This is a genomic window from Streptomyces sp. NPDC048659, from assembly GCF_040650575.1.
GTDB lineage: Bacteria > Actinomycetota > Actinomycetes > Streptomycetales > Streptomycetaceae > Streptomyces.
Genome location: NZ_JBEZHM010000004.1, coordinates 56,152 through 255,690, shown reverse-complemented (window position 1 = coordinate 255,690; position 199,539 = coordinate 56,152). Strand labels below are relative to the sequence as shown.

Below are 199,539 nucleotides of genomic sequence, written 5' to 3'. Positions count from 1 at the left end.
CACGGGCAGCCGCCTGTTCGACGAGCACGGCCGCCCCTTCCTCGACTTCTGGCGCCGCCACGTCCGGACACCCCTGCCCCCGCTCCGGCCCCCTCGCGTCCGTCGCCGTCCTGAGCTTGGCGGGTCCTGAGGCAGACTGGGCGCATGGCCATCCACGAGAACCTCCTGGGGGGACCGGCCCCCACCCATCTGCCCGACGACCCGGAGCCGCGCGAGCTGCTCGCGGGCGGGACCGCGCCGGCCGACGTCGCCGCGAAGTACCCGACCTCCTCGCTCGCCTGGGCCCAGCTCGCCGACGACGCCTACGAGCGGGGCAGCGTCGTCGAGTCGTACGCCTACGCCCGTACCGGCTACCACCGCGGCCTCGACGCGCTGCGCCGCAACGGCTGGAAGGGCCACGGCCCGGTGCCGTGGGAGCACGAGCCGAACCGCGGCTTCCTGCGCGCCCTGCACGCCCTGGCCCGCGCGGCCGGCGACATCGGCGAGAAGGACGAGTACGAGCGCTGCAGCACCTTCCTGCGGGACTCTTCGGAGACCGCCGCGGACACCCTGGGCTGACGTTTCGGGGGAGGGAGGGGGAGGGTTCGTTTCGGACAGACTCCTTGAGTTGTTCGAGGGTGTTCGGCTTGGTCGGTACGATCCTGCGGACCGTTGTCCCAGCGGCCGGAGCTCCTCCCCCTCCCATCCGGCCCTTGTCCGGGAGAAGGCCGTCTTGGGTAGGCGTGGTGCTCGGAAGCGGCGGGGTTGGTTCGTCTGCTGCCTCGTGTGTGTGCTGGGTGCGGGGGGCTTCTTCTTATTCACCTGGGGTGGGATACCTCGGGGGGGAGTGGGCCGCGGGTCGCCGTTTCCACGGCGCCCTTGCCTCGGATCACCTCCGGCGGGCCCGTCGAGCCCGCTCCCGCGCCGTCCCGTGCCGGGGTGCCCCGGGGCGGGGACGGGGTCTTCAACACCGCCAGGGCCGTCGGGCCCGTCGTGGGCCGGGGCGGGGAGCTGCGGCGTTTCCGGGTGCAGGTCGAGGACGGGATCGAGTTGGTGGCGGGTGACGTCGCCCTGGAGATCCAGGGGATCCTGGCGCATCCGCGGTCCTGGGGCGCGCACGGGCGGGGGCGGTTCCAGCTCGTGGCGGACGAGGCGGACTTCGTCATCCGGATCGCCACGCCCGACACCGCCGACCGGCTCTGCCGGGAGAGCGGCTTCGACACCCACGGCGAGCTGAACTGCGAGACCGCCGAGGGCGTGGTCGTCAATCTGCGGCGGTGGACGCTGGGCTCCCCGACCTTCGCGGGGACGCCCCGCGCGTACCGGCATCTGATCATCAACCACGAGATCGGGCACGAGATCGGCATCCGCCGCCATCTGGGCTGCCCGGGTCCGGGCAGGCTCGCGCCCGTGATGATGCAGCAGATCAAGGGGCTGGGCGGATGCCGGTCGAATGCGTTTCCGTATGACGAAGAGGGGATCTACATCGCCGGGCCCGCCGTGTCATGATGCGCTTGGGAGGTCGTGCGACGGAGCACGCCTTCCGAGGGGACCGGGGCTCCCGTGCCGCAAGACGGCACGGTAGGAGCGGACCGCTACCCGGTAGCACGTACCGAGGAGACAGCGATGTCGGCCTTTCCCCCCGATGCCTCCGGAGCCGGTTCGGTCAGCGATGACCCGAATCTCGACTTCGCGGGCACCACGCCGTACGAGGACTACGTCCAGGCGGACGTACTGACCCATTTGCAGCACCTGCGCTCCGACGACCCCGGCGAGATGGTCTTCCTGGTCACCACCCAGGTCATGGAGCTGTGGTTCACCGTGATCGTCCACGAGTGGGAGACCGCCGCCCGCGCGCTGCGCGAGGACGACCTGGGCGTCGCCCGGGACGCGCTCAAGCGGTCCGTGCGCGAGCTTGAGGCGCTCAACGCCTCCTGGCGCCCGCTCGCCCAGCTCACCCCCGCCCAGTTCAACTCCTACCGCGGCGCCCTCGGCGAGGGCTCCGGGTTCCAGTCGGCGATGTACCGGCGCATGGAGTTCCTGCTCGGCGAGAAGTCGGCGTCCATGCTGGTGCCGCACCGGGGCGCGCCCCGCGTCCACGCCGAGCTGGAGAAGGCGCTCCACGAGCCCAGCCTCTACGACGAGACGCTGCGGCTGCTCGCCCGGCGCGGGCTGGCGGTGCCCGAGGAGGTCCTCGGGCGGGATCTGGCGCTGCGCTACGAGCCGCATCCCGAGGTCGAGCGGGTCTGGGCGGGCGTTTACGCCGATGCCGACCAGAACGCCGAACTCGTGCGGCTCGGCGAGGCGTTGAGCGATGTCGGCGAGCTCGTGTGGCGCTGGCGCAACGATCACCTGGTCGCCACCCGGCGGGCCATGGGGTCCAAGACCGGCACCGGCGGGTCGGCCGGGGTGGCCTGGCTGGAGAAGCGGGCCCAGAAGAACGTCTTCCCCGAGCTGTGGACGGCGCGCAGCCATGTCTGAGCACCTCGCGGCGCGGGCCGCCGAACTGGACGCCGGCGACGGACTCGCCGCGCACCGGAAGAAGTTCGTCCTCGACTCCGGGGTCTACCTCGACGGCAACTCGCTCGGCGCGCTCCCCGCGCACGTGCCGGCGCGGATGGCCGAGGTCGTCGCCCGCGAGTGGGGCGAGCTGCGCATCCGCTCCTGGGACGAGTCCGGCTGGTGGACCGCGCCCGAGCGGGTCGGCGACCGGATCGCGCCCCTCGTCGGCGCCGCCCCCGGGCGGATCGTGGTCGGCGACTCGACCAGCGTCAACGTGTTCAAGGCCGTGGTCGCGGCGGCGCGCCTCGCGGGGGAGGGGCGGGACGAGATCCTCGTCGACGCCACCACCTTTCCCACGGACGGGTACATCGCCGCCTCCGCCGCCCGGATGACCGGGCACCGGGTGGTGCCGTGCGCGCCCGGTGAGCTGGCGGACGCGGCGGGGGAGCGGACCGCGCTCGCCCTCGTCAACCACGTCGACTACCGCAGCGGGCGGCTCCAGGACCTGCCCGGGATCACCGCCGCGCTCCACGCGGCGGGCGCGCTGGCCGTGTGGGACCTGTGCCACAGCGCGGGCGCGCTGCCCGTCGGGCTCGACGCGCACGGGGTGGACCTGGCCGTCGGCTGCACCTACAAGTACCTGAACGGCGGGCCCGGTTCGCCCGCGTTCCTGTACGTGGCCGAGCGCCACCAGGCCGCCTTCGACTCGCCGCTGCCGGGCTGGAACTCGCACGCCGACCCGTTCGGGATGACCCCCGGCTACGAGGCCGCCGACGGCGCGGTCCGGGGCCGGGTCGGCACCCCCGACATCCTGTCCACGCTCGCCCTGGAGTCGGCGCTCGACGTCTGGGACGGGGTGCGGATCGAGGACGTGCGGGCCAAGTCGCTGGCGCTGACGGACTTCTTCCTGGAGTGCGTGCGGGCCTACGCCCCCGCGGGCCGGGTCGAGCCGTTGACGCCGGAGGCGCACGCGGAGCGGGGCAGCCAGGTCGCGCTGCGCTGTGCCGAGGCGCCCGAGGTCATGGCGGAGCTGATCCGGCGCGGAGTGGTCGGCGATCTGCGCCGTCCGGACATCCTCCGCTTCGGTTTCACCCCGCTGTACGTCTCTTTCGCGGACGCGGAGCGGGCGGCGCGGGTGCTCGGGGACGTGCTGGCCGGATAGGTCCGATGATCGCCTGATCGGCGGGTGCCGGACTCCTGGTACGGTCCCCGCAGGTCAGGCCAATTCGGCCGCGTATCCGAGAGGTTGGAAGCATCATGCCGGACCCCGCCGCGCGCGACGCCGCCGAAGAGGCTTCGGCCCTCTCGCACCCGGCCGTCGTCCCGGACGCCACGGCCGCGTACGGGGCCCATCCCGACCAGGTCGTCGACTTCTACGCCCCGCGCGACGGCGGCCGGAGCGCGCCGCTGGTGGTCGCCCTGCACGGCGGCGCCTGGCGGGCCCCGTACGACCGGGGGCACCTGACCCCGTTCGTGGACTTCCTGGCCCGGCGCGGTTTCGCCGTGGCGAACGTCGAGTACCGGCGCGGCGGCGGGATCCCCCGGCAGGGCGGTACGGGGCCGGTGGCCGGGCGCTGGCCGGAGACCTTCGACGACGTGGCCGCCGCGCTCGACGCCGTACCGGACCTGGCGGCCGCGGCGCTGCCCTCTGCGGACCCGCGCCGGATCGTGCTGACCGGGCACTCGGCCGGCGGGCACCTCGCGCTCTGGGCGGCGGCCCGGCATGTGCTGCCGGCCGGCTCGCCCTGGCGGCTGCCCGCGCCGCCGGCGCTGCGCGGGGTCGTGGCGCTCGCGCCGATCGCGCACTTCGCGCGGGCGGTGGAGCTCGACGTGTGCGGCGGGGCCGTCACCGAACTGCTGGGCGGGGCGGGGGAGTCGGCGGGCCGGTTCGTCTTCGCCGATCCCGCCGCGCTGCTGCCCACCGGGATCGCCACCACCGTCGTCCAGGGCCGTGAGGACACCGTCGTCCCGGCCGCCGTCGCCGAGTCCTACGTCGAGGCGGCGGCCAAGGCGGGCGAGACGGTCGGCTTCACGCTGCTGGAGGACGCCGGGCACTTCCCGCTGATCGACCCGGCCGCGGACGCCTGCGCGGTGGTCGCGGAGGAGATCGCCCAGCTCGCCTGGTAGCCCGCGCGGGGCCGCGTAGTCCTTGAGGCGGACCCCCCGGGATCCGTATCCAGCCGGACGACCGGCGGCGCGGCCCGCCCGTACGGTGGTCGGGTGACTTCGACGACCAGGACCCCCGAAACCGGCGGCAGCCCCGAGCTCCGCATGACGAAGAAGGCGCTCGGCGGGCTGCGGGCGGACCTTCTCGACGACGCCAACGCGTACCGCCCGCTGGCCCGCATGAACACGGACCGCGGCCCGGTCCGTTTCCTCCCGGAGGGGATACGGATCCATCTGGGACTGCTGCCGCACGCCCTGGTCGTGGCGCTGGCCGTGATCGTGTTCGGCATCGGCTACGTGGCCGGCGGAGGCGGCTACGGGCTGCGCGGGATGCTCTTCTCCGGTCTTCCCGCCGCGACGGTGCTGCTGACCCTCGTGCGCCCGGTGTTCGCCTTCTGGGTGTCGTTGGCCTCGACCCCGTTCCTCGCGTACGCGGGGTTCTCCGGAATGTGGCCCTGGGAGCCGAACTCCCTCGCCGGCCACCTCGTGGTCCTCACCGTCGTGGCCATGCGCACCCGTCCCCGTACGGCCGCCGGGATGTGGCTGATCACCGCCGGGTACGCCTTCTTCGCCACCTTCCTCTTCGGCCTCGGGCGCACCAACGACGCCCCCCAGCTGCTGTTCTTCTCCGCGCTCGTGCTGCTGGCCGTCAGCCTCCGGCAGGTCCGCCGGGAGGCCGCCGAGGAGGTCACCGCCCAGCAGTCGGTGACGGCGGTCGAGCGGTCCAGGCGCACCCTGCTCGAAGAGCGCACCACCATCGCCCGTGAGCTGCACGACGTCGTCGCCCACCACATGTCGGTGGTCGCGATCCAGGCCGAGGCCGCCCCGTACCGGGTGGAGAACCCGCCGCCGGAGCTGGAGAAGGCGTTCGCGACGATCCGCGAGAACGCGGTGGCGGCCCTGACCGAGCTGCGCCGGGTCCTCGGGGTCGTGCGCGCCGAGGACTACGAGGCGCCCGACGCCCCGCAGCCGACCCTCGCGGACCTCGACGGCCTGGTCGGCAACGTCCGCGAGGCCGGGCTCGACGTGACGCTGACGGTCGTCGGCGCGGTGCGCGAGCTGCCGCAGGGCGTCGAGCTCTCGGCGTACCGGATCGCGCAGGAGGCCCTGTCGAACGTGCTGCGGCACGCCCCCGGCGCCGCCGCCAAGGTCGAGGTGAGCCACGTGCTCGGCGGGATCGGGCTGCGGATCGCGAACGGCCCGGCGCGCGGGCTCGTGAAGCCGTCGCCGGGCGCGGGCCACGGCATCACCGGGATGCGGGAGCGGGTCGCCATGCTGAACGGCGAGATGACGGCCGAGCCGACCGACGAGGGAGGATATGCCGTGACCGCGTACATCCCCGTGCCCCGTGAGGAGGCCGCCGAATGACCATCCGCGTGCTGATCGTCGACGATCAGATCATGGTCCGCGAGGGCTTCTCGGTGCTGCTGGGCGCCATGCCGGACATCGAGGTGGTCGGCGAGGCCGTCAACGGGCGCGAGGCCGTCGCCCAGGTGGCCGCGCTCCGCCCCGACGTGGTCCTGATGGACATCCGGATGCCGGAGCTGAACGGCATCGACGCCACCCGCGAGATCGTGGCCGCCGACGCCGACGCGAAGGTGCTGGTGCTGACCACCTTCGACCTCGACGAGTACGTGTACCAGGCGCTGCGCGCCGGGGCCTCGGGCTTCCTGCTGAAGGACGCCTCGGCCCGGCAGCTCGCGGACGGGGTCCGGGTGGTCGCGGCGGGCGAGGCGCTGCTCGCGCCGACCGTCACCCGGCGCCTGATCACCGAGTTCGCCCGCTCGGCGGTCTCCCCCCGGCCGCCCGCGATGGCGCAGATCGGGGAGCTGACCGAGCGCGAGACGGAGGTCCTGGTGCTGATCGCGCAGGGCCTGTCGAACGTGGAGATCGCCGACCACCTGGTGGTGGCCGAGTCCACGATCAAGACGCACGTCAGCCGGATCCTGGTGAAGCTGGGCCTGCGGGACCGGACGCAGGCGGCGGTCTTCGCGTACGAGGCGCGGCTGGTCCAGGTCGGTGGCTGAGGCCGTACGGGGGGCCCGGGGGCCGCGGGGCCGGTAGCGTCCGGTCATGGACGCTGCCTTCGATCCCTGGTCCCCGGAGTTCGTCGCCGACCCCTACCCCGCGTACGAGCGGCTGCGGGCCGCCGGGCGGGCCCACTGGTTCGCGCCGAGCCGCCAGTGGCTGGTGCCGCACCACGCGGACGTGTCGGCGCTGCTGCGCGACCGCCGCCTCGGGCGGACGTACACCCACCGCTTCGGCCACGAGGAGTTCGGGCGGGAGGCGCCGGACGCGGCCCACGAGCCCTTCCACACGCTCAACGACCACGGGCTGCTGGACCTGGAGGGCGCCGACCACGCCCGGATCCGGCGGCTGGTCTCGCAGGCGTTCACACCCCGGACCGTGGAGCGGCTGGCGCCGACGGTGCGGCGGCTGGCCGCCGAGCTGGTGGCCGGCCTGGTCGCGGACGGCGGCGGGGACCTCCAGGCGCGGGTCGCGGAGCCGCTGCCGGTGGCGGTGATCGCCGAGATGCTGGGGGTGCCGGACGACGAGGAGGAGCGGGGGCGGCTGCGGCCCTGGTCCGCGGACATCTGCGGGATGTACGAGCTGAACCCCTCGGCGGAGACGGCCCGCCGTGCGGTGCGCGCCTCGATCGAGTTCTCCGACTATCTGCGGGAGCTGATCGCCCGGCGGCGCAAGGAGCCGGGCGACGACCTGGTCTCGGCGCTGATCGGGGTGGCCGGGCTGACCGAGCAGGAGATGATCTCCACCTGCGTGCTGCTCCTGAACGCGGGCCACGAGGCCACCGTGAACACCACGGTCAACGGCTGCCGGACGCTGCTGGAGCACGGGCGGTGGAGCGGGCTCGCGGGGGACGTGGGGGCGGCTGGGGCCGACGGGGCGGCCGGGGCCGGTGGGGCCGCAGGGGGCGCCGGGGGCGCTTCCGGGAAGTTGTCCACAGCTGTGGAAGAACTGCTGCGCTACGACACGCCGCTCCAGATGTTCGAGCGCTGGGTGCTCGACGACATCGAGCTCGGCGGCCTGGTCATCCCGCGCGGCTCGGAGGTCGCGCTGCTCTTCGGCTCGGCCAACCGGGACCCGGCCCGCTTCGGCCCCACCGCCGACCGGCTCGACCTGGCCCGCGCGGACAACCCGCACGTGACCTTCGGCGCGGGCATCCACTACTGCCTGGGCGCCCCGCTGGCCCGCCTGGAGCTGACCGCCGTCTTCGGCGAGCTGCTGCGCCGGGCGCCGGGGCTGCGGCTGGCGGCGGAGCCGGTGCGCAAGCCGGGGTACGTGATCCGGGGCTTCGAGGGGCTGATGGTCGAGGTCTGAGGGGGCGGGGGGCCGGGGCCGCTCAGGCCGCCGGGAGGCCCAGGGCGCGGGCCAGCTCGCGCAGGTCGTCGCGGTAGAGCCGGGCCGTGTCGCGGGCCCTCGGGCCGAGGACGCCGGCCACCTCCAGCGCGACCAGCCCGTGCAGCCGGGCCCACACCCGCAGGGTGACGGCGAGGGCGGCGGGCGGCAGCTCCGGGTGGGCCGCGCGGGCGACGGGGACGAAGGCGGGGTCGAAGTCCTCCCACGCGTACTCCTCGGTGCCCCGCGCCGCCCCGGCGCCCGGCCACGCCTCGGCGACCAGGCCGAGCAGCCCGAGGCAGAGCCGGTGCTCGGCCTCGGCGGCGGCCCGGGAGGACGGGGACGCCGGGTGCCCGGTGAGCGCCTCGCCGTACAGCAGCCGGAACTCGTGCGGGTGGGCGAGGGCCCACTCCCGGTAGGCGAGCCCGTGGGCGATCAGCCGGCCCGCCGGGTCCTGGGCGCCCGCGCCGGAACGGGCCCGCTCCAGGGCGTCGGCCAGGCCCGCGTACGCGTCGGCCGCGAGCGCGGCGAGCAGCTCGTCACGGGTGTCGTAGTACGTGTACAGCGAGGCGGGTGTCATGCCCATCTCACGTGCCACGGCACGCAGTGACAGGCTCGCCGCGCCGCCCTCGGCGAGCGAGCGGGAGGCGATGGCCTTGATCTCGTCGAGGGTCGAGGCGCGCAGGCGCGCGCGGCGGGTCTGCTGCGGGGGTGCGTCCATGCGCCCGAGGATACACCCGATCGGAAACTGAACAGTGTTTGCTTTTTCGAACGGTGTTCGTTTACGTTGGCGGAGCACCCCCCCCCGAAAGGAAAAAGAGTTCCGTGGACATCCGTGGTTACGAGACCGGACCGATCACCGCCGAGGCCGCCTTCACCTCCGACTTCGAGATCCCCGGCGACCTGCCGGTGCAGAAGCTCGTGAACATGCTGGAGATCGAGCGCCGCAGCATGGACATCCGGTCCGGGATGCGGCACAAGTACACGCCGCTGCGCTACGACGCCGTGACGGGCGAGCCGCAGATCGGCGGCCGCTACCTCTTCGACACCTGGGACGACGTCCTCGACTACGACCGCTTCACCAGCGAGGAGCTGGAGTTCGAGGAGGGCGTGAAGTTCTGGGACCGCCCCTTCTTCCTGGATGTGGACCGGCACATCTGGCGCGTCACCGGCGCCCACGACTTCACCCCGCTGGCCACCACCCACCACGTCAACCGCTTCGAGCGCTGGACGTACCCGGGCGACGCCGCCGAGGTCGCGGCCCTGCTGGAGCGGGCCTGGCCCGCGCTGCGCGACGCCGCCGAGGCGTCCGGCGCGGCGAGCGTCTGGCTGATGCACCAGCCCGAGGAGAAGCAGATCGCCGTGCTGACCGTCGCCGCGCGGGTCGAGGCGCCGACCGCCGAGGAGTCGGCGAACCGCTCGCTCGCGGCCCTGGCCGGCATGGCCTCGCCGGGCCGGCTGCTGCCCGAGGAGATCGGCGCGACCCAGGTCTTCGACCGGACCAGCCTGATCCTGGCCATGTGGCTGCCGGAGTCCCGCCTGCTCGGCGGCGCCCCGTCGCACTACCCGGCGGCTCCGGTCCACCCGCTGCCCACCGTGGCCCCGCAGGCCCCGGCGAGCGCCTGAGCGGCCGCGCGAGCGGTACGCGCGAGAGCGCCGGGCACCGCAGTGGCCCCGGCCCCGTGACGACGGGACCGGGGCCACTGGCGTACGCGGGCGGGTACGGGCGCGGGCTCAGCCCGCCAGGTCCCGGCGGCGCAGCCCCGCGAGCCCGGCGGCCGTCAGGGCCGCCGCCAGCGCGGTGAGCAGCAGCAGCGGGGCCCAGGTCAGCGCCTGGCCGGGCAGCTTCGGCAGGTGGGCGAAGGGGGAGAGGTCCAGGACCGCCCGGGGCAGGTTCAGCGCCGGGCCGATCCAGCCGAGCGCCAGGCACAGCCCCGTCACGCCCCAGGCGGCCGAGGCGGCCCTCGGGGCGGCGCCCCAGAGCAGCACGGCGAGCCCGGCCAGCGTCCACACGGCGGGGAGCTGGGCGAGCGAGGCGCCCACGACCCGGCCCGGCTCGTGCCCGTAGGACAGCGCCAGGCCCGCCCCGCTGAGCAGCAGGATCAGCACCGGCCCGGCGAAGGCAACGGCCAGGTGCCCGGCCGCCCAGCGCGGCCGTCCGACCGGGGCGGCGAGCAGCGGTTCGGCGCGCCCCGAGGTCTCCTCGCCGTGCGCCCGCAGCACCGCGCCGACCGCGAACAGCGCGGCGACCATCCCGAACAGCCCGGTCATGGTGGCCAGGAACGCGTCCGTGAGGGCGGTCTGCCCGCCCATCCGCTCGAAGATCTCCCGGGCCCGCTCGTTGTCGCCGACGAGCTCGGCCGCGCCCTCGACCAGGCCGCCGAAGACCAGCCCGCCGAGCAGGAAGCCGAGCGACCAGCCGAGCAGGGTGCCCCGCTGGAGCCGCCAGGCGAGCGCGCCCGCCGTCCCGAGCCGCCCGGCGGCGGGGCCGGGGCGGCCCGGCAGCAGGCCCGCGCCGAGGTCGCGGCGGGTGTGCAGGGCGTACGCGGCGAGGAGCAGCGCGCCGGTGGCGGCGGCGGGCAGCGCCAGCACCCACCAGCGGTCGCCCGCGAAGGCGCGGACCTGCTCGGCCCAGCCGACGGGGGAGAGCCAGGTGAGGGCGGAGCCGCCGTCGGGGCTGCCCGCGTCGCCCGCCGCGCGCAGCGCGAAGGCGAGGCCGAGGAGGCCGCCGGTGAGGCCCTTGGCGAGCCGGGCGCTCTCGGTGAGCTGGGCGACGACGGCGGCGAGGGCCGCGAAGACCAGGCCGGTCGCGCCGATCGCGAGGCCGAGCGCGAGCGCCCCGGCGGCGCCCTGGGCGGCGAGCCCGGCGGTGACGAGGAGGGCGACGGCCGTGTTCGCGGCGAGGGCGGTGAGCAGCGCGGCGGCGAGCGGGGCGCGGCGGCCGACGGCGGCGGCCGACAGCAGTTCCTGGCGGCCGGTCTCCTCCTCCTCGCGGGTGTGGCGGACGACGGTGAGGAGGCTCATGACGGCGGCGAGGACGGCGGCGAAGGTGCCGAACCGCCAGGCGACGAGCCCGCCGAGCGAGTCGTCGAAGACGGGCCCGTACAGGGCGCGCAGCGAGCCGTTGGCGGTCATGGAGGCGGCGAGCTCGGCGCGCTGGGCGGGGGTGCCGTAGAGCCCTCCGAGGGAGCCGGGGCCGCCGGCGACGAGGCCGCCGGTGACCAGGATCCACAGCGGCAGGGTCAGCCGGTCGCGGCGCAGGGCGAGCCGGGTGAGGGCGAGGGTGCCGGTCATGACCCGGCCCCGGTCGCCGGGTCGGGGGCGTCGGCGGCGTCCGCCGCGTCGGCTCCGTCGGTGTAGTGGCGGAGGAAGAGCTCCTCCAGGGTCGGCGGGGTGCTGGTGAGGCTGCGGACGCCGGTGGCGGTCAGGGCGCGCAGGACGGCGTCGAGCTTGTCGGTGTCCACCTGGAGCCGGACCCGCGTGCCGCGCACCTCCGGGTCGTGGACGCCGGGCAGGGCGGTGAGGCCGTCGGGCGGTGCGGCGGCGAGTTCGGCGACGAGGCTGGTGCGGGTGAGGTGGCGGAGCCCGGCGAGGGTGCCGGTCTCGACGGTGCGGCCCGCGCGGACGATGCTGACCCGGTCGCAGAGGGTCTCGACCTCGCTGAGGATGTGGCTGGAGAGCAGCACGGTGGCGCCGCGCTCGCGGGCCTCGCCGACGCACTCCTGGAAGACCTCCTCCATCAGCGGGTCGAGGCCGCTGGTGGGCTCGTCGAGGAGGAAGAGCTCGGCGTCGGAGGCGAAGGCGGCGACCAGGGCGACCTTCTGCCGGTTGCCCTTGGAGTAGCTGCGGCCCTTCTTGGTGGGGTCGAGCTCGAAGCGTTCGACGAGCCGGGCGCGGCGGGCCGGGTCGACGCCGCCGCGCAGCCGCCCGAAGAGGTCGATGACCTCGCCGCCGGAGAGGTTGCGCCAGAGGGTGACGTCGCCGGGGACGTAGGCGGTCCTGCGGTGCAGGTCGACGGCGTCGGCCCAGGGGTCGCCGCCGAGCAGCCGGACGGTCCCGGAGTCGGCGCGGAGCAGGCCGAGCAGGATGCGGAGGGTGGTGGACTTCCCGGAGCCGTTGGGCCCGAGGAAGCCGTGCACCTCGCCGGGCTCGACGTCGAGGTCGAGGCCGTCCAGCGCGTGGGTGCGGCCGAACGCCTTGTGGAGCCCGGCCACCGTGATTGCCTTCGTCATGCTTCTGAACCTACGCGCGTTTCACAAATTTGTGAAGTTAAGGAAACGTAGAAAGTGGATGCGATAGTGGAGGGCATGACGACGACCAACGAAGAGGCGGTCTCCCGCTTCGTCGAACGCTTCGCCGCCGAACTCACCGAGGCGGGGATGCAGCGCATGGCCGCCCGCGTCTTCGCGGCGCTGCTGGCCTCCGAGACGGCCTCGATGACCTCGGCCGAGCTCGCCGAGCAGCTGCGGATCAGCCCGGCCGCCGTCTCCGGCGCGGTCCGCTACCTCACCCAGGTCGGCATGGTCAGCCGCGAGCGCGACCCCGGCACCCGCCGCGAGCGCTACGTCCTGCACAACGAGCTCTGGTACGAGACCTTCACCCGCCGCGACCAGGTCCTGACCCGCTGGGAGAAGGTCCTCAGGGACGGCGCCGCGACCCTCGGCCCGGACACGGCGGCGGGGGCCCGGACGGCGGAGACGGCGGAGTTCTTCGAGTTCCTTCAGAGGGAGATGCTCGGCCTGCTGGACCGCTGGCGGGACCACAAGCGGGCCGAGGGCGCCGCGTCCGCTCAGGGCTGAGCGGGCGCCCCCGGGGCGGACTCGGCTCCCGGCCCGGCCTCCGGGGCGGACTCGGCTCCCGGCCCGGCCTCCGGGGCGGACCCGGCTCCCGGCCCGGCCTCCGGGGCGGACCCGGCTCCCGGCCCGGAGGCCGGCACCGGCTCCAGCAGCCCCGCCAGGTGGCCCAGCAGCTCGGCGCCGTCCGCCGTGCCCGCCTCCAGGTACGGCCCGGCGGGCCACAGCGGCCGGTCCCCGAGCCACGGCACCACCACCGGGTCCCGCTCGTCCTCGCCGTCCCGGTCCAGCCAGCCGCGCAGCTCCGCCGTCCCGGTCGGCGGCACCGGCCGCTGGTCCGGCAGCAGCGGCAGCACCGCCTCCGGCCGGTCCTCCGGCCCGCCGTGCGCGGGGAAGAGCACCAGGAAGACGTCGTTCCCGACCGGCGCGGGCACCAGCGCGTACCGCCGCTCGACCGGTACGGGCGCGAGCGCGGCCCGGACCAGCACCCGGACCACCGGCAGCCCCCGGTGCCACACCTGGAACGCCTGCCACAGGGTGAAGGCCGCGGCGGCCGTCATCATCAGCACGACGTGAGTCGGCGGGCCCCCGGGCGACTCCGGGTCGGGCCAGAGCAGATCCATCGCCGCCAGCCCGCCGAACACCGCGACACCGGACAGGCCGAAGCCGACCCCGTGCAGCCCCGCCACGCTCCGCAGCGAGCGCAGCCGCCACCACGGGGCCGTGCGAGGGTCCGCCTCGGGGCCGCGCGGGCGCTTGCGGGCAGGCGGGGCGGCGCCCCAGGACACGGCGTGCGCGGCGAAGCGCTCGTACGAGGGGAGCCCGGCCCCCCGGGCGACGGCGGGGGCGCCGGGGGCGGGCCGCGCCTCCTGCGGCGGGGCCGGCAGCGGCAGCGCCGTCAGGCCCACCTCGTCGGCGCGGTCCAGCAGCCGCTGCCGCGCGGCCATGCCCCACACCGGCTTGGCCCGGAACAGCGGCAGGCCGCCGGGCGCCGCGAGCACCCCGCCCGTGCGCGGGTCGCCGCACCACCACAGCACGCCCGACGGGGCCGGCCGCACCTCCTCCCAGCGCGCGCGGCTCGCGACCACCCGCAGCGGCAGCACGCCCCCGTCGGCGGTCGCCAGGACGACGGCCTCGCCGCTCCAGGAGCGCACCACGGCGGTCGCGGGGTGGGCCGTCCAGGGCCCGGCGGCCAGGATCCGGCGGAAGCGGCGCGCGAGCGGCAGCCGGACGAGGCCGAAGACGACGGCCAGCATCCCGAACAGCCCCGCGTATCCGGCCAGGTCCTGCGCCCACGGCGGGTCCTCCGGCAGCACGCCGAAGCCGACGGCGGCCAGGACCACGACGCCGAGGCCGCCGAGCGCCAGCCGGACGCCGCCGCGCCGGTACAGCCGCAGCTCCTCCGCCGTCTCCGGCAGATCCAGCGCGCACACCGTGCTCACGGTGCTCACGGTGCTCACCGCGTTTCCCCCAGGCCCCCCGGCCACATCCACCACCCCTGTCCCTGCCGACGCCTACGTCGATGCGTACGCCTACGCCTACGCGTACGCAGGGACAGTAACCGCAGGGCGCGAAGGCCGGCGGAAGGGGATCCCGGGACCTGGCCCGGTCCCGGGGCCGGTCAGCCGTCCCTCGGCAGCGTCAGCGCCCAGGCCCCCGCCCGTACCCGCCACTCCCGCCGCCGCACCGGGCCCGACACCGTGGCGTCCGCGCGGTAGCGGAAGTCCGGGCCCGTGACCGTCAGGGTCTGCGCGGTGGCGTGCAGCGGAGGGGCGGCGGCCGGGGCCAGGGTCAGCGCCGCCGCGCCGCCCAGGGCGCGCACGGTCAGGCCCGTCAGCGGGGTGTCCACGTCGCTGAGCAGCACCCCGTCCGCCTCCACCCGCAGCCGGTGGGAGCGGTCCGGGAGCGGCGCGGGCGCGGGCCGGACCAGGGTGCGGACCAGCGAGCGGCAGGTGTCCCAGACGGTCGGCGGGGCGGCGGCGAGCAGCCGGGCGGCCGGCACCTCCAGGCGGTGCAGCACCACCCCGCCGCTGTCGTCGACGAGCAGGTCCAGGCGGCGCGCCACGCCGTCGAGGACCGCCCGCGCGGCGCCCACCGGGCCCGGCGGCACGCCGAGCGCGCGGGCGGTCTGGATCCGGTCCGGGGCGCCGACCGGGACCAGGGCGAGGGGCGGCCCGGCGGGGTCGCCGTCCCGCTCCAGCAGGGTCACCGCGCGGAGCAGCGCACGGTCGTCGCCGAGGACGACGGGGCGCCGGGAACCGCGTCTGGCCAGCATCCGGGCGAACTCCTCGGGACCGTCCGGCAGGCAGATCTTCGCTTCCGCGCCGGCGGACAGCACATCCTTCGCGATCCGCACGGACTCGCCGTCCAATCGGCGGGCGACCGGGTCGATGATGACCAGCAGCTGGTCGTGATCCGACACCTCGGTCCTTCCTCGGGTAGCATCTTTGTGCAAGAGCCCCTTGCGCTATTGCGCCAGGGGCTTCGTCTATTCCGGGGCACACCGGTGAGGCGGCGTACGCCCCCTGACCTTGGACATGCCCCACCCGGAAGGGGTGTACGCCTGTGCCCGCACTTGTGCTGCTCGGTGCTCAGTGGGGTGACGAGGGCAAGGGAAAGGCCACCGACCTCCTCGGTGGATCCGTTGACTATGTGGTGCGCTACCAGGGCGGCAACAACGCCGGCCACACGGTCGTCGTAGGCGACCAGAAGTACGCGCTGCATCTTCTCCCTTCCGGAATCCTCTCCCCGGGGTGCACCCCGGTGATCGGAAACGGTGTCGTCGTCGACCCGGCGGTCCTGCTCTCCGAGCTGAGCGGGCTGAACGAGCGCGGCGTGGACACGTCGAAGCTCCTGATCAGCGGCAACGCGCACCTGATCACCCCGTACAACGTCACGCTCGACAAGGTGACGGAACGGTTCCTCGGCAAGCGGAAGATCGGCACCACCGGCCGCGGCATCGGCCCGACCTACGCCGACAAGATCAACCGCGTCGGCATCCGGGTCCAGGACCTGTACGACGAGTCGATCCTCACCCAGAAGGTCGAGGCGGCGCTGGAGGGCAAGAACCAGCTCCTCGCCAAGCTGTACAACCGCCGCGCGATCGACTCCGCCCAGATCGTGGAGGAGATGCTCCAGTACGCGGAGCAGATCAAGCCGTTCGTCGCGGACACCACGCTGATCCTGAACAACGCGCTCGACCAGGACAAGGTCGTGCTGTTCGAGGGCGGCCAGGGCACCCTGCTCGACGTCGACCACGGCACGTACCCCTTCGTCACCTCCTCGAACCCGACCGCCGGCGGTGCCTGCACGGGTGCGGGTGTGGGCCCGACGAAGATCAGCCGGGTCATCGGCATCCTCAAGGCGTACACGACCCGTGTCGGCGCCGGCCCGTTCCCGACCGAGCTCTTCGACGAGGACGGCGCCGCGCTGCGCCGGATCGGCGGCGAGCGCGGTGTGACCACCGGCCGTGACCGCCGCTGCGGCTGGTTCGACGCGGTCATCGCCCGCTACGCGACCCGCGTGAACGGCCTGACCGACTTCTTCCTCACCAAGCTCGACGTGCTCACCGGCTGGGAGCAGATCCCGGTCTGCGTCGCGTACGAGATCGACGGCAAGCGCGTCGAGGAGCTGCCCTACTCGCAGACCGACTTCCACCACGCGAAGCCGATCTACGAGATGCTGCCGGGCTGGTCCGAGGACATCACCAAGGCCAAGACCTTCGCCGACCTGCCGAAGAACGCGCAGGCGTACGTGAAGGCGCTGGAGGAGATGTCGGGCGCCCCGATCTCCGCGATCGGCGTCGGCCCCGGCCGCACCGAGACGATCGAGATCAACTCGTTCCTCTAGGCACCGCCCGCCACGGAAGGGCCCGCACCCCGGATCGGAAGACCGGGGGCGGGCCCTTCCGCGTGCCGGGGACGGCGACGACAGGCCCTAGCCCCGTACGTACTCCCCGGGCTCCCCGTCCGCCGACATCCCGTACATCAGCAGCCGCTCCTTGCCCTGGTGGCGGACGATCCGCAGGTTGGTGGAGACGTCCTCGACGCAGTCCGGGTCCCAGGTGTCCGGGTCGCGGGTCTGCGGGCCGAGCACGAGGAGCCGGCCGGCGGCGCCGACGACGGCGGTCGCCGCGCAGTCGACGTCCTCGGAGGTGACGTTTCCCTGGTCGTCGGTGCGCGGATACGACTGCTCCAGCCGCACCAGCGCGGCGCCGACCGGGCCCTGGGTGACCGTGAGCCGGTTGATCCAGCGGTCCGCGCCGCCCGGCGGGGGCCCGGCGAGCGGGACCTGGTTCCAGGTGCCGAGCAGGGCCGCCGGGACGATCGAGCCGCCGGTCCTGGCCCGCTGGAAGGTGCTCCTGGCGACGCCCGAGCCCCACTCGACGACGTCGTTGGCGCGCAGCCGCAGGGTCTGGCGGGCGGCCGGGGTGCAGCGCCGTTCGGGCACGCTCGCGGTGATCTCGGCCTCGCCGAGGACGAGCTCGGTGTCGTTCGCGGACAGCAGCACGGCCCGCCCGATGCAGAGCCGCTCCCCGGTGACATGGGTGTAGACGGCGCTGCGGCTGCCCGCCGCGCCCTGCGCGATCTCGATCCGGCTGACCTCGTACGGGGCCTCCGCCGAGCCCCGCAGCACGCCCTCCCAGGCGCCGAGGAAAGCGGCGGGCACGATCCCGGCGGGCCGCGCGGCCGACGCGCCGCCGGCGGCCCGCCCCTCGCCGGTGCCGCCCGACCGCTCCTGCGGCCACGCGACGTACGCGAGGACGGCGGCGCCCGCGACGGCGAGGGCGGTGAGGGCGGCGGTGAGCCCGCGCCGGCGGCGGCGCGGGGCGACGGTGTCGGAGACGGAGACGGAGACGGAGGGGCCCGGGGCCGGGGCCGGAGTCGGGGCCGTCGTGACGTGCCCCGCGGCACCCTCCCTCTCCGTATCCGGCCCCGTCTCGGGCTCCGTCTCCGCCTCCAGCAGCCGGGCCGCCTGCCGTCCGAGGGAGGCCAGCAGGTCGGCGGGCAGCCACGGCTCGGTGACCGGGAGGGTCTCGACGAGCTCGGTGGCGGTGGGCCGCCCGGCCGGGTCCTTGGTGAGGCAGGCGCGGATCAGCCCGGTCAGCTCCGGCGCCAGGCCCGTCAGGTCGGGCTCGTCGTGGGCGATCCGGAACATGGTGGCGTGCACCCCGCTGTCGGCGCCGCCGAACGGGGTGCGCCCGGTCGCCGCGTACGCGAGGACGGCGCCGAGGCAGAACACGTCGGACGCGGGGGTCAGCCTCTCGCCGCGCACCTGCTCCGGCGACATGAAGCCGGGCGAGCCGACGACCGCGCCGGTGCTGGTGAGCCCGCCGTCGGTGACGGTGTCGACGGCGCGCGCGATGCCGAAGTCGATGATCTTCGGGCCGTCGACGGTCAGCAGCACGTTCGAGGGCTTCAGGTCCCGGTGGACGAGCCCCGCCGCGTGCACGTGGACGAGGGCGCGGGCCAGCCCGGAGGCGAGGGTGCGGACGCTGTCGGTGGGCAGCGGCCCGTACGCGTCGCCGACGACGGTCCGCAGCGAGGGCCCCGGCACGTACCCGACGGCCACCCAGGGCGGTTCGGCGGCGGTGTCCGCGCCGAGGACGGGCGCGGTGCCGGTGCCGCCGACCCGCTCCAGGGCGGCGACCTCGCGGGCGAAGCGGCGCCGGAACTCGTCCTGGGCGGCCAGCTCCGCGTGCACGACCTTCACGGCCACCATGCGCCCGCCGGCCGAGCGGGCCAGGAACACCCGGCCCATGCCGCCCACGCCGAGCCGGCCGATCAGCCGGAACGGCCCTACCGCGACCGGGTCTTCCGCGTTCAAGGGATCCACGCGGAAGAGGATGCCAGACACCCGCGCGGAGGCGGGGGTTCAGCCCTCGCCGCAGATCCGCAGCCCCTTCGGGGTGGCGCAGGGCAGGTGCCCGTGGGTGCTGATGACGGCCTGCCCGCCGCCGCTGCCGAGGAAGGCGAGGAAGCCGGCGGTCAGCGAGTCGGCCGGCGGCACGCCCCAGGTGTAGGCGTACTCGATCTCCCGGTACGGGTAGGGGGAGGTGCCGATCTCGTCCACGTTCGGGTGCCGCCCGTCGATGCCGACGCGGTGCAGGCCCTTCAGCCCGCTGCCGGAGCGCAGTTCGGTGTAGCCGATGGCGCCGGGCAGGGCGGCGACGGTGCCGAGGACCTGGTCGGTGCTGTCGAGCTCGCAGCGCACCACCCGGGCCTCGGGATCGTCCTTGTGGACGCAGTCGCGGGAGGAGTTGGCGGGCTCGTTGCGGCCGAGGACGCGCCGCTGGAAGACCTCGCGGGTCCCGGAGTTGGCGTCCCGGCTGACCAGCAGGACGGGCAGGTCGGGGCCGCCGAGCCGGCTCCAGTCGACGACGTCGCCCCGGTAGATCCGGCGTACGTCGTCCAGGGACAGGTCCGTCAGCGGCACCTTGTCGTTGACGACGAGGCCGAAGAGGGAGACGGCGACCATGGTCTCGCGCAGCTGCGGGTAGCCGTCGGGCTTGCGTCCGTCGGAGAGGGCGATCAGCGCGGGCGCGCTCTTGGGGCTCCGCGCGCCCCGCTCGGCGAGCTCGCGGATCCCGGCGGTGGAGCCGTGCGTGTCGACGAGGACGGTGGCGCCGTCGCAGTCCTCCTCGTAGCGGCGGGCCAGGTCGCGCAGGACGGGCGCGAAGGCGGTGGAGCCGGTGACGGTGAGGGTGCCGCGGGCGCAGCCCATGGGCGGCGGGGCGTCGTCGCGGACCACGATGATCGTGGCGAGGACGACGACGCAGACGGTGAGGACGACGGTGACGGCGCGGGCGGCGCGGCCGAGGACGGGCGGGGTGTCGTCGAGGGTGGTGCTGTGGTTGGTGTGGAGGTCGCCGTCGCGGATGCCGCCGGAGACGGTGACGGGGGTGCCGACGGGGCCGCCGGTGAGCAGGGCGAGCAGTTTGAAGTACTGGCCCCGGTTGAGCGGCACCTTGGGGAGCCGGACCTGGCTGCCGCCGTGGGCGAGGGCGGCGGCGGTGAAGGGCGCGCCGGTGACGGCGACGGCCCGGACCTGGCGGGGGCCGAATTCGACGGTCAGGCCGTGGTCGTCCAGCTGGTAGTCCTCGCGGCCGATGGAGACGGCGCCGTCGTTCTCGACGCGCAGCAGGACGAGAGTGGCGTCGGCCATGTCGGGCTGCCCGTGGAAGAGCCCGGCGTCCGGGTTGTCGCGCTCGCCGACGGGGGTGTCCAGCTGCACGCGGTAGCCGATCCGCTTGCGGCGCGGCACCCGGCGCTCGATGACGAGGACGCCGAAGGTCACCACGACGCCGAGCAGCGCGGTGACGACGGCGATGACGTTCTCGGGGCTGACCCAGTCCACGGCGGCCACGGTACGGACGTACGTGCGAGCGGGTGGCCGACCTCGTCCGCCCGCCACCCGGCGTTCGCGCTTCCGCAACCGGGGCCGCCGTCCGCCGGGTCCCGCCGTCCGTCCGGGCCCACCCCTGTTGCCGGGGGTGCCGGGCGTGGGTGTAATGGCCACGAGGGGGCTGCCGCAGGAGGAGAACCGCATGCGTGTCGTCGAAGTGACCGCTTACGGCGGACCCGAGGTCCTCAGCATGGCCCGCCGCCCGGAACCCGAGGCCGGGGAGGTGCCGGGGAAGGTGCGGGTCCGGCTGAAGGCGGCCGGTGTGACCATGGCGGACCTGAGGATCAGGAAGGGCCTGTACGCCGACGCGATCGGCGCCCTGCGCCCCCCGTTCGTCCTCGGCACGGACTTCGCGGGCCGCCTCCTCGACCCGGCGGGCGAGCTGCCGGCCGGCACCCGGGTGGCGGGCTTCGTCCCGTGGTTCGCGGAGCTGACGGGCGAGGGCACGTACGCGGAGGTCATCCGGGTGGACCCGGAATGGCTGGCGCCGGTCCCGGCGGACGTGGACTTCACGGCCGCGGCCTCGGTGCCGCTGGGCGCGGTCACCGCCCGCCAGGGCCTGGAGAAGCTGGACCTCCCGCCGGGCGCCACGCTCCTGGTGACGGGCGCCAGCGGCGTCGTGGGCCGCTTCGCCGTCCAGTTGGCGGCGGCGGCCGGGCTGCGGGTGGTGGGCGTGTCGTACGAGGGCGACGAGAACGAGCTGAAGGTCCTCGGCGCCGAACACGTCGTCCCGCGCGGGGAGCCGGCGAAGGTCCTCGCGGACGTCCTGGCGCACGTCCCGGACGGCTTCGACGGGGTCTTCGACGGCGCCCTGCTCGGTACGCCGGTGCTGGCGGCCCTGAAGGACGGCGGCACCTTCGCCGCCCTGGCCCCCGACCGCACCCCGACGGCCGAGCGCCGCATCGAGGTCCACACGGTCGTCGGCCGCCCCGACGCGGCGGCCCTGGCCGGGCTCCTGGAGCAGGTGGCGGCCCGCGAGCTGATCACCCGGGTGGCGGACGTGATGCCCCTGGAGGAGGCCGCGGAGGCCCACAAGCGCGCGGAGTCGGGGCACCGGCCGGGCCGGATCGTCCTGATGATCTGAACGTCCGGCCCGCCGGGCCGCGGGCGGGGCCTACTCGGCGTAGAACCCCTGCACGTCGGCGATGAGGTCCGCCGTGCCGCCGTGGTTGTAGAACGTCACCTTGCCGTCCTTGACGGGGACGACGACCAGGTTGGAGACGGTCGCCCCGGCGGGGACGTTCAGGTTCGACGCGGCGGTGCGGGTGGTGCCGTACGGGTAGGCCGTGACGTACGTGGCCGAGGTGGTGTTGGTGGCGGTCACGTTGAGGACCACCGCCGTCGCCTCCGCCGGGACGTTCGCCGTGCCGCCCACCGTCAGGGTGACCGTCCCGGCCGGGCCGACCTTCGCCTTGGCGACGCCGGTGCCGTCACGGGTGTCCATGACGCGCCGTGAGTTCAGCGAGGAGTAGAGCGAGCCCACCCGGTCGCCGGTGTAGTAGCCGGCCACGTCCGCGATCAGGTCGACGGAGCCCGCGTGGTTGTAGAGGTCCACGCCGCCGTCCTTGACGGGCACGACGACCAGGTTCGAACGGGTCTCGCCCTCGCCGGGGTTGAGGTGCGATCCGACGACCGCCGAGCCCTTGGGGAGGACGGCGACGAAGGTGCCGGCGGTGACGTTGGTCGCCGTGACGTTGAGGACGACGGCCGTCACGGCGGGGTCGGCCAGCTCGGTGCCCTGGAAGGAGAGCCGGGCCCGCGAGCCGCCCGCGACCTTCGCCTTGGGCGCGCCGAGCCCGCTGCGGGTGTCGAGCGCCCGCCACGGGGTCATCGGGCGGTAGAGGGAGTCGTCGTCGCCCGCGCCGTTCACCCCGGCGAGGTCCGCGATCAGGTCCACGGTGCCCGCGTGGTTGTAGAAGGTCACCTTGCCGTCGTCGACGGGGACGACGACCAGGTTGGACACGGTCTGCCCGGCGGCCACGTTGAGGTGCGAGGCGGCGGGCCGTCCGTAGGCCCCGGCGTACGCGGTGACGTACGTGCCCGCGGTCGGGTTGGTCGCCGTGACGTGCAGGGCCACCGAGGTGGTGGTCTGCCAGTCGACGCCCGGCACCTCGGAGAGGTCCAGGACGGCCGAGCCCTTGGCGCCGATCTTGCCCTTGGCGACCCCGGTGCCGTCGCGGGTGTCGAGCACCCGCCGCGGCGGCAGGCTGGTGAAGCTGGAGTGCGCCGGGGACGCGCCGCCGCGCAGCACGACCTCGCCGCTCAGCGTCGTCGGGGCGCCTGCGGGGCCGTCGGGGCGGGCCGTCAGCGTCCAGGTGTACCGGCCGTTGCCCATGAGCGTCCCGGACGCGTCCTTGCCGTTCCACGTCGGCCGCAGCGTCCGCCCGTCGGTGCCCGAGGCGAGTTCGGTGACCTTGCCGGTGGTGTGGTGGCGGGCCGTCAGGGTCCAGTCGCCGAAGGGGCGGGAGGGCACGACGGTGGTGAGGAGCACCGGCTCCTCCCGCGGTCCGGCCTCGACGAGGGCGTTCGGAGTGTCCTCGCGGGAGAGCAGCGTCAGCGGCTGGCGCGCGACGCCGCTCGGCACCACGTGCACCCGCCCCTCCGCGTCGGCGTACGCGAGGTCGCCGCCCCACTTGTCGACGGTCCAGGTGATCCGCCGCTGCGCGCGCCCGCTGTCGGGCAGGTCGCCGACGACGCGGGAGGCCGCGGTGGCCTCGGCGCCGGTCAGGACCAGCTTCCCGGCGGCCTTGTCGTGGGTGACGACGTAGCCGTCGCCGAGCAGCGCCTCGCCGGACGGCACGGTCCTGCCGGTCTTGTCCGTACGGTCGTAGACCCCGGCGGGGCCGTTCGCGCCGCAGGACCAGTAGAGCCAGCGGCCGACGGCCTGGAGCTCCTCGGGCACGCAGGGCGCGCCGGTGTTGAGCGCCTCGACGGCCTTGCCGGTCTTCAGGTCCTTCGCGCCGACGGCGCCCTTCTCGGCGCCCGCGCTCCACAGCCAGGAGCCCCAGAGGGCGGCGGCGACGGGGGCGCGCTGCTCCAGGACCTCGGTCTTCTCGGGGTCGGACGTCATCCGCACCACGCGCTGGGTGGTGCCCCGGCCCGTGGTGACGTCCATGACCAGGTAGGAGCCGCTGAGGTCGCGGACGCGGGCCGTGCCGCTCGGGTAGGTGAAGTTGAGGATGCCCTGCTCCCAGCCCTGGACGCTGATGTAGCCGTCGCTGCCGGTGACATGGCTCAGGAAGCCGCCGTTGCCCGCGGCCCAGAGCTCCTCGCAGGCGGTGTCCCCGGCAGGGCAGGGCTCCACCCGGAGGCTCCTGGGGTCGCGCTTCCCGTAGCCGGGCTCGCCGGTCGTGGTCAGCCCGCGCCGCCAGGCGCGCGCCTCGTTCGACGTGGCGTCGCTGCGGTCGAGGACGGTCAGCTGGCCGTGGTCGAGCGCGAGGCTCTCGACCGGGACGGGGGTGCCGGGCAGCCTCTTCACGACCGAGACCGCGGGCTTGCCGTCGGCGCCCTGGGTGATGCGGCGGACCGCCCAGTCGTCGTTGCCGGGCCCGGTCACCACGACGGCGCTGTCGGTGCCCTGGCCGACGCCGAGGTTCTCGCCCTGGGTCAGCTCAACGGGTGCGCCGCCCCGGACGGGTACGGCCCTGATGCTGTTGTACGCGGTGGTCACGAGCCAGTCGCCGACGAGGGCGGCGGGCTGGTCGTACACGCTGAACGGCACCTCGGTCAGCGGTGCCCCGAGGTCGGCGCGGGATCCGACGAGGACCTTGGGGTCGGTGTAGTCGCCGTAGAACGCGACGTACTTCCCGGACATCATGGTGTACGCGAAGCGGGCCGGGACGGACGGGAAGCGGCCCTCGACGGCGCCCGTTGCGGCGTCGACCAGGGTGTACGTCCTGCTCCCGTTCAGCTCGGGTCCCCGGAGCAGGATCGACGTGGTGTCGCCCGCGACCGCGGGGCCGTACTCGGTGCCCGCCGGCTCCTCCACCGGGTGCGCCACGGTGGTGCCGTCGGCCCCGGCGGAGAAGATGGTGGTGCGGCCCGTGGCGTCGTCGGCGACCGCCCGCGGCCCGTAGACGTCGGCCTCCTTGAGCCCGGCGGGCAGGCGCAGGGTCTGCACCCGGCCGTCGGGGTACCGCAGGTCGACCCGGTCCGCCGACACGTAGGCGAGGGCGTCGGTGCCGGTGCCGCGCCCCGGGCGGGTCTCGGCGCCGATGCCGGGGATATCGGAGGTCAGGCCGTCGTCGAAGCGGGTCCAGACCGGATCGGGGCGCCCGTCCAGCTCCAGGAAGACGCCCTCGGAGCCGACGCTGTCCGCGTCCCCCGCTTCCCCCTGCTGCGCCTTGTAGACCGCGTCGAACCGGGGGGTTGTCTTGACCGCCGCCGGGACGACCAGCTCCCCGGGCACTCCCGGGGTGTCCGCTGACGCCGATGAGGCCAGCGGTATCAGGCCACCTGCGGCGACCGTGAGTCCGAGCGCGGCGAGAGAGGCCCTCCGCGCGAGGGTATGACGAACCACCTGGTGTTCTCCCCGTGTTCCCCTGTGGCGGTCCGGACGGAATCCGGTCCGCTCTGTGACAGCTGTGACAGCTGCGGCCTGTGGTGCCCCTGTGGCATTCCTGTGCCCCCCGGCGCAGGCCGAAAAGGAGCGTAACAGCGGAACTCCCGGCACCGTTTCGAGTTTTCGGTTTGGTCTAGACCTTGACGGGTCCAGACCAATCACGCTTCGCTGGGCCTTCCCCCACCGGAAGGAAGAGCGCGTGTTGCGACGTCTTCTCACCGTTCTCGCCGCGATCTGTACGGTCGTCGGCCTCGCCGTACTCCTCCCCGCCACCTCCGCCGCCGCGGCCCCCGCCTGCGCCGCGGCCTGGAGCTCCGGCGCGGTCTACACCGGCGGCCAGACCGCCTCGTACAACGGCCACAACTGGCAGGCCAAATGGTGGACCCAGAACGAGACCCCCGGCACCACCGGTCAGTGGGGCGTCTGGGCCGACCAGGGCGTCTGCGGTGACGGCGGCGGCAACCCGGACCCGTCCGGATTCGTCGTCTCCGAGGCCCAGTTCAACCAGATGTTCCCGAACCGGAACCCCTTCTACACGTACGCCGGACTCGTCGACGCCCTCAAGTCGTACCCGGCCTTCGCCACCACCGGCGGCGACACCGTGAAGAAGCAGGAGGCCGCGGCCTTCCTCGCCAACGTCAGCCACGAGACCGGCGGCCTCTACTACATCGTCGAGCAGAACACCGCCAACTACCCCCACTACTGCGACGCGACCCAGTCCTACGGCTGCCCCGCCGGCCAGGCCGCCTACTACGGCCGCGGCCCGATCCAGCTCTCCTGGAACTTCAACTACAAGGCGGCCGGTGACGCCCTCGGCATCGACCTGCTGAACAACCCCTGGCGCGTCGAGCGCGAGCCGGCCATCGCCATGGCCACCGGCCTCTGGTACTGGAACACCCAGAAGGGCCCCGGCACCATGACCGCCCACAACGCGATGGTCAACGGCGCGGGCTTCGGCCAGACGATCTGGGCGATCAACGGCGCCCTGGAGTGCAACGGCGGCAACCCCGCCCAGGTGCAGAGCCGGGTCACCAAGTACCAGCAGTTCACCCAGATCCTGGGCGTCCCCGCCGGGTCGAACCTGTCCTGCTGAGCGGCGGCCCGGTCGGCGGGGTGAGCTGACAGCCGCCGGGAGGGCCGTCCGGGACACGTCCCGGACGGCCCTCCCGTACGTTCCGCGCTCGCTCGCCCCGACCCGTCACCATGTCCCTGTGAACGCTTCAGACAGTGAGCGGAACGCCGGCCCGTGCGATTGGCTGCCGCTTTCCGGGTTCCAGCTCCGCAAGGCCGGGGTGCGGTTCGACGCCGTGCGCGTCGACGGCGACGAGGGCCGGCTGCTCGCCGACTGGATGGAATCCCTCACCGGGGGCGACCCGGGGCCCGTCGTGGCCGAGGCGAACGGGCGGCGCGGGGTGTACTTCCTGGTGCCGCCGGGCTCGACCGCGCGCCGCTCGTGGCCGCGCGGGGTGACCCGGCTCAACGCGGGCCCGGCCCATGTGAGTTATGTGCCGGTCCCGGCGCTGACGGGGAAGACGTGGCCGCTCTCGTGGCGGTGCCCGCCGACGGAGCCGGGGCGGCTGGTGCACCCGTTACTCCTGCGCAGCACGGTGACGGAGCTGTTCGCGGATCCGTACGCGGATCCGTACGCGGATCTGTATGCGGACCCGTACGCGGGGCGCTAGCTCCCGCTAATTCCCGGCACCGGCGGCGCCGGTCCGATTATCGTGCGCGCGTGACCGACTGGAACAGCGTCGTGGACGCCGATTACGCCGTGCCCGCCCACCGTGACCTGCGCGGACTCGTGGGAGAGCTGTCCCGCGCGCTCGCCGACCGGGACCCGGAGGTCCGGGACGGCGCCCCGTACGCGGTGCTCCACACCTGGCTGGAGCGCGGGGTGATCGACGGGGAGCTGCGGCAGGAGCTCGGCGACGCGATGGCGGCGCGGTTCGGGGACCCGGAGGTCCAGGCGCGGACGTTCGCGCCGCTGGTCCTCGACATGGTCGTGGGCGCCGGGGGCTTCGACCCCGCGTGGGTGGACGCCTTCGAGCGGTGGTACGCGGCGGAGGACGATCTGCGCGGGCACGACCCTGAGTTGGGCTGGCTGCACGCGGTGGCGCACGGGGCCGACCTGCTGGACCGGCTCGGGCGGCACGCGGACGTGGACCCGGTGCGGATGCTGGAGCTGGCCGCCGCGCGGCTGACGGCGCCGACCGGGCACGTGCTGGACCAGCTGGAGGACGACCGGCTCGCGCGGGCGGTGGCCCGGGTGCTCACCCGGGGCGACCTGGGCAAGCAGGGCTCGGTGGAGTGGCTGGACGCGGTCGAGGCGGAGTTCGGGGCGGACCGGCTGGTCACGCCGGTGCCGGCCGCGTTCTCCAACTGCCTGCGGACGCTGCGGCTGCTGTACGTGCTCGCGGACCGGGGCGTGCGCGCGCCGGGCGCCCCGGCGGCGGCCGATCCGGAGCCGCTGCGCCACGCCGGGGCGGTGAAGGCCCGCCTCGGCGAGGTCCTGGACCGGATGGCCCCGCGCTGACCGGTGAGTCGACGGCTCAGGAATAGGGAGCGGCGCTCTCCACCGCCTCCATCGCCCCGATCAGCCGCTCCAGCACCCGTACCGTCTCGTCGAACGCCTCCTGGCCGCCCAGCTCCCGCGCGAGCAGGGCGGCCAGTTCGGCGTGGGCGGGGTCGATGCGGCGGACGGCGGCGCGGCCCGCCTCGGTGGGCGCGAGGAGCTTGGCGCGGCGGTGCGCCGGGTTCGGCGCGTAGGCGGCCAGGCCCTCCTTGACCAGGAGGTCCGCGATCCGCTGGACGCTCTGCCGGGTGATGCCCATGGCGCGGGCGATCCCGGAGACGGGCAGCGGCTCGGGCAGCACCGCGCCGAGGACCTGCCACCAGGCGGCGGTGAGGCCGGCCGGTTCGGCGAGCCGCTCCGAGACGGCGAGGAACTGCCCGTTGAGCCGGAAGACGCCGAGGGCGGTACGGGAGAGGGCGTCCTGCTGGCGGCGGCTCACCCGTTCAGCTCCGCGAAGGCGGCCGGGTCCGAGTCGTGGAACAGCCGGAACCAGGCGTCCCGTTTCCCCTCGTAGGCGCCGAGCCGGGCGAAGATCTCGCGGGCGAAGGCGACCGGCTCGGTGGGCCCGGCGGTGATGACGTCGCCGCCGGTGACGGCGTCCGCCTCCACGTACCGCTCGGCGCCCGCGTAGCCGGTGGCGGCCAGGTAGAAGGACGCGGCGCTGGTGTGCGGGCGGTCGTCGAGCAGGCACGCACGGGCGAGTCCGGCGGTGGCGCCGCAGATCGCGGCGACCGGCACCCCCGCGTCGAGGAAGGCGGCGGCCTTGGCGGTGAAGGGGGCGAGCTCGTCGCCCTCGTCGTACTTCTCGGCGCCCGGGAGGATCAGCAGCGCGCTGTCGGCGGGGTCGAGCGCGTCGAGGGAGAGGTCGGGGAGGATCCGGATCCCGGCGATCGTGGTGACCGGCTTGTCGGCGGCGGCGCCGACCGTGCGGACGGTGTATCCGGCGCGGGCCAGCCACGCGGTCGCGTGGCCGGTCTCCCAGTCGGCGAGGGTGTCGTAGACGGCGAGGTGGACGGTCTTCGGGAACTCGGGGCTGTTCGTCATCGCATCCATGACAGAAGACTGTCATGATGACAGCTTGCTGTCAATGAAGGCCCTGCGCGGGCCCCCGTCCGGCACACTGTCTCGTCCGTCCCGGTCTCGGTGGACAAGATGGCCATGGCCCGCCCCACCTGCGGTTCCTTACCCTCGACCCATGACCCCTCATGTCGAGCCCGACCCCCAGGCCGGTGCGGCCGTCAAGGCCGCCGACCGCGCGCACGTGTTCCACTCCTGGTCCGCCCAGGGCCTGATCGACCCGCTCGCCGTCGCCGGCGCCGAGGGTTCGTACTTCTGGGACTACGAAGGAAACCGCTACCTCGACTTCACCAGCGGTCTCGTCTACACCAACGTCGGCTACCAGCACCCGAAGGTCGTCGCGGCGATCCAGGAGCAGGCCGGCAAGCTGGCGACCTTCGCGCCCGCCTTCGCCGTGGAGCCCCGCTCCGAGGCCGCTCGCCTGATCGCCGAGCGCACCCCGGGCGACCTCGACAAGATCTTCTTCACCAACGGCGGCGCCGAGGCCGTCGAGAACGCCGTCCGCATGGCCCGTCTGCACACGGGCCGGACCAAGCTGCTCTCGGCCTACCGCTCGTACCACGGCGGCACCCACACCGCGATCAACCTGACCGGCGACCCGCGCCGCTGGCCCTCCGACTCGGCCTCCGCCGGCGTGAAGCACTTCTGGGCGCCGTTCCTCTACCGCTCGCCGTTCTACTCGACGGACGAGGCCGAGGAGTGCGCCCGCGCCCTCCGGCACCTCGAGGAGACCATCGCGTTCGAGGGCCCGCAGACCGTCGCCGCGATCATCCTGGAGTCCGTGCCCGGCACCGCCGGCATCATGACCCCGCCGCCCGGCTACCTGGCCGGCGTCCGCGAGATCTGCGACAAGTACGGCATCGTCTTCATCCTCGACGAGGTCATGTCCGGCTTCGGCCGCACCGGCAAGTGGTTCGCCGCCGAGCACTTCGACGTCGTGCCCGACCTGCTGACCTTCGCCAAGGGCGTGAACTCCGGCTACGTCCCGCTCGGCGGCGTCGCCATCAGCGCGAAGATCGCCGCGACCTTCGACCAGCGTCCCTACCCGGGCGGCCTGACCTACTCCGGCCACCCGCTGGCCTGCGCCGCCGCCGTGGCGACGATCCAGGTCATGGAGGAGGAGAAGGTCGTCGAGCACGCCGCCCACATCGGCGAGAACGTGCTCGGCCCCGGCCTGCGCGAGCTCGCCGAGCGCCACCCGTCCGTCGGCGACGTGCGCGGCCTCGGCGTCTTCTGGGCGCTGGAGCTGGTCAAGAACCGCGAGACCCGCGAGCCGCTGGTCCCGTACAACGCCTCCGGCGCGGACGCCGCCCCCATGGCGGCCTTCGCCGCCGAGGCGAAGAAGAACGGCCTGTGGCCCTTCGTCAACATGAACCGCACCCACGCGGTCCCCGCCTGCAACGTCTCCGAGGCGGAGGCCAAGGAGGGCCTGGCGGCCCTGGACGCGGCCCTGACCGTGGCGGACCGCTACACCGTGTGACGGAGGCGGCCCCCTCCGTGCCCTGGACTAGGGTGTCCGGGAGCCGGACGGAGGGGGCCGACCACCATGCCCGCGAGCGGAGCTGTCACCCGCAACACCCTGCGGCAGCAGATCGCGGACGCGCTGCGTGACGAAGTCCTCGCGGGGCGTCTCGCGCCCGGTGAGGAATTCACCGTCAAGCAGATCGCCGAGCAGTACGGGGTGTCCGCGACCCCCGTCCGCGAAGCCCTCGTGGACCTCTGCGCCCAGGGCCTGCTCGACTCCGACCAGCACCGCGGCTTCCGCGTGCACCGCTTCTCGGTCGCCGACTACCGGGGCATGGTCGAGGCCCGGATGCTCGTCGTCGACGGCATCTTCCGCCGCGCCGCCCCCCGCACCCCGCCCGTCGAACCCGACCTCTCCTACGGCGTCACCCTGGTCTCCATACGGCGCCGGGGCGAGGCCGCCGCCCGCGCGGCGCGCGCCGGCGAGCTGGAGGTCCTCATCGGCTACGACATCCGCTACTGGCGCGAGCTGGGGCGGCTGGTCTCGGCCAACGACCACATCGCCGACTTCCTGCACCGGCTGCGCGTCCAGGCATGGGTCTTCGCCGTGCCCCACCTGCGCGCCGACGCCGAGTACACCCGCCGGCTGTGGAGCGGGCACGTCGAACTCGTCGACGCCGTCACCCGCGGCGACGCGGACACCGCCGTCACCGTCGTACGGGACCACAACGCGCGCGCCCTGGAGTGGGCGCGGCGACTGGAGCGCTTGGAGCGGCCGGAGGGGCCGGAGGGGGCCGCGCGCCGGGAGCGGCGCCCCCGCTGAGCCGCACGGGCCGGATCCGGCCGGATCCGGCCGGATCCGGTCATCCGCCGGGCCCGCGGCCGGTTGGGGCGGCCCCCGCGGGGGCAGTTCCCCGGCGGGGTGTGCGGCGCGCGGGGGCCCGACTACCCTGGCCGTCCCTGCACACCGCCCGTGCCGACCCCGCGAACTGACGGAGAGCGAGCCTCCCTTGGCCTGTGACCTGTGGCTGGTCCCCCTCGTCGACGTGCTGTGCCACAGCGCCGACAACCCCTTCGCCGAAGAGATCGCCGCCTACGACCACGCCCTCACCACGGCCGGCCTGCCGACCGTGCCCGTCTACGCCTACATGCCGGGGCTCTCCGGCGACGTCGCCCCGGTCGCGGGCTTCGACTACGAGGCCCTGCACTTCCTGCGCCGCGCCTACCTGCTCCAGATGTGCGGGCTGCCGGTCGAGCCGGTCGGCGAGCTCGGCGGCGACTACGAGCAGCTCCTGGAGATGTTCGAGGCCACCGCGCAGCAGTCCCACCTGGTCTGGCACTACGACCACGCGGGCGCCTACGTGCCCGTCGACTTCCCCGTGCCCCTCTCCAACGACGAGCTCCTGGAGGGCGGCGGCCCGCTGGGCTCCTCGCACGGCCTGCTGCGCGAGCTCCAGTTCGTCGCGCCCGCCATCGGCATCGACCCGGCCAACCCGCCGGCCGCGCCCGCGCCCCCGGAGCGGCCCACGGCCCTGGAGGAACCCGCCGCCCCCGTCCCGTACCAGGACGACAGCCCCTTCGCCCGCGAGCGGCACGTCTGGCTCGGCCTCCACGCGGCGGCGACCCGCAGCCTCGCCCAGGGCTCGATGATCATCCTGAGCTGAGGCGGCGGGGCCGCCGGGGGCTCGGCGCGGCTCCGGCCTCAGTGCGGCTACGGCCGCAGTGGCGGCTGCGGTCCCGGCGCGGCTCCGGTCTCAGCGCGGCTCCGGCGGGCGCTGCCGGGGCATGTTCGGCCGGGTGCCCGGCGGGAGCGGGAAGCGGCCCGAGGGGTGCCCGCTCTCGGGGCGGGCCGCCGGGGTGCCGACGGCCTGGAGCGCCAGCGGCGCCGGGCCCGAGCGGAATTCGAGCATCCAGTCCGCCGTCTCCGCCCGGACCAGCTCCGTCACGTCCTCCGAGAAGCGGCGCAGCACGCCCAGACAGCGCTCGGCGGCCTCGCTGGCCGTGCCCTCGGTGGGGCCGAGGACCTCGCGCACGCTCTCCGAGGCCCAGTCGAACTGGAGCGCCTGGAGCCGCCGGTGCACGGCCTGCGCGGTGGCCACGTCCCGCATCCACCCCGAGGTCAGCCCGAAGTACCGGTCGCAGGCCAGGCAGGCGGCGCCGAGCAGGAGCGACAGATAGCCCCAGCCGGCCGCGCCCCGGGCCACGCCGGTCAGGTCGAGCAGCGGCAGGGCGGCCCCGGCGATCACCCCGAGGGCGGTGCCGAGCCGCAGCGCGCGGGCGCAGCGGCGCTTCCAGACCCGGTCGGAGTGGTACCACTCGGCGGTGCGCAGGGCGTTCGTCTCGACCCAGCGGTAGAGCTCGTCGAGGCGCTCGGCGGGCTCGCCCCAGTCGCCGAGGGGGAAGGGCGACCCGGTCAGGTCGCGATCGGGCGCCGGACCGCCGGTTCCGTCCGGCCCGCCGGTCCCGCCCGGGCCTTCGGGATTCCCCGGCTGCGGCTGCATGTCCGGCTGCTGGCTCACCGGGGGACTCCTCTGTTCAGCTCGGGGCTCGTGACCTTCTGTGACGTGCGGTGCACGTGGTGCCTGCCCTTCCTACCGCCGAATGGTGGGGGGCGGGCCCCGAATCCCGGGATTTCCGCCCGCAAGAGGGTCTTGATCAGGTAGAGGAGCCGCCGGTTTCTCACTCGAAAGTGTTGTGTCGGCACCCCGCTCGGCGACCACGTAGGCTCGTTTCACCAAGTCCCTGAACCTGAGGAGTGACCGTGATCCCCGGTGGTGGCCAGCCCAACATGCAGCAGCTCCTCCAGCAGGCGCAGAAGATGCAGCAGGACCTCGCCCGCGCCCAGGAGGAGCTGGCGGCGACCGAGGTGGACGGGCAGGCGGGCGGCGGCCTGGTCAAGGCCACCGTGACCGGCTCCGGTGAGCTGCGCGGCCTGGTCATCGACCCGAAGGCGGTCGACCCGGAGGACACCGAGACGCTGGCCGACCTGATCGTGGCCGCCGTGCAGGCCGCCAACGACAACGCGCAGCAGCTCCAGCAGTCCAGGCTCGGCCCGCTGGCGCAGGGTCTCGGCGGCGGGATGCCGGGCCTCTTCTGACCCCGGTTTCCCTCTTCTGGCACCGGTTTCCAGCCACTACCGTAAGAATCAAGCACTTCCGAGAAGGGCGTTCCGTTGTACGAAGGCGTGGTTCAGGACCTCATCGACGAGCTGGGCAGGCTGCCCGGCGTCGGTCCCAAGAGCGCGCAGCGGATCGCCTTCCACATCCTCCAGGCCGAGCCGACCGACGTGCGGCGGCTCGCGCGGGCCCTCCTGGAGGTCAAGGAGAAGGTCCGGTTCTGCGCGGTCTGCGGGAACGTGGCGCAGCAGGAGCAGTGCAACATCTGCCGCGACCCGCGCCGCGACCTCACGGTCATCTGCGTGGTCGAGGAGCCGAAGGACGTCGTGGCGATCGAGCGGACCCGCGAGTTCCGCGGCCGCTACCACGTGCTCGGCGGCGCGATCAGCCCGATCGAGGGCGTCGGCCCGGACGACCTGCGGATCCGCGAGCTGCTGGCGCGGCTGGCGGACGGCGCGGTCACGGAGCTGATCCTGGCGACCGACCCCAATCTGGAGGGCGAGGCCACCGCCACGTACCTGGCCCGGATGATCAAGCCGATGGGCCTGAAGGTGACCCGGCTGGCGAGCGGTCTGCCGGTCGGCGGAGACCTCGAATACGCGGACGAGGTGACGTTGGGGCGTGCCTTCGAGGGGCGGCGGCTGCTAGATGTATGACGACCGGGTCCGTGCGCACGACGGCGCACTCTCAGGGAGGCTCCTCGATGTCTGACGCCACGCTGCACTCCATCACGCAGGACCCGGACGACTTCGCCGTCCAGATCGCCGACTCGATCGAGAGCTTCATCGTGGCGACGACCGAGGTCGCCAAGGGCGACGAGCCCGACAGCGCGGTGCCCTTCCTGCTCCTGGAGGTCTCCCAGCTGCTGCTGGCGGGCGGCCGGCTGGGCGCGCACGCGGACATCGTCCCGGAGGAGCGCTACGAGCCGGACACGGGCCCTGACCTGGACGTGGACGAGCTGCGGATGCGGTTCGCGGTGCTGCTGGAGCCGGTGGACGTGTTCTCCGAGGTCTTCGACCCGTACGAGCCGCGCAAGGCGCCGGTCCCGGCCCGGATCTCCGACAACCTCGCCGACATCGTCACCGACCTGCGGCACGGCCTGGCCCACTACCGGGCGGGCCGCACCAGCGAGGCGCTGTGGTGGTGGCAGTTCTCGTACTTCTCCAACTGGGGCCCCACCGCCTCCGCCACCCTGCGCGCCCTCCAGTCCCTCGTCGCGCACGTCCGCCTCGACCAGCCGCTCGCGGCGCTCGACGGCCTCGACACGGACGAGGACCTCACCGAGGACGACCTGGCCGAGGAGGCGGGCCGGGTGATGGCCGAGGAGATCGCGGGCCCGCTGGGCCTGGGCCTGGGCGGCCCGAAGGGCTGAGGGGCCCGCCGAGGCCCGCTGAGGGCCCGTACGCGCCCCCCGGGGCGGCCCTAGAGCCGCCCCGCCTCCACGATCCGCTTCAGGAAGCGCTGGGTGCGCTCGTGGGCGGGCGCGCCGAAGACCTCGGCGGAGGTGCCGCGCTCCAGGACGACGCCGTCGGCCAGGAAGCAGACCTGGTCGGCGACCTCGCGGGCGAAGCCCATCTCGTGGGTGGCGATGACCATGGTCATGCCCTCCTCCTTGAGGTCCCGGACGACGTTCAGGACCTCGCCGACCAGCTCCGGGTCGAGCGCCGCCGTCACCTCGTCGAGGAGCAGCAGCCGCGGTCGGCACGCCAGCGCACGGGCGATCGCCACGCGCTGCTGCTGGCCGCCGCTGAGCCGGTCCGGGTACTCGCCGGCCTTGTCGCCGAGCCCGAGCCGGGTGAGCAGCTCGCGGGCGTGCTCCTCGGCCTCCCGGCGCTCGGTGCGGTGCACCCGGCGCGGGGCGAGCGTGACGTTGTCGAGCACGCTCATGTGCGGGAAGAGGTTGTACGCCTGGAAGACCACGCCGATCCGGCGGCGTACGGCGTCGGCGTCGACGCGCGGGTCGGTGATGTCCTCGCCGTCCAGGAAGATCGCGCCGTCGTCGATCTCCTCCAGGAGGTTCGCGCAGCGCAGCAGGGTCGACTTGCCGGAGCCGGAGGCGCCGATGAGCACGGTGACGGAGTGCTGCGGGACCTCCAGGTCCACCTCGCGCAGCACGGGGTGCCCGGCGTAGGTCTTGCGGACGGATTCGAGCCTCAGGACCGCGGTCATACGGTGCCTCCCTGCGACTGGCGCCGGTTCATGCGCGCGGTGACCCAGTCGGTGAAGCGGGTCATGGGGATCGTGAGCAGGACGAACACGAGGCCCGCGACGACGTACGGGGTGTAGTTGAAGGTCTTGCTGGCGAGGATCTGCGCCGCGTACACGGCGTCGACCGCGCCCGCGATGGAGACCAGGCCGGTGTCCTTCTGGAGCGACACCAGGTCGTTGAGGAGCGGCGGCACGACCCTGCGGACGGCCTGCGGCAGGACGACGAAGCGCATGGTCTGGGCGTTGGAGAGGCCGAGCGAGCGGGCGGCGGCCCGCTGGCTGGGGTGGACGCTCTCGATGCCGGCGCGGAAGACCTCCGCCATGTACGCCGAGTAGGTGAGCACCAGCGCGGTGCCGCCCAGCACGACGGGGTCGGTGGGCACGCCCTGGAGGCGCAGCGCGGGGACGCCGAAGATCACCGCGAGCAGGCAGATGATCAGCGGCAGGCCGCGGAAGAAGTCGACGTACGCGGTGGCCAGCGCGCGCAGCGGGAAGAACGCCGGGCCGCGCAGGGTGCGGGCGACGGCGAGCAGCAGGCCGAGCACGAGGGTGACGGCGCCGCAGACGAGGAGCAGCTGCAGGTTGAGCCAGAGGCCGTCGAGGACCTTCGGCAGCGCCTGGCGGGCGTACTCCGGGTTGAAGAAGGTCTCCTTCGTGCGCGGCCAGCCGGGGGAGCCGGTGATCACGAAGAAGAGCACCGTCAGGGTGGCGGCGGAGCTGAGGGTGGCGATCGCCGTCGCGCGGCGGGTGCGGGTGCGCTTGTAGCGCTCGCGCTCGATCCGCCGCTGCGACGGCCGGTACATGTGGCCGGGGGAGTCCTCCCCGGCCTTGCCCGGCTTCTCCAGGGTGGTCACTTCAGCACCGGGGCGCCCGCGGCGTCGGACAGCCACTGCTTCTCGATGGCGGCCAGGGTGCCGTCCGCGCGGAGCGCGTCGACGGCCTTGGAGACGCAGGAGGTCAGCGCGCTGTCCTTGTCGAGGACGAGGCCGAACTGCTCCTTGGCGGCGCCGGCGGGGGTCTCGAACTGGCCGACGACCTTGGCCTCGGTGACCTCGGCGCCGGTGATGTAGAACGCGGTGGGCAGGTCCACGACGATCGCGTCGACCTGGCCGTTCTTGAGCGCGGCCTTGGCGAGGTCGTTCTTCTGGAAGACGGACGGCTGCTGGTCCGGCTTGATGAGGTCGTTGACGACGTCGAGGCTGGTGGTGCCGACCTGCGCGCCGAGCTTGGCGCCCTTGAGGTCGGCGAGGCTCGTCGCCTTGGCCGCCTTGGAGTCCTTCAGCGCGATGATCGCCTGGCGGACGTCGTAGTACCCGGAGGAGAGGTCCACGGCCTTGCGGCGGTCCTCGTTGATCGACACCTGGTTGACGTCGAAGTCGAAGGTCTTGGCGCCGGGGGCGAAGGCGTTGTTGAAGGCGACCTTCTGCCAGACGACGTCGCCCTGGGCGAAGCCGAGCCGCTTCGCCACGGCGTACGCGACGGCGGACTCGTAGCCCTTGCCGTTGGCCGGGTCGTCGTCCTGGAACCAGGGGGCGTACGCGGGCGTGTCGGTGCCTACGGTGAGCTTCCCCTTGGCCTTGGTGGCGAGCGCGGCGGGGGCGCAGGACCCGCCGGCCGCGCCGCCGGCGGAGGCCGTTGCGGGGGACGTGCCCGAGGCGCTGCCGGTCGTCTCCTGGGGCGCGCAGCCGGACGCGGCCAGGGCTGCGACGGCGGAGAGGACGGAGGCCGCGGCTATGGCGGCGGAGCGAGTGCGCATGGCGGGAGAGTGACAGCCGGGCGGGCATGTGTCCAGGTCACACCGTTGTCGTCTCGTATGGCGGAACGATTGTGTCGGGCGTGTTGCCAGCCGATATAGGGCCGGGCGGGGCGGTCGTGGGGGCGCGGGACCGGGCGGGCGGCGGCGTCCGGCGCCCCTCGGACCTGGATGATCACCTTCTGAGCAGCCTGTCTCACCATGCGATATCAGGTCGGCGTTTCCCGGTCCCTCGTTAGACTGAGCCGACCGCAGCGCGTGCTGCGGCGAGGACTGAGCGAGGAGCGCACGTGGGCCTTGTCGTGCAGAAGTACGGAGGCTCCTCCGTTGCCGATGCCGAGGGCATCAAGCGCGTCGCCAAGCGAATCGTGGAAGCCAAGAAGAACGGCCACCAGGTGGTGGTCGTGGTCTCCGCGATGGGCGACACGACGGACGAGTTGATCGATCTCGCCGAGCAGGTATCCCCGATGCCGGCCGGCCGTGAGTTCGACATGCTGCTGACCGCCGGAGAGCGGATCTCCATGGCCCTGCTGGCCATGGCGATCAAAAACCTGGGCCACGAGGCCCAGTCGTTCACGGGCAGCCAGGCCGGTGTCATCACCGACTCGGTCCACAACAAAGCGCGCATCATCGATGTCACGCCGGGCCGCATCCGCACCGCGCTGGACGAGGGCAACATCGCCATCGTCGCCGGCTTCCAGGGCGTGTCCGCCGACAAGAAGGACATCACCACCCTGGGCCGCGGCGGCTCGGACACGACCGCCGTCGCCCTGGCCGCCGCGCTCGACGCCGAGGTCTGCGAGATCTACACCGACGTCGACGGCGTCTTCACCGCCGACCCGCGCGTGGTGAAGAAGGCGAAGAAGATCGACTGGATCTCCTTCGAGGACATGCTGGAGCTCGCCGCGTCGGGCTCCAAGGTGCTGCTGCACCGCTGCGTCGAATACGCGCGCCGCTACAACATCCCGATCCACGTCCGCTCGTCCTTCTCCGGACTGCAGGGCACCTGGGTCAGCAACGCACGACCCGTCGAGCAAGGAGCCGAGCAGGTGGAGCAGGCCATCATCTCCGGTGTCGCCCACGACACCTCCGAGGCGAAGATCACCGTCGTCGGCGTCCCGGACAAGCCGGGCGAGGCCGCCGCGATCTTCCGGGCCGTCGCGGACGCCGAGATCAACATCGACATGATCGTGCAGAACGTGTCCGCGGCCTCCACGGGCCTCACGGACATCTCCTTCACGCTCCCCAAGGCCGAGGGCCGCAAGGCCATCGACGCCCTGGAGAAGACGAAGCCCGTCATCGGCTTCGACTCGCTCCGCTACGACGACCAGATCGGCAAGATCTCCCTCGTCGGCGCCGGCATGAAGACCAATCCCGGGGTCACCGCGGACTTCTTCAAGGCGCTGTCCGACGCGGGGGTGAACATCGAGCTGATCTCCACCTCCGAGATCCGCATCTCGGTCGTCACCCGCGCCGACGACGTCAACGAGGCCGTGCGCGCCGTCCACTCCGCCTTCGGCCTGGACAGCGACTCGGACGAGGCCGTCGTCTACGGCGGCACCGGCCGCTGACCACCGGACGTCTGCGGATGCGCGGGGAACCGACGCTCGCCGTCGTGGCGACCGGGGCCGTGGGCGCCGTGCTGCGCCGGCTGCTCACGCACCACGCGGACGTCTGGGGCGAGATACGCCTGCTCGCCTCCCCCCGCTCGGCCGGCCGCGCGCTGGCCGTGCGGGGGGAGGAGACCCGGGTCCTCGCGCTGAGCGAAGAGGCGCTGGAAGGCGTCGACCTCGCCCTCTTCCTCGTACCCGACGAGATCGCCGCCCGCTGGGCGCCGATCGCCGCCGCCAAGGGCGCGGTCGTCGTGGACACCTCCGCCGCCTTCCGGGCCGACCCGGACGTGCCGCTGGTGGTCCCCGAGATCAACCCGCACACGGCCCGGATCCGGCCGCGCGGCATCGTCGCCAGCCCCGGCTGCTCCACCCTGGCGCTGATCGCCGCCGTGGGCGCCCTGCACGCCGAGTTCGGCCTGGCCGAGCTGGTCGTCACCGTCCAGCAGGCCGCCAGCGGCGCCGGCCGGGCGGGCACCGCCGCGCTCCGCGAACAGCTCGCCCTGGTCACCGGCGGCGAACTGGGCGTCCAGCCCGGGGACGTGCGCCGGGCCGTCGGCGAGCGCACCGGCCCCTTCCCCGGCCCCGTCGCGCTCAACGTGCTGCCCTGGTCCGGGAGCCCCGCCGCCGACGGCTGGTCCTCCGAGGAGCTCGCCGTCCGCGAGGAGACCCGCAAGGTCCTGGGCCTGCCCGCGCTGCCCGTCGCCGCCACCTGCGTCCGGGTCCCCGTCGTCGCCGGGCACGCCGTCTCGGTGCACGCCCGCTTCGAACGGCCCGTCACCGTGCCCCGCGCCCACGAGATCCTGGCCACCGCGCCCGGCGTGGTGCTGTACGACGATCCCGCCAGCGGCGACTTCCCCACCCCGGCGGACGTCGTGGGCACCGATCCGGCCTGGGCCGGCCGGGTGCGGCGCTCGCTCGACGACGAGCGGGCCCTGGAGCTCTTCGTGTGCGCCGACAACCTGCGCAAGGGAGCGGCTCTGAACGCCCTCCAGATCGCCGAGTCGATCATCGCCGACTGAGTCCCGGGTGTCCGGAATTCGGCGCCGCGACTCCGCTCGACTTTGTAGGATCTGTGAAGCTCCTGTGAGCAAATAGGCTTCGAATGCCTCTTGAACAGGTCAGATGTCCTGGACGACGATGCTGTTCCCTCCCCTCCGCAACCGGCGGTCGGGCAGGCGGCGTCTTCGCGTGCACCCATTCACTTTGTGGCCGTCCGGACAGCGCGAAGCACACCGCGAAAGCGGGGCATCGGGGGAGAACGGGTACGCATGAGGACGAACGACGCACCGTCAAAAACGGTGCCGTACGCGTACAACCCTGACCGGGGTCGGCGTGTCCAACAGGCGTGGCAGAGGTACTCGACATCGCTGCGGTCATCCCGCTGCGCGGCACCGTGGCGCGCCCGCTCCGGCGGCAGCGCCCGGCCGGCGGCATGCCGGTGATCGCCCCGATGCCCATCAGAACCCGACCGACCGTGAACGGCATCCCGGCGCCCCGCGAGGGCGCCGACGACGCGATCGCCGCCGGCACGACCGTCGACCACCTCACCGAGACCTACCGGGCGCACTACCGCTCGCTGCTCGGGCTGGCCGCGCTGCTCCTCGACGACACCGCCTCCTGCGAGGACGTCGTGCAGGAGGCGTTCATCCGGGTCCACTCGGCCCGCGGCCGGGTGCGCGACCCCGAGAAGACCCTGGCCTACCTGCGCCAGACCGTCGTCAACCTCTCGCGCTCCGCGCTGCGCCGCCGCATCCTCGGGCTGAAGCTGCTCTCGAAGCCGATGCCCGACATGGCGAGCGCCGAGGAGGGCGCCTACGACCAGCTGGAGCGGGACGCGCTGATCAAGGCGATGCGCGGCCTCCAGCGGCGCCAGCGCGAGGTCCTGGTGCTGCGCTACTTCGCGGACATGACCGAGGCACAGGTGGCCGAGACGCTCGGGATCTCCCTGGGCTCGGTGAAGGCGTACGGCTCGCGCGGCATCGCGGCGCTGCGCGTGGCGATGGAGGCGAACGCATGAGCGGCCCGTCAGGCGGCGGGACGCGCCCCGAGCACGACGACCGGAACGACCTGGGCGGACGCGGAATGCTGAACGAACCGCCGGAACCCGCCGACCACGACGACGAGCCGGCGCTGCGGCGGCTGCTCCAGGGCGCGGTGTCCGGGCTCGAACCCTCCGAGGGCACCCTGGAGCACCTGCGCCGGGCCGTGCCCGCGCGCCGGGCCCGCAGGCGGCAGGCCGTCGTCGGCATGGCCGCCGCCGTCGTCCTCGTCGGCACGGCCGTCCCGGCGCTCGTGCACGTGGCCTCCTCGGGCGGCGTCAGCGCCGACAAGGCGGTCAACGCGGGCCACGGCCAGCAGGCCCAGGGCGGCACCGGCACCGAGACCGGCGTCGAGGGCGGGCAGCGCAGCCGCACCCCGGCCCCCGGCGCCGAGGCCGAGGCCGAGAGCGGCACCGGGGGAGCGGGCAGGCCCAGCATCCCGGTGCCCGGCTCCGGCGGCGTCGGCTCCGGCGGCGACGCCGGCACCCCGACCAGCCCGCCGGTGCCCTCCTCGCCGCTCTGCGAGGCCGGCCAGCTCAGCGTCAGCTCCGTGCAGGCGGGCGCCCCGGACACCGAGGGCAAGGTCTACGGCAGCTTCCGCGTCTCCAACGTCTCCGGCAGTGACTGCACGGTCGGCGGCCCGGGACGGATCGGCTTCCAGGCGCGCGGCGCGGCCGACTCGGCGAAGATCGCCGTCGTCCAGCACACCTTCGGCGACCCCGCGCGGGGCCTGCCCGACCCCGGGCAGGAGTCGCCGACGCTGGTGCTGTCCCCGTCGAACGCGTACGAGGTGCGCTTCGCCTGGGTGCCGAGCGAGACCTGTCCCACCACGGGCCCGGAGCCGACGCCCACCCCGACGGCCACACCCGGCGGCGGTGGCGGGACCAGCCCCACCGGCGGCTCCGGCGGCTCGGCGGGCACGGGCACGACGGGCAACCCGGCGAGCACCCAGCTGGCGACCGACGGCACCCCGGCCGAGGGCAGCGTCTCCGTGACGCACACGGCGGAGGCGGGCGGCCCGGCCGCCGAGGCGGTCATCCCGCACGCCTGCGCGGGCACGATCTACCGCACCGGAGTCCTGGACGCCTCCTGAGGCACCGGGACCCCGGCGCGCGGCCGGTCCGGGGTGCGCCGGCAATAGCCCGAGGCCGGCCGCAGCCCGAGCCCGGCCGCAGCCCGAGGCCGTACGGCCCGAGGGCGGCTACAGCCCGAGGGCGGCGTCCCGGCTGGCCTCGGCCTCGCGGCGGACCAGCCGGAACCACATGAAGAGCACGAAGCCGGCGAAGACGAACCACTCGGCCGTGTAGCCCAGGTTCTGGAACGCCTTCATGTCCAGGCTCGTCCCGGCCGCGGCCGAGGCGGGCACCGGGACGAGCCCGGCGGGCGAGTCCACGAGCGTGATCCACGCGTCGTAGACCTCGTCCGGGACCACGTTGACCAGCGCGGCGGCACTGATCATGCCGAGCTGCCCGGCCGGCAGCCCGCCCGCCGTGTTCACGCCCTTGGTGCCCGGATTCTCCGACGCCTGGAGCGCGCCCGAGACGGTGACCTCGCCGGACGGCGGGGCCGGGGCCGCGGCGCCCGTGGGCAGCCACCCCCGGACCACCGGCAGCACCGTGCCGCCGTCCGTCTTCAGGAGGGTGAGGACGTACGCGCCGGAGCGCCCGTCCAGCGTCCGGTCCGGGACCAGGAACTGCTCCCCGTACCGCCCGCTGGCCTCGGCCACCCGGCCCGAGGTCTCCTTGTCGACGGGGAGCAGCGAGGCCAGCGGCTCGGTGCGCTGGGTCGCCGGGTCGGGGCGCCGCTCGGCCTCCCGGTGGGAGTCGACGCGGTCCTCGAACTTGCCGAGCTGCCAGGTCCCCATGAACACGCAGAACGGGATCGCCAGCAGGACGAAGACGTTGATCCCCCACCAGCGGGGCGTTCTCAGGAACCGGTACACACCCCCACCGTACGCAAGCGGCCTCAGTCCTCCTTCGCCCGGGTCCCCAGGTGCCGGGCCGCGAAGGCCAGGTCCAGGGCGACCTGCTTGATCCGCTCCTCCACGACCAGCGAGCCGTGCCCCGCGTCGTACCGGTACACGTCGTGCACCGCGCCCCGGGCGGCGAGCCGGTCCACGTAGTTGTCGATCTGCCGGATCGGGCAGCGCGGGTCGTTGACCCCGGCCGTGATGTGCACCGGCGCCTTCACCGCGTCCACGTAGGTGAGCGGCGAGGAGGCGGCGAACCGCTCCGGCACCTCCTCGGGCGAGCCGCCGAGCAGCGTGCGGTCCAGCGCCTTCAGGGCCTCCATCTCGTCCTCGTACGCCGCCACGTAGTCGGCGACGGGCACGGCGGCGAGCCCCACCGCCCACGCCTCCGGCTGGGTGCCGAGGCCGAGCAGGGTCAGATAGCCGCCCCAGGAGCCGCCGGACAGCACCAGCCGCTCCGGGTCGGCCAGCCCGCTCGCCACCGCCCACTCCCGGACCGCGCCGATGTCCTCCAGCTCGATCAGACCCACCCGGTGCTTGAGCGCGTCGGTCCACTCCCGGCCGTAGCCCGTCGAGCCCCGGTAGTTGACCCGGACCACCGCGTAGCCGTGGTCCACCCACGCCGCCGGGCCGGAGGCGAAGGCGTCGCTGTCGTGCCAGGTCGGGCCGCCGTGCACCTCGAAGACCGTCGGGAACGGGCCCTCGCCCTCCGCCGGGCGCTGCACGAGCGCGTGCACCCGTCCGCCGGGCCCGTCCACCCACACGTCCTCCACCGGCACCGACGGCGGCGCCTTCGGGCCGGGCGGGTCGAGCACCACCGAGCCGTCCGTGGAGCGCACCACGGGCGGCCGGGCGGCCGAGGACCAGAGATACTCCACCGAGCCGTCCGGGCGGGCCGTCGCGCTCGACACCGTGCCCGGCGGGGTCTCCACCCGGACCAGGGCGCCGGTGCCGATCTCGTACCGCCACAGCTCGCTGCGGGCCTCGAAGCCGTGCACCACGAGCAGCCCCGAGCCGTCCGGATACCACTCGGCCGACACGTCACCCGGCAGGTCGAGCCGCAGGTCGGTCTCGGTGCCCGTCGCCACGTCCCACAGCATCGGCTCCCAGCGCCCGCGCCGCTGGTGCCCGACGAGCAGCCGGGTGTCGCCGTCGACGGGGGCGAAGCCGAGGACGCTCAGCCCCAGCTCCTCCGTGCCGCCCTTGGTGTCGTCGAGCTCGGCCGCCACCGAGCCGTCGGCCGCCCGCAGGATCCGGACGGAGGAGTGCATGGAGTCGCCGTGCTCGGTGTGCTCGACGGCGATCAGCGAGCCGTCGTGCGAGAGGTCCCCGACACCGGCCGACTCGCGGTGCCGGTAGATCTCCACCGGCTCCGGCGCGCCCGGCCGCAGCAGGTGGACGGTCGAGCCGTCCTCGTCGGTGGAGCGGCCCACCACGACCGTGCCGTCCCGGCCGATGGCGAGGCCCGCCGGATAGGAGGGCTCCAGGCCCGGCACGGCGGGCTCGTCCGCGCCCCCGCCGAAGGGCTGGCGCAGCCACACGCCGAACTCGTCGCCGTCGGTGTCCGCGAACCACCAGATCCACTGTCCGTCGGGCGAGAGCGTGCCGTCCGTCGTCCCGTTCGGCCGGTCGGTGACCTGCCGCTGCCCGCCGTCCGCCCGGTCCCAGGCGTACAGCTCGTACGTCCCCGTCGCGTTCGACACGAACAGCGAACGGTCCGGGGCCTCCTCGGCCCACTCGGGCAGCGAGACCCGGGGCGCCCGGAACCGCCGCTCCCAGCCCGGGGCGTCCTCGCTCGCGGTCCCGCCGGCCGTGCTCTCCGTCACCTTGGTCTCCTCGCTCTCGGTCATGCAGCCATGATGCTCCGGTCCGCCGACAATTCGTTCGCCGTGCCCTCAGCCTGTGGATAACCTCCGGGCATGTACGAACCGACCCCGGACGACTGGTACGCGGCCAACCGCGCCATGTGGGACGAACGCGTCCCGATCCACATGGCCAGCGACTACTACGGACTCGACGACTTCCGCGCCGGGAAGGACGCCCTGCGCGACTTCGAGGTCGCCGAGGTCGGCGACGTGACCGGCCGCTCCCTGCTGCACCTCCAGTGCCACATCGGCCTGGACACCCTGTCCTGGGCCCGGCACGGCGCCTCCCGCGTCGTGGGCCTGGACTTCTCCGAGCCGGCCGTCGAGGCCGCCCGCACGCTCGCCGCCGACCTGGGCCTCGGCCCGGACCGGGCCGCCTTCGTCGCCGCCGACACCTACGACGCCGCCGAGGCGGTGCCGGACTCCTCGTACGACATCGTCTACACCGGCGGCGGCGCGCTGTGCTGGATGCCGGACCTGGACCGCTGGGCCGAGACGGCCGCCTCACTGGTCGCGCCGGGCGGCTTCCTGTACGTCGCCGAGTTCCACCCGATGGCGGACTCCTTCGACGACGAGACCGCGACCCGGCTCGTCCACGACTACTTCGTGCGCGAACCGTGGGTGGACTCCTCCTCCGGCACGTACGCGGACCTGGAAGCCGCCACCGCCAACAACCGCAGCGTGGAATGGGTGCACCCGGTCGGCGAGGTCGTCACGGCCCTCGCGAAGGCGGGGCTGCGCATCGAGTTCCTGCACGAGCACGAGATGACGCTCTTCTCGCGCTTCCAGTCGCTCACCCGGCACGACGACGGCTACTACCGCTTCGCCGCCGACCATCCCCGCATCCCGCTGATGTACTCGATCAAGGCGTCAAAGGCGCGGTAGGCGCGGCAGGCGGCGTAGCCGGGGCCGTCGCGGACGGCATCCGGATGACGGCGCGCCCGCCCGCCAGATCCACCGTGGTGCGGTGCGGCGGGGCGCCGTCCTCCTCGTCGTCCCGCATCACGAGGGCGCTCTGCCGCTCCTTGAGCTCGTTCTGCTTGCCCTGCGAGAAGGTGGCGTGCAGCTGCTCGAAGCCGGTCGAGGAGATCTGCCCCGACCGCCGCCCGCGCCCGGTGGCGCGCAGGATCTGATCGCCGAACGCGACCGCGGTCAGCAGGATCACGAGCCCGGGCAGCGTCACGAACACGGCGAATTCCATGCCGCCATTCTCACTCCGGCCCACACGGGACGGAAGGGCCCGGCGCCCCGGGCTCTGCCCCTCGCCCGGCCCCGCGCCCCACTCCGCGCCCCTTCAAGCGAAACGGTCCTGCCAGAGCTGTGTCCGCAGATCCGGACGCACATGGTGCAGCCGCCGCCCGTCCGGCCCCAGCACCTGCGCCCCCGTCTTGTGCGTCCGCAGGCTCAGCGTGGTGCCGGTGATCCGCAGCGAGGGCGCCGCCCGCTCCATCGCCATCGTGACCTCGCGCAGCTCGCCGACCGAGCGCAGCCAGGCGCCGACGGCCAGGTTGTGCCCGCCGGTCACCGAGGTCACCAGCCGGGTCTGCCGCAGCCGGGCCGTCGCCGCCGCCGTCGCGGCCATCGCGAGCGCCGGCACGTCCGCCCGGATCAGCGCCCACACCGGCCGCCCCGAGAAGCGCGGCGCCGGCTCGCAGTGGTGGACCAGGACGTCCCCGCCCGCCAGGGCGTCCAGCCGGCGCCGTACGGTCGACTCGCTCGCCCCGCAGATCCGCGCCAGCTCCGCCGAACTGCGCCGGCAGTCCCCGGCCAGCTCCAGGACCAGGGCCTCGTCCAGGTCGGTGAGCCCCCGCGACCGGCGCCGATGAGCCGCCGCGTCGCCCTGCTTGGGCACCGACGCGGCGCCGGTCAGCTCCCGGACCTGGCGCGGAGTCAACTGGTCGAGGCGCCACAGGTTCCGCGCGCTGTGCACCCCGGTCACCACCTGGGTCCGCGAGCGCGTCACACCCGGCAGCCGCTGCACCCGCAGCGACAGATAGGCGTCGAGCGCCGCCAGATCGGGGCAGAGTACGAGCAGCACCAGATCGGTGTCCCCGGTCACCTCGTGCACGCCCATCGTGTACGGGTCGCGGCTCAGCTCGATCGCGGTCTCCCCGGAGCGCCCGGCGGCGCAGTCCACCTCCACCCACGCGTACAGCGGCGCCTGCGCGCCGGGGTGCCGGACGAGGAAGCCGGCCCAGGCGTAGCCGCCCGCCGTCAGGTGCTCCCACCGCCGCGCGAGGGTGTCGGGACCGGCGCCGAGGACGGCCGAGAGCTGGGTCCAACTGGCGCGCGGGACGACCTGCAACGCGTGGATCAGCGCCAGATCCGCCTCGCCCAGGACGGATTCCCCGGTTGGCATGAGTCTCCTTGGCCGATTCACGGCAATGGCTTGGCCGGTTTGCTCCTGACCTCCAGGATTTTCTCCCGGGGCATATGCATTCAAGCCGCAGCCGCGGCTCCCCGTCATGAAGACAGGCTTGAACACCGGCCTGAAGACAGCTTGAAGACAGGCTTGAACACCGGCCTGAAGACAGCTTGAAGACAGGCTTGAAGGCAGTCTTGAAGGCAGCGGACACGGCGACGGGGCGGTACGGGCGGATGGCGGAGACGGGGCGGACGTTGAGGGGCCGGGAGCACGAACTGGCGGCCCTGCGGAGCGGCTTGCGCGACGGCGTGCGCCTGCTGACGCTGACCGGGCCGCCGGGCCCGCTCAAGACCCGGCTGCTGCGCGAGGCGCTGCGCCGCGAGGGCGCCGAGGCCCTGTGGGAACCGGCCGACCTGCTGACCCGCGAGAACCTCCCCGCCCTGGCCCGCCTGCTGCGCCACAGGCTCGCAGCCCCGGGAGCGCCCCGGGTCCTCGTCCTGGACGGCTGGGAGCGCCTGGGACGCGGCGGCACGGCCCTGGTGGCGGGCCTGCTGCGGGAGGCCCCCGCCTTCGCCCCCGGACTCACGGTCCTGGTCACGTCGCCGCGCGCGCTGCGGCTGCCCGGGGAGACGGTCCTGCCCGTACCCCCGGGCCCGGCCCGCCCGGGGACGGAGGCGGGGACGGGGACGGAGGCGGCGACCCCGTACGCGTACGCCGTCCGGACGGAAACCGCACCCCCGCGCGGGGAGCGCCCAGGCACCACCCCCGACCCCGCCCCCGACTCCGGGCCCGGCTCGGACCCCGCCCCCGCCCCCACTCCCGCCCCCGCCGCGGCGTCGGCCCTGGAGGCCGCCGAACGCGGCTACGAGCGCTGCGAGGCCCCGGAACGCCTCCTATGGGAGCGGCTTTCCGTCTTCGAGGGCTCCTTCGGCCGGGAGGCCGTCCGCGAGGTGTGCGCCTCCGGGACGCTCCCGGCCGGCGTGGTCCTCGACGTCCTGGACCGGCTCGCCCCGCTCGCCCTGCTCCCCGTGGACGACGGCGACCCGGGCGAGGACCGCTACTGGATGCCGCCGCCGATGCGCGCGGTGGGCGCCCGGCGGCTCACCGAGCGCGGCGAACGCTGGGCCGTCGTGCTGCGCCACCGCCGCTGGTGCCTGAGGCTGGCGCGGCGGGCCGCCGACTGGTGGCAGGGCGGCCGGCAGCTCGACGCCCGCGCGCTCGCCCTGCTCGAACTCCCCGACCTGGCCGCCGCCATGGATCCGACGACGGCGCCGCTCTCCCCGGCCGCCGAGGCGGAGACGGCGGTGGACATCGCGGTGGCCCTGTGGTTCCTGTGGGTGGCCTGCGGCCGGGTTACCGAGGGCCGCTCCCGGCTGCGGCACGCGCTGTCCCTGCACCCGGGCCCGGTGCCCGCCCGCGCGCTGTGGCTCGCCGCCTATCTGGAGCTGGAGTCGGGGCGCCCGGAGGACGCCGATCCGCTGCTGGTGCAGTCGTGGGCGGCGGCCGTACGGGAGGGCGACGACAGGTGCCTGGTGCTGCTGGCGCACCTGCGCGGGGCCACCGCCCTGTACCAGGGGCGGGTGGAGGCGGCGGCGGCCGAGTTCCGCGACGCCCTGGAGGCGCTCGCCGAGTACCCGGACCTCGGCCCGACTCGGCAGCTGTGCCGGACGGCGCTGGCCCTGGCGCTGGTCCGGGTGGACCCGGAGGCGGCGCAGGAGGCCCTGGACCGGGCCGCCGTACGCAGTTGGGGTGGGCGGGACGTGTGGGCCGACGCGTGGGCGCAGTACGCCCGCGCGGAGCTGCATTTCTGGGACGGGGAGCCGGGCCGGGCCGCCGAACTCGCGAGCCGGGCCCTGCGGGAGCACCTGCGGCTCGGCGACGTCTCCGGGGCGGCTTGCGCGGCGGAGCTGCTGGCCCGGATGCGGATCCTGCGCGGTCGCCCCACCGCGGCGGCGCGCCTGCTGGGCGCGGTGGACCTGCTGCGCTCCTCGGCCTTCGAGGACGGCTACCGCCCCGCGCGCTTCTGCGCGCCGTCGCGGGAACGCAGCGAGTCGGCCCTGCGCGACCACCTCTCGGACGGCGAGTTGCGCCGGGCGTACGAGGAGGGCGCGAGGCGCGGCCTGCACGGCCTGGCGGCGGAGCCTTGAGAGATGGCACAGGATCGAAGAAGGACGGGGGACGCCCCCGCGCCTGTCTACGATGAACGACATGTTCGCCTACGTCGTATCCGCCGTGTTCCTGCTGCTGTTCGGGGTGGGGGTGCTGCGCGACCGGCGCCGCTTCGGCAACGCGGTGTATCTGGGCCTTGCCGTCACGTTCTTCGGCCTGGGCCTGCTGGCGGGCCTGGAGGACGCCCCGCCCGGGGTCGCCGAGACGGTGATGGTCCTGCTGCTGCTCGTGCTGGCGCTGGGCCCGCTGGTGCTGGCCGGGCTGCTGTGCGCGAACGGCGTGAAGATGGTCCGCAAGGAGGGCCGCCGCCCGGCGAACCTGCTGTCGCTCCTCGCGGGCCTGGGGATCTACGGCGTGATCCTCCTGATGGTCACGGCGGTGGTCACCCACTCGAAGCCGCTGGGCATCATCGCGGGCACGCTCCTGATGGTCCTCGGATACGTGTCGTTCCTCTTCCTCTGCTTCGTCGGCTACGCCTTCCTGTACGGCAGGATGCGCGTCCGCAGGGACGCCGACTACGTGGTGGTGCTCGGCTCGGGCCTGATCGGCGGCCGGCGGGTGTCCCCGCTGCTCGCCAGCCGCCTCGACCGGGGCCGCGAGGTGTACGAGACGCTGGCCGCGCGGCGCGAGGTGGACCGGACGCCGGTGCTGATCACCTCCGGCGGGCAGGGCCCGGACGAGGCGCTTCCGGAGTCGCACGCGATGGCGGACTACCTGGTGGAGCGGGGCTTCCCGGCGGACCGGGTGGTGCGCGAGGACCGCTCGCGCACGACCGAGGAGAACATGCTCTTCAGCAAGACGCTGATGGAGGCGGACCGGCCGGGCGCGGAGTGCGTGATCGTGACGAACAACTTCCACGCCTTCCGGGCGGCGCTCATGGCCCGCAAGGCGGGGGTGAACGGGCAGGTGGTGGGCTCGCCGACGGCCGCGTACTTCTGGCCGAGCGCGACGATCCGCGAGTTCGCGGCGGTGTTCCTCCAGTACCGGAAGGTGAACCTGGGGGTCTGCGCGGCGCTGGTCCTCCTCGGCTGCCTGGCCTGGTTCGTCAGCTGACGCGCTCCGCGCGGGGCCGCCCTACGCTGGAACGGAGGGGTGGCCAGGTGTCCGCGGGCGGGGGCGACGGAGGCGACGTCATGAAAGCACGGCACCACTTCCACATCGACTACCGGGGCCATTCGGTCAGCGCCACCGTCCAGACCGGTCACACCCCGGTGGTCGAGGTCCTGGTCGACGGCAAGGAGACGGGCCGCGCCACGTCCCGGGACGACCGCCCGGTGGCGGTCGACATCGAGCTGCCGACCGACCCGCCGACACCGGTCACGGTCAGGGCGACCCCGGGCCCGGGAGTCCCGCGCTGCCTGCTGCTGGCCCCGGACCACCCGGAAGGCCACGTAATGCCCCCAAGAACGTACTAAAACAAACAAACGAACTAACCAACCGCCTAACTGACCCAAGCCATCCCGATCAACAAAAAGACGACGAAGGCGATGGCCCCGGCGACGGCGGCGGTCCTACGGGGACGGCGCCGGGAGATGGCGGCGAGCGGGTTCTCGGCCGGCGGCTGCGCCCGGCGGGCGCGCGGCGGTGCGGCGGGGGCGGGCGGGGCGACCGGCGCCGGGGCGGGCGCGGGGCTCGGCGGGGGCAGCGGCAGCGGCTGGTCCCGCCAGGACCCGGCGGAGAACCACTCGGCGATGGCCTGCGCCGCCGGCCGCTCCTCGGGCCGCTTGGCCAGCATCGACAGCAGGAACGACTCGAAGGCGGCCGGCATGGCGACGCCGACCTGGCGCGGCGGCGCGGGCGGCGTGTCGATGTGCTGGTAGAGCAGGGCGGTGGCGGTGTCGCCGCGGAACGGCGGCTGCCCGGTGAGCAGTTGGTAGAGCACGCAGCCGAGCGAGTACACGTCGGAGGCGGGCGAGGCGGGCTGCCCCAGGGCGCGCTCGGGCGCGAGGTAGAGCCCGGTGCCGACGATCTGCCCGGTGGTGGTGAGCGCGGCGGAGGGATCGTCCACGAACCGCGCGATGCCGAAGTCGGCCAGCTTCACCGTCCCGTCGGCGTCCCGCAGCAGGTTCCCCGGCTTGATGTCCCGGTGCACCACCCCCTGCCGGTGCGCGGCGGCGAGCCCGGCGGCGGTGTGCGCGGCGACGGTGGCGACCTGCCCGGGCTCCAGCACGGGCCCGGCGAGACTGTCCCCGTGGACCAGCTCCATCACCAGATAGAGCTTCCCGTCCCAGGTCCCGAAGTCGAAGACCCCGACGACATGCGGATGACTGAGCCGAGCGGCGGTCTGCGCCTCCATCCGGAACCGGTCGGCAGCCGAGGGATCATGCTCGTGCCCGAGCATCAGCTTGACGGCGACATCCCGCCCGAGCACCTCATCGGTGGCCTGCCACACCTCACCCATGCCGCCACGCCCGACACACATATGGAGCCGATATCGGTCCGCGACCAGCACCAGAGACCCACCCTTCCCTCGACCCCCCATCGTAGAGCGATCACCTGAAGGCTCATCAGCCCGGGGAAGCCGACCTCACGGGCGGCCCACGGCAACACCAAAAGCCAGAGGGCCCTCACCGAATCGGTAAGGGCCCTCTGGCCTACTGCTTGGCTGTCGGGGTGGCGGGATTTGAACCCACGACCTCTTCGTCCCGAACGAAGCGCGCTGCCAAGCTGCGCTACACCCCGATGTCGCTGCTTTGTTCTTCACGTCGCGGCGACATCGATTACTTTAGCCCACCCGCGCCCAGAGACGAAATCCGTTCCTCCGGGCCCCGGAGGAACGGCTCAGGCCCGGGAGGTCAGGGTCAGCAGGGTCGCCTCCGGGGGGCAGGCGAAGCGGACCGGGGTGAAGCGGTTGGTGCCGCAGCCGGCCGAGACGTGCAGGTAGGCCGTGTGGGCGCCCGCCGTGTGGGTGGAGAGGCCCTTGACCCGGTCGGTGTCCAGGTCGCAGTTGGTGACCAGGGCTCCGTAGAAGGGGACGCACAGCTGCCCGCCGTGGGTGTGGCCGGCCAGCAGCAGCTCGTACCCGTCCGCCGTGAAGGCGTCCAGCGACCTGAGGTACGGCGCGTGCACCACGCCCACCGAGAAGTCGGCGTCCCGCTCGGGGCCGCCCGCCACCCGCTCGTACCGGTCCCGCTTGATGTGCGGGTCGTCGACGCCGGTGAAGGCGAGGTCCAGGCCCGGCAGCTTCAGCCGCCCGCGCGTGTTGGTGAGGTTCACCCAGCCCGCCGCGTCGAAGGCGTCCCGCAGGTCCTCCCAGGGGTTGTGGACGGCGCCCACCACCGGCGGGTTGCCGTTGAGCCCGTGCTTGCCCTGGATCTTCTCCTTCAGGTACAGCGCGGGGTTGCGCAGCCGCGGCCCGTAGTAGTCGTTGGAGCCGAAGACGTACACGCCCGGGAACTCCATCAGCGGGCCGAGCGCGTCCAGCACCTCGGGCACCGCGTTCGGGTCGGAGAGGTTGTCGCCGGTGTTCACGACGAAGTCCGGGCGCAGCCCCGCCAGCGACTGCAGCCAGCCGCGCTTCTTGTTCTGGCCGCTCACCATGTGGATGTCGGAGACCTGGAGGACCCGCAGGTCGCGCATGCCCCGGGGCAGCACCGGGACGGTCACCCGGCGGAGCCGGAAGGAGCGGGCTTCGAAGCCCGCCGCGTAGACGATGCCGGCCGCGGCCGTCGCCGTCAGACCTGCCGTGATCTTCAGGGGGATCCCGTACCGTGCGCGCATCCCCTTATCGTCGCAGACCCGCTGGGCGGAAATGAGCGGGCGGTCCGGACACGGCACCTGACACACTGGGACCCATGACCACGCTGAAGGCCAAGCTCCACGACGACCTCACCGCCGCGATCAAGGGACGCGACGAGCTGCGCTCCTCGACCCTGCGGATGACTCTCGCCGCGATCAACAAGGAGGAGGTCGCGGGCAAGACCAAGCGCGAGCTCTCCGACGACGAGGTGCAGACCGTGATCATCAAGGAGGCGAAGAAGCGTCGCGAAGCCGCCGACGCCTTCGCCCAGGGTGGTCGCGACGAGTCCGCCGCGCGTGAGCTGGCCGAGCGCGAGGTCCTGGACGAGTACCTGCCCAAGCAGCTCTCCGACGCCGAGCTGGAGGCCATCGTGGCCGCCGCCGTCGCGGAGGCGAAGGGCGCCGGTGCCGAGGGGCCGCGGGCCATGGGCGCCGTCATGAAGATCGTCAACCCGAAGGTGGCCGGCCAGGCCGAGGGCGGCCGGGTCGCCGCCGTGGTGAAGCGGCTCCTCGCGGGCTGATCCGCGGACGCGGACGGAGAACGAAGAGGGCGCCTCCCGGATCTTCCGGGAGGCGCCCTCTCTATGTGCCGTGTGCGTGGATAGCGCCGCTATCCATCAGCCGCGCCCGCCACCGCCACCGCCACCACCGCCACCGCGCCCGTTCCCGCCGCCGATGAGGCCGTCGGGGAGCGTGATGCCGCCCGGCAGGTCGGTGCCGCCGGGGCGCTGGCCGCCCGGCTTGTTGTCGTCGCCGGGGCGCTGCTTGCCCTTGTCCTTCTCCTTGTCCTCGCCTGTGGAGCCGCGAGGCACGTTGATCGGGATGAAGCCCGGCGTCTCGGAGGCGTCGAGCGCCCCGGTCATCGCGATCTTCCAGATCGGGCCCGGGAGGCAGCCGCCGCAGACCTTGTCGTAGTACTGGCCGCCGATGGTGATGTCGTACATCGAGGTCTTCTCGCCGACGTCGTCACCGACCCACACCGCCGTGGACAGGTTCGGGGTGTAGCCGACGAACCAGGCGTCCTTGCGGTCGTTGGTCGTACCCGTCTTGCCCGCGTTGTCGCGGTCGCTCAGACCGGCCCGGGTGCCCGTGCCGTCCTCGACGACGCCCTTCAGCATCTGGTTGATGCTGTCGGCGGTCTTCTCGGTCATCGCCCGCGAGCACTCGGTCTGCGGGACCTTCAGCTTCTTCCCGGTGGTCGTCGTGATCGACTCGATGGCGATGGGCGTGCAGTACGTGCCGCGGTTGGCGAACGTCGCGTACACCGCCGCCATGTCGAGCGGGGTGGCCTCCTGGCCGCCGAGGGTGATCGAGGGGAGCTCCTTCAGGCTCTTGCCGAGCTCCTTCTCGTACCCCATCTTCTTCGCCATCTCGACCGTCTCGCAGAGGCCGGTCATCTGCTCCAACTGCGCGAAGTACGTGTTGATGGACTTGCCGAGCGCGCTGGTCATGTCCCAGCTGCCGGCCTCGGACTGGAGCTCGTTCTGCAGGTCCCAGTTGCCGCCGCCGGACGGACCGCCCTTGCAGGTGGTGTACGAGCTCATCGGCACCGAGATCTTCCACGGCGTCGCGAACGACTGGGCCGGGCTCAGCCCCTTCTCCAGCGCGGCGGCGGCCGTGATCGGCTTGAAGGTCGAGCCGACCTGGAAGCCGAACGTGGTGCCGCCCATCTTCTTGCCGACGGCGAGGTTCAGCGTCGTCTGGTGCAGCTTCTGGTCGAGGCCGTACGGGCGCGACTGGCCCATCGACAGGATCTTGCCGCTGTTCGGCTGGACCTGGACCACCGAGGCGGCGACCTTGTCGTCCTTGTCGATCTTGGCGACGGCGGCCTCGTTGGCGGCGGCCTGGGCGCGCGGGTCGAGCGTGGTGCGGATGGTCAGGCCACCCAGGTTCCACAGCTTCTGGCGCTCCTCGGCGGTCTTGCCGAAGACCGGGTCGTTGAGGATCGTCTTGCGGACGTAGTCGCAGAAGAAGCCGGCGCCGTCGACGGCGGTGATGCAGCCGTTCTTCGGCGTCTTCACCTTCAGCTTGATCGGCGTGGCCTTCGCCTTGTCGGCCTCCGCCTGGCTGACGTCCTTCACGTCGGCCATCCGCTGGAGGACGATGTTGCGCCGCTTGGTCGCCTCCTGGATGTCGTTGACCGGGTCGTAGCGGCTCGGCGACTGCACGAGGCCGGCCATCATCGCGGACTCGGCGAGGGTCAGGTCGGCGGCCGGCTTGGAGAAGTAGCGCTGCGAGGCGGCCTCGATGCCGTACGCCTGCTGCCCGAAGAACGTGATGTTGAGGTAGTTCTCCAGGATCTTCTTCTTGCCGAGCTCCTCCTCGACCTGGATCGCGAACTTCAGCTCGCGCACCTTGCGGCCCATGGTCTGCTGGGTGGCCTGCGCGACCTTCTCGGGGTCGTCGCCCGCCTCCTCGACGAAGACGTTCTTCACGTACTGCTGGGTCAGCGTGGAGGCGCCCTGCGCCACCCCGCCGGACTGCGCGTTGCGGTTGATCGCGCGCAGCACGCCCTTGAGGTCGATCGCGCCGTGCTCGTAGAAACGCGAGTCCTCGATCGCGACGATCGCCTTCTGCATGTACGGCGAGATCTTCTCGATCGGTACGACCTTGCGGTCCCGCGAGTACACGGTGGCGATGTGGCCGCCCTGGGAGTCCAGGATCTGAGTGCGCTGACTCAGCGGCGGCGTCTTCAGGTTGGACGGGATCTCGTCGAACCCCTCGACCGTGCCCTTGGCGGCCAGTCCGAGTGCTCCGGCCGCGGGCAGGGCGATGCCTGCCAGCACGGCTCCGGAGAGCACGCTGACACCGAGGAATTTGGCGGCCTGCTGGGTCCCGGTCAGACCTCCGCCCGAGCGCTTCTTTGCCATAGAGGGCAGCCTAATCCGAAGTGATGAGCGTTCCGTAGGAGCAGGGGCCTCTCGGAGCGTTCGCGTACCAGACCGTGACATCCGGAGGGGTCCTCAGGCGTTTCGGTCACTCGCGCTCCGGTCCGGCCGGACCAGAATGGGCGGCGTACGGCGGCGCACCGCGATGTGCGCGGACGTGCGTCGGTGTGCGTCGGTGTGCGGCAGCGTTCGCGGACGTTCGCGGACGTTCGCATTCGCCGGACACAGGGATATGCCTTGGCCTAAGCTGCTCACAACTGTCACAGCAGTGGGGTCTCGCATCAAGACCCGTGCGTGACGTCGGCGTGAATTTCCGTGTACCCGAAGCACGGGGATTTCATGCCTGAATTCGACCCATGCCCGATAAGGGCAATATGTCCTCGGGTCACTCCCCTGGGTGATCTGACGCGCACGCATAGTCCGTTCGGACCATTCAAGATTGGGCCCGAAGGGGGTGTTGCGCTGTGCCCGCCTTCCGTAACGTCCCAACTGGCAGCGGTGAATATGCCGCTACCGCCGTGGGGGAGCCTCGATTCGGGAGAGGACGGCGCCGGTATGGGCTGGGTAGCTGACTGGAGTGCGCAGGCGGCCTGCCGCACTACCGATCCGGATGAACTTTTCGTACAGGGTGCGGCGCAGAACAGGGCGAAGGCGGTGTGCACCGGATGCCCGGTGCGGACCGAATGCCTCGCCGACGCCCTCGACAACCGCGTGGAATTCGGCGTGTGGGGCGGCATGACGGAGCGCGAGCGCCGCGCCCTGCTGCGCCGGCGGCCGACCGTCACCTCGTGGCGCCGGCTGCTGGAGACCGCGCGCACGGAGTACGAGCGGGGAGCGGGCCTGCTGCCCGTGGCGATGGACGACGACGCGACGTACGAGACCTTCGCGGCGGCGGGCTAGTCCCGCCGGACCGGTCGCCAGGTCCCGACGGGGCCTACGAGGGCACGCGGCCCGTCGCCAGACGGTCGCCGATGGCCCGCAGGCCCGCGAGGTCATGCACATCACCGGGGAGCGCCGCCACTTCGGCGACCGCGACCTCGGGGTGGAGCGCGGTGAAGCGATCGCGCGTGCGCTGTTCACGCGCGAGCACCCGCATCCGCTCGGCATGGAGCCGGAGCAGTCCAGCGGTGAGCTGCTGGACATCGACGTCGGCATCGACATGGACGTCGACATCTACGTCTATGTCTACGTCTTCGTTTTCAACTACGTCCACATCCACATCCGCTTCGGCTGTGGGGGCAGCCTCGGACATGGGCGATACGGCGGCGGTGGCGAGGTCCGCGGCAGGAGCCGCGGGCGGGTCGGGCAGCGGGTCGGGCGAAGGGTCCGGCGCGGGGTCTGACAACTCGGGGGAGGTGGCGCGGGGGCCACGCCCAGCAGCCTTCCCGCCCCCCTGATCCACAATGCGCCCCTCGTCAAGATTTTCCGCCGCGGCCCGCGCCCGCTCGGCCGAAAGACCGGCGGCGCCACTGGTGTGGACGCGGTTGATGACGAGACCCGCCAGCGGCATCCGCTCCGCGGCCAGCCGCTCCACGAAGTACGCCGCCTCGCGCAGCGCGTCCCGCTCGGGCGCCGCCACCACGAGGAAGGCCGTGCCCGGCGCCTGGAGCAGCTTGTACGTGGCGTCCGCGCGGGTGCGGAAACCGCCGAACATCGTGTCCATCGCGGCCACGAAGGTCTGCACGTCCTTCAGGAACTGACCGCCCAGCAGCTTCCCCAGCGTCCCCGTCATCATCGACATGCCGACGTTGAGGAACTTCATCCCGGCCCGGCCGCCGACCTTCGCCGGAGCCATCAGCAGCTTGATGAACTTCCCGTCCAGGAAGGAGCCCAGCCGCTTCGGCGCGTCCAGGAAGTCCAGCGCCGACCGGGACGGCGGCGTGTCCACGACGATCAGGTCCCACTCGTCCCGGGCCCGGAGCTGGCCCAGCTTCTCCATCGCCATGTACTCCTGCGTACCGGCGAAACCGGCCGACAGGGACTGGTAGAAGGGGTTCTCCAGGATCGCCCGCGCCCGGTCGCCTTCCGCGTGCGCCTCGACGATCTCGTCGAAGGTCCGCTTCATGTCGAGCATCATCGCGTGCAGCTCGCCCGCGCCGGAGCCCTTGATGCCCTCCACCTTGCGCGGCACGTTGTCCAGCGAGTCGATGCCCATCGACTGGGCCAGCCGGCGCGCCGGGTCGATGGTCAGCACCACGACCCGCCGGCCGCGCTCCGCCGCCCGCACGCCGAGCGCCGCCGCCGTCGTCGTCTTGCCGACCCCGCCCGCGCCGCAGCACACGACGATGCGGGTGGCCGGGTCGTCGATCAGGGGGTCGAGCTCCAGGACGGGCACCGAGTCGAGCCCGTTCGCCGCCGGCTCCGGACGCCGCTTCCCGGCGTCGCGGGCGTCGGTCCCGCGGGCATCGGCCCCGTCGGTGTCGGCCCCGTCCGCGTCGGCCTTCCGGGCCCCGGCCTTCAGCGGCTCGGCTTTCCGCGCCTCGGTCACGCGCCCACCCCTTGCCTCCGCAGTTCCTTCGCCAGCCGGTAGAGGCCGGCGATGTCCGCCCCGTCGCCCAGGAAGGGCAGTTCGTACGTCGGCACCCCGATGCCGTCGAGCACCGCCCGCTGCGCCCGCTCCAGCTCCACCCGCTGGGCGTGCTCCGCGGCCTGCTCCAGCAGCGGCTCGACCAGCGCCGGGCCGCCCTTGACACCCGCCGCCGCCAGGGTCGCGGCGATCGCGGCGCGGTGGTCGCCGGAGGCGGCCCGTACCGCCGCCTCGTCCAGGACGTGCGGGCGGACCATGTTCACGACGGCGCGGCCCACCGGCAGTTCGGCCGCGCGCAGCTCCGCGATGCCGTCCGCGGTCTCCTGGACCGGCATCTCCTCCAGCAGCGTCACCAGGTGCACCGCCGTGTCCGGGGACTTCAGGAAGCGCATGACGGCCTGGGCCTGATTGTGTATCGGGCCGATCCGGGCGAGACCGGCCACCTCGTCGTTCACGTTGAGGAAGCGGGTGATGCGGCCCGTCGGCGGGGCGTCCATCACCACGTAGTCGTACGCGAAGCCGCCCTGCTTCTCGCGCCGGCGCACCGCCTCGCACGCCTTCCCGGTCAGCAGCACGTCCCGGACGCCCGGGGCGATGGTCGTCGCGAAGTCGATCGCGCCCAGCTTCTTCAGGGCCCGGCCCGCGCCGCCCAGTTTGTAGAACATCTGGAGGTAGTCGAGGAGGGCCCGCTCGGCGTCGATGGCCAGGGCGAACACCTCGCCGCCGCCCGGGGCCACGGCGATCTTGCGCTCCTCGTACGGCAACGGCTCCGTCTCGAAGATCTGCGCGATGCCCTGTCTGCCCTCGACCTCCACGAGAAGGGTGCGCTTGCCCTCCGTCGCGAGGGCGAGCGCGAGTGCGGCGGCGACCGTGGTCTTACCGGTACCGCCCTTGCCGCTGACGACCTGGAGCCTGCTCACGCCTTCGAGCCTAACCACTGCCGGCCCGGCCCAATCAGAGGGCCGCCCCGGAGCCGACCCGGAGGCCGACCCCGACGCGACCCGGAGACGACGGCGGGACGGCCGCCCGGAGACGACCGCGGGGGACCGCCTCGGCGGGACCCGCCCCCGGCAGCGGCTACAGTCGGCTCATGACCAAGTGGGAGTACGCGACTGTGCCGCTGCTGGTGCACGCGACGAAGCAGATTCTGGACACCTGGGGCGAGGACGGCTGGGAGCTCGTCCAGGTCGTGCCCGGGCCGAACAACCCCGAGCAGCTCGTGGCCTACCTGAAGCGGGCCAAGTCGTGAGCGGGGCCGTCGAGGCGAAGCTCGCCGAGCTCGGGCTGACCCTGCCGGAGGTCGTGCCGCCGCTGGCCGCGTACCAGCCGGCCGTGCAGTCGGGCGTCTACGTCTACACCTCGGGCCAGCTCCCGATGGTCGCGGGCGAGCTGCCCGTCACCGGCAAGGTCGGCGCCGAGGTCACGGCCGAGGAGGCCAAGGAGCTCGCCGCCACCTGCGCGCTGAACGCGCTCGCCGCCGTCAAGTCGATCGCCGGTGACCTCGACCGCGTCAAGCGCGTCGTGAAGGTCGTCGGCTTCGTCGCCTCCGCCACCGACTTCACCGGCCAGCCCGGCGTCATCAACGGCGCCAGCGAGCTGCTCGGCGCCGTCCTCGGCGAGAAGGGCGTGCACGCGCGCAGCGCCGTCGGCGTCGCCGTGCTCCCGCTCGACGCGCCGGTCGAGGTCGAGGTCCAGGTCGAGCTCGTCCAGGACTGACCCGCCCGTAACACCCCGCCCGCGGTCGCGGGCGCCCGAAGAGCCGGTTCTCCACAGGTGGTTTTCCACAGGCGGAGGATCGGCTCTCGTGCATTCCGATGCTTGCGCATAGCATCCGGCCATGTCGAATGGTCAGTCGAATGGTCAGTGGTACCCACCGGAATGGCCCGACCGGATCCGCGCCCTCGCCGCCGGTGAGCTGGTCCCCGCCACACCCAGGCGGGCCGCCACCGTGCTGCTCCTCAAGGACGGCGCCGAGGGCCCCGCCGTCCACATGCTGCGCCGCCGCGCCTCCATGGCCTTCGCCGGCGGGGCGTACGCGTACCCCGGCGGCGGAGTGGACCCGCGCGACGAGCAGCCGGTGCGCTGGGCCGGGCCCTCCCGCGAGGAGTGGGCGGCCCGCCTCGGCCTCGCCGAGCCCGCGCAGGCCCAGGCCGTCGTCTGCGCCGCCGTGCGCGAGACGTACGAGGAGGCGGGCGTGCTGCTCGCCGGGGAGACCCCGGACAGCGTGGTCGGCGACACCACCGGGGACGCCTGGGAGGCGGACCGCGCGGCGCTGGTCGCGCGCGAGCTGTCCTTCGCCGACTTCCTCGACCGGCGCGGGCTCGTGCTCCGCTCCGACCTGCTCGGCGCCTGGGCCCGCTGGATCACGCCCGAGTTCGAGCCCCGGCGCTACGACACCTGGTTCTTCGTGGCCGCCCTCCCGGCCGGCCAGCGCACGCGCAACGCGTCGACCGAGGCGGACCGCACCGTCTGGATCCGCCCGGCCGAGGCGGCGGCGGGCTACGACCGGGGCGAGCTGACGATGATGCCGCCGACCATCTCGACCCTGCGCGGCCTGGAGGGCTTCGGCACGGCGGGCGAGGCCCTCGCGGCGGCCGGGCGGCAGGACCTGGCGCCGGTCCTCGCGCAGGCGCGGCTGGACGGCGACGAGCTGGTGCTGAGCTGGCCGGGGCATGACGAGTTCACCAAGCACATCCCCGCCGGGGGCGCCGCGTGAGCTCCGCCGCCGACCTGCCGGGGCAGCCGCGCGGGGCCGTCGTCTCCGGCCCGGCGACCGCCCGCGCGGTGAACGTCCTCGCGCCGAACGCCTCGGCGATGACCCTGGACGGCACCAACACCTGGATCGTCGCCGAGCCGGACTCCGGGCTCGCCGTCGTCATCGACCCGGGCCCGCTCGACGAGGGGCACCTGCGGCGGGTCGTGGAGACCGCCGAGAAGCTGGGCAAGCGGGTCGGGCTCACCCTGCTCACCCACGGGCACCCGGACCACGCCGAGGGCGCCGTGCGCTTCGCCGAGCTGACCCGCAGCGCGGTGCGGGCGCTCGACCCGGCCCTGCGGCTGGGCGACGAGGGCCTCGGCGAGGGCGACGTGGTCACCACCGGCGGGCTCGAACTGCGGGTCGTGGCGACCCCCGGGCACACCTCCGACTCGCTCTCCTTCCACCTCCCGGCCGACGGCGCGGTCCTCACCGGCGACACCGTCCTGGGGCGCGGCACGACGATGGTGGCGCACCCCGACGGGCGGCTGGGGGAGTACCTGGACTCGCTGCGGCGGCTGCGCTCGCTCACCGTCGACGACGGGGTGCACACCGTCCTGCCGGGGCACGGCCCGGTCCTGGAGGACGCCCAGGGGGCCCTGGAGTTCTATCTGGCGCACCGCGCGAGCCGCCTCGCCCAGGTGGAGGCGGCCGTCGGGAGCGGGGCCCGCACGGCCCCCGAGATCGTCGCCCAGGTGTACGCGGCGGTGGACCGCTCGCTGTGGCCGGCCGCCGAGCTCTCGGTGCGGGCGCAGCTCGACTACCTGAAGGAGCGCGGCCTGGTCTGACGGCGAGGAGGACGGCCGGCCGGGGAGGGGGCGGGCCGTCCCGGGGCGGCCCCGCAACCGGGCGGCCCGGCGGAGTGTCTTACGCTCCGCGTACATCTGGTCAAAGCTCCTGGGGGGGAAGCCCGTGTTCGTCTTTGCCGTCCTGTTGGTCATCGTCGCGGTGGTGCTGTACATCATCGGCCGCGTCAACGACTCGTCCGGCCTCAAGTTCGGTGGTCTCGGCGCCCTGATAGCCGGCCTGTTCTCGCTGATCGCGAGCATGACGTACGTGATCAGCGCGTACGAGGTCGGCGTCCCGGTCGCCTTCGGCAAGGTGGGGACGCCGATGACCTCCGGGATGCACGTGAAGTCGCCGTTCACCGACGTCACGACCTTCTCCACGCGGCCCGTGGACCTCAACCTCTCCGACAAGGACGTGGTCGAGGTGCGTTCCTCGCAGGGCGGCGTGATGTACGCGGAGGTCACCGTGAAGTGGGCGGTGCACCCCTCGAAGGCGGTCGAGCTGTACAAGCTGGCCGGCAGCGAGGACGCCATCCAGCAGCGCCTGGTCTACCCGGACAGCCGGGAGATCGTCCGCAACGTCTTCGCGCGCTACACCAGCGAGCAGGGCTACGCCTCGGACCGCGAGAAGATCAACGCGGAGATCGCCGGCCTGATCAAGGAGCGGCTCGCCCCGCGCGGGATCGACGTCACCACGGTGAACCTGCGCAACGTGAAGCCGTCGAACGCGCTCCAGGGCCAGATCGACCGCAAGATCCAGCAGCAGCAGGCGACCGAGCGGGCGCTGGAGGCCGCCCGTACCGCCAAGGCGGAGTCCGACCGCCGCCGCATCGAGGCCGAGGGCATCGCCCGCGCCAACAAGATCCTGAACGACTCGCTGACCGACAAGGTCCTGATGAACCAGTGCATCGACGCGTACCGGGAGGCGTCGGCCAAGAACCCGGTCTACGCGGTGCCCTGCGGCGGTGGCAACGCGAACCCGCTGATCGTGGACGGTACGAAGCGCTAGGGCCGGCCGTCCGGCTCGTACGGCACGCGGAAGGGGCCGCCCGGTTCGACCGGGCGGCCCCTTCCGTACGTATCGCGTACGCGGTGCCTAGCGCGAGCGCTTCGCGAGGCGCTCGACGTCCAGCAGGATCACGGCGCGGGCCTCCAGGCGCAGCCAGCCGCGCTGGGCGAAGTCGGCGAGCGCCTTGTTGACCGTCTCGCGGGAGGCGCCGACCAGCTGGGCCAGCTCCTCCTGGGTGAGGTCGTGGACGACGTGGATGCCCTCCTCCGACTGCACGCCGAAGCGGCGCGACAGGTCGAGGAGCGCGCGGGCGACCCGGCCCGGCACGTCGGAGAAGACCAGGTCGGACATCTGGTCGTTGGTCTTGCGGAGCCGGCGGGCGACGGCGCGCAGCAGGGCGCTGGCCACCTCGGGGCGCGCGTTCAGCCAGGGCTGGAGGTCGCCGTGGCCGAGGCCGAGCAGCTTGACCTCGGTGAGCGCGGTCGCCGTGGCGGTGCGCGGGCCCGGGTCGAACAGGGACAGCTCGCCGATGAGCTCGCCGGGGCCGAGGACCGCCAGCATGTTCTCGCGCCCGTCGGGCGAGGTGCGGTGCAGCTTCACCTTGCCCTCGGTGACCACGTAGAGCCGGTCACCCGGGTCGCCCTCGTGGAACAGCGCGTCTCCACGGGCCAGCGTCGCCTCACTCATCGAGGCGCGCAGCTCGGCGGCCTGCTCGTCGTCGAGCGCCGCGAACAGCGGGGCGCGCCGCAGAACGTCGTCCACGAGTTCTCTCCTATGTCGGCCTCAGTGCGATCAATCACAACAAGTTTGACTCACCGGACGGCCTTTCCGTACGTCAGGGGCCCGATTGGGTCGTGATCGGCACCGCGCGGGGCGGATGTCGGCGGCGACGCCTAGGCTGGCCGGGTGTCCAACTCGCCGGTGAGAGCACAGGCCAAGGGGGCTGGAAGAGTGCCGGACGAAGGTAATTCCGCTGTGGGCGAACACGGCGTGTCGAAACAGACGAAAGCGACGAAACGCGCACCGGGGAAGCGGTCCGTGACGAAGTCGGAGCCGACGGCTGCCGGGACGAGGAAGCCGGGGAAGCCCGTGGTGAAGAGCGCCAAGGCCGCGGCCAAGCCCGTAGCCAAGCCCGCGGCCAAGGCCGCCAAGCCGAGCGCCAAGCCCGAGTCGCATCTCGCCATGGTGCGGCGGGCCCGGAAGATCAACCGGGAGCTCGCCGAGGTCTACCCGTACGCCCATCCCGAGCTCGACTTCCGCAACCCCTTCGAGCTCCTGGTCGCCACGGTCATGTCCGCGCAGACCACCGACCTGAGGGTCAACCAGACCACCCCGGCGCTCTTCGCGAAGTACCCGACCCCCGAGGACCTGGCCGCCGCCGTCCCCGAGGAGGTCGAGGAGCTGATCCGGCCCACCGGCTTCTTCCGCGCCAAGACCAAGTCGATCATGGGCCTGGCCGTCGCCCTCCGCGACGACTTCGGCGGCGAGGTCCCCGGCCGCCTGGAGGACCTGGTCAAGCTGCCCGGCGTCGGCCGCAAGACCGCCTTCGTCGTCCTCGGCAACGCCTTCGGCGTGCCCGGCATCACCGTGGACACCCACTTCATGCGGCTCGCCCGCCGCTGGAAGTGGACCGAGCAGGAGGACCCGGTCAAGATCGAGGCCGAGGTCGCCGAGATCTTCCCGAAGAGCGAGTGGACGATGCTCTCGCACCGGGTGATCTTCCACGGCCGCCGCATCTGCCACGCCCGCAAGCCCGCCTGCGGCGCCTGCCCGATCACCCACCTCTGCCCCGCGTACGGCGAGGGCGAGACGGACCCGGAGAAGGCGAAGAAGCTGCTCAAGTACGAGAAGGGCGGCTTCCCGGGCCAGCGGCTCAACCCGCCCCCGGACTACCCCGGCCGCCCGGCTCCGCCGCTGGGCGCGAGCTCGTGAGGGAACGAACCCACACTCCGATCGCGTTGTGAACCACGGGGGTGCCTATGACGCGCACTGGTGAAGAGATCCACGGTACGGGCGGCCTGGTCAGCGGCGCGGGCCTGCCGGACTGGCTGGCGCCGGTCGAGCGGGCCGCGCGCACGGTCGCGCCCGAGCAGCTGAGCCGCTTCCTGCCGCCCGAGGACGGCGCGGGGCGCCAGTCCGCCGTGCTCATCCTCTTCGGCGAGGGCGAGCGGGGCCCCGAGCTGCTCCTCATGGAGCGCGCCGGCACCCTCCGCTCGCACGCGGGACAGCCCTCCTTCCCCGGCGGCGCCCTCGACCCCGAGGACGGCGACCCGGCCGACGGCGGGCTGCTGCGGGCCGCGCTGCGCGAGGCGCGGGAGGAGACCGGCCTCGACCCCTCCGGCGTCCAGCTCTTCGGCGTGCTGCCCCGGCTCTACATCCCGGTCAGCGGCTTCGTCGTCACCCCCGTCCTCGGCTGGTGGCGCGCCCCCAGCCCGGTCGGGGCCGTGGACCCCGCCGAGACCGCCCGGGTCTTCACCGTCCCCGTGGCGGATCTCACGGATCCCGCGAACCGCGCGACCTCCCGTCACCCCAGCGGCCACACCGGCCCCGCGTTCCTCGTCGAATCCGCCCTGGTCTGGGGGTTCACCGCCGGGGTGATCGACCGGATCCTGCACTACGCGGGCTGGGAGCGCCCCTGGGACCGGTCGAAGCAGGTCCCGCTCGACTGGCGCTCATGACAGGCTGACGGCTGACCCCGGGCGACCGAACACCTATCTGCGAGGCTACTGACGGTGAACGTGCTGGACATCCTGTTGCTGCTCGCCGCCGTGTGGTTCGCGATCATCGGTTACCGCCAGGGATTCGTGGTCGGGATCCTGTCGGTGATCGGCTTCCTCGGCGGCGGCCTCGTCGCCGTGCTGCTGCTCCCGATCGCCTGGAACGCGCTGACCGACCGCAGCCAGGTCACGACCACGGCGACCATCGTCTTCGTGGTCGTGGTCATCGTCTGCGCCTCCGTCGGCCAGGCGTTCACCACCCACCTGGGCAACAAGCTGCGCCGGCACATCACCTGGTCCCCCGCGCGCGCCCTCGACGCCACCGGCGGCGCCCTGGTCAACGTACTGGCGATGCTCCTCGTGGCCTGGCTGCTGGGCTCCATGCTGGCCCGCACCGCGATGCCGACGGTGAGCAAGGAGGTGCGCAACTCCAAGGTGCTCCTCGGCGTCGAGCGCCTGATGCCCGCTCAGGTGTCGACCTGGTTCTCCAACTTCACCTCGACCCTCGCGCAGAACGGCTTCCCGCAGGTCTTCAGCCCCTTCGCGAACGAGCCCATCACCGAGGTCCGGCCGCCCGACCCGGCGCTCGCGGGCAGCCCGGTCGCCGCCCGCGCCCAGCGCTCCATCGTGAAGGTCGTCGGCACCGCCCCGAGCTGTGGCAAGGTCCTCGAAGGCACCGGCTTCGTCTTCTCCGACCGCCGGGTCATGACCAACGCCCACGTCGTCGGCGGGGTCGACGAGCCGACCGTCCAGATAGGCGGCGAGGGCAAGCTCTACGACGCCAAGGTCGTGCTCTACGACTGGAAGCGCGACATCGCCGTCCTCGACGTGCCCGACCTCGACGCGAAGCCGCTCCGGTTCACCGACGGGGACGCCCACAGCGGCGACAACGCGATCGTGGCCGGCTTCCCGGAGAACGGCGCCTACGACGTGCGCTCGGCCCGTGTGCGCGGCCGGATCAGCGCCAAGGGCCCCGACATCTACCACCGCGGCGAGGTGCGCAGGGACGTGTACTCGCTGTACGCGACGGTCCGTCAGGGCAACTCCGGCGGCCCGCTGCTCACCCCGGAGGGCGAGGTGTACGGCGTGATCTTCGCCCGCTCCCTCGACGACGCGGACACCGGCTACGCGCTGACGGTCGACGAGATCAAGGGCGACATCGCCCAGGGCCGCGCCGCCAACCAGCAGGTCGACACCCAGGGATGCGCCCTCTAGCCGGACGGGTCGAGCGAGTCGGGCGCGCCCGGTGAGTCGGGTGCGCCGGGTGTCTCGGGTGAGGGTGAGGCGGGTGCGCCCGGTGGTTCCGGCGCCCCGGGCCGGCTACGTACGGGGGTGACGCAGCCGGGCGGAGACCCAGCGGGCCCGCCGCCGCAGGATGCGCGAGATGCCCACGTCCCGCGCGGGATGCGCGTGGCCGTGCTCTCGCGTGCCGCCCCCTTCCGGGGCCTCGGTGCCGCCGATCGAGCGGCGGTCGCGTGCGGTGTCACCGTAGTCGTGCGTCCAGCCCATACCGGGACGTCTGCCCGGGGCCCAAGGTCGGTAACCGCCTGAGGGGCCGCCAATTGGCGTATGCGCGGGGCACATGGCAGGAGGGCTCGCGCCCCTCAGCGGTCCGGCTCGGGATCCTTCAGCCAGTTGACCAGCTCGGCGGAGAACGCCGCCGGGTCCTCCTCGTGCGGGAAGTGCCCCAGCCCGTCGAAGAGCCGCCACCGGTACGGCGCCTCCACATACTGCCCGGAACCGGCCGCGCTACGCGTCCGCGTCACCGGGTCGAGCGAGCCGTGCAGGTGCAGCGTGGGCACCCGTACCGGCCGCTTCATGCGCCGGTTGAACTGCACGCCGTCGGGCCGGGCCAGCGAGCGCACCATCCAGCGGTACGGCTCGATCGAGCAGTGCGCCGTCGACGGGATGAGCATCGCCCGCCGGTAGACGTCGAGGGCGTCCTCGTCCGCCGCCGAGCGCGGGTGCGGCCCGGACCAGTCCTCGATCAGACGCCCCACCAGCGCCGCGTCGTCCGCGACGAGCTGACGCTCCGGCAGCCAGGGGCGCTGGAAGCCCCAGATGTGGGAGCCGGCGCGCGACTGCGCGAAGTCCGAGAGCATCGCCGATCGCCAGCGGCGCGGGTGCGGCATCGAGGACACCACGAGCCGGCGCACCAGCTTCGGCCGCATCACGGCCGCCGTCCAGGCGAGGTAGCCGCCCAGGTCGTGCCCGACGAGCGCCGCGTCCGGCTCGCCGAGCGAGCGGATCACGCCGGTGACGTCGAGCGCCAGGTTGGCCGGGTCGTAGCCGCGCGGGGTGCGGTCGCTGCCGCCCACGCCGCGCAGGTCCATCGCCACGGCCCGGAAACCGGCCTCGGCCAGCACGGGGAGCTGGTGCCGCCAGGTCCACCAGAACTGCGGGAAGCCGTGCAACAGCAGCACCAGCGGCCCGTCGCCCATCTCGGCGATGTGGAACCGGGCGCCGTTGGCCGCCACGTCACGATGGGTCCAGGGACCCTCGATCCGCACCGGGCCTCCGGCGCCGCTGCCGCTGCTGCTCTCAGGGACGGTCATACGGACGAGCGTGCCACAGCGGCGGCCTTGTCCCGCGCCGCGGCGACCTCGGCACGGGGGTGCGGCTTGACGTTCCCCATGATCGCCGCGGTCTGCTTGGCGGAGGCGATGGACTTCTCCGGCGGCTTCACCTTGCGGAACTTCGCGTACGCCACGAGCCCGAGCAGCAGCGCCAGCAGCACGTTCGCCGCGAACGACAGCAGGAAGCAGACCGAGATGTGCCAGTGGCTCCACGCCTGGATCCCGTAGGCGAGCGCGAAGCTCAGCAGGGGCAGAGAGAACAGCAGCACCACCACGGCCACCAGGCCGGCCGCGCTGCCGATCGCGCCGCGCTTGACGTCCTGCTTGATCTCCGCCTTCGCCAGGGCGATCTCGTCGTGCACCAGGGCGGACATCTCGGCGGTCGCCGAGGCGACCAGCTGGCCGAGGCTGCGCTCGGCTCCGTCGAACGGGTCGCTCATCGCTGCTCCCTTTTCTCCTGTAACGGTCCGACCTCAGATCATGCCGGACGGTCGGCCTCGTCGCGCGATGCCCCCGCCAGTTCGGCGCGCTGACGGTGCTCCGCGGCCTTCTTCTCGTAGATCTCCGCCATCCGGAGGTGGAACTCGGGGTTGTCCTCCTCGTACATGTCCGGGATGCCGTCCTGGTCCTCGTCCCGCTCCTCCTCCGCGATCAGCGCCTGGTACTTGCGGACCCGCAGCTTCAGCAGGACGGAGGCGAGCACGGCGGCTATCAGCGAGCCGACCAGGACCGCGGCCTTCACCTCCTCCATCAGGGCGGGGTCGTCGACGAAGGCCAGCTCGCCGATGAGCAGCGAGACGGTGAAGCCGATGCCGGCGAGGGAGGCGACGGCGAAGACGTCCGGCCAGACCAGCTCGGGGTTGAGCGAGGCCCTGGTGAAGCGGGCGGCGAGCCAGGTGCCGCCGAAGATGCCGATGGCCTTGCCGACGACGAGGCCGAGCACCACGCCGAGGGTGACGGGCTGGGTGAAGACGTCGCCGAGGGCGCCGCCGGAGACGGTGACGCCGGCCGAGAACAGCGCGAACAGCGGCACTGCGAGACCGGCGGAGATCGGCCGGACCAGGTGCTCGATGTGCTCGCCGGGGGAGTGCTCCTCGCCCTCGCGGGTGGTGCAGCGCAGCATCAGGCCCATGGCGACGCCGGCGATGGTGGCGTGGACGCCGCTGTTGTACATCAGGCCCCAGATGACCAGGGCGAGCGGGACGTACACGTACCAGCCGCGGACGCCCTTGCGCAGCAGCAGCCAGAAGACGACGAGTCCGGCGAAGGCGCCGCCGAGGGCGGCGAAGTTCAGGTCGCTGGTGAAGAAGACCGCGATGATCAGGATGGCGAACAGGTCGTCGACGACGGCGAGGGTCAGCAGGAAGGCGCGCAGCGCCGAGGGCAGCGAGGTGCCGATGACGGCGAGGACGGCGAGCGCGAAGGCGATGTCCGTGGCGGTGGGCACCGCCCAGCCGTCGAGGGAGCCGTTCCCCACCACGTTGACCAGCGTGTAGACCAGGGCGGGCACGGCCATGCCGCAGATGGCGGCTATGACGGGGAGCGCGGCGGCCTTGGGGTCGCGCAGCTCGCCCGCGACGAGCTCGCGCTTGAGCTCGATGCCGGCGACGAAGAAGAAGATCGCGAGCAGGCCGTCGGCGGCCCAGTGCTGGATCGAGAGGTCGAGGCCGAGGGCGGCCGGGCCTATGTGGAAGTCGCGGATCGTCGCGTAGCTGTCCTTCAGGGGCGTGTTGGCCCAGACGAGCGCGGCGATGGCGGCGAGGAGCAGGAGGACGCCGCCGACGGTCTCGGTGCGCAGCGCGTCGGCGAGGTAGCGGCGCTCCGGGAGCGACAGCCGGCCGAGGAATTTGCGGTCGGTGGTGGTGGGCTCGGGCGCGGGCACGGTGAGAACCTCCGGTCGGTGGGCAGGACGAAGCACATGCCGACCAGACTTCCCGGCGCACCTAGATGTTCTTGTCGCGTCACTGACGCGGTCCTTACTTTACCTAACGGTGCGCGGTGGTGTCCGGTGATCTTCACTTTAGGTGCATAAGCGGCGTCGGGCATGTGAGCGTCCGGCATCTGTGGACAAGCCCGTCCCCAGCCTGTGGACAACGCGGAGGCGCCCGCCCCCCGGGTTGCGGGGCGGGCGCCTCTGTGTCGATCTGTACCGCTATGCGTGCCTTCGTACGGCCGCGGGGGCTCAGTCCTCGCTGGAGGAGGCCGGGAGCTTGGTCTGGATGAGGTCCATGACCGAGGAGTCCGTCAGGGTGGTGACGTCGCCCAGCTCGCGGTTCTCGGCGACGTCCCGCAGCAGCCGGCGCATGATCTTGCCCGAGCGGGTCTTGGGCAGCTCGGCGACCGGCAGGACGCGCTTGGGCTTGGCGATCGGGCCGAGGGTCTTGCCGACGTGGTCGCGGAGCTCGGCGACGAGGGCGTCGTCCTCGCTGGCCGAGCCGCGCAGGATCACGAAGGCCACGATGGCCTGACCGGTCGTGGCGTCGGCGGCGCCGACCACGGCGGCCTCGGCGACGGCCGGGTGGGAGACGAGCGCGGACTCGACCTCGGTGGTGGAGATGTTGTGGCCCGAGACGAGCATGACGTCGTCGACCCGGCCGAGCAGCCAGATGTCGCCGTCCTCGTCCTTCTTCGCGCCGTCGCCGGCGAAGTACGTGCCCTCGAAGCGGGACCAGTAGGTGTCGATGTACCGCTGGTCGTCGCCCCAGATGGTGCGGAGCATCGACGGCCACGGCTCGGTGAGGACCAGGTAGCCGCCACCCCCGTTCGGCACCTCGTTGGCCTCGTCGTCGACGACGGTGGCGGAGATGCCGGGCAGCGCGCGCTGGGCCGAGCCGGGCTTGGTCTCGGTGACACCGGGCAGCGGCGAGATCATCATCGCGCCGGTCTCGGTCTGCCACCAGGTGTCCACGATCGGGCAGTTGTCGGCGCCGATGTTCTTGCGGTACCAGATCCACGCCTCGGGGTTGATCGGCTCGCCGACCGAACCGAGGACGCGCAGCGAGGACAGGTCGAACTTGGCGGGGATGTCGTCGCCCCACTTCATGAACATCCGGATCGCGGTCGGCGCCGTGTAGAAGATGCTGACCTTGTACTTCTGGATGATCTCCCAGAAGCGCCCCTGGTGCGGGGTGTCCGGGGTGCCCTCGTACATGACCTGGGTGGCGCCGTTGGAGAGCGGGCCGTAGACGATGTACGAGTGGCCGGTGACCCAGCCGATGTCGGCCGTGCACCAGTAGACGTCGGTCTCCGGCTTGAGGTCGAAGACGGCCTGGTGGGTGTAGCTGGCCTGGGTGAGGTAGCCGCCCGAGGTGTGCAGGATGCCCTTCGGCTTCCCGGTGGTGCCGGAGGTGTAGAGGATGAAGAGCGGGTGCTCCGCGTCGAACGCCTCCGGGGCGTGCTCGGCGGACTGGCGGGCGACGATGTCGTCCCACCAGACGTCGCGGCCCTCGGTGAAGGCGGTCTCCTGGCCGGTGCGGCGGACCACCAGGACGTGCTCGACCTGCGGGCAGCGGGCCACGGCCTCGTCGATCGCGGGCTTCAGGGCCGAGGGCTTGCCGCGGCGGTAGCCGCCGTCGGCGGTGACGACCAGCTTGGCGTCGGCGTCCTGGATGCGGGAGGCCACGGCGTCGGCCGAGAAGCCGCCGAAGACGACCGAGTGGGCGGCGCCGATGCGGGCGCAGGCCAGCATCGTCACGGCCGCCTCGGGGATCATCGGCAGGTAGACCGCGACCCGGTCGCCCTTGGTGACACCCAGCTCGGTCAGCGCGTTGGCCGCCCGGGAGACCTCGTCCTTGAGCTCGGCGTAGGTGATCGAGCGGCTGTCGCCCGGCTCGCCCTCGAAGTGGATGGCGACCCGGTCGCCGTTGCCGGCCTCGACGTGCCGGTCGACGCAGTTGTACGCGACGTTGAGCTCGCCGTCGGCGAACCACTTGGCGAACGGCGGATTCGACCAGTCGAGGGTCTCGGTCGGCTCGGTGGCCCAGCTCAGCCGCTTGGCCTGCTCGGCCCAGAAGCCCAACCGGTCCGCCTTGGCCTGCTCGTACGCCTCCGCCGTCACGTTGGCGTTCGCGGCCAGCGCGGCCGGCGGCGCGAAACGGCGCTCTTCCTTGAGCAGATTGGCCAAGGATTCGTTGCTCACGACATCTCCCTTTCCCAGGGCGTCCCTATGTGCCTGTGTGTCCCGTGTCATAGCTCATCAGGCGGACGCCCGGGTGACAAGAGCCTCCGGGGAATTGGTGTAGACCTGTGAGTGCGCACGTGGCGGTGGCCCCCGCCTCCCGAGCGGAAGGAAGCGGGGGCCACACACTTTCACGCGGGAACGGAGCGGATGGTTCAGGACGCGCGGGCCGGCTCCAGCGACTGGGCCCCCGAAGCGGCCGAAGCGGCTCCGGGCCGGATCTCCGAAGCCGCCCCCGGCGGCACGTGGTTGAACACGTCGTCGTAGCTGTGCACCTCGTCCGTGCCGGCCAGCAGATACGCCTGGGCCTCGCCCACGTGGAAGTACATCCCGTGCAGCGTCAGCGTCCCGTCCGCCAGCCGCCGCGCCACCGGCTCGTACGCCCGCAGGTGCTCCAGCTGCTGCACCACGTTGGTCAGGCACAACTGCTCGACGGCGTCGGCCGGGAGGCGTCCCGCGATCCTCGCCCAGGCGTGCCGGCGGCTCGCCATCCGCTCCAGGCTCGGCAGCCCGTGCCGCAGCCAGCGGCGCAGCGGGCTCGGCGGGGCGGCGAGGTCGGCGGGATCGCTGTTCAGCAACGCCTGCATGGCGCCGCAGCCGGAGTGGCCGCAGACCGTGATCGACTCGACCCGCAGCACCTCCACCGCGTACTCGATCGCCGCCGCCACGGAGTCGTCCCCGCTCTCCTCGCCGGGCAGCGGGACCAGATTGCCCACATTGCGCACGGTGAACAGGTCGCCGGGGCCGCTGGACGTGATCATGCTCGTGACCAGGCGGGAGTCGGCGCAGGTCAGGAAGAGCTGAGAGGGGCGCTGGCCCTCCCTGGCCAGCCGGGCCAGCTCGTCGCGGACCAGCGGGGCGGTGTTCCGCTGGAAGGCGCCGATGCCGCTGGCCAGCCGCTGCCCGGTGGTCCCGCCGGTCCCGCCGGCCGGCGGGCGCTCGTCGCACTGGTGGTTGCGCCAGGGGGTCCAGGGGCGGCAGCAGGGCTGGCCGCCCAGCGCGTGCGCGCCGGAGCGGGCGGCGGCGCCCCGGGCGCCCGCCCCGGCCCCGGGCTCCGCCGCGGCACGGCCCGCCGGGGCGGGCTCCGCGATCCGGCCGCCGCCGGGACCGGTCGTCTCCACCGTGCCGCCGTGGGCGACGTGGGAGGACTGCCAGTCGTGCAGCGTCTCGAACGCCGCGTGGTCCATGAAGGAGCCGTCCAGCTCCACCACCGCGTCGGCGCCCGGCGGGATCTGGTGCAGCGCCCGGCTCAGCCGCGGCACCGCGAGGAAGGTCAACTGGCCCCGGATACGGACCACCTGCCGTCCGTCCCGCTCCTCGCGGGTGATCCGGGTGCGGGCCAGCCGGTGCATGGCGACGGCGACCGCCACCGCGATCCCGAGGGCCACGCCCTCCAGGATGCCGACGAAGACGACCCCGGCCACCGTCACCGCGTACACCAGGACTTCACGGTGACGGGTGACCGTGCGGATGTGCGTGATGCTGACCATCTGGACGCCGACGACCATCACCAGGGCGGCCAGCGCGGGCAGCGGGATGAGGTCGAGGACGGGGACGAGCAGGAGCGCGGCGAGGACGATCCACAGGCCGTGCAGTATCGAGGAGTTGCGGCTGACGGCGCCCGCCGACACGTTCGCCACGCTGCGGACGGCCACTCCGGCGACCGGCAGCCCGCCGAGCGCCCCGGACACCATGTTCGCCGCGCCCTGGCCCGCCAGTTCGCGGTCGAGCCGGGAGCGGGGGGCGGCGGTGCCAGTGGCACCCGCGCGCTTCGCGGCCAGCTTGTCGACGGCGACCGCGGACAGCAGCGACTGCACGCTGGTGACCAGCGTGATGGTGAGGACCCCGGCCGCGATCCCGAGGACCGGGCCCTCCGGCAGGCCGGGCAGGGCGTGGCTGCTCCAGGACGGCAGGTCCACCCGGGGCACGCCGAGCCCGGCGAGCGCGGCGACGGCCGTGGCGGCGGCCACCGCGGCGAGCGCGGCGGGCACCGTGCGCAGGATCCGTCCCGTACGCCCGGGCAGGCGGGGCCAGAGCAGCAGCAGCGCGATGGTCAGGCCGCTGACGACGAGCGCGGCGGCGGAGGCGTCGGCCAACTGGGCGGGCAGTCCGAGGGCGTTGTCCACGGCGGAGCTCTGGGGGGTGCCGCCGAGGACGATGTGGAGCTGCGCGAGGGCGATGGTGACGCCGATGCCGGCCAGCATCCCGTGCACGATGGCGGGCGAGACGGCGAGCGCGGACCGGGCCACCCGCAGGGCGGCGAGGCCGAGTTGGGCGAGTCCGGCGAGGACGGTGATGGCGCAGGTGGTGCGCCAGCCGTAGCGCTGGATCAGCTCGGCGGTGACCACGGTCAGGCCGGCGGCGGGGCCGCTGACCTGGAGCGGGGAGCCGCCGAGCCGGCCGGCGACGATGCCGCCGACAGCGGCGGCCACCAGTCCGGCCTGGAGCGGGGCTCCGGTGGCGAGGGCGATGCCCAGGGAGAGCGGCAGGGCGATCAGGAAGACGGCGATCGACGCGGAGAAGTCCGCGCCCGCGATGCGGAAGCGCCGGGGCGGCCCGCCCGGCGGGCCGTGGGGCCGCTGGGCGCGGGGCCGGTCGGTCGTGGTCGTACGGGCAGGGGGGCAGAGGGTCATGTTCCCGTCTCCTCCGGGGCAGCGTGGTCGCGGCTCGTGCGGGGTGCAGCGGCGGGACACCGGCGCGGCTGATGACGCTCGGTAAATGGATGGTAATGGTAAGTAAAGACTCCGGCATTATTTTCGGGGCAAATAGGGCAATGAATCACTGGATCCAGTGACAGAACGTAGATATGCCGCTTGTCGTTGACGCTCTTCGGTCCCTCTGGTGCGACGTTGACGCCGCTTGTACGCAAATCCGAGGATCCGAGGAGAGGTGGGGCGGATGTCAGCCGCCGGGAGAAGAAACCCTGTCCGTGCGCCCAGGAGGGTGCTCGCCGTCGGCGCCCTCGCCGTAGCCCTGACCGCCGGCCTGGCCGGCTGCTCGGGCTCCGGTGACGCGGCCCGTCCGGGCGGGCAGGGCGGTGCCGGCGCCAAGAAGGCGCCCGCCGCGGCCCCGGAGAGCGCGGTGCGGCTGATCGGCGACGGCTCCACCGCCTACACCGGCAAGCAGCCCGACCAGCCGGTCTGGCAGCGCCTGAAGCCGGGTCAGGAGCCGCCGCAGTTCGTGGTGTTCTCCTGGGACGGCGCCGGCGAGGACAGCCAGAAGCTCTTCTCCCACTTCCGCAAGGTGGGCAAGCAGTACAACGCGAAGATGACGTACTTCCTCAGCGGCGTCTACCTGCTGCCCGAGTCCAAGCGCGAGATGTACGACCCGCCCCAGCACTCCGCGGGCCGCTCCGACATCGGCTTCAACGACGTCCAGGGCATCCGCGACACCGTGCGCGAGCTGCGCGGCGCCTGGGAGGAGGGCAACGAGGTCGGCACCCACTTCAACGGGCACTTCTGCGGCGCGGAGGGGGGTGTGGGCACCTGGTCGGTCGAGGAGTGGAAGAGCGAGATCAAGCAGGCCAAGTCCTTCGTCAAGAACTGGAAGACGAACGCGGGCCTGAAGGGCGAGAAGCCGCTCCCGTTCGACTACGACAAGGAGCTCGTCGGCGCCCGCACGCCGTGCCTGGAGGGCCGCGCGAACTTCGTGCAGGCCGCGGCCCAGCTGGGCTTCCGCTATGACACCAGCGGCGTCAACGACCAGATCTGGCCCAAGAAGGACCTGGGCCTGTGGGACCTGTCGATGCAGCTCGTCCCGGTCCCCGGCCGCGCCTTCCAGACCCTGTCGATGGACTACAACTTCCTCGTGAACCAGTCCGGTACGACCCAGGGCGACCCGTCCCAGCACGAGTACTGGGGCAACCAGATGCGCGACGGCCTTGTGCAGGCGTTCGAGCGCTCCTACCGGGGCAACCGCGCGCCGCTGATCATCGGCAACCACTTCGAGTCCTGGAACGGCGGCACGTACATGCGTGCCATCGAGGACACGATCGCCACGGTCTGCGTGCAGAAGGACGTCAAGTGCGTCTCCTTCCGCCAGCTCGCCGACTGGCTCGACGCCCAGGACCCCGCGGTCGTCGCCAAGATGCGCACCCTGAAGGTGGGCGAGGCGCCGCAGGGCGGCTGGAAGACCTTCCTGGCCGCGCAGCCGGCCGCCCCCGCGGGCGCCCCGGCCCCGGCCACGCGGGCCGCGCGCCCCTGACCCGCGCCTTCCGTACGCCTCCGGGGCCGGCCCTGTGGCGCGGGGCCGGCCCCGGAGGGCCCGGCCGCGCGGGCCTTCGGCCGGTGCGCCCGGGCCCCGTGCCCCGGGCGCGCCGGCCTCAGCTGGGCTGGGGCGCGGCCAGCGCCTCGTCGAGGACGAAACCGGGGTCGACCTGCGCCGCCAGGTCGGCCCCGGTCTTGGCGTTGCCCCAGCTCTCCGCGTTCCGCAGGTGGAAGTGGACCATCTGGCGCGTGTACCGCTCCCAGTCGCGATGGGCGTACGAGTCGTCCGCCGCGTTCTGCAGGGCCTGCAGGGCCATCCGGTTGGCGGCCTCCAGGAGCTCGAAGCGGGGCGGGCGGCCCTTCTCCATCGCGCGCACCCAGTCGGAGTGGCCGACCGTCACGAGCAGGTCGTCGCCGACCTCGTCGCGCAGGAAGTCCACGTCCTCCGGGCCCTGCACCTTGTTGCCGATCACCCGCAGCGAGACGCCGAAGTCCCGCGCGTACTCCTTGTACTGGCGGTAGACCGAGACGCCCTTGCGGGTCGGCTCGGCGACCAGGAACGTCATGTCGAAGCGGGTGAACATCCCGGAGGCGAAGGAGTCCGAACCGGCGGTCATGTCGACGACCACGTACTCGTCGGACCCGTCCACCAGGTGGTTCAGGCACAGCTCGACCGCGCCGACCTTCGAGTGGTAGCAGGCCACCCCGAGGTCGGACTCGGTGAACGGGCCCGTCGCCATCAGCCGGATCCCGCCGTCGTCGAGCGTGACGGCCCGCGCGCACGTGTCGTAGACGGGGTTCTCCTCGCGGACCCGCAGCAGCCGCGAACCCTCCCCGGGCGGGGTCGTCTTGATCATCGTGTCCGAGGAGGTGATCCGCGGGTTGGAGCCCCGCAGGTACTCCTTGATCAGGGGCAGGTGCGCGCCCATCGCGGGCAGCGCGGCGGCCTCCTCGTCGGAGAGGCCGAGCGCCGCCCCGAGGTGCTGGTTGATGTCGGCGTCCACCGCGATGACCGGGGCGTCGGCGGCGGCGAGGTGTCGGATGAAGAGCGAGGACAGCGTCGTCTTGCCGCTGCCGCCCTTCCCCACGAAAGCGATCTTCATGTTCACCTACCGTAGCGGTTCCCTCGCACCACGTGGTCGAAGTGCGTGAAGAAGACCACTCCAAGGTGGGGCGGCGGCCCGGGGCGCGTAGCCTCCCTACTTATGAGTACGCACGCCTCTGACCCCCTGGCCGCCCTCGGCTCCCTGCCGGGCGTCGCCGACTCGGTGGACTCCGTACGCAAGGCCGTCGACCGGGTCTACGGCCACCGTGTGATGCGCCGCCGCAGCAACGAGATCACCGCCGAGGCGGCCCTGCGCGGGGCGCGCGGCTCGGCCGCCCTCTCGGGTGCCGACTGGGCCCTGGAGGAGGTCCGGCGGCGCACCGACTTCTCCGGCGACGAGGAGGCCCGCACGGTCGGCGCCGCCCTGCGGCTCGGCGCGGAGTGCGGGCAGCTCCTGTCGATCTGGCGCCAGTCGCCGCTGCGGGTCCTCGCCCGGCTGCACCTCGTCGCCGAGGGCGACCCGCGCGAGACCACCGGCCGCCCGCGCCAGGCGGGCGAGCCCGTCGACGAGCCGCTGATCGAGGCGCCGCTCCCGGATCCGGCCGAGGTCTCGGGCCGGCTGGACGGCCTCGCTGACCTGATCATCGCGGGCGGCGACGCCCCCGCCCTGGTCACCGCCGCCGTGGTGCACGGCGAACTCCTCGCCCTGCGCCCCTTCACCTCGCGCAACGGCCTGATCGCGCGGGCCGCCGAGCGGATCGTGCTGATCGGCAGCGGCCTGGACCCGAAGGCGATCTGCCCGGCCGAGGTCGGCCACGCGGAGCTGGGGCGGGCCGCGTACGTCGCCGCCTTCGAGGGCTATCTGTCCGGCACCCCGGAGGGCGTGGGCGCCTGGATCGCGCACTGCGGGCGCGCGGTGGAGCTGGGGGTCCGGGAGTCGACGGCCGTCTGCGAGGCGCTGCAGCGCGGCGCGGCCTGATCGTCCCTCATCATCCGCCCCTGGACAGGGGTTGCGGCGGTACCAAGGAGCGGTACCGCCGCTGGCACGTCCACCCAGTTACCAAGCGTCCTCGATATGTGCCCATCAGGCGGGGACTTTGCCCATCGCCTGGTGCGGCTGGCCCTTAATCGAAGGGTCGACGTCGCGTGGGTGCCGGGTTTCCGTACTTAGGTCCGTGGGGCCGTGATGCTCAACAGGTGATCCTCTCGGATGTCCCAGGTCTCGCGGGCCTGATTCCTTTCTACTCCTGTCCGGGTGGAAGCGAAAGTCCTGACTCCGCTTCTTTGCAATCGCCTCAAATCCGGGCAAAGCGATCGGCAAGTCCGGTGGTCTTGGCGGCCTTCGCCGCCTTTGCCGCCTGAGTCACCGCGGCGTGCTTGCGGCGGCTGGCGTACCAGACGATGCCGGCGGTGGCCGCGGCCGCTCCGACGGCCGCCGCGGCGACCAGGGCCGGGCGGGGCGGCATCCGGAACGCCGGCAGGCGCTGCTTGAGCCGGACGGGCTTGTCGAAGACCAGCACCGGCCAGTCCCGGGCGGTCGCCTCGCGCCGCAGCGTCCGGTCGGGATTCACGGCGTACGGATGGCCCACCGACTCCAGCATCGGCAGGTCGGTCGCCGAGTCGCTGTAGGCGTAGCAGCGGGAGAGGTCGTAGCCCTCGGACTCCGCCAGCTCCCGGACCGCCTCGGCCTTGGTCGGGCCGTACGCGTAGTACTCCACCTCGCCGGTGAAGCAGCCGTCCTCGCCGACCACCATCCGGGTGGCCACGACCCGGTCGGCGCCCAGCATCTCCCCGATGGGCTCCACGACCTCCGCGCCCGAGGTCGAGACGATCACGACGTCGCGGCCGGCCGCGTGGTGGCCCTCGATGAGCGAGGCCGCCTCGTCGTAGATGATCGGGTCGATCAGGTCGTGCAGGGTCTCGGCGACGAGCTCCTTGACCTGCGCGACGTTCCAGCCTTTGCAGAGGGCGGAAAGATATTCGCGCATCCGCTCCATCTGGTCGTGATCGGCTCCGCCCACCAGGAACACGAACTGGATGTACGCCGTCCGCAGCGCGGCTCGGCGACTGATCAGTCCGCCCCGGTAGAAGGACTTGCTGAAGGTCAGCGTCGAGGACTTCGCAATGACCGTCTTGTCCAGGTCAAAGAAGGCGGCCGCGCGCGGCATCGAGTGGTTTTCCACGAGCCCGAGCATAGGTGCCCGCCATTCGGCGTACGCTGGGGCGCGTGGGTTTGCCTGAGAAGGCTCTCGGGTACACCATGGAAGTCACGGATCGTTCGCGACCGTGCTAACCCGGTCCGGCTCCTCCCCCCCCCGAGTCGGCCGGAGAGACGACCCCAGCTCTCCCCCCCGGCTGGGGTCGTCGCATGTCCGGACATGTTTTGGTCCGCCGTTCCACTACTTTCGCGCCTCCTCTCGGTCCGTGCCCCGGCGAGGGCCGGGCGGACCCTCGCATCCCGATTTCGCTACTCAGCGTAGTCGGAGCGGTGCGCTCCGGACAGTCCCGGTTTGGGTGACGAAGTTATTCACAAGCCCCGGGTTATCCACAGTTTTCGAGCAAGATCCACACGATTTCCGAGTCGGCGTCACCGTGATTCCGTCCGCGAACTCCGCGGACCGCAGGATTCACGTGAGGGGTGTACGCCGTGGAGGGATCGAAGGCTTCCGGAAGGCGGGAGAGCGCCGGTTCGGGCTCGGGCTCGGGTTCGGGGTCGGGGTCGGGCTTGGGTTCGGGTGGAGAGGTGGGGCGGGAGCGCCGTGGTGGGGGCCGGGGTCTGGGTGAGGGTGGCCGGCCGGGGCGGGACGGGCCGGGCGGGCCGGGCGGGTCGGACGGTGGGGGCAAGGCTCCGCGGCTGCTGATCGTCACCGAGGACCTCGCCCTTCTCGACGACCTGTTGCGGCTGTGCGCCGCGGCGGGCGCCGAGGCGGAGGTGCACCACACGGTGCCCGAGCGCGGCGGCTGGACCGATCCGCCGCTCGTCCTCGTCGGCGACGACGCCGCGGCCCGCTGCCGGGGCGCCACCCGCAGGCAGGGCGTGCTGCTCGTCGGCCGCGACCCCGACGATCCGGGAGTGTGGCGGCGCGCCGTCGAGCTCGGCGCGGACGAGGTGCTGACCCTGCCCGGTGACGAGACCCGGCTCGTCGACCGCATCGCCGACGCGGCCGAGGGGACCGGCAGGCAGGCCCTGACCGTGGGCGTCATCGGCGGACGCGGCGGCGCCGGGGCCTCGACCCTCGCCTGCGCCCTCGCCCTCGGCGCCGCGCGGGCCGGACGGCGCACCCTCCTCGTCGACGGGGACCCGCTCGGCGGCGGACTCGACGTGCTGCTCGGCGGGGAGCGCGAGGAAGGCAGGCGCTGGCCCGACTTCGCCGCCTCGAAGGGACGGCTGGCCGGCGGAGCCCTGGAGGAGTCCCTGCCCTCGGTGCGGGGGCTGCGGGTGCTCAGCTGGGACCGGGGCGACTCCGTCACCGTGCCGCCCGCGGCCATGCGCTCGGTGCTCGCCGCCGCCCGCAGGCGCGGCGGAGTGGTCGTCGTCGACCTGCCCCGCCGGGTCGACGGAGCCGTCGCCGAGGCCCTCGCCCAGCTCGACCTCGGACTGCTCCTGGTCCCCGGCGAGTTGCGGGCGGTCGCCGCCGCGCACCGGGTCGCGTCGACGGTCGGCATGGTGCTGCGGGACCTGCGCGCCGTGGTCCGCGGACCGTACGCCCCCGGGCTCGACGACCGCTGGATCGCCGACGCCCTCCGCCTCCCCCTCGCCGGTGAACTCCCCTACGACCCGGGGCTGTCGGCGGCCCGGGACGGCGACCCGCCGCCCGGCGCCGACGCCCGGGGCGGACTCGGCCGCTTCTGCACGGCCTTCTGGGAGCGGGTCCTCACGCCGGAGCGTGCCGCGTGAGCGGGGCGGGGCTCCTCGAAGCCGTGCGGCAGCGGCTCGCCGAGAGCGGCGCCGAACCCACCCCGGCCCGGGTCGCCGCGGCGCTGCGGGCCCAGGGACGCCTGCTCGGCGACGCCGAAGTGCTGGGCGCGGCCGAGGAGTTGCGGAGCGAACTGATCGGCGCCGGGCCGCTGGAGCCGCTGCTCGCCGACCCGCGCGTCACCGATGTGCTGGTCTCGGCGCCCGACCGGGTCTGGGTGGACCGGGGCACCGGACTCGAACGGACCGGGGTGCGCTTCCCCGACGCGGCGGCGGTACGGCGGCTCGCGCAGCGGCTCGCGGCCGTCGCCGGACGCCGGCTCGACGACGCCCGGCCCTGGGTGGACGCGCGGCTCCCGGACGGCACCCGGATGCACGCCGTGCTGCCGCCGGTCGCGGTCGGCTCGACCTGCCTCTCGCTGCGCGTGGTGCGCCCCCGCGCCTTCTCCGTGGCCGAGCTGACCCGTGCCGGCACCGTCCCGCCGGGCGGCGCGCCACTGCTGCGGGCGTTGGTCGAGGCCCGGGTCTCTTTCCTGGTCAGCGGGGGTACGGGCTCGGGCAAGACGACCCTGCTGTCCACGCTCCTCGGCCTGGTGGGCGAGCGGGAGCGGATCGTCCTCGCCGAGGACTCGGCCGAGCTGCGCCCCGACCACCCGCACGTGGTGCGCCTGGAGGCCCGGCCGCCCAACCAGGAGGGGGCCGGTGCGGTGACCCTGCGGGACCTGGTGCGGCAGGCGCTGCGAATGCGGCCGGACCGGCTGGTGGTCGGCGAGGTCAGGGGCCCGGAGGCGGTCGATCTGCTGGCCGCGCTCAACACGGGCCACGAAGGCGGGTGCGGCACCGTCCACGCCAACACCGCCGCCGACGTCCCCGCCCGCCTGGAGGCCCTCGGCACGGCGGCGGGGCTCGACCGGGCCGCCCTGCACAGCCAGTTGGGCGCCGGGCTCTCGGTGGTGCTGCACCTGGCGCGGGACCGCGAGGGGCAGCGGCGCGTCGCCGAGGTGCACGTCCTCGCGCGGGACCGGGACGGGCTGGTGGTGACGGTGCCCGCGCTGCGCTGGGCGGCGGACGGCTTCCGCCGGGAGCGGGGCTGGGAGCGGCTGCGGTCGCTGATCGGAACGGCCATGACGGAGGGGGAGGCGACGTGTTGACGGGGATCACGGGGATCACGGGGGCGCCGGGGATGACGGGGATCGCGGGGGTACCGGGGATGACGGAGATCGCGGGCGGGCTCGCGGGTGGGATCGCGGTTCACGGCGCGGCGGCGCTGTGCGTGTGCGGCGCGTTGTGGTGGACGGCCGAGCGGCGGCGGGCGCTGCACCGGGCCCGGTCGGTCCTGGCGCTGCCCGGCGGAGGCGAGGCCCGGTGGCCTGCGGCCTTCGGGCGGTGGCGGGACCTGGCCGGGCGGCGGCCGGAATGGCTGTGCCTGCCCCTGGCGGGGCTGTTGGCGCTGGTCGGCGCCTCGGTGCTGCCCCTGCTCGCGGGGGCGGCGGCGGTGCCGCTGGTGGGGCGGCGGCTGCGGGCGGCCCGGGAGTGGCGGGAGCGGGAGGCGCGCGCCGACGGCGTGGCGGCCCTGTGCGGGGCGGTCGCGGGCGAGCTGAGAGCGGGCTGGCAGCCCGCGCAGGCGCTCGCGTTCGCGGCCCGCTCCACGGGGGCGCTGGGGGCCCAGGAGGCGGCGGTGCTGGCCGCGGCCCGGTTCGGCGGCGACGTGCCCCGGGCACTGCGGCGGGCGGCGCGGCAGGACGGGGCCGACGGGCTCGCCGGGCTGGCGGCCTGCTGGCAGGTGGCCGTGGACGGCGGTGCGGGACTGGCCGCCGGGCTCGACCGCCTGGAGGCCGCGCTGAGGGCCCACCGGGACCAGCGGGAGCGGCTGCGGGCCCAGTTGGCCGGGGCCTGGGCGACGGTCGCGGTCCTCGCGGTGCTGCCGGTCGCCGGGCTCGGCCTCGGGGCGGCCCTCGGGGCCCGGCCCCTGCGGGTGCTGCTGCACACTCCGGCCGGCCTCGGCTGCCTGGCCGTCGGCGGGGCGCTGGAAGCCCTGGGCCTGTGGTGGGCGACCCGGATCGTGCGGCGCGGGGAGGAGCCGTGACGGCGGTGCTCGCGCTGTTCTGCGCCCTGGCGCTCGCGGCGGGCACGGTGGCCGACCGGCGCCGGGAGCGGCGGCTCCGCCACCGGGGCGCGGCGCTGCTGGCGACGACCCGCCCGGATCCGGGACCGGCCCGACCGCGCCGCTCCTGGCCGCCGCCCCGGCTGCGGGCCTGGGCCGGGCCCGGGGCGGCGGGGGTGGGCGGGTACGTGCTGATCGGCGGGGTGCCGGGCCTCGTCGCCGGGATCGGGGCGGCCTGGCTGCTGAGGCGCCTGCGCGCCCGCAAGGTGGCGGGCGAAACGCCGGAGGATCCGGAGACCGCCCGCCGGCTCCCCTTGGCGGCCGATCTGCTGGCGGCCTGCGCCTCCGCCGGGGCGGGCCCGGGGGAGGCGGCGGAAGCGGTGGGCCGGTCCCTGGGCGGGCCCGTCGGCGACAGCCTGGTCCGGACGGCGGCCGAGCTGCGGCTGGGCGGCGAACCGGCGGAGGTGTGGCGGAGGTTCGGCGCGCTGCCGGGCGCGGAGGGCCTGGCCCGCTGCCTGGAGCGGGCCGCCTCCTCCGGGGCGCCCGCGGCCGAGGCGGTCGCACGGCACGCCGAGAGCCTGCGCGCGGCCCGCGCCCGCGCGGCGGCGGTCCGTGCCCAGCGGGCGCAGGTCCTGATCACCGCACCGGTGGGCCTCTGCTTCCTCCCCGCCTTCCTGGCGGTGGGGGTGGCCCCGGTGGTCATCGGCCTGGCGACCGGGCTCCTGGGCGGCGGCTGAGGCCGGGGCGGGGGGTGCGGCGACCGGCGAGATCGGCGCGTGCGACTGGACGACTGGTGACCGACAACGACAACCGACGACACATGGCTCATGGCCGATGACCGACGAAGGACGAGGAGACGGACACGATGCGGATGCCGACGACGACTGTGACGACGACGGTGACGGGGGCCGAGGCGCCCCTCTTGGAGGGGCGGGCGGTGGTGCGGCTCGGTGCCTGCTGGGCGGTGTTGCGGGGCTGGTGGCGGGTGCGGCGGGAGGCGGTGCGCCGGGACGCGGGGATGAGTACGACGGAGTACGCGATGGGGACGATCGCCGCGGCGGCGTTCGCGGCCGTGCTGTACAAGGTGCTGACCAGCGGGGCGGTCACGAAAGCACTGGAATCGGTGATCGGGAGGGCTCTCGATGCGCCGTTCTGACCGGGGTTCGGTGACCGCCGAGACCGCGGTGGCGCTGCCCGCGCTGGTGCTGTTCACGGCGACCCTGCTGTGGGCCCTGGGGGCGGCCGGGGCGCAGATCCGGTGCGTGGACGCGGCCCGGGCCGGGGCGCGGGCGGTGGCCCGGTCCGAGCCGGTGGCCGCGGCGGAGGCTGCGGCACGGGCCGCCGCCCCGGACGGGGCCCGGGTCACGGTGGCCCGCTCGGGCGAGCTGTGGAGGGTCACGGTGGAGGCCCCGGCGCCCGGTCCCGGCGGCCTGGGGCTGACGCTCCGGGCCGGGGCGGCGGCGCTGGCCGAGGACGCGGTGGGGGAGGCGATGGTGCCGTGAGGGGCGGCGACCGGGGCTCGGCGACCGTGTGGACGGCGTTCGCGGCCTGCGCCCTGTGTGTGGTGTTCGGGGCCGTGCTCGCGCTGGGCCAGGCGGTGACGGCCCGGCACCGGGCGGGCGGGGCGGCGGACCTGGCGGCCCTCGCCGCAGCCGATCGGGCCCTGTGGGGCGAGGGCGACGCCTGCGCCGCCGCTGTCCGGGTGGCGGAGGCGCAGGGGGCGACCGTGGTCGGCTGCCGGGTCCGCGAGGACATCGCGGACGTCACGGCCCGGGCGACCAGCGGCCCCTGGTCCACCGAAGCCGCCTCCCGAGCCGGTCCGGCTGGGCTGCCGGGCCTACCGGGCCTACCGGGCCTATCTGGCCTACCGGGGCTGCCGGGGCTATCTGGCCAACCAGGGCTGCCGGGTCTCGGAGGGCTTCAGGGACTCCGTGGCCTCCAAGGCCCCCAGGGCCTCTCGGCGGGACCCGCCCAGCGGGCGGACCTCCCGGGGCCCTCGGCTCGGGCCGGGATCGCGGACCTCCCAGGGCCCTCGGCTCCGTCCCGGGTCACGGGGAAGGGGCGGTCTCCTCCGGGGGCGGTTCCGGGGACTCGCGGAGGAGTTCGGTGAGGAGGCGGATCGCGCCTCGTTTGTGGAGGGGGTCGTTGCCGTTGCCGCACTTGGGGGACTGGATGCAGGACGGGCAGCCGGAGTCGCACTCGCAGGAGGCGATGGCCTCGCGGGTCGCGGAGAGCCAGGCGCGGGCGGTGTGGAAGGCGCGTTCGGCGAAGCCGGCGCCGCCGGGGTGGCCGTCGTAGACGAAGACCGTCGGGAGCAGCGTGTCCGGGTGGAGCGGGACGGAGACGCCGCCGATGTCCCAGCGGTCGCAGGTGGCGAAGAGCGGCAGCATGCCGATGGAGGCGTGTTCGGCGGCGTGCAGGGCGCCGCCGAGGATCTCGGGGTTGATCCGGGCGGCATCGAGCTGGTCCTCGGTGACCGTCCACCACACGGCCCGGGTGCGCAGGGTGCGGGGCGGCAGGTCCAGTTTGGTCTCGCCGAGGACCTCGCCGGTGACGAGGCGGCGGCGGAGGAAGGAGACGACCTGGTTGGTGACCTCGACGGAGCCGTAGCAGAGGCGGCCGGCTCCCCAGGGGATCTCGGTGTCGGTGGACAGGACGGAGATGGAGGTGGTGTCGCGGGCGGTGGTCGAGTAGGGCGGGGCGGCCTCCTCGACGAGGGCGACGGAGTCCTTGAGGTCGAGTTCGCGGACGAGGTAGGTGCGGCCCTGGTGGAGGTGGACGGCGCCCTCGTGGACGGAGGCGTGTGAGGCGGCCTCGTCGACCGTGCCCAGCAGCCGGCCGGTGCCGGTCTCGACGATCCGGACCGGGCTGCCCCCGCCGCCCCGGATGTCGGTGAGGTCGGCGGCCCGCTCCCGGCGGGTCCAGTACCAGCCGGTGGAGCGGCGGCGCAGCAGGCCGGCCGACTCCAGCTGGGGGAGGAGGTCCGGCACGGCGGGGCCGAAGAGGGCGAGGTCGGACTCGGTCAGGGGGAGTTCCGCGGCGGCGGCGCAGAGATGGGGGGCGAGGACGTACGGGTTGTCGGGGTCCAGGACCGTGGACTCCACCGGGCGCTGGAAGATCGCCTCCGGGTGGTGGACCAGGAAGGTGTCCAGCGGGTCGTCGCGGGCGACCAGGATCGCCAGCGCGCCCTCGCCCGAGCGCCCGGCGCGGCCCGCCTGCTGCCACAGGGAGGCGCGGGTGCCCGGGTAGCCGGCGATGACGACGGCGTCCAGGCCCGAGACGTCCACGCCCAGCTCCAGGGCGGTCGTGGCGGCCAGGCCCAGGAGCTCGCCCGAGTGCAGGGCGCGTTCCAGGGCGCGGCGCTCCTCCGGCAGGTAGCCGCCCCGGTAGGCGGCGACCCGGCGGGCCAGGGAGCGGTCGACCTCGGCGAGGCGTTCCTGCGCGATGACCGAGATCAGCTCGGCGCCGCGCCGGGAGCGTACGAAGGCGACCGAGCGCACGCCCTGGACGGTCAGGTCGGTCAGCAGGTCGGCGGTCTCGGCGGTGGCGGTGCGCCGGACCGGGGCGCCCTGCTCGCCGTGCAGCTCGGTCAGCGGCGGCTCCCACAGGGCGAAGACCAGTTCGCCGCGCGGGGAGGCGTCGTCGGAGACCTCCGTGACCGGCAGGCCGGTCAGGCGGGTGGCGGCGCGGGCCGGGTCGGCCGAGGTCGCCGAGGCGAGGAGGAAGACGGGATCGGCCCCGTACCGGGCGCAGACGCGGCGCAGCCGGCGGATGACCTGGGCGACGTGGGAGCCGAAGACGCCCCGGTAGGTGTGGCACTCGTCGATGACGACGTAGCGGAGGGAGCGCAGGAAGGAGGACCAGCGGGGGTGGGACGGGAGTATGCCCCGGTGCAGCATGTCGGGGTTGGTGAGCACGTAGTTCGCGTACTGGCGGACCCACTCGCGCTCCTCGACCGGGGTGTCGCCGTCGTAGACGGCGGGCCGGATCCGGTTGCCGAGCGGGGCGGCGAGCTCGCGTACGGCGCGCCGCTGGTCGGCGGCGAGCGCCTTGGTGGGGGACAGGTAGAGGGCGGTGGCGCCGCGTCCGTTGGCGGCCTCGGCGCCGTCCAGGAGGGTGGAGAGGACGGGGGTGAGATAGGCGAGCGACTTGCCCGAGGCGGTTCCTGTGGCGATCACCACGGACGTGCCGTCCAGGGCGTGCTCCGCCGCTTCGGCCTGATGGGCCCAGGGGTGCTCGATCCCGGCGGTCTGGACGGCGTCGATCACCTCCGCGCGGATGCGGTGCGGCCAGACGGCATGGCGGCCCTCCCTGGCGGGCAGATGCTCCGTATGGGTGATGCGCGCGGCCCGGCTCTCGCCTGTGGAGAGCCGGTCGAGCACCTGACCGGGAGAGGGGCGGTTGCCCGTCTCCCCGGCGGGTCTGCGGGGGCGGTGATTCTTGGCCATCGGCATCGAGTGTGTCACCGGCGTGACGGACAATGCTTCCAAGGCGTCGTGCATGGCAGTCGGTAAGTGATTGAATGCCATCGCGGCCGGCGTTCCGTCCCGTGACTCCGCACGGGAGTTCCGAGGGACGGCCGCTCGATAGCTAGGTGCTGGAGGACCCGTGGACCTGTCTCTCTCGACTCGCACTGTGCCCGGCCCGTCTGGCGACCGCACGGTCGTCGAGGTCGGTGGCGAGATTGATGTGTATACCGCGCCCAAGCTGCGCGAGCAGTTGGTCGAGTTGGTGAACGACGGCAGCTACCACCTGGTCGTCGACATGGAAGGCGTGGACTTCCTCGACTCGACCGGCCTCGGCGTGCTGGTGGGCGGTCTGAAGCGCGTGCGCGCGCACGAGGGATCGCTGCGTCTGGTGTGCAACCAGGAGCGCATCCTGAAGATCTTCCGGATCACCGGACTCACCAAGGTGTTCCCGATCCACACCTCGGTCGAAGAGGCCGTCAACGCGGCCGACTGATCCGTGTAGCCGTCCAGGACCCCAGGGGGATCTCATGGCCACCGTTGAACTCCTCTTCAGCGCTCAGCCCGAGCACGTCCGCACGGCCCGTCTCGTGGCCGCCGCGGTCGCCCGCCGGGCCGGGGTCGACGAGGCGGTCCTCGACGAGGTCAGACTCGCCGTGGGCGAGGCGTGCTCCCGCGCGGTCGGGCTGCACCGCAGCAACGGGGTCACCACCCCCGTCCGGGTCGTGCTGACCGAGGAGGAGAAGACCTTCTCCATCGAGGTCGGCGACGAGGTGCCGGGCGCGGGTGTGGCGGCGGCCGACGCCGCCGGTGTGCCCGGGGCCCGGGACGCGGCCCCGGCCGAGGACTTCGACGACGCGGACGGTGAGGACGAGATGGGCCTCGCGGTGATCCGCGGGCTCGTCGACGACGTGGAGGTGAGCGCCGGCGAGGACGGCGGCACCATCCGCATGAGCTGGCCCGCCAACCCGGACGCCGCCCTCGCCTGATCCGCGGCGGTACGTACGCGTCGCGCGTACCCGCAGTGCTCAGACGTAGTACGACGAAGAGGTCCTGCCTTGTGCAGGGCCTCTTCGCTGTTCTCGGGGGACTGGAGGGAGGTCGCTGGGGGGGTCGCGTTAGCGCGTTCGGCCGTACGTCTGTCGCTGTTGTCCATTTTTGGGGGGAATTTCTTCCTAGACTCCGCCCTGTCTTGGCCTCGCGTACGTCAGGAGGACGAATGGCGGGTCTCGCAGCCGCGGTGCTCACTCAGGAGAACCGCGTCATCGTGGGCGTCGTCGCGGCCGTGGCGCTCGCCGCGCTGGCCGTGGCCCGGATCCTGGTCCGGCAGGTGATGGCGGCCGGTGAGGGCACGGAAGCCATGCGGCGGATCGCGGCGGCCGTGCAGGAGGGCGCCAACGCCTATCTCGCCCGGCAGCTCCGTACCATCGGCGTCTTCGCCGTCGTCGTGTTCTTCCTGCTGTTCCTGCTGCCCGCCGACAACTGGTCGCAGCGGGCCGGGCGGTCGCTGTTCTTCCTGGTGGGCGCGCTCTTCTCGGCGCTCACCGGGTATCTCGGGATGCGGCTCGCCGTCCGCGCGAACGTGCGGGTCGCCGCCGCGGCCCGGGACGCCACCCCTGGGCCCGGGGAACCGGAACGGGACCTGACGGATGTGGCTCACCGGGCGATGAAGATCGCGTTTCGTACGGGTGGCGTCGTCGGCATGTGCACCGTCGGCCTCGGCCTGCTCGGCGCCTCCTGCGTCGTCCTCGTCTACGCCGCCGAGGCGCCCAAGGTCCTGGAGGGCTTCGGGCTCGGGGCCGCGCTCATCGCGATGTTCATGCGGGTGGGCGGCGGCATCTTCACCAAGGCGGCCGACGTCGGCGCCGACCTCGTCGGCAAGGTCGAGCAGGGCATCCCCGAGGACGACCCGCGCAACGCCGCCACCATCGCCGACAACGTGGGCGACAACGTCGGCGACTGCGCGGGCATGGCCGCCGACCTCTTCGAGTCGTACGCCGTCACGCTCGTCGCCGCCCTGATCCTCGGCATGGCCGCCTTCGGCGACCAGGGCCTCGCCTTTCCGCTCATGGTGCCCGCGATCGGCGTCCTGACCGCGATGGCGGGGATCTTCGCCGTCTCCCCCCGGCGCGCCGACCGCAGCGGGATGACCGCCATCAACCGGGGCTTCTTCCTCTCCGCCCTGATCTCGCTGGTGCTCGTCGGCATCGCCGCCTTCGCCTACCTGCCGTCCTCCTACGCCGACCTCGAAGGCGTCACCGACCCCGCCATCCCCGCCCACGCGGGCGATCCGCGGGTCCTGGCGCTCGTCGCGGTCGCCATCGGCATCGTGCTGGCGGTGCTGATCCAGCAGCTCACCGGCTACTTCACGGAGACCGGTCGGCGCCCGGTCCGGGACATCGGGAAGTCCTCGCTGACCGGCCCCGCCACCGTCGTCCTGGCCGGCGTCTCGATCGGCCTGGAGTCCGCCGTCTACACGGCGCTGCTGATCGGCCTCGCCGTCTACGGGGCGTTCCTGCTCGGCGGCGGCTCCGTCATGCTCGCGCTGTTCGCCATCGCCCTCGCCGGTACGGGGCTGCTGACGACGGTCGGGGTGATCGTGGCCATGGACACCTTCGGTCCCGTCTCCGACAACTCCCAGGGCATCGCCGAGATGTCCGGCGACGTCCAGGGCGCCGGGGCGCGGGTCCTCACCGAACTCGACGCCGTCGGCAACACCACCAAGGCGATCACCAAGGGCATCGCCATCGCCACCGCCGTGCTCGCCGCCGCCGCGCTCTTCGGCTCCTACCGCGACGCGATCGCCACCTCGGTCGCCGAAGTCGGCTCCAAGGCCGGTGAGATGAGTCTCACCACGGGTCTTTCCGCGGGTGTGTCCACGACCCTCTCCATGGACATCTCGCAGCCCGACAACCTGTTCGGGATGGTGCTCGGCGCCGCCGTCGTCTTCCTGTTCTCCGGGCTCGCCATCAACGCCGTGTCGCGTTCGGCCGGCGCCGTGGTCTACGAGGTGCGGCGGCAGTTCCGCGAGCACCCCGGGATCATGGACCGCACCGAACAGCCCGAGTACGGGCGGGTCGTGGACATCTGCACCAGGGACGCGCTGCGCGAGCTCGCCACACCCGGGCTGCTCGCCGTCCTCGCGCCGATCGCCGTCGGCTTCGCGCTGGGTGTCGGCGCGCTCGGCGCGTACCTCGCCGGAGCCATCGCCACCGGCGCGCTGATGGCCGTCTTCCTCGCCAACTCCGGTGGCGCCTGGGACAACGCGAAGAAGCTGGTCGAGGACGGCCTGTACGGCGGCAAGGGCAGCGAGGCGCACGCCGCGACCGTCATCGGCGACACGGTCGGCGACCCCTTCAAGGACACGGCGGGGCCCGCGATCAACCCGCTCCTGAAGGTGATGAACCTGGTCGCGCTGCTGATCGCGCCCGCCGTGGTGCGGTTCAGCTACGGGGACGGCGCCAGCGCCGGTCTGCGCGCCCTGATCGCCGTCCTGGCGCTGCTGGTGATCGTGGGCGCGGTGCGGTTCTCCAAGCGGCGCTCGGTGGCCGTGGAGGGCGGTCCTGCGGAGCGGGACGGGTCCTCCCATGGCGCCACCGTGATTCGGTGACGCTCGGTCAAGGTGGGCGGTGAGGTGGGGATCTGACGTGACCTCCGCCCCTGTCCCCTTGGTGTAAAAGGCTGCAATATTGGATGAATCGGTCGCACGATCGGTGGAAGTCATCCGTACGGCGTGTATGTTCCGGGGCCGAGAGCCTTGGAAGGGACCGATCCGGTGAACAAGAAGCTAGCCGCCGCGCTGTCCTGCGGTGCGGTACTGGTGCTCGCGCTGTCGGGTTGCAGTGACGACAAGGGCGACAAGGTGAACGACTGGGCGAAGACGTTCTGCGACCAGGCGCAGCCGCAGATCCAGAAGCGGGCCGACGCCAACCAGCTGATCATCTCCACGGCCGCCGACGGCAAGCCCGAGACGATCAAGGCCGCCGACTCGAAGGCGTTCGCCGACATCGCCGCCGCCGACCGCGCGTTGGCCAAGGCCGTCGAGAGCGCGGGAGCGCCGCCGGTCGACAACGGCGAGAAGATCCAGCAGGACGCGATCAAGCAGTTCAACGCCACGGCCGTGGCGTACGAGGGCCTGAAGAAGCAGGTCGACGCGCTCGACACGTCGAACCAGCAGAAGTTCGCGGACGGCCTCAAGGCCGTCTCCGAGGGCCTCGGCAAGATCCAGAACATGGACCAGGACGCCGTCGCCAAGCTCCAGGCCGGCGAGCTCGGACAGGCCATGGCGAAGCAGCCGAGCTGTCAGACCCCGCAGGGCTCCGCCAAGCCGAGCACCTCCGGCTCGCCGAAGGCCGGCTCCACGCCCGACACCAAGGCCACCGCCTCCGCCAAGCCGTAGCGCGTCGGCGGGGCCGCGGGTACGCGGGGCCGCGGGCACGCGGGTACGACGAGGGCCGGTCCGGCGCACCACGCCGGGCCGGTCCTTCGGCGTGTCCTGGGCCGGTGCGATCGGGCGTACGGGCGCCCGGCAAGGTCCTGCGCCCGCGTGGCGCCGCCTTGGCTCGTACGTGGCGCGTACGCGGCTGTCGGTGGCGGCCGTTGTCGGTGGTGCCCGTCACAATGGGGCACGTGAGTACGACCAGCACGACCTCCAGCCTCCCGGTGCCCACGCACGCCGCCCGACTGCGTGAGGCGCTGCTCGCCGCCGACTTCACCGCCGACGGTCTGCTCGACCTGCTCGGCGCCCAGGCATACGCCGCGCTCGCCCGCAGCGAGACGGTCCCGGCCCTCCGGGCGACCCGCGGGGACTCCCCGCTGGAGACCCTCGTCCGGCTCTTCCTGCTCCAGCACGCCGTCGCGCCCGAGCGCGCCGCCGCCGCGCTCCCGCTGGAAGAGGCGCTCGCCGACGGCTGGGTCGTCCGGGAGGACGGCTCCGTGCGCGCGAGCGTCGACGTCCGGCCGTACGGCGGACCCGACGGCGAGGACTGGTTCATCGTCTCCGACCTGGGCTGCGCGGTCGGCGGGGCCGGGGGCATCGGCAAGAAGGACGAGGGGGTCGTCCTCGGTGTCGGCGGGGCCTCCACCACCCTCGCCGGGATCACCGTCCGGACGCCCGTCGCCACCGCGCTCGACCTCGGCACCGGCTCCGGCATCCAGGCGCTGCACGCCGCGCAGCACGCCACCCTGGTCACGGCCACCGACCTCAACCCGCGCGCCCTCGACTTCACCCGCCTCACCCTCGCCCTGTCCGGGGCCCGCGGCGCCGAGCTGCTGGCCGGCTCGCTCTTCGAGCCCGTCGACGGCGACACGTACGACCTCGTCGTCTCCAACCCGCCGTTCGTGATCTCCCCGGGCGCCGGGCTCACCTACCGGGACGGCGGCATGGGCGGCGACGACCTGTGCCGCACCCTCGTGCGGGAGGCGGGGGAGCGGCTCAACGACGGCGGATACGCGCAGTTCCTCGCCAACTGGCAGCACGTCGAGGGCGAGGAGTGGCAGGACCGGCTGCGCTCCTGGGTGCCGCGCGGCTGCGACGCCTGGATCGTGCAGCGCGAGGTCCAGGACGTCACCCAGTACACCGAGCTCTGGCTGCGCGACAGCGGCGACCACCGCGGCGACCCGGACGCGTACCGGGAGGCGTACGGGCGGTGGCTCGACGAGTTCGAGGCGCGGAAGACCAAGGGGATCGGCTTCGGCTGGATCACCCTGCGCAAGAGCGCGGCCGTGGCCTCCGGCGACGCCGAGCCCTCGATCGTCGTCGAGGAGTGGCCGCACCCCGTCGAGCAGCCCCTCGGCGACACCGTGCGGGCCCACTTCGAGCGCCAGGACTATCTGCGCGGCCGGGACGACGCGGGCCTGCTGGCCGACCGGTTCACCCTCGCGCCCGAGGTGGTCCAGGAGCAGGTCGGGCTGCCCGGCGCCGAGGACCCGGAGCACGTGCTGCTGCGGCAGAACCGCGGGATGCGGCGGGCCACCCGGGTCGATCACGTGGCGGCCGGGTTCGCCGGGGTCTGCGACGGCACGCTCAGCGCCGGGCGGATCCTCGACGCCATCGGGCAGCTCACCGGCGAGGACCCGGTGCTGCTCCGCGACCGCACCCCGCAGGCCATCCGGCTCCTGGTCGAGGAGGGCTTCCTGCTGCCGGTGGTCTGAGCGGGCGGGGGGGCAAGGGCCGGGGCTGGCGGGCGCGGGCCGGGGGCCGGAGCCGAGGGCCGGGGCCGGGGGCTGCCCGTCCGGTCCGTCGGTCTGCCCGGTCCGCCGGGTCCGGCCGCTCCGTCCGGTCCCTTTGCCCCGTCCGTCCCTCCGCTCCGCCCGTCCCTCCGCCCGTCCGGTCCGCCTGAGGACGTGACGAAGAAGGTCGGGTGTACCGGGGAGTACCGGCCATCCTCGTGAAACCGTCCGGGCGGGTCCGTGGCGTTCACCGCGAATTCGCTCCGCTGACGCCGGGGGGTGCCAGCCTCGCTCCAGGGAGCCGGAGACGGCACGCGAGCGGAACGGGGTACGGGCATGGAGAGCGGGCCGGCGATCTTCGCGGGAGGGGCGTTCACGCTGTTCGGGGCCGCACTGCTGGTGTGGACGGGGGTCCGGGTGGCGCAGGGCGAGCCCGTCGCGCTCGGCGTCGCGCCGAGGCCCGCCGCCGTCCTGGCGGGCCTCTCCGGCGCCGCCTTCCTCCTCCTCGGGATCTGGTGCTTCGGACGTCCGTGAGGGCGCCCCGGCGAGAGCCTCGCCCCGCCGGTCCGGCAGTCCGGGCGGCAGGAAGGGCAGGAGTCGGGTTACCGTTCGAGTGGCCGTTGCGGGCTTTCGCCGTTTGACACGGGGGCGGGTTGTACCGTCACACTCCGCAGCGACGGCAGTGTCACCCGAGTGCCACCGCCGTGCGAGCCAGCACCGTACGTACGCAGTGCGTGCCGGAGAGCGTCGACCGGAGAGAAGAGCCAAGTTGTCCCCGACCAGCGAGACCGCACAGGGCGGCCGTCGACTCGTCATCGTCGAGTCGCCTGCCAAGGCGAAGACGATCAAGGGGTACCTCGGCCCCGGCTACGTCGTCGAGGCGAGCGTCGGGCACATCCGCGACCTCCCGAGCGGCGCCGCCGAGGTGCCCGAGAAGTACACCGGCGAGGTGCGCCGCCTCGGTGTCGACGTCGACCATGACTTCCAGCCCATCTATGTCGTCAACGCCGACAAGAAGGCCCAGGTCAGGAAGCTCAAGGAGCTGCTGGCCGAGTCCGACGAGCTGTTCCTCGCCACCGATGAGGACCGCGAGGGCGAGGCCATCGCGTGGCACCTCCAGGAAGTCCTGAAGCCCAAGGTCCCGGTCCACCGGATGGTCTTCCACGAGATCACCAAGGACGCGATCCAGCAGGCCGTCGCCAACCCGCGCGAGCTGAACAAGCGCATGGTCGACGCCCAGGAGACCCGCCGCATCCTCGACCGCCTCTACGGCTACGAGGTCTCGCCGGTCCTGTGGAAGAAGGTCATGCGCGGCCTGTCCGCGGGCCGCGTGCAGTCCGTCGCGACCCGGCTCGTGGTCGAGCGCGAGCGCGAGCGGATCGCCTTCCGCTCCGCCGAGTACTGGGACCTCACCGGCACCTTCTCCACCGGCCGCGCCGGTGACCCCTCCGACCCGTCGTCCCTGGTCGCGCGGCTCGCGACGGTCGAGGGCAAGCGCGTCGCGCAGGGCCGCGACTTCGGTGCCGACGGGCGCCTGAAGAGCGAGAACGTGCTCCACCTCGACGAGGAGAAGGCCCGCGCGCTCGCCGCCTCCCTCGCCGACACCCGCTTCGCCGTCCGCTCGGTCGAGTCGAAGCCGTACCGCCGCTCCCCGTACGCCCCCTTCCGCACCACGACCCTCCAGCAGGAGGCGAGCCGGAAGCTGGGCTTCGGCGCGAAGGCGACCATGCAGGTGGCGCAGAAGCTGTACGAGAACGGCTTCATCACCTACATGCGTACGGACTCCACGATCCTGTCCGACACGGCCGTGGGCGCGGCCCGCGCCCAGGTCACGCAGCTCTACGGCGCCGACTACCTGCCGGAGAAGCCGCGCGTCTACGCGGGCAAGGTCAAGAACGCCCAGGAGGCGCACGAGGCGATTCGTCCTTCGGGTGATCGTTTCCGCACCCCGGCGGAGACCGGCCTGACCGGCGACCAGTTCCGCCTCTACGAGCTCATCTGGAAGCGGACCGTCGCCTCCCAGATGAAGGACGCCACCGGCAACTCCGTCACCGTGAAGATCGCCGGCGCCGCCGCCGACGGCCGCGACGTCGAGTTCTCCGCCTCCGGCAAGACGATCACCTTCCACGGCTTCATGAAAGCGTACGTCGAAGGCGCCGACGACCCGAACGCCGAGCTCGACGACCGCGAGCGGCGCCTGCCGCAGGTCGCCGAGGGCGACGCGCTGGCCGCCGAGGAGATCACCGTCGACGGCCACGCGACCAAGCCGCCGGCCCGCTACACCGAGGCCAGCCTGGTCAAGGAGCTCGAAGAGCGCGAGATCGGCCGCCCCTCGACGTACGCCTCGATCATCGGCACCATCCTCGACCGCGGCTACGTCTTCAAGAAGGGGACGGCGCTCGTGCCGTCGTTCCTCTCCTTCGCCGTCGTCAACCTCCTGGAGAAGCACTTCGGGCGGCTCGTCGACTACGACTTCACCGCCAAGATGGAGGACGACCTCGACCGCATCGCGCGCGGCGAGGCCCAGGCGGTGCCGTGGCTGAAGCGTTTCTACTTCGGCGAGGGCGGCTCCGGCACCGAGGGCGCGGGCGGCGCGGCCGACGCGGGCAACGGCGACGGCGACCACCTCGGCGGGCTCAAGGAGCTCGTCACCGACCTCGGCGCCATCGACGCCCGCGAGATCTCCTCCTTCCCCGTCGGCGACGGCATCGTGCTGCGCGTCGGCCGCTACGGCCCCTACGTGGAGCGCGGCGAGAAGGACCAGGAGGGCCACCAGCGCGCCGACGTCCCCGAGGACCTCGCGCCCGACGAGCTGACCGTCGCCTACGCGGAGGAGCTGCTCGCCAAGCCGAGCGGCGACTTCGAGCTGGGCGCCGACCCCGTCAGCGGCAACCAGATCGTCGCCAAGGACGGCCGCTACGGCCCGTACGTCACCGAGATCCTCCCCGAGAACACCCCGAAGACCGGCAAGAACGCGGTCAAGCCGCGCACCGCCTCCCTCTTCAAGTCGATGTCCATCGACACGGTGACCCTCGACGAGGCGCTCAAGCTGATGTCGCTGCCCCGCGTCGTCGGCGCCGACGCCGAAGGTGTCGAGATCACGGCGCAGAACGGCCGCTACGGCCCGTACCTCAAGAAGGGCACGGACTCGCGGTCGCTCACCGACGAGGAGCAGCTGTTCACGATCACGCTGGAGGAGGCGCTGGCGATCTACGCCCAGCCCAAGCAGCGTGGCCGCGCCGCCGCCAAGCCCCCGCTGAAGGAGCTCGGCACCGACCCCGTCAGCGAGAAGCCCGTGGTCGTCAAGGACGGCCGCTTCGGCCCGTACGTGACCGACGGCGAGACCAACGCGACCCTGCGCACCGACGACAGCGTCGAGACGATCACGCCCGAGCGCGGCTACGAGTTGCTCGCCGAGAAGCGGGCCAAGGGCCCGGCGAAGAAGGCGGCCAAGAAGGCGCCCGCCAAGAAGGCCCCGGCGAAGAAGACGGCCGCGAAGACCGCCGCGACCAAGACGGCCGCGACCAAGACCGCCGCCGCGAAGAAGACGGCCGCCAAGAAGACCACGGCGGCCAAGACCACGGCGGCCAAGACCACGGCGACGAAGACCGCCGCGAAGAAGACGACGGCCGCCGCGAAGAAGGCGGCCGCCGCCGAGCAGGAGTGACACTCCCGACACCGAGGGGAGGCGGGGGCCGCGGCCCCCGCCTCCCCGTCTGTTTGTTCGGGCGGAGGCCGCGGGCAGCGAGGCCGTCCGGATAGGGTGGACGGATGACGCGAGCAGAGCAGCCAGACACCACCGCCGCACTCGTCGCCGATTCCCGGGAGCGCGCCGTCCGCTCCCTGCTGCGCCACCAGCCGCTGCGGCGGCTCTGGAGCGCCCAGGCCATCGGCGGCACCGGCGACGCGCTCGCCGCCCTCGTGCTCCTCCTGCTCGGGCTCCAGGCCGCCGTGGCCGCGGGCGCCCTCGGCGGGGGTTACCGGGGCGCGGCCTTCGCCGTCGCCGCCGTCATCGGTACGCGGATCCTCGCCGCCGTCCTCTTCGGCGCCGTCCTGCTCGGCCCGCTCACCAAGCTGACCGCGCCCGACGGCCCGCTCGACCGCCGCTGGACCATGATCGGCGCCGACGGGCTGCGGCTCGCGCTGCTCGTCGTCGCGCCGCTGTGGATCGACTGGACCTCCGACAAGGCGCTCTGGTTCCTGCTCGGCACCGTCTTCGTCACCGGTGCGGCCGAACGCCTCTGGACCATCGCCAAGGACGGCGCCGCCCCCGCGCTGCTGCCCGCCCCGCCGATCGAGGGCGCCGCCGTGCGCCCGCTCCCGGACCACCTGGGCGCGCTGCGCACCCTCAGCCTGCGCACCGGCTTCCTCGCCGTGCCCGCCGCCGCCGGGGTCCTGCTGCTCGCCACGCTGATCGGCAACCTGCTCGGCAGCGGCATCGACTGGTTCTCGCAGCACCAGGCCGCCCTCGGCTCCTACGTCGCCGCCGGGCTCTTCGCCGCCTCCCTCTCCGTCCTGGTCCCGCTCACGCTGCCCGGCGGCCGGACCCCGCGCCCCCGCTCGCCCCTGGAGGGCCTGCGGCTGCCCGCGGAGAAGGGCCGCACCGGCGCCCTCCCGCTCTTCGTCCTCGCCTGCGGCACCGTCGCCGGAGCCATCGCCGCCGCCGCGGCCGTCGCCGTCCTGCACGCCTACGACCTGGGCGGCGGGCCCGTCACGTACGCGCTGCTGATCCTCGCGCTCAGCGGCGGCACCGCCCTCGGCATCCGCACCGCCGGTTCGGTCCTCACCGCGCTCTCCCGGCGCCGCCTGCTCTCCCTCGCCGTCGCCGTCACCGGCGTCGCCCTGCTCGCCATGGGCCTGGTCCCCGACACGGCCACCGTGCTCGCGCTGGCCGCCCTCGCCGGTTACGCCGCCGGGGTCGCCGCCCGCACCGGGCACAGCCTCGTCGACCAGGAGACCGAGGAGGCCCGCGCGCCCCGCGTCACCGAGCACCTCCAGGCCGTGTCCCGCGCCGCGATCGGCGCGGGCGCCCTCGCCGCCCCGCTGCTCGCCGCCGCCATCGGGCCGCACCGGCTCGCCGCCGGCTCCTTCGTCTTCGCCCACGGCGGCGCCGCCTTCACCCTGATGCTCGTCGGCGCGCTGCTGCTGCCCGTCGCCGCGCTCGTCCTCGCCAAGACCGACGACCGCGCCGGTGTCCCGCTGCGCCGCGACCTCGGCGACGCCCTGCGCGGCGCCGACCCGGCCCAGGCGCCCTGCCCGACCGGCTTCTTCATCGCCCTGGAGGGCGGCGACGGCGCCGGCAAGTCCACCCAGGTCGAGGCGCTCGCCGAGTGGATCAGGGCCAAGGGCCACGAGGTCGTCGTCACCCGCGAGCCCGGCGCCACCCCCATCGGCAAGCGGCTCCGCTCGATCCTGCTCGACGTCTCCAGCGCGGGCCTGTCCAACCGCGCCGAGGCGCTGCTGTACGCGGCCGACCGCGCCGAACACGTCGACTCCCTGGTCAAGCCCGCCCTGGAGCGCGGCGCCGTCGTCATCACCGACCGGTACATCGACTCCTCCGTCGCCTACCAGGGCGCCGGCCGCGACCTCTCGCCGACCGAGATCGCCCGCATCAGCCGCTGGGCCACCGACGGCCTCGTCCCGCACCTCACCGTGCTCCTCGACGTGTCGCCCGAGACCGCCCGCGAGCGGTTCACCGAGGCGCCCGACCGGCTGGAGTCCGAGCCGCCGGAGTTCCACGCGCGCGTGCGCGCCGGGTTCCTGGCCCTCGCCGCCGCCGACCCCGGCCGCTACCTCGTCGTCGACGCCGGCCAGGAGCCGGAGGCCGTCACCACCGCCGTACGCCACCGGCTCGACCGGGTCCTGCCGCTCTCCGAGGCCGAGGTGAAGGCCCAGGAGGAGGCCCGCCGCAAGGCCGAGGAGGACGCCCGCCGCCGCGCGGAGGAGGAGGCCGCCCGCAAGGCCGAGGAGGAGCGCCTGGAGCGCGAGCGCCAGGAGCAGCTCGCCAAGCTGCGCGCCGAGGAGGAGGCCCGCCGCAAGGCCGAGGAGGAAGAGGCCCGCCGCCTGGAGGCCGAGCGCCAGGCCGAGGAGGCCCGCCGGCGCGCCGAGGAGGCCCGGGTCGCGGCCGAGGAGGAGCGCAAGCGGCGCGAGGCCGAGGAGAAGGCCCGCCTCGCGGAGGAGGAGCGGCGCCGCAAGCAGGCCGAGGAGGAGGCCCGGCTGCGCGCCGAGGCCGAGGAGCGGCGCCTGGAGAAGCAGCGCAAGGCCGAGGAGGCCCTGGTCCGCGCGGAGGAGGCCCGCAGGCTGGCGGAGGCCGCCGCCGCGAAGGCCGCGGAGGAGGCCGCCCGCAAGGCGGCCGAGGAGGCCGCGCGCCAGTCCGCCGCGGAGGAGGCCGCGGCCGCCGCGCTGGCGGCCGAGGTCCAGCGGAAGGCCGCCGCCGCGGCGGCGCAGGTGAAGGCCGAGGAGGAGCGGGCCGCGGCGCGCGCCGCGGAGGAGAAGAAGCAGCAGCGGGCGGCGGCGGAGTCCGGGGGCCGGGCCGCGAGCGCGACCGCGAGTGCGAGTGGGGCGGTGGCCGGTGCCAAGGCCGGCGCCAAGGCCGGGGCGGCTGGGGCCGGTGCCGGTGCCCGTACGCGGAAGAGCGTCGAGGAGTCGGCGAACGAGGTCACCGTCGAGACGCCGATCGTGAAGCCCGGCGCCGCGCCCGGCGGTCGTGCGTCGGCCGGGACCTCGGCCGGAGCCTCGGCAGGGACCCCGGACCACGAGGTCACCGTCGTCACGCCCGTCGTGACCCCGGCCGACCGCGAGCCGGCCGTCTCCCCGAACGAGGTCACAGTCCCCACCCCGATCGTCCGCCTCGACGACGAGACGGCGGTCCTGCCCCGCGTCCGGGACACCCGGGACCCCCGCTCGGCCAAGGGCGGCGCGCCCGCGGAGAGCGAGAGCGAGAACGAGAACGAGCGGACGGCCGTGCTGCCGACCGTACGGGACGCCGCTCCGGCCGACCGGGTGCCGCAGGACTTCTTCCGGGACGCCGACGCGGCGGGCTCCGAGGACCGCACCCGCGAGCTGCCCCAGCTCGACGAGAACGGGCGGCCCAAGCGCCGCTCCGACTGGGCCGAGGAGACCCCCCTCGACGACCTCCCGACCCTCGCGGACGAGCTCCTCGGGCCGCATGATGACGAGCGCGGCGGGGAGCGCCGCGGCGGGAACGGCGGCCGGGGCCGCCGCTGACACGCCCGGCCCGGTCGGGGGTGGAGCGGGCTCCACCCCCGACCGGCCAGCCTGCCCCATACCGCCCTGACCTGCACTTTTCTAGCGTGGTCGGTATGACCACAGCACTTTCCCTCGACGCGGTGAGCCGGGTCCACGACGGCGGGCTCACCGCGCTCGACTCGGTGAGCCTCACCGTTCCGCGCGGCCGCTTCCTCGCGGTCATGGGCGCCTCGGGCTCCGGCAAGTCCACGCTGCTGCGCTGCGCGGCCGGCCTGGAGCGCCCGACGTCCGGCACGGTACGGATCGGGGACACCGACCTCGGCCGGCTGAAGCCCGCCGCGCTGACCCGGCTGCGGCGCGACCGGATCGGGTTCGTCTTCCAGTCGCTCAACCTCGTCTCCTCGCTCGACGTGCGCGAGAACGTCGCCCTCCCGCTGCTCCTCGCCGGGGCCCGCGACGACGGCCGGGCGCTGGCGGGGCTGGCCGCCGTGGGGCTGGCCGACCGGGCGGGCGACCGGCCCGGGAAGCTCTCCGGCGGGCAGCGGCAGCGGGTCGCGGTCGCCCGCGCGCTGGTCACCGAACCCGAGGTGGTCTTCGCCGACGAGCCGACCGCCGCGCTCGACCCCGTCACCGCCGCCGAGGTCCTGAACCTGCTGCGCCGCGCCGTCGACGAGCACGGCCGCACGGTCGTCCTGGTCACCCACGACCCGGCCGCCGCGGCCTGGGCGGACGAGGCGGTCTTCCTGCACCGGGGCCGGATCACCGGTGCCCTGGAGCGGCCCGACGCCGAACGGGTCCGTGCGATGTTCTGGTCCGGCGCCGCCCGCCGCCCGGCCCCGGCGGTGGCGCGATGAGCGCGGCACGGCTGCTGGCCACGCGGGCGCTGCGGGTCCACCGGCGGGAGTGGGCGGCGGTGTTCGCGGCGGTCGCGCTCGTCTCGCTGCTGCTCGGCGCCCTCGCCGTGACCGCCGGCTCGCTGGGGCTCGGGCACGCGCGCGTGGAGCGGTACGCGGCGGCGGACGTGGTGGTCGCGGGCGACCAGCGCGTCCGGCACACGTCCCGCCCCTGGGGCGGCGAGCCGACCACCGCCACGGCCCCGCTGACCGAGCGGGTCGGCGTCCCGGCGAAGGCGGCGGAGCTGCTGCGGGGCGTGGCGGGGGTGCGGGAGGTGGTGCCGGACGACGGGTTTCCCGTACGGGATGGCGGGGACTCACGGGACTCACAGCACTCACGGGACTCACGGGACTCCCGTCCGGTACGTGCGGAGGGTGCGCCTGTCGTACGGGATGCCCAGGGCCCCCGTCCCGTACGTGCGGAGGCCGCCCCGGCCGTACGGGAGTACTCCGGGCGGTCGTGGGACGCGGCCCGGCTCGGGGGGTACGGGCTCACCGCCGGGCGGGCGCCCGGGGCGGCGGGCGAGGTGGTCGCCGGGGGCGGCTCCGGCGCGCGCGTCGGGCAGGAGCTGGCTGGGTACCGGGTCGTCGGGCTCGCCGACGGGCCCTCCACCGCGCTGTACTTCGGCGCCGCCGAGGCGCGACGGCTCGCCGGGCACCCCGGCCGCCACGACGCGCTCGGCGTGCTGGCCGCGCCCGGCGTGCCCGTCGACACCCTCCACGCGCGGGTGCGGGAGGCCCTCGACGCGGGCGGGCTGCGGGAGCTGCGGGCCTTCACCGGGGACGGCAGGGGCGGCGTCGAGGACCTGCGGGCCCTGCCCGCGCGGAACGGGCTGCTCCAGCTCCTCGCCGCCGTGGCCGGGACGGTCCTCCTGGTCGCCGCCCTCGTCCTCACCTCGCTCGTCGCGCAGGCCCTCCACCAGCGGGCGGGGGAACGGGAGTTGCTGTACGCGGTCGGCGCCTCGCCCCGGCAGGTGCGGGCCGCCGCCGGGCGCGAGGTGAGCCGGGTCGCGGGCGCGGCGGCGGTGCTCGGCGCGCTCGGCGCCGTACCGGCGGCCCTGGCGCTCCGGGCGGCGCTGGAAGCGCGCGGACTGCTGCCGGGAACGCTCGAACTCCCCCTCCCGAGCTGGCTGTTCGGCGCCGTGCTGGTGACCGCCGCCCTGACCCTGGGGCTCGCCCGCGGTGTGGTCGCGTGCGCCCTGGCGCGCCGGGGCCGGGCGTCCGGCGGCGGGGTGCGGCGGGGCTTCGGCATCGCCCTGCTGGCGGTCGGCGCGGGAGCCTCCGGGACCGCGACCCTCCAGTCCGGCGAGGCCGCCGGGGCCGCGGCGGGCGCGGCGACGGTGACGCTCGTGGCGGGCTGCGCGCTGCTCGGGCCGTGGATCGCGGCGGCGGCCATGCGGGTGGCGGGGCCGCCGCTGAAGCGCTTCGGCGGGGTGCCGGGGCGGCTCGCCGCGGCGGGGGCGACGGCGCACTCGCGACGGCTCGGCGCCGCGCTGGTCCCGGCCGTCCTGGTCACGGCCTTCGCGACCGTCCAGCTCGCGGCGGGCGCCACGGCGGAGCGCGCGGCGGAGCACCAGGCGCGGGCGGCGATGACGGCGGACTTCGGGGTGGCGGGGCCCGGTGCCGGTGCCAGCTCCGGTGCCGGCTCCGGTGCCGAGGGGGTCACCGGCCGCGCCGGGATCACCGCCGCCGAGGTGCGGGGGCTTCCCGGGGTGACGGCGGCGACCGACGTGCTGCGGTCCAGCGTCGTCCTGGCCCGCACCGAGGCGGGCGAGCCCCGGCTCGACCGGCTGCCGGTGCTGGGCGTGGACGCGGCCGGCCTGCCCGGGGCGCTCGACCCGGGCACCGTCGCCGGGGACCTCGCGGGGCTCGCCCGCCCCGGCACGGTCGCGGTCGGCGCGGACCGGGCCGACTCCCTTGAGGTGGGGCCCGGTTCGACGGTTGAGCTGTGGTTCGACGACGGGGCGCGGCGGCGGCTCACCGTGGTCGCGGTGTACGAACGGTCCCTCGCGCTCGGCGAGTTCCTGCTGCCCGCCCCCGAACTGGCCGCGCACATGGGCGATCCGCGCCCCGCGCGGGTGCTCGTTGCGGGGCCTGGCGGGGCCGCCGTCCCCGGGGCCTTGGCCGGTCCTGAGCCCGAGCGGGTCGTCGCGGACGGGGCGGCGGCGGGGAGCCTGGTGTCGGCGGTCGTCGTCGCCGCGGTCGGCGCGCTCACCGTGCTCTGCGTACTGAGCACCCTCGCCCTCGTCGGCGCGGGCCGCCGGGACGAACTGCGGCTCCTCCAGCGGGTCGGCGCCGCCCGCCGCGGGCTGCGCGCGATGCTGCGGCTGGAGGCGCTCTTCCTCGCCGTGACCGGTCTCCTGCTGGGTACCGTCGTCGCCGCGCTGCCGCTGGCCGCGTTCGCCTGGGCGCTGACCGGCGGCCTCCCGTACCTGCCGCCGTGGCAGGCGGGGCTGATCGCGGGGACGGTGCTCGTGACGACGTACGCGGGGACGGTGTGGCTCGGGGGGCTGGGGACGGCCGAGGGGGGCAAGGGGGCGTGACGGGCGGGGGCCGGTGGGTCGGCTGCCGGTCGCCCGCCGAGCCGCCTGCCGGGAGATCCGCCAGGCCGCCCGCCAGGCCGCCCGCCGGGAGGTCCGGCGGGCGGCTCATGCTTCGGCTCAGGCGCCGGCTCAGGCGTAGAGGTAGGCCGGCACTCGGCTCAGGCGTCAGCCCAGGCGTAGAGGTAGGCCAGCACTCGGCTCAGGCGTCTACCCAGGCGCCAGCCCAAGCGCCGACTCACGCGTTGAGATAGGCCAGCACCGCGAGCACCCGGCGGTGGCCGCTGTCGCTCGGGGGCAGGTCCAGCTTCGCGAAGACGTTGCCGACGTGCTTGTGGACCGCCCGCTCGGTGACCGTCATCGAGCGGGCGATCGTCGCGTTGTCGAGGCCCTGCGCCATCAGCTCCAGGCACTCGCGCTCGCGCGGCGTCAGCGAGTCCAGCGGGTCGTCGCGGCGGCGGGCCATCAGCTCGGTGACCACCTCGGGGTCGAGCGCGGTGCCGCCCGCGGCGACCCGGTCCAGGGCGTCCAGGAACTCGTCCACCCGGCCCACCCGGTCCTTCAGCAGGTAGCCGACACCCCGGGCGCCGCCGCCGAGGAGCTCGGCGGCGTAGGTCTCCTCCACGTACTGGGAGAGCACGAGGACCGGCAGGCCGGGGAGTTCGGCGCGGGCGGCGAGCGCGGCGCGCAGCCCCTCGTCGCGGAAGCCGGGCGGCAGCCGGACGTCCAGGACGGCCACGTCGGGCCGGTGCTCCAGGAGCAGCGGGAGGATCTCGGGGCCGGTCGCCGCCACCCCCGCCACCTCGTGCCCCGCCGAGGTCAGCAGCAGGACGATCCCCTCTCTCAGGAGGGCGTTGTCCTCGGCGATCACCACACGCACGGCAGCTCCACTTCGATCACGGTCGGGCCCCCGACGGGGCTGGTCAGGCGTACGGTCCCGTCGAGCGCGGCGACCCGGCGGCGCAGCCCGAGCAGCCCCGAGCCGGCCCCCTCCGCCGCCTCGGCCCCGCCCCGCCCCTCGTCCCGCACGGCGGCGCGCAGGCCGGTGGGGGTACGGGCGAGCAGGACGGAGGCGCGGGTGGCGCCGCTGTGCTTGGCGGCGTTGGTGAGGGCCTCGGCGACGGCGAAGTAGGCGGCGGCCTCGACGGCGGCGGGGGCGCGGGCCACCACGGCACTCGGGGTGTCCGGGGCGTCGGGGGCACCCATGGCGTCCGGGCCCGGGTGCGCGGGCTCCAGCGTGTCGGCGGTCACCGTCACCTCCAGGCCGCTGCCGGCCGCCAGGGCCCGGACGGCTCCGGTCAGGCCCCGGTCGGTGAGGATCGGCGGGTGGATGCCCCGTACGACGTGCCGCAGCTCGGCGAGCGCCTGCTCGGCCTGGTCCTGGGCGTCGTCGAGCAGCCGGAGCGCCGCCTCCGGGTCGGCGGCGTACGCCCGGCGCGCGAGCCCGATCCGCATGGACAGGGCGACGAGCCGGGCCTGCGCGCCGTCGTGCAGGTCGCGTTCGATGCGGCGGAGCTCGGCGCCGTGCGCGGCGACCGCGCCCGCGCGGGTCGCGGTCAGCTGCTCGACGCGGGCGGCCAGCACGGCGTCCCGGGCGGCGGCGGGGCCGGGTGTCAGCAGGGTCCGCGACCAGGCGGCCGACAGATCGGCGAGCCGGTCGATCAGCGGCAGCAGCACCGGGCGGCGGCCGAGCAGCCCGGTCCACGCCCCGTCGACGAGCAGGGCCGGCGCCCACAGCACCATCACCGCGTACAGCAGGACCATGCCGTACAGCAGCTTCGCCGCCATCCAGAGGAGGTCGGCGAGGGTGGAGGGGTCGGCGACGGCGGTGCGTACGCGCTCGGGCAGCGGGCCTTCGAGCGGCAGGTACGCCTCCGGGACCGGCGCCCCGGAACGGGCGGCGGTGAGGCGGCGCTCCCAGTCGGCGAGCCGGCGCAGCAGCAGGACGCTCTCCGGCAGCACGCCGGCGCCGATGACGGTGAGGGAGAGCACGGCGGTGAAGAGGACGACGCCGACCATGAGATAGCAGAGCAGCGAGACGACGGCTCCGAGCAGCAGGTGGAGCGTCGCCGTCGCCGCACTCCTGATCGACTCGCGCATGGGTTCAGGCTAGGCGACGGGCCGGGGCGGGACGGTGGAGCGGGCTACACCATCGGTCCGGGGGAGCGCACGGCTGTGCGAGCGGCGCGGAGCGGCGAGGATCTGTGTATGCGGCACCCGCCGCGTACCCCTGCTCTCCTCTGGAGGTCGTCATGAGGCCCGTACTGTGGCTGCTGCTCGTCGCCGCTCTCGCCGTCAACGTCTACGTCACCAGCTTCTCCGGCTACCACGGCGTCGACCATCTGATCGGCAGCGCCTCGTCGGGCGTCGTCGCGATCGGCGCGGGTGTCGGCCTGTGGCTGACGCGGCCCGCGCGGGACGCCCGGTCCGGGGGTGCCTGACGGCGGACCGGGCTGGACTGGACCGGGCTGGACTGGACCGGACTGGACTGGACTGGGCGCCGGACCGGAGGAGACCGGACCGGACGGCAGACCCGGCTGTCGGTGCCGTGCCCCACAATGGGACGGGTACGCGAGGAGGGCCGAGGAGGGCTGCGGGCATGGCCGTATGGGACGACCTGGTCGGACAGGCGCGAGTGGAGGAGCAGCTCGCCGCCGCCGCGCGGGACGCCGACGCGTTCGTGACCGCCCAGGCCGCCGGTGAGCCCGTTCCCGAGGCGTCGAAGATGACGCACGCCTGGCTGTTCACGGGCCCCCCGGGGGCCGGGCGGGACACGGCGGCGCGGGCGTTCGCGGCGGCGCTGCAGTGCGTGAGCCCGGACCGGGCGCTGGGCGGGGCGCCGGGCTGCGGCTTCTGCGACGGCTGCCACACGGCCCTGATCGGCACCCACGCGGACGTCGAGGTGGTCCGCACGGACCTGCTCTCGATCGGCGTGAAGGACACCCGTGAGCTGGTGCGGCGCGCCCAGCTCTCGCCGGCCGGGCGGCGCTGGCAGGTCATCGTCCTGGAGGACGCGGACCGCCTGACGGAGGGCGCGGCGAACGTGCTGCTGAAGGCGGTGGAGGAGCCCGCGCCGCGGACGGTCTGGATGCTGTGCGCGCCCTCGCTGGAGGACGTGCTGCCGACGATCCGCTCCCGCTGCCGGCACCTGTCGCTGACGACGCCGTCGGTGGCGGCGGTCGCCGATCTGCTGGTGCGGCGCGACGGCATCGAGCCGCAGGTGGCGCAGGCGGCGGCGCGGGCGACCCAGGGGCACATCGACCGGGCCCGGCGGCTGGCGACGGACGAGCGGGCGCGGGCGCGCCGGGCGGTGGTGCTGAAGCTGCCGCAGCGGGTCGGCGACGTGGGCGGCGGCCTGCGGGCGGCCCAGGAGCTGGTGGACGCGGCGGCGGAGGACGCGAAGCAGGTCGCGGAAGAGGTCGACGTCAAGGAGACCGAGGAGCTGAAGGCGGCGCTCGGGGCGGTGCAGGGCGGCCGGATGCCGCGGGGCACGGCGGGCGCGATGAAGGAGCTGGAGGACCGGCAGAAGCGGCGCCGGACGAGGACGCAGCGCGACAGCCTGGACCTGGCGCTCACCGACCTGACCGGCTTCTACCGCGATGTGCTGGCGGTGCAGCTGCGCGCGGCGAGCCCGCTGGCGAACGAGGACGTGCGGGACGCGCTGGAGACGATCGCCCGCGACACGACGCCGGAGCGCACGCTGCGCCGGATCGAGGCGGTGCTCGCCTGCCGCGAGGCCCTCGACCGGAACGTGGCGCCGCTGCTGGCGGTGGAGGCGATGACGATGGCGCTGCGGGACTGAGCCGGGCGGCGGCGGTACGACCGGCCCCCGGATTGGACACGGAGCGTACCCGTCCGGATACGCTCCGGGAATGGACTCCAGGCGCCTGCTCCGCATCTCGGCCTCGGCCCTCACGGCCGCCGGTCTGATCCTGTCCGGCTGCACGAGCGGCAGCGACGCCGCCGCGCCGCCCTCCGCGGGCGGTACGAGGGCGGCCCTGCAGAAGTACTACGGCCAGCAGGTGACCTGGCGGGCGTGCGGGGCGCCGGGCTTCCAGTGCGGCACGGTGCTGGTCCCGCTCGACTACGCGAAGCCCGCGGCGGGCGACGTGAAGCTGGCGGTGTCCCGGGTGAAGGCGACGGGGCCGGGCAGGCGGCTCGGCTCGCTGCTGGTCAACCCGGGCGGCCCGGGGGGTTCGGCGGTCGGCTACCTCCAGGGATACGCGGGTGTCGGCTACCCGGCGCAGGTGCGGGCGCGGTACGACATCGTGGGCGTCGACCCGCGGGGCGTGGCCCGCAGCGAGCCGGTCGAGTGCCTGACGGGCCCGCGGATGGACGCGTACACGCAGGTGGACCAGACGCCGGACGACGCGGGGGAGCAGCGGGCGCTGGAGGCGGCGTTCCGGGAGTTCGCGGCGGCGTGCGAGAAGCGCTCGGGGCGGGTGCTGCCGCACGTGTCGACGGTGGCGGCGGCCCGGGACATGGACGTGGTGCGGGAGGTGCTGGGCGACCGGCGGCTGAACTACGTGGGGGCGTCGTACGGGACGTTCCTGGGCGCCACGTACGCGGAGCTGTTCCCGGACAAGGCGGGGCGGCTGGTGCTGGACGGGGCGATGGACCCGTCGCTGTCGGCCGAGGAGCTGAACCGGGACCAGACGGGCGGCTTCGAGACGGCGTTCAAGGCGTTCGCGGCGGACTGCGTGCGCAAGCCGGACTGCCCGCTCGGTACGGAGTCGGTGCCGGCGGCGACGGAGGCGCTGCGGGGCTTCTTCCGCGAGGTGGACGCGAAGCCGGTGCCGACGGGGGAGAGCCGGAAGCTGGGCGAGTCGCTGGCGACGACGGGGGTGATCGCCGCGATGTACGACGAGGCGGCGTGGCCGCAGCTGCGGGAGGCGCTGACGCGGGCGATGGGCGGCGAGGGCTCGGCGCTGCTGACGCTGGCCGACAGCTACTACGAGCGGGAGGCGGACGGCTCGTACGCGAACCTGATGTCCGCGAACGCGGCCGTGAACTGCCTGGACCTCCCGCCGGCCTTCGCGGGCCCGGAGGCGGCGGAGCGGGCGGTGCCGTCGTTCGAGAAGGAGTCCCCGGTCTTCGGCCGCGGCCTGGCCTGGGCGGCCCTGAACTGCACGTACTGGCCGACCCCCGCCACGGGCCGCCCCCACCGGATCACGGCGGACGGCGCACCCCCGATCGTGGTCGTCGGCACCACCCGCGACCCGGCCACCCCGTACAAGTGGGCCCGCTCCCTGGCCTCCCAGCTCGCCTCGGGCACCCTCCTCACCTACGAGGGCGACGGCCACACCGCGTACGGCCGGGGCAGCGACTGCATCGACACGGCGATCAATACGTACCTCCTGGAAGGCACCGCCCCGACTGACGGAAAGCGCTGCTCATAGCCCTGCCGAGCCCCTGGTCGGAGCACCCCGCGAAACTGTGTAGACTTGCCGACGCTGCTGCACCCACCATGGGAAGCACGGCTTGCCGCCTTAGCTCAGTTGGCCAGAGCAACGCACTCGTAATGCGTAGGTCTCGGGTTCGAATCCCGAAGGCGGCTCCAGAGAAGCCCAGGTCACACAGCCCGTGACCTGGGCTTTTTCTTATGCGCTGGCCACGCGGGGGCGGAACGCGATGATCTTCGCTCCCTCATGTGTGGCCGTCGTGTGGCCATCTTGCTCGGGAGCCGCTTCGACTGCCCTCTGCTGGGGCAGGCGGGCGGCGCCACGCGGGACCATGGCGGCGGTCGCCTCGGCGGCCTCGGCGGCGGCCTTGGGCATGACCGACTGATAGATGTCCCGTGTGATCCGGCTGTCGCTGTGTCCGAGGGTCTCGGACACGATCTTGACGTCGACGCCGGCGGCGAGCATGAGCGAGGCGGCGACGTGCCGCAGGTCGTGCAGCCGGATCGGCGGCAGCCCGGAGAGGTCGACGAGCCGCTCGAACTGATCGGTCAGCCACCCGGGGTGAATCCGGTCGCCATCCTCTTGGGTGAACATCCGGCCCGACTCGATCCACGCCGGTCCCCACTGGCAGCGCTCGGCGGCCTGCTTGGTCCGGTGCGCGTCGAGCACCTCGGCGGTGTACTCGTCGATCGAGAACACGCGCTCGCCGCTGTCGGTCTTGGGCAGGCTCTCTATGACCTCCCATCCGTCCTGTACGAGCTGTGTGGCAATGGTCATTGAGCGACTCTCTGCCGAGTAGTCGGCCCACCGGACGCCGCACGCCTCGCCGCGCCGCAGACCCCGGAACGTGATCAGGTGGAACAGCGGCAGCAGTCGGTGCTTCGACTCGGCGAGGAAGTCGAGGAACTGCCCTGCCTGTTCCGGCGTCCAGACCATGACCGCCGAGGGACGCTCGCCGGTCCGCACCCATGCCTCGACCCGCTCGGGCGTCCACACCATCGCCTTGGGTCGCTTGGCCGGTGTGAGTTCGACGTACGAGGCGGGGTTGAAGGTGATCGCCCCGCGCGCGATGGCGGTGTTCAGCGCGGCGCGCAGAGTGTCGCGGACGTGCTTCTGAGTCGACGGTCCGGTGATACGGCGGAACGGGGGCATCGCGTCGATGGCGTCCTTGAGGAACTTCCGTCGGCCGCGGTTCTCCCGCCCCTTCCACGGGATCGTTTTCAGCTCGTCGAGCGCCGCGCGGCGCTGCATGTTCGCGTCGTGAATGTCGGCGTTGGTCTCGGCGATTCCGGCGAACATCTCGTCGAGGTGCTGCACCGTGAGGCGGTCGAGGCGGATGTGCCCGATCCGCGGTTTCAGGTGGCACCTGATGTCGACCTCGTACCGGGTCTCGCCGCTCTTGCGGAGCGCCTTCTTACCGGCGAGCCACGTGTCGAGCCACTCGGCGACCGTCATGTGCTGAGTCAGAGACTGTCCGGTCGCGAAACGGCGCTTCGTCTCGTCGTAGTTCGGGATGTCCTCGCCGCTCGCCGACACCGTTTCGAGCAAGTCGGCGATGCGGCGGCGTCCGTCGGGGTCGGACTTCTTGTCGGCGATGTCGAGCAGCGAGGCAAGCGCGTTGATGTCGGTCTGCGCGTCGCCCTTGGTCTTGTACCCGCTGCGGCGGAAGCGGCGTCGGGTGCCGTCCTCGCGGGGCGGCAGTTCCTGAACCAGGCTCCAAACGCCGTGCGTCCGCTGCGGCAGCTTCTTGCACGCTGTGCCGAGCTGCTTGCCGGTCTGCGGATCACGGCATCCGCAGCGCTTGGTGATCGTTCCGTTCATCTAGTCGTTTTCCTCCGGTGTGACTGAGTCGGGGTTGTCGAGCATGTCGAGCCCCCTCATGTCCTCGATCAGGTGGCGTCGTAGAGCGGGGACCTTGAGCCCCGCGCGCACCATGTCGTCGATGTGGCGTGCGAGTTCTTCGAGACGGTGCAGATAGTCGGTTTCGGCGTCGGCATCACCTCCCTTCGCTTGGTTGGCCTCGGTGCGCAGGTACGCCCTGTGAACGGCTGCGAGGCGTCGCTCGAACTCGGGGTACAGCGAGGCCGGATACGCCGCTGTGGCCCACGCTGCGGCCCATGTCTGCCCCGTTCCCGCGATCAGTCGAGTGTCGGGGACGTACCGCCCGCCGATCGGGCCGTCGAGCGTCGGCGTCGCCTCGCCGGTCATCCACTGCCACACCGTGTACGGGTCGCGCGGGTCGGCGGCCGGGACGGTGGGCACTGCTGCCTCGCTCCCGAGGGGGAGCAGCAGGAGCAACGGGGGCGTGGCGAGGGCGAGGCCGAACACGAGCAGCTCGTCGACGGTCACCGGACGGCGTTTCCTGCCCTCGCCGCCGGACCGGCCGGTCTCGATGGTGACGATCACGGAGTACGTGAGGTCGGGGCGTCCGAGGCGGGCGCATTCGGCGGCGAGGTGCTCGCGGTTCATGCCGAGGCGCTCGCGATGCCGGCGGATCTGCGCGGCAAGGACGTCGCCGGCCGTCTGATGACTATGCATATTGCAAAGCTAGCTTTGTTGGTTGCAAAGCGCCACTCTTGATCGTACGTTGCTGATCTAGGCACTACTCGGCATCAACGGGCCGGCGTGCACACCGATGTCACAGGGGACAGAAGATGAGCACCACAGAGCAGGGGATGACACACGACGAGCTGATGACGCTTCCGGTCGCCGTCCCACTGGAAACCGCTAACCGTGCGCTGTGCTTGGGCCGCACGACCGGCTATCACCTCGCCCGGACGGGTCGGTACCCCGTGCGAGTCCTACGCCATGGGAGGGCCTACAAGGTGTCGCGCTACGACCTGCACCGGCACCTCGGCGTCGCACCGGAAGCACCGGCGGACGGCGGCGCGTAGTCCGAAACGCCTCCGCCCGCCGGGGCCTCGGGGGAGCGGCACCGACGGGCGGAGACAGATGGGTTGGCCGAGGTCTACGACCAACCGTGCTCGGTGAGCGGCTCGCCGCCCTTGAGGTAGCCGAGCAGCCCGGCGGCGGGGTACTCGATGATGTCCTCGGGCAGCTCGTGCACGGACCACCACCGCAGGTCGAGGCACTTCTCGGGCTCGCGGTTGACCGGCTCGCCCGTCCACAAGGTGGCCACGAAGAACAGGCCGATCCGCTCGGTCTCGGCGTCCTGCTTGTGGTGCACGACGTGAACGAGCCGCAGGTGCTCGGGGTCGACCTCGACGCCGGTCTCTTCGCGCAGCTCGCGGGCCGCGCCGACGGTGAGCGGCTCGCCGGCGTCGAGCTTGCCCGAGGGAGCGTGCCACCGGCCGTAGCCGTACGGTCCGCCACGCTGCGACAACAGCACCTTGTCGCCGTCGCGCAGGATCACGTGCGTGTCGATCACGGGGGTCGCGGGTGCTGCGTTCATGAGTTCACCGTGGGGTCGTCGTTCTTGCTGGGGTTGTCGACGCTACCGCCGCGCGAGGGTAGGGCGTCGGCGATTCGCTTCGCTACATCCGTAGGGGTGGTGTCGGTGGAGTCGAGCACGAGCACCTCGACGCCGAGGGTCATCAGGGTCTGCGCGGCGTCGCGGTAGAGACCGACCTCGCGCGCCGGTCCGGTCGGGTCATCGTGGAAGCGGTGGCGCTTCCCGCGTGCGGCAAGGCGAGCGGCGATGGTCTCGGGTTCGGCGGTGAGGATCACGGCCAAGTCGGGCAGCAGGATGTGCCGATTGAGGGCGAGCACGAACGGCTCGGGAACGCCGTCGAGCTGCTGGAGGACAAGACTCGACGCGAGGTAGCGGTCGCAGACGACGGTCTGTCCGGCACTGAGCAGCGGTTCGAGCTCGACCTCGATGTGCTCGTACCGGTTCGCGGCGACGAGACAGGCGAGGGCGCGTCCGTGGATGTGGTTCGCCTTGGCGCGGGTGAACTCGCCGAGCTCGCTCGTTGAGGGCTCGGCCGTCGTGAAAACACTGTCGCCGCGGCCGACGAGCAGGCGACCGAGCTCGGCGACCGTGGTCGACTTGCCGACGGCGCTCGGGCCGTCGAGGCTCACGAAGACGCCGGGGTGTCTGGTCACGCAGCGACTCCCAGACGGTTGCGGTCGTGCTGCTCGCGGGTGAGGTCGGCGAGCGTCGCGCGCAGCCGGGGAAGGGGGACGGTGCCGAACTGGACGCCGACCGAGAAATTGAACTCGTCCCGGGCGCGCATGGACTCGTCGGCGCCGTCCGCCGTGAGGTCGACGTCGGAGTACGCGAGCAGGGTGTCGGGCTTGTGTCCGGCCTCGGTGAGCGTCTGCCAGATCGGCGTACCGGGGTAGGGCCGGAACTCGAACACGCTCGCCCGGAAGCGGCTGGCGGCGTGCCGGTCCGCGATGGCCCACAGGTTGTGGATGTGGCGCACGGTGGCGTCGAGGTCTTCCTGCTCTTCCCCGGGGTATCCGAGGATGAAGTACCCCTTCACGCCGATGCCGCGCGCGAGCAGGCGGGCGGCGACCTGCTCGGTCATCTCGGCCGTGATCCGCTTGTCCATGCCGGCGAGCACGCGGTCGCTGCCCGACTCGATGCCGAGGGCGACCTCTCTCAAGCCATTCCCCTTGAGCGTGTCGAGCATGGCGTCGTCGAGCCGGTCGAACACGTTGATCCGCCCGGTGGCGTCCCACACGTACCGGTCGCCGATCTTGTGCCGAGTGAACGCCTCCATCTGCGGCACGATCACTCGCTTCGCGCCGAGAAACAGGTCGTCGACGAAGCGGTACGCGGTCGTCCCGTAGGTCTCGTGTAGGTGGTCGAGCTCGTCGACGATGCCCTCGGGCGAGCGGGGCCTGATCTTGACGTCGGGGTTCGCCGAGACGGCGGCGCCGCAGAACCCGCAGTCGTACGGGCACCCGCGCGATCCGACGATGTTCGCCTCGGTCCGGCCGTCGTCGGCGACGTACGGATCTTGCGGCAGGAACTCGCGGTTCACGAGCGGCAGGGCGTCGATGTCCGGGCTCAGCCATCGGGCGGTCTGGTCGCGGGGTGCGATGCCGGCCGCGTGTGTGCCGAGCAGGCGGTCGCGCCACATGACCCCGGGCAGCTCGGCGCGGCGGCGCTCGTCGGCCAGCAGCGCGGCGACTCGGGTCTCGCCCTCGCCGATCACCAGGGCGCCCAGGTTGCCCATGCGCGGGTCGTCGAGGATGCGGGCGGGCATCGCGCGGGCGTGGTGCCCACCGACCATGAGCGCGATCCCCGGGTCGAGCCCGGCGGCGATCCGGGCCGACATCTCGTACGTGGGGGCGAGCAGGTTCATCCCCACCCAGCGGGGCCGGATGCTGTTGATCAGGCGGGCGGTCTCGTCGACGCCGAGCCCGTGCGCCTCGGCGTCCAGCACGCCCACGTTGAAACCGGCCTGTTGTGCGTACGTGGCGATGTACGCCATGCCCAACACGGGCAGCGTGTAGTCGTTCGTTCGGGGCCGCAGGCCGTAGTCGCGGAGCGGGGCGTTCACGAACAGGGCGTCGAGCACCCCGTTCGGGTCGGCGCCGGCGATCAGGTCAGAGGCGGTTCGGGCCTCCGTTGACGTTAAGGTCATTGCTCCCCCACGTGAGAGTGAAAAGGGTCATTGCGTGCAGGTGGGTGCGAGTGGGCGCCCATCGGCGCCACTGGGACTCGAACTCGTCCTCGGCATTGGGGAGATCGAGCCCCGGGGCCGCTTTTCGGGCCCATGTCCGTACGGCGAGGTCGCCGTGCGGGTAGATCGAAAAGTCGCCGGTGAAGTCGGCCGCTGCGGCGCCGGCGGTCCACGGGCCGATGCGGCGCACCTCGACGAGCTCTTTGATCAGGCTCTCGGCGTCGAGGGTGGCCCACTGCTCGCCGCGATCGAGGTATGCCTCGGCGGCGGCGCGCAGAGCGTGACGGTTGAACTTAGATCCGGCGGCGGCGAACTGGTCGTCGGAGAGGCCGAGCACGACCTCGGGCGTCGGCGCGAGCGCGAAAACGCCCGCCGCCGTGGTGACCTTGCGGCCGAACGCGCCGTAGAACGTCCGGTGCTTTCGCAGAGCCTGGTTCGCGGCCACGACTTGGCGGAGGATCGCCGTCGTGATCGCGTCCCACAACGACGGGTTGGTGAGACGGCCCACCGTGCCCAGACGCACCAACTCGTCGAACAGCGGCACGGCGCGCTCGGGCGCGACAGGCAGCTCGATCGGCGACGTGTAGTCGACGGACGGGGGCTCGGCGGCGGGGTCACCCGTGACGGGCCACATGGCGAGGTGCTCGTTTCGGCGGTCCCAGATGGCGAGCCACGCGGCGCCCCCGTGCTCGACGAGACGGGCGTGCTCCCCCTCGGCAGTCGTGCGCCATGCGGGGTGTTCGGTGATGATCTTCGTGCTCATGAGCTCAATTCCGGTCGAGAGTCGAAGGGTTGGGTGGGGCCGTAAGCGGCGTGCGTGCGCAGTTCGAGATACCGCACAGGCGTAACCTTCCACTCGGCGACCGCCCCGCTCCCAAGTACCACGGTGAATCCGCAGTGCGTACCCGAGTTGAGCAGGGCGAGGGCGTACTGCCACCCGGATTCGGCCCACTCGACGGCTCGCTCGATCTCGTGCGGGTTCATGCCGAACACGTGCGCCGTGCGGACCTCTACGCGGAGCGCGCGTATCGCCTCGTGGGCGGTCTCAAGCACGCGCGGGGCCTTGACCGGGGCGGCCCGGCGCGCGTTCTGGGAGCCGTACCGCAGCACCTCGAACAGGAACCCTTGCCCGACCGACGCCTCGGCCTGGACAGGCAGAGTGGGCAACCTTGCCCCGTTGACGCTGATCACACCGGCAGTCGCGCCCATACCCACGCCCTCCGGACGCAGTGACATAGTTGCCCCCAGCCGGCGGGGTCCTGCGCGGAGCCGGCCGGGGGCAACCCTCGGGGGATCTCCCCAACAGACGTGCGAGCAGGGAGATTTGCGCAGCTTTGGGCACGGTCTTGCCAGGGATCGACCCATCGCTGCGGCGCAGAGTGACCGTACTGCTACGTGAGAGAGAGCGGCAAGTGTGCACCGGGGCATACTTGTCGCCCCTGCCGGATTGGCATATGCGCGTGCCCCCCGACCAGAGCGGTCGGGGGGCACGGTTGCTACGCGTGGCCGAGCGTTGGCTCAGTGCGTGGTGGACGCGTCGCCGATCTTGACGCCGGCGATGAGGTGGTCGAACTCGCCTGCCTTGACGCCGGCGATGAACGCGGCCAGGTTCTCGCGGCTCGTCCTGACCTTGACTGCCGGATCGTCGCTCTCGTACATCAAGATCGCGCCGTCCTTCTCCGCGAGGTGGATGCAGTTCTCACCGCCACCCCCGGAGTAAGAGGACTTCTGCCACTTGATGGGTGATGCGCTCATTCCCTTGTTCTCACAGTTCCCTAGCGATGTGGTGGATAAGCTGCCTCGATCCTTCCGGATCGAGCGAAGCGTGCTCGGCGATGTCGAGCAGGGTCCGGTACTTCTTCAATTCGGCCTCGGCGTCCAAGAAGCGTCCGCCGAAAGCGCTGTCGATCTGAACCGTGTCCAATTCGGGAACTGAACCACTTGCGTACAAGACCGGCTGCGTCACCTCGATGAAATCCTCGCTCGTAAACGGGATCACGCGGATGTATACCGTGGGTAGCTTGGAGACCTCGATGAGATATTCGAGCTGCTCGCGCACTACCTTGCGCCCACCGAAGCGCATACGCAGGGCGGCCTCATGGATGATGGCCGTGTACCGGGGCGGGCTGTCGCGTTCGAAGATCGTGAACCGCTTCAATCGGTGCTCGACGCGAGCCTCGACCTCATCCTCGGGCAGCTTTGGAGTGACGCCGGAGAATAGGGCGCGGGCGTAGTTCTCTGTCTGGAATGGCCCAGGGAACGTGATGCTTTGCATCGAGCGCATGGATACGGCGTGATGTTCCAATTCGGCGATGTTCAACCATGCGGGGTCGAGCTTGCCTCGGAAATCGTCGAACCAGTGCTGACCTCGATGCTCAAGCGCTATGGAGCAAAGAGCGTCGATGAGTGGATCATTATCGCACTGGTAAAACGTCGCCAGACGTCGAATGCGCTCCACACTCACACCGATACGGCCCGCCTCGATGTGACTCATCTTCGCTTGGTCAGTCGACAGGAGGCCGGCCGCCTCGCGCGCCGTTTTGCCCGCTCGGTCGCGCAGCTTCCGCAGCTCAGTGCCGAGGCGCTGTTGCCGTGCGGTCGGGTTGTCCCTCGGTGGCATTGGTCCCTTCCCCTGTCGTTGACCTGAGTCTGCCGCGTAACCGCCCTTGGGTCCACCTCGTAGTACCGGGAGAGGGGGGCACCCTTGCTCCGGGGCATGTATGCCCCCTACGGTCTGGGCAGCACCGCGACGCGCCAGTAAGCCCGAAGTGCAGCCGTAGCGCACGCCGTTGGCGTGCCCCCGGGGCGGCCAATGCCACGCATGGCGAGCGCGAGCTCATACAGCGTTGGGAGACGACGAAATGACGACCGCAGCCTTAGCACCTCCCGCACAACCGCCCGAACAGAACGCGAGCTACCGGTTCACCGGTCCGAGACTGCCGAGCACACCCGCTCTCGCTCGGCACTGGGTCACTGACCTGCTGCGATTTACCGGGCGTGCCCATCTCGTGGACCGAGCCGAACTCTGCACGTCCGAGGTGGTCACGAACGCCTACCTGCACACGACATCGCTCGTGATGACGGTCGAGGTCTCGCTCTCGACCGAGGGCGTGACCGTGTGCGTGCACGACGGGGCCCCGGGCCGCGCACCTCAGATACGGCCCATGTGGGCGGACCCGGACTCGCTCACGCTGACCGGGCGCGGCCTCGGACTCGTAGACGCATACGCCGACCAGTGGTCGACCGCACTCGACGAGTCGTCAAAGACCGTGTGGTTCCTGCTTCTCGACGACCAGACCGCGAGGTGCGCGGCATGACCTATGCCGACCGGGCGCTGCTCGGCTTAGTGATCATCTTCGCGAGCCTCGGCGTGCTCGCGCTCATGGCGATCTATGCCTCGATTCCCGGGCCCCTCCATGCCGAGACGCCGCCGCCGGACACCGAGGGGCAGACATACACCTGCTACTGCTGGCGCGACGCGATCCCGGTACGGGTCGTGGTCGGTCCCGGCAAGCGGCGACTACCCGCGCACGCGCGGCACGCACGCCACCCCGCCCGCTCGAAAACCCATGTCTCCCACGCGGGAGCGGGCGGCGGAGGAAGGGGAGCACCTCCCGTGCCCGCGACCGGATAGGCCGCGCGCACGGGAGACCCCGAGCAGGGGGCCCTCGACGAGTGCACCGTCGAGGGCCCTCTCGCCTGCCCGCGCAACGACAAACGCGCCCCCTGCATCCGGCCTCGGCCGGGTGCAGGGGGCGCGGTGTGTTCAGCGGGTGGCGGTCTGCCAGAGGGTGACGGCGAGGCCGATCACGGCGACCGTGGCGAGGACGCTCGGGAGCGGGGGCGCTTCAGCGCTTTAGGACGATCCTGTCTCGGTGTCCGGAAAGACCGGCGGCTGGTGGGACAGGTACCAGCGTCCGCCGGCGTTGCTGGCAACGCCTTGCTTCCGGAGGTAGGAAAGGCTCGCGCTCACAGCATCCGGCGAAGTGGGGATCCCGTCTTCTGCGAGCCTGCCAACGATCTCAGTGCGCGTAAGAGGGCAAGGTGTCTCGGCGAGGAGGACGCGTACCGCAGGTGTGATGCGAGTCCTGCCCGCGGCAGGAGCTGCCTGACCGGACTCGACATCCGGCGGGCGCGGACTAGGGCCGCCTGTCATGCGCGCCAACGAAAGGGACAAACCGTACTCTTCGTCCCGTAGTCGTTGGATGTGCTCAGCGGCAGCCGCGATCTCGCGCCTGACCTCGACCAGTCGCGACCGTAGCGCTTCCGCCCCATTCACCCGCCTCAAGCTACCAGGCGGTCGATCCATGATGTCCTCTCTGATCCTTGACTTGACTTGACTTGAGTTCTTGCGGTGCCGTACTCTCGTTGAGGTTCAAGAGGAAGTGTCGAGGAGTAAGCGCAAGGAGAGTGCTGGTGGGCCTTCAGGCAAGCCGCGTCGTGGATCTCTTTTCCGGCGGCGGAGGTATGAGCTGCGGCTACTACGCACACCCTGCGTTCAATCTCGTTGGCGCCGCAGACGTCGAGGTCGGGAAGCCCAGCACGGGCCATGGCGCGATCGGGTGCAATGACACCTACGCGGCCAATCTCAAGGTGGATCCGCTGGCCGTTGACCTGTCGGTCATCTCGGCCGACGAGTTGGCGGAGAAGATGCCGGCCAACGTGGACGACCTTGAAGTTCTCTTGGCCTGCCCTCCCTGTACTGGTTTCTCTCGGGCCATCTCGAAGAACTGGGCGGAAGATGACCCCCGGAACTCCCTTGTCGCCCGGGTTGCGGATCACGTGGCGCGCATGAAGCCTCGGGTTTTCATGATGGAGAACGTCCCTCAGCTGCTCAATGGAAACTTCCGCCATCACTTCACGGCCCTTCGGGACAACCTTCAGGGTATGGGGTATAAAGTTCATGCTTCCTCCCATGCCCTGTCGCGCTTTGGATTGCCGCAACAGAGGGAGCGAGCTCTCGTTATCGCGGTGGCTTCCGACCTCCCGCTCTACACACTTGAAGATCTCTGGCGCGGGTACGAAGTAAAGGCCGAGGCCGCTACGGTACGACGGGCTATCGCGGGCCTCCCCAAGGTTGCCGCAGGCGCGACTCACCCAGACGACCCCAATCACACGAGCACTCTACTTAAGGGCGAGTCGCTCGAAAGGATCGCGGCTATGCCTCACGACGGAGGTAGCTGGCCTGACCTTTTGGGACACCCGGACACAGAGAAGTACCTGATCCCGTCCATGTGGAAAGCTGTTGAGCGGGGTCGCCTGAATTCCTACTGCGATGTCTACGGTCGCATGGCTTGGGACAAGCCCGCTCCCACCATCAAGCGCGAATGCTCGCACGTTGGGAACGGGCGATACTCCCACCCCGAGCAGGACCGCCAGTGCACGGTACGTGAGCTCGGCATCTTGCAGGGGTTCCCGTCTGACTACAGGTTCGTCGGCAGCAGCCGTAAAAACCTGTACCGTCAGATCGGCGATGCGGTTCCCCCTCTGGTTTCTTACCAGCTTGCATGGGTTGCTCAGTGGATTCTGACCGGTGAGAAGCCGGATCTGGAGCAGGTAGTTCTACCGAATACTTCGCTGCGCGTGGATGACTTCGTTGCTACGGAAGCAGCTCAACTCACGCTGGTGTAAAGAGCGTCAACTCGTCGATATTCGGCCTTGATACAATCCATGAGCCGTGGCGAATGCAATATTTCGTCTGGTACCAAAGGCGAACCTTTTCCACGCTGGAGTCCAAGAGCATCCTGAACACCTTGTCTCCGTTGGTCGGGTGCAGGAAATCCGCGCCAAAGCTAATCCCCGGCTTCCCTCCCCGATCCTTCTTGGTGAACATTTCGGGAGTGGCCGAGGTGAAGCAATCGAGCAGGATCTTTGTCGGCACCTCCTCCAGGGTGTAGACGAAGCTGTCAGGTCGCGTCTCCGCGCGCAGCACCAAGATTCGGTCGTACCCGTCCATATGCCGAGGAAGACGCCCACGTACCTCGGCGGCGCATAGCTCCGCCGTGGTCGCCTCTCTGACCCAACGAGCCTCAGAAAATTTCTCGATCTTCACTTGGGTAGGGCTGAGCCCTTTAGCGGCTTCCGTCTTCAACGACCATCGCTCGCCGTTGCCGAAGACGTCGTAGGCGGACTCGCCGGGCGCCGGGTTGAGGTCGGCCTCGTCGTGCCCTTGAGCGATGAGGCAGCGCTTCATCGCGTACTCAAAGGGCTTCTTGTTGAGCGGCGCCTCGTGATTCGAGTGATGCAGGCTCAGAAGGTTCGACATTTCTTCGGCGAACGATACATCTACTATTCCGGCACCAGTGCCCGAGACGAACTGGACAGGAATATGAAGGCTCTTGACCATTGATGCCACGGTCTCAAGCTGCCGCATCGAGAGGGGGGCAAGCCCACTGATGATCTCGTCGGTAACTCGCTCACGGTCGCTGCTCATGGGCTGAGACTACGATCAGCCGCGCCACCTCGTCGACGTAGTGGTCTCACCGACGCCCCTCACCAGCATGAGTAGGTGAGGGGCGCAGTCCCTTAGATACCGTCGTCGGAGGCGAATTGGCGGGTGCGCTGGTCGACCCGGTCGACAGCGTCGCGCAGCGATGCGCCGCTGTTGGGGTGCAGCTCGTGCTCGACGCTGGCGAGTCGGTCCTCGATGGCGCCGAGTCGGCTCATGACTCCGGGACGGGCGGGGACGCCAGGGCGTGCCTCTGTTCCCTGCCAGTCGTCGACGAAGTCCTCGAACTTGCCACCGATGCGGCGGATGGATCGGGCCGCGCGCCATACGTGGGCGAGCGCGCCCGTGATCGCGACGACGGCACCGCACCAGATCACAACGGCGTCGACCGGGTCGACACCGGTCGTCGCAGAGGTCACTCCGTGTGGTCCCTCTTCTGTAGGGCGAGCAGCTCGTCGTCGGCGCTCGGCGCGGCGCGCAGCCATGGGGGCAGCAGGTTCTCGACGACCGGTAGCGCCATAACGCGCGTGACGCCACCGGCGACGGCGAGGGCCATGCCGACACCGGCGGCGGTCTGCGGGATGGCGGCGGCGTCGATGATCAGGGGGAGTCCGGCGGTGAGGGCGAGCACGGTCTGCACGATGGTGCGGAGGGTGCGACGCGATGCGTCGGTCATAGCGATTCCTCTTTCTTCAAGGAGCGTGGCAACGGCCCGCCTTCAGGTGCGGGCGGGCGCCGGGCGGTCAGACCTTGAGGACCTTGAGCGCGGCCCACGATGTGGGGCCCGGCCACCCGTCGGCGTCGTCGCCGCGGTAGCCGAGGCGACGCTGCCACCGGGCGTAGCTCTGTCTGTCGGATTCGGTCCACTGCGGGCCGGGGCCTACGCGGTAGGCCGAGCAGCCCGCAGCGACGAGTCGGCGACCCATGGCCGTGACGATCGGCGAGCGCGGGGTGCGCTTGAACCACTCGGCACCTGGGAACGGCTCGTACCTCGGGGCGGGTGTGCCGGTGCCGCCCCCGCCGTCGGGGCGCGGGGCGCCGCGCTGCACCCATGCGTACAGCGGGCCGCCGGGGCAGGCGGTCGGGTGTCCGTCCCGGTGCCCCTTGATCTCGTCGCCGGCGTCCCCGTCGCGGCGCAGCCACTCGACGGCGTCGCGCAGTCCGGCGAGCTGCCCGTCGGTCGGCTCGGTCAGTCCCGAGCTGCCGAGCAGTGCACACACCGCGTAGTGCCCGGTGTTCAGCGAGGCCGAGCCGTTCGCGCCGGTACGGCGGTGCGCGCCGCGGCCCTCGTACACGTAGCCGTGCGGGCACACGAGCGCCGAGTACGCGATGTCGCTGTAGTCCTCTTCGTCGTTGGCGAGGTGGCTCGCCTGTATCGCGCGGACGCGCGGGGCGCACTGATCGTGCGCGTCCGGGTGGCCGAGAGACTCGGGCACGTGCGTGCCCTCATAGTGGATCTTCACGCCTCGGGTGCTGCCGATGTAGGCGAGCGCGTAGCGGGACGGGCGGGCACCCCACTGGGCGCGGTTGACGAACTTCAAAGGGTCCTCCGGGCATAGAGAAAGCCCCGGGCCAGATCAGGCGCGGGGCGTACAGGAAGGGATCGGAAGGGGTCAGGCAACCCGTTCGAGCTTGAGGTAGCAACCGCCTTGTAGAACGGTCGCGGCGGCATTCGCCGTGTTCTGCGCCCACCGGAGGGTGAGGCTTCCGGCCGTGGCGCCGACGACAAGGGCGCCTTGCAGCGTCGTGCCGACGGTCGTCGAGAACGTGAGGTCGGTTCCGGGGTCGGGAGACATCGAGGCGTCGTTGTCCGTCCACACCATCGTTGCGCCGGACGGTGCCGCCCAGTCCACGCGGAACCCGCCGCCGCCCTGCGCCCACGCGACGACGGCCTCGACGATGTACGTCGCGTTCGCGACTACGGGCAGCGTGAGGTTCGGATCGTTGGCGGTGGTCGCCGTGTTGGCGCGGGACGTGTCGGCGCTCTTGACGACGGCCTGCGTCTGGCCGACGCCCTGTACGACGACGTTCCCCGAGAAGGTCTTGCTCCCGGCTACGGTCTGGTTGCCGGTGAGCAGGACGGCCGTTCCTGTGGCGATGGCGCCGACGTCGCCGGCGGCGAGGGTGACGGCGCCGGTCTTGCCTGCGACCGAGGTCACGGGGATACCCGATGGCTGTACGTACCGGGAGTCGGCCGCGGCCAGGTCGAGCGCGCCGACGTCCGAGGCGGCGAGCACGACCGCGCCGGTCTTGCCGTTGACCGAGGCGACCGCGCCGCCCGAGGACGGCGGGAGCTGCGCGGCGGGCACCTTGCCATCGGCGCCGAGGGTGGCGACGCCGCCCGCCGCGCCGGCGGCGCTCGTGGCGATGGCTCCGATATCGCCCGCGCTCAGCACGACCGCCGCCTCGCTCTTGCCGTTGACCGACTGAACTACGCCTGCCGGCCCCGTGGCACCGGTCGCCCCGACATCGCCCCGGTCTCCCTTCGGGCCCTTGAGGTTGCCGATCGGGCTTCCCCACCCCGAGGCGCTGCGCTGCCACATGTCGCCCGAATCGGTTCTGATCAGCAGGTCGCCGGGCTTCGTGCTCGTCGAGGGCGTCGTCGTGTTGTTGACGTAGATCGCTGCGCCTCGGACGTCGCTGCCGAGCTGCGCCCATGCGCCCGCCGTCTTCTGCCACGTCGAGACGGTCGTCGAGGTCACCCCGAGGAACGTGGTCGTCTCGTAGCGCACGTACAGGTCGCCGTCGACACCGAGCGCGGCGTCGGGGGCGGCGGTGCCGGTGTAGATGCGTGAGCCCGGGGCGCCGGCGGGTCCCTGCGGGCCGGTCGGTCCCGGTACGCCGACCCAGTTCGGTTTCGCGGGGTCGGTCGGAGCGATGTCGGAGAGGTCGACCTCGGGCTGCGCCCGGGGAAGAAGGATGTTGTACGTACGGCCCACCGGGATTCCGGCGAGCTGCTCGGTCACGATGTACGCCCACCCGGACGGGTCCATGTCGGGGGCGTCGGTGGCGGGCAGCGTCACCTCGAACCCGCCCTGTGCGTCGAGTTGCACCGTCACCGGGCCGCCGAGGATGACGTCGGCCTGCGGGAAGGTGAGCTGACCCGGGGCCCGAAAGACGATCGCCCCGGACAACGGGATGCCGTCCGGGGCGAGGAAGCGACCGCGCACGGTCACCGTGGGGATGAGGTCAGGAAGCATCGGCGGTGACCTCCTTGGGTGGGGTCTGCGGGAACGGCGGGGGCTGCACCGGGAGGTCGATCCCTTGCTCGGGCCCGGTGGTGTCGCCGACGTCCGTCGCCGCGAACGCGCGTGCTGCGGTGAGGGACCGCACGGGCGGGTCGGGTACCTCGGTGCGCGAGTAGGTCCGGCGGGTGAACCCTCCGAGGCATGTCACGCGCACGCCGTCGGTCCCCGCTTTCTGACGACCCTGAATCCGAACGAAGATCAGTTGCTCGAAATCGGCCCGGTCGAGGGGGAACGTGTACCAAGCGGTCTTGGTGGTCAGACCGCTTGAGCCGGCGGGGGCGGCGACCGAATCGGTCTGGATGTCGGTCCAGTTCGCCTCGCTGGCGAGCCGGTACTGCACCTTGATTTCGCACGTCGCCCCGGGCGCGGCGGAGAACTCAAGAAGCAGCGTAGCCACGGGGTTGTGTGCCTGTATCGACGCGAACCAGCAGTTCACGAACGTGCTCGTCGTGATCACTTCGTTCGCGGGCGGGAGAGGCTGGAAGGGCATGGGCAGCGCCGGTGAACCGATGCCACGGCCCGACGTCGTGTCGTCGCTGATCACCTGATGACCGGTGCGGTCCCAGATGCTGACAGCCTGCGTCCCGGCGCCGCCGAGGCCGGCGTCGGGGAAGGCACGCACGCTGAAAGCGGTCGTGCCGTCCTCGCGCTGCATGATGACGCCCTGCTGCTTCGACCCGTCCGGATGGTTCCACCAGTCGGAGAACGCACCGACGCCGAACAGGCCGGTCCCGTCCGGGGCGAGGACTTCCAACGTCCCGCCCTCGGCGATCACAACCCGCCCGTTCGAGATCTCGTCCATGCGCGGGCGCATCTGCGCTCGGCCGCGTAGCTGCCGTACCTCGCGCTCAAGCGCGCTGATGCGGTCGAGTAGATCCTGCGGGACGAACGGCACTAGGGGACCTCCAAGAACAACTTGGCCGTCTCGGGACGGCCGCGCTCGGGCGGAGTGACGGAGACGCCGACGACGCGGTACCGGGCGTCAAGGGCCTCGGGGTGCCATAGGTCGCGAATGCGGAGCCGGATCGTCGAGCCGAGCAGGGCGGGCGTGATCGCTCCGCCGAGCAGCACCTCGACCTCGGGGATCTGCACCGGCGCGCGGGCCGCCGTCCAGTCCGCGCGAGCGTGGGCGTCGAGGGTGGCCTGCTGCTCGACCGTCGTGTGATCGCTCGACCCGTCGAGGCGTGGCCATCCGGCGTCGAGGTCGGCGTCGTCGACCAGGACCGGCGACATGATCGGAAAACTGTCGGCAGCTTGGTTCCTGTTGGTGGTCGCGCCTCGGCTCTGCCACACGTTGGCCTTGGCGGTCGCATCGACGGGCCACGTGTAGGAGAGGACGGGGCCGGGGTGGTCGAGGATGATGTCGGACGCCCCGCTACGGATGACGGGGTGTCCCAGTTGCAGCCGCTTGACCCGACGTCCGGCGGTGTCGCGGTAGCTCGCGATCCGCCACTCGAACCCGTTCTCGGTGGCGGCCAGATCGTCGAGTAGCCCGCCGACGCTGGGCAGGTCGTAGCGCAGGTACGTGCGGTCGCGGGCGACGCCCGACGTGTGCTCGTCGTACGTGATCCGGATGTCGCCGCCCTTGGCGTTCTGTGCGTAGTCGACGAGCTGCCGCACGATGTCGAACTGATCGACGCCGTCGGCGGTGAGGGTGTCGTACAGGTACCGGCGGTACAGGTAGCTTTCCCACCCGCCCGCCTGTATCTGTGCGCCGAGTCGGCCGCGGTTGTCGCTCGCGAGGGAGAGCGTCCACAGGATCGCCTCGTTGGAGCCCTGATCGTGGCCGAGGGGGCGGGGACCGCATCACCGCGTATACGGACGCTCCCGAGGACGTCCCGGGACGTTTTCAGCAGCCCACGAAGCCCTCCAGGAGCGCGATGACTCGTTCCGTGTCCGACAGGTCCGGCAGCACGACGGACGCACCGGCAGCAGCCAGCTCGTCGGCGCTGTGGATACCGGAGGCGACGGCGATAATCTCCGAGCCGGTGGCGAGGGCGGCCTCGACGTCCCGGGGGGTGTCCCCGATCAGCACGACCGGGACGTCCTCGTCTACATCTCGTAGGCGCCGGACCCGCTCCCGCGCGACCGCGACGAGGTCGGGCCGCTGCTCGGCATCGGCCCCGTAGGCCCCAACGGGCAGATCCAGCAGCGGATCGAGACCGAAGGCGGACAGCTTCACTCGGGCATTGGCCGCGATGTTCCCGGTCAGCACCGACGACACCCAGGCGGGACGTGCCGATGCCACCAGAAGTACGTCGCGCGCTCCTGGCAGCGCCGCCCCTCGACGGCGCAGATCCTCCCGGTGCTTCTGGCACGCCTCGGCGAGAGCCGCCTCGACCAGGGACCACTCAGGCTCTTCCAGCCCGTGCTGCTGGAACATCCCGCGCATGATCAGGCGATCCGTCCTGCCCTCCGTCCGGGCCGGCCCCACAGGGGCGTGGCCAACGAGGGCTGAGAAGGCGGCGGCATAGATCTCTTTGCTCACGCCTGCGTTCTCGATGAGGGTGTGGTCGATGTCCCATAGGACGATGAGCTGCATGGCGTCAGCGTAAGGACAGCGGCCCTTCCCCATGCCTCGGGAACGTCCCGAAACGTCCTTGCCCGGTCACTCCCGGCTCCGCTTGCATGACACCTGTGAACGAGCGACTGCACTCCGTACTCGCCCGGCGTGGCGTCTCCCCCGAGTCGCTCGCCGAGCTCTGCGAGGTGGACCCCAAGACCGTCGGCCGCTGGCTCGGCGGGCGCGTGCCGCACCCACGTCACCGATTCCGGGCCGCCCAGCACCTGCGGGTGGAGGAGTCCTTCCTCTGGCCGGCCCCACAGCCACGGGCGACCAAGCCCGCCGCCATGTTGGGCAGCGAGCTGATCGGCACCTTCGAGAACCGCGCCAGCGTCCCCCGGGACATGTGGCTGAGCCTCCTTCAAGAGGCACGGGAGCAGATCGGAGTGCTGGTGTTCTCCGGCACGTTCTTCGCCCAGTCCAACCCCCAGGTCGCCGAGATGCTCGCTGAGCGGGCCGCCGACGGCGTCCGCGTGCGCCTGTGCTTCGGAGACCCGGGCGGCCAGGCAGTCGCCATCCGAGGACGCGAGGAAGGCATCGGCGACACCCTCGCCGCCAAGATCCGCGCCTCCCTCACCTACTACCGCCCATTGCTGCCCGAGGCCGGCTGCGAGGTGCGGCTCCACGACACGACGCTCTACACGTCCTTGTTCCGCTACGACGACCACCTGCTGGTCAACCCACACGTGTGGGGCCGGCCGGCCAGCGCCAACCCGCTCCTGCACCTCAAGAGGGCTGATGGCACAGGGTGGTTCGACAACTACGCTCAAAGCTTCGAAGCCGTCTGGGCCACCGCACGGCCCTGGACTCCCGATCACGAGGGGACCGCCGCACATGGGCAGGACTGAGTACTACAACGACCCCGCCGCACCGAAGGCGAACACCCTCATCCCGGCGAGCAACCTGCTTGTCGTCGACGACAGCGGCGCCATCCTGCTCCAGCGCCGCCGCGACACCGGACAGTGGGCCCTGCCCGGCGGAGCTCAGGACATCGGCGAGACCGCCGCACAGTGCGCGGTACGCGAATGCCTGGAGGAGACCGGCATCGTCGCCGAGATCAACGGCTTCCTCGGCGTCTACACCAACCCGAACCACATCGTCGCCTACACCGACGGCGAGATCCGCCAGCAGTACGAGAACACCTACATCGGCCGCCCCATCGGCGGGGCACCCACGATCAACGACGAGGCCGACGGCGTCCGCTTCATCCAGCCCGCCGAACTCGACCAGTACGACATCCATGCCAGCATGCGCCAGCAGATCGGCGACTACCTCGCCGGCACCTACCCCTACCTCGGCTGAGCCACCAGCGCCGCCTCCACCCGCCCCACGGCGGCGAAGATCTCCGGCGCCGCCCGACGGATGAACCGCCCCACGAGGCTGTCCGCCCCGTAGCGGCCTACGATCTCCGTCACCCGCTCCTCGGCGGTGGTCTGCTCGCCGTCGGGCGTCGTCGTCATGTCGCAGTACACGAGCGCGTCCACGAGCAGAGGCTCCTCCAGCAACGGGAACTCGCGCTCCAGCGCCTCCCTCAGCCCGCGCTCTTCGGCCTCCAGCAGCGCGAACGAATGGTTCGCCACCAACCGCACCAGCCGCGCGTCCGCACCGTGCTCGTCACGCAGGAACCGGGCTCCGTCGAGCGGATGGAAACCCGTCTCCGCCAGCCGAGGCGCGTAGCCCACGTCGTGCAGCACCGCTGCCGCAGCGAGGAGTTCGGCATTCCCTCCCAGGACATGGCCCAGCCCGGCCGCACGTGCCGCCACCCCCTGCGAATGCGCCCACCGCCGGGGCAGCACGCCGCTCAGCTCCTTCTCGGCTACGTGCCTTGCCCACGACAGCATCGTTTCGTTCATGGTCCGTCGATGCCCAGTGCGACCCAAGACCAGTCCCAGGTCCGAGCGTAGGTCTCGGGTTCGAATCCCGAAGGCGGCTCAGAATAAACCCCAGGTCAGAATTACTCTGACCTGGGGTTTTCTGCTTTCCGGGGGACTACGCCCCTCAGTTGAGGAGTTCGGCTATGTCCGACTGGAGGCGGCGGTACGCGTCTGGGTGGGTGGGGGCCCATTGGGTGGCCGCTGTCGTGGTTTTCTCGGCTAGGTGGGCGGCGCGGTTCGGGTGGCCGGACCAGGTGTACATCCTGATCAGGCTCATCGCCGCGCTCGTCGTCGCCGGGTGGGCCGGGCCCGGGGAGCGGTGGGCGGCGCGGAGGGTGCGCTGCTGGAGTTCCAGGGCCTCGCCGTAGTGGCCGTTGTTCCAGAGGCGGTTGGCGCGCAGGGTGCGGACGTGCAGTTCCGTGAAGGGGTCGGGGCGGGCCGGCACCGCCGCCGTCACGAGGAGCAGGGCCGCCAGCAGCGTGAGGTACGGGCCCGGGCCCGACGTGAGGTCCGGGAGGCGGCCGGTGCGGTCGCGGACGGTGCCGGTCTCGGCGAGGTTCAGGGCGGCCCAGGCCGCGCCCAGTGCGGCGGCTCCCGCCAGGGTCACGCGGTGGACCGTCCGCCCTCGGCCGAGCAGCAGCAGGGCGGCCGGCCAGAGGGCGAGGGCCCCGGCCGCGAGGACGGCCAGGGCGTCGCCTCCCCGCAGGCCCGCCCGGGAGCCCAGGGAGGGGGTGCCGGTGGCCGGGTCCGTCGCGTATCCGTAGGGAAGGGTCGCGCTGTCCGGGCCCGCCAGCCAGGGGAGTGCGGCGCTCAGCAGCATCAGCACGGCCCCGGCGGCGGCCAGCACGGCCGGCAGGCGGTGGGCGGTGAGCAGGCCCGCCAGGCGGGCGGGCGGCTTCATCCGCCCAGCCTGACGACGTCGGCGGTGAACGTGGTGACGGCGACGTAGACCACCACGGGCACGAGCAGGACCGCCGCGGGGGACAGCACCCACGTGCCGAGGGGGCGCAGTCTCGTGGTCCGGAGTCTGCGGGAGGTCCACAGGAGGCTGCCGGGGATGAGCAGCAGCAGCGTGATCAGGGAGAGCGCGAAGCGGGCCGTGCCGTCGCCGGGGACGGGGAAGAGGAACGCCAGCGGCGAGTCGTACGTCAGGCTGTCGACGCCCGAGGCCAGCCCCCGGAAGACCAGGCCGAGGATCGCGATCGGGGCGAGCAGCAGCGCCGAGAGCAGGAACGCGCCGTCGCCGATCCTGCCGCCCGGCTGGACGGTCGGTGCCGGTGCCGGTGCCGGTGCCGTGCCCCGCCACGACCCGGCCGCCTCCGCGTCCCGCCGGTCGCGGTGGGCGAGTTCGCGGCCCGCACCCGCGTCGCCGCCCCACCGGTGGGCGTCCCTGAGTTCCTGGTCGCCGGCGTACGTGTACATGCCTTTGATCTGGTAGTCGTCGTCCGACATGGCGCTTCCCCCCTTTCCTTCGTGTCAGTTCGTCAGGACCGGTGCGTCCGGGGCCAGGGTCCGCCGGTCGATGCCGCGTCGGCGCAGGACGGTGAACAGCCACAGCACCGCGCCGCCGCCCGCCGCGGCCAGGAAGGCCGGCTGGGCGTCCTGCTCCGCCGGGACCCGCTTCGCGACGGCCAGCCGGACGCCGGGGCCGCGCAGCGAGGTGTCCAGGGTGTACGTGCCCGGCTTCAGGCGGACCGCCGTGGTCGGCCAGCCCTGCCAGTGGCCGCCCTCGTCCGCGTACCAGTAGCGGTGGTCGATCGCCTCGCTCAGCGTCGGGGCGCGCAGGGCCTCCTCGGGGACGGGGCGCCCGCCGTCGGCGGTGACCGAGACCAGGGTCGTCGCGGCCTTGCGGCGGCCGGTGCCGTGCGCGGCGGCCTCCAGCGCGGGCGGGCGGCGCAGGTCCGTGCGGCTCTCGATCCAGACCAGGTAGTCGGTGTCCTCGGCCAGCCGCACCGGTCCCGGCCGGCCCGGGGCCGTGCGCTGGGCCGACGAGGCGGCGGCGTCCGCGTCCCGCTGGCCGCCGTGCGCGGCCAGCGCCACGCCCAGGAAGCCGACGACCCATAACGCGAGGGCCGCGTCCAGCCAGCGCCGTGACCATCCGGTGGGTACGAAGAGTCCGTCACGCGCCATGCGGGGCACCCCTGTTCGCCGCCGAGGGCCTGTCCGGGGCTTCAGTGTGCTCCCGCGGTCGCGGCCCTGTCCCGATGTTGACCGAACCTCTTTGTCCGGAAACGGGATTGCCCGCGGTGGCGCGTGTCAGCCGTGTTCGTGGCCCCAGTCCTTGCACAGGGACCAGATGACGAAGACCGAGACCGCGATCAGGATGAGCGCCCACCAGGGGGTGTAGGGCAGCCACATGAAGTTGGTGATGATGGTGAGGGCGGCGATGCCGACACCCGCGGCGCGGGCCCAGCTCGCGCCCTTCAGGAGGCCGAGGCCCACCAGGACGGCCAGGATGCCGATGATCAGGTGGATCCAGCCCCACGAGGTCAGGTCGAACTTGAAGACGTAGTCGCCGACCCGGGTGTAGACGTCGTCCTTCGCGATGGCCGCGACACCCTGGAAGATGTCCAGGACGCCGATCACGCTCAGCACCACGCCGCCGAATACGGTGCCTCCCGAGGCCCATTTCTCCGCCGTGGTCCGCGTCGTCCCCGTCCGGGGTTGTTCGGTCATGGCTCCGCTCCTTCCGCGGTCAGCCCGCCAGTACCTTCTCCTTGGCGCGCGCGTACTCCTCCGGGCTGATCGCGCCGCGGTCCTTCAGGTCGGCCAGCTTGGCCAGTTGGTCCGCGTGGCCGCTGCCCGGTGCGGGGCCGTTGGCCGTCGCCGCCGCGCGGATGTACTCCTGGAACTCCCGCTCGTTGCCGCGCGCCCGCTGCACCTCGCGCATCCCCATGTCCTTGCCCCGCGCGATGAGGTAGACGATGCAGCCCAGGAACGGGAGCAGGACCACGAAGGCGGTCCATCCGGCCTTGCCCCAGCCGCTCATCCCGTCGTCGCGGAAGATGTCCCCGATGATGCGGAAGAGGAGCATGAACCACAGGATCCACAGGAAGACCCACATGATCGTCCAGAAGGTGTTCAGGAGTGGGTAGTCCATGGCCGTCCTCCTCGCCTGACTCCCGAGGTCCGGGCCCACGGCCCCGTGGCTTCGTAGCCCCGTGGCTTCGTGAAGTCCGCTCTTTTCATTCTCGTCCCCGCGGGGTTGGATCGCACTCGCTGGAAGATCGTCGGGGTGTGGAGGGAAGGGGCGGCATGGAGGTCACCGAGCGGACGCGGCTGCGCAGGATGCGGGAGAAGGGGAGCCACCGGCGGGAGGATCTCGACACCGTGCTCTCCGCCGGCTTCCTCTGCCACCTCGGCGTGGTCGTCGACGGGGCTCCGATGGTCGTCCCCACCGTGTACGGGGTCGAGGGCGACGTGCTGTACCTGCACGGGTCCGTCGTCAGCCGGAGCCTGGTCCAGGCGCCCGACGGGGTCGTCTGCGTCACCGTGACGCACGTGGACGGGCTCGTGCTGGCCCGGTCCGTGTTCGAGCACGGGGTGAACTACCGGTGCGCCATGGTCTACGGCGTCCCCCGGATCGTCACCGACCCCGACGAGAAGCTGCGCGGGCTGCGCGCCCTCACCGAGCGGGCCACCCCGGGGCAGTGGGAGTACGCCCGGCAGCCCAGCCGCAAGGAGCTCGCCGCCACCTCCCTCGTCGCCCTCGACCTCGCCGAGGCATCCGTCAAGATCGCCGCCGGGCCGCCCGACGACGGCGACTCCCCCGACGCCGCGCTCGGCCTCTGGGCCGGGGAACTGCCCCTCGTCACCCGCTTCGGGCCCCTCGTCGCCGACCCCCTCCTCGCCGACGGGATCCGGCCACCCGCCCATGTCACCGAGCGGGTCGGGCGCCTCCTCGGAGAGGGATAGGGGGGTGGGGTATGCGGTGCTCCCGGCCTGCTCAGGTGACGTTCATTTATTTTTCATCATTCGCGCCGGTTCCCGTGTTCCCGGTTTCTAAACCTGGTTTTTACGCAGTATCCAGTGGTGCTCCTGTCCTGTAATGTCACTCACCCGAAAGGGTGCCCTGAACTCCTCGCCGGAAATGACCATTCCGGGGCCGACTGTTTCGGGGCGATCGCCTGGGTCGAAAGATCGACCCGATGACCGAAGGTGACAAAATGGGGGGCTTCGCCGATCCGTGCGGAGGGACGCGCCAAGGGGCCGGTTCCTCGTCGCTGGCGTCGCTGATAGGGCAGGACGAGACCTGCGTCGACGTCTACCGGCTCGTCATCACCCAACCCGGGTGGGGCATCGGCGAGATCGCCGAAGAGCTCGGAACCGCCGAGTCGACCGTCCGCGGATGTCTGGACAAACTCGCCGAACTGTCCATGCTCTATCCCGCCAAGGACGCCACCGACGTCGCCCCGATAAGTCCGGAAGTGGGACTCGCCGCCTACATCCACCGGCGCGAGACCGAAATACACTCGCAACAACTGGAGTTGGCCGCCATGCGGGCCGCCACCGCCGAGCTCACCGCGATCTACGCCTCGCAGCGCGCCCGGCACGGCAACGCCGGTCTTGAGCAGCTCGAAGGCGTCAACGAGGTCCGCGCCCGGCTCTCCGAGCTCGCCCGGCACGCCACCACCGAGATCCTCGCCTTCATGCCCGGCGGCGCCCAGAGCCCCGAGGCGCTGGAGGCGAGCCGCCCGCTCGACGAGCAGTCCCTGTCCGCCGGGGTCGCGCTGCGCACCATCTACCTCGACAGCGTCCGCAACGACCGCGCCACCACCGAGTACGCCCGCTGGCTCTCCGAACTCGGTGGCGAGATACGGACCACCCCCTCGCTCCCGCTGCGGATGCTCATCGCCGACCGGAACGTCGCGCTCCTCCCGGTCAGCCCCGAGGACACCCGCGCCGGCGCCGTCATCCTGCGCGCCCCCGGCGTCGTCACCGCCCTCCTCGCCCTCTTCGAGATGGTCTGGGAGAGCGCCGCCCCGCTGCACGGCCGCCAGCAGCCCGCCGCCGACGAGCCCACCCAGCAGGAGATCGAACTGCTCCGCCTGCTCCAGAAGGGCCACACCGACGAGGTCGCCGCCCGCAAGCTCGGCCTCTCGCTGCGCACCACCCGCCGGATGATGTCCACGATCTCCCAACGCCTGGGCGCCCGCAGCCGGTTCGAGACGGGCGTGCTCGCCGAGCGGGCCGGCTGGCTCTGACCCCCCGCCCCCGCCGCCCGTATACCTTCGTACGGTTCCCGTTCGCCGTATACGGTCCGAACCCCGGAAAGGGCTCACCGGATATCGGTGGGCCCTTTGCTGCCATGGCATCAACCTGCCCCGGAGTTGCGGCCGGACCCCGGTAGGCGACTGGGATTCTCTCTGCCATGTACGCCATCCATCTCGACCTCCCGCCCGGTGAATTCGGGCAGGCGCGGATCGATCTCGACGATCTCGCCCGGGTGGTCCCCCAGGTCTCCAGATGCCATGTGGAGCACGTCTACCGGACGGTGCTCTACGTCTCCGCCGGTTCCGCCCCCGAGGCCGGCACCGGGGTCCTCGCCGCCGTCCAGCACCTGCTCCTTCGGCCCCATCCGAGCGGTCGGGTACGGGCGGAGCTGCGGGTTCCCCGCGAGGGGCGGGACATCGGGCTCTGCCATGGCGTCGTCTCCGTCGTCGAGGACGCCGAGGGCGCCGAGGGTGCCGGAGTCGCCGGGGCGGCCGGGGTTCCGCCGCTCTGACGTCCCTGGTCGGCTTCCCTGATCGGCCTCCCTGACCGGATCCCCACTACCGGATCCCCTGACCGACTCCAGGCCGGACCCCCGGCGGCCTGGCCCCCCTCCCGCAGCTTCTGGCCACTTGCAGCCACTGCACCTTGGTGCCACCGCGGATCCCTTGTAGGGCCCTCCCCGGCCTGACACATTCGAGAAGGCCGGGGAGTTCCCGCCGAATTCTCCGGCCGATTCACCCGACCGGATTCTCCGACCGAGTTCCTCGCCCGCTCTTCTCGTCCGCGTTTCCCGCCCCGCGTTTTCGCTCGGGTCCTTCCGTCGCGTTCCTTCCTCTTCGTCGTCCTCTTCCTCCCTGTCTCCGTCCTCGCACATTTCTGGGAAAGGTATTCCGTCCAATGAAATCCGGTGTCACCCTCCACGAGAATTTCGAGCGGACCGTCTCCCGCTTCCCGGATTCCGTCGCCGTCACCGACGGCCGCACCCGGCTCACCTACCGGGAGCTGGACGAGCGGGCCGAGCGGCTGGCCGGGGCGCTGCGGGCCGCCGGTGCGGGGCGGGACCGGCGGGTCGGGCTCTGCGTCGAGCGGGGTGCGGAGCTCGTCGTCGGCCTGCTGGGCATCCTGAAGGCCGGCGCCGGTTACGTGCCGGTCGACCCCGCCTACCCGGCCGAGCGCCGCGAGTTCGTCCTCGGCCACTGCGACTCCGGCCTGGTCGTCGCCCACGCCGCCACCGCCGCCCTCGTCGAGGGCCGCCAGGTGGTCCGGGTGGACGCGCTGCCGGAGGCGGCCGAGGTGCCGGACGGGCACCAGGCGGCGGACGCCGAGAGCCTCGCGTACGTCATCTTCACCTCGGGGTCCACCGGCGAGCCCAAGGGCGTCGAGATCGAGCACCGCAACGCGGTCCGTCTCTTCACCGCCACCGCCCCGGTCTTCGCCTTCGACGAGACCGACGTGTGGACCAACTTCCACTCCACCGCCTTCGACTTCTCCGTCTGGGAGATCTGGGGCGCGCTGTTCTTCGGCGGGCGCCTGGTGATCGTCGACCGCGACACCGCCCGCGACCCGCAGGCATTCCTCGCGCTGCTGCGCCGCGAGCGGGTCACCGTGCTGAACCAGACGCCGTCGGCGTTCCGGAACCTGATCAACGTCGACGAGGGGCAGCCGCTCGACCTGCGGTACGTCGTCTTCGGCGGCGAGAAGCTGGACTACCGCTCGCTGAAGCCCTGGGTGGCGCGCCACGGCCTGGAGACGCCCGCGCTCGTCAACATGTACGGCATCACCGAGACCACGGTCCACGTCACCTGGAAGATCGTCGCCGAGGCCGACCTCGACGGCGAGGGCGACAGCCTCATCGGCAAGCCGATCGGCGACCTGCGGCTCGCCGTCCTCGACGAGGACGGCGCCGAGCTGCCGTTCGGCGCCGAGGGCGGGCTGCACGTCGCCGGTGCCGGCGTGGCGCGCGGCTACCTGGGCCACCCCGAGCTGACCGCCGCCCGCTTCGTCGAGCGGACCCTCGCCGACGGCTCCACCGAGCGCTGGTACGACTCCGGCGACCGCGGCGTGCAGGTCGCCTTCGGCCAGTTCGCCTACGCGGGCCGCGCCGACCGCCAGGTCAAGATCCGCGGCTACCGCGTCGAGCCGGGCGAGATCGAGGCCGTGCTCCAGCAGCACCCCGCCGTCCGCGACGCGGTCGTCCTCGTCGCCGACTTCGGCTCCGGCGACCCGCGCCTGGTGGCCTACCCGGTCGTCGAGGCCGGCACCGACGCCGAGGCGCTCGCCGCGCAGCTGAAGGAGGCCGTCGCCGCCTCCCTCCCCGCGTACATGGCGCCCTCCACGTATCTCGCGATCGACGAGCTCCCGGTCACCGTCAACGGCAAGCTCGACGAGAGCGAGCTGCGCAAGCGCCTGGAGACGCGGCTCGCCGAGGTCGCCGACAGCGCCCGCGAGCAGGGCGCGGCCGGCGGTTCCGTCGAGGACGCGCTGCGCGGCGTCTGGGCCGAGGTGCTCGGCGCGGAGGCGGCCTCCCTCACGGACACCGACGAGTTCTTCGACCTCGGCGGCACCTCGTTCTCCTTGATCCACATGCTCAGCGTCGTCAACGACCGCTACGGGCTCAGCCTCAACGTCGGGACGCTCGCCGAGGGCGCGAACATCGCCGCCCTCGCCGCCGCCGTCCGGAACCAGCTCGCCCTCACCTCCCGCTAGGAGACACGGACATGACCACCGAAGCCACCGAGACCACCGCAGCCGCCGAGGCCGTGAAGTCCTTCGCGCTCTCCCCCGAGGAGATCGAGCAGTTCCACCGGCAGGGCTTCATCGGCCCGTTCACGCTCTACACGCCGGAGGAGATGAAGGCGCAGTGGCGCAAGACGCGCCTCCAGCTGCTGGACCGCGGCGACGCCGTCTACCCGGACGACGCGCTGGCCGGCGCCACCAACATCTCCAACTACGACCGCCACCTCGACAACGACTTCCTCGCCTCCCACATCGGGCGCGCCGAGATCGTCGACCGGGTCAACTCGATCCTGGGCCCGGACGTCATCTGCTGGCGCACCGAGTTCTTCCCGAAGCACCCGGGCGACGAGGGCACCGACTGGCACCAGGCGGACACCTTCGCCAACGCCTCCGGCACCCCGCAGATCCTGTGGCCGGACAACTCCGACTTCGGCGGCACCATCACCGTCTGGTCGGCGTTCACCGAGGCCGCGGTCGAGAACGGCTGCCTGCAGTTCATCCCCGGCACCCACGAGTCGATGAACTACGACGAGACCAAGCGCATGCACTACGACCCCAACTCGATCAACTCGGTCGACAAGGACGGCGTCCGCCGCGGCTTCTTCGGCTACGACTACCGCCAGCTCCAGAAGGACCCGAACTGGACGCCGGACGAGGACGCGGCGGTCTCGCAGGTCATGCGGCCGGGCCAGTTCATCATCTTCTGGTCGACGCTGATGCACGCCTCGCACCCGCACGAGGGCAAGACCAACGAGATGCGCATGGGCTTCGCCTCCCGCTACGTGCCGTCCACCGTCACGGTCTACCCGGACAGCGACCACATCGAGGAGTACGGCGGCCGGATCAGCCTGGAGCGCTACGGCTCCGTCCTGGTCAGCGGCGAGAACAAGAACGCCGACAACCGCATGGTCACGGAGACCACCCGGGGGAAGAAGTTCTGACATGACCACCAAGACCCTGAGCGTGGTCGAGGTCCTCGAACTGTGCCAGCCGCTGCTCGCCGCCTCCTCGAAGACCCTGCGCGTCTTCCCGGCCGGCGAGCGGGCCGCGGAGGAGTACTCCGCGGCCGAGGCGGCCCGCTGCAACGAGGTCCTGGCCGCCGTCGGCGACGCGTACGGCCTGGTCGTCCCCTGGTTCGAGGCGACCGCCCCCCAGCAGCCGTCCGCCCTGGAGGTCGCCCTCAGCACCTATGTCGACCTGGAGCTGGGCAGCTGGCGTCCCGTCGCCGAGAGCTCGGGGCCCCCGGAGGACCTCGCGGCGGGCCCGTCCGGGCTCGCCGCCCTCCCGGGCCGGCGGCTCGTCGAGGCGCCGGGTGTGCCGTCCTTCGAGGCGTTCTCGGCGGGACCGGCGGGCGAGGAGGCGATCGTCCTGATCCTGCCCTCCGGCGTGCCCGCCACGCTGTTCCGGCCCTGGCTGGAGGAGCTGTCCTCGGGCCCGGACGGCCGGCTCGTCGTCACGTACGAGAACCCGTATCTCTTCGGCGACTGGCGCGGACTCGACACCCCGGCGGGCGACTTCGCCGAGGAGACCGCCCTGATGGGCGCGCTGCTCACGGCGTACGGGATCACCCGCGCCCACCTCGTCGGGATCTGCGGCGGGGCGCCGGTCGGCGTCGCCGCGGCGGCGGAGTTCGGCGACCGGGTGGAGACCCTCACGGTGCTCCACCCCGACCTGAACTTCGGCGCGGGTGTCACGCGCACCCCGTTCCAGAAGCAGTTCCAGAGCGTGCTCGCCACGGCCGCCGCCGGGGTCGCGAAGGCCCGGAGCACGCTGAGCCTCTTCCTCGACCCCAACATGCTGTTCGGCGTGGAGCCGCGGCTGGCGCCGTTCATCCTCTACCCGTACGGGGACGTGGAGCTGTTCCACCGGTACGCGAAGCAGAACTACGCCCTCATGGCGTACGACGCGAACGAGGCCGCTCGGGCGATCACCCAGCGGGTGCTCATCGCCACGAGCAGCACGGACCGGATGACCCACCCCGACACCGCCCGCCACTTCGGCGGCCTGGTGCGGGGCGAGGCCCGGGTCGAGGAGCGGGAGTCGGGCACCCACCACGACATCCTGATCCCGGACCCCGAGGTCTACACGATGCTGCGGGAGTTCATCGGCGGTGCCGCGTGAGCGCGGACACCCCTTCCGCCGCCGGTGCGTCCGGCTCCCGCGGCGCCGCCCCGGCGGAGCGCGTCGCCCTGGTCACGCAGGCGACGCGCTACGCCGGGCCCGGCGCGGTCGAGGCGCTGCGCAAGGCCGGGTACACGGTGTTCTGCCAGGACGACGACTTCCTCGACGAGGCGGCCCGCACCGCCTTCGAGGACGGCCGGGACGGGGCCTTCGCGAGCGACGCGAAGACCCCGGCCGGGGCCGTCGGGCAGGCCGTCAAGCGCTTCGGCCGGCTCGACGTGCTGGTCAGCAACGACGTCTACCCGGCCCGCTACCAGCCGGTCGACCAGCCCGACGCGGCCGAGCTCCGGCGGGCCGCCGAGGCGCTGGTCGTCACCCCGGCGGCCGTCCTCGGCAAGGCCGCCGCGCACATGAGGCGGCGGGGGAGCGGCCACATCGTGGTGCTCACCTCGGCCGCCCCGGTCCGCCCCGAGCCCGGCTTCGCCGTCTACAGCTCGCTGCGCGCCGCCGCCTCCGTCTACGCGCAGGCCGCGGCCCGCGAACTCGCCCCGCACGGCGTGGTCGTGCACGCGATCGCCCCCAACTTCCTGGAGAGCGAGACCTACTACCCGCCGGAGGCGTGGGCGACCGACGAGGGCCGGGCGAGGCTGCGCGGCCTGCTGCCGGCCGGCCGGCTCGGCACCGCCCGCGAGATCGGCGACCTGGTGGTCTTCCTGACCAGCGGCTCCGCCGACTTCCTGACCGGCGACGTCATCCCCTTCACCGGCGGCTGGGCGTAGCCCCGCCGCCTTCCTCGTACCTCATGTGACGAAAGTGAGAGTTCCGCTGTGAGTGCTCGGCAGACAACCATCGAGGAGTCCGAGGTCACGCCGGGCCGGAGCCTGGTGGAGCAGACCCTCGTCGAGATCTGGAAGACCACGCTCGGCCGGGAGACCGTCGGGCTCGACGACGACTTCTTCGCGACCGGCGGCGACTCCCTGCTGGCCCTGGTCACCATCGAGCAGATCAACCAGCGGCTCGGCTGGTCCCTCAACATGGGCGACCTGCTGCGCCACCGCACGATCAGCAAGCTGTGCGCCAACAAGGCGCTGCTCCAGGCCGCGCCCACCGAGCGGTCCGTGATCCGGATGAGCAACCAGGGCTCCCGCACCCCGCTCGTCTTCATCCACCCCGGCATCGGCCTGGTCGACGGCTACGGGCACCTGGTGCGGCTGCTCGGCTCCGACCGCGCCTGCTACGGCATCCAGTCCCCGCACATCAGCGACGTCGCCGTCCCCGACGACATGCGGGAGATCGCCGAGCGGTACGCGGACCTGATCGAGGACGAGTTCGGCGAGGACGACTTCCACGTCGTCGGCGCCTGCGCGGGCGGCGTGATCGGCTACGAGCTCGCCCGCATCGCGGAGGAGCGCGGCCTGGGCCTCCGGAAGCTGGTCATCGTCGACGGCTACCTGGACGGCTCCCGCACCGGCCCGGAGGAGCCCGGCACGGAGCAGGCCCGGCTGGTCGAGTACCGCTACGACATGCTGCGGCTGATCGCCCCGCACGTCGAGCACGCCGTCCTCGACGCGGCCGACGCGGAGCACGCCGCGGTGTACGAGGAGGTCACCGCCGTCCTGTTCGGCGCCGAGGCGGCGGCCAAGGGCGGCGGCGCCACCGACTTCGCCGAGCGCGTCTACCACGCCTTCCGCACCACCGCGCGGGCCCTGGAGACCTACCGTCCCGAGCCGCTCGACGTGGACGCGCTGATGCTGCTCGCCAAGGACAACGAGACCTTCGGGCTGTGGCGCGAGGCGATCACCGGGGAGCTGACCGCCGAGGTCATGGACTCCGATTCGTACGGCGTGAAGCTCTGCATGACCGACGCGGTCGAGATCGCCGCGCGCATCGACGACTTCGTGGGCGAGGGCTGAGGACATGGGCGAGGCACAGCAGACGGACGAGGCGACCAACCCGTTCGAGAACGAGCGGGGCGTCTACCGCGTCCTGACCAACACCGCCGGCGAGCACTCCCTGTGGCCCGACTTCGCCGAGGTGCCGGCCGGCTGGACGGCCGCCTTCGGCCCCGGGACGCGCACGGCGTGCCTGGAGTACGTCGAGGAGCACTGGACGGCCCTCGCGCCGGCCGCGACCACCGGACGGGACCTGCACTCATGACCGCACAGCTGGAGCACTCCGCGGACACGGCCGCCCCCTGGGCGGACGGCCTCGTCGGCCGCTTCGAGGCGACGGCCGCCCGCGTCCCGGACGCGGTCGCCCTCACCGACGGCACCACCGCGCTCACGTACGCGCAGCTCAACGCGCGCGCCAACCGGGTCGCGCACCGCCTCGGCGGCCTCGGCATCGGCCCCGGCGACACCGTCGCCGTCGCCCTGCCGTCCTCCCCGGAGCTGGTCGCCGCCCTCCTCGGCACCCTCAAGGCCGGGGCGATGTACCTGCCGCTGGACCCGGGCTACCCGAGCGAGCGCCTCGCCTACATGACGGCCGACGCCCGCCCCCGCGCCCTCATCACCACCCCGGCCGTCGAGCCGGGCCTCGGGCCGGTGCCCGAGGGCACCGCGCGCCTGTACCCGGGCGAGGAGGCCGCCGCGCCGGAGAGCGACCCCCGCGGCCGCGCCACCGGGCCCGCCCAGGGCGCGTACACGATCTACACCTCCGGCTCCACCGGCCGCCCCAAGGGCGTCGTGGTCACCCACCGCTCGCTGGCGAACTTCCTCGCCTTCATGACCGACCGGTACGCGGTCGGCGGGGCCGACACGATCCTGTCGACCACGCCGATCTCCTTCGACATCGCGGGCCTGGAGCTCTACCTGCCGCTGGTCAACGGGGCCACCCTGCACCTGGTGCCCCGCGAGACCGCCGTCGACGGCGCCGCGCTGCGCCGCCGCCTCGCCGAGGCCCGGCCGACCCTGGTCCAGGGCACCCCGGCGCTGTGGCAGCTGCTGCGCGAGGCGGGCTGGTCCCCGGCCGAACTCCCGGCCGGGACCCGGCTGCTGTGCGGCGGCGAGGCGCTGCCGCAGGACCTCGCCGACTTCCTCGCCGCCGCCGGGCACGCCGAGGTGTGGAACCTGTACGGCCCGACCGAGACCACCATCTGGTCGCTGGTCGCCCCGGTCCGCGCGGGCGAGCCCGTCACCATCGGCACACCGATGTGGAACACCGGCGTCCATGTCCTGGACGAGCGGCTGCGCCCGGTCCCCGACGGCGAGCCCGGCGAGCTCTACCTCTCCGGCGAAGGACTGGCCCGCGGCTACCACGGGCGCCCCGGCCTGACCGCCGAGCGCTTCGTCGCCTGCCCCTTCGGGGACGCGGCCGGCGCCCGCATGTACCGCACCGGCGACGTCGTGCGCCGCCGCCCCGACGGCGCCCTCGACTTCCTCGGCCGCGTCGACGAGCAGGTCAAGATCCGCGGCTACCGCATCGAGCTCGGCGAGATCGAGGAGGCCCTGCGCCGCCTCCCCGAGGTCGCCCAGGCCCGCGTCGTGGTCCGCGAGGACGGCGGCCCCGGCTCCACCCACCTCGCCGGATACGTGGTGCCCGCCCCCGGGCACGCCCCCGAACCGGCCGCCCTGCGCACCGCGCTCGCCGCCTGGCTGCCCGCGCACATGGTCCCGGCCGGCGTCGCCGTCCTGGACCGCTTCCCGCTCACCCCGGCCGGCAAGGTCGACCGCAAGGCCCTCCCGCCGCTGGAGTTCGGCGCCGCCACCGCCTACCGCGCGCCCGCCACCGACGGCGAGAAGGCGCTCGCCGCGCTCTTCGCCGAGGTGCTGCGGGTGGACCGGGTCGGCGCCGACGACGCCTTCCTCGACCTCGGCGGCAACTCGCTGCTCGCCACCCGCCTGGTCGCCCGGGTCCGCGCCGAACTCGGCGTCGAACTCCCCCTCCGTACCGTCTTCGAGGAGCGCACCCCCGCCGCCCTCGCGCTCCGCCTCGACGCGGGCGCCCCGGCCCGCCCCGCGCCCGCCCGGCGGGAGCGCGGCGCGCACCTGCCCGTCTCGTACGCGCAGGGCCGGCTCTGGTTCCTGCACCGCCTGGAGGGCCCCAGCACCACCTACAACCTGCCGATCGCGGTCCGCCTCACCGGCGCACTCGACACCGCCGCGCTCCAGAAGGCCGTGGACCACCTGGTCACCCGGCACGAGAGCCTGCGCACGTACTTCGGCGAGGGCCCCGAGGGCGCCGTGCAGATCGTGGTGCCGGCCGCCGAGGCCCGCGTGGAGATCGCCTTCCACGAGGTCGCGGAGGAGCGGGCGCAGGCCGCCGTCGACAAGGCCGCCGGCCACCTCTTCGACCTGTCGGCCCAGATCCCGACCCGCGTCGACCTCTTCCGCACCGGCCCCGACGCGCACGTCCTGCTGCTCTGCATCCACCACATCGCCTCCGACGGCTGGTCGCTCGCCCCGCTGGTCGACGACCTGTGCGCGGCGTACGAGGCGGCCCGGCGCGGCGCGGAGCCCGAGGCGGCGCCGCTGGGCGTCCAGTACGCCGACTACACGCTGTGGCAGCGCGAGCTGCTCGGCTCCACCGACGACCCGGACTCCGCGATGTCCCGGCAGCTCGGCTACTGGCGCGAACGCCTCGCGGGCGCGCCCGAGCTGCTCGACCTGCCCACCGACCGGCCGCGCCCCGCGCTCGCCACCTTCCGCGGCGACGTCGTGCCCTTCGAGGTCGGCGCCGAGCTGACCGAGCGGCTCCAGGCGCTGGCCCAGCGCGAGCGGGCCAGCCTCTTCATGGTCCTCCAGGCCGCCACCGCCACGATGCTGAGCAAGCTCGGCGCGGGCACCGACATCCCGCTCGGCTCGCCGCTCGCGGGCCGCGCCGACAGCGCGCTCGACGAGCTCGTCGGCTTCTTCGTCAACACGCTGGTGCTGCGCACCGACACCTCCGGCGATCCGGCCTTCACCGAGCTGCTGGCCCGCGTGAACGCGTCGAACCTGGCCGCCTACGACCACCAGGACCTGCCCTTCGAGTACCTGGTGGAGGTCCTCAACCCGGCCCGCACCACCAGCCACCACCCGCTGTTCCAGGTGATGCTGGTGCTCCAGAACAACGTGGCGCCCGAGTGGCGGCTGCCCGGCCTGGACGCCGTCCACGAGACGGTGCCGACCCGGACCGCCAAGTTCGACCTGACCGTCGAGCTCACCGAGCGCTTCGACCGGGCCGGCCGCCCGGACGGGCTGCGCGGCGAGATCGAGTACGCCACCGACCTCTTCGACCGGGCCACCGTCGAGCGCTTCGCCCGCTACCTGCTGCGCGTCCTCGACCTGGTCGTCGCGGACCCGGGCCGCACCCTGGACTCCATCGACCTGCTCGACGGCGCCGAGCGGACCGCCGTCCTCGACACGTGGAACGCGACCGCGCTCGACCTGCCCGACACGACCTTCCCCGTCCTCTTCGAGGCGCAGGTCGCCAGGACCCCCGACGCGCTCGCCCTCGTCCACGAGGACACCGAGCTCAGCTACGCCGAGCTCGACCGGCGCGCCAACCGGGTCGCGCACTGGCTGATCGGCCACGGGGTCGGCCGCGACGACGTGGTGGGCCTGTCGCTGCGCCGCTCGCCCGACCTGCTGGCGAGCCTGCTGGGCATCCTCAAGGCGGGCGGCGTCTATCTGCCGCTCGACCCCGACTACCCGCCGGACCGCCTGGCGTTCATGGTCGAGGACACCCGCCCCCGGGTCCTGATCACCACCGGTGACGTCCTCGCCAAGCTGCCCGCCGAGGCCCGGGACGTGCTCCGGCTCGAACTCGACGACCCGGCCGCCCGCGCGGAGCTCGACGCGCGCCCCGGGCACGCGCCCACCGACACGGACCGCCGCGCCCCGCTGCGTACCGGAGACCTGGCGTACGTCATCTACACCTCGGGCTCGACCGGCCGCCCCAAGGGCGTCGCCGTCACCCACAAGGGCATCCCCAACCTGGCCCGCAGCTACATCGAGCGCTTCGGCCTCGACGCCGACTCCCGCTTCCTGCAGTTCTCGTCGATCAACTTCGACCCGACCTTCTGCGAGATGTGCTGCACCCTGCTGTCGGGCGCGGCCGTCATCCTGACCTCGCCGGAGGAGCTGCTCTCCCCGGACCGGCAGCGCGCGCTGACCGCCCGCCACCGCCCGACGCACATCACCTTCTCGCCGACGATCCTCGGCTCGATGGCCGAGGACGCGCTGGCCGCCGTCGGGAACATCATGGTGGCCGGCGAGGCGTGCCCGCCCGGACTCGCGGCGGCCTGGTCGCGCGGCCGGACGATGATCAACGCGTACGGTCCGACCGAGGCGACCGTCGACACCCTGTACTGGAGGGTCGGGGACGCCGGGAGCGCCTTCGAGGCGGACTCGGTGCCCGTCGGCCGCCCGCTGCACAACACCCGGGTGTACGTGCTCGACGCGGCCCTCCGGCCGGTGCCGCCTGGTGTGGTCGGCGAGCTGTACATCGCGGGCCACGGCCTGGCGCGCGGCTACCTCAACCGCCCCGGGCTCACCTCCGAGCGCTTCGTGGCCTGCCCGTACGGCGAGCCCGGCGGCCGGATGTACCGCACCGGCGACCTCGCCAAGTGGCGCACCCTGCCCTCCGGCGAGGGTGTCGTGGACTTCGTCGGCCGCGCCGACGACCAGGTCAAGATCCGCGGCATGCGGATCGAGCTCGGCGAGATCGAGGCCGTCCTCGACACCCACGACGGCGTCGCCCAGTCCGTCGTCGTGGTCCGCGAGGACACCCCCGACCACAAGCAGCTCGTCGGCTACGTCGTGCCGAGGAACGGCGAGGAGCGGGCGCACGACCTCGCCGAGGACATCGCGCACGTCGACAAGTGGCAGGAGATCCACGAGCAGGGCTACAGCGAGCAGGAGGACCTGGGGGTCGAGCAGGACTTCACCGGCTGGAACAGCAGCTACGACAACCGGCCCATCCCGCTCGACGACATGCGCGAGTGGCAGGACGCCACCATCACCCGCATCCTCGACCTGAAGCCCCGCCGGGTCCTGGAGGTCGGCGTCGGCTCCGGCCTCATCCTGTGGAAGGTCGCCCCGCACGTCGACCACTACACCGGCGTCGACTTCTCGCCCTCGCTGATCCAGACCCTCGGCAACCGGGCCGCCGCCTCCGCGGAGCTGCGCGACAAGGTCATGCTGCGCAGCCTCGCCGGACACGAGATCGGCGACCTGGCCGGGCACACGTACGACACGGTCGTCATCAACTCCGTGGCCCAGTACTTCCCGAGCGTCCCCTACCTGATCGACGTGATCCGGCAGGCCATGGCGCTCCTGGAGCCCGGCGGCCGGATCTTCCTCGGCGACATCCGCCACCTCGGGCTGCTCCACCCCTTCCTCACCGCGATCGCCCTGCACGACGGGGCGCACGCCGAGGAGCAGGCCGGCGTGGTCCGCGAACTCGTCGAGCACACCGTGGCCCTGGAGAGCGAACTCCTCCTCGACCCGGCCTTCTTCAGCCGGATCGGCGAGGCCGTCCCCGAGGTCGCCGGCGTCGACGTCCAGCTCAAGCGCGGCCACCACGGCAACGAGCTGACCGACTTCCGCTACGAGGTCGTCCTGCACAAGCGCGGCGCCGACCTGGTCTCCGTCGCCGATGCCCCCGAGCTCGCCTGGGACGGCGCCGAGGCCCTGCGGGCCCACCTCGCGGACACCCGCCCCGGGCTGCTGCGGGTCACCGGCGTCCCCAACCGGCGGGTCGCCGCCGAGGTGCTCACCGCCCGCCGGGTGCGGGACGGCGGCACGGCGCCCGTCCGGAGCCTGGTCCCGGCCGAGCGCCCCGGCACCGACCCGGAGGCCGTGCACGCGCTGGCCGCCGAGCTCGGCTACACGGCCCGGCTGACCTGGACCGACACCCCCGACGGGGACCTCTTCGACGCGGTCCTGCTCGGGCCGGACCGGGCCGCCGCGCCCTGGCTCACCGGCGTCTTCCGGCACACCCCCGCCGAGGGCCGGAGCCTGTACGCGCACGGCAACGACCCGCGCGCCGAGGAGCACACCCGCAAGCTGGCCCTGGAGGTCCGCCGGCACGCCGCCCGGCAGCTCCCCGAGCACATGGTGCCCGCCGCCGTCGTCCTCCTCGACCGGCTGCCGCTCACCCCGAACGGCAAGCTCGACACCCGGAAGCTGCCCGCGCCCGACTTCACCTCGCGGGCCGTCCGGCCACCGCGCACCGAGCGGGAGATCACCCTCGCCCGGCTGTTCGCGGAGGTCCTCGGCCTGGAGACGGTCGGCGTCGACGACCAGTTCTTCGACCTGGGCGGCGACTCCATCCGCTCCATCCAGCTCGTCAGCAGGGCCCGCGCGGAGGGCTTCGTCATCACCCCGCGCGACGTCTTCCAGCACCAGACGGTGGAGGCGCTGATCGCCTGCGCCGCGCAGGCCGCCGAGGCGGTCGACCCGGCCGCCGCCGCCGCGACCGAGCTGCCGCACTGGCTGAAGACCCTGGAGACCCCGGACCCGTCCTACGGCGAACCCTCCGGCGCCCACGCCGAGTCCGGGCGCGCCCTCGGTGCCGAGGCCGCCGCCGCGCTGCTCGGCACCCTGCCGGGGCTCTTCCACGCGGCGCCCGAGCACCTGGCGCTCGCCGCCTTCGCGCCCGCCCTCATCGAGTGGCGCGCCCGCAGGCTGCCGGCCGCCCAGTCGGCGCTGCGGGTGGACCTTGCGACGGCGGCGGCCCCCGCCCCGTACCCGGTCCGGCTCGTCCCCGGGCTGGCCGGCATCGACCGGGCGCTGACCGACCCGAGGGGCCTCGCCCGTGCCCTCAAGCGCGTCAAGGAGCAGGTCAGGGCGACCCCCGCCGAGGGCCGCAACTACGCGGAACTCGCGGCGGCGGAGGCGGACTTCGGCCCGTCGCGGGTCGCCTTCCGGTACGGCGCGGACGCGGCGGCGACGGAGGAGGCCCCGTACGCCCTCGTGGTCGAGCTGCGGACCGACGGCGGCGCGGCCGAGCTGCGCTGGCGCTGGGACACCGGGCTGTTCGACGCGGCGGAGACCACCGCCCTCGCCGAGCGCTTCGAGCAGCTCCTCGCGGCCCTCGGGACGCTGACCGCGCACCCGGAGCTCGGCGGGCTCACCCCCTCCGACATCACCCTGCTGCCGCTCAAGCAGTCCACCCTCACCGAACTGGAGCGGCGCTACCCGGGCCTCGCCGACGTGCTGCCGCTCGCCCCGCTCCAGCAGGGCCTGCTGCTCCACGTCAGCGCCTCCGCCGACCCCGAGCACGACGACGACCCCTACCAGGGGCAGACCGTCTTCGACCTGACCGGGCCGCTCGACGCGGAGCGGCTGCGGGAGGCCGCCCACGGGCTGCTCATGCGCCACACAAACCTGCGCGCCTCCTTCGCCGTCCGCGGCCTGGAGCGGCCGGTGCAGGTGGTCCGCGCCACGGTCGAGGTGCCCTGGGCGCTGCACGACCTGACCGGGCTGCCGCCCGCCGACCAGCGGGCCGAACGGGACCGGATCGTCGCCGACGACGCGCGGCTGCGCTTCGACCTGGCGGACGGCCCGATGCTCCGCTTCAGCCTGATCCGCTACGCCGCCACCCGGCACGAACTCCTCGTCGCCGACCACCACATCCTGCTCGACGGCTGGTCGATGCCGGTGGTCTGGCACGACCTGTTCGAGCTGTACGCGGGCCGCGGCGACGCGCTGCCGCCGGCCGTCCCGTACCGCTCCTACCTGGCCTGGCTGGCCGGGCAGGACGCGGCGGCGGCCGTCACCGCCTGGGGCGGCTACCTGGACGGGCTGCCCGGCCCGACCCGGGTCGGCACCCCGGGGCTCGCCCCGCACGTGCTGCCCCGGACGACCGGCGCCGTCCTCCCGGCGGAGCTGACCCGGGACCTGGAGCGGGCCTGCGCCCGCCTCGGGATCACCCTCAACACGGCCGTGCAGACGGCCTGGGGGCTGCTCCTCGGCCGGCTCACCGGCACCGACGACGTCGTCTTCGGCACCACCGTCTCCGAGCGGCCCGCCGAGATCGAGGGGATCGAGTCGGTCGTCGGACTGCTCATCAACACCGTGCCGCTGCGCGTCCGCGCCGCCGCCGGGGAGCCGCTGCGGACCGTCCTCACCCGGGTGCAGTCCGCCCAGCTCGACGTCTTCCCCCACCGCCACCTGGGCCTCACCGAGATCCAGCGGCTCGCGGGCACGGGCGAACTCTTCGACTCCTACTACGTGTTCCAGAACTACCCCAGCCAGCCCGACGAGGAGGACGGTGCCGCCGACCTCGGCGGGCTGCGCGCGACCGAGCGCACCGACGGCGCCAAGGGCGTCTCGCACTACCCCCTCGGCATCACCGTCATCCCCGGGGAGCGGCTGGAACTGCTCTTCGGCCACCATCCCGATCTCTTCGACGAGAAGAAGATCGACTTCGTCAAGGACACCCTCATCGAGATCATCGAGACCATCGCGCGAGAGGGTGGGGCGTGAAGAATTTCCTCCAGCTCGTCCGCGAGCTGCCCACCGCCGTACGGATCATGCTGCTCTGCGCCATGGCGCGCTCGATCAGCTTCTTCGGCATCCTCGCCTACCTGCCGATCTACCTGAACGACTCGCTCGGCATGAACGGCGCCAACGTCGGCTACGTCCTGGGCATCTGCCTGCTCGTCGGCACCTTCGTGAGCGTCTACGGCGGCTACCTCGCCGACCGCTTCGTCAAGGTCGACTTCATGATCGTCCTGGACGTGCTGCTCACCCTGCTCTACGGCGGGCTGCCCTTCCTGGACTCGCCGGTCCTGGTCATAGCGGTGCTGCTGGTCGCCAACACGGCCTCCTCCTCGATGAGCGTCACCGCCAACGCGCTCCTCGCCGACCTGCTCCCCTCCGAGAACCGCGCCAAGGTGTTCTCGCTGCGCTACTCGCTGCAGAACATCGGCGCGGCCGTCGGCCCCTTCCTCGGCGTGTGGACGGTCAAGGCCGGCACGGGCGGCCCGTTCTGGCTCGCGGCCGGCGTCATCTTCGCGGCCCTGCTGCCGCTGGTGATCTTCCGCAGGCTGTTCACGGCGGGCCCGGCGGGCGCGAAGGCCGCCGCCGAGGGCGCCGAGGGGGCCGCCGCATCCGCCTCCTCCGACGACGAGTCGATGAACTTCCGCGAGGTGCTGCGGGTCATGCGGGCCGACCGCAGGCTCGGCCTGTTCACCCTCGGCGGCATCCTCAGCATCGTCGTCTACGGTCCGCTGCTGACCTACATGTCGCAGTACCTGGTCCTGGTCGAGTCCCGCGACACCGCCTACCAGCTCGTCGCGTACATCTCGGCCGCCAACGCGATCGTCGTGATCTCCACCCAGTACGTCATCGGCAGCCGGCTCAAGGAGAAGACCCTGCTGCGCTGGCTCACCTGGGGCACCGGGGCCTTCGTCCTCGGCCTGGTCGGCATGGCCCTCTCCACCAACGTGTGGATCATCGTCGCCGCCATCGTGGTCTTCACGATCGGCGAGGTCATCGTGGTCCCCGCCGAGTACATGTTCATCGACAACATCGCCCCCGAGAACCTCCGCGGCAGCTACTTCGGGGCCCAGAACCTCGTCCACGTCGGGGTCGCGATCGGCCCGATCATCTGCGGTTTCCTCCTCGTGCACGCCTCCCCGGCCGCGATGTTCGCCGCGCTGATCGCCCTGGTCGTCCTCGGCTGGTGGTTCTACGTCCTGGGCTGCCGCGCCTCCGCCCCCGCCCCCGCATCGGAAAGTGAAGCTGTGAGGTCAGCATGAGTTTCGACCGGATCGTCCAGACGACCCACTGCCCCTTCGCCAAGCCCTCCCGCATGGGCACCCCGGTCAGCGTCACCGGCACCGACATCGAGACCGGGCTGCGCGAACACCGCGACACCATCGAGGAGTTCTTCGCCTCGGCCCGCGAGCGCGAGCTCGACGGGATGCTCCTCACCTTCGAGGACCCGCAGCTGGGCGCCACCCTGCCCGCGCTGACCCGGCTCACCCGCCGCTTCTTCGAGGCGCTGTGCGAGCTGTACCCGTCCGTCTACGTCCAGGACGACCCCGACCCGGACGAGACCTGGTACGCGATGATCGGCGGCGAGCGCTTCTTCGTCGTCTCCTTCGCGCCCTGCTACCCCGAGCACTCGCCGCGCTTCAACTTCGGCAGCCCGCACACGTACTTCCTGCTCCAGCCGGCCTCCACCTTCGAGCGGAACGCCGAGCTGATCGAGCGCCGCCGGGTCCGCATCCAGCGGGCCTTCAAGGCGACCGGCAGGCCGTACGACGCCGAGCTCGCCAACCTCGAGAACGACATGTTCAAGTCCGTCATGCCGATCGACCCCATCGACCGCCCCGTGCGGTGGTGGGAGGACACGGCGACCGTGACGGCGCTCGGCGAGGTGGCGGCGGCGCGGCCGAAGGTCGAGCTGCGGAAGGCCGGCTAGGCCCGATGATCGAGGAACTGCTGCCCCGGCCGGTCGCGACCGCGGAAGCGTTCGGCGACCCGGCCGGGGAGCCGGTCCCCTTCCCGGGCGAGGAGCACCTGCTCGCCCGCGCCGTCCCCGCGCGGCGCCGCGAGTTCACCACCGCGCGGGCCTGCGCCCGGCGGGCTCTCGGCGGGCTGGGCCTGGCCCCGGTGCCCATCCCGTACGCGGAGCCCTCCCGGGCCCCGCGGTGGCCGGACGGGATCGTCGGGAGCATCACCCACTGCGCCGGCTACCGGGCCGCCGCCGTGGCCCGCACGGCCGACCTCGCGGCGCTCGGCTTCGACGCCGAACCGCACGCGGCGCTCGACCACACCGGGGTGCTGCACCTGGTCACCGGCGCGGAGGAGCGGGCCCACCTGGCCGAACTGGCCGCGCTGCGGCCGGAGATCCACTGGGACCGGGCCCTGTTCAGCGCCAAGGAGAGCGTCTTCAAGGCGTGGTCCCCGCTGACCGGCCGGTGGCTGGACTTCAGCGAGGCCACGGTCGTCTTCCGGCCGGACACCTCCACCTTCACCGCCCGGCTGCTCGTCGAGGGCCCGGTGGTGGACGGGGTGCGGCTGACCGGCTTCGAAGGAGGGTTTCTCGTCAGGGACGGGCTGGTCCTCACGGCCACGGCCGTACGGCGGCCCGACAATGGCCCCGATCCGCACCACCGATCGAGGGGACCGCTGTGACCAGCGCCTTTGAAGACCCGAATGTGCACACCCTCGCCGCCTACGGCTGGGACCCCGACTGGGCCGACGCGTTCGCCCCGCACGCCGCCGCCGGGCTCGTCCCGGCCCGGGTGGTGCGGGTCGACCGGGGCCGCTGCGAGGCGGTCGCCGCCGCCTCCGCCGACCCCGGCGCCCCCGTGGCGGCGTTACGGGCCGACACCACGCCGGTCCTCGGCGCCGACCCGACCGCCGCGCCCTGCACCGGCGACTGGGCGGCCGTCGAGACCGCCCCGGCGGCCGGCGGCGGCCCCGTCGTGCGGGCGCTGCTGCCCCGCCGCACCCGCTTCACCCGCTCGACCTCCTCGGCCCGCTCCGAGGGCCAGGTGCTGGCGGCCAACATCGACCTGGCCGTCATCGCGGTCTCGCTCGCCGTCGAGCTGGACCTCGGGCGCCTGGAGCGCTTCCTGTCGCTGGCCTGGTCCAGCGGCGCCCAGCCGCTGGTGGTGCTGACCAAGACCGACCTCGTCCCCGACATCACCCACCTGGTGGACGACGTCGCCGAGGCCGGCCCCGGGGCGGAGGTCTTCCCCGTCAGCGCCTTCGACGGGCACGGCCTGGAGGCGCTCGCCGCCGCCCTGGCCGGCCGCACCTCGGCCCTGCTCGGCCAGTCCGGCGTCGGAAAGTCCACGCTGGTCAACGCCCTGCTGGGGGCCGAGGAGCAGGAGGCGGGAGAGGTCCGCGGCAGCGACGGCAAGGGCCGGCACACCACCACCACCCGCGACCTGCTGCCGCTGCCCTCGGGCGGGCTGCTGATCGACACCCCGGGGCTGCGCGGGGTCGGCCTGTGGGAGGCCAACGACGGCCTCACCCAGGTCTTCGCCGAGATCGAGGAACTCGCCGCGCACTGCCGCTTCCACAACTGCGAACACCACGCCGAACCCGGCTGCGCGGTCCTCGCCGCCGTCGAGGACGGCACCCTCTCGCACCGCCGGTTCGAGAGCTACCGCAAGCTGCTGCGCGAGAGCGCCTGGATCGCCTCGCGCACCGACGCCCGGCTGCGCGCCGAGCTCGGCCGCGAATGGCGCCGCCGCGAGGCCGCCGGGCGCGAGATGTACGAGCGCAAGCGCGGCGGGAAACACCGTAAGGCGTTCTGATGGTGGTCCGGCCACACCCGCTTCTCGCCACGGGCGGCGGATGTGGCCACTTGCAGCCACTGCACCTTGGTGCCAACTGAACTTCTTGTAGCGCCCGTTCGGCCCCTGGCAGATTACTCAACGGCAGCAGATGAAAAGCATCTGGCCGCTAAATCGAGTAAGCCACAAGCCACTTCGAGGGAATCGGACGGTAAAAGAAATGCGACGCAAGGCTTTTGTCTACCTGGTCTCGTGCGCCGTCGCCCTCTCCGCGACGGTGCTGGGCGCCTCCGCCGCACAGGCCGCGGACACCCTGCACACGAGCAAGACCACCACCGTGACCGACGGCGGCGACAGCTGGGGCTGGGACTAGCCCAGGGCCGCCCGCGGCTCCTACCCACCATGCCAGAGAGGGCGAATTCCCGTGACCATTGACCAGGGCGTACTCCACTACGACTTGTCCACCGACGAGGTCGCCCAACTGGACGCGCTGATCGTCGAGCTGAAGCGGACGGGCTCCGACCCGGGCCACCCCGGCTTCCACGACGGGGCCTGGGAGCTGACCGGCCGGCTCCCCGTGGGACTGCGGAAGTTCCTCGCCGAGTTCCGCCGCGACGACCCGGCCGCCGCATTCAAGATCCGGGGATTCCACGTCGACGACGAGGGCGTGGGACCCACGCCCGGCAACTGGGCCGACGCCGCCGCCTCCCTGAACACCCGGCGCGAGGAAATCTTCCTCTCGCTGATCGGAAAATGCCTGGGCGAGATATTCAGCTGGCCCACCCTCCAGTCCGGCCGCATGATCCAGAATGTGCTCCCGATCGCCGGCGAGGAGAACGAACAGAGCGGCCACGGCAGCGATGTACTGCTGGAATGGCACACCGAGGACGGATTCCACCCGTACCGCTGCGACTATCTGGCCCTATTCGGAATCCGCAACCACGACCGGGTGCCGACCACCGTCGCCTCCATCCGCGACGTGCGCCTCGGCGCGGAGACCCGCAGGGTGCTGTCGGAGCCTCGCTTCTACATCCTTCCGGATGACGAGCACCTGCGTCAGCTTGCCGTCGTCCAGCCGGACCACCCGGGGCTGCTGCGGATGCGCGCCATGCGCGAGACCCCGGAGCCGGTCGCCGTCCTCTTCGGCGCCCCGGAATCCCCGTATCTGCGCATCGACCCCTTCTTCATGCGGTGCGTGGAGGGTGACGCGGCGGCGGAGCAGGCGCTGAAGGAGCTCATCGCGGAGCTGGAGCGGGCCACCCAGGACGTCGTCGTCGAGGCCGGCACGCTGCTCGTCGTCGACAACTACCTCGCCGTGCACGGCCGCAAGGCGTTCACCGCGCGCTACGACGGTACGGACCGCTGGCTCCAGAAGGCCATCATCACCCGTGACCTGCGCAAGTCGCGGGAGACCAGGGACACAGCGTCGGGCCGTGTCCTGATCTGACCCATCCGGAGAAACATAGGGGGAGTGGCGCGATGGCAGCGTCCCATGCTGTACCGATCGAGGCGGTGGTCCTCGCCGACGTCGCGATCGTCCTGCTGGTCGGGGCCGTCATGGTCAGACTCGCGCGGCGGATCCACCAGCCGCCCGTGGTGGCGGAGATCGCCGCCGGACTGATGCTCGGCCCCAGCCTGCTGGGGCTCCTGCCGGGGAACCTGCCCGCGCTGCTCTTCCCGCCCGAGGCCCGGCCGATGCTGTCGGCGGTCGCCCAGGTCGGCCTCGCGCTCTTCATGTTCCTGGCCGGCTGGGAACTCGACCTCGGCAAGCTGCGCGGCCGCACCGCCTCGGTCGGCTCCACGGCCGTCCTCGCGATGGCCGTCCCCTTCGCGGTGGGCGCCGGAGCGGCGACGCTGCTGTACGGCTCGCTGGCGCCCGCCGGGGTCGGCCGGGACATGTTCGTCCTCTATCTGGCCACGGCCTTCTCCATCACCGCCTTCCCGGTGCTGGCCCGGATCATCCGGGACCAGGGCCTCGGCACCACCCGGGTCGGCACCACCGCCATGGCCTGCGCCGCCGCCGGCGACGTGGTCGCCTGGTGCGTGCTCGTCCTGGTGGTGGCGATGGCGGGCTCCGGCGGCTCCGGCGGCTTCTTCGCGGTGCTCGCCTGGACCGCGGTGTACGCGGCGGCGATGCTCTTCGTGGTCCGCCCGCTGCTCCACAAGGTGCTGCGCTGGTCGGGCAACGGACGGCTCGCGGTCGTCGCGGCGGGCGTGCTGCTCTCCGCGTACGCCACCTCCTGGGTCGGCATCCACGCCATCTTCGGCGCCTTCGCCTTCGGCCTGATCATGCCGAGGCGGGGCGAGGGCGGCGAGCACAAGGCCCTGCACCAGCAGATCGAACTGCCGCTGGAGAAGGCGTCCTCGCTGCTCCTGCCGGTCTTCTTCGTGGTCACCGGCCTCTCCGTCGACATCGGCGCGATCGGCTGGTCCGGCCTCGCGGCCCTGCTGCTGGTGCTGGTCGCCGCGGTCGTCGGCAAGTTCGCGGGCGCCGCCCTGCCCGCCCGGTTCTCCGGGATGAGCTGGCGGGACGCGGGGGCCTTCGGCACCCTGATGAACACCCGCGGCCTGACCGAGATCGTCATCCTCGGCATCGGCCGCGAGCTGGGCCTGATCGGGCCGGAACTGTTCACGATGATGGTCCTGATGGCCCTGGTCACCACCGCGATGGCGGGCCCGATCCTGCGCCTGCTGGGAGTGGGCGGCCCCGCGCCGGCCGGCTCCGACGCGGCGGCGCCGGCCGAGGGCCCCGCCAAGGAGAAGGTCGGAGCCGCCTGATGCACCCCACGCACCCCTCCCGGCTCTTCGGTTACGAGCACCGCGTCAACGGCACCGTCGTGATCACCCGGGCCTGCCGCATCGTCGCCGTCGTGCGCGGCGACGGCGAGGTGGACCGCTTCCTGGCCGAACTGGCCGGTGCCACGGCGGGCCCCGGCCGCCAGGGCGTCCTGGCCCGCTGGGTGACCGGCGCCGTACCGGCCGCGTGAGACCGCGCAGGGCCCGTCCCCCGAGGTGGGGGACGGGCCCTGCGGCGTTGCTCTGGGATACGGCGGAGGGTGCGGGCTCAGGCGGGTGCGGGTGCGGGGACGGGCTCAGGCCGGTGCGGGCGCCGGTGCGGGGGCGGCCGTCGTGGCCGGCCCCGGATCCGGCATCAGGTCCGTCTCCGCCAGCCGGCGGCGGGCCCGGGCGGCGAGCTGCCGGGCGGCCGAGGGGGCCAGCCCCAGGGCGGGGCCGATCGCGCCGAACGGCACGCCGAAGTCGTCGTGCAGCACGTACGCCACCTTCTCCGCGGGGCTCAGCACGTCCAGGACGGCCTCCTCACCGGGCCCGCTCCCCAGCGAGCCGGGCGCCGGGCCGCCGCGCGCCGCCTCGCGCGCCCGCAGCCGGGCCAGGCAGACCCGGACCAGCGACCGGACGAGGGCCCCGGGGGCGGGCGCGCCGGGCCCGGCGCCGCGCTCCGCCTCCCGCAGGGCCTCGTCGGCCTCGGCGTAGGAGCCGAGGAGGCGGTACGCGACCTCCCGGGGCCGCGTACCGGTGGGCACCGCGTGCTCGTCCACGGTCAGTCGCCGTGGCCGGTCCCGCCGCTGCCGAAGCCGCCGCTGGAGATGCCGCCCCACTTGCGCTTCTCCTCGCTCGGCGGGTCCGGCGAGGTCTCGGTCCCGGACTCCTTGAGCTGGTACGGCATGAGCCGGTGCGCGCTGTCGGTCCGCGGCATCTCGGCGGGCCTGCGGTACTCGGACATCTCACCGGGCAGCGCGTCGGTGTCCGGGCGGTGCGGCTGCTGCTCCGGGGTGGGCGGGTCCGACTCCCGGTCCCGCTGCCGGAAACCGAGCCAGACGGCGCCGATCAGGACGAGGACCACGATCAGTCCGCCGAGGACCTGGGCGAGGCCGGACTGCCAGACACCGGCCGCCGTGGTGACCTGGGCGGAACCCACGAGGAAAGTGTTCATACTCCAGGATTACCCCGTTTTGCCCCGTTTGGATGCACGAGCCGGGGACGGGTTCTGAAACATTTCCCGGCGCCCGTCGCGTCAGTCAGATGTGAGCGCACCGACAGCGACGGAAGGGGGGACATGAGACAGTCCCGCGCGGACGGCTTCCTGGAGTTCGCCTCAGCCCGCTCGGCACATCTGTTCCGCTCGGCATGCCTGCTGACCAGCGGCGACACCCACCTCGCCGAGGACCTGGTGCAGGACACCCTCGGCCGGATGTACACGCACTGGGGCCGGATGCACCGGGTGGAAAACCCGGCGGGGTACGCGCAGACGGTCCTGGTCCGCAGCTTCCTCAGCCACCAGCGGCGCCGCTCGGCCACCGAGCGCCCGCTCGGCGAGCTCCCCGACCACATAGCCGACGGCGGCCAGGACCCCGCCCTGCGGATCGCCCTGCTCGACGCCCTCGCCGGGCTCGCGCCCAAGGACCGCGCGGTGGTCGTCCTGCGGTACTGGGAGGACCGCAGCGTCGAGGAGACCGCCGACGCCCTGCACGTGAGCTCCGCGGCGGTCCGCACCCGGTGCAGCCGCGCCCTGGCGACCCTGCGCCGCCGGCTCGGCGGCAGCATCAGCGAGTTCGCCGCCCACTGAACCCACCGCACCCACTGAACCCACCGCACCCACTGATCCCGTCGAATTCGACGAGCTCGACGAGCTCGACGAGCTCGACGAACCCACCGACCCACCCGAACGCACCGAGTCCGCCGGTTCCGCCGACCCGCCGGCCCCGCCCCCGCCCTCAGCCCTTCCCCACCCTGAACCGGAGACGGTGACTTCGCGATGTCCCAGCACAGAGACCACGACCCGAACGACCAGGACCGGACCCGCTTCGAGGAGGAGCTCGGCGCCGTGCTGCGCTCCACCGGCGACGGCTTCGTCGCCGAGGACCGCCGCGAGCTGGTCGCGGGCGGCCTCGCCCGGGGCCGCCGCAGGCTGATCCGCCGCCGCGTGGCCACCGCCACCGGAGCCCTCGCGCTCGCCGCGATCGGCGTCGGCGGGGTGTACGGCGGCTCCCTGCTCGGCACCGGTTCCGGCGGCCCCGCCGGGGTCTCGGTCGCGGCCGGCACCAAGACCGGCGGCACCCCGGCCGTGGACACCGGCGGGAAGCCCGGCGGCGAGCCGGACATCCCGGTCGCCTCGATGGCCGCCGTCCTCAAGGCCAACACCCCGGCCGGGAAGTGGGAGGTCCAGGACCCGGAGGGCCGCGGCCAGTCGGTCTCCGCCGTCTACGACGACGGCAAGGGCAAGGCGGCCGTCACCGTCGGCCTCTACCGCGCCTCCGGCGACGGGGAGAGCGGCGGCGGCCAGGTGACCTGCCCGGACAAGGTCGGCAGCCGCTTCGACGACTGCACCGAGCAGAGGCTGGCCGACGGCTCGCGCCTGATGGTCCTCCAGGGCTACGAGTACGCCGACCGCCGCGAGGAGACCAAGAACTGGCGGGCGGTGCTGCTCACCAGGGACGGCTTCCTCGTCGACGTCAGCGAGTACAACGCGGCGGCCGAGAAGGGCTCCCCGGTCAGCCGGACCGACCCGCCCTTCAGCCCGGCCCAGATGAAGGCCCTGGTCACGGCCAAGGGCTGGCAGCAGCTGCTCAAGCGCCTGCCCGGTCCGCAGAAGCCGCTCCCGGGCAGCCCTCAGATGCCCCCCGCCGGGCCGAGCCGCTCCGAAATCCAGGCCACCCTGATCTCGCTGCTGCCCCGGGGCACCAAGGTGGTCGGCAAGGGCACGGAGAGCTTCAGCTACGTGATCGTCGACGACGGCAAGGGCAAGAGCCTGGTCCAGATCGACGTCCAGCCCGGCATGACCGGCATCCGCGGCGACGTCTTCGGCGGCGCCGGCGTCACCACCCAGCCCGACGGCACGCTGGTCAAGCTGACGAAGGGGCCCGGCGACAAGGACATCGAGGGCGTCGTCTGGTGGAGCGCCGACACCCTCGCCGTCGACGACTTCCGGGTCGTCGTCTCCGCGTCCAACTCCGCCACCCACTACGACCCGGCGACCCGGGCCCAGCCGGCGCTGACCACGAAGCAGCTCAAGGAGATCGCGCTGAGCCCCAAGTGGCGCGCGCTCACCGCGCGGTAGCCCCCCAGAGCGGCCGGCCGGGCCTCGGCGGAGGCCCGGCCGGTCTTCCCCGCCGTCCCCGCCGCTTCCCGTCCCGCCTCACTTCGCGTCGGAGTACCGCTCCACCGTCGCCGTCGTGAACGGGAAGCGCACCGGCGTCTCGCCGAACGCGATCCGCCCCGCCTCGTCGCCCGCCGCCCGGATCGCCTCCGTCACCGCCGCCGCCTCCTCGGCCGGGCAGTGCACGATCACCTCGTCGTGCTGGAAGAAGACCAGCTCGGCGCGCATCCCGGCGGTGGCCCGGCGCAGGGCCGCCAGCATCAGCAGGGCCCAGTCGGCGGCGCTGCCCTGCACCACGAAGTTCCGCGTGAAGCGGCCCCGGGCGCGCGCGTCGCTCGACGCGTACCCCGGCACGTACGCCCCGGAGGGCTCCTCCTCCGGGCCGCCCGGCGGGCCCTGCGGCAGGCCCGCCTCCTCGGCCTCGGCCGCCCCCGCCGCCTTCGGGCTGGTGCGGCCGAGCCAGGTGCGCACCAGGCGGCCCTCCTCGCCCGCCTTCGCCGCCTCGTCCACATAGGCCACCGCGCGCGGGAAGCGGCGGCGCAGCGCCGCCAGGTTCTTCAGGCCGTCGCCGCTGGTCTGCCCGTAGATCGCGCCCAGCAGCGCCAGCTTCGCGTGGTCCCGGTCGCCGGAGAACGCCCGGTCGGACAGGCGGGTGTACAGGTCGTCGGGGTGGCCCGCGACCTCCATCAGGCCGGGGTCGCGGGAGATCGCGGCCAGCACCCGCGGCTCCATCTGGTCGGCGTCGGCGACCACCAGCCGCCAGCCCTCGTCGGCGACGACGGCCTGCCGGATCACCTTGGGGATCTGCAGCGCCCCGCCGCCGTTGGTGGTCCAGCGCCCGCTGACCGTGCCGCCCGGCAGGTACTCCGGGCGGAAGCGGCCGTCGCGCACCCAGTCGGCCAGCCAGGACCAGCCGTGCGCGGTCCAGATCCGGTAGAGCTTCTTGTACGCGATGAGCGGGGCGACCGCCGGGTGGTCGACCTCCTCCAGCTCCCAGCGCCGGGTGGACCGCACCCGGATCCCGGCCCGCGCGAACGCCTTCAGCACGTCGGCGGGCAGGTCGGGCCGCACCCGGTGCCCGAACGCGGCGGACACCTCGTCGGCCAGCTCCGCCAGCCTGCGGGGCTCGCCGCCGCCCGCGTACCGCTCGCCGAGCAGGCCGTGCAGCACCTCCCGGTGCACGTCGGCCCGCCACGGCAGCCCGGCCCGGTGCATCTCGGCGGCGACCAGCATCCCGGCCGACTCGGCGGCGGTGAGCAGCCGCAGCCGCCCCGGGTGCCCGGCCAGGTCGTGCCGCCGCTGCTGCTCCGCGTACACCTGGAGGAGCCCGTCGAAGGGGATTCCGGCGGCGGCCACCGGCTCGAAGAGGGAGTCCTGCGAGCCGGGCTCGGCGGCCCTGGCCGGCGGGTCGGGCGGCACCGGGGCGTCCCGCAGCCGGGCCCAGGCGGCGGCGGCCGAGCGGGGCTCGCCGAGCCGCCCCTCGTGGCCGAGCAGGAGCTGCTCGGCGTCCTCCACGTCGTAGCACCGCTCGACCCTGACCCCGGCGGCGAGCAGCCGGGGATAGACCTCGGAGGTGGCGCGCCAGACCCAGCGGGCCACGTCCGGGCGGGCGCGGACGGCGGCCACCAGGTCCGGCTCGCGGCGCACCGGCCCGGCGGGCAGCCCGTCGGGCCCGAGGGGGACGAGCAGCGCCCCGTCGCCCTCCGGCTCGGGCGCGAGTGCCCACCGTTCGTTCACGGGTGCGAGTCTGGCAGCCGCCACTGACAATCCCCGGGAGGCGGACCGGGACCGGGACCGGGACCGGGACCGGGGCCGGGGCCGGGACCAGGACCGGGCGGACCGGGGCCGCGCGGGGTCAGGCCGCCCGGTGGAAGAGCGCCGCCGCCTCGCCCCGGGAGCCGACCCCGAGCTTGTTCAGGATGTTGGCGACGTGGAACTTCACCGTCGACTCGCTGATGTGCAGCTCCTGCGCGATCTGCCGGTTGCGGTGCCCGAGCGCCAGATGGGTCAGCACCTCCACCTCGCGCTCCCCGAGCCCGGTCAGCGGGCTCATCGCGGCGGCGGGCGCCTCGGGGGTGGCGAGCGGCACGGTGGCGGTGACGGTGGTGCCCCAGCCGGGCACCGCGTCGAACTCCAGCCGCCCGCCGAGCACCTCAAGACGGTCGGTGACGCTGCCCGCGCCGTACGGGCAGGTGTCCAGCAGCCCCGGCCCGTCGTCGCGCACGGTCGCCCGCAGCTCGTGCTCGGTCAGCGTCCAGCCGACGTGCACCCGGGAGACCGCCTCCTGCTCCAGGACGATCAGGAGCAGCGCCCGTACGATCGCGCGGGTGCCGTGCGCCACGTCGGCGGGCAGGGTGCGGACGGCCTCCGGCGGGCCGAGTTCGAGCCGCACGGTGCTGTGCCGCAGCATCGGGCGCAGCACGTCGGAGAGCCGGGCGAACGCCTCCGCGGCCGTCTCCTCGGCGACGGACCTGTCCCGCTGGGACTCGGCCCGCAGCTCGATCAGGGACGACACGGCGAGCTCGGTGGCGGTGGCCCGGGCGGCGGTGTCGTCCAGGGCGCGGCTGCGAAGCACCCCGAGGAGCCCGGAGAGCGCGGCGGCGTGCGCCGTGGTGAGCTCGGCGGTGACCCGGGCCCGGGTGTCGGCGGCGGTCCGCGAGCGGGCCAGGGCGGCCGGCACCGCCTCGCCCGCGAAGCGCTCGAAGTGGCTGGTCACCAGGTCCCACAGGGCCTGCGCCAGGGCGAGTTCGGGCGCCCCGGCCGGGGCGGCGCCGTCCTCCCGTACGAGGACGAGGACGGAGCCGCGCGGGGTGGCGTCGCTGCGCACCGCGACCACCTGGCGCTCGGCGCCGCCGACCCGGGCGGTGCCCTGCCAGGGCTCGCCGGGGGTCCCGGCGGCGAGCAGCGGGGTGAGCTCGGCGGCGGTGAACGGCAGCTCCGGGTCGTCGTCCCCGGTGCGCTTGAACGGGGAGTGGGCGCAGTGCGTGGACAGTTCGGCCGCCGCGCGGTGCGGGATCAGCGGTTCCAGGACGGCGGACAGCCGGGGCAGGATCGCGCCGAGCGGCTGCCGGATGACGTCCTGGGCGGCCAACAGGGCGCTGGTGGCGGTCAGTTCCATGCCGTCCACCCTACGGCCGTCCTTTCGGTCAGGTGGGACTGTCCGTTCGGGCGGCGGGGCGGGCCGGTGCGCGGCCGGATGCTTGATCCATCGGAACGGATCGGCGAACGGGCCCCGGAGCGGGGGCGGAGACGGGGAGAGTCATGGAAGCGATCGTGTACGAGCGGTTCGGCGGCCACGAGGTGCTGCGCCACGAGACGGCCGTGGACGCGCCGGAGCCCGGTCCGGGCGAGGTGCGGGTCAAGGTGGCGGCGGTCGGCGTCAACCCGGTGGACTGGAAGCGCCGGTACGGCTGGGTGGAGGAGTTCTACCCGACGAGCTTCCCGGCCGTCCCGGGCCTGGAGTTCGCGGGCACGGTCGAGTCGCTGGGCGACGGGGTGACCGGACTGGCCGTCGGCGACGAGGTGTTCGGCTGGACGAAGACCGGCGCCTACGCCGAGTACGCCATCGCCGGGACCGTCGCCCCGAAGCCCGCCGGCCTCGACTGGGCGCGGGCGGCGGCCGTGCCGGTCGCGGGCGAGACCGCCCGCCGGGTCCTGGACCTGCTGGGCGTCCGCTCCGGCGAGACGCTGCTGCTGCACGGCGCCGCCGGGGTCGTGGGCGCGGTGGCGGCGCAGCTGGCCGTCGCGGCGGGTGTGACGGTGATCGGCACCGCCTCCGCGCGCAACCACGCGTTCCTGCGGGAGCTGGGCGTGGTCCCGGTGACGTACGGCGAGGGCCTGATCGACCGCGTCCGGGCCGCCGCCCCGCAGGGCGTCGACGCGGTGTTCGACGCGGCCGGCCACGACACGCTGCCGGTGTCGGTCGAGCTCCTGGGCGGCGAGACGTCCCGGATCGTGACCATCGCCGCGCCGGACGCCGCCGAGCACGGCATCGTCTTCTCCGGTGTCACCGTCGAGGAGTCCGCCGCGCGCGGCATCCTGACGGAGGTGGCCGGCCTGGTCGCCGAGGGCCGGCTGCGACTGGACCTCGCGGAGACCTTCCCGCTGAAGGAGGCGGCCCGCGCCCAGGAACTGAGCGAGTCGGGCCACGTCCGAGGCAAGCTGGTCATCGTCCTGTAGCGGGAGCGGGCGGACGGCCCGTGCGGCGGGCCAGCGCGGCGGGCCCACGCGGACGGCCGCGCAGGCCCGCAGGCCCGCAAGCACGCAGGCCCGCCCGGTCTGCCCGGCCCCCGGCCCCGCCCCTAGTCCCACCCCGCCTTCACCACCGTGTGCCCCGCCGCCGCCGCGCGGCCGTAGAAGGCGCGCAGGTCGCGGTGGTGGCGCTGGAAGATCTCGGCGACCAGGGCCTCCGGCCAGCCGGGGCCGAAGGAGGCGTGTATCCCGGGGCCCGCGGCCTCCCACAGGTCCTCGAAGGAGGCGTCCGTCAGGAACGCGGCGGCGGCGCGCACCCCGGCCGGCTCCAGGACCCGCAGCGGCGGGTGCGGCGGGGCGGCGGCGGGCGCCCCGGCCGGCTGCCGCCCGCCGAGGACCGGCAGCCGGCCCGCCGTGGCCCCGCTCGCCTCGTACAGCGCGTGGACCAGGCGGAAGTCCTTCTCGATGGAGCCGGCCACCCCCGCCGCGTACTCCACCTCGTGGTGCGCCCATGCGGTGGCCATGAAGGCTTCGAGCCAGGAGTGGTCGTCCCTGATCTCCGCCCCCGCCGCCGCGCGCAGGTGCATGTGCATCGTCGTACAGCTCCCCGTTCGACGGTCCGCACCTCGGACCGACAGCCGCAACCTACCGGCCCGCACGGACATTCGCCCGGGCATCCGTCCGGGTGATCATCCCGGCATCCGGCCCGGTCAGGGCGGGTGCGCGGGCCGCCGGGGAGCCGGTGGGGGCGACACGGGGGTGCGGCCCCGCCGAACGGGACGGGACAGGGACCCGGCTCCGACCCCGGTCCCTGTCCCGTCCCGTCTCCCCACCCTCGCCCCTCAGCGCGCGAGCCGCCACGCGGGGAGCACGGCCGCCGCCGTCGCGACCGCCGCGCACACCCCCGCCGCGGCCGCCGTCCACCCCCACGGGACGGCGAGCGCGACGGGCGCGGAGAGGGCCGCGAGCCCGGCGCCCAGCGCGGCGAGCCAGGCCGCCGTGACGGCCAGGCCGCCCGCCGCGCCGATGCCGACGGCGAGCAGCGTCTCGCCCGCGACCACCCGCAGGGCCTGCGCCCGGGTGGCCCCGGCCAGGCGCAGCGCGGCCAGCTCCCGGCCGCGTACCGAGGTGCTCATCAGGAGGGTGTTGGCGAGCGCGATCACCGTGTAGACGAGGGCGATGCCGAGGACCAGGAACAGGCCCAGCCGGGTCGCCTGGGTCGCGAGGGCCCCGGGGAAGGCCGCCGCCGCCCACGCGCCGGCGGTCCGCGTGGTCCCGCCGGGCACGGCCGAGGGCCGGTCCGAGTCGATCCGGTCGGCGGTCGCGCCGGGGGCGTTCGCCCAGGTGACGTACGGGCCGTTGGAGCCGGTCCCGCGCGCGAGGACGGCCGCGATCCGCAGCCGCACCGGGCCGCGCCCGTCCGCCGTCCACACCTCGACGCTCTCGCCGACCCCGCGCCGCTCGAACTCCTCGTTGACGACGATCGACCGGTCGTCCAGCCGCCGGAGGTCGCCCGCGACGACGGGCAGCCTGGTGTACGAGGCCCAGGCGGCGGGGTCGGCCACGGCGCGGGCCCCGTAGCGGACCACGGCCTCCGCCCCGTCCCGTACGAACAGGGAGGTGGCCCCGGTGGCCGAGCCGGGCCCGGTGCGCGGCAGGGCGGTGCCGGTCGTGACGTACGCGGCGGCCGTCTGGCCCCGTGCCTCGGCCGCCTTCGCGCCGGCCGCGGTCGCCGCCGAGCCGAGCAGGGTGCCGCTGAGGGCGACCGTCACCAGGACCGGGGCGGCGACCGCGGCCGTCCGGCGCACGGCGGCGGCGCCGTTCTCCCGGACCAGGGTGCCGACCGCGCCCGGCAGCCGGACCGCGCGGGCCGCCGGGCGGACCAGGAGCGGGGCGAGCAGGGCGGTGCCGGCGATCAGGAGCATCGGGAGGGTGACGTACGTCTTGCGCTTGAGCAGCGCGGCGGGGTCCGTCGCGCCCGTCCACACCAGCAGCCCGAGGCCGCCGAGCAGCAGCGCGGCGCCGCACAGCGCCCGGCCGGGCGGCAGGACGTCGGTGTCGACGTCGGCCTCGCGCAGCGCCGCCGCCGGGCCGACCCGCCCGGCCCGGCGGGAGGCGGCGAAGGCGCCCGCGAGGGCCACGCCGACCCCGGTCCAGAAGGCCATGTGGAAGGGCCAGGCCGCGGCCCCGGTGCCGATGGCGAACCAGTCGGGCGCCACCCCGCCGGACACCAGGATCCGGCCCAGCGGGGGCGCGCCGAGCCCGCCGAGCAGGCAGCCGGCCGCCGAGGCGAGCACGCCGACGACGGCCGCCTCGGCGAGCAGCGCCCGGCGCAGCTGCCCGGGGGTGGCCCCGGCGGTGCGCAGCAGCCCGTGCTCCCGGCGGCGCAGGGCGACGCCGAAGGCGAAGGTCGAGGCGACGACGAAGACGGAGACGAAGGCGGTGACGCCGCCGGCGGTGCCGAGCAGGGCGTTCAGGGTGACGAGGGCCTGCGCGTCGCGGTCGGCGCCGGGGTCGGCGCGCCGCCGCTCGGCGCCGGTGAGCACCCGGGCCCGGTCCCCGGCCAGCGCCCGGACCTCGGCGGCGGGCCCGGCCACGCCGACGGCGTCGGGGCCGCCCGAGGCGGTGACGGTCCAGCGGGCGCGCAGCTCGCGCAGGAGCGCGGCGTCCACAGGCTGTGGACGGTCGAGCGGCAGGCTCACGACGGCGTTCCCGGGCCCCCGCCGCACCTCGGCGGTGAACCGGTCCTGCCCCTGCACGACGACGGCCGAGCCCGCGAACCGCTCCGGCGCCCGCTCGGGCGCGGCGGCGGTGGCGGACAGCCCGAGCCCCATCACCACCAGCAGCCCCACCCCGAGCGCGAGCGCGGTGAACCCGCCGAGAAACGCGGCCCAACGCGCCCGCAGCCCGGCGACGACGACACTCAGCACGCGGCACCTCCGGTCCCGGCGGTCTTGGCCGTCCCGGCCGTCCCGGCGGTCCCGGTGGCCTCGGCGACCTTGGCCGTCCCGGCACCCTCGGCAGCCCAGGCGGCTCCGGCACCACCGGCGCCGCCGGCCGTCCCGGCACTCCCCGCGCCCCCGTACGCGGCGGAGCTCCCCCGCCCGCCCCGCTCCAGCCCCGCCAGCCGGGCCGCGACCGCCTCGGGCGTCGGCGCGTGCAGCTCGCCCCGGATCCGGCCGTCGGCCAGGAAGACCACCCGGTCCGCGCGGGCGGCGGCGACCGGGTCGTGGGTGACCATGACGACGGTCTGCCCGGTCCCGTCGACGAGCCCGCGCAGCAGGTCCAGCACCTCGCGGCCGGTCGTCGAGTCCAGGGCGCCGGTCGGCTCGTCGCCGAAGAGGACGGCGGGGGAGGTGATCAGCGCCCGGGCCAGCGCCACCCGCTGCTGCTGCCCGCCGGACAGCTCGGCGGGCCGGTGCCGCTCCCGCCCCGCGAGCCCGACCCGGGCGAGCGCCTCGCTCACCCGGGCCCGGGGCGGCCGGCGCCCGGCGAGGAGCAGCGGCAGGGCCACGTTCTGGGCGGCGGTCAGGGTGGGCAGCAGGTTGAAGGACTGGAAGACGAAGCCGATCCGCTCCCGTCGCAGCAGCGTCAGCCGCCGCTCGCCGAGCCCGTCCAGCCGGATCCCGCCGATCTCGACGGTCCCGGCCGTGGGCCGGTCCAGGCCCGCCGCGCACTGGAGCAGGGTGGACTTCCCGGAGCCGGAGGGCCCCATGACGGCGGTGAAGCCGCCGGCGGGCAGGTCGAGGTCGACGCCGTCGAGGGCGCGGACGTCACGGTGGTGGCGGCGCAGTCCGCGCAGCCGTACGGCGGTGGTGGTCATGGCTCCAGCGAACCGTCCGGACCGCCCCCGGGTCACGACCGCTGGAGGGCGCCTCGGGGGTGGGCCTGGCCCTACCCCGGGGGTCGGCCTTCCTCCCGTCCCCGGCCCCCGCCCCCGCCCCCGGCCTGGGACGATGGCGGCGGACACCAGGGCGTGAGGAGGCACCCGGCATGGGCAGGGGCACGGGTACGGGTACGGGCAGAGGTACCGGTACGGGCGGCGGCGGGCGCGACGGCCGCGACGGCCGCGACCGCCGAGGGCGCGCCGCCGACGGCGCCGCGCGCGACAACGCGGGCGCCGACTCCGCCGCCCGTACCGTCGAGGAGGCCCTCGCCGCGCTGTACGGGAACGACGACCGGGACCTGGACACGGCGGCCTCCCGGCTCGCCGCCGCCCCCGCCGCCGACGCGGAACTCGCTCGGCGCGGCGAGGAGTTCGTCCGCTCGCTGTGGACGCGCGGCTGGCAGCCCGCCGACCTCGTCCGGATCGCCCGCCGCGACCTGGCGGAGGAGCACGTGCGGCTGCTCACCGGGATCGTCCGCGCCGAGACGGCCCGCTACGAGCGCCTCCCGCACCGCTGGCGCGGGCAGCTCGACGCGCTCGGCCCGGCGGACTGGACCGCCGACCGCTTCTCGTATGCGACCGCCGTCCTGGAGCTGTACCGGCTGCTGGTCCGGCTGCCCCGGCTCGACGCGGTCGGCCCGGTGCCGGGCGAGCCGCTGCCGCCGCCCGTCGCGGGCGAGCCGAAGACGCTGTCGCGGATCCGGGCGCTGCTCGCGAAGGCCGAGGCGACCACCTACCCGGAGGAGGCCGAGGCGCTGACCGCCAAGGCCCAGGAGCTGATGGCCCGGCACAGCCTCGACGAGGCGGGCCTGGCGGCGGGCGCGCCCACGCCGGAGGCGCCGGGGGCGCTGCGGATCGGCGTGGACGCCCCGTACGAGCAGGCGAAGGCGATCCTGCTGGACGCGGTGGCGACGGCGAACCACTGCCGGGCGGTGTGGAGCGAGAGCCTCGGCTTCTCGACGGTCGTCGGCTTCGAGGCCGACCTGGACCCGGTCGAGCTGCTGTACACCTCGCTGCTGGTGCAGGGCACGGCCGCGATGACCCGGGCGGAGGCGGCGCAGCGGGCGGGCGGCCGCAAGCGCACCAAGTCCTTCCGCCAGTCCTTCCTGCTCGCGTACGCGAACCGGCTCGGCGCCCGGCTCTCCGCGACCTCCCGCCGGGTGGCCGCCGAGGCCCCAAGCCTGCTGCCCGCGCTGGCCACCCGCGAGGTCGCGGTCTCGGCCCGCACGGACGAGCTCTTCCCCGAGACCCGCACCAGCAGGGTGCGGGCCGCCTGGGACGAGGAGGGCTGGTCGCACGGCACCACGGCGGCGGACCGGGCGGGTCTGGGGGCGCCGCCGAGGGGCGAGATCCGCTGACGGGAGGGGCTCCGCACACGGGGGAGTGAATGATCATCGGCGCGCTGGACGGGCACGGAACGCGACTGTTTGAGTACGTGAAGTAACCGACTGTCCGGTTTCCGCCCCTGCCGTTCCTGCCCCTGGGAGAACCGCGTGTTCCACCTCAAGAGCTCCTTCGCCCGGAGGGTCGCGCTCGGCGCGGTCACCGCGCTGACCCTGGCCGCCGCCCTGCCCGGTACGGCCTCGGCGGCGGCGCCCGAGCCGGTCCGCTGGGCGGCGCTCGGCGACTCGTTCACCTCGGGCGTCTTCGTCGGCGACCCGAGCCCCCCGCTGGGCGGCGCGGACCGCGACGGCTGCGACCGCACCACCGGCGCCTACCCGGACCTCGTCGCGGCGAAGCTGGCCGCCGCCCCGCCCGGTGGCCGGAAGGTGACCCTGACGGACGTGAGCTGCGGTGCCGCGGCCATCGCCGACGTCACCTCGGCCCGGCAGACCCCGATCAGCCCGGTCGAGCCCCCCGAGGGCGGCTGGCCGAGCGTCGCCGCGCAGGTCGAGCGGGCCGGGCTGGACGAGCGGACGGAGGTGGTGACGATCGGCATCGGCGGCAACGACCTGCCCTTCGGCAAGGTCTTCGCGTCCTGCCTGCTCGCCGGGTACGGGCAGCCCGACGACGCCACGCCCTGCCGGGACGCCTACGAGGCGGGCGGCCCGTTCCTCGACCCCGAGTCGATCCACGACAAGTACGACCGGATCACCCGGGAGTACGCGGGGATGATCCGCGCCGTGCACGAGAAGGCGCCCCGCGCCGAGGTCATCACGGTCGGCTACCCCGTGATCTTCCCGGCGGACGCCTCCTCCTGCGACCGCCAGGACACCACCGAGCTGGCGGCCGACATCGACGGCGTCGGCAGGATCTCGGCCACCCACGGGGACATCGCCTGGCTGCACGAGGTGAACACCCACCTCAACGCGATCATCGAGGCCATCACCGAGCTGAGCGACGGCACCTTCGTCGACACCGCCGCCGGCGGCACCGGCCACGACGCCTGCGGCTCCAAGGGCGCCAAGTGGGTCGAGGGCGTCTGCGGCGAGGCCGCCTCGTACTGGCCGGCCTCGGTCGTCGTCAGCCCCTTCACCCTGAAGTGCTCCGACGGGACCAAGGCCACCGTCGTGCACCCCAACGCGGCCGGCCACGCCCACGCGGCCGCCCAGGTGGAGGCCGCGGTCCGCAAGGCCCTCGCCTGACGGCCGGACGGCCCGCGCCCCGCGGGCCGTCCGGCTCTGGCCCGGACTCCCGTCCGGGTTCCGGCCCCCGTCCCGGGCTCCTCGGGGCGGGGGCGCCGTGCCGCCGAATGCCCGTTTCGCCCCACAACGCGACTAGGCTCGGCTCCATGAGCTGGCTCCGGGCGCTGAAGGAGACCGCGCGCTCGGGGCTCTCCGTCGAGCGGCGCCGTCTCGAACCCGCCGTGGCCGCACGCGGCGCGCTCGGCCTCGCACTCGTCGTCGGCGCGTCGCTCGCGCTGTTCGGGCCCGCCGTGGCGGCCTCGTCCGCGTTCGGCGCCTTCCAGGCCGCGATCGCCACCTTCCAGCGCTCCTACCGCCCCCGCCCCACCCTCGCGCTCGCCTCCGGCGCCAGCCTCGCCGTCTCCACCTTCCTCGGCTATCTCACCGCCTCCCACACGGTGCTCTTCCTGGTGCTCCTGGCGGTGTGGACCTTCCTCTCCGGGCTGGCCTGGGCCGCCGGGCCCACCGTCGGCATCATCGCCGCCTCCAACGTGGCGATCATGCTGGTCACGGTCACCCTGCCGACCTCCGTCGCCACCGCCGCCGGACACGCCGCGATGATCGCCGTCGGCGGGCTCGTCCAGGCCGCGCTCATCGTCCTCCTGCCGGTGCGCCGCTGGGGCGTGCAGCGCGACGCGCTCGCCGACGCCCTCGCCGCCGAGGCCGACTACGCCCGGCGGCTGCGCCACGACCCGACCGCCTCCTTCGACCCCGTCCCCCTGATGACCGCCCGCAGCGCCGCCGCCGTCACCCCGCGCCAGGCCCGCCGCCGCCCCGCCGAACTGCACGGGGCGCGCGGCCTCGCCGAACGGATCCGGCCGGTCCTCGCCTCCCTCGCCGACCCCGCCGTCGGAGCCCCCGCCGAGGGCCCGCAGCGGGACCGGGTGCGCGAGCTGCTGGCCGCCGCGGGCGAGCTGCTGGACGCCGCCGCGCACGCCATCCGGCGCGGCGAACCCGTCGAGCTGCCGGCCGCCGCCGTCGCCGCGCTGCGCACCCCCGACACCGGGGCGGTGCTGACCGGCGCGCCCCGCCGGGCCGCGAGCCGGCTCGCCGCGCTCCTCGGCGACGTCGTGGAGACCGCCGAGCCGCGCACCGAGACCGCCGCCGAGACGCGCAGCCGCCCCACCCTCGTCGAGCTGGTGCCGGTCGCGTTCGGCAAGATGCGCGCCGAGCTGCGCCACGAGTCGCCGATCCTGCGGCACGCGATCCGGGTCACGGCGGTCGCCTCCGCCGGCTATCTGATCGGCACCGCCCTGCCGCTCGGGCACGGCTACTGGGCGCCGATGGCCTCGGTGATGGTGATGCGCCCGGACTTCTCGCAGACGTACGCGCGCTCGGTGGCCCGCTTCGGCGGCACCCTCGTCGGGGTCACCATCGCCTCGGGCATCGTGCAGGCCGGGCACCCGGACACGTACGCCTCGGCGGCGCTCGCGGTGCTGTGCGCGTTCGGGATGTACCTGCTGATGCGCACCGGCTACGCGATGAACCAGGTCTTCGTCGCCGCCTACGTCGTCTTCCTGCTGGGCATGGCGGGCGAGGGCCTGTCCCAGACGATCCGCGACCGGGTGCTGCTGACCCTCCTCGGCGGGCTGCTCGCGATGCTGGCGTACGCGGTCTACCCGGCCTGGGAGACGCCCCGGCTGCGCGGCCGGCTGGCGGACTGGCTGGTCGCCGACGGGCGGTACGCGGCGGCCGTCGTCACCCGGTACGCCGACCCGGCCGGGCCGTCCTGCCCCGACGTGCGCGAGGCGCTGCTCGGCACCCGGGCCGCCCGCGTCGGCTGGCAGGAGGCGCTGGCCCGGGCCGGGCACGAGCCGGTCCGGCACCGGGGCCTGTCGCACGCGGCGGCCGACGGGGCCGCGCACGCGCTGGCCCAGCTCGGCCGGGTCGCCATGCTCCTGGAGGCCCACCTGCCCGAGCGGGGCGCCCCGCCGGTCCCGGAGGCCGCCGCCCTCGCCGAGGCGCTGCGGCGCTCCACGGAGCGGGGCGCGAAGGAGGTCCGGGAGCGCAGGCCGCCGCGCTGGGACGAGCTGCGGGAGCTGGTCGGGCGGTGGGAGGCGGGGGAGGGCGCGCCGGACCACTTCCTGCTGCGCAAGGGCGCCCCGCTGCTGCTGGCGGCGATGGACGAGCTGACGACGGCCCTGGCCGAATCGTCCCGGGCCTGATCCCGGGAACCGTCTGACCTGCCGTCAAGTCCTTCTACGTACAGTCGCGTAGTCACTACGCCACCCCGCGTGCACGTGCATCTGCTCATGCAGCGGCATATGAACACAGCTATGATCCGAGGAAGTTGACACATGCATCAAGAATCTCGGGGAGCTACCAGTGCATCACGCGCATCACGCGTACAACGGCATGGCGGCCACGGATCTTCGTGATGTCGTGTGGCAGAAGAGCCGGCACAGCAATTCCCAGGGATCCTGCGTGGAGTTCGCGAAACTGCCGGGCGGCGAGGTCGCCGTCCGCAATTCGCGTTTCCCCGAGGGCCCCGCGCTCGTCTACACGCCCGCCGAGATAGAGGCATTGCTGGCCGGCGTGAAGGACGGGGAGTTCGACCACCTGGTGTGAGCCGGGACGACGGGCGCATGGACGCGCAGGGACATGTACATACGGGAGGGCCCCGGCGGCGACTGCCACCGGGGCCCTCCCGTATCCGTACGCGCATCCGCGCCCGCATCCGTACGCCTACTCCGGCCCCAGCCGGAACAGCGCCCACACCACCTTGCCGTGCAGCGTGCCCGCCAGCGGGTGCCAGCCCCAGCTGTCGCTGAAGGACTCCACCAGGAACAGCCCCCGGCCCGACTCGGCGGCGAAGTCCTCGCCGCCCGCGCGCGCCTCCGGGCTCTCCTGGCTGGGGTCGCGCACGGCGCACACGAGGCGCGAGGCCCAGCGCATGAGGTGCAGCCGGACGGGTGGATTCAGGCCGTCCTCGTACGAGGGGCCCGCGTCCCCCGGCACCGCGTGGCGCAGGGCGTTGGTGACGAGCTCCGAGACGACGAGGGCGACGTCGTCGAACCGGTCCGCGAGGTCCCAGTTGTCCAGCGTCCGACAGGTGAACTTCCGTGCGCCGCGCACCGCTTCGTAGCGGGGCGGCAGTGCGCAGGAGGCGGAGTTGGAGACGGTCGCGGGATCGATCGGCGGGAGACCCTGCCGTAACGGCTCGAGCATGGTCGATCCATTCGGTCCCATGCGAGGCACTCCCGGGAATCGCGACTGTGGTGCGACAACTGGTGCGACAACGGTGCGACAGCGCGCGTGCGTACACGGCTGTGCGGGCTCCATGGTTCCGAATGCGCCGGAGGGATGCAAGGGCAGATGCACGTGCACGCGCCTGACCTGTCCGTCCCCGTGCCGAATCTGTGTATAAGTCGCCCCCTCCGAACCGGGCGGCTGCCCGGAACCCGCCCCCGATCCGTAATCGAATGTGTACGCGCTGAAGCGTTTAGTGGCAGAATCCGGGGCTCGACGGGGGCTCGGCATTCGGATTGATCCAGATTGATCTTGAGGGGCGGGAGCACCGTGATGGGGAGGCTGGAGCCGTGACGGCAGGCGAAGCGGGCGGGGCGAGCGGGAGCGTGGTGCGCCGCATCCTGCTGGGCTCCCAGTTGAGGCGGCTGCGCGAGTCGCGCGGCATCACCCGGGAGGCGGCCGGCTATTCCATCCGCGCGTCCGAATCCAAGATCAGCCGTATGGAGTTGGGAAGGGTGAGCTTCAAGGCCAGGGACGTCGAGGATCTGCTCACCCTCTACGGGGTCGGCGACGAGGCCGAGCGCGGCTCGCTCCTCGGCCTGGCCCGCGAGGCCAACGTGGCCGGCTGGTGGCACAGCTTCGGCGACGTGCTGCCCGGCTGGTTCCAGACGTACGTCGGCCTCGAAGGCGCCGCCTCCCTCATCCGCATCTACGAGGTGCAGTTCATCCACGGACTGCTCCAGACCGAGGCGTACGCCCACGCGGTCGTCACCCGGGGGATGCCCGGCGCCCCGCGCGCCGACATCGAGCGCCGGGTCGCGCTGCGCCTGGAGCGCCAGAAGGTGCTCGTCTCCGAGCGCGCCCCGCGGTTCCACGCGGTGCTCGACGAGGCCGCGCTGCGCCGCCCGTACGGCGACCGGGCCGTGATGCGGGGGCAGTTGAGGCATCTCATCGAGATCTCCGAGCACCCGAACGTCACCCTCCAGGTGATGCCCTTCAGCTTCGGCGGGCACGCCGGCGAGAGCGGCGCCTTCACCATGCTGAGCTTCCCGGAGTCCGACCTCTCCGACGTCGTCTACCTGGAGCAGCTGACCAGCGCCCTCTACCTCGACAAGCGCGAGGAGGTCGCCCAGTACGCCCGCGTGATGGAGCGGCTGCGCGAGGACAGCCCCGACCCGGCCGCGAGCCGCGACCTCCTCCGGGGTCTCCTCCAACTCTCCTGATACGTAACCCTGATACGCATCCCTGATACGTAAGTACGATGACGTGACATCAGTGTGTCCGGTGGCCCGTGTGTCACCGGCACTCCGTCCGTCCGGTGCCGGAGTCGGCCACCGCGGGTCAGGGTTAGGGGTCTCGTCCATGTCGTCTGCCGCCTACGGATTCACCGAACTGGCCCATCAGTACATCGACGGCGAATGGAAGCCGGGCAGCGGCTCCTGGGACATCATCGACTTCAACCCGTACACCGGGGAGAAGCTCGCCTCCATCACCGTGGCCACCGCCGCCGAGGTCGACCAGGCGTACCGCGCCGCCGAGCGCGCCCAGGCGGAGTGGGCCGAGACCAACGCCTACACCCGGCGGCTGGTCTTCGAGCGGGCGCTGCGGATCGTCGAGGACCGCGAGGACGAGATCGCCGGGGCGATCGTCGCCGAGCTCGGCGGCACGCGCCTGAAGGCCGCCTTCGAGCTGCACCTGGCCAAGGAGTTCCTGCGCGAGGCGGTGCAGCTCGCGCTGCGCCCCGAGGGCCGCATCCTGCCCTCGCCGGTGGACGGCAAGGAGAACAGGGTCTACCGGCTGCCGGTCGGCGTCGTCGGCGTCATCTCGCCCTTCAACTTCCCCTTCCTGCTGTCGATCAAGTCCGTCGCCCCCGCCCTCGCGCTCGGCAACGGCGTGGTCCTCAAGCCGCACCAGAACACCCCGGTCTGCGGCGGCACCCTGGTCGCCAAGGTCCTGGAGGAGGCGGGCCTGCCGGCCGGGCTGCTCAACGTCGTCGTCACCGACATCGCCGAGATCGGCGACGCCCTGCTGACCCACCCGGTGCCGAAGGTCATCTCCTTCACCGGCTCCGACCGGGTCGGCCGGCACGTGGCCACCGTCTGCGCCCAGAACTTCAAGCACGCCGTCCTCGAACTCGGCGGCAACAGCGCCCTGATCGTCCTCGACGACGCCGACCTCGACTACGCGGTGGACGCGGCCGTCTTCAGCCGCTTCGTGCACCAGGGCCAGGTCTGCATGGCCGCCAACCGGATCCTGGTGGACCGGAGCGTGGAGGCGGAGTTCACCGAGAAGTTCGTGGCGAAGGTGCGGACCCTCCAGGTCGGCGACCCGGCCGACCCCGGCACCCACATCGGCCCGCTCATCAACTCCCAGCAGGCGGAGGCCGTCTCGGCGCTCGTCGAGCAGACCGTGGCGGGCGGCGCGACCGCGCTGCTGCGTGGCGGGGCGGAGGGCAACCTGGTCTCCCCGTCCGTGCTCGCCGGCATCCCCGCCGACGCGCCGGTCCTCGGCCAGGAGATCTTCGGCCCGGTGGCCCTGGTCGTCGCCTTCGACGGCGAGGACGAGGCCGTCCGGATCGCCAACGACACCCCGTACGGGCTCAGCGGCGCCGTCCACACGGGTGACATCGCGCGGGGCGTGCGGATCGCCAAGCGGATCCACACCGGCATGATCCACATCAACGACGGCACCGTGCACGACGAGCCGATCGTCCCCTTCGGCGGCGAGAAGCACTCGGGCATCGGGCGGCTCAACGGCGAGGCGATGATCGAGGCGTTCACCACCCAGAAGTGGATCTCGATCCAGTACGGCCGCAGCCGCTTCCCGTTCTAGGGCCGCTTCCCCTTCTAGGGCCGCTTCCCCTTTCAGGACCGCTTCCCCGTTTAGGACAGAAGTCGTCCGCGACCTTCCGTAGCGTGAGGGGTGTCGAAAGGGCGGGGCTCCCACCCGGGGCCCCACCCCACCCCACCCCCCTCATGCTCTGGAAGGCGGACATCATGGTTGCCCTGGTTCCCGCGGAGGCCCCCGGCGACGAGCGCGGCGCGTTCCTCAACTTCATCGAGGCGCAGCGCGCGGCGATCGTGCGGGCCTCCCTCGGACTCACCGAGGAGCAGGCGGCGAGCCGCCCCAGCGCCAGCGAGCTCAGCCTCTCGGGCCTGATCAAGCACGTCGCCGAGGTCGAGCTGAACTGGCTGCGGCTGGCCCAGGAGCGCCCGAACGAGCGGCAGCGCTCGGAGGAGACCTGGAGCGAGGCGTTCCGGCTGGTGGACGCCGAGACCGTCCCCGGCGTGGTCGCCTTCTGGCAGGGCGTGGCCAAGGAGACCGAGGAGTTCGTCCGGGGCGTGCCCAGCCTGGACGACACCTTCCCGCTGCCGCCCGCGCCCTGGTTCCCGAAGGACGGGCGGGTCTCGGTCCGCTGGATGCTGCTGCACCTGGTCCAGGAGATGGGCCGGCACGCCGGGCACGCGGACATCATCCGCGAGTCCCTGGACGGCAAGGGCTCCTTCGAGCTGATCGACCTGGAGAAGCGGACTTCCTAGACTCGGGGCATGTCAGCAATCCGCCTTCTCGTCCTGGGCGCGGTCAAACAGCACGGCCGCGCCCACGGCTACCAGGTGCGCAACGACCTGGAGTACTGGGGCGCGCACGAGTGGTCCCACACAAAGCCGGGCTCGATCTACCACGCCCTCAAGCAGATGGCGAAGCAGGGACTGCTGCGCGCCGACGAGAGCGCGCCCAGCACGGCGGGCGGCCCGCCGAGGGTCGAGTACGAGATCACGGAGGCGGGCCGCGAGGAGTACCTGCGGCTGCTGCGCGCGGCGGTGTCCACGTACGACCAGGACATGGACGTGCTGTCGGCGGGCGTCGGCTTCATCGTGGACCTGCCCCGGGCCGAGGCGCTGGAGCTGCTGCGGGCCCGGCTGCGGGACCTGGACACGTGGCGGACGTCGGTCACGGAGTACTACACCCCCGAGGGCGGGCCGGAGCAGCTCGGCCACATCGGGGAGATCATGCACCTCTGGGTGCACTCGGCGGACGCGGGCCGGGTGTGGACGCTCGGCCTGATCGACCGGATCGAGGCCGGGGCGTACGTGTTCGCGGGCGAGGGCGAGCCCTTCGTGGGCGTGCTGGCGGACGGCGAGGAGAACCCGTACGCGCAGTGAGCCCCGTACGGGCGGCGGTTACGTAGACCGGGAAATGGCTAATCAAGTTTGACTAGGCCCCGCGCAGGGCATAACCTCCGCCGCGAACGACTGATCAAGTTTGACTAGTAGAAGGCATGCAGGCAGGCATGTAGGCAGGCATGTCGGAAGGCATGCCGAAGGGATGGCGATATAGATGTCGATGCCGATGGAGACCGACGCGATCCTCATCGAGGGCGCCCGGAAGCGGTACGGCGACAAGCACGCCCTGGACGGCCTCGACCTGGCCGTCAAGCGCGGCACCGTGCAGGGCCTGCTCGGCCCCAACGGGGCGGGCAAGACCACGACCGTCCGGATCCTGGCCACCCTGCTCCGGCACGACGAGGGCCGGGTGACGGTGGCCGGCTTCGACGTCCGGGAGCAGGCCCGCGAGGTGCGGCGCCGGATCGGGCTGCTGGGCCAGCACGCGGCCCTGGACGAGGAGCTGTCCGGGCGGCAGAACCTGGAGATGTTCGGGCGCCTGCACCACCTGGGCGCGCGCGGCGCGGGCCTGCGGGCGGACGAGCTCCTGGAGCGCTTCGGGCTCGCGGACACCGGCCCCAAGGCCGTCCGCGCGTACAGCGGCGGGATGCGGCGGCGGCTCGACCTGGCCGCCTCGCTGATCACCGACCCGGAGGTGCTGTTCCTGGACGAGCCGACGACGGGCCTGGACCCGCGCGGGCGGGCCGAGGTCTGGGACTCGGTGCGCTCCCTGGTCGGCGGCGGCACGACGGTGCTGCTCACCACCCAGTACCTGGAGGAGGCGGACCGGCTGGCCGACCGGATCGCCGTGGTCGACCGGGGCCGGGTGGTCGCCGACGGCACGCCCGACGAGCTGAAGTCCCGGGCGGGCCGGGACCGCGTCGACGTGGTCGTACGGGACGGGGCCCGGCTCGACGAGGCCCTGCGGGTCCTCCCGTTCGCCCCCGGGGAGGCGGAGGTGGACCGGGACCGGCGGCGGATCAGCGCCCCGGTGCGGGACCGGATGGCCGCGCTCGCCGAGACCGTGCGGGCGCTGGAGGAGGCGGGGATCGAGGCCGAGGACGTGGCGCTGCGCCGCCCGACGCTGGACGAGGTGTTCCTGCGCCTGACGGGCGCGCGGGACGGGAACCGCGAGGAGAAGACGGAGGTGGCCGCATGAGCGCGGCGTACGTGGCGGGCGACTGCTGGACCATGACCCGGCGGGAGCTCGCGCACTGGGCGCGGCAGCCCGTCCAGGTGCTCGTCGGGCTGGTCTTCCCGGTGATGATGCTGCTGATGTTCGGCTATCTGGTCGGCGGCGGGCGGGCCGTGGACGGCGCCTACGTCGACTTCCTCGTGCCCGGGATGCTCACGCTGACCATGGTCTTCGGCCTCGAAGGCACCATGACGGCGGTCACCCGCGACCTGGACAAGGGCGTGATCGACCGCTTCCGCTCGATGCCGATGGCCGACGGCGCCGTGCTGGTGGGGCGGGCCGCCGCCGACATGCTCCAGTCGGTGGTGGGGCTGCTGCTGATGGCGGGTGTCGGCTACGCGATCGGCTGGCGCACCCACGGCGGCGCCGGCGCCTTCCTGGCGGCGATGGGGCTGCTCCTCCTGCTGCGCTTCGCGATGCTGTGGATCGGCATCCACCTGGCGCTGCTGGCGGGCCGCGCGGAGCTGGTGCAGGCGGTGCAGATCCTGGTCTGGCCGTTCGGCTTCCTCTCCAACGCCTTCGCCGCGCCGGAGTCGATGCCGGGCTGGCTGGGCACGGCGGTCGAGTGGAACCCGATGTCGGCGACGGCGACGGCGGTACGGGAACTGCTCGGCGGCCCGGGCGGCGAACCGGGCTGGACCGGCGCGGCGGTGCTGTGGCCGCTGCTCCTGCTCGCGGTCTTCGTACCGCTGGCGATCCGCCGATTCACCCGGCTGGGCCGCTAGGCCGGGGGCCCGGGGGCGCCCCGGGCCCTGGGCCCCGGCGCCCTCGGGCTCAGCGCAGGGGCTCCCCGTGCTCGTCCAGCTCCAGCATCGGGCGGCCGGTGACGACCAGCCAGGCGGGCAGGATCGCGATGCAGAGCACGGCGACCATCGAGGGCGAGGCGGCGAGCACGGCGGAGACGAAGAGGCTGACCCAGCCCTGCCGGGTGGTGGCGAGCAGGATGCCGAGGACACCGGCGGAGACGGCGACGGCCGGGTGGATCTCGGGGACGAGGGCCTGGGCGCACAGGCCGAAGGCGGCGCCGATGAAGACGGCGGGGAAGACCCGGCCGCCGCGGAAGCCGCAGGCGGCGGCGACGAGCAGGGCGACGGTCTTGACCACGGCCAGCTTGGCGAGCTCGCCGGAGCCGAAGACGCCGATGTTGTCGGCGAGCTCCCGGGTCTCCTCCAGGCCCTTGAAGAGCGTCAGGTGCCCGCCCAGCGCCCCGAGCAGGCCCAGCACCAGCCCGCCGAGCGGCAGCGTCACCATGGGGTGCCGCAGCCGCTGGAAGGCCCGGTGGACGTACGGGAAGGCGTAGCAGGACAGCAGGCCGAAGGCGGCGGCGAGGGTGGCCACGACCAGCGCGGCGAGGAGGTCGCCGAGCCCCGGGTGGTCCAGCGGCGGCAGCCCGATGTCGAAGCTGGGGTTCGAGACGACCTGGGTGGTCATGGCCCCGGCCCCGGCGGCCACCAGCGGGGCGAAGAGCCGGTCCCACAGCGAGCCCTTGCCCGGCTGGCCGGTCAGCGCCTCGGAGAGGACGAGGGCGGCGGCCACCGGGGTGCCGAAGAGGGCGCCGAAGGTGGCGGCGGTGGCGAGCGACACCCACATGGGGGCGGGCAGGGAGGGGTGGAGCATCCGGCCGAGCCAGAAGGAGAGCGCGATGGCGGCGACGATCGTCGGGTTCTCGGGGCCGAGGCTGACGCCGCCGGCGAGGCCGAAGGTGGCGGCGAGCAGCAGCCCGGGGACGACCGGCGGGGCGATGGGCGGGCCGCCGAGCCCGGCCTCGGCCGGGTCGCCGCCCGCGTGCCCGTACACCTTCCACACCACGAGACCGACGGCGATGCCGGTCGCGGTCAGCACGGAGATCATCCACAGCGAGGAGTAGCGCCCGACGCCGAGCGCGTCCGGGACGGTCTTCCACAGCACGTGCTGGAGCTGTTCGGCGATCGCGCTGATGCCGAGGAAGAGCAGGGCGGATCCCACGCCGACCACCAGGGCGGGCAGGATCTGGGGCAGCAGGATCCGGTGGGGCGCCTCGGGGGCGGGGATATCGGTGGCCACCGCCTCACCATATGCGGGCAAAAGCGACACAACATCCCGACGCCCGAGGAGGAGTTCGAGGTCTTCGGCCACAAGGACCCCGAGCGGTACGCGGAGGAGTCCGCCCGCCGCCGGGGCGGCACCCACACCGCGGGGGCCCGGGGGCCCGGACCGGGCGGCCCCGGACCCGCTCTAGGCGCGCGGCGCGATCACGACGGCGGTCCCGTAGGCGCACACCTCGGTGCCCACGTCGGCGGCCTCCGTGACGTCGAAGCGGAACATCAGCACCGCGTTCGCGCCGCGCGCCTTCGCCTGCTCCACCAGCCGCTCCATCGCCTGGTTGCGGGTCTGCACCAGGGTCTTCGTCAGGCCCTTCAGCTCCCCGCCGATCATCGACTTCAGGCCCGCGCCGATCTGGCTGCCCAGGTGCCGGGACCGCACGGTCAGGCCGAAGACCTCGCCGATCACCTGGCGCACCTCGTACCCCGGCACGTCGTTCGTCGTGACGACCAGCACATCCGACTGGGCGCCCTGGCCGCCGCCGTACTCGTCGATGCCCATCCGCATCCACCTCCTGGTCTCGCCCGGTGTCGCCGGGCCTCCCCAGCCTGCGGGCGGCCGGACGGCGCCGCATCCGGAACGCGTCCGCCGGAGTCTGCCCGCGAGCCCGGCCGCGAACCCTTCCGAGAGTCCTCCCGAGAGTCCTCCCGCGAGTCCGCCCGCGCCGGGTGGAACCCGGGGGGCTCACTCCGCGTTGGTAGCTTGGGGCCGCAGTCCGTACGACAATCTCAGGGACGCGCCCCCGCGTCCTCCCCCGTATTTCATGCTTTCCCGCTTTCCCCGCATTCCCCGTCCTTCTTCGCCCCCACAGATCGCAGGAGCCCGGAACCCGTGAACACGCTTGCCCTCGGTCCGAGCTGGCTGGACCCGGACTATCTGATCCAGACCTTCGGTCTGATCGGTGTCCTCGTCATCGTCTTCGCCGAGTCCGGACTCCTGATCGGCTTCTTCCTGCCGGGCGACTCGCTGCTCTTCACCACCGGCCTGCTCGTCACCACGGGCAAGCTGGACCAGCCGCTGTGGCTGGTCTGCACCCTGATCGTCGCCGCGGCGATCATCGGCGACCAGGTCGGCTATCTCTTCGGCCGCAAGGTCGGACCCGCCCTCTTCAAGCGCCCGGACTCCAAGCTCTTCAAGCAGGAGAACGTGGAGAAGGCGCACGAGTTCTTCGAGAAGCACGGCCCGAAGTCGCTGATCCTGGCCCGCTTCGTGCCCATCGTGCGCACGTTCACGCCGATCATCGCCGGTGTCAGCCGGATGAACTACCGCTCGTTCATCACCTTCAACATCATCGGCGGCGTGCTGTGGGGCGCCGGCGTGACCGTGCTCGGCGCCTCCCTCGGCAAGATCGACTTCGTGCACAAGCACATCGAGATGATCCTCGTCGCGATCGTCCTGATCTCCGTCGTCCCGATCGTGATCGAGTACCTGAAGGCCCGCTCCCAGTCGAAGAAGAAGCGCGCCGCGGAGGGCCAGGACGGCCCCGGCACGCCGAACCCGCCCGCCGAGCGCGGCCGGCACGCCAAGCGCTGACCCGCCCGGGCGCCCGCCCGCCGCGCGCCCGCGGCAGTCGTCCACCCTCCAGGGGCTTCCAGGACCGTACGAACGGCTCCTAGAAGCCCCTGGTGCGCTTCGCGGCCCGCCGCGCCGCCGCCGCGCCCGGCGCCTGCATGAAGAGCCGGGCCAGCTCGCTCCCCAGGTTCACCCCGATCGCGATCGCCAGCGCCAGCGCCGCCGCCTTCGCCAGCGAGGCGAAGCCCCCGTCCAGGTTGTTCTGGGCGATCGCCAGCACCCCGAAGTACGTCGCCGAACCCGGCAGCAGCGGGCCGATCGCCGCCGTCACGTACGGCAGCGAGGACGTGTGGTGGTAGCGGGCGATCAGCTGCCCGAACAGGCCCACCAGACCGGCCGCCACCGCCGTCGCCATCACCGTCGAACCGCCCGCCGTCACCGCGATCGACGCGTAGATCACCCACGCCACCCCGCCGTTCAGCGTCGCGAACAGCACCGTCGCCCGCGACTGCTGCAACAGGATCGCGAAGGTCGCGCACAGCACCATCGACGCCACGATCTGCGTCACCGGCCGCTCCACCGGCCGCAGCGCCCCCTCCGGATTGAGCTGCGCCCCGAACTGCACCGCCAGGTACAGCACCGACAGCACGCCCACCACGATCGCCACGAAGAAGTAGCCGACCTCCAGGAGCCGGGCCGAGGCCGTGATGTAGAAGCCGGTCAGCCCGTCCTGCACGGCCGCCACCAGCGCCCGCCCCGGGATCAGGGCGAACAGGCCGCCGGTGATGACCGCGGAGGGCCGCAGATCGGCGTGCAGCAGGGTCAGCGCCACCCCCATCGCCGCCGGGGGCATCGCCGCCACCAGGAACTGGTAGAACTCCGGCAGCCCGCGCCCCGCGCACAGCCACGCCAGCCGGTCGCCCAGCACCGCGCCCAGCGCCGCCACGAAGAAGACCGTCGGCCCGCCGCCCAGCAGCACCGACGCCGCCCCCGCCAGCAGCCCCGCCGCCGCCGTCAGCACCCAGCCGGGGTACGGGTGCCGGTTGCGCCGGATCTCCGCCAGCCGCCGGTACGCCTCCTCCGGCGTCACCTCGTGCGCCCCGCTGTTGATGTCCGCGAGCAGCTGGTAGACCGCCGCCAGCCGCGTGTAGTCGGTGCCCCGGCGCCGCACCGTGCGGTTCGCCGTCACCGGGTCGTCCACCAGCGAGGGCTGGTACGTGATCGACAGCAGCGTGAAGGTCACCGTCGGCTCGCACCGGTCGAGCCCGTACGCCCGGCAGATCGCGAACATCGCCGCCTCGACGTCCTCCGCCCCCTCGCCGCCCGCCAGCAGCAGCTCGCCGATGCGCAGGGTCAGGTCCAGCACGCGCGGCACCGGCGGCCCGGACTCGTCCTCCTTGCGCGGCGCCTCCGGCACCGGCCGCTCGCCCACCGGCAGCCGCAGCATCGTCCGCATCCGGTCCTGCCAGGGCGCGTCCTGCGCCAGCTTGACCAGCGGAATCCCGTACGCGGGCGTGAAGGCGGGCGGGCTGTTCTTCGCCGAGTACGTCGACGGCGGCGCGAAGGCGGAACCTTCCTGCTCCGGCGGCGGCTCCGGCGCGAAACCCTCGGGCAGCGCGAACTCCGAGGTCGGATGCTCCTCCTCGGCCGGCACCGGCGGCTCCACCCCGAGCGGCGGGGCGAACGCGCTGCGCGCCTCGTCCGAGGGCGGCTTCCGGTCCTCCGGGGCCTCCTCCGGGCCGTCCGGCTTCGCCACCACTGCTCTCCGCCCCCACTCCCGGCCGGGCACCCGCACGATCACGCCACGGGGCAATCGATCACGCCACTGACGTGCCCAGTATGAATGTGCGAAGGGCGGCGCACCTCAGCAGGTGCACCGCCCTTTTCACGAGCTCAGCCGAACAGGGGCTCAGTGGCCGCCCTGCTCCTTGGCGCGCGCGTACGACTTCTCGATCTCGGCCTCGGCCTCGGCGCGGCCGACCCAGTCGGCGCCCTCGACGGACTTGCCGGGCTCCAGGTCCTTGTAGACCTCGAAGAAGTGCTGGATCTCCAGGCGGTCGAACTCGGCCACGTGGTGGATGTCGCGCAGGTGCTCCATGCGCGGGTCCGTCGCCGGGACACACAGCAGCTTGTCGTCGCCGCCGGCCTCGTCCGTCATGCGGAACATGCCGATGGCGCGGCACTTGATGAGGCAGCCCGGGAACGTCGGCTCGTCCAGGATGACGAGCGCGTCCAGCGGGTCGCCGTCCTCGCCGAGGGTGTTCTCGACGTAGCCGTAGTCCGTCGGGTAGGCGGTCGAGGTGAAGAGACGGCGGTCCAGGCGGATCCGACCGGTCTCGTGGTCGACCTCGTACTTGTTCCGCGACCCCTTGGGGATCTCGATGAGAACGTCGAACTCCACGGGTGGATCTCCTCCTGAATCAACACATGTCAATGCTCGCGACGACGCGCGGTGGTTAAGTGTCTCTCACGTACGGTCTTGATCGCGAAAGGGGCTGGTCATCACATGCCGGAGCCGAGAACGTGGCGGTACGTGGCGGGCTCCGCCGTGCTCGGCCTGACCCTGGCCGCAACAGCGGCGACCGCGGCCGGCCCGTGGGACTCCGGTCAGCGTAAGGCCGAGCGGGCCCGCGCGACCGCCGCCGACCCCAGGGGTGGCGCACATCACGCCGGACCCCCCGCCGCCGACGCCCCCCGAGCCCCCGCGCCCGCCCCCAGCGCCCCCGGCGTCCTGCGCGCACTCGGCGCCCCGACCGGGCCCGGAGCCACCGATTCCGCCGACGCCCCCGGCACCCCCCGGACCACCCGCACGAGCGACCCCACCGACTGGGCCGGCCTCCTCGGCCCGCTCCTCGCCGACCCCGCCCTCGGCCCGCTGCGCACCGCGTCCCTCGTCGACACCGCCACCGGCCGGCAGCTCTACGCGGCGGGCCCGGGCACCCTCATGACCCCCGCCTCCACCATCAAGATCGCCACCGCCACCGCCGCCCTCTCCGCCCTCGGCCCCGACCACCGCATCGGCACCACCACCGTGACCGGCGCCGACGGCCGCACCGTCACCCTCGTCGGCGGCGGCGACCCCACCCTGGACCGGGCCCGCCTCACCAAGCTCGCCCAGGCCACCGCCCGCGCCCTCAAGGCCCCCGGCCGCACCCCCGGACCCGTCCGCCTCGCCTACGACACCGGCCTCTACAGCGGACCCGCGCTCCACCCCATCGGCCCCAACGAGAACATCGCCCCGCTCAGCGCCCTGATGACCGACGAAGGCCGCCTCGACGGCAGCCGCAGCGGACCCGCCCCCCGCACCGCAGACCCCGCCGGAGACACCGCCCGCGCCTTCGCCGGCCTGCTGCGCGCCGCCGGCGTCACCGTCCAGGGCGCCCCCGCCCCCGGCCGCGCCCCCCACGGCACCCGCGCCGTCCCGCTCGCCCGCACCGACTCCGCGCCCCTCGACGACCTCGTCGAACGCACCCTCACCACCAGCGACAACGACCTCGCCGAAGCCCTCGCCCGGCAGACCGCCCTCGCCCGCAAGCAGCCCGCCAGCGCCGCCGGCGCCGCCAAGGCCGTCCACGACGAGCTCGCCGGACTCGGCCTCCCCGTCACCGGCGCCCGCTTCGCCGACGGCAGCGGCCTCGACCGCAACGACCGCGTCTCCGCCGCCCTGCTCACCGGCATCCTCACCCGCGCGGCCGACCCCGCCCGCCCCGCCCTGCGCCCCGTCCTCACCGGGCTGCCCGTCGGCGGCTTCAGCGGCACCCTCGCCGGACGCTTCGGCACCGGCACCACCGCCCCCGGCGCCGGGCTCGTCCGAGCCAAGACCGGCACCCTCACCGGAGTGAACACCCTCACCGGAACCGTCGTCACCGCCGACGGCCGCCTCCTCGCCTTCGCCTTCCTCGCCGGCCGCACCGACTCCCCGGGCACCGCCCAGCCCGCCCTCGACCGGCTCGCCGCCGCCCTCGCCGCACCCCGCTGACCCGGCACGACCACCGCCCGAACCCTCACCGAACGCGCCCCGAGCCCGTACGGTTGACGCATGACGAGCATCGGTGGTGCAGGCACATCGGGGATGGTCGACTGGAATCTCGCCGTCGCGACGGCGACCCGCCTGGTGCGCCCGGGCCCCGAGGTCAGCCGGGAGGAGGCCCGCGCCGTCGTCGCCGAGCTCCGGGAACACGCCAAGGCCGCCGAGGAACACGTCCGGGCCTACACCCGGATGATCCCCGAGGACCGCGACCCCGCCGACACCCCCGACACCCCCGTCCTGGTCGTCGACCGGGCCGGCTGGATCAAGGCCAACGTCGCCGGCTTCCGCGAACTGCTCTCCCCGCTCCTCGACAAGATGCAGGAACGCCGCTCCGCCACCCCCGGCGGCACCGTCCTCAGCAGCGTCGGCGGCAAGGTCACCGGCGTCGAGCTCGGCATGCTGCTCTCGTTCCTGGCCTCCCGCATCCTCGGCCAGTACGAGACCTTCGCCCCCGCCACACGCGACCTGCCCGCCGGGGCCGACGGCGCCGGCCGCCTCCTGCTCGTCGCCCCCAACATCGTCCACGTCGAACGCGAGCTCGACGTCTCCCCGCACGACTTCCGGCTCTGGGTCTGCCTCCACGAGGAGACCCACCGCACCCAGTTCACCGCCGTCCCCTGGCTCCGCGACCACCTCCAGGGCGAGATCCAGTCATTCCTCGCCGCCACCGACGTCGACCCCTCCACCGTCGTCGAACGCCTCCGCGAAGCCGCCCAGGCCCTCGTCGGCGGCCGGCCCGAGGGCGAACAGGGCGAACCCGCCCCCTCCCTCGTCGAACTCGTCCAGACCCCCGAACAGCGCGAGATCCTCGGCCGCCTCACCGCCGTCATGTCCCTGCTCGAAGGCCACGCCGACTACGTCATGGACGGCGTCGGCCCCGACGTCGTGCCCTCCGTCGCCGAGATCCGCGAGAAGTTTCAGCAGCGCCGCGCCCGCGGCGCCTCCCGCCTCGACCTCGCCCTGCGCAAGCTCCTCGGCCTCGACGCCAAGCTGCGCCAGTACCGCGACGGCGAGCGCTTCGTCCGCGCCGTCGTCGACGAGGTCGGCATGGACGGCTTCAACCGCGTCTGGACCTCGCCCAACACGCTCCCCACCAAGAGCGAGATCGCCCGCCCCGCCGACTGGGTGGCGAGGGTGCACCGTAGGGCAGACTCATGAGGCTGATGCGCCGGATGGCGGAAGAACACCCCACCAATCACCCGTCCGAGGGACCGTAGACGGCGGGTAAGGCGTGCAATGCTCGGGTAACGGCCAGGTTCTGTCACCATCGTCGCACTCTGAGTGACCGAACCCCCACTTCCGACCGTTAAGACTCCGACCGAGGCACTGCACTCTCTCCCCGAAGGGCACCGGACATGGGTCCCCATCCTGCGGTCGCGGCGATACGCCTGGCGGTCCGCCGCGTACTCCACGACGTTCTCACCGAGCACACCACCCACCACACCACCCAGCGCACCACCGAGCACACCACCCGGCCCGCCGACGGCGGCCCCCCCACCCCCCTGGTCCTCGTCGCCTGCTCCGGCGGCGCCGACTCCATGGCACTCGCCTCCGCGCTCGCCTTCGAGGCCCGCAAACTGGACCTCCGGGCCGGCGGCGTCACCGTCGACCACGGCCTCCAGGCCGGCTCCGACCAGCGCGCCCGCGAAGTCGCCGACCGCATGACCGCCCTCGGCCTCGACCCCGTCGAATCCGTCGCCGTCACCGTCGGCCGCGACGGCGGCCCCGAAGCCGCCGCCCGCGACGCCCGCTACGCCGCCCTCGACGACGCCGCCGAGCGCCACGGCGCCACCGCGATCCTCCTCGGCCACACCCGCGACGACCAGGCAGAGACCGTCCTCCTCGGCCTCGCCCGCGGCTCCGGCATCCGCTCCCTCTCCGGCATGGCCGCCGTCTCCGGCACCGCGGGCCGCTACCGCCGCCCCTTCCTGGAGCTCGACCGCCAGACCGTCCGCAAGGCGTGCATCGCCCAGGAGCTCGCCGTCTGGGACGACCCCCACAACAGCGACCCCGCCTACACCCGCTCCCGCCTCCGCCACGAGGGCCTCCCCGCCCTGGAGAAGGCGCTCGGCAAGGGAGTCGTCGAAGCCCTCGCCCGGACGGCCCAGCTCTCCCGCGACGACGCCGACGCCCTCGACTCCTGGGCCGCCGACGCCGAAGCCTCCGTACGCGACGACACCGGCCGCCTCGAATGCGCCAAGCTCTTCGGACTCCCGCCCGCCGTCCGCCGCCGCGTCCTGCGCCGCGCCGTCATCGCCGAGGGCGCCCCCGCCGGATCCCTCTTCGCCCGCCACATCGAAGAGGTCGACCGGCTCATCACCGGCTGGCGCGGCCAGGGAGCCATCAACCTGCCCGGGCGCGTCGAGGCGCGCCGCCAGGGTGGCAGACTGGTCATCCGGCAAGGCTGACGCAAGGCTGCAACGAAAGTGACCCGGGTGAACGAGAAGGACATGGGCACCGACCTCAAGTCGGTGCTCATCACCAAGGAAGAGATCGACGCGAAGCTCGCCGAGCTCGCCGCGAAGATCGACACGGAGTACGCGGGCAAGGACCTGCTCATCGTCGGCGTCCTCAAGGGCGCCGTGATGGTGATGGCGGACCTGGCGCGCGCGCTGTCCACCCCCGTCACCATGGACTGGATGGCCGTCTCCTCCTACGGCGCGGGCACCCAGTCCTCCGGCGTCGTGCGCATCCTCAAGGACCTCGACACCGACATCAAGGGCAAGCACGTCCTGATCGTCGAGGACATCATCGACTCGGGCCTGACCCTGTCCTGGCTCCTGTCCAACCTCGGTTCGCGCGAGCCGGCCTCCCTGGAGGTCTGCACCCTGCTGCGCAAGCCGGACGCGGCGAAGGTCGCCATCGACGTGAAGTGGATCGGCTTCGACATCCCGAACGAGTTCGTCGTCGGATACGGCCTCGACTACGCCGAGAAGTACCGCAATCTCCCGTTCGTCGGCACCCTCGCCCCGCACGTCTACGGCGGCTGACCCACCGGCCGCCCCAAGGGGAACCCGCACCGTCTTCTCCCCGTTGAAGCGAGGGAAGACGGCCGCGGGTGACAATGCTGGGGTACCGTCCGAAGAACAGCTTTTTTCTCACTCAGCGGCATTTACCTACGGGCAGGAGGGACGGGGCGCTCGCGCCCCGTATGGATGGACGTGAAGCGATACTTCCGTGGGCCGGTCATGTGGATCGTGCTGGCCGTCCTCGCCGTGGTCGTGCTGATGCAGGTCGTCGGCTCGTCCGAGGGCTACAAGACGGTGGACACCGGCCAGGTCGTCCAGGCGATCGACAAGAACCAGGTCAAGCAGGCAAGGCTGACCACCGGTGACGAGCAGATCATCAAGATCGACCTCGTCGACGGTCAGCAGATCAACAAGAGCGACAAGGTCCAGGCCAGCTACATCGGCACCCAGGGCGCCGACCTCGCCGACAAGCTGCAGGAGAAGTTCGAAGCGGGCCAGATCGAGAAGGGCTACACCGTCTCGCCGACGAAGCAGTCCCCGTTCGTCTCGGTCCTGCTCTCGCTCCTGCCCTTCGTCCTGATCGTGGTCGTCTTCCTGTTCCTGATGAACCAGATGCAGGGCGGCGGCTCCCGCGTCATGCAGTTCGGCAAGTCCAAGGCGAAGCTCATCACCAAGGACACCCCGAAGACCACCTTCGCCGACGTCGCGGGCTCCGACGAGGCCGTCGAGGAACTCCACGAGATCAAGGAGTTCCTCCAGGAGCCGGCCAAGTTCCAGGCCGTCGGCGCGAAGATCCCCAAGGGCGTCCTGCTCTACGGCCCGCCCGGCACCGGCAAGACGCTCCTCGCGCGCGCCGTCGCAGGCGAGGCCGGCGTGCCGTTCTACTCCATCTCCGGCTCCGACTTCGTCGAGATGTTCGTCGGCGTCGGCGCCTCCCGCGTCCGCGACCTCTTCGAGCAGGCCAAGGCCAACGCCCCGGCCATCGTCTTCGTCGACGAGATCGACGCGGTCGGCCGCCACCGCGGCGCCGGCCTCGGCGGCGGACACGACGAGCGCGAGCAGACGCTCAACCAGCTGCTCGTCGAGATGGACGGCTTCGACGTGAAGGGCGGCGTCATCCTGATCGCCGCCACGAACCGCCCCGACATCCTCGACCCCGCGCTCCTGCGCCCGGGCCGCTTCGACCGGCAGATCGCGGTCGACCGCCCCGACATGCAGGGCCGCCTGGAGATCCTCAAGGTCCACCAGAAGGGCAAGCCCGTCGCCCCCGACGTGGACCTCGGTGCCGTCGCCCGCCGCACCCCCGGCTTCACCGGCGCGGACCTCTCCAACGTCCTCAACGAGGCGGCGCTCCTCACCGCCCGCAGCGATCAGAAGCTGATCGACAACAAGGCGCTGGACGAGGCGATCGACCGCGTGGTCGCGGGCCCGCAGAAGCGGACCCGGATCATGTCGGACAAGGAGAAGAAGATCACCGCGTACCACGAGGGCGGCCACGCCCTGGTCGCGGCGGCCTCGCCGAACTCCGACCCCGTCCACAAGATCACCATCCTGTCCCGCGGCCGTGCCCTGGGCTACACGATGGTCCTGCCGGACGAGGACAAGTACTCGACCACCCGCAACGAGATGCTCGACCAGCTGGCCTACATGCTGGGCGGGCGCGCGGCGGAGGAGCTCGTCTTCCACGACCCGACCACGGGCGCGGCGAACGACATCGAGAAGGCCACGGCCACCGCCCGCGCGATGGTCACGCAGTACGGCATGACCGAGCGGCTCGGCGCCATCAAGTTCGGCGGCGACAACACCGAGCCCTTCCTCGGCCGCGAGATGGCGCACCAGCGCGACTACTCGGAAGAGGTCGCCGCGCTGGTCGACGAAGAGGTCAAGAAGCTCATCGAGACCGCGCACAACGAGGCGTGGGAGATCCTGGTCGAGAACCGCGACATCCTCGACAACCTGGTCCTGGCGCTCCTGGAGAAGGAGACCCTGGGCAAGGAGGAGATCGCCGAGATCTTCGCCCCCATCGTCAGGCGCCCGGCCCGCCCGGCCTGGACGGGTTCGGCCCGCCGCACCCCGTCCACCCGCCCGCCGGTCCTCTCCCCGAAGGAGCTGGCCCTGACCAACAGCGCCAACGGCTCCTCCTCGGCGACGACCCCGGTCGACACCACCAAGACCACGGACACCCTCCCCGAGGAGCACCCCGAGGTCTGATCCGGTCCCCGGACCCGGAATGGATGCCGCGCCCCCACAGGTTCTAGCCTGTGGGGGCGCGGTGCATCCGCGTCATGTTCAGACATACGGAACGAGGCACAGATGACCGACCCGGTGACGCTGGACGGCGACAGCCCGATCGGCGAATTCGACGAGAAGCGCGCCGAGAACGCGGTCCGCGAACTCCTCATCGCGGTCGGCGAGAACCCGGACCGCGAGGGCCTGCTGGAGACGCCGGCGCGGGTGGCGCGGGCGTACAGAGAGCTGTTCGCCGGGCTGTGGCAGAAGCCCGAGGACGTTCTCACGACGACGTTCGATCTCGGACACGATGAGATGGTGCTCGTGAAAGATATCGAACTAGTGTCCCAATGTGAGCATCATTTGCTCCCGTTCCATGGAGTGGCTCACATCGGCTACATCCCGGCGGAATCGGGCAAGATCACGGGCTTGTCGAAGCTGGCGCGCCTGGTCGATGTCTTCGCGCGCCGTCCGCAGGTGCAGGAGCGTCTGACGACGCAGATCGCCGATTCGCTGATGCGGATCCTGGACGCACGCGGTGCGATCGTCGTCATCGAGGCCGAGCACATGTGCATGGCCGTACGCGGCGTCCGCAAGCCCGGCGCGAAGACGACGACCTCGGCGGTACGTGGCCAACTGCGTGACGCTACTACACGTGCCGAGGCCATGTCCTTGATATTGGCCCGTTAGAAGCGGGCTGCCCGCCTTGCTCCGTACCGTCCCCGATCAGTGGAGTGGATCGCTGATCAAAGGGGAGCGGTATGGGGTACGGGCTTTCCAGCAATCAGTTGGTGAACCTGGTTGATGGCTGCCTGAGGGCGAAGAGCGTGGTGCCCGGCAGTGTGCTGTGGACGCTGGATGGGGATCGCACGGTGCGGACCACGGTCGTGGACGTGACGGCGGCGAAGGGGCGCGAGGCCGTCGATGTCGTCACGGACCATATGACGTTCACGGCGAGTCCGGATCTGTTGCTGGCCACGCCGGACGGCTGGACGCCCGCGCGGGATGCGGCGGGCGCGACAGTTGCCTGGACGCCCGCGCGGAAGCTGTGCAGGGAGCGGCTGACGGTCCGGCCAGGGTATGGGTTCGGCTACTTCCTCGGAGCCACGTGTGCCGACGGGACCGTCCACAAGAACTACGTGTCTCTGATCGTGAACGAGGAGAGCTTCGCGGCCCGGTACGCGGCTGCTCTGACCGCGTGCACTGACCTTCCCGCGAGACTGGAGGCGGTGAGCCGGCCTTCAGGCTATTTGAGGCGGGATGTGGCGGGCTTCCGGGTGCGCGTGGTCTCGTCGTACCTCTCCGACCTCGTACGACAGTACGTGGGTGGGGACCCCCACCACATGCGTCAGTGCTTCCCGCGCGTCGCCCTGCGGGACATGGAGACGTTCTCAGGCTTCATGGACGGTTATGTCGATGGCGACGGTTGCCGTGTCACCTGGGGCGCTTTCGAAGGCCGGGTGGTGGTGAGCGCCAACGTTCCGTTCCTGCGTGAATGGGCTGCCGTCATCGGCGCGCGTTTCACGCCCGAGGGAGTACCTGGACGGGCCTCGCGTCTCTACATTGCCGACCGCTGGCCCACCCGGCGCGTCTACCAGCCCGAAACGCACCCCTTGCAGCTGAAGGAGTCGTCCTGGGTCCAGGTCCGTGAAGTCCGCCCCCGCCCGGCGGCGGGGACCAAGCCCTTCACCTTCTACGACTACAAGCTGTCCCCGCATCCCACCTTCCTGGTGAGCGGGCACCTGGTGCGGCAGTCCTGGTAGGGGTCAGCTCACCGGGGCCCGGTTCGGGCCGTTGTCGTCCTCGTCGTCCGGGAGCTTGCAGACGTGTTCCAGGAAGAGGGCGGCGGCGATGACCGCGATGCCGGCGAGGACGGCGAAGGCCGCGTAGAGGGCCTGGTCGCGGCGGGCGGGGATGTCGAGGGAGCCGAGGAGGAAGACGCCCGCGCCGCCGTACATGCCGGCGACCAGGGCGGCCACCAGGGCGCTGGCCTGGCCGAAGACGACCGCGCGGGCGGCCATCAGGGGTTCGACGGCCTTGGCGCCGGGGCGGCGCTCACGCTGGGCCCTGAGGCGGGCGCGCAGCGAGAGGGCGGTGGCGGTGAGGACGACGGCGATGGCCGCCAGCACGATGGGCGCGGCGAGCGGCACGCTGGGCAGCGTGCCGACCGACTCCCACAGCCGCGCGGCGCCCCAGGAGAGGACGCCGGCGACGACGAAGAGTCCGGCGAGCACCTTGAGCCGCAGTTGTTTCACCGGGTGTCCTTCGCGTGGCGGGGCGACGATCTCTGACGAGCGTAACGACTACTCCGGGAGTCGGAGTTCCAGGTCGGTGCGCGGCGTGACGCCGTCCTGGCCGAGGGCGGCGAGGAGCTCGGCGACGGCGCCGAGGCCGGGGAGCTGGGCCTCCGGGTCCACGTCCTGCCAGGGGGCGAGGACGAAGGCGCGCTGGTGGGCGCGGGGGTGCGGGAGGGTGAGCTCCGGGTCGTCGGAGACGACGTCGGCGTACGTGACGATGTCGACGTCGATGGTCCGGGCGCCCCAGCGCTCCTCGCGGACGCGGTGGAACGCCTCCTCGACGGCGTGGGCCCGCTCCAGGAGGGAGGACGGGGGGAGGGTGGTCTTCACGAGGATGACCGCGTTGAAGTACGAGGGCTGGCTGCCGGGCTCGACGCCCCAGGGCTCCGTCTCGTACACGCGGGAGACCGCCTTGACCCGGAGGCCCGGGGTGTCCTCCAGCGCGTCCACGGCGCCCTGGAGGGTCTCCAGGCGGTTGCCGAGGTTGGCGCCGAGGGCGAGGACGGCCCATTTGGGGTTGGAGAGCGTGATGTCGGCGGCGTCCACCGCGGCGGTCACGGCCGCCGGCACGGGCTGGACGGTCGGATCGCTGTGCTGGGGCTTCATGCGCGGCTCCGGGTGATGGTGACGGTCACGTCGTCGAAGGGGACCGTGATGGGCGCGTCCGGCTTGTGGACGACGACCTCGACCTCCTGGACTCCGGCGTGCTTGAGGCACTGCTGGGCGATGCGCTCGGCGAGGGTCTCGATGAGATCGACGGGCTCGCCCTGGACGACGTCGACGACCTCCTCGGCGACCACGCCGTAGTGGACGGTCTTGGTGAGGTCGTCGCCGGCGGCGGCGGCGCGGGTGTCCAGGCCGAGGGTGAGGTCCACGATGAAGGTCTGGCCTTCCTCGCGCTCCTTGGGGAAGACGCCGTGGTGTCCTCGGGCCTTGAGGCCGCGCAGCGCGACACGATCCACGCGAATCACTCCTGCTGTCGTAGTTCGGGTGGCCACGCAGCCGGGTGCGGACGGCCGGGTGTCCACCACCGAATCTACCTTCGGGTACCGACAGCCGGGTCGGCGGCCGGGGGTGTCCGGCCGCCGGGGGCGCTCAGTCGGCGGTGTCGGAGGGGTCCTCGGGGCCGTCGCCGTCGCTCTCGGGGATCACCGGGGAGCCGTGGTGCGACCACACCTTCCACCCCTCCGACGTGCGGCGGAACACGTTCGTGGCGACGACGAGCTGCCCGACGAGGGGGCCGAGGGAGGCGCCGTCCTCGGCGGGGCCGCCGCTGAGGATGTTCTCGGTGCACGTGACGACCGCCACGTCCGGGGTGAGGGCGACCTCGACGTCGGTGAGGAAGAACTGGATGTAGTCGGTGTTGGCCATGATCAGCGCGTACGAGCGGAGCACCTCGCCGCGGCCGGAGAGGACGGGCCAGCCGGGGTGGACGCAGGAGATGGGGGTGGCGCCGTCGTCGAGCCAGAGGTCGGTGATGCCGTCGAAGTCGCCCTGTTCGAGTGCCTCGTAGAAGGCGGTGTTGGCGGCTTCGACGGCGGCGCGGTCGGCTTCGCGGGCGCGGCTCATCCGGCGCCCTCGACGGCTCTGGCGACGCGTACGGCGTCGGCGGTGGCGCGGACCTCGTGGACCCGGACGGCCCAGGCGCCCTCGCGGGCGGCGATGGCGGAGACGGCGGCGGTGGCGGCGTCGCGTTCGCGCGCGGGCGGCGGGGCGGCGCCGTCGTGGGCGAGGACGTGGCCGAGGAAGCGCTTGCGGGAGGCGGCGACGAGGAGGGGCCGGCCGAGGGCGCGCAGCCGGGGGAGGTGGGCGAGGAGGGCCAGGTCGTGGGGGGCGAGCTTGGCGAAGCCGAGGCCGGGGTCGAGGACGACGCGCTCGGGGGCGACGCCGCCGTCGACGACGGCCTCCATGCGGGTGCGGAGTTCGGTGACGACTTCGCCGACGACGTCCTCGTAGACGGCGAGGCTGTTCATGTTCTCGCTGAAGCCGCGCCAGTGCATGACGACGAAGGGGACCTCGGCGGCGGCGACGGCGGGGATCATGCCGGGGTCGGCGAGGCCGCCGCTGACGTCGTTGACGAGGGTGGCGCCGGCGGCGACGGCCTGGGCGGCGACGGTGGCGCGCATGGTGTCGACGGAGACGGTGACGCCTTCGGCGGCGAGGCCCCGGACGACGGGGATGACCCGGCGGAGCTCCTCGTCGGCGTCGACGCGGCTGGCGCCGGGGCGGGTGGACTCGCCGCCGACGTCGATGAGGTCGGCGCCCTGGGCGGCGAGGTCGAGGCCGTGTTTGACGGCGGCCGTGGTGTCGAACCAGCGGCCGCCGTCGGAGAAGGAGTCGGGGGTCACGTTGACCACGCCCATGACCGCGCAGCGGTCCCACTCCGGCAGGCCGAGCGCCGTGCCCCGGCCGATCGTCGTACTCATGTGTTCAGCCTAGGGCCTGCCCCCGCCCCGGGGCCCACGCGGCGGCTCAGGCCGCGTGGACCTCGGGGTGGTCGCTCTGGCCGGGGACGATGTGGGCGCAGGGGCGGGGGGCCGGGCGGTGGGAGCGGCGGCGGAAGGGGCGGGGGAGGGCGACGTTCACGAAGCCCTCGGCCTGCATGGCGGCGAAGCCGATGCGGGGGAGGTCGCGGCTCTTGCGGTAGACGACGAAGCGGGGCTCCCAGCGGGGCTGGAACTTGGCGTTGAACTTGTAGAGCGACTCGATCTGGAACCAGCGGGAGAGGAAGACGAGGAGCCCGCGCCACATGCGCAGGACGGGGCCGGCGCCGATCTTCTCGCCGCGGGCGAGGGCGGCGCGGAACATGGCGAAGTTGAGGGAGACCCGCTTGATGCCGAGGCGGGGGGCGTCCTGGAGGGAGGCGACGATGAGCAGCTCGTTCATGCCGGGGTCGGCGGAGCGGTCGCGGCGCATGAGCTCCAGGGACATGCCGTCCTTGCCCCAGGGCACGAAGTGGATGATCGCCTTCAGGTCGCCGTAGGGGGAGTCGGCGTTCTCGGGCTCGTCTTTGTGGGCGGTCGCTATGACGGCGTCACCGTCGCCGGCGTCTCCGATGCGGCCGAGTGCCATGGAGAAGCCGCGTTCGGTGTCGGTGCCGCGCCAGTCCTCGGCGGCGCGGTGGATCCGGGCGAGCTCGCCGTCGCTGAGGTCGGCGACGCGGCGGACCTTGGTGGTGTAGCCGTTGCGCTCGATCCGCTTGACCATCTGGCGGACGTTGCGCATGGCGCGGCCGGAGAGGGAGAAGTCGGCGACGTCGACGACGGCCTCGTCGCCGAGTTCGAGGGCGTCGAGCCCGGTCTCGCGGGTCCAGACCTGGCCGCCGGTCTCGGAGCAGCCCATGACGGCGGGGGTCCAGGAGTGGGCCTTGGCCTCGTCCATGAAGCGTTCGATGGCGCCGGGCCACGCCTCGACGTCGCCGATGGGGTCGCCGCTGGCGAGCATGACGCCGGAGACGACGCGGTAGCAGACTGCGGCCTTGCCGCTGGGGGAGAAGACGACGCCCTTGTCGCGGCGGAGCGCGAAGTGGCCGAGGGAGTCGCGGGCGCCGTGCTTGTCGAGGAGGGCCCGCAGCCGGGTCTCGTCGTCCTCGGTGAGCCGGGCGGCGGGGTGCTCGGGCCGGAAGGCGAGGTAGATGGTGGTGAGCGCGGTGAGCATGCCGAGCGCGCCGAGCGAGTAGCCGACGGTCCAGTCGACGTTGCCGGTGTAGGCGACGGGGCCCTCGACGCCGAAGAGGCCGTACAGCACGTGTTCGAGGCGGTCGGTGAGGCTGGGGCTGCCGACGACCCGGCGCGGGTGGGCGCTGACGATCACGAGGCCGAGCAGGATGGAGCCGGCGCCCATGAGGACGAAGTTGGCGAGGGCCCGCCAGCGGCTGCGCGGGTCGGGCAGCGCGGCGAACTGGTCCCGGTGGCGTACGAGCAGGGCGAGGAGCGCGACGGAGAGCAGCGCTCCGGTGATCGAGTGCCGCCAGAGGAACTGGGCGACGGCGCCGATCGGCAGCAGGACCACCGCGGCCCGCCAGGCGCGGCGCTTGTTGCGCTTGAGGCCGTGGGCGAGGAGCAGCAGCAGGACGCCGGCGCTGAGCGACAGGGCGGCGGAGAGCGGGCCCAGGGTGCCGGGCAGGATCTCCGCGACCGCGTGCATGCGGCTGGCGCGGAACCGCGGGAAGACCCCCGCGGCGACATCGATCAGACCGATCAGCGTGCAGGCCGTTCCGATCAACGCGGGGACCTTTTCCGGTCGGGGTCCGCGCAGAATCCGGCGTACACGATCCGGAACCGATCCGGACTTGTCCCCATCTACCGTGACAGACATCGCTTCCCGTGCTTCCCGTGGCTCCGCGAGAGATCGTTGATCCGGTAGGGCGCGCGGGTCGGTTACCTACCGGAGGTTTGCGCCCTCTAGGACGGAGCGGCGATGGGGCGGGTTCACTGACCGCCGAGGAAATTTCAGGGAAAAATCAGGCAGAAAGCTCGGACGTCTCATGGGTCTCACCAGCAACACGGTTCTCGCGGTGGCGGTCACGCTCGCCGTGCTGCTCTTCGCCGCCACGATCTGGCTGTGGCCGAAGCTGGCGCGCGGCGGCTGGCGCCAGGTCCTCGGGCGGATCGGCCTGCTGCTCGCCACCCAGGTGGCCCTGTTCGCCTCGGTCGGTCTCGCCGCCAACAATTCCTTCCTCTTCTACGGCTCCTGGGCGGACCTCTTCGGCCAGGAGCAGGACATGGGCGTGGTCGTCGACCACGCGGCCGGCTCCAAGGACATCAAGGTCGTCGGCACCCAGGCGCTGGACGTGCCGGGCGGCGGACGTCCCTCGGTCGGCGGACAGATACAGAAGATCGTCGTGGCGGGCGAGAAGTCGGGGATCGACTCCCCGGCGTACGTGTACCTCCCGCCCGAGTACTTCCAGGCGCGGTACGCCACCTCCACGTTCCCCGCCGCCGTGGTACTGACCGGCTACCCGGGCACGGCCG

The 199,539-nt window shown here is 73.1% G+C and carries 182 protein-coding genes and 2 tRNA genes (1 of these 184 only partly in view); 107 read left to right on the top strand and 77 right to left on the bottom strand.

All coding sequences use genetic code 11. The features are described from left to right. The first annotated feature begins 144 nt into the window (after window positions 1-144). The 8 genes from AB0C99_RS05655 (at window position 145) to AB0C99_RS05620 (ending at window position 7,986) form a co-directional block, all read left to right on the top strand. Window positions 145-558, top strand: coding sequence for a DUF3151 domain-containing protein (locus AB0C99_RS05655; RefSeq protein WP_362469692.1), 414 nt, complete (start codon window positions 145-147; stop codon window positions 556-558). Window positions 559-858: 300 nt separating this feature from the next. After that, window positions 859-1,488 carry a DUF3152 domain-containing protein gene (locus AB0C99_RS05650; RefSeq protein ID WP_362469691.1) on the top strand — a complete coding sequence of 210 codons (630 nt, stop codon included), beginning with the start codon at window positions 859-861 and terminating at the stop codon, window positions 1,486-1,488. Between the two features lie 117 nt (window positions 1,489-1,605). Beyond that, complete coding sequence (locus AB0C99_RS05645) at window positions 1,606-2,460, top strand: tryptophan 2,3-dioxygenase family protein (RefSeq protein ID WP_362469688.1); 855 nt, start codon at window positions 1,606-1,608, stop codon at window positions 2,458-2,460. After that, entirely contained in the window at window positions 2,453-3,643 is a 1,191-nt protein-coding gene (gene kynU, locus AB0C99_RS05640; protein WP_362469685.1) for a kynureninase, read from the top strand. The genes AB0C99_RS05645 and kynU overlap by 8 nt, the downstream gene beginning before the upstream one ends. A gap of 95 nt (window positions 3,644-3,738) precedes the next feature. Beyond that, entirely contained in the window at window positions 3,739-4,608 is an 870-nt protein-coding gene (locus AB0C99_RS05635; protein WP_362469683.1) for an alpha/beta hydrolase, read from the top strand. Window positions 4,609-4,752: 144 nt separating this feature from the next. Beyond that, window positions 4,753-6,015: a histidine kinase gene (locus AB0C99_RS05630; protein ID WP_362469737.1), complete on the top strand. Its 1,263-nt coding sequence runs from the start codon at window positions 4,753-4,755 to the stop codon at window positions 6,013-6,015. Then, entirely contained in the window at window positions 6,012-6,674 is a 663-nt protein-coding gene (locus AB0C99_RS05625; RefSeq protein WP_362469680.1) for a response regulator transcription factor, read from the top strand. The genes AB0C99_RS05630 and AB0C99_RS05625 overlap by 4 nt, the downstream gene beginning before the upstream one ends. 46 nt (window positions 6,675-6,720) lie before the next feature. Continuing rightward, complete coding sequence (locus AB0C99_RS05620; RefSeq protein WP_362469677.1) at window positions 6,721-7,986, top strand: cytochrome P450; 1,266 nt, start codon at window positions 6,721-6,723, stop codon at window positions 7,984-7,986. 22 nt (window positions 7,987-8,008) lie between these two features. Here AB0C99_RS05620 and AB0C99_RS05615 read toward each other — a convergent pair whose 3' ends face one another. After that, on the bottom strand, window positions 8,009-8,725 hold the full coding sequence (locus AB0C99_RS05615; protein WP_362469675.1) for a TetR-like C-terminal domain-containing protein: 717 nt from the start codon (window positions 8,723-8,725) through the stop codon (window positions 8,009-8,011). Between the two features lie 104 nt (window positions 8,726-8,829). Between AB0C99_RS05615 and AB0C99_RS05610 the strand changes: the two genes are divergently transcribed. Next, window positions 8,830-9,630 carry a hypothetical protein gene (locus AB0C99_RS05610; RefSeq protein WP_362469672.1) on the top strand — a complete coding sequence of 267 codons (801 nt, stop codon included), beginning with the start codon at window positions 8,830-8,832 and terminating at the stop codon, window positions 9,628-9,630. Between the two features lie 108 nt (window positions 9,631-9,738). Here AB0C99_RS05610 and AB0C99_RS05605 read toward each other — a convergent pair whose 3' ends face one another. Further along, window positions 9,739-11,298, bottom strand: a complete 1,560-nt coding sequence (locus AB0C99_RS05605; RefSeq protein WP_362469669.1) for an ABC transporter permease — start codon at window positions 11,296-11,298, stop codon at window positions 9,739-9,741. After that, the gene (locus tag AB0C99_RS05600; protein ID WP_362469667.1) at window positions 11,295-12,236 is read right to left on the bottom strand and encodes an ABC transporter ATP-binding protein; all 942 of its coding nucleotides are present in this window, start codon (window positions 12,234-12,236) and stop codon (window positions 11,295-11,297) included. The genes AB0C99_RS05605 and AB0C99_RS05600 overlap by 4 nt, the downstream gene beginning before the upstream one ends. Before the next feature lie 75 nt (window positions 12,237-12,311). Here AB0C99_RS05600 and AB0C99_RS05595 point away from each other — a divergent pair, with 75 nt between their 5' ends. Then, entirely contained in the window at window positions 12,312-12,803 is a 492-nt protein-coding gene (locus AB0C99_RS05595) for a MarR family transcriptional regulator (RefSeq protein ID WP_362469664.1), read from the top strand. Here AB0C99_RS05595 and AB0C99_RS05590 read toward each other — a convergent pair. Both AB0C99_RS05590 and AB0C99_RS05585 read right to left on the bottom strand, forming a co-directional pair. After that, window positions 12,794-14,248: a hypothetical protein gene (locus AB0C99_RS05590; RefSeq protein ID WP_362469661.1), complete on the bottom strand. Its 1,455-nt coding sequence runs from the start codon at window positions 14,246-14,248 to the stop codon at window positions 12,794-12,796. The two genes, AB0C99_RS05595 and AB0C99_RS05590, sit on opposite strands and share 10 nt — an antisense overlap. A gap of 170 nt (window positions 14,249-14,418) precedes the next feature. After that, a complete protein-coding gene (locus tag AB0C99_RS05585) occupies window positions 14,419-15,219 on the bottom strand; it encodes a diacylglycerol kinase (protein ID WP_362469658.1) in 801 nt (266 codons plus the stop codon). Between the two features lie 143 nt (window positions 15,220-15,362). On the opposite strand from AB0C99_RS05585, the gene AB0C99_RS05580 reads away from it, so the two are divergent. After that, complete coding sequence (locus AB0C99_RS05580; RefSeq protein ID WP_362469656.1) at window positions 15,363-16,646, top strand: adenylosuccinate synthase; 1,284 nt, start codon at window positions 15,363-15,365, stop codon at window positions 16,644-16,646. An 87-nt stretch (window positions 16,647-16,733) separates the two neighbouring features. Here the strand turns inward: AB0C99_RS05580 and AB0C99_RS05575 are convergent, their stop codons facing one another. Together AB0C99_RS05575 and AB0C99_RS05570 are read right to left on the bottom strand one after the other, a co-directional pair. Next, the gene (locus AB0C99_RS05575; RefSeq protein ID WP_362469654.1) at window positions 16,734-18,632 is read right to left on the bottom strand and encodes a serine/threonine-protein kinase; all 1,899 of its coding nucleotides are present in this window, start codon (window positions 18,630-18,632) and stop codon (window positions 16,734-16,736) included. Window positions 18,633-18,671: 39 nt separating this feature from the next. Beyond that, window positions 18,672-20,153 (bottom strand): substrate-binding domain-containing protein, encoded by a 1,482-nt coding sequence (locus AB0C99_RS05570; RefSeq protein WP_362469651.1) that lies wholly within the window; start codon window positions 20,151-20,153, stop codon window positions 18,672-18,674. 190 nt (window positions 20,154-20,343) lie between these two features. Here AB0C99_RS05570 and AB0C99_RS05565 point away from each other — a divergent pair, with 190 nt between their 5' ends. Further along, the gene (locus AB0C99_RS05565) at window positions 20,344-21,285 is read left to right on the top strand and encodes an NADP-dependent oxidoreductase (protein ID WP_362469648.1); all 942 of its coding nucleotides are present in this window, start codon (window positions 20,344-20,346) and stop codon (window positions 21,283-21,285) included. A 30-nt stretch (window positions 21,286-21,315) separates the two neighbouring features. Here the strand turns inward: AB0C99_RS05565 and AB0C99_RS05560 are convergent, their stop codons facing one another. After that, window positions 21,316-24,609: a hypothetical protein gene (locus AB0C99_RS05560; RefSeq protein WP_362469647.1), complete on the bottom strand. Its 3,294-nt coding sequence runs from the start codon at window positions 24,607-24,609 to the stop codon at window positions 21,316-21,318. Window positions 24,610-24,961: 352 nt separating this feature from the next. On the opposite strand from AB0C99_RS05560, the gene AB0C99_RS05555 reads away from it, so the two are divergent. The 3 genes from AB0C99_RS05555 (at window position 24,962) to AB0C99_RS05545 (ending at window position 27,295) form a co-directional block, all read left to right on the top strand. Continuing rightward, complete coding sequence (locus tag AB0C99_RS05555) at window positions 24,962-25,855, top strand: glycoside hydrolase family 19 protein (protein WP_362469644.1); 894 nt, start codon at window positions 24,962-24,964, stop codon at window positions 25,853-25,855. Between the two features lie 118 nt (window positions 25,856-25,973). Further along, window positions 25,974-26,444, top strand: coding sequence for a hypothetical protein (locus tag AB0C99_RS05550; protein ID WP_362469641.1), 471 nt, complete (start codon window positions 25,974-25,976; stop codon window positions 26,442-26,444). Between the two features lie 50 nt (window positions 26,445-26,494). Beyond that, window positions 26,495-27,295 carry a DUF2785 domain-containing protein gene (locus AB0C99_RS05545; RefSeq protein WP_362469639.1) on the top strand — a complete coding sequence of 267 codons (801 nt, stop codon included), beginning with the start codon at window positions 26,495-26,497 and terminating at the stop codon, window positions 27,293-27,295. Window positions 27,296-27,311: 16 nt separating this feature from the next. Here AB0C99_RS05545 and AB0C99_RS05540 read toward each other — a convergent pair whose 3' ends face one another. Together AB0C99_RS05540 and AB0C99_RS05535 are read right to left on the bottom strand one after the other, a co-directional pair. Then, window positions 27,312-27,773 carry a MarR family transcriptional regulator gene (locus tag AB0C99_RS05540; RefSeq protein WP_362469636.1) on the bottom strand — a complete coding sequence of 154 codons (462 nt, stop codon included), beginning with the start codon at window positions 27,771-27,773 and terminating at the stop codon, window positions 27,312-27,314. Beyond that, complete coding sequence (locus tag AB0C99_RS05535; protein WP_362469734.1) at window positions 27,770-28,378, bottom strand: DJ-1/PfpI family protein; 609 nt, start codon at window positions 28,376-28,378, stop codon at window positions 27,770-27,772. The genes AB0C99_RS05540 and AB0C99_RS05535 overlap by 4 nt, the downstream gene beginning before the upstream one ends. Window positions 28,379-28,529: 151 nt before the next feature. Here AB0C99_RS05535 and AB0C99_RS05530 point away from each other — a divergent pair, with 151 nt between their 5' ends. The 3 genes from AB0C99_RS05530 (at window position 28,530) to AB0C99_RS05520 (ending at window position 31,539) form a co-directional block, all read left to right on the top strand. Beyond that, the gene (locus AB0C99_RS05530; RefSeq protein WP_362469633.1) at window positions 28,530-29,891 is read left to right on the top strand and encodes an aspartate aminotransferase family protein; all 1,362 of its coding nucleotides are present in this window, start codon (window positions 28,530-28,532) and stop codon (window positions 29,889-29,891) included. 66 nt (window positions 29,892-29,957) lie between these two features. Continuing rightward, window positions 29,958-30,698, top strand: coding sequence for a GntR family transcriptional regulator (locus AB0C99_RS05525; RefSeq protein ID WP_362469630.1), 741 nt, complete (start codon window positions 29,958-29,960; stop codon window positions 30,696-30,698). Between the two features lie 187 nt (window positions 30,699-30,885). Beyond that, window positions 30,886-31,539, top strand: a complete 654-nt coding sequence (locus tag AB0C99_RS05520) for a hypothetical protein (RefSeq protein WP_362469627.1) — start codon at window positions 30,886-30,888, stop codon at window positions 31,537-31,539. Between the two features lie 90 nt (window positions 31,540-31,629). On the opposite strand, the gene AB0C99_RS05515 is transcribed toward AB0C99_RS05520, so the two are convergent. Beyond that, entirely contained in the window at window positions 31,630-32,376 is a 747-nt protein-coding gene (locus tag AB0C99_RS05515; RefSeq protein ID WP_362469731.1) for an SLATT domain-containing protein, read from the bottom strand. A 260-nt stretch (window positions 32,377-32,636) separates the two neighbouring features. Between AB0C99_RS05515 and AB0C99_RS05510 the strand changes: the two genes are divergently transcribed. From AB0C99_RS05510 to AB0C99_RS05500, 3 genes are all read left to right on the top strand, one after another. Then, complete coding sequence (locus AB0C99_RS05510; RefSeq protein WP_362469625.1) at window positions 32,637-32,972, top strand: YbaB/EbfC family nucleoid-associated protein; 336 nt, start codon at window positions 32,637-32,639, stop codon at window positions 32,970-32,972. 75 nt (window positions 32,973-33,047) lie between these two features. Continuing rightward, on the top strand, window positions 33,048-33,647 hold the full coding sequence (recR, locus tag AB0C99_RS05505; protein ID WP_362469622.1) for a recombination mediator RecR: 600 nt from the start codon (window positions 33,048-33,050) through the stop codon (window positions 33,645-33,647). A 47-nt stretch (window positions 33,648-33,694) separates the two neighbouring features. Continuing rightward, window positions 33,695-34,363: a DUF5063 domain-containing protein gene (locus AB0C99_RS05500; RefSeq protein ID WP_362469620.1), complete on the top strand. Its 669-nt coding sequence runs from the start codon at window positions 33,695-33,697 to the stop codon at window positions 34,361-34,363. Window positions 34,364-34,413: 50 nt separating this feature from the next. Here AB0C99_RS05500 and AB0C99_RS05495 read toward each other — a convergent pair whose 3' ends face one another. Genes AB0C99_RS05495 through AB0C99_RS05485 form a run of 3 tightly spaced genes read right to left on the bottom strand, consistent with a single transcriptional unit; the run spans window position 34,414 to window position 36,955 of the window. Next, on the bottom strand, window positions 34,414-35,160 hold the full coding sequence (locus AB0C99_RS05495; RefSeq protein ID WP_362469617.1) for an amino acid ABC transporter ATP-binding protein: 747 nt from the start codon (window positions 35,158-35,160) through the stop codon (window positions 34,414-34,416). After that, a complete protein-coding gene (locus AB0C99_RS05490; RefSeq protein ID WP_362469728.1) occupies window positions 35,157-36,002 on the bottom strand; it encodes an amino acid ABC transporter permease in 846 nt (281 codons plus the stop codon). Before AB0C99_RS05490 ends, AB0C99_RS05495 begins: the two co-directional genes overlap by 4 nt. Before the next feature lie 47 nt (window positions 36,003-36,049). After that, window positions 36,050-36,955 (bottom strand): ABC transporter substrate-binding protein, encoded by a 906-nt coding sequence (locus AB0C99_RS05485; protein WP_362469615.1) that lies wholly within the window; start codon window positions 36,953-36,955, stop codon window positions 36,050-36,052. Window positions 36,956-37,242: 287 nt separating this feature from the next. Between AB0C99_RS05485 and AB0C99_RS05480 the strand changes: the two genes are divergently transcribed. The 4 genes from AB0C99_RS05480 (at window position 37,243) to AB0C99_RS05465 (ending at window position 41,697) form a co-directional block, all read left to right on the top strand. Then, window positions 37,243-38,523 carry an aspartate kinase gene (locus tag AB0C99_RS05480; RefSeq protein ID WP_362469612.1) on the top strand — a complete coding sequence of 427 codons (1,281 nt, stop codon included), beginning with the start codon at window positions 37,243-37,245 and terminating at the stop codon, window positions 38,521-38,523. A gap of 17 nt (window positions 38,524-38,540) precedes the next feature. Continuing rightward, a complete protein-coding gene (locus AB0C99_RS05475; protein ID WP_362469609.1) occupies window positions 38,541-39,584 on the top strand; it encodes an aspartate-semialdehyde dehydrogenase in 1,044 nt (347 codons plus the stop codon). 413 nt (window positions 39,585-39,997) lie between these two features. Next, on the top strand, window positions 39,998-40,582 hold the full coding sequence (locus AB0C99_RS05470; protein ID WP_362469725.1) for a SigE family RNA polymerase sigma factor: 585 nt from the start codon (window positions 39,998-40,000) through the stop codon (window positions 40,580-40,582). After that, window positions 40,579-41,697 (top strand): hypothetical protein, encoded by a 1,119-nt coding sequence (locus tag AB0C99_RS05465; protein WP_362469606.1) that lies wholly within the window; start codon window positions 40,579-40,581, stop codon window positions 41,695-41,697. Before AB0C99_RS05470 ends, AB0C99_RS05465 begins: the two co-directional genes overlap by 4 nt. A 108-nt stretch (window positions 41,698-41,805) precedes the next feature. Here the strand turns inward: AB0C99_RS05465 and AB0C99_RS05460 are convergent, their stop codons facing one another. Then, window positions 41,806-42,546, bottom strand: a complete 741-nt coding sequence (locus tag AB0C99_RS05460) for an SURF1 family protein (protein WP_362469603.1) — start codon at window positions 42,544-42,546, stop codon at window positions 41,806-41,808. A 23-nt stretch (window positions 42,547-42,569) separates the two neighbouring features. Then, window positions 42,570-44,423, bottom strand: coding sequence for a prolyl oligopeptidase family serine peptidase (locus tag AB0C99_RS05455; protein ID WP_362469600.1), 1,854 nt, complete (start codon window positions 44,421-44,423; stop codon window positions 42,570-42,572). A gap of 69 nt (window positions 44,424-44,492) precedes the next feature. Here AB0C99_RS05455 and AB0C99_RS05450 point away from each other — a divergent pair, with 69 nt between their 5' ends. Next, window positions 44,493-45,323: a class I SAM-dependent methyltransferase gene (locus AB0C99_RS05450; protein ID WP_362469597.1), complete on the top strand. Its 831-nt coding sequence runs from the start codon at window positions 44,493-44,495 to the stop codon at window positions 45,321-45,323. On the opposite strand, the gene AB0C99_RS05445 is transcribed toward AB0C99_RS05450, so the two are convergent. After that, window positions 45,301-45,639 carry a DUF6191 domain-containing protein gene (locus tag AB0C99_RS05445; protein ID WP_362469594.1) on the bottom strand — a complete coding sequence of 113 codons (339 nt, stop codon included), beginning with the start codon at window positions 45,637-45,639 and terminating at the stop codon, window positions 45,301-45,303. The genes AB0C99_RS05450 and AB0C99_RS05445 overlap by 23 nt on opposite strands. A 93-nt stretch (window positions 45,640-45,732) precedes the next feature. Continuing rightward, window positions 45,733-46,797 carry an Lrp/AsnC family transcriptional regulator gene (locus AB0C99_RS05440; protein ID WP_362469591.1) on the bottom strand — a complete coding sequence of 355 codons (1,065 nt, stop codon included), beginning with the start codon at window positions 46,795-46,797 and terminating at the stop codon, window positions 45,733-45,735. Window positions 46,798-46,997: 200 nt separating this feature from the next. Here AB0C99_RS05440 and AB0C99_RS05435 point away from each other — a divergent pair, with 200 nt between their 5' ends. The 3 genes from AB0C99_RS05435 (at window position 46,998) to AB0C99_RS05425 (ending at window position 50,387) form a co-directional block, all read left to right on the top strand. Beyond that, window positions 46,998-48,950, top strand: a complete 1,953-nt coding sequence (locus tag AB0C99_RS05435; protein WP_362469588.1) for a hypothetical protein — start codon at window positions 46,998-47,000, stop codon at window positions 48,948-48,950. Between the two features lie 61 nt (window positions 48,951-49,011). Continuing rightward, complete coding sequence (locus AB0C99_RS05430) at window positions 49,012-50,025, top strand: YdcF family protein (RefSeq protein WP_362469585.1); 1,014 nt, start codon at window positions 49,012-49,014, stop codon at window positions 50,023-50,025. An 80-nt stretch (window positions 50,026-50,105) separates the two neighbouring features. Then, window positions 50,106-50,387, top strand: coding sequence for a hypothetical protein (locus AB0C99_RS05425; RefSeq protein ID WP_362469584.1), 282 nt, complete (start codon window positions 50,106-50,108; stop codon window positions 50,385-50,387). A 26-nt stretch (window positions 50,388-50,413) separates the two neighbouring features. Here the strand turns inward: AB0C99_RS05425 and AB0C99_RS05420 are convergent, their stop codons facing one another. The 3 genes from AB0C99_RS05420 to AB0C99_RS05410 all read right to left on the bottom strand — a co-directional run bounded on the left by AB0C99_RS05420 (window position 50,414) and on the right by AB0C99_RS05410 (window position 52,692). After that, window positions 50,414-51,424, bottom strand: coding sequence for a serine/threonine-protein kinase (locus tag AB0C99_RS05420; RefSeq protein ID WP_362469581.1), 1,011 nt, complete (start codon window positions 51,422-51,424; stop codon window positions 50,414-50,416). Between the two features lie 156 nt (window positions 51,425-51,580). Beyond that, a tRNA-Pro gene (locus AB0C99_RS05415) sits at window positions 51,581-51,654 on the bottom strand. Window positions 51,655-51,753: 99 nt separating this feature from the next. After that, entirely contained in the window at window positions 51,754-52,692 is a 939-nt protein-coding gene (locus AB0C99_RS05410) for a metallophosphoesterase (protein WP_362469578.1), read from the bottom strand. A gap of 74 nt (window positions 52,693-52,766) precedes the next feature. Between AB0C99_RS05410 and AB0C99_RS05405 the strand changes: the two genes are divergently transcribed. Then, complete coding sequence (locus AB0C99_RS05405) at window positions 52,767-53,231, top strand: GatB/YqeY domain-containing protein (protein ID WP_362469576.1); 465 nt, start codon at window positions 52,767-52,769, stop codon at window positions 53,229-53,231. A gap of 96 nt (window positions 53,232-53,327) precedes the next feature. Here the strand turns inward: AB0C99_RS05405 and AB0C99_RS05400 are convergent, their stop codons facing one another. Further along, window positions 53,328-55,580, bottom strand: coding sequence for a transglycosylase domain-containing protein (locus tag AB0C99_RS05400; RefSeq protein WP_362469573.1), 2,253 nt, complete (start codon window positions 55,578-55,580; stop codon window positions 53,328-53,330). A gap of 573 nt (window positions 55,581-56,153) precedes the next feature. Here AB0C99_RS05400 and AB0C99_RS05395 point away from each other — a divergent pair. Beyond that, entirely contained in the window at window positions 56,154-56,498 is a 345-nt protein-coding gene (locus AB0C99_RS05395) for a WhiB family transcriptional regulator (protein ID WP_362469570.1), read from the top strand. Between the two features lie 34 nt (window positions 56,499-56,532). Here AB0C99_RS05395 and AB0C99_RS05390 read toward each other — a convergent pair whose 3' ends face one another. Both AB0C99_RS05390 and AB0C99_RS05385 read right to left on the bottom strand, forming a co-directional pair. Beyond that, window positions 56,533-57,933 carry an ArsA family ATPase gene (locus tag AB0C99_RS05390; RefSeq protein WP_362469722.1) on the bottom strand — a complete coding sequence of 467 codons (1,401 nt, stop codon included), beginning with the start codon at window positions 57,931-57,933 and terminating at the stop codon, window positions 56,533-56,535. A gap of 149 nt (window positions 57,934-58,082) precedes the next feature. Then, entirely contained in the window at window positions 58,083-59,045 is a 963-nt protein-coding gene (locus AB0C99_RS05385) for an ArsA-related P-loop ATPase (protein ID WP_362469568.1), read from the bottom strand. A 170-nt stretch (window positions 59,046-59,215) separates the two neighbouring features. Between AB0C99_RS05385 and AB0C99_RS05380 the strand changes: the two genes are divergently transcribed. From AB0C99_RS05380 to AB0C99_RS05360, 5 genes are all read left to right on the top strand, one after another. Next, the gene (locus AB0C99_RS05380) at window positions 59,216-59,374 is read left to right on the top strand and encodes a DUF4177 domain-containing protein (RefSeq protein ID WP_123954897.1); all 159 of its coding nucleotides are present in this window, start codon (window positions 59,216-59,218) and stop codon (window positions 59,372-59,374) included. Then, window positions 59,371-59,841, top strand: a complete 471-nt coding sequence (locus tag AB0C99_RS05375) for a RidA family protein (RefSeq protein ID WP_362469565.1) — start codon at window positions 59,371-59,373, stop codon at window positions 59,839-59,841. Before AB0C99_RS05380 ends, AB0C99_RS05375 begins: the two co-directional genes overlap by 4 nt. A gap of 121 nt (window positions 59,842-59,962) precedes the next feature. Next, window positions 59,963-60,841 carry an NUDIX hydrolase gene (locus AB0C99_RS05370; protein WP_362469562.1) on the top strand — a complete coding sequence of 293 codons (879 nt, stop codon included), beginning with the start codon at window positions 59,963-59,965 and terminating at the stop codon, window positions 60,839-60,841. Further along, window positions 60,838-61,668, top strand: a complete 831-nt coding sequence (locus tag AB0C99_RS05365) for an MBL fold metallo-hydrolase (RefSeq protein ID WP_362469559.1) — start codon at window positions 60,838-60,840, stop codon at window positions 61,666-61,668. The genes AB0C99_RS05370 and AB0C99_RS05365 overlap by 4 nt, the downstream gene beginning before the upstream one ends. A 124-nt stretch (window positions 61,669-61,792) precedes the next feature. Further along, on the top strand, window positions 61,793-62,677 hold the full coding sequence (locus AB0C99_RS05360) for a prohibitin family protein (RefSeq protein ID WP_362469556.1): 885 nt from the start codon (window positions 61,793-61,795) through the stop codon (window positions 62,675-62,677). An 87-nt stretch (window positions 62,678-62,764) separates the two neighbouring features. Here AB0C99_RS05360 and AB0C99_RS05355 read toward each other — a convergent pair whose 3' ends face one another. Next, on the bottom strand, window positions 62,765-63,439 hold the full coding sequence (locus AB0C99_RS05355; protein ID WP_046910193.1) for a Crp/Fnr family transcriptional regulator: 675 nt from the start codon (window positions 63,437-63,439) through the stop codon (window positions 62,765-62,767). A gap of 276 nt (window positions 63,440-63,715) precedes the next feature. On the opposite strand from AB0C99_RS05355, the gene nth reads away from it, so the two are divergent. From nth to AB0C99_RS05340, 3 genes are read left to right on the top strand one after another with little or no spacing between them, the layout of a single operon-like run. Then, window positions 63,716-64,609: an endonuclease III gene (nth, locus tag AB0C99_RS05350; protein ID WP_362469553.1), complete on the top strand. Its 894-nt coding sequence runs from the start codon at window positions 63,716-63,718 to the stop codon at window positions 64,607-64,609. 47 nt (window positions 64,610-64,656) lie between these two features. Then, complete coding sequence (locus tag AB0C99_RS05345; RefSeq protein WP_362469550.1) at window positions 64,657-65,355, top strand: CoA pyrophosphatase; 699 nt, start codon at window positions 64,657-64,659, stop codon at window positions 65,353-65,355. A gap of 54 nt (window positions 65,356-65,409) precedes the next feature. Beyond that, a complete protein-coding gene (locus tag AB0C99_RS05340) occupies window positions 65,410-66,609 on the top strand; it encodes a MarP family serine protease (protein ID WP_362469547.1) in 1,200 nt (399 codons plus the stop codon). 105 nt (window positions 66,610-66,714) lie between these two features. On the opposite strand, the gene AB0C99_RS05335 is transcribed toward AB0C99_RS05340, so the two are convergent. From AB0C99_RS05335 to AB0C99_RS05310, 6 genes are all read right to left on the bottom strand, one after another. Further along, complete coding sequence (locus AB0C99_RS05335) at window positions 66,715-66,903, bottom strand: hypothetical protein (protein WP_362469545.1); 189 nt, start codon at window positions 66,901-66,903, stop codon at window positions 66,715-66,717. 95 nt (window positions 66,904-66,998) lie between these two features. Continuing rightward, on the bottom strand, window positions 66,999-67,949 hold the full coding sequence (locus AB0C99_RS05330) for an alpha/beta hydrolase (RefSeq protein ID WP_362469542.1): 951 nt from the start codon (window positions 67,947-67,949) through the stop codon (window positions 66,999-67,001). Beyond that, on the bottom strand, window positions 67,946-68,410 hold the full coding sequence (locus tag AB0C99_RS05325; RefSeq protein WP_362469540.1) for a phage holin family protein: 465 nt from the start codon (window positions 68,408-68,410) through the stop codon (window positions 67,946-67,948). Before AB0C99_RS05325 ends, AB0C99_RS05330 begins: the two co-directional genes overlap by 4 nt. A gap of 38 nt (window positions 68,411-68,448) precedes the next feature. After that, entirely contained in the window at window positions 68,449-69,852 is a 1,404-nt protein-coding gene (nhaA, locus tag AB0C99_RS05320; RefSeq protein WP_362469537.1) for a Na+/H+ antiporter NhaA, read from the bottom strand. 300 nt (window positions 69,853-70,152) lie between these two features. Further along, on the bottom strand, window positions 70,153-72,159 hold the full coding sequence (acs, locus tag AB0C99_RS05315; RefSeq protein WP_362469534.1) for an acetate--CoA ligase: 2,007 nt from the start codon (window positions 72,157-72,159) through the stop codon (window positions 70,153-70,155). Between the two features lie 143 nt (window positions 72,160-72,302). Continuing rightward, entirely contained in the window at window positions 72,303-74,780 is a 2,478-nt protein-coding gene (locus AB0C99_RS05310; RefSeq protein WP_362469531.1) for a SulP family inorganic anion transporter, read from the bottom strand. A 265-nt stretch (window positions 74,781-75,045) separates the two neighbouring features. Between AB0C99_RS05310 and AB0C99_RS05305 the strand changes: the two genes are divergently transcribed. After that, complete coding sequence (locus AB0C99_RS05305; RefSeq protein ID WP_362469528.1) at window positions 75,046-76,350, top strand: hypothetical protein; 1,305 nt, start codon at window positions 75,046-75,048, stop codon at window positions 76,348-76,350. A 118-nt stretch (window positions 76,351-76,468) separates the two neighbouring features. On the opposite strand, the gene AB0C99_RS05300 is transcribed toward AB0C99_RS05305, so the two are convergent. Next, window positions 76,469-77,455: an ATP-binding protein gene (locus AB0C99_RS05300; protein ID WP_362469527.1), complete on the bottom strand. Its 987-nt coding sequence runs from the start codon at window positions 77,453-77,455 to the stop codon at window positions 76,469-76,471. 102 nt (window positions 77,456-77,557) lie between these two features. Here AB0C99_RS05300 and AB0C99_RS05295 point away from each other — a divergent pair, with 102 nt between their 5' ends. Further along, window positions 77,558-78,376 (top strand): oxidoreductase, encoded by an 819-nt coding sequence (locus AB0C99_RS05295; RefSeq protein WP_362469524.1) that lies wholly within the window; start codon window positions 77,558-77,560, stop codon window positions 78,374-78,376. A 316-nt stretch (window positions 78,377-78,692) separates the two neighbouring features. Here AB0C99_RS05295 and AB0C99_RS05290 read toward each other — a convergent pair whose 3' ends face one another. Continuing rightward, a complete protein-coding gene (locus tag AB0C99_RS05290) occupies window positions 78,693-79,592 on the bottom strand; it encodes an HAD-IB family hydrolase (RefSeq protein ID WP_362469521.1) in 900 nt (299 codons plus the stop codon). Window positions 79,593-80,251: 659 nt separating this feature from the next. Here AB0C99_RS05290 and ssd point away from each other — a divergent pair. The 7 genes from ssd (at window position 80,252) to AB0C99_RS05255 (ending at window position 85,527) form a co-directional block, all read left to right on the top strand. After that, window positions 80,252-81,295, top strand: a complete 1,044-nt coding sequence (ssd, locus tag AB0C99_RS05285; protein ID WP_362469719.1) for a septum site-determining protein Ssd — start codon at window positions 80,252-80,254, stop codon at window positions 81,293-81,295. Continuing rightward, window positions 81,292-82,464 carry a TadA family conjugal transfer-associated ATPase gene (locus AB0C99_RS05280; RefSeq protein ID WP_362469518.1) on the top strand — a complete coding sequence of 391 codons (1,173 nt, stop codon included), beginning with the start codon at window positions 81,292-81,294 and terminating at the stop codon, window positions 82,462-82,464. The genes ssd and AB0C99_RS05280 overlap by 4 nt, the downstream gene beginning before the upstream one ends. 59 nt (window positions 82,465-82,523) lie before the next feature. After that, window positions 82,524-83,399 carry a type II secretion system F family protein gene (locus tag AB0C99_RS05275; RefSeq protein ID WP_362469515.1) on the top strand — a complete coding sequence of 292 codons (876 nt, stop codon included), beginning with the start codon at window positions 82,524-82,526 and terminating at the stop codon, window positions 83,397-83,399. Continuing rightward, complete coding sequence (locus AB0C99_RS05270; RefSeq protein ID WP_362469512.1) at window positions 83,396-84,154, top strand: type II secretion system F family protein; 759 nt, start codon at window positions 83,396-83,398, stop codon at window positions 84,152-84,154. Before AB0C99_RS05275 ends, AB0C99_RS05270 begins: the two co-directional genes overlap by 4 nt. Window positions 84,155-84,435: 281 nt before the next feature. Further along, on the top strand, window positions 84,436-84,573 hold the full coding sequence (locus AB0C99_RS05265; RefSeq protein WP_362469717.1) for a DUF4244 domain-containing protein: 138 nt from the start codon (window positions 84,436-84,438) through the stop codon (window positions 84,571-84,573). Continuing rightward, window positions 84,560-84,919 (top strand): TadE family type IV pilus minor pilin, encoded by a 360-nt coding sequence (locus AB0C99_RS05260; RefSeq protein ID WP_362469509.1) that lies wholly within the window; start codon window positions 84,560-84,562, stop codon window positions 84,917-84,919. The genes AB0C99_RS05265 and AB0C99_RS05260 overlap by 14 nt, the downstream gene beginning before the upstream one ends. After that, the gene (locus tag AB0C99_RS05255; protein ID WP_362469506.1) at window positions 84,805-85,527 is read left to right on the top strand and encodes an Rv3654c family TadE-like protein; all 723 of its coding nucleotides are present in this window, start codon (window positions 84,805-84,807) and stop codon (window positions 85,525-85,527) included. Before AB0C99_RS05260 ends, AB0C99_RS05255 begins: the two co-directional genes overlap by 115 nt. Here AB0C99_RS05255 and AB0C99_RS05250 read toward each other — a convergent pair. After that, window positions 85,466-87,946, bottom strand: a complete 2,481-nt coding sequence (locus AB0C99_RS05250) for a DEAD/DEAH box helicase (protein WP_362469503.1) — start codon at window positions 87,944-87,946, stop codon at window positions 85,466-85,468. The genes AB0C99_RS05255 and AB0C99_RS05250 overlap by 62 nt on opposite strands. A gap of 79 nt (window positions 87,947-88,025) precedes the next feature. On the opposite strand from AB0C99_RS05250, the gene bldG reads away from it, so the two are divergent. The 10 genes from bldG to AB0C99_RS05200 all read left to right on the top strand — a co-directional run bounded on the left by bldG (window position 88,026) and on the right by AB0C99_RS05200 (window position 104,699). Further along, window positions 88,026-88,379, top strand: coding sequence for an anti-sigma factor antagonist BldG (gene bldG, locus AB0C99_RS05245; RefSeq protein WP_046910178.1), 354 nt, complete (start codon window positions 88,026-88,028; stop codon window positions 88,377-88,379). Window positions 88,380-88,413: 34 nt separating this feature from the next. Next, on the top strand, window positions 88,414-88,872 hold the full coding sequence (locus AB0C99_RS05240) for an ATP-binding protein (RefSeq protein ID WP_362469500.1): 459 nt from the start codon (window positions 88,414-88,416) through the stop codon (window positions 88,870-88,872). Window positions 88,873-89,102: 230 nt separating this feature from the next. Continuing rightward, window positions 89,103-91,493, top strand: a complete 2,391-nt coding sequence (locus AB0C99_RS05235; RefSeq protein WP_362469498.1) for a sodium-translocating pyrophosphatase — start codon at window positions 89,103-89,105, stop codon at window positions 91,491-91,493. A 165-nt stretch (window positions 91,494-91,658) separates the two neighbouring features. Beyond that, window positions 91,659-92,282, top strand: a complete 624-nt coding sequence (locus AB0C99_RS05230; protein WP_362469495.1) for a small secreted protein — start codon at window positions 91,659-91,661, stop codon at window positions 92,280-92,282. Between the two features lie 221 nt (window positions 92,283-92,503). Further along, the gene (locus AB0C99_RS05225; protein ID WP_362469492.1) at window positions 92,504-94,036 is read left to right on the top strand and encodes a methyltransferase; all 1,533 of its coding nucleotides are present in this window, start codon (window positions 92,504-92,506) and stop codon (window positions 94,034-94,036) included. A gap of 354 nt (window positions 94,037-94,390) precedes the next feature. Further along, window positions 94,391-94,588, top strand: a complete 198-nt coding sequence (locus tag AB0C99_RS05220; RefSeq protein ID WP_351665885.1) for a hypothetical protein — start codon at window positions 94,391-94,393, stop codon at window positions 94,586-94,588. 235 nt (window positions 94,589-94,823) lie between these two features. Continuing rightward, window positions 94,824-97,721 (top strand): type I DNA topoisomerase, encoded by a 2,898-nt coding sequence (gene topA / locus AB0C99_RS05215; RefSeq protein ID WP_362469489.1) that lies wholly within the window; start codon window positions 94,824-94,826, stop codon window positions 97,719-97,721. 104 nt (window positions 97,722-97,825) lie between these two features. Continuing rightward, complete coding sequence (gene tmk / locus AB0C99_RS05210; RefSeq protein WP_362469486.1) at window positions 97,826-101,281, top strand: dTMP kinase; 3,456 nt, start codon at window positions 97,826-97,828, stop codon at window positions 101,279-101,281. Between the two features lie 95 nt (window positions 101,282-101,376). Continuing rightward, complete coding sequence (locus AB0C99_RS05205; protein ID WP_362469483.1) at window positions 101,377-102,117, top strand: ABC transporter ATP-binding protein; 741 nt, start codon at window positions 101,377-101,379, stop codon at window positions 102,115-102,117. Then, window positions 102,114-104,699, top strand: coding sequence for an FtsX-like permease family protein (locus AB0C99_RS05200; RefSeq protein WP_362469481.1), 2,586 nt, complete (start codon window positions 102,114-102,116; stop codon window positions 104,697-104,699). Before AB0C99_RS05205 ends, AB0C99_RS05200 begins: the two co-directional genes overlap by 4 nt. Before the next feature lie 235 nt (window positions 104,700-104,934). Here AB0C99_RS05200 and AB0C99_RS05195 read toward each other — a convergent pair whose 3' ends face one another. After that, window positions 104,935-105,576 (bottom strand): response regulator transcription factor, encoded by a 642-nt coding sequence (locus tag AB0C99_RS05195; protein ID WP_362469478.1) that lies wholly within the window; start codon window positions 105,574-105,576, stop codon window positions 104,935-104,937. Beyond that, window positions 105,564-106,796 carry a histidine kinase gene (locus AB0C99_RS05190; RefSeq protein WP_362469475.1) on the bottom strand — a complete coding sequence of 411 codons (1,233 nt, stop codon included), beginning with the start codon at window positions 106,794-106,796 and terminating at the stop codon, window positions 105,564-105,566. The genes AB0C99_RS05195 and AB0C99_RS05190 overlap by 13 nt, the downstream gene beginning before the upstream one ends. Window positions 106,797-106,948: 152 nt before the next feature. Between AB0C99_RS05190 and AB0C99_RS05185 the strand changes: the two genes are divergently transcribed. The 4 genes from AB0C99_RS05185 (at window position 106,949) to AB0C99_RS05170 (ending at window position 110,256) form a co-directional block, all read left to right on the top strand. Continuing rightward, a complete protein-coding gene (locus tag AB0C99_RS05185; RefSeq protein WP_362469473.1) occupies window positions 106,949-107,137 on the top strand; it encodes a hypothetical protein in 189 nt (62 codons plus the stop codon). A gap of 158 nt (window positions 107,138-107,295) precedes the next feature. Then, a complete protein-coding gene (locus AB0C99_RS05180) occupies window positions 107,296-108,498 on the top strand; it encodes a DNA polymerase III subunit delta' (RefSeq protein ID WP_362469470.1) in 1,203 nt (400 codons plus the stop codon). Window positions 108,499-108,568: 70 nt separating this feature from the next. Then, on the top strand, window positions 108,569-110,095 hold the full coding sequence (locus tag AB0C99_RS05175; RefSeq protein ID WP_362469466.1) for an alpha/beta hydrolase: 1,527 nt from the start codon (window positions 108,569-108,571) through the stop codon (window positions 110,093-110,095). 84 nt (window positions 110,096-110,179) lie between these two features. Continuing rightward, window positions 110,180-110,256: transfer RNA gene (locus AB0C99_RS05170), tRNA-Thr, on the top strand. 40 nt (window positions 110,257-110,296) lie between these two features. Here AB0C99_RS05170 and AB0C99_RS05165 read toward each other — a convergent pair. From AB0C99_RS05165 to AB0C99_RS05125, 9 genes are all read right to left on the bottom strand, one after another. Continuing rightward, window positions 110,297-111,919 (bottom strand): tyrosine-type recombinase/integrase, encoded by a 1,623-nt coding sequence (locus tag AB0C99_RS05165; RefSeq protein WP_362469463.1) that lies wholly within the window; start codon window positions 111,917-111,919, stop codon window positions 110,297-110,299. Beyond that, window positions 111,920-112,636, bottom strand: coding sequence for a hypothetical protein (locus tag AB0C99_RS05160; protein WP_362469460.1), 717 nt, complete (start codon window positions 112,634-112,636; stop codon window positions 111,920-111,922). Window positions 112,637-113,066: 430 nt separating this feature from the next. Next, a complete protein-coding gene (locus tag AB0C99_RS05155; protein WP_362469458.1) occupies window positions 113,067-113,510 on the bottom strand; it encodes an NUDIX domain-containing protein in 444 nt (147 codons plus the stop codon). Continuing rightward, window positions 113,507-114,163 (bottom strand): dTMP kinase, encoded by a 657-nt coding sequence (tmk, locus tag AB0C99_RS05150; RefSeq protein ID WP_362469456.1) that lies wholly within the window; start codon window positions 114,161-114,163, stop codon window positions 113,507-113,509. The genes AB0C99_RS05155 and tmk (AB0C99_RS05150) overlap by 4 nt, the downstream gene beginning before the upstream one ends. Next, window positions 114,160-115,656: a radical SAM protein gene (locus tag AB0C99_RS05145; protein WP_362469454.1), complete on the bottom strand. Its 1,497-nt coding sequence runs from the start codon at window positions 115,654-115,656 to the stop codon at window positions 114,160-114,162. The genes tmk (AB0C99_RS05150) and AB0C99_RS05145 overlap by 4 nt, the downstream gene beginning before the upstream one ends. Beyond that, complete coding sequence (locus AB0C99_RS05140; protein WP_362469452.1) at window positions 115,619-116,458, bottom strand: hypothetical protein; 840 nt, start codon at window positions 116,456-116,458, stop codon at window positions 115,619-115,621. The genes AB0C99_RS05145 and AB0C99_RS05140 overlap by 38 nt, the downstream gene beginning before the upstream one ends. Next, window positions 116,455-116,862: a hypothetical protein gene (locus AB0C99_RS05135; protein WP_362469449.1), complete on the bottom strand. Its 408-nt coding sequence runs from the start codon at window positions 116,860-116,862 to the stop codon at window positions 116,455-116,457. Before AB0C99_RS05135 ends, AB0C99_RS05140 begins: the two co-directional genes overlap by 4 nt. Window positions 116,863-117,213: 351 nt before the next feature. Then, window positions 117,214-117,450: a DUF397 domain-containing protein gene (locus AB0C99_RS05130; RefSeq protein WP_362469446.1), complete on the bottom strand. Its 237-nt coding sequence runs from the start codon at window positions 117,448-117,450 to the stop codon at window positions 117,214-117,216. Between the two features lie 10 nt (window positions 117,451-117,460). Next, window positions 117,461-118,315, bottom strand: a complete 855-nt coding sequence (locus AB0C99_RS05125; RefSeq protein WP_362469443.1) for a helix-turn-helix transcriptional regulator — start codon at window positions 118,313-118,315, stop codon at window positions 117,461-117,463. Between the two features lie 241 nt (window positions 118,316-118,556). Here AB0C99_RS05125 and AB0C99_RS05120 point away from each other — a divergent pair, with 241 nt between their 5' ends. The 3 genes from AB0C99_RS05120 to AB0C99_RS05110 all read left to right on the top strand — a co-directional run bounded on the left by AB0C99_RS05120 (window position 118,557) and on the right by AB0C99_RS05110 (window position 121,326). Further along, window positions 118,557-119,012 (top strand): ATP-binding protein, encoded by a 456-nt coding sequence (locus tag AB0C99_RS05120; RefSeq protein ID WP_362469441.1) that lies wholly within the window; start codon window positions 118,557-118,559, stop codon window positions 119,010-119,012. Next, on the top strand, window positions 119,009-119,329 hold the full coding sequence (locus AB0C99_RS05115) for a hypothetical protein (protein ID WP_362469438.1): 321 nt from the start codon (window positions 119,009-119,011) through the stop codon (window positions 119,327-119,329). The genes AB0C99_RS05120 and AB0C99_RS05115 overlap by 4 nt, the downstream gene beginning before the upstream one ends. A 782-nt stretch (window positions 119,330-120,111) precedes the next feature. After that, complete coding sequence (locus tag AB0C99_RS05110; protein WP_362469435.1) at window positions 120,112-121,326, top strand: DNA cytosine methyltransferase; 1,215 nt, start codon at window positions 120,112-120,114, stop codon at window positions 121,324-121,326. On the opposite strand, the gene AB0C99_RS05105 is transcribed toward AB0C99_RS05110, so the two are convergent. The 8 genes from AB0C99_RS05105 to AB0C99_RS05070 all read right to left on the bottom strand — a co-directional run bounded on the left by AB0C99_RS05105 (window position 121,313) and on the right by AB0C99_RS05070 (window position 127,933). Further along, window positions 121,313-122,128, bottom strand: coding sequence for a hypothetical protein (locus tag AB0C99_RS05105; protein ID WP_362469432.1), 816 nt, complete (start codon window positions 122,126-122,128; stop codon window positions 121,313-121,315). The two genes, AB0C99_RS05110 and AB0C99_RS05105, sit on opposite strands and share 14 nt — an antisense overlap. A gap of 92 nt (window positions 122,129-122,220) precedes the next feature. Next, window positions 122,221-122,562: a hypothetical protein gene (locus tag AB0C99_RS05100; RefSeq protein WP_362469429.1), complete on the bottom strand. Its 342-nt coding sequence runs from the start codon at window positions 122,560-122,562 to the stop codon at window positions 122,221-122,223. Beyond that, on the bottom strand, window positions 122,559-122,819 hold the full coding sequence (locus AB0C99_RS05095) for a hypothetical protein (protein ID WP_362469426.1): 261 nt from the start codon (window positions 122,817-122,819) through the stop codon (window positions 122,559-122,561). Before AB0C99_RS05095 ends, AB0C99_RS05100 begins: the two co-directional genes overlap by 4 nt. 67 nt (window positions 122,820-122,886) lie before the next feature. Next, window positions 122,887-123,684: a peptidoglycan-binding protein gene (locus tag AB0C99_RS05090; protein ID WP_362469423.1), complete on the bottom strand. Its 798-nt coding sequence runs from the start codon at window positions 123,682-123,684 to the stop codon at window positions 122,887-122,889. 72 nt (window positions 123,685-123,756) lie between these two features. Then, on the bottom strand, window positions 123,757-125,343 hold the full coding sequence (locus AB0C99_RS05085) for a hypothetical protein (protein WP_362469420.1): 1,587 nt from the start codon (window positions 125,341-125,343) through the stop codon (window positions 123,757-123,759). Continuing rightward, the gene (locus tag AB0C99_RS05080; protein ID WP_362469418.1) at window positions 125,333-126,286 is read right to left on the bottom strand and encodes a hypothetical protein; all 954 of its coding nucleotides are present in this window, start codon (window positions 126,284-126,286) and stop codon (window positions 125,333-125,335) included. The genes AB0C99_RS05085 and AB0C99_RS05080 overlap by 11 nt, the downstream gene beginning before the upstream one ends. Next, a complete protein-coding gene (locus AB0C99_RS05075) occupies window positions 126,286-127,011 on the bottom strand; it encodes a hypothetical protein (RefSeq protein WP_362469415.1) in 726 nt (241 codons plus the stop codon). The genes AB0C99_RS05080 and AB0C99_RS05075 overlap by 1 nt, the downstream gene beginning before the upstream one ends. Before the next feature lie 229 nt (window positions 127,012-127,240). Further along, window positions 127,241-127,933, bottom strand: a complete 693-nt coding sequence (locus tag AB0C99_RS05070; RefSeq protein WP_362469413.1) for a haloacid dehalogenase-like hydrolase — start codon at window positions 127,931-127,933, stop codon at window positions 127,241-127,243. A gap of 95 nt (window positions 127,934-128,028) precedes the next feature. Here AB0C99_RS05070 and AB0C99_RS05065 point away from each other — a divergent pair, with 95 nt between their 5' ends. Together AB0C99_RS05065 and AB0C99_RS05060 are read left to right on the top strand one after the other, a co-directional pair. Continuing rightward, complete coding sequence (locus AB0C99_RS05065) at window positions 128,029-128,802, top strand: XRE family transcriptional regulator (protein WP_362469410.1); 774 nt, start codon at window positions 128,029-128,031, stop codon at window positions 128,800-128,802. Then, window positions 128,789-129,256 carry an NUDIX domain-containing protein gene (locus AB0C99_RS05060; RefSeq protein ID WP_362469407.1) on the top strand — a complete coding sequence of 156 codons (468 nt, stop codon included), beginning with the start codon at window positions 128,789-128,791 and terminating at the stop codon, window positions 129,254-129,256. Before AB0C99_RS05065 ends, AB0C99_RS05060 begins: the two co-directional genes overlap by 14 nt. Here AB0C99_RS05060 and AB0C99_RS05055 read toward each other — a convergent pair. From AB0C99_RS05055 to AB0C99_RS05030, 6 genes are all read right to left on the bottom strand, one after another. Then, window positions 129,244-129,807 carry an HD domain-containing protein gene (locus AB0C99_RS05055; RefSeq protein WP_362469405.1) on the bottom strand — a complete coding sequence of 188 codons (564 nt, stop codon included), beginning with the start codon at window positions 129,805-129,807 and terminating at the stop codon, window positions 129,244-129,246. The two genes, AB0C99_RS05060 and AB0C99_RS05055, sit on opposite strands and share 13 nt — an antisense overlap. Before the next feature lie 145 nt (window positions 129,808-129,952). Then, window positions 129,953-130,729 (bottom strand): hypothetical protein, encoded by a 777-nt coding sequence (locus AB0C99_RS05050; protein WP_362469402.1) that lies wholly within the window; start codon window positions 130,727-130,729, stop codon window positions 129,953-129,955. Then, entirely contained in the window at window positions 130,726-131,280 is a 555-nt protein-coding gene (locus tag AB0C99_RS05045; protein WP_362469399.1) for a hypothetical protein, read from the bottom strand. Before AB0C99_RS05045 ends, AB0C99_RS05050 begins: the two co-directional genes overlap by 4 nt. A 24-nt stretch (window positions 131,281-131,304) precedes the next feature. Next, window positions 131,305-131,958: a hypothetical protein gene (locus tag AB0C99_RS05040; RefSeq protein WP_362469396.1), complete on the bottom strand. Its 654-nt coding sequence runs from the start codon at window positions 131,956-131,958 to the stop codon at window positions 131,305-131,307. Between the two features lie 126 nt (window positions 131,959-132,084). Continuing rightward, on the bottom strand, window positions 132,085-132,504 hold the full coding sequence (locus tag AB0C99_RS05035) for a hypothetical protein (protein WP_362469393.1): 420 nt from the start codon (window positions 132,502-132,504) through the stop codon (window positions 132,085-132,087). 19 nt (window positions 132,505-132,523) lie between these two features. After that, window positions 132,524-132,928, bottom strand: a complete 405-nt coding sequence (locus AB0C99_RS05030) for an SHOCT domain-containing protein (protein WP_362469391.1) — start codon at window positions 132,926-132,928, stop codon at window positions 132,524-132,526. 155 nt (window positions 132,929-133,083) lie between these two features. Between AB0C99_RS05030 and AB0C99_RS05025 the strand changes: the two genes are divergently transcribed. The 18 genes from AB0C99_RS05025 (at window position 133,084) to AB0C99_RS04940 (ending at window position 157,071) form a co-directional block, all read left to right on the top strand. Beyond that, complete coding sequence (locus tag AB0C99_RS05025; RefSeq protein WP_362469388.1) at window positions 133,084-133,743, top strand: pyridoxamine 5'-phosphate oxidase family protein; 660 nt, start codon at window positions 133,084-133,086, stop codon at window positions 133,741-133,743. A 233-nt stretch (window positions 133,744-133,976) separates the two neighbouring features. Further along, window positions 133,977-135,032, top strand: a complete 1,056-nt coding sequence (locus AB0C99_RS05020; protein WP_362469385.1) for a helix-turn-helix transcriptional regulator — start codon at window positions 133,977-133,979, stop codon at window positions 135,030-135,032. Window positions 135,033-135,199: 167 nt separating this feature from the next. Continuing rightward, window positions 135,200-135,553: a hypothetical protein gene (locus AB0C99_RS05015; protein ID WP_362469383.1), complete on the top strand. Its 354-nt coding sequence runs from the start codon at window positions 135,200-135,202 to the stop codon at window positions 135,551-135,553. A gap of 386 nt (window positions 135,554-135,939) precedes the next feature. Beyond that, a complete protein-coding gene (locus tag AB0C99_RS05010; RefSeq protein WP_362469380.1) occupies window positions 135,940-137,748 on the top strand; it encodes an amino acid adenylation domain-containing protein in 1,809 nt (602 codons plus the stop codon). A gap of 11 nt (window positions 137,749-137,759) precedes the next feature. After that, a complete protein-coding gene (locus tag AB0C99_RS05005; protein WP_362469377.1) occupies window positions 137,760-138,719 on the top strand; it encodes a chlorinating enzyme in 960 nt (319 codons plus the stop codon). A 1-nt stretch (window position 138,720) separates the two neighbouring features. Continuing rightward, window positions 138,721-139,899, top strand: a complete 1,179-nt coding sequence (locus AB0C99_RS05000; RefSeq protein ID WP_362469375.1) for an alpha/beta hydrolase — start codon at window positions 138,721-138,723, stop codon at window positions 139,897-139,899. Next, on the top strand, window positions 139,896-140,678 hold the full coding sequence (locus AB0C99_RS04995) for an SDR family oxidoreductase (RefSeq protein ID WP_362469372.1): 783 nt from the start codon (window positions 139,896-139,898) through the stop codon (window positions 140,676-140,678). The genes AB0C99_RS05000 and AB0C99_RS04995 overlap by 4 nt, the downstream gene beginning before the upstream one ends. Before the next feature lie 48 nt (window positions 140,679-140,726). Further along, window positions 140,727-141,812 carry a thioesterase domain-containing protein gene (locus AB0C99_RS04990; RefSeq protein ID WP_362469369.1) on the top strand — a complete coding sequence of 362 codons (1,086 nt, stop codon included), beginning with the start codon at window positions 140,727-140,729 and terminating at the stop codon, window positions 141,810-141,812. A gap of 4 nt (window positions 141,813-141,816) precedes the next feature. Then, entirely contained in the window at window positions 141,817-142,056 is a 240-nt protein-coding gene (locus AB0C99_RS04985) for an MbtH family protein (protein WP_362469367.1), read from the top strand. Further along, window positions 142,053-150,311, top strand: a complete 8,259-nt coding sequence (locus tag AB0C99_RS04980; RefSeq protein ID WP_362469364.1) for an amino acid adenylation domain-containing protein — start codon at window positions 142,053-142,055, stop codon at window positions 150,309-150,311. Before AB0C99_RS04985 ends, AB0C99_RS04980 begins: the two co-directional genes overlap by 4 nt. Then, a complete protein-coding gene (locus tag AB0C99_RS04975; RefSeq protein WP_362469361.1) occupies window positions 150,308-151,588 on the top strand; it encodes an MFS transporter in 1,281 nt (426 codons plus the stop codon). Before AB0C99_RS04980 ends, AB0C99_RS04975 begins: the two co-directional genes overlap by 4 nt. After that, a complete protein-coding gene (locus AB0C99_RS04970; RefSeq protein WP_362469358.1) occupies window positions 151,585-152,256 on the top strand; it encodes a hypothetical protein in 672 nt (223 codons plus the stop codon). The genes AB0C99_RS04975 and AB0C99_RS04970 overlap by 4 nt, the downstream gene beginning before the upstream one ends. A 5-nt stretch (window positions 152,257-152,261) precedes the next feature. Continuing rightward, window positions 152,262-152,972, top strand: a complete 711-nt coding sequence (locus tag AB0C99_RS04965) for a 4'-phosphopantetheinyl transferase superfamily protein (protein WP_362469355.1) — start codon at window positions 152,262-152,264, stop codon at window positions 152,970-152,972. Continuing rightward, window positions 152,969-154,105, top strand: coding sequence for a ribosome small subunit-dependent GTPase A (rsgA, locus tag AB0C99_RS04960; RefSeq protein WP_362469352.1), 1,137 nt, complete (start codon window positions 152,969-152,971; stop codon window positions 154,103-154,105). Before AB0C99_RS04965 ends, rsgA begins: the two co-directional genes overlap by 4 nt. A 199-nt stretch (window positions 154,106-154,304) precedes the next feature. After that, window positions 154,305-154,457 carry a hypothetical protein gene (locus tag AB0C99_RS04955; RefSeq protein WP_362469349.1) on the top strand — a complete coding sequence of 51 codons (153 nt, stop codon included), beginning with the start codon at window positions 154,305-154,307 and terminating at the stop codon, window positions 154,455-154,457. 51 nt (window positions 154,458-154,508) lie between these two features. Continuing rightward, window positions 154,509-155,531, top strand: a complete 1,023-nt coding sequence (gene gntD, locus AB0C99_RS04950) for a guanitoxin biosynthesis L-enduracididine beta-hydroxylase GntD (protein WP_362469346.1) — start codon at window positions 154,509-154,511, stop codon at window positions 155,529-155,531. A 32-nt stretch (window positions 155,532-155,563) separates the two neighbouring features. After that, complete coding sequence (locus tag AB0C99_RS04945) at window positions 155,564-156,862, top strand: cation:proton antiporter (protein ID WP_362469344.1); 1,299 nt, start codon at window positions 155,564-155,566, stop codon at window positions 156,860-156,862. After that, entirely contained in the window at window positions 156,862-157,071 is a 210-nt protein-coding gene (locus tag AB0C99_RS04940) for a hypothetical protein (RefSeq protein WP_362469341.1), read from the top strand. The genes AB0C99_RS04945 and AB0C99_RS04940 overlap by 1 nt, the downstream gene beginning before the upstream one ends. Window positions 157,072-157,176: 105 nt before the next feature. Here AB0C99_RS04940 and AB0C99_RS04935 read toward each other — a convergent pair whose 3' ends face one another. Both AB0C99_RS04935 and AB0C99_RS04930 read right to left on the bottom strand, forming a co-directional pair. After that, a complete protein-coding gene (locus tag AB0C99_RS04935) occupies window positions 157,177-157,641 on the bottom strand; it encodes a hypothetical protein (protein ID WP_362469338.1) in 465 nt (154 codons plus the stop codon). Between the two features lie 2 nt (window positions 157,642-157,643). Then, window positions 157,644-158,036, bottom strand: a complete 393-nt coding sequence (locus tag AB0C99_RS04930; RefSeq protein ID WP_362469335.1) for a DUF6479 family protein — start codon at window positions 158,034-158,036, stop codon at window positions 157,644-157,646. A 123-nt stretch (window positions 158,037-158,159) separates the two neighbouring features. On the opposite strand from AB0C99_RS04930, the gene AB0C99_RS04925 reads away from it, so the two are divergent. Beyond that, on the top strand, window positions 158,160-158,669 hold the full coding sequence (locus AB0C99_RS04925) for a SigE family RNA polymerase sigma factor (protein WP_362469333.1): 510 nt from the start codon (window positions 158,160-158,162) through the stop codon (window positions 158,667-158,669). Window positions 158,670-158,858: 189 nt separating this feature from the next. After that, the gene (locus tag AB0C99_RS04920) at window positions 158,859-160,160 is read left to right on the top strand and encodes a hypothetical protein (RefSeq protein ID WP_362469330.1); all 1,302 of its coding nucleotides are present in this window, start codon (window positions 158,859-158,861) and stop codon (window positions 160,158-160,160) included. Between the two features lie 78 nt (window positions 160,161-160,238). Here AB0C99_RS04920 and AB0C99_RS04915 read toward each other — a convergent pair whose 3' ends face one another. Next, on the bottom strand, window positions 160,239-161,936 hold the full coding sequence (locus AB0C99_RS04915; RefSeq protein WP_362469328.1) for a bifunctional 3'-5' exonuclease/DNA polymerase: 1,698 nt from the start codon (window positions 161,934-161,936) through the stop codon (window positions 160,239-160,241). Window positions 161,937-162,054: 118 nt separating this feature from the next. Then, the gene (locus AB0C99_RS04910; RefSeq protein ID WP_362469325.1) at window positions 162,055-163,317 is read right to left on the bottom strand and encodes a LuxR C-terminal-related transcriptional regulator; all 1,263 of its coding nucleotides are present in this window, start codon (window positions 163,315-163,317) and stop codon (window positions 162,055-162,057) included. Between the two features lie 143 nt (window positions 163,318-163,460). Between AB0C99_RS04910 and AB0C99_RS04905 the strand changes: the two genes are divergently transcribed. Next, window positions 163,461-164,378: an NADP-dependent oxidoreductase gene (locus AB0C99_RS04905; protein WP_362469322.1), complete on the top strand. Its 918-nt coding sequence runs from the start codon at window positions 163,461-163,463 to the stop codon at window positions 164,376-164,378. Between the two features lie 122 nt (window positions 164,379-164,500). Here AB0C99_RS04905 and AB0C99_RS04900 read toward each other — a convergent pair whose 3' ends face one another. From AB0C99_RS04900 to AB0C99_RS04890, 3 genes are all read right to left on the bottom strand, one after another. Next, entirely contained in the window at window positions 164,501-164,983 is a 483-nt protein-coding gene (locus AB0C99_RS04900; protein ID WP_362469319.1) for a DUF1877 family protein, read from the bottom strand. 249 nt (window positions 164,984-165,232) lie between these two features. Then, window positions 165,233-167,320 (bottom strand): FtsX-like permease family protein, encoded by a 2,088-nt coding sequence (locus AB0C99_RS04895; RefSeq protein ID WP_362469317.1) that lies wholly within the window; start codon window positions 167,318-167,320, stop codon window positions 165,233-165,235. Next, complete coding sequence (locus AB0C99_RS04890; RefSeq protein WP_362469314.1) at window positions 167,314-168,213, bottom strand: ABC transporter ATP-binding protein; 900 nt, start codon at window positions 168,211-168,213, stop codon at window positions 167,314-167,316. Before AB0C99_RS04890 ends, AB0C99_RS04895 begins: the two co-directional genes overlap by 7 nt. A 170-nt stretch (window positions 168,214-168,383) precedes the next feature. Here AB0C99_RS04890 and AB0C99_RS04885 point away from each other — a divergent pair, with 170 nt between their 5' ends. The 4 genes from AB0C99_RS04885 (at window position 168,384) to AB0C99_RS04870 (ending at window position 173,468) form a co-directional block, all read left to right on the top strand. Then, window positions 168,384-169,634 carry a DUF2786 domain-containing protein gene (locus tag AB0C99_RS04885; RefSeq protein ID WP_362469312.1) on the top strand — a complete coding sequence of 417 codons (1,251 nt, stop codon included), beginning with the start codon at window positions 168,384-168,386 and terminating at the stop codon, window positions 169,632-169,634. A gap of 135 nt (window positions 169,635-169,769) precedes the next feature. Next, entirely contained in the window at window positions 169,770-170,861 is a 1,092-nt protein-coding gene (locus tag AB0C99_RS04880) for an SGNH/GDSL hydrolase family protein (protein ID WP_362469309.1), read from the top strand. A gap of 146 nt (window positions 170,862-171,007) precedes the next feature. After that, the gene (locus tag AB0C99_RS04875) at window positions 171,008-173,065 is read left to right on the top strand and encodes an FUSC family protein (protein ID WP_362469307.1); all 2,058 of its coding nucleotides are present in this window, start codon (window positions 171,008-171,010) and stop codon (window positions 173,063-173,065) included. Between the two features lie 190 nt (window positions 173,066-173,255). After that, entirely contained in the window at window positions 173,256-173,468 is a 213-nt protein-coding gene (locus tag AB0C99_RS04870) for a DUF397 domain-containing protein (RefSeq protein ID WP_362469714.1), read from the top strand. Between the two features lie 117 nt (window positions 173,469-173,585). On the opposite strand, the gene AB0C99_RS04865 is transcribed toward AB0C99_RS04870, so the two are convergent. Beyond that, window positions 173,586-174,089 carry an ATP-binding protein gene (locus AB0C99_RS04865; RefSeq protein ID WP_362469304.1) on the bottom strand — a complete coding sequence of 168 codons (504 nt, stop codon included), beginning with the start codon at window positions 174,087-174,089 and terminating at the stop codon, window positions 173,586-173,588. A gap of 350 nt (window positions 174,090-174,439) precedes the next feature. Here AB0C99_RS04865 and AB0C99_RS04860 point away from each other — a divergent pair, with 350 nt between their 5' ends. The 6 genes from AB0C99_RS04860 to AB0C99_RS04835 all read left to right on the top strand — a co-directional run bounded on the left by AB0C99_RS04860 (window position 174,440) and on the right by AB0C99_RS04835 (window position 180,172). Then, on the top strand, window positions 174,440-175,312 hold the full coding sequence (locus tag AB0C99_RS04860; RefSeq protein WP_362469302.1) for a helix-turn-helix transcriptional regulator: 873 nt from the start codon (window positions 174,440-174,442) through the stop codon (window positions 175,310-175,312). 139 nt (window positions 175,313-175,451) lie between these two features. Further along, entirely contained in the window at window positions 175,452-176,921 is a 1,470-nt protein-coding gene (locus tag AB0C99_RS04855) for an aldehyde dehydrogenase family protein (RefSeq protein WP_362469299.1), read from the top strand. Window positions 176,922-177,085: 164 nt separating this feature from the next. Beyond that, on the top strand, window positions 177,086-177,628 hold the full coding sequence (locus tag AB0C99_RS04850; protein WP_362469296.1) for a DinB family protein: 543 nt from the start codon (window positions 177,086-177,088) through the stop codon (window positions 177,626-177,628). Between the two features lie 9 nt (window positions 177,629-177,637). Further along, window positions 177,638-178,252: a PadR family transcriptional regulator gene (locus AB0C99_RS04845; protein ID WP_362469293.1), complete on the top strand. Its 615-nt coding sequence runs from the start codon at window positions 177,638-177,640 to the stop codon at window positions 178,250-178,252. Window positions 178,253-178,439: 187 nt separating this feature from the next. Continuing rightward, window positions 178,440-179,411: an ATP-binding cassette domain-containing protein gene (locus AB0C99_RS04840; RefSeq protein WP_362469711.1), complete on the top strand. Its 972-nt coding sequence runs from the start codon at window positions 178,440-178,442 to the stop codon at window positions 179,409-179,411. Further along, window positions 179,408-180,172 carry an ABC transporter permease gene (locus AB0C99_RS04835; RefSeq protein WP_362469290.1) on the top strand — a complete coding sequence of 255 codons (765 nt, stop codon included), beginning with the start codon at window positions 179,408-179,410 and terminating at the stop codon, window positions 180,170-180,172. The genes AB0C99_RS04840 and AB0C99_RS04835 overlap by 4 nt, the downstream gene beginning before the upstream one ends. 49 nt (window positions 180,173-180,221) lie before the next feature. Here AB0C99_RS04835 and AB0C99_RS04830 read toward each other — a convergent pair whose 3' ends face one another. Both AB0C99_RS04830 and AB0C99_RS04825 read right to left on the bottom strand, forming a co-directional pair. Next, window positions 180,222-181,490, bottom strand: coding sequence for an ion channel protein (locus tag AB0C99_RS04830; protein ID WP_362469287.1), 1,269 nt, complete (start codon window positions 181,488-181,490; stop codon window positions 180,222-180,224). 171 nt (window positions 181,491-181,661) lie between these two features. Beyond that, on the bottom strand, window positions 181,662-182,030 hold the full coding sequence (locus tag AB0C99_RS04825) for a YbjQ family protein (protein WP_132917715.1): 369 nt from the start codon (window positions 182,028-182,030) through the stop codon (window positions 181,662-181,664). Between the two features lie 330 nt (window positions 182,031-182,360). Between AB0C99_RS04825 and AB0C99_RS04820 the strand changes: the two genes are divergently transcribed. Continuing rightward, the gene (locus tag AB0C99_RS04820; protein ID WP_362469284.1) at window positions 182,361-183,062 is read left to right on the top strand and encodes a VTT domain-containing protein; all 702 of its coding nucleotides are present in this window, start codon (window positions 182,361-182,363) and stop codon (window positions 183,060-183,062) included. Window positions 183,063-183,141: 79 nt separating this feature from the next. On the opposite strand, the gene AB0C99_RS04815 is transcribed toward AB0C99_RS04820, so the two are convergent. Both AB0C99_RS04815 and AB0C99_RS04810 read right to left on the bottom strand, forming a co-directional pair. Further along, the gene (locus tag AB0C99_RS04815; RefSeq protein ID WP_362469281.1) at window positions 183,142-184,800 is read right to left on the bottom strand and encodes a threonine/serine exporter family protein; all 1,659 of its coding nucleotides are present in this window, start codon (window positions 184,798-184,800) and stop codon (window positions 183,142-183,144) included. Between the two features lie 150 nt (window positions 184,801-184,950). Next, window positions 184,951-185,442, bottom strand: coding sequence for an inorganic diphosphatase (locus AB0C99_RS04810; RefSeq protein ID WP_015034462.1), 492 nt, complete (start codon window positions 185,440-185,442; stop codon window positions 184,951-184,953). A gap of 105 nt (window positions 185,443-185,547) precedes the next feature. Between AB0C99_RS04810 and dacB the strand changes: the two genes are divergently transcribed. From dacB to AB0C99_RS04775, 7 genes are all read left to right on the top strand, one after another. Then, window positions 185,548-187,020 (top strand): D-alanyl-D-alanine carboxypeptidase/D-alanyl-D-alanine-endopeptidase, encoded by a 1,473-nt coding sequence (gene dacB / locus AB0C99_RS04805; protein ID WP_362469278.1) that lies wholly within the window; start codon window positions 185,548-185,550, stop codon window positions 187,018-187,020. 60 nt (window positions 187,021-187,080) lie between these two features. Beyond that, entirely contained in the window at window positions 187,081-188,229 is a 1,149-nt protein-coding gene (locus AB0C99_RS04800; protein WP_362469275.1) for a zinc-dependent metalloprotease, read from the top strand. Window positions 188,230-188,426: 197 nt separating this feature from the next. Then, window positions 188,427-189,479 carry a tRNA lysidine(34) synthetase TilS gene (gene tilS, locus AB0C99_RS04795; protein ID WP_362469272.1) on the top strand — a complete coding sequence of 351 codons (1,053 nt, stop codon included), beginning with the start codon at window positions 188,427-188,429 and terminating at the stop codon, window positions 189,477-189,479. A 42-nt stretch (window positions 189,480-189,521) separates the two neighbouring features. After that, window positions 189,522-190,061, top strand: a complete 540-nt coding sequence (gene hpt, locus AB0C99_RS04790; protein WP_345530466.1) for a hypoxanthine phosphoribosyltransferase — start codon at window positions 189,522-189,524, stop codon at window positions 190,059-190,061. 165 nt (window positions 190,062-190,226) lie between these two features. After that, window positions 190,227-192,251: an ATP-dependent zinc metalloprotease FtsH gene (gene ftsH, locus AB0C99_RS04785; RefSeq protein ID WP_362469269.1), complete on the top strand. Its 2,025-nt coding sequence runs from the start codon at window positions 190,227-190,229 to the stop codon at window positions 192,249-192,251. Between the two features lie 102 nt (window positions 192,252-192,353). Further along, window positions 192,354-192,959 (top strand): GTP cyclohydrolase I FolE, encoded by a 606-nt coding sequence (gene folE / locus AB0C99_RS04780; protein ID WP_362469266.1) that lies wholly within the window; start codon window positions 192,354-192,356, stop codon window positions 192,957-192,959. Window positions 192,960-193,030: 71 nt separating this feature from the next. Further along, window positions 193,031-194,032 carry a hypothetical protein gene (locus AB0C99_RS04775; protein WP_362469263.1) on the top strand — a complete coding sequence of 334 codons (1,002 nt, stop codon included), beginning with the start codon at window positions 193,031-193,033 and terminating at the stop codon, window positions 194,030-194,032. Between the two features lie 3 nt (window positions 194,033-194,035). On the opposite strand, the gene AB0C99_RS04770 is transcribed toward AB0C99_RS04775, so the two are convergent. The 6 genes from AB0C99_RS04770 to AB0C99_RS04745 all read right to left on the bottom strand — a co-directional run bounded on the left by AB0C99_RS04770 (window position 194,036) and on the right by AB0C99_RS04745 (window position 198,883). Next, on the bottom strand, window positions 194,036-194,524 hold the full coding sequence (locus tag AB0C99_RS04770) for a DUF3180 domain-containing protein (RefSeq protein ID WP_362469260.1): 489 nt from the start codon (window positions 194,522-194,524) through the stop codon (window positions 194,036-194,038). A gap of 48 nt (window positions 194,525-194,572) precedes the next feature. Continuing rightward, window positions 194,573-195,172, bottom strand: a complete 600-nt coding sequence (gene folK, locus AB0C99_RS04765; protein ID WP_362469257.1) for a 2-amino-4-hydroxy-6-hydroxymethyldihydropteridine diphosphokinase — start codon at window positions 195,170-195,172, stop codon at window positions 194,573-194,575. Continuing rightward, complete coding sequence (gene folB, locus AB0C99_RS04760) at window positions 195,169-195,528, bottom strand: dihydroneopterin aldolase (protein WP_132917724.1); 360 nt, start codon at window positions 195,526-195,528, stop codon at window positions 195,169-195,171. Before folB ends, folK begins: the two co-directional genes overlap by 4 nt. Window positions 195,529-195,661: 133 nt before the next feature. Beyond that, window positions 195,662-196,135: a nuclear transport factor 2 family protein gene (locus AB0C99_RS04755; RefSeq protein WP_362469254.1), complete on the bottom strand. Its 474-nt coding sequence runs from the start codon at window positions 196,133-196,135 to the stop codon at window positions 195,662-195,664. Then, complete coding sequence (folP, locus tag AB0C99_RS04750) at window positions 196,132-196,992, bottom strand: dihydropteroate synthase (protein WP_362469251.1); 861 nt, start codon at window positions 196,990-196,992, stop codon at window positions 196,132-196,134. The genes AB0C99_RS04755 and folP overlap by 4 nt, the downstream gene beginning before the upstream one ends. Window positions 196,993-197,038: 46 nt before the next feature. Further along, the gene (locus tag AB0C99_RS04745; protein WP_362469248.1) at window positions 197,039-198,883 is read right to left on the bottom strand and encodes a phosphatidylglycerol lysyltransferase domain-containing protein; all 1,845 of its coding nucleotides are present in this window, start codon (window positions 198,881-198,883) and stop codon (window positions 197,039-197,041) included. Between the two features lie 169 nt (window positions 198,884-199,052). Here AB0C99_RS04745 and AB0C99_RS04740 point away from each other — a divergent pair, with 169 nt between their 5' ends. Continuing rightward, a protein-coding gene (locus AB0C99_RS04740; protein ID WP_362469246.1) for an alpha/beta hydrolase-fold protein crosses the window boundary here: on the top strand, window positions 199,053-199,539 show its beginning. The gene runs 626 nt beyond the window's last position; only the first 487 of its 1,113 coding nucleotides appear in the window; it begins with the start codon at window positions 199,053-199,055; its stop codon lies off the right edge, out of view.

Bases quoted from the DNA above. Each gene is read 5' to 3' on its own strand.
- AB0C99_RS05655 (WP_362469692.1), top strand. From the start codon at position 145: ATGGCCATCCACGAGAACCTCCTGGGGGGACCGGCCCCCACCCATCTG.
- AB0C99_RS05645 (WP_362469688.1), top strand. From the start codon at position 1,606: ATGTCGGCCTTTCCCCCCGATGCCTCCGGAGCCGGTTCGGTCAGCGAT.
- kynU (WP_362469685.1), top strand. From the start codon at position 2,453: ATGTCTGAGCACCTCGCGGCGCGGGCCGCCGAACTGGACGCCGGCGAC.
- AB0C99_RS05635 (WP_362469683.1), top strand. From the start codon at position 3,739: ATGCCGGACCCCGCCGCGCGCGACGCCGCCGAAGAGGCTTCGGCCCTC.
- AB0C99_RS05630 (WP_362469737.1), top strand. From the start codon at position 4,753: ATGACGAAGAAGGCGCTCGGCGGGCTGCGGGCGGACCTTCTCGACGAC.
- AB0C99_RS05625 (WP_362469680.1), top strand. From the start codon at position 6,012: ATGACCATCCGCGTGCTGATCGTCGACGATCAGATCATGGTCCGCGAG.
- AB0C99_RS05620 (WP_362469677.1), top strand. From the start codon at position 6,721: ATGGACGCTGCCTTCGATCCCTGGTCCCCGGAGTTCGTCGCCGACCCC.
- AB0C99_RS05615 (WP_362469675.1), bottom strand. From the start codon at position 8,725: ATGGACGCACCCCCGCAGCAGACCCGCCGCGCGCGCCTGCGCGCCTCG.
- AB0C99_RS05605 (WP_362469669.1), bottom strand. From the start codon at position 11,298: ATGACCGGCACCCTCGCCCTCACCCGGCTCGCCCTGCGCCGCGACCGG.
- AB0C99_RS05600 (WP_362469667.1), bottom strand. From the start codon at position 12,236: ATGACGAAGGCAATCACGGTGGCCGGGCTCCACAAGGCGTTCGGCCGC.
- AB0C99_RS05595 (WP_362469664.1), top strand. From the start codon at position 12,312: ATGACGACGACCAACGAAGAGGCGGTCTCCCGCTTCGTCGAACGCTTC.
- AB0C99_RS05565 (WP_362469648.1), top strand. From the start codon at position 20,344: ATGCGTGTCGTCGAAGTGACCGCTTACGGCGGACCCGAGGTCCTCAGC.
- AB0C99_RS05535 (WP_362469734.1), bottom strand. From the start codon at position 28,378: ATGACGAACAGCCCCGAGTTCCCGAAGACCGTCCACCTCGCCGTCTAC.
- AB0C99_RS05530 (WP_362469633.1), top strand. From the start codon at position 28,530: ATGACCCCTCATGTCGAGCCCGACCCCCAGGCCGGTGCGGCCGTCAAG.
- AB0C99_RS05525 (WP_362469630.1), top strand. From the start codon at position 29,958: ATGCCCGCGAGCGGAGCTGTCACCCGCAACACCCTGCGGCAGCAGATC.
- AB0C99_RS05515 (WP_362469731.1), bottom strand. From the start codon at position 32,376: ATGCAGCCGCAGCCGGGGAATCCCGAAGGCCCGGGCGGGACCGGCGGG.
- AB0C99_RS05500 (WP_362469620.1), top strand. From the start codon at position 33,695: ATGTCTGACGCCACGCTGCACTCCATCACGCAGGACCCGGACGACTTC.
- AB0C99_RS05495 (WP_362469617.1), bottom strand. From the start codon at position 35,160: ATGACCGCGGTCCTGAGGCTCGAATCCGTCCGCAAGACCTACGCCGGG.
- AB0C99_RS05490 (WP_362469728.1), bottom strand. From the start codon at position 36,002: ATGTACCGGCCGTCGCAGCGGCGGATCGAGCGCGAGCGCTACAAGCGC.
- AB0C99_RS05485 (WP_362469615.1), bottom strand. From the start codon at position 36,955: ATGCGCACTCGCTCCGCCGCCATAGCCGCGGCCTCCGTCCTCTCCGCC.
- AB0C99_RS05475 (WP_362469609.1), top strand. From the start codon at position 38,541: ATGCGCGGGGAACCGACGCTCGCCGTCGTGGCGACCGGGGCCGTGGGC.
- AB0C99_RS05470 (WP_362469725.1), top strand. From the start codon at position 39,998: ATGCCGGTGATCGCCCCGATGCCCATCAGAACCCGACCGACCGTGAAC.
- AB0C99_RS05465 (WP_362469606.1), top strand. From the start codon at position 40,579: ATGAGCGGCCCGTCAGGCGGCGGGACGCGCCCCGAGCACGACGACCGG.
- AB0C99_RS05455 (WP_362469600.1), bottom strand. From the start codon at position 44,423: ATGACCGAGAGCGAGGAGACCAAGGTGACGGAGAGCACGGCCGGCGGG.
- AB0C99_RS05450 (WP_362469597.1), top strand. From the start codon at position 44,493: ATGTACGAACCGACCCCGGACGACTGGTACGCGGCCAACCGCGCCATG.
- AB0C99_RS05445 (WP_362469594.1), bottom strand. From the start codon at position 45,639: ATGGAATTCGCCGTGTTCGTGACGCTGCCCGGGCTCGTGATCCTGCTG.
- AB0C99_RS05440 (WP_362469591.1), bottom strand. From the start codon at position 46,797: ATGCCAACCGGGGAATCCGTCCTGGGCGAGGCGGATCTGGCGCTGATC.
- AB0C99_RS05430 (WP_362469585.1), top strand. From the start codon at position 49,012: ATGTTCGCCTACGTCGTATCCGCCGTGTTCCTGCTGCTGTTCGGGGTG.
- AB0C99_RS05425 (WP_362469584.1), top strand. From the start codon at position 50,106: ATGAAAGCACGGCACCACTTCCACATCGACTACCGGGGCCATTCGGTC.
- AB0C99_RS05410 (WP_362469578.1), bottom strand. From the start codon at position 52,692: ATGCGCGCACGGTACGGGATCCCCCTGAAGATCACGGCAGGTCTGACG.
- AB0C99_RS05405 (WP_362469576.1), top strand. From the start codon at position 52,767: ATGACCACGCTGAAGGCCAAGCTCCACGACGACCTCACCGCCGCGATC.
- AB0C99_RS05400 (WP_362469573.1), bottom strand. From the start codon at position 55,580: ATGGCAAAGAAGCGCTCGGGCGGAGGTCTGACCGGGACCCAGCAGGCC.
- AB0C99_RS05395 (WP_362469570.1), top strand. From the start codon at position 56,154: ATGGGCTGGGTAGCTGACTGGAGTGCGCAGGCGGCCTGCCGCACTACC.
- AB0C99_RS05380 (WP_123954897.1), top strand. From the start codon at position 59,216: ATGACCAAGTGGGAGTACGCGACTGTGCCGCTGCTGGTGCACGCGACG.
- AB0C99_RS05370 (WP_362469562.1), top strand. From the start codon at position 59,963: ATGTCGAATGGTCAGTCGAATGGTCAGTGGTACCCACCGGAATGGCCC.
- AB0C99_RS05345 (WP_362469550.1), top strand. From the start codon at position 64,657: ATGACGCGCACTGGTGAAGAGATCCACGGTACGGGCGGCCTGGTCAGC.
- AB0C99_RS05335 (WP_362469545.1), bottom strand. From the start codon at position 66,903: ATGGGCTGGACGCACGACTACGGTGACACCGCACGCGACCGCCGCTCG.
- AB0C99_RS05330 (WP_362469542.1), bottom strand. From the start codon at position 67,949: ATGACCGTCCCTGAGAGCAGCAGCGGCAGCGGCGCCGGAGGCCCGGTG.
- AB0C99_RS05325 (WP_362469540.1), bottom strand. From the start codon at position 68,410: ATGAGCGACCCGTTCGACGGAGCCGAGCGCAGCCTCGGCCAGCTGGTC.
- acs (WP_362469534.1), bottom strand. From the start codon at position 72,159: ATGACACGGGACACACAGGCACATAGGGACGCCCTGGGAAAGGGAGAT.
- AB0C99_RS05310 (WP_362469531.1), bottom strand. From the start codon at position 74,780: ATGACCCTCTGCCCCCCTGCCCGTACGACCACGACCGACCGGCCCCGC.
- AB0C99_RS05305 (WP_362469528.1), top strand. From the start codon at position 75,046: ATGTCAGCCGCCGGGAGAAGAAACCCTGTCCGTGCGCCCAGGAGGGTG.
- AB0C99_RS05300 (WP_362469527.1), bottom strand. From the start codon at position 77,455: ATGAAGATCGCTTTCGTGGGGAAGGGCGGCAGCGGCAAGACGACGCTG.
- AB0C99_RS05295 (WP_362469524.1), top strand. From the start codon at position 77,558: ATGAGTACGCACGCCTCTGACCCCCTGGCCGCCCTCGGCTCCCTGCCG.
- AB0C99_RS05290 (WP_362469521.1), bottom strand. From the start codon at position 79,592: ATGCTCGGGCTCGTGGAAAACCACTCGATGCCGCGCGCGGCCGCCTTC.
- AB0C99_RS05275 (WP_362469515.1), top strand. From the start codon at position 82,524: ATGACGGAGATCGCGGGCGGGCTCGCGGGTGGGATCGCGGTTCACGGC.
- AB0C99_RS05265 (WP_362469717.1), top strand. From the start codon at position 84,436: ATGAGTACGACGGAGTACGCGATGGGGACGATCGCCGCGGCGGCGTTC.
- AB0C99_RS05260 (WP_362469509.1), top strand. From the start codon at position 84,560: ATGCGCCGTTCTGACCGGGGTTCGGTGACCGCCGAGACCGCGGTGGCG.
- AB0C99_RS05250 (WP_362469503.1), bottom strand. From the start codon at position 87,946: ATGGCATTCAATCACTTACCGACTGCCATGCACGACGCCTTGGAAGCA.
- AB0C99_RS05240 (WP_362469500.1), top strand. From the start codon at position 88,414: ATGGCCACCGTTGAACTCCTCTTCAGCGCTCAGCCCGAGCACGTCCGC.
- AB0C99_RS05235 (WP_362469498.1), top strand. From the start codon at position 89,103: ATGGCGGGTCTCGCAGCCGCGGTGCTCACTCAGGAGAACCGCGTCATC.
- AB0C99_RS05225 (WP_362469492.1), top strand. From the start codon at position 92,504: ATGGGGCACGTGAGTACGACCAGCACGACCTCCAGCCTCCCGGTGCCC.
- AB0C99_RS05220 (WP_351665885.1), top strand. From the start codon at position 94,391: ATGGAGAGCGGGCCGGCGATCTTCGCGGGAGGGGCGTTCACGCTGTTC.
- tmk (WP_362469486.1), top strand. From the start codon at position 97,826: ATGACGCGAGCAGAGCAGCCAGACACCACCGCCGCACTCGTCGCCGAT.
- AB0C99_RS05205 (WP_362469483.1), top strand. From the start codon at position 101,377: ATGACCACAGCACTTTCCCTCGACGCGGTGAGCCGGGTCCACGACGGC.
- AB0C99_RS05200 (WP_362469481.1), top strand. From the start codon at position 102,114: ATGAGCGCGGCACGGCTGCTGGCCACGCGGGCGCTGCGGGTCCACCGG.
- AB0C99_RS05190 (WP_362469475.1), bottom strand. From the start codon at position 106,796: ATGCGCGAGTCGATCAGGAGTGCGGCGACGGCGACGCTCCACCTGCTG.
- AB0C99_RS05185 (WP_362469473.1), top strand. From the start codon at position 106,949: ATGAGGCCCGTACTGTGGCTGCTGCTCGTCGCCGCTCTCGCCGTCAAC.
- AB0C99_RS05180 (WP_362469470.1), top strand. From the start codon at position 107,296: ATGGCCGTATGGGACGACCTGGTCGGACAGGCGCGAGTGGAGGAGCAG.
- AB0C99_RS05175 (WP_362469466.1), top strand. From the start codon at position 108,569: ATGGACTCCAGGCGCCTGCTCCGCATCTCGGCCTCGGCCCTCACGGCC.
- AB0C99_RS05165 (WP_362469463.1), bottom strand. From the start codon at position 111,919: ATGAACGGAACGATCACCAAGCGCTGCGGATGCCGTGATCCGCAGACC.
- AB0C99_RS05160 (WP_362469460.1), bottom strand. From the start codon at position 112,636: ATGCATAGTCATCAGACGGCCGGCGACGTCCTTGCCGCGCAGATCCGC.
- AB0C99_RS05155 (WP_362469458.1), bottom strand. From the start codon at position 113,510: ATGAACGCAGCACCCGCGACCCCCGTGATCGACACGCACGTGATCCTG.
- AB0C99_RS05145 (WP_362469454.1), bottom strand. From the start codon at position 115,656: ATGACCTTAACGTCAACGGAGGCCCGAACCGCCTCTGACCTGATCGCC.
- AB0C99_RS05140 (WP_362469452.1), bottom strand. From the start codon at position 116,458: ATGAGCACGAAGATCATCACCGAACACCCCGCATGGCGCACGACTGCC.
- AB0C99_RS05130 (WP_362469446.1), bottom strand. From the start codon at position 117,450: ATGAGCGCATCACCCATCAAGTGGCAGAAGTCCTCTTACTCCGGGGGT.
- AB0C99_RS05125 (WP_362469443.1), bottom strand. From the start codon at position 118,315: ATGCCACCGAGGGACAACCCGACCGCACGGCAACAGCGCCTCGGCACT.
- AB0C99_RS05120 (WP_362469441.1), top strand. From the start codon at position 118,557: ATGACGACCGCAGCCTTAGCACCTCCCGCACAACCGCCCGAACAGAAC.
- AB0C99_RS05115 (WP_362469438.1), top strand. From the start codon at position 119,009: ATGACCTATGCCGACCGGGCGCTGCTCGGCTTAGTGATCATCTTCGCG.
- AB0C99_RS05105 (WP_362469432.1), bottom strand. From the start codon at position 122,128: ATGAGCAGCGACCGTGAGCGAGTTACCGACGAGATCATCAGTGGGCTT.
- AB0C99_RS05095 (WP_362469426.1), bottom strand. From the start codon at position 122,819: ATGACCGACGCATCGCGTCGCACCCTCCGCACCATCGTGCAGACCGTG.
- AB0C99_RS05085 (WP_362469420.1), bottom strand. From the start codon at position 125,343: ATGCTTCCTGACCTCATCCCCACGGTGACCGTGCGCGGTCGCTTCCTC.
- AB0C99_RS05070 (WP_362469413.1), bottom strand. From the start codon at position 127,933: ATGCAGCTCATCGTCCTATGGGACATCGACCACACCCTCATCGAGAAC.
- AB0C99_RS05060 (WP_362469407.1), top strand. From the start codon at position 128,789: ATGGGCAGGACTGAGTACTACAACGACCCCGCCGCACCGAAGGCGAAC.
- AB0C99_RS05055 (WP_362469405.1), bottom strand. From the start codon at position 129,807: ATGAACGAAACGATGCTGTCGTGGGCAAGGCACGTAGCCGAGAAGGAG.
- AB0C99_RS05050 (WP_362469402.1), bottom strand. From the start codon at position 130,729: ATGAAGCCGCCCGCCCGCCTGGCGGGCCTGCTCACCGCCCACCGCCTG.
- AB0C99_RS05045 (WP_362469399.1), bottom strand. From the start codon at position 131,280: ATGTCGGACGACGACTACCAGATCAAAGGCATGTACACGTACGCCGGC.
- AB0C99_RS05040 (WP_362469396.1), bottom strand. From the start codon at position 131,958: ATGGCGCGTGACGGACTCTTCGTACCCACCGGATGGTCACGGCGCTGG.
- AB0C99_RS05035 (WP_362469393.1), bottom strand. From the start codon at position 132,504: ATGACCGAACAACCCCGGACGGGGACGACGCGGACCACGGCGGAGAAA.
- AB0C99_RS05030 (WP_362469391.1), bottom strand. From the start codon at position 132,928: ATGGACTACCCACTCCTGAACACCTTCTGGACGATCATGTGGGTCTTC.
- AB0C99_RS05025 (WP_362469388.1), top strand. From the start codon at position 133,084: ATGGAGGTCACCGAGCGGACGCGGCTGCGCAGGATGCGGGAGAAGGGG.
- AB0C99_RS05020 (WP_362469385.1), top strand. From the start codon at position 133,977: ATGACCGAAGGTGACAAAATGGGGGGCTTCGCCGATCCGTGCGGAGGG.
- AB0C99_RS05015 (WP_362469383.1), top strand. From the start codon at position 135,200: ATGTACGCCATCCATCTCGACCTCCCGCCCGGTGAATTCGGGCAGGCG.
- AB0C99_RS05010 (WP_362469380.1), top strand. From the start codon at position 135,940: ATGAAATCCGGTGTCACCCTCCACGAGAATTTCGAGCGGACCGTCTCC.
- AB0C99_RS05005 (WP_362469377.1), top strand. From the start codon at position 137,760: ATGACCACCGAAGCCACCGAGACCACCGCAGCCGCCGAGGCCGTGAAG.
- AB0C99_RS05000 (WP_362469375.1), top strand. From the start codon at position 138,721: ATGACCACCAAGACCCTGAGCGTGGTCGAGGTCCTCGAACTGTGCCAG.
- AB0C99_RS04985 (WP_362469367.1), top strand. From the start codon at position 141,817: ATGGGCGAGGCACAGCAGACGGACGAGGCGACCAACCCGTTCGAGAAC.
- AB0C99_RS04980 (WP_362469364.1), top strand. From the start codon at position 142,053: ATGACCGCACAGCTGGAGCACTCCGCGGACACGGCCGCCCCCTGGGCG.
- AB0C99_RS04970 (WP_362469358.1), top strand. From the start codon at position 151,585: ATGAGTTTCGACCGGATCGTCCAGACGACCCACTGCCCCTTCGCCAAG.
- AB0C99_RS04965 (WP_362469355.1), top strand. From the start codon at position 152,262: ATGATCGAGGAACTGCTGCCCCGGCCGGTCGCGACCGCGGAAGCGTTC.
- AB0C99_RS04955 (WP_362469349.1), top strand. From the start codon at position 154,305: ATGCGACGCAAGGCTTTTGTCTACCTGGTCTCGTGCGCCGTCGCCCTC.
- AB0C99_RS04945 (WP_362469344.1), top strand. From the start codon at position 155,564: ATGGCAGCGTCCCATGCTGTACCGATCGAGGCGGTGGTCCTCGCCGAC.
- AB0C99_RS04940 (WP_362469341.1), top strand. From the start codon at position 156,862: ATGCACCCCACGCACCCCTCCCGGCTCTTCGGTTACGAGCACCGCGTC.
- AB0C99_RS04930 (WP_362469335.1), bottom strand. From the start codon at position 158,036: ATGAACACTTTCCTCGTGGGTTCCGCCCAGGTCACCACGGCGGCCGGT.
- AB0C99_RS04925 (WP_362469333.1), top strand. From the start codon at position 158,160: ATGAGACAGTCCCGCGCGGACGGCTTCCTGGAGTTCGCCTCAGCCCGC.
- AB0C99_RS04920 (WP_362469330.1), top strand. From the start codon at position 158,859: ATGTCCCAGCACAGAGACCACGACCCGAACGACCAGGACCGGACCCGC.
- AB0C99_RS04910 (WP_362469325.1), bottom strand. From the start codon at position 163,317: ATGGAACTGACCGCCACCAGCGCCCTGTTGGCCGCCCAGGACGTCATC.
- AB0C99_RS04905 (WP_362469322.1), top strand. From the start codon at position 163,461: ATGGAAGCGATCGTGTACGAGCGGTTCGGCGGCCACGAGGTGCTGCGC.
- AB0C99_RS04900 (WP_362469319.1), bottom strand. From the start codon at position 164,983: ATGCACATGCACCTGCGCGCGGCGGCGGGGGCGGAGATCAGGGACGAC.
- AB0C99_RS04890 (WP_362469314.1), bottom strand. From the start codon at position 168,213: ATGACCACCACCGCCGTACGGCTGCGCGGACTGCGCCGCCACCACCGT.
- AB0C99_RS04885 (WP_362469312.1), top strand. From the start codon at position 168,384: ATGGGCAGGGGCACGGGTACGGGTACGGGCAGAGGTACCGGTACGGGC.
- AB0C99_RS04875 (WP_362469307.1), top strand. From the start codon at position 171,008: ATGAGCTGGCTCCGGGCGCTGAAGGAGACCGCGCGCTCGGGGCTCTCC.
- AB0C99_RS04870 (WP_362469714.1), top strand. From the start codon at position 173,256: ATGGCGGCCACGGATCTTCGTGATGTCGTGTGGCAGAAGAGCCGGCAC.
- AB0C99_RS04865 (WP_362469304.1), bottom strand. From the start codon at position 174,089: ATGGGACCGAATGGATCGACCATGCTCGAGCCGTTACGGCAGGGTCTC.
- AB0C99_RS04855 (WP_362469299.1), top strand. From the start codon at position 175,452: ATGTCGTCTGCCGCCTACGGATTCACCGAACTGGCCCATCAGTACATC.
- AB0C99_RS04850 (WP_362469296.1), top strand. From the start codon at position 177,086: ATGGTTGCCCTGGTTCCCGCGGAGGCCCCCGGCGACGAGCGCGGCGCG.
- AB0C99_RS04845 (WP_362469293.1), top strand. From the start codon at position 177,638: ATGTCAGCAATCCGCCTTCTCGTCCTGGGCGCGGTCAAACAGCACGGC.
- AB0C99_RS04840 (WP_362469711.1), top strand. From the start codon at position 178,440: ATGGAGACCGACGCGATCCTCATCGAGGGCGCCCGGAAGCGGTACGGC.
- AB0C99_RS04835 (WP_362469290.1), top strand. From the start codon at position 179,408: ATGAGCGCGGCGTACGTGGCGGGCGACTGCTGGACCATGACCCGGCGG.
- AB0C99_RS04825 (WP_132917715.1), bottom strand. From the start codon at position 182,030: ATGGGCATCGACGAGTACGGCGGCGGCCAGGGCGCCCAGTCGGATGTG.
- dacB (WP_362469278.1), top strand. From the start codon at position 185,548: ATGCCGGAGCCGAGAACGTGGCGGTACGTGGCGGGCTCCGCCGTGCTC.
- AB0C99_RS04800 (WP_362469275.1), top strand. From the start codon at position 187,081: ATGACGAGCATCGGTGGTGCAGGCACATCGGGGATGGTCGACTGGAAT.
- tilS (WP_362469272.1), top strand. From the start codon at position 188,427: ATGGGTCCCCATCCTGCGGTCGCGGCGATACGCCTGGCGGTCCGCCGC.
- hpt (WP_345530466.1), top strand. From the start codon at position 189,522: ATGGGCACCGACCTCAAGTCGGTGCTCATCACCAAGGAAGAGATCGAC.
- ftsH (WP_362469269.1), top strand. From the start codon at position 190,227: ATGGACGTGAAGCGATACTTCCGTGGGCCGGTCATGTGGATCGTGCTG.
- folE (WP_362469266.1), top strand. From the start codon at position 192,354: ATGACCGACCCGGTGACGCTGGACGGCGACAGCCCGATCGGCGAATTC.
- AB0C99_RS04775 (WP_362469263.1), top strand. From the start codon at position 193,031: ATGGGGTACGGGCTTTCCAGCAATCAGTTGGTGAACCTGGTTGATGGC.
- folK (WP_362469257.1), bottom strand. From the start codon at position 195,172: ATGAAGCCCCAGCACAGCGATCCGACCGTCCAGCCCGTGCCGGCGGCC.
- AB0C99_RS04755 (WP_362469254.1), bottom strand. From the start codon at position 196,135: ATGAGCCGCGCCCGCGAAGCCGACCGCGCCGCCGTCGAAGCCGCCAAC.
- folP (WP_362469251.1), bottom strand. From the start codon at position 196,992: ATGAGTACGACGATCGGCCGGGGCACGGCGCTCGGCCTGCCGGAGTGG.
- AB0C99_RS04745 (WP_362469248.1), bottom strand. From the start codon at position 198,883: ATGTCTGTCACGGTAGATGGGGACAAGTCCGGATCGGTTCCGGATCGT.